The 182,545-nt window shown below is 39.8% G+C and carries 149 protein-coding genes, 5 pseudogenes and 3 riboswitches; of the genes and pseudogenes, 111 read left to right on the top strand and 43 right to left on the bottom strand.

Features of this window, described 5'->3' with window-relative positions:
• Nucleotides 1-289: 289 nt before the first annotated feature.
• Nucleotides 290-631, bottom strand: a pseudogene (locus ACFX4I_RS10130) (cytosine permease); the annotation flags it as partial.
• Nucleotides 632-804: 173 nt separating this feature from the next.
• Entirely contained in the window at nt 805-1,161 is a 357-nt protein-coding gene (locus tag ACFX4I_RS10125; RefSeq protein ID WP_230304292.1) for a hydrolase, read from the bottom strand.
• A 190-nt stretch (nt 1,162-1,351) separates the two neighbouring features.
• Here ACFX4I_RS10125 and ACFX4I_RS10120 point away from each other — a divergent pair, with 190 nt between their 5' ends.
• The 8 genes from ACFX4I_RS10120 (at nt 1,352) to ACFX4I_RS10085 (ending at nt 9,776) form a co-directional block, all read left to right on the top strand.
• Nucleotides 1,352-2,002, top strand: a complete 651-nt coding sequence (locus ACFX4I_RS10120) for a hypothetical protein (protein WP_377420352.1) — start codon at nt 1,352-1,354, stop codon at nt 2,000-2,002.
• A 184-nt stretch (nt 2,003-2,186) separates the two neighbouring features.
• Complete coding sequence (locus ACFX4I_RS10115) at nt 2,187-3,422, top strand: S1C family serine protease (protein ID WP_377420350.1); 1,236 nt, start codon at nt 2,187-2,189, stop codon at nt 3,420-3,422.
• A 262-nt stretch (nt 3,423-3,684) separates the two neighbouring features.
• Nucleotides 3,685-3,999, top strand: a complete 315-nt coding sequence (locus tag ACFX4I_RS10110) for a hypothetical protein (protein WP_179891008.1) — start codon at nt 3,685-3,687, stop codon at nt 3,997-3,999.
• Between the two features lie 1,177 nt (nt 4,000-5,176).
• Nucleotides 5,177-6,106: a cytochrome aa3 quinol oxidase subunit II gene (gene qoxA, locus ACFX4I_RS10105; protein WP_230302157.1), complete on the top strand. Its 930-nt coding sequence runs from the start codon at nt 5,177-5,179 to the stop codon at nt 6,104-6,106.
• A gap of 73 nt (nt 6,107-6,179) precedes the next feature.
• Nucleotides 6,180-8,126 (top strand): cytochrome aa3 quinol oxidase subunit I, encoded by a 1,947-nt coding sequence (gene qoxB / locus ACFX4I_RS10100; RefSeq protein ID WP_377420348.1) that lies wholly within the window; start codon nt 6,180-6,182, stop codon nt 8,124-8,126.
• Entirely contained in the window at nt 8,126-8,722 is a 597-nt protein-coding gene (qoxC, locus tag ACFX4I_RS10095) for a cytochrome aa3 quinol oxidase subunit III (RefSeq protein ID WP_057278578.1), read from the top strand. Before qoxB ends, qoxC begins: the two co-directional genes overlap by 1 nt.
• 1 nt (nt 8,723) lies before the next feature.
• A complete protein-coding gene (gene qoxD, locus ACFX4I_RS10090) occupies nt 8,724-9,008 on the top strand; it encodes a cytochrome aa3 quinol oxidase subunit IV (RefSeq protein WP_096338881.1) in 285 nt (94 codons plus the stop codon).
• A 318-nt stretch (nt 9,009-9,326) separates the two neighbouring features.
• A complete protein-coding gene (locus tag ACFX4I_RS10085; RefSeq protein ID WP_377420346.1) occupies nt 9,327-9,776 on the top strand; it encodes a YfmQ family protein in 450 nt (149 codons plus the stop codon).
• Between the two features lie 263 nt (nt 9,777-10,039).
• Here ACFX4I_RS10085 and ACFX4I_RS10080 read toward each other — a convergent pair whose 3' ends face one another.
• Together ACFX4I_RS10080 and ACFX4I_RS10075 are read right to left on the bottom strand one after the other, a co-directional pair.
• Nucleotides 10,040-10,174, bottom strand: coding sequence for a BA3454 family stress response protein (locus tag ACFX4I_RS10080; RefSeq protein WP_192207721.1), 135 nt, complete (start codon nt 10,172-10,174; stop codon nt 10,040-10,042).
• A 250-nt stretch (nt 10,175-10,424) separates the two neighbouring features.
• Nucleotides 10,425-11,282, bottom strand: a complete 858-nt coding sequence (locus ACFX4I_RS10075; protein ID WP_230302152.1) for an EamA family transporter — start codon at nt 11,280-11,282, stop codon at nt 10,425-10,427.
• 130 nt (nt 11,283-11,412) lie between these two features.
• Nucleotides 11,413-11,458, top strand: a riboswitch (PreQ1 riboswitch).
• A 104-nt stretch (nt 11,459-11,562) separates the two neighbouring features.
• Here ACFX4I_RS10075 and queF point away from each other — a divergent pair.
• Both queF and ACFX4I_RS10065 read left to right on the top strand, forming a co-directional pair.
• On the top strand, nt 11,563-12,063 hold the full coding sequence (queF, locus tag ACFX4I_RS10070; protein ID WP_061461394.1) for a preQ(1) synthase: 501 nt from the start codon (nt 11,563-11,565) through the stop codon (nt 12,061-12,063).
• A 203-nt stretch (nt 12,064-12,266) separates the two neighbouring features.
• Complete coding sequence (locus ACFX4I_RS10065) at nt 12,267-13,613, top strand: aspartate kinase (RefSeq protein ID WP_230302151.1); 1,347 nt, start codon at nt 12,267-12,269, stop codon at nt 13,611-13,613.
• 661 nt (nt 13,614-14,274) lie between these two features.
• Here ACFX4I_RS10065 and ACFX4I_RS10060 read toward each other — a convergent pair.
• Complete coding sequence (locus tag ACFX4I_RS10060; protein WP_230302150.1) at nt 14,275-14,835, bottom strand: nitroreductase family protein; 561 nt, start codon at nt 14,833-14,835, stop codon at nt 14,275-14,277.
• A 448-nt stretch (nt 14,836-15,283) separates the two neighbouring features.
• On the opposite strand from ACFX4I_RS10060, the gene ACFX4I_RS10055 reads away from it, so the two are divergent.
• From ACFX4I_RS10055 to ACFX4I_RS10015, 9 genes and pseudogenes are all read left to right on the top strand, one after another.
• Nucleotides 15,284-17,032: an ABC transporter ATP-binding protein gene (locus ACFX4I_RS10055; protein ID WP_377420343.1), complete on the top strand. Its 1,749-nt coding sequence runs from the start codon at nt 15,284-15,286 to the stop codon at nt 17,030-17,032.
• On the top strand, nt 17,007-18,797 hold the full coding sequence (locus ACFX4I_RS10050; protein WP_377420341.1) for an ABC transporter ATP-binding protein: 1,791 nt from the start codon (nt 17,007-17,009) through the stop codon (nt 18,795-18,797). Before ACFX4I_RS10055 ends, ACFX4I_RS10050 begins: the two co-directional genes overlap by 26 nt.
• 381 nt (nt 18,798-19,178) lie before the next feature.
• Nucleotides 19,179-21,233, top strand: coding sequence for a carbon starvation CstA family protein (locus ACFX4I_RS10045; protein ID WP_309519398.1), 2,055 nt, complete (start codon nt 19,179-19,181; stop codon nt 21,231-21,233).
• A gap of 13 nt (nt 21,234-21,246) precedes the next feature.
• Nucleotides 21,247-21,450, top strand: a complete 204-nt coding sequence (locus ACFX4I_RS10040) for a YbdD/YjiX family protein (protein WP_076370801.1) — start codon at nt 21,247-21,249, stop codon at nt 21,448-21,450.
• 304 nt (nt 21,451-21,754) lie between these two features.
• Nucleotides 21,755-22,969 (top strand): ammonium transporter, encoded by a 1,215-nt coding sequence (locus tag ACFX4I_RS10035; protein ID WP_377420339.1) that lies wholly within the window; start codon nt 21,755-21,757, stop codon nt 22,967-22,969.
• Nucleotides 22,970-22,982: 13 nt separating this feature from the next.
• A pseudogene (locus tag ACFX4I_RS10030) lies at nt 22,983-23,346 on the top strand (P-II family nitrogen regulator).
• 582 nt (nt 23,347-23,928) lie between these two features.
• Nucleotides 23,929-24,579 carry a LytTR family DNA-binding domain-containing protein gene (locus ACFX4I_RS10025; protein ID WP_230302145.1) on the top strand — a complete coding sequence of 217 codons (651 nt, stop codon included), beginning with the start codon at nt 23,929-23,931 and terminating at the stop codon, nt 24,577-24,579.
• A 131-nt stretch (nt 24,580-24,710) separates the two neighbouring features.
• Nucleotides 24,711-26,237, top strand: coding sequence for a succinyl-CoA:acetate CoA-transferase ScpC (scpC, locus tag ACFX4I_RS10020; protein ID WP_076370823.1), 1,527 nt, complete (start codon nt 24,711-24,713; stop codon nt 26,235-26,237).
• A 338-nt stretch (nt 26,238-26,575) separates the two neighbouring features.
• Nucleotides 26,576-27,682 (top strand): AI-2E family transporter, encoded by a 1,107-nt coding sequence (locus ACFX4I_RS10015; RefSeq protein ID WP_377420337.1) that lies wholly within the window; start codon nt 26,576-26,578, stop codon nt 27,680-27,682.
• Nucleotides 27,683-27,737: 55 nt separating this feature from the next.
• Here ACFX4I_RS10015 and ACFX4I_RS10010 read toward each other — a convergent pair whose 3' ends face one another.
• The 5 genes from ACFX4I_RS10010 to ACFX4I_RS09990 all read right to left on the bottom strand — a co-directional run bounded on the left by ACFX4I_RS10010 (nt 27,738) and on the right by ACFX4I_RS09990 (nt 33,952).
• On the bottom strand, nt 27,738-29,156 hold the full coding sequence (locus ACFX4I_RS10010) for an NAD-dependent succinate-semialdehyde dehydrogenase (RefSeq protein ID WP_377420335.1): 1,419 nt from the start codon (nt 29,154-29,156) through the stop codon (nt 27,738-27,740).
• Nucleotides 29,157-29,366: 210 nt separating this feature from the next.
• Nucleotides 29,367-30,635 (bottom strand): dicarboxylate/amino acid:cation symporter, encoded by a 1,269-nt coding sequence (locus tag ACFX4I_RS10005; RefSeq protein ID WP_144527881.1) that lies wholly within the window; start codon nt 30,633-30,635, stop codon nt 29,367-29,369.
• A gap of 227 nt (nt 30,636-30,862) precedes the next feature.
• Nucleotides 30,863-31,774, bottom strand: a complete 912-nt coding sequence (locus ACFX4I_RS10000) for a ketopantoate reductase family protein (protein ID WP_230302141.1) — start codon at nt 31,772-31,774, stop codon at nt 30,863-30,865.
• A gap of 149 nt (nt 31,775-31,923) precedes the next feature.
• Nucleotides 31,924-32,490: a 3D domain-containing protein gene (locus tag ACFX4I_RS09995; RefSeq protein ID WP_377420333.1), complete on the bottom strand. Its 567-nt coding sequence runs from the start codon at nt 32,488-32,490 to the stop codon at nt 31,924-31,926.
• Between the two features lie 397 nt (nt 32,491-32,887).
• Nucleotides 32,888-33,952: a M20 family metallopeptidase gene (locus tag ACFX4I_RS09990; RefSeq protein WP_309519403.1), complete on the bottom strand. Its 1,065-nt coding sequence runs from the start codon at nt 33,950-33,952 to the stop codon at nt 32,888-32,890.
• A gap of 163 nt (nt 33,953-34,115) precedes the next feature.
• Here ACFX4I_RS09990 and ACFX4I_RS09985 point away from each other — a divergent pair, with 163 nt between their 5' ends.
• Complete coding sequence (locus ACFX4I_RS09985) at nt 34,116-34,622, top strand: general stress protein (RefSeq protein ID WP_230302138.1); 507 nt, start codon at nt 34,116-34,118, stop codon at nt 34,620-34,622.
• Nucleotides 34,623-34,671: 49 nt separating this feature from the next.
• Here the strand turns inward: ACFX4I_RS09985 and ACFX4I_RS09980 are convergent, their stop codons facing one another.
• From ACFX4I_RS09980 to ACFX4I_RS09970, 3 genes are all read right to left on the bottom strand, one after another.
• Nucleotides 34,672-34,998, bottom strand: coding sequence for a hypothetical protein (locus ACFX4I_RS09980; RefSeq protein WP_377420331.1), 327 nt, complete (start codon nt 34,996-34,998; stop codon nt 34,672-34,674).
• A gap of 180 nt (nt 34,999-35,178) precedes the next feature.
• Complete coding sequence (locus ACFX4I_RS09975; protein WP_377420329.1) at nt 35,179-36,651, bottom strand: PH domain-containing protein; 1,473 nt, start codon at nt 36,649-36,651, stop codon at nt 35,179-35,181.
• Complete coding sequence (locus ACFX4I_RS09970) at nt 36,651-37,145, bottom strand: PH domain-containing protein (RefSeq protein ID WP_230302135.1); 495 nt, start codon at nt 37,143-37,145, stop codon at nt 36,651-36,653. Before ACFX4I_RS09970 ends, ACFX4I_RS09975 begins: the two co-directional genes overlap by 1 nt.
• Nucleotides 37,146-37,464: 319 nt before the next feature.
• On the opposite strand from ACFX4I_RS09970, the gene dacB reads away from it, so the two are divergent.
• The 3 genes from dacB (at nt 37,465) to bluB (ending at nt 40,447) form a co-directional block, all read left to right on the top strand.
• Nucleotides 37,465-38,886 (top strand): D-alanyl-D-alanine carboxypeptidase/D-alanyl-D-alanine endopeptidase, encoded by a 1,422-nt coding sequence (dacB, locus tag ACFX4I_RS09965; protein ID WP_377420327.1) that lies wholly within the window; start codon nt 37,465-37,467, stop codon nt 38,884-38,886.
• A gap of 219 nt (nt 38,887-39,105) precedes the next feature.
• Entirely contained in the window at nt 39,106-39,711 is a 606-nt protein-coding gene (locus ACFX4I_RS09960) for a uridine kinase family protein (protein ID WP_377420325.1), read from the top strand.
• A 94-nt stretch (nt 39,712-39,805) separates the two neighbouring features.
• Complete coding sequence (gene bluB / locus ACFX4I_RS09955; RefSeq protein WP_098370466.1) at nt 39,806-40,447, top strand: 5,6-dimethylbenzimidazole synthase; 642 nt, start codon at nt 39,806-39,808, stop codon at nt 40,445-40,447.
• A 181-nt stretch (nt 40,448-40,628) separates the two neighbouring features.
• Here bluB and rpoN read toward each other — a convergent pair whose 3' ends face one another.
• On the bottom strand, nt 40,629-41,990 hold the full coding sequence (gene rpoN / locus ACFX4I_RS09950; protein WP_230302132.1) for an RNA polymerase factor sigma-54: 1,362 nt from the start codon (nt 41,988-41,990) through the stop codon (nt 40,629-40,631).
• 378 nt (nt 41,991-42,368) lie between these two features.
• Between rpoN and ACFX4I_RS09945 the strand changes: the two genes are divergently transcribed.
• From ACFX4I_RS09945 to ACFX4I_RS09935, 3 genes are all read left to right on the top strand, one after another.
• A complete protein-coding gene (locus ACFX4I_RS09945; RefSeq protein WP_230302131.1) occupies nt 42,369-43,694 on the top strand; it encodes an aminotransferase family protein in 1,326 nt (441 codons plus the stop codon).
• Nucleotides 43,695-43,712: 18 nt separating this feature from the next.
• A complete protein-coding gene (locus ACFX4I_RS09940; RefSeq protein WP_377420354.1) occupies nt 43,713-45,146 on the top strand; it encodes an aldehyde dehydrogenase family protein in 1,434 nt (477 codons plus the stop codon).
• Nucleotides 45,147-45,395: 249 nt separating this feature from the next.
• A complete protein-coding gene (locus ACFX4I_RS09935; protein WP_377420323.1) occupies nt 45,396-46,916 on the top strand; it encodes an aldehyde dehydrogenase family protein in 1,521 nt (506 codons plus the stop codon).
• Nucleotides 46,917-47,061: 145 nt separating this feature from the next.
• On the opposite strand, the gene ACFX4I_RS09930 is transcribed toward ACFX4I_RS09935, so the two are convergent.
• Nucleotides 47,062-49,110: a molybdopterin oxidoreductase family protein gene (locus ACFX4I_RS09930; protein ID WP_377420321.1), complete on the bottom strand. Its 2,049-nt coding sequence runs from the start codon at nt 49,108-49,110 to the stop codon at nt 47,062-47,064.
• Between the two features lie 156 nt (nt 49,111-49,266).
• On the opposite strand from ACFX4I_RS09930, the gene putP reads away from it, so the two are divergent.
• The 4 genes from putP to megL all read left to right on the top strand — a co-directional run bounded on the left by putP (nt 49,267) and on the right by megL (nt 54,934).
• The gene (gene putP / locus ACFX4I_RS09925) at nt 49,267-50,736 is read left to right on the top strand and encodes a sodium/proline symporter PutP (protein WP_230300334.1); all 1,470 of its coding nucleotides are present in this window, start codon (nt 49,267-49,269) and stop codon (nt 50,734-50,736) included.
• Nucleotides 50,737-50,901: 165 nt separating this feature from the next.
• Nucleotides 50,902-52,179: an ATP-binding protein gene (locus ACFX4I_RS09920; protein WP_377420319.1), complete on the top strand. Its 1,278-nt coding sequence runs from the start codon at nt 50,902-50,904 to the stop codon at nt 52,177-52,179.
• Between the two features lie 47 nt (nt 52,180-52,226).
• Nucleotides 52,227-53,363 (top strand): DEAD/DEAH box helicase, encoded by a 1,137-nt coding sequence (locus tag ACFX4I_RS09915; protein WP_377420317.1) that lies wholly within the window; start codon nt 52,227-52,229, stop codon nt 53,361-53,363.
• 395 nt (nt 53,364-53,758) lie between these two features.
• Nucleotides 53,759-54,934, top strand: coding sequence for a methionine gamma-lyase (gene megL, locus ACFX4I_RS09910; RefSeq protein ID WP_283932535.1), 1,176 nt, complete (start codon nt 53,759-53,761; stop codon nt 54,932-54,934).
• Nucleotides 54,935-54,947: 13 nt separating this feature from the next.
• Here the strand turns inward: megL and ACFX4I_RS09905 are convergent, their stop codons facing one another.
• Nucleotides 54,948-55,679 (bottom strand): TspO/MBR family protein, encoded by a 732-nt coding sequence (locus ACFX4I_RS09905; RefSeq protein ID WP_377420315.1) that lies wholly within the window; start codon nt 55,677-55,679, stop codon nt 54,948-54,950.
• Between the two features lie 203 nt (nt 55,680-55,882).
• Nucleotides 55,883-56,013: riboswitch (FMN riboswitch) on the top strand.
• A gap of 146 nt (nt 56,014-56,159) precedes the next feature.
• Between ACFX4I_RS09905 and ribE the strand changes: the two genes are divergently transcribed.
• The 4 genes and pseudogenes from ribE to ACFX4I_RS09885 all read left to right on the top strand — a co-directional run bounded on the left by ribE (nt 56,160) and on the right by ACFX4I_RS09885 (nt 59,459).
• Nucleotides 56,160-56,798 (top strand): riboflavin synthase, encoded by a 639-nt coding sequence (gene ribE / locus ACFX4I_RS09900; protein WP_230300339.1) that lies wholly within the window; start codon nt 56,160-56,162, stop codon nt 56,796-56,798.
• 18 nt (nt 56,799-56,816) lie between these two features.
• Nucleotides 56,817-57,455: pseudogene (ribB, locus tag ACFX4I_RS09895) on the top strand (3,4-dihydroxy-2-butanone-4-phosphate synthase); the annotation flags it as partial.
• 80 nt (nt 57,456-57,535) lie between these two features.
• The gene (gene ribH / locus ACFX4I_RS09890; RefSeq protein ID WP_048685088.1) at nt 57,536-58,006 is read left to right on the top strand and encodes a 6,7-dimethyl-8-ribityllumazine synthase; all 471 of its coding nucleotides are present in this window, start codon (nt 57,536-57,538) and stop codon (nt 58,004-58,006) included.
• 286 nt (nt 58,007-58,292) lie between these two features.
• Nucleotides 58,293-59,459, top strand: a complete 1,167-nt coding sequence (locus tag ACFX4I_RS09885; protein ID WP_098370478.1) for a DHH family phosphoesterase — start codon at nt 58,293-58,295, stop codon at nt 59,457-59,459.
• A 57-nt stretch (nt 59,460-59,516) separates the two neighbouring features.
• On the opposite strand, the gene ACFX4I_RS09880 is transcribed toward ACFX4I_RS09885, so the two are convergent.
• The 5 genes from ACFX4I_RS09880 to mreBH all read right to left on the bottom strand — a co-directional run bounded on the left by ACFX4I_RS09880 (nt 59,517) and on the right by mreBH (nt 64,468).
• Nucleotides 59,517-60,383 (bottom strand): YihY/virulence factor BrkB family protein, encoded by an 867-nt coding sequence (locus tag ACFX4I_RS09880; protein ID WP_283932538.1) that lies wholly within the window; start codon nt 60,381-60,383, stop codon nt 59,517-59,519.
• Nucleotides 60,384-60,849: 466 nt separating this feature from the next.
• Nucleotides 60,850-62,076, bottom strand: coding sequence for a cation:proton antiporter (locus ACFX4I_RS09875; protein ID WP_377420313.1), 1,227 nt, complete (start codon nt 62,074-62,076; stop codon nt 60,850-60,852).
• 6 nt (nt 62,077-62,082) lie between these two features.
• Nucleotides 62,083-62,580 (bottom strand): cation:proton antiporter regulatory subunit, encoded by a 498-nt coding sequence (locus ACFX4I_RS09870; RefSeq protein WP_137017835.1) that lies wholly within the window; start codon nt 62,578-62,580, stop codon nt 62,083-62,085.
• A 52-nt stretch (nt 62,581-62,632) separates the two neighbouring features.
• Entirely contained in the window at nt 62,633-63,196 is a 564-nt protein-coding gene (locus ACFX4I_RS09865) for a tyrosine-type recombinase/integrase (RefSeq protein WP_230300342.1), read from the bottom strand.
• Between the two features lie 264 nt (nt 63,197-63,460).
• On the bottom strand, nt 63,461-64,468 hold the full coding sequence (gene mreBH / locus ACFX4I_RS09860; RefSeq protein WP_144527898.1) for a rod-share determining protein MreBH: 1,008 nt from the start codon (nt 64,466-64,468) through the stop codon (nt 63,461-63,463).
• Nucleotides 64,469-64,864: 396 nt separating this feature from the next.
• On the opposite strand from mreBH, the gene ACFX4I_RS09855 reads away from it, so the two are divergent.
• The gene (locus ACFX4I_RS09855; protein ID WP_377420311.1) at nt 64,865-65,962 is read left to right on the top strand and encodes an AbrB family transcriptional regulator; all 1,098 of its coding nucleotides are present in this window, start codon (nt 64,865-64,867) and stop codon (nt 65,960-65,962) included.
• A 61-nt stretch (nt 65,963-66,023) separates the two neighbouring features.
• Here ACFX4I_RS09855 and ACFX4I_RS09850 read toward each other — a convergent pair whose 3' ends face one another.
• Nucleotides 66,024-66,164, bottom strand: coding sequence for a hypothetical protein (locus ACFX4I_RS09850; protein WP_377420309.1), 141 nt, complete (start codon nt 66,162-66,164; stop codon nt 66,024-66,026).
• Between the two features lie 248 nt (nt 66,165-66,412).
• On the opposite strand from ACFX4I_RS09850, the gene motA reads away from it, so the two are divergent.
• The 5 genes from motA to map all read left to right on the top strand — a co-directional run bounded on the left by motA (nt 66,413) and on the right by map (nt 69,837).
• The gene (gene motA, locus ACFX4I_RS09845; RefSeq protein ID WP_377420307.1) at nt 66,413-67,204 is read left to right on the top strand and encodes a flagellar motor stator protein MotA; all 792 of its coding nucleotides are present in this window, start codon (nt 66,413-66,415) and stop codon (nt 67,202-67,204) included.
• Nucleotides 67,197-67,952, top strand: coding sequence for a flagellar motor protein MotB (gene motB / locus ACFX4I_RS09840; RefSeq protein WP_377420305.1), 756 nt, complete (start codon nt 67,197-67,199; stop codon nt 67,950-67,952). Before motA ends, motB begins: the two co-directional genes overlap by 8 nt.
• A 170-nt stretch (nt 67,953-68,122) precedes the next feature.
• Complete coding sequence (locus tag ACFX4I_RS09835; protein ID WP_230300346.1) at nt 68,123-68,269, top strand: late competence development ComFB family protein; 147 nt, start codon at nt 68,123-68,125, stop codon at nt 68,267-68,269.
• Between the two features lie 199 nt (nt 68,270-68,468).
• Nucleotides 68,469-68,984 carry a type 1 glutamine amidotransferase domain-containing protein gene (locus tag ACFX4I_RS09830; RefSeq protein WP_141992668.1) on the top strand — a complete coding sequence of 172 codons (516 nt, stop codon included), beginning with the start codon at nt 68,469-68,471 and terminating at the stop codon, nt 68,982-68,984.
• Nucleotides 68,985-69,090: 106 nt separating this feature from the next.
• Complete coding sequence (gene map / locus ACFX4I_RS09825) at nt 69,091-69,837, top strand: type I methionyl aminopeptidase (protein ID WP_283932540.1); 747 nt, start codon at nt 69,091-69,093, stop codon at nt 69,835-69,837.
• Between the two features lie 41 nt (nt 69,838-69,878).
• Here map and ACFX4I_RS09820 read toward each other — a convergent pair whose 3' ends face one another.
• The 4 genes from ACFX4I_RS09820 to ACFX4I_RS09805 all read right to left on the bottom strand — a co-directional run bounded on the left by ACFX4I_RS09820 (nt 69,879) and on the right by ACFX4I_RS09805 (nt 72,223).
• Nucleotides 69,879-70,121, bottom strand: a complete 243-nt coding sequence (locus ACFX4I_RS09820) for a DUF2164 domain-containing protein (protein ID WP_230300348.1) — start codon at nt 70,119-70,121, stop codon at nt 69,879-69,881.
• 11 nt (nt 70,122-70,132) lie between these two features.
• The gene (gene mobB / locus ACFX4I_RS09815) at nt 70,133-70,648 is read right to left on the bottom strand and encodes a molybdopterin-guanine dinucleotide biosynthesis protein B (protein WP_377420303.1); all 516 of its coding nucleotides are present in this window, start codon (nt 70,646-70,648) and stop codon (nt 70,133-70,135) included.
• Nucleotides 70,636-71,901, bottom strand: coding sequence for a molybdopterin molybdotransferase MoeA (locus ACFX4I_RS09810; protein WP_377420301.1), 1,266 nt, complete (start codon nt 71,899-71,901; stop codon nt 70,636-70,638). Before ACFX4I_RS09810 ends, mobB begins: the two co-directional genes overlap by 13 nt.
• A gap of 97 nt (nt 71,902-71,998) precedes the next feature.
• The gene (locus ACFX4I_RS09805; protein ID WP_230300351.1) at nt 71,999-72,223 is read right to left on the bottom strand and encodes a DUF1128 domain-containing protein; all 225 of its coding nucleotides are present in this window, start codon (nt 72,221-72,223) and stop codon (nt 71,999-72,001) included.
• Nucleotides 72,224-72,454: 231 nt separating this feature from the next.
• On the opposite strand from ACFX4I_RS09805, the gene ACFX4I_RS09800 reads away from it, so the two are divergent.
• Both ACFX4I_RS09800 and ACFX4I_RS09795 read left to right on the top strand, forming a co-directional pair.
• Nucleotides 72,455-72,847, top strand: coding sequence for a YtxH domain-containing protein (locus ACFX4I_RS09800; protein WP_230300352.1), 393 nt, complete (start codon nt 72,455-72,457; stop codon nt 72,845-72,847).
• A 16-nt stretch (nt 72,848-72,863) separates the two neighbouring features.
• A complete protein-coding gene (locus ACFX4I_RS09795) occupies nt 72,864-73,703 on the top strand; it encodes a YihY/virulence factor BrkB family protein (RefSeq protein ID WP_230300353.1) in 840 nt (279 codons plus the stop codon).
• Nucleotides 73,704-73,937: 234 nt separating this feature from the next.
• On the opposite strand, the gene ACFX4I_RS09790 is transcribed toward ACFX4I_RS09795, so the two are convergent.
• Together ACFX4I_RS09790 and ACFX4I_RS09785 are read right to left on the bottom strand one after the other, a co-directional pair.
• Nucleotides 73,938-75,857, bottom strand: coding sequence for a heavy metal translocating P-type ATPase (locus ACFX4I_RS09790; RefSeq protein ID WP_230300354.1), 1,920 nt, complete (start codon nt 75,855-75,857; stop codon nt 73,938-73,940).
• A 330-nt stretch (nt 75,858-76,187) separates the two neighbouring features.
• The gene (locus ACFX4I_RS09785; protein WP_144550463.1) at nt 76,188-77,354 is read right to left on the bottom strand and encodes an MFS transporter; all 1,167 of its coding nucleotides are present in this window, start codon (nt 77,352-77,354) and stop codon (nt 76,188-76,190) included.
• Nucleotides 77,355-77,542: 188 nt separating this feature from the next.
• Between ACFX4I_RS09785 and cax the strand changes: the two genes are divergently transcribed.
• Nucleotides 77,543-78,601: a calcium/proton exchanger gene (cax, locus tag ACFX4I_RS09780; protein ID WP_230300459.1), complete on the top strand. Its 1,059-nt coding sequence runs from the start codon at nt 77,543-77,545 to the stop codon at nt 78,599-78,601.
• Between the two features lie 468 nt (nt 78,602-79,069).
• Nucleotides 79,070-79,882 (top strand): YfkD famly protein, encoded by an 813-nt coding sequence (locus ACFX4I_RS09775; protein ID WP_283932542.1) that lies wholly within the window; start codon nt 79,070-79,072, stop codon nt 79,880-79,882.
• 33 nt (nt 79,883-79,915) lie between these two features.
• On the opposite strand, the gene yfkAB is transcribed toward ACFX4I_RS09775, so the two are convergent.
• The gene (gene yfkAB / locus ACFX4I_RS09770) at nt 79,916-81,043 is read right to left on the bottom strand and encodes a radical SAM/CxCxxxxC motif protein YfkAB (RefSeq protein ID WP_377420298.1); all 1,128 of its coding nucleotides are present in this window, start codon (nt 81,041-81,043) and stop codon (nt 79,916-79,918) included.
• 150 nt (nt 81,044-81,193) lie between these two features.
• On the opposite strand from yfkAB, the gene ACFX4I_RS09765 reads away from it, so the two are divergent.
• Together ACFX4I_RS09765 and ACFX4I_RS09760 are read left to right on the top strand one after the other, a co-directional pair.
• Nucleotides 81,194-81,379 (top strand): SE1561 family protein, encoded by a 186-nt coding sequence (locus ACFX4I_RS09765; RefSeq protein ID WP_034305661.1) that lies wholly within the window; start codon nt 81,194-81,196, stop codon nt 81,377-81,379.
• A 305-nt stretch (nt 81,380-81,684) separates the two neighbouring features.
• Nucleotides 81,685-83,253: a fumarate hydratase gene (locus tag ACFX4I_RS09760; RefSeq protein ID WP_283900615.1), complete on the top strand. Its 1,569-nt coding sequence runs from the start codon at nt 81,685-81,687 to the stop codon at nt 83,251-83,253.
• A 49-nt stretch (nt 83,254-83,302) separates the two neighbouring features.
• On the opposite strand, the gene ACFX4I_RS09755 is transcribed toward ACFX4I_RS09760, so the two are convergent.
• On the bottom strand, nt 83,303-83,440 hold the full coding sequence (locus ACFX4I_RS09755; protein WP_230300357.1) for a hypothetical protein: 138 nt from the start codon (nt 83,438-83,440) through the stop codon (nt 83,303-83,305).
• Between the two features lie 111 nt (nt 83,441-83,551).
• Here ACFX4I_RS09755 and ACFX4I_RS09750 point away from each other — a divergent pair, with 111 nt between their 5' ends.
• The 5 genes from ACFX4I_RS09750 to ACFX4I_RS09730 all read left to right on the top strand — a co-directional run bounded on the left by ACFX4I_RS09750 (nt 83,552) and on the right by ACFX4I_RS09730 (nt 87,754).
• Nucleotides 83,552-83,737, top strand: a complete 186-nt coding sequence (locus tag ACFX4I_RS09750) for a hypothetical protein (protein WP_230300358.1) — start codon at nt 83,552-83,554, stop codon at nt 83,735-83,737.
• 200 nt (nt 83,738-83,937) lie between these two features.
• The gene (gene pdaA, locus ACFX4I_RS09745; RefSeq protein ID WP_377420295.1) at nt 83,938-84,723 is read left to right on the top strand and encodes a delta-lactam-biosynthetic de-N-acetylase; all 786 of its coding nucleotides are present in this window, start codon (nt 83,938-83,940) and stop codon (nt 84,721-84,723) included.
• A 122-nt stretch (nt 84,724-84,845) separates the two neighbouring features.
• On the top strand, nt 84,846-85,730 hold the full coding sequence (locus ACFX4I_RS09740) for a DNA-3-methyladenine glycosylase family protein (protein ID WP_377420293.1): 885 nt from the start codon (nt 84,846-84,848) through the stop codon (nt 85,728-85,730).
• A complete protein-coding gene (gene rlmD, locus ACFX4I_RS09735) occupies nt 85,727-87,112 on the top strand; it encodes a 23S rRNA (uracil(1939)-C(5))-methyltransferase RlmD (RefSeq protein WP_230300361.1) in 1,386 nt (461 codons plus the stop codon). Before ACFX4I_RS09740 ends, rlmD begins: the two co-directional genes overlap by 4 nt.
• A gap of 117 nt (nt 87,113-87,229) precedes the next feature.
• Nucleotides 87,230-87,754 (top strand): YehS family protein, encoded by a 525-nt coding sequence (locus tag ACFX4I_RS09730; RefSeq protein ID WP_377420291.1) that lies wholly within the window; start codon nt 87,230-87,232, stop codon nt 87,752-87,754.
• Nucleotides 87,755-87,965: 211 nt separating this feature from the next.
• Here ACFX4I_RS09730 and ACFX4I_RS09725 read toward each other — a convergent pair.
• Together ACFX4I_RS09725 and ACFX4I_RS09720 are read right to left on the bottom strand one after the other, a co-directional pair.
• A pseudogene (locus ACFX4I_RS09725) lies at nt 87,966-88,118 on the bottom strand (3-hydroxyacyl-CoA dehydrogenase NAD-binding domain-containing protein); the annotation flags it as partial.
• 309 nt (nt 88,119-88,427) lie between these two features.
• Nucleotides 88,428-88,559 (bottom strand): hypothetical protein, encoded by a 132-nt coding sequence (locus tag ACFX4I_RS09720; protein WP_309519410.1) that lies wholly within the window; start codon nt 88,557-88,559, stop codon nt 88,428-88,430.
• A 365-nt stretch (nt 88,560-88,924) separates the two neighbouring features.
• Between ACFX4I_RS09720 and ACFX4I_RS09715 the strand changes: the two genes are divergently transcribed.
• The 6 genes from ACFX4I_RS09715 (at nt 88,925) to ACFX4I_RS09690 (ending at nt 96,749) form a co-directional block, all read left to right on the top strand.
• A complete protein-coding gene (locus ACFX4I_RS09715) occupies nt 88,925-90,115 on the top strand; it encodes a glycine C-acetyltransferase (RefSeq protein ID WP_230300364.1) in 1,191 nt (396 codons plus the stop codon).
• Nucleotides 90,116-90,159: 44 nt separating this feature from the next.
• The gene (locus ACFX4I_RS09710) at nt 90,160-91,119 is read left to right on the top strand and encodes an L-threonine 3-dehydrogenase (RefSeq protein WP_230300365.1); all 960 of its coding nucleotides are present in this window, start codon (nt 90,160-90,162) and stop codon (nt 91,117-91,119) included.
• Nucleotides 91,120-91,451: 332 nt separating this feature from the next.
• Entirely contained in the window at nt 91,452-92,849 is a 1,398-nt protein-coding gene (locus ACFX4I_RS09705) for an amino acid permease (RefSeq protein WP_141992658.1), read from the top strand.
• 380 nt (nt 92,850-93,229) lie between these two features.
• Nucleotides 93,230-93,523, top strand: a complete 294-nt coding sequence (locus ACFX4I_RS09700; RefSeq protein ID WP_230300366.1) for an RNA polymerase alpha subunit C-terminal domain-containing protein — start codon at nt 93,230-93,232, stop codon at nt 93,521-93,523.
• A 178-nt stretch (nt 93,524-93,701) separates the two neighbouring features.
• Entirely contained in the window at nt 93,702-94,622 is a 921-nt protein-coding gene (gene coaA, locus ACFX4I_RS09695) for a type I pantothenate kinase (RefSeq protein WP_377420289.1), read from the top strand.
• 621 nt (nt 94,623-95,243) lie between these two features.
• A complete protein-coding gene (locus ACFX4I_RS09690; protein ID WP_230300368.1) occupies nt 95,244-96,749 on the top strand; it encodes a malate:quinone oxidoreductase in 1,506 nt (501 codons plus the stop codon).
• 257 nt (nt 96,750-97,006) lie between these two features.
• Here ACFX4I_RS09690 and ACFX4I_RS09685 read toward each other — a convergent pair whose 3' ends face one another.
• The gene (locus ACFX4I_RS09685) at nt 97,007-97,210 is read right to left on the bottom strand and encodes a hypothetical protein (protein ID WP_283932547.1); all 204 of its coding nucleotides are present in this window, start codon (nt 97,208-97,210) and stop codon (nt 97,007-97,009) included.
• A 92-nt stretch (nt 97,211-97,302) separates the two neighbouring features.
• Between ACFX4I_RS09685 and ACFX4I_RS09680 the strand changes: the two are divergent.
• The 10 genes and pseudogenes from ACFX4I_RS09680 to ACFX4I_RS09635 form a co-directional block, all read left to right on the top strand.
• A pseudogene (locus tag ACFX4I_RS09680) lies at nt 97,303-97,830 on the top strand (YjiH family protein); the annotation flags it as partial.
• 892 nt (nt 97,831-98,722) lie between these two features.
• Nucleotides 98,723-100,348: a nickel ABC transporter substrate-binding protein gene (gene nikA, locus ACFX4I_RS09675; RefSeq protein WP_377420287.1), complete on the top strand. Its 1,626-nt coding sequence runs from the start codon at nt 98,723-98,725 to the stop codon at nt 100,346-100,348.
• Nucleotides 100,349-100,365: 17 nt separating this feature from the next.
• A complete protein-coding gene (gene nikB / locus ACFX4I_RS09670; RefSeq protein ID WP_230300371.1) occupies nt 100,366-101,310 on the top strand; it encodes a nickel ABC transporter permease subunit NikB in 945 nt (314 codons plus the stop codon).
• Nucleotides 101,307-102,137 (top strand): nickel ABC transporter permease subunit NikC, encoded by an 831-nt coding sequence (gene nikC / locus ACFX4I_RS09665; protein WP_230300372.1) that lies wholly within the window; start codon nt 101,307-101,309, stop codon nt 102,135-102,137. Before nikB ends, nikC begins: the two co-directional genes overlap by 4 nt.
• An 18-nt stretch (nt 102,138-102,155) precedes the next feature.
• The gene (gene nikD, locus ACFX4I_RS09660) at nt 102,156-102,983 is read left to right on the top strand and encodes a nickel import ATP-binding protein NikD (protein WP_377420285.1); all 828 of its coding nucleotides are present in this window, start codon (nt 102,156-102,158) and stop codon (nt 102,981-102,983) included.
• 31 nt (nt 102,984-103,014) lie between these two features.
• Entirely contained in the window at nt 103,015-103,836 is an 822-nt protein-coding gene (gene nikE / locus ACFX4I_RS09655) for a nickel import ATP-binding protein NikE (RefSeq protein ID WP_230300374.1), read from the top strand.
• A 99-nt stretch (nt 103,837-103,935) separates the two neighbouring features.
• On the top strand, nt 103,936-105,252 hold the full coding sequence (locus tag ACFX4I_RS09650) for an MATE family efflux transporter (protein WP_377420282.1): 1,317 nt from the start codon (nt 103,936-103,938) through the stop codon (nt 105,250-105,252).
• A gap of 981 nt (nt 105,253-106,233) precedes the next feature.
• On the top strand, nt 106,234-107,010 hold the full coding sequence (locus tag ACFX4I_RS09645; RefSeq protein WP_377420280.1) for a transporter substrate-binding domain-containing protein: 777 nt from the start codon (nt 106,234-106,236) through the stop codon (nt 107,008-107,010).
• Between the two features lie 64 nt (nt 107,011-107,074).
• Complete coding sequence (locus ACFX4I_RS09640; protein ID WP_076370951.1) at nt 107,075-107,719, top strand: amino acid ABC transporter permease; 645 nt, start codon at nt 107,075-107,077, stop codon at nt 107,717-107,719.
• The gene (locus ACFX4I_RS09635) at nt 107,716-108,450 is read left to right on the top strand and encodes an amino acid ABC transporter ATP-binding protein (protein WP_377420278.1); all 735 of its coding nucleotides are present in this window, start codon (nt 107,716-107,718) and stop codon (nt 108,448-108,450) included. The genes ACFX4I_RS09640 and ACFX4I_RS09635 overlap by 4 nt, the downstream gene beginning before the upstream one ends.
• Before the next feature lie 229 nt (nt 108,451-108,679).
• On the opposite strand, the gene ACFX4I_RS09630 is transcribed toward ACFX4I_RS09635, so the two are convergent.
• Nucleotides 108,680-111,187 carry an NEW3 domain-containing protein gene (locus ACFX4I_RS09630; protein WP_377420276.1) on the bottom strand — a complete coding sequence of 836 codons (2,508 nt, stop codon included), beginning with the start codon at nt 111,185-111,187 and terminating at the stop codon, nt 108,680-108,682.
• A 256-nt stretch (nt 111,188-111,443) separates the two neighbouring features.
• Here ACFX4I_RS09630 and ACFX4I_RS09625 point away from each other — a divergent pair, with 256 nt between their 5' ends.
• The 5 genes from ACFX4I_RS09625 to argH are packed head-to-tail and all read left to right on the top strand — an operon-like array spanning nt 111,444 to nt 118,075.
• Nucleotides 111,444-112,670, top strand: a complete 1,227-nt coding sequence (locus ACFX4I_RS09625) for an ROK family transcriptional regulator (RefSeq protein WP_377420274.1) — start codon at nt 111,444-111,446, stop codon at nt 112,668-112,670.
• On the top strand, nt 112,670-113,761 hold the full coding sequence (locus ACFX4I_RS09620) for an extracellular solute-binding protein (RefSeq protein ID WP_283932550.1): 1,092 nt from the start codon (nt 112,670-112,672) through the stop codon (nt 113,759-113,761). Before ACFX4I_RS09625 ends, ACFX4I_RS09620 begins: the two co-directional genes overlap by 1 nt.
• Nucleotides 113,762-113,776: 15 nt before the next feature.
• Nucleotides 113,777-114,889, top strand: coding sequence for an ABC transporter ATP-binding protein (locus ACFX4I_RS09615; RefSeq protein ID WP_377420272.1), 1,113 nt, complete (start codon nt 113,777-113,779; stop codon nt 114,887-114,889).
• Nucleotides 114,886-116,574 (top strand): ABC transporter permease, encoded by a 1,689-nt coding sequence (locus tag ACFX4I_RS09610; RefSeq protein WP_377420270.1) that lies wholly within the window; start codon nt 114,886-114,888, stop codon nt 116,572-116,574. Before ACFX4I_RS09615 ends, ACFX4I_RS09610 begins: the two co-directional genes overlap by 4 nt.
• Nucleotides 116,575-116,590: 16 nt before the next feature.
• Nucleotides 116,591-118,075, top strand: a complete 1,485-nt coding sequence (gene argH, locus ACFX4I_RS09605; RefSeq protein ID WP_230300382.1) for an argininosuccinate lyase — start codon at nt 116,591-116,593, stop codon at nt 118,073-118,075.
• A 371-nt stretch (nt 118,076-118,446) separates the two neighbouring features.
• Here argH and ACFX4I_RS09600 read toward each other — a convergent pair whose 3' ends face one another.
• The 3 genes from ACFX4I_RS09600 to ACFX4I_RS09590 form a co-directional block, all read right to left on the bottom strand.
• Entirely contained in the window at nt 118,447-119,925 is a 1,479-nt protein-coding gene (locus ACFX4I_RS09600) for a sodium:solute symporter family protein (RefSeq protein WP_377420268.1), read from the bottom strand.
• Nucleotides 119,922-120,122 (bottom strand): DUF3311 domain-containing protein, encoded by a 201-nt coding sequence (locus ACFX4I_RS09595; protein WP_098370527.1) that lies wholly within the window; start codon nt 120,120-120,122, stop codon nt 119,922-119,924. Before ACFX4I_RS09595 ends, ACFX4I_RS09600 begins: the two co-directional genes overlap by 4 nt.
• Nucleotides 120,123-120,410: 288 nt before the next feature.
• Nucleotides 120,411-121,754 carry an amino acid permease gene (locus ACFX4I_RS09590; protein WP_377420266.1) on the bottom strand — a complete coding sequence of 448 codons (1,344 nt, stop codon included), beginning with the start codon at nt 121,752-121,754 and terminating at the stop codon, nt 120,411-120,413.
• Nucleotides 121,755-121,962: 208 nt separating this feature from the next.
• Nucleotides 121,963-122,041: riboswitch (glycine riboswitch) on the bottom strand.
• A 502-nt stretch (nt 122,042-122,543) separates the two neighbouring features.
• Between ACFX4I_RS09590 and ACFX4I_RS09585 the strand changes: the two genes are divergently transcribed.
• Nucleotides 122,544-123,929: an amino acid permease gene (locus ACFX4I_RS09585; RefSeq protein ID WP_377420264.1), complete on the top strand. Its 1,386-nt coding sequence runs from the start codon at nt 122,544-122,546 to the stop codon at nt 123,927-123,929.
• Between the two features lie 25 nt (nt 123,930-123,954).
• Here the strand turns inward: ACFX4I_RS09585 and ACFX4I_RS09580 are convergent, their stop codons facing one another.
• Nucleotides 123,955-124,230 (bottom strand): hypothetical protein, encoded by a 276-nt coding sequence (locus tag ACFX4I_RS09580; RefSeq protein ID WP_377420262.1) that lies wholly within the window; start codon nt 124,228-124,230, stop codon nt 123,955-123,957.
• Nucleotides 124,187-124,561, bottom strand: coding sequence for a hypothetical protein (locus tag ACFX4I_RS09575; protein WP_377420260.1), 375 nt, complete (start codon nt 124,559-124,561; stop codon nt 124,187-124,189). The genes ACFX4I_RS09580 and ACFX4I_RS09575 overlap by 44 nt, the downstream gene beginning before the upstream one ends.
• 69 nt (nt 124,562-124,630) lie before the next feature.
• Between ACFX4I_RS09575 and ACFX4I_RS09570 the strand changes: the two genes are divergently transcribed.
• The 18 genes from ACFX4I_RS09570 to ACFX4I_RS09485 all read left to right on the top strand — a co-directional run bounded on the left by ACFX4I_RS09570 (nt 124,631) and on the right by ACFX4I_RS09485 (nt 141,711).
• Nucleotides 124,631-125,980, top strand: a complete 1,350-nt coding sequence (locus tag ACFX4I_RS09570; RefSeq protein ID WP_377420258.1) for an FAD-binding oxidoreductase — start codon at nt 124,631-124,633, stop codon at nt 125,978-125,980.
• 470 nt (nt 125,981-126,450) lie between these two features.
• Nucleotides 126,451-127,362 (top strand): LysR family transcriptional regulator, encoded by a 912-nt coding sequence (locus tag ACFX4I_RS09565; RefSeq protein ID WP_377420256.1) that lies wholly within the window; start codon nt 126,451-126,453, stop codon nt 127,360-127,362.
• Nucleotides 127,363-127,495: 133 nt separating this feature from the next.
• Nucleotides 127,496-128,518 (top strand): LLM class flavin-dependent oxidoreductase, encoded by a 1,023-nt coding sequence (locus ACFX4I_RS09560; RefSeq protein WP_377420254.1) that lies wholly within the window; start codon nt 127,496-127,498, stop codon nt 128,516-128,518.
• Between the two features lie 77 nt (nt 128,519-128,595).
• Nucleotides 128,596-129,930 (top strand): LLM class flavin-dependent oxidoreductase, encoded by a 1,335-nt coding sequence (locus ACFX4I_RS09555; RefSeq protein ID WP_377420252.1) that lies wholly within the window; start codon nt 128,596-128,598, stop codon nt 129,928-129,930.
• Between the two features lie 38 nt (nt 129,931-129,968).
• Entirely contained in the window at nt 129,969-130,247 is a 279-nt protein-coding gene (locus ACFX4I_RS09550; RefSeq protein WP_230300391.1) for a glutaredoxin family protein, read from the top strand.
• Between the two features lie 102 nt (nt 130,248-130,349).
• Nucleotides 130,350-130,625 carry a hypothetical protein gene (locus ACFX4I_RS09545; RefSeq protein ID WP_377420250.1) on the top strand — a complete coding sequence of 92 codons (276 nt, stop codon included), beginning with the start codon at nt 130,350-130,352 and terminating at the stop codon, nt 130,623-130,625.
• 20 nt (nt 130,626-130,645) lie between these two features.
• Nucleotides 130,646-131,464, top strand: a complete 819-nt coding sequence (locus ACFX4I_RS09540; protein WP_377420248.1) for a transporter substrate-binding domain-containing protein — start codon at nt 130,646-130,648, stop codon at nt 131,462-131,464.
• Between the two features lie 32 nt (nt 131,465-131,496).
• Entirely contained in the window at nt 131,497-132,204 is a 708-nt protein-coding gene (locus ACFX4I_RS09535) for an amino acid ABC transporter permease (protein WP_230300394.1), read from the top strand.
• Nucleotides 132,205-132,224: 20 nt separating this feature from the next.
• Entirely contained in the window at nt 132,225-132,935 is a 711-nt protein-coding gene (locus tag ACFX4I_RS09530) for an amino acid ABC transporter permease (protein WP_377420246.1), read from the top strand.
• Nucleotides 132,932-133,702, top strand: a complete 771-nt coding sequence (locus ACFX4I_RS09525) for an amino acid ABC transporter ATP-binding protein (protein WP_377420244.1) — start codon at nt 132,932-132,934, stop codon at nt 133,700-133,702. The genes ACFX4I_RS09530 and ACFX4I_RS09525 overlap by 4 nt, the downstream gene beginning before the upstream one ends.
• A gap of 23 nt (nt 133,703-133,725) precedes the next feature.
• Nucleotides 133,726-134,235, top strand: a complete 510-nt coding sequence (locus ACFX4I_RS09520) for a GNAT family N-acetyltransferase (RefSeq protein ID WP_096338948.1) — start codon at nt 133,726-133,728, stop codon at nt 134,233-134,235.
• A gap of 14 nt (nt 134,236-134,249) precedes the next feature.
• Nucleotides 134,250-135,392 carry an amidohydrolase gene (locus ACFX4I_RS09515; protein ID WP_377420242.1) on the top strand — a complete coding sequence of 381 codons (1,143 nt, stop codon included), beginning with the start codon at nt 134,250-134,252 and terminating at the stop codon, nt 135,390-135,392.
• Between the two features lie 435 nt (nt 135,393-135,827).
• Entirely contained in the window at nt 135,828-136,832 is a 1,005-nt protein-coding gene (locus ACFX4I_RS09510; RefSeq protein ID WP_377420240.1) for an LLM class flavin-dependent oxidoreductase, read from the top strand.
• A gap of 86 nt (nt 136,833-136,918) precedes the next feature.
• Nucleotides 136,919-137,752, top strand: coding sequence for a MetQ/NlpA family ABC transporter substrate-binding protein (locus ACFX4I_RS09505; protein ID WP_377420238.1), 834 nt, complete (start codon nt 136,919-136,921; stop codon nt 137,750-137,752).
• A 45-nt stretch (nt 137,753-137,797) separates the two neighbouring features.
• A complete protein-coding gene (locus ACFX4I_RS09500; RefSeq protein ID WP_230300400.1) occupies nt 137,798-138,877 on the top strand; it encodes a methionine ABC transporter ATP-binding protein in 1,080 nt (359 codons plus the stop codon).
• Complete coding sequence (locus tag ACFX4I_RS09495; RefSeq protein WP_230300401.1) at nt 138,819-139,469, top strand: methionine ABC transporter permease; 651 nt, start codon at nt 138,819-138,821, stop codon at nt 139,467-139,469. The genes ACFX4I_RS09500 and ACFX4I_RS09495 overlap by 59 nt, the downstream gene beginning before the upstream one ends.
• A 34-nt stretch (nt 139,470-139,503) precedes the next feature.
• Nucleotides 139,504-140,355, top strand: a complete 852-nt coding sequence (locus ACFX4I_RS09490; RefSeq protein ID WP_230300402.1) for a MetQ/NlpA family ABC transporter substrate-binding protein — start codon at nt 139,504-139,506, stop codon at nt 140,353-140,355.
• A gap of 12 nt (nt 140,356-140,367) precedes the next feature.
• Nucleotides 140,368-141,711, top strand: a complete 1,344-nt coding sequence (locus ACFX4I_RS09485) for an LLM class flavin-dependent oxidoreductase (protein ID WP_230300403.1) — start codon at nt 140,368-140,370, stop codon at nt 141,709-141,711.
• Between the two features lie 152 nt (nt 141,712-141,863).
• On the opposite strand, the gene ACFX4I_RS09480 is transcribed toward ACFX4I_RS09485, so the two are convergent.
• Nucleotides 141,864-142,649, bottom strand: coding sequence for a glucose-1-dehydrogenase (locus tag ACFX4I_RS09480; RefSeq protein WP_377420234.1), 786 nt, complete (start codon nt 142,647-142,649; stop codon nt 141,864-141,866).
• Nucleotides 142,650-142,666: 17 nt separating this feature from the next.
• Complete coding sequence (locus ACFX4I_RS09475) at nt 142,667-143,527, bottom strand: GRP family sugar transporter (protein WP_377420232.1); 861 nt, start codon at nt 143,525-143,527, stop codon at nt 142,667-142,669.
• Nucleotides 143,528-143,729: 202 nt separating this feature from the next.
• On the opposite strand from ACFX4I_RS09475, the gene ACFX4I_RS09470 reads away from it, so the two are divergent.
• The gene (locus ACFX4I_RS09470) at nt 143,730-144,290 is read left to right on the top strand and encodes a thioredoxin family protein (protein WP_377420230.1); all 561 of its coding nucleotides are present in this window, start codon (nt 143,730-143,732) and stop codon (nt 144,288-144,290) included.
• A 196-nt stretch (nt 144,291-144,486) separates the two neighbouring features.
• On the opposite strand, the gene ACFX4I_RS09465 is transcribed toward ACFX4I_RS09470, so the two are convergent.
• Entirely contained in the window at nt 144,487-145,032 is a 546-nt protein-coding gene (locus ACFX4I_RS09465) for a helix-turn-helix domain-containing protein (RefSeq protein WP_230300407.1), read from the bottom strand.
• Between the two features lie 401 nt (nt 145,033-145,433).
• On the opposite strand from ACFX4I_RS09465, the gene ACFX4I_RS09460 reads away from it, so the two are divergent.
• The 14 genes from ACFX4I_RS09460 to ACFX4I_RS09395 all read left to right on the top strand — a co-directional run bounded on the left by ACFX4I_RS09460 (nt 145,434) and on the right by ACFX4I_RS09395 (nt 175,765).
• On the top strand, nt 145,434-145,673 hold the full coding sequence (locus tag ACFX4I_RS09460) for a PLD nuclease N-terminal domain-containing protein (RefSeq protein WP_034305547.1): 240 nt from the start codon (nt 145,434-145,436) through the stop codon (nt 145,671-145,673).
• Nucleotides 145,670-146,575, top strand: coding sequence for an ABC transporter ATP-binding protein (locus ACFX4I_RS09455; protein WP_230300408.1), 906 nt, complete (start codon nt 145,670-145,672; stop codon nt 146,573-146,575). The genes ACFX4I_RS09460 and ACFX4I_RS09455 overlap by 4 nt, the downstream gene beginning before the upstream one ends.
• Complete coding sequence (locus ACFX4I_RS09450; RefSeq protein ID WP_230300409.1) at nt 146,572-147,360, top strand: ABC transporter permease; 789 nt, start codon at nt 146,572-146,574, stop codon at nt 147,358-147,360. The genes ACFX4I_RS09455 and ACFX4I_RS09450 overlap by 4 nt, the downstream gene beginning before the upstream one ends.
• Before the next feature lie 49 nt (nt 147,361-147,409).
• Nucleotides 147,410-148,126, top strand: a complete 717-nt coding sequence (locus ACFX4I_RS09445) for an ABC transporter ATP-binding protein (protein WP_377420227.1) — start codon at nt 147,410-147,412, stop codon at nt 148,124-148,126.
• Nucleotides 148,101-149,693 (top strand): hypothetical protein, encoded by a 1,593-nt coding sequence (locus ACFX4I_RS09440; protein ID WP_377420225.1) that lies wholly within the window; start codon nt 148,101-148,103, stop codon nt 149,691-149,693. Before ACFX4I_RS09445 ends, ACFX4I_RS09440 begins: the two co-directional genes overlap by 26 nt.
• Before the next feature lie 79 nt (nt 149,694-149,772).
• On the top strand, nt 149,773-150,060 hold the full coding sequence (locus tag ACFX4I_RS09435; RefSeq protein ID WP_230300411.1) for a transposase: 288 nt from the start codon (nt 149,773-149,775) through the stop codon (nt 150,058-150,060).
• Nucleotides 150,061-150,414: 354 nt separating this feature from the next.
• Nucleotides 150,415-151,128 (top strand): 4'-phosphopantetheinyl transferase family protein, encoded by a 714-nt coding sequence (locus ACFX4I_RS09430; protein ID WP_377420223.1) that lies wholly within the window; start codon nt 150,415-150,417, stop codon nt 151,126-151,128.
• Entirely contained in the window at nt 151,119-151,778 is a 660-nt protein-coding gene (locus tag ACFX4I_RS09425) for a hypothetical protein (RefSeq protein ID WP_377420221.1), read from the top strand. The genes ACFX4I_RS09430 and ACFX4I_RS09425 overlap by 10 nt, the downstream gene beginning before the upstream one ends.
• Before the next feature lie 12 nt (nt 151,779-151,790).
• Nucleotides 151,791-159,329, top strand: coding sequence for an amino acid adenylation domain-containing protein (locus tag ACFX4I_RS09420; RefSeq protein ID WP_377420219.1), 7,539 nt, complete (start codon nt 151,791-151,793; stop codon nt 159,327-159,329).
• A gap of 10 nt (nt 159,330-159,339) precedes the next feature.
• The gene (locus ACFX4I_RS09415) at nt 159,340-159,606 is read left to right on the top strand and encodes a phosphopantetheine-binding protein (RefSeq protein WP_230300415.1); all 267 of its coding nucleotides are present in this window, start codon (nt 159,340-159,342) and stop codon (nt 159,604-159,606) included.
• 27 nt (nt 159,607-159,633) lie between these two features.
• Nucleotides 159,634-164,352: an amino acid adenylation domain-containing protein gene (locus tag ACFX4I_RS09410; RefSeq protein ID WP_377420217.1), complete on the top strand. Its 4,719-nt coding sequence runs from the start codon at nt 159,634-159,636 to the stop codon at nt 164,350-164,352.
• A gap of 79 nt (nt 164,353-164,431) precedes the next feature.
• Nucleotides 164,432-172,114 (top strand): amino acid adenylation domain-containing protein, encoded by a 7,683-nt coding sequence (locus ACFX4I_RS09405; RefSeq protein WP_377420215.1) that lies wholly within the window; start codon nt 164,432-164,434, stop codon nt 172,112-172,114.
• Nucleotides 172,111-175,014, top strand: coding sequence for a non-ribosomal peptide synthetase (locus ACFX4I_RS09400; protein WP_377420213.1), 2,904 nt, complete (start codon nt 172,111-172,113; stop codon nt 175,012-175,014). Before ACFX4I_RS09405 ends, ACFX4I_RS09400 begins: the two co-directional genes overlap by 4 nt.
• Nucleotides 175,015-175,033: 19 nt before the next feature.
• Entirely contained in the window at nt 175,034-175,765 is a 732-nt protein-coding gene (locus tag ACFX4I_RS09395) for a thioesterase II family protein (RefSeq protein WP_377420211.1), read from the top strand.
• Between the two features lie 338 nt (nt 175,766-176,103).
• On the opposite strand, the gene ACFX4I_RS09390 is transcribed toward ACFX4I_RS09395, so the two are convergent.
• Nucleotides 176,104-177,495 (bottom strand): hypothetical protein, encoded by a 1,392-nt coding sequence (locus ACFX4I_RS09390; protein ID WP_377420209.1) that lies wholly within the window; start codon nt 177,493-177,495, stop codon nt 176,104-176,106.
• A 158-nt stretch (nt 177,496-177,653) separates the two neighbouring features.
• On the opposite strand from ACFX4I_RS09390, the gene ACFX4I_RS09385 reads away from it, so the two are divergent.
• The 5 genes from ACFX4I_RS09385 to ACFX4I_RS09365 all read left to right on the top strand — a co-directional run bounded on the left by ACFX4I_RS09385 (nt 177,654) and on the right by ACFX4I_RS09365 (nt 182,434).
• A complete protein-coding gene (locus tag ACFX4I_RS09385; protein WP_230300425.1) occupies nt 177,654-178,718 on the top strand; it encodes a C45 family autoproteolytic acyltransferase/hydrolase in 1,065 nt (354 codons plus the stop codon).
• A 212-nt stretch (nt 178,719-178,930) separates the two neighbouring features.
• The gene (locus tag ACFX4I_RS09380) at nt 178,931-179,221 is read left to right on the top strand and encodes a DUF3817 domain-containing protein (RefSeq protein WP_034305497.1); all 291 of its coding nucleotides are present in this window, start codon (nt 178,931-178,933) and stop codon (nt 179,219-179,221) included.
• A gap of 180 nt (nt 179,222-179,401) precedes the next feature.
• Nucleotides 179,402-180,169 carry an ABC transporter ATP-binding protein gene (locus ACFX4I_RS09375; protein ID WP_283932579.1) on the top strand — a complete coding sequence of 256 codons (768 nt, stop codon included), beginning with the start codon at nt 179,402-179,404 and terminating at the stop codon, nt 180,167-180,169.
• Nucleotides 180,156-182,075 (top strand): ABC transporter permease, encoded by a 1,920-nt coding sequence (locus ACFX4I_RS09370; RefSeq protein WP_377420207.1) that lies wholly within the window; start codon nt 180,156-180,158, stop codon nt 182,073-182,075. The genes ACFX4I_RS09375 and ACFX4I_RS09370 overlap by 14 nt, the downstream gene beginning before the upstream one ends.
• 5 nt (nt 182,076-182,080) lie before the next feature.
• Nucleotides 182,081-182,434: a YxeA family protein gene (locus tag ACFX4I_RS09365; RefSeq protein ID WP_230300428.1), complete on the top strand. Its 354-nt coding sequence runs from the start codon at nt 182,081-182,083 to the stop codon at nt 182,432-182,434.
• The last annotated feature ends 111 nt before the right edge of the window (nt 182,435-182,545 follow it).

Below are 182,545 nucleotides of genomic sequence, written 5' to 3'. Positions count from 1 at the left end.
TCATTTCTACTATATAAAAAATAGTAGTGTGGACCAATGCCTTGGTCCGCACTACTAATCTTAGTATGTTTTAATTTTATCTTGATTCGTTGATGTTGAAATGCTCCATGCTTTCAAATTCAGAGGGGATAAACCTACATTTCTTTCTTATGGATTTTTTCCATACAGCATGTAATTTTTCATTAATCGTATAAATTCAAAAAACTGCACCTCAAATTGTTAGTAGGTGACTAACGATTGGGGTGCAGTTCATTTTAGGATTCTCTGTTATCCGACACTTGATATTAATTTACTTAACACTAGCGTCTGTTTTCTCTATCGAACCATTCTCTTGTTTTATTGCATTTTCAGCGATATTCAACTTTTTTCTCATTGGGAAGTAATACAAAACAGCTGGGACAACTAACCCAATAATCCAAGCGATATCTGCCCCTTCAAAGACCTTGGCTATCGGTCCTACATAGAATGATGTATTTATAAAAGGGATTTCCGCCAAGATTGATACAAGAAATGCCATACAGGTAATCCAATTTATTTTTCCATATTGACCGTTCACATCAAAAATATCTTTTACATTGTAACGGCCATGTCGCAGCAAATAATAATCAACAAGATTGATGGATGTCCAGGGTTCAGACTATTTGAAAGATAAATATGTAGATTGAAAGGACCCTGCGTATAAAACTGTATAATGAATTACAAAATGGAACCTTTTTCCTTTTATATTAAGGAAGGGAAAACTTTTTGATTGAACTTGATCATAAAAGAACAGAACCTTTGAATTTCAGGTTCTGTTCCTATTTGTTATTTGAACTTTTGCACTTCTTCTTCTCCCGCGAATTTGTTATCTTGCAATATGCCGATTTCTTCAATATGGTTTCGTGCCGTTTCATCCCCTAACTTATAAATGAGCGCATAAAGCCTTTTCATGGCTGCATCGTATTTATCATTTGCCCGGTCATGATGATAGAGAAGGTAGGGCACATGTGAACGGGCATATGCCTCCAGGTCATCTGTCCGGTGTTCCTCCAAGCATTGTTTCAATTCTGCAAGTTCCTCATCAGTTGCCTGTATAGTGAAGCTCGGATTCTCTTCAAGTTTTTGTCCGAGTACGTCGCCGCTGACCAAATCGACATGGTAGGTCTGTTTTTCCTGCATCATTCTGCACATCATCCTTTCAAGCATTTATCTATTCTGTACCACTATTTGTAAAAAGTTAATCATGAACGTAAACATTTCCTTAATGAAAAAGATAGGAAATAGAGGTATCGGGTTTCTTATCAAATGGTTTAAAATGGATTTACAGAATAGTATGGAAAAGTGAGGGAGTGACATAGTGAAGAGGTCAATCATGGTTATTTTTTTTGTGTTGATTGCTTCAGGCTGCGTAACAAGGAATTATGATTCCAATATGGATTTAGGGAAAAGTCAGTTGAATGAGGAAAATTATTTAGAAGCCCATGAGGCATTTGAATTAGCTTATAAAGAAGCAAAAACACCGGAAGCAAGAGAGTTAATGGATCTCTCAGGTTTTCTGGCAAGTGGGATGAAGAATTATGAAGAACAGGATTTTGGTTCGGCCAAAAGCGATTTTGAAAAAGCAACCGCATATAAAGCAAAATACCGGGAAGGTAAACAAATGGTTTCAAAGGCGGTGGAGATGCACCCGGTATCAAACTCCGCCACGATAGAAACTGTAGTGGGGAATGACGAACCGGTGGAGGAAGCAACTGAGGACGGATTCAAAGTAGAAGATAAGGCGGCAAGCAAGGATTCGGTCAGTACATTAAGTAAATCTCAGGCGGAAAAGCTTGTGAAGGATTATGTGGACATGGAAAATTTCCCGAATTTGCATATCGAACATGATCATGATTCCGAAAAGGGAGATTATATTTTTCATGTTTTCGAGGTGGATGAACCTAGTCAGAAAAGTGGCCATAAAACCACTTGGGGCTGGTATGGCGTGAATAAGAAGACTAAAGAAGTTTATGAAGTCATGTAAGGATAACTGAATGGTCGGATTAAAGGCCCCTGTAGAGGCCTTTTTATTTTGTGGCGCGGCAAAGTAACAGGGTTCGATAAATTTTTTTTAAAAAGGTCACCTTATTCTTTATTTTCTTAAGAATTTTTTAATATTTACTGTTTATGATTGAGCCAAGTAAAGGACAATTCTAGGAGGGGTAAAGATGGAGAATTATACTGGTGATGAGCAAGTCAGAGTCAAGGCAGAACGGAAAAAGGGTAAATCTCTTTGGATAACCAGTCTTGTTTCCGGAGCGGTTGCTTCTATGGTTACATCGTCTGTATTTCTATTTGGCGGGGATTTTATAGATCAAGGGAAAAGTTCAGTGAATGAGGCAACAGAAACGGCAGGTGTACAGCAAACGGAAAGTGTTGAAAAGGATAAAAGTGTCACGGCGGAAAAGTTATCGACAAGTACGGATTCAAATGATAGGGCAGAGATGGTGGAATCAGCATCCAAGTCAATTGTAGGGGTCGTGAATTTACAGGAGATGCAAAACCAAAACCCGTACCAGCAGCAAAGCACGGAGAGCAAAACGGTTGAGAGCGGAACTGGCTCAGGGGTCATATATAAAAAAGCTAATGGGAAAGCCTATATCATCACGAACAATCATGTTATTGAAGGAGCTAAGGAAGTCGAAATTTCATTGTATGATGGACAAAAGGCAACAGCAGCGGTTGTCGGCGCGGATGCTTTGACGGATTTAGCGGTTTTGACAATTGATGCCTCGAAAGCACCGGAGGGAATTAAATTCGGTAATTCTGATAGCATGCGTCCAGGTGAAGAAGTATTGGCAATTGGCAACCCACTTGGACTTGATTTTTCACGATCGGTTACACAAGGGATCGTCAGTGCGACCGGACGCTCCATTTCAGTCGATACCTCGGATGGGGAGTGGGAACTTGATGTCCTTCAAACAGATGCAGCGATCAACCCCGGCAATAGCGGCGGTGCATTAATCAACACCGCTGGGGAAGTGATCGGCATAAACAGCTTGAAGATTTCCGAAAACGGTGTTGAAGGCTTAGGGTTTGCCATACCAAGCAATGATGTGATTCCGATTGTTACGGAGCTGATTGAAAATGGAAAAATCACGCGTCCATATTTAGGAGTCAGCTTGGCCAGTATGGAAGAACTGCCGCAATATTACATTCAAAATGTTCCTGAAGCCGTAAAGTCCGGTGTAATGGTGACGAGTATTGAAGCGGGATCGGCTGCGGCGAATGGAGGGCTTAAGCAACAGGATATCATCGTTGAGATTGATGGAACGAAAATAAATACAGCCGCTGCATTAAGGAAGTACTTATATACAGATAAGAAAATCGGCGATAAAGTTAAGGTTAAGGTATATCGGGGTACTGAAGAGAAAACGGTAACGTTAACCTTGCAAAAACCATAGAAAATAGTTAGCCCCTGATTATTAATCAGGGGCTTTTAATTGGAAGTCGAGAAGTTTTTAGTAGTATACAAAAGGTTAATTTCGGAAAAACAGATAGTTAATTTGGACTGTTTTTTTCAGATTTTAATATAGTCTCGAATACCTAAAGGTGAATAGTGGCGCGTTCTATTTGTCAAGGTTTTCATTGTGGATATGTTAAAAAATAGAAAAGATTTGACAAATTTGTGAAATGTCATAAAATAGAAAGAAAGGGGATGAAATTATGGAAGCTAATCAGAAGATGTTAGATGCAGTGAAATGGGTATCGGGCACAGGTTGTGTAATCGGAATTATTATTTTTGCTTTAAGTTTCTTTGTAAGCGATTACAATAAAGATTATATATTTACCGCCGTTGGAATCGCCATCACACTAAGCGCAGCTGCAATTTTTCTAGTTGGTATATTTTTTGTCCTGACAGAAGAAATGGTAATGAAAACACATAAAGGTGAAAGAATTGTACCGGAAACGACTAAAATCATAAAAATGAAGTCAAAGGCTAACACTCAAACAAAAAGAAGTACAGAATTCAGTAACTAAAACGAGGAATATAGCATAATGAACTTGCATTCTATCATCAGATTTACTAACATGGATGAACGCCTGTCTAAAGAATTTGAGTCAAAGTGATCCGAATGATTGAATGCGCTTTCATTTTGTGAAGGACTTGGATTAATTATCAGTTGGCTACTTTTTAATCAATACAATATACTGCACTCGTCATGTACAAAAAAAATTCAAGTAACCCTTTGTATTTGAAATACATACGATGTGCTTGGACATTCAAACCAAACTGCCTGAACGCCAGGAAGTTTTCACTTTGCATTTTGAACTATATCCACGAGAAAAGGACACTTTTAAAAAGTCCTTTTTTTGTGGTTTTTTTATGCACTTTTCCTTGAAGATACAAAAGGGATGTCGTTGATTTTTGAGTAGTGAGTTTCCAAAAGCCGGAGTTTATTGAACCACCAAATGTACTTTTTTGTAAAATGGTTTTTGTCCTGTCCTACTGATATTGATTGATAAACAACTGGACTAGTTGCAACTAGTTTGACTGACCCTTGAATTACTTCACCCACGACTACTGCTAAAGGGCTGTTTAGGAATACTGAATACTGACAGGGCAATAAGTATTGCGAGGAGAAAAAACATTTACATTTCACACTCGTTATTTCCTTATATATATATAATATTGACCAGTATTGGATCATAAGGGTATTGAAGCATGGAAACAACATTGTGTACAATGCGGCTACCATTTACCAACTTCCATGGCCGAGTGAAAAAAATCCGCTATAAATCATGTTTTCCAACGATAGATACCTAATTAACAGGATAGGTAATATAATTCATAATCTTTATAAGTCTTGAGGCAATAAACGCGGTGAATATAATGTGAAAATTTTATTTCATTATATTAGAGTAATATTAAACGGGAAGTGACCGATACTGTCATCAATCCTGTCTAATAAGTGAATTTTCCATAGGGAATTTATTAAACAATTATTATATTTCATTTGCTGAAGTTTTTCGAACATTTCTGTTCATTTACCATCTTCTTACTGCTCTTTATTGAACTTTATGTGACAGATGTCACTTTATATTGTCTTTTTTTACACTTGGGATTAATATTGGTATGTCGGGTTTGTGAACATGGTAACACTTTGTCCGAATAATTACCAATTGGAATTTTATTATGTAAGAAAGGGGTAGTACTATGAAATTAAAATGGGCTCTATTAACTATACTTTTTACAATTGCCACTGTGCTAACCGGTTGCGATAACCCATTAATGGTCTTGGACCCTAAAGGGCCAGTAGCTGCAACACAAGCAGATGTTATTATGATTTCGATATGGACAATGTCCTTTGTCGTCCTTGTCGTTATGGTACTGTATATCTTCATGATAATGAAATATCGTGCTTCCAAACAGCGTGATGATTATGAACCACCTCATATTGAAGGAAGTAAGGTTCTTGAAATAATTTGGGTTGCGATCCCAATTTTGATCGTCGCTTTCCTATCCGTTGTTACTGTTAAAACAACAAATGAAGTTGAGGCAACACCTAAAGGGTACGGAGATCAAGAACCTTTAGTTATTTACGCTTCATCGTCCAACTGGAAATGGCATTTTAGTTATCCGGAAGAAGATATCGAAACGGTCAACTATCTGTTTATACCGACTAACCGACCAATTGAATTTAAACTTTACTCATTCGGTCCAATCTCAAGTTTCTGGATTCCACAACTTGGAGGACAAAAATACGCGATGTCGGACATGGTTAATACGTTGCACTTAGCAGCTGATGTACCAGGTGAGTATATGGGTCGAAATTCAAACTTCAGTGGTTCAGGTTTTGCTCAGCAAACGTTCAACGTTAATGCACTGTCAGCAAAAGATTACGATAAGTGGGTAGATGAAATTAAAGCTACTGCTAAACCGATTACTGAGGAAAAATTCAATGAATTATTAAAACCTGGTCATGTGGGACAATCAACTTACACTGGAACTCACTTAGAGTTTTCACCAGCTCCTGAAGGGGAAAATGCTGGTCATGACCACGGATCTTCTGATACTGAAGAAAATGATTCCAAGGATTCACACGAGGAACATTCAGAACACAGCAACATGAATCATGATCACTAAGAATTAATTTCGTTCGATAAAACAACTAGGTTTACAAGATAAGGAATATTTTCCTGAAAGGAGTCACAAAAGTATGGATTACTTTGATCGATTTGCCGTACCTCATCCAAGTCCTGCGATTTATGCATCCATGATTGCCATTGGTTTAACCATGATTGCGGTTGTTGCCGGAATTACCTATTTTAAAAAATGGGGTTACTTATGGCGTGAGTGGTTAACAACGGTTGACCATAAACGTATTGGTATCATGTACATCTTGGCAGCACTGCTTATGCTTTTCCGCGGTGGCGTCGATGCTCTTATGATGCGTGCTCAAACGGCTATTCCAGATAACGGTCTTTTGGATGGACAGCATTATAATGAGGTATTTACAACACACGGGGTCGTCATGATCCTGTTCATGGCTATGCCATTCATCATTGGGTTAATGAACATTGTTACACCATTACAAATTGGAGCGCGTGACGTAGCATTCCCACGTCTGAACGCAGTAAGCTTCTGGTTATTCTTCATGGGGGCAATGCTATTTAACATCTCTTTCGTAGTCGGTGGTTCTCCTGATGCAGGTTGGACATCTTACTTCCCGCTGGCAAGTAACGATTTCAGTGAATCAGTCGGTTCGAACTATTACGCGATTTCACTTCAAATCGCTGGTATTGGTACATTAATGACTGGTATCAACTTTATCGTAACCATCTTGAAAATGAGAGCACCTGGCCTGAACTTAATGAAAATGCCAATGTTCACATGGTCTATCTTGATTACAAACTTCATTATCGTTTTCGCTTTCCCTGTATTGACAGTGGCACTTGCGTTGATGACAATGGATCGTCTATTCGGAACTCAATTCTTTACGATGGCCAATGGCGGTAGCGATATGCTTTGGGCAAACTTGTTCTGGGTTTGGGGACATCCTGAAGTTTATATAGTTATTCTTCCAGCTTTCGGTATTTACAGTGAAATCATTTCGACATTTGCACGTCGTAACCTATACGGGTATAATTCGATGGTTATCTCCATGGTAGCTATTTCTACACTATCTTTCATTGTATGGGCTCACCATTTCTATACAATGGGCCACGGTGCAATGGTTAATGGTATCTTCTCGATTACCACGATGGCAATTGCCGTCCCGACTGGTGTTAAGATATTCAACTGGTTGTTCACACTTTGGAAAGGTAAAATCGTGTTTACCGTTCCAATGCTATACTCTTTAGCTTTCATTCCGATTTTCACGCTCGGTGGGGTAACAGGGGTAATGCTTGCCATGGCAAGTGCTGACTACCAATACCATAATACAATGTTCTTAGTAGCTCACTTCCATTACGTTTTAATCCCTGGTACTGTATTTGCCGTACTTGCCGGTTTTACGTACTGGTGGCCAAAAATGTTCGGTTTCATGTTGAGCGAAAAAATTGGAAAATGGTCGTTCTGGTTCATTATAGTCGGCTTTAATGTAACATTCTTCCCGATGTTCATCACTGGTTTAGATGGGCAGGCACGTCGTATGTATACGTACTCTGAATCAACAGGATATGGTCCATTGAATATGCTCTCTTTCGTTGGAGCGATTGGTTTAGCAATAGGTTTTGCACTTATTGTGTACAATATCTATTGGAGTACTCGTTATGCATCAAGAAATATCTCAAACGATCCATGGGATGCACGTTCTCTAGAGTGGGCTACACATACACCAATCCCTGAATATAACTTTGCAATTGTGCCAACAGTTGATTCTACAGAAGCATTCTGGGATTCAAAGAAAAAAGGCTTTAAATTATTTGGCGGTAAAGTAGAAAAGATTCATATGCCAAATAACAGTGGCGTGCCGTTTATCATGAGCTGTATCTTCTTCGTTTGGGGCTTTGCATTGGTATTCAGCATGTGGATCATTGCAATCATTGCAACGATCGGTATCTTTGCTTGTATGATTCACCGTTCATTCGAAAAAGATCACGGACGTTATATCTCTGTTGAAGAGATCGAAGAAACTGAAAATAAATTGCGAGGTGCTAAGTAATGAAAATAGATAACTCGCTGCCACTAGAATATAGCACGGAAGAAAATCGCTTAAAGATTTTTGGATTCTGGATTTTCCTGGGAGCAGAAATAGCTCTTTTCGCTACACTGTTCGCCACTTATTTTGTCTTAGTTGGTGGTACTGGAAATGGTCCAACAGGGGAACATCTTTTTAAAGTCCCAACACTAATGTTTCAAACAATCTTTCTTTTAACTAGTAGTTTTACCATAGGTCTTGGAATCAATGCAATGAGACTTGGCAGGCAGAAAGCAACGATTGGTTTCTTCATTATCACCCTTATTCTTGGTTTAGGATTCTTAGGAGTCGAAATTTATGAATTCGTGGAGTATGTACATGAAGGAGCAACGATTCAAACAAGTGCTTTCTTATCTAGTTTGTTCACATTACTAGGTACGCATGGAGCTCACGTTACACTTGGTTTATTCTGGGGAACCTTCATCACCATGCAGATTAAAAAGCGCGGTATGACTCCACAGACAACAAACAAGGCTTTCATCTTTTCACTTTACTGGCATTTCTTGGACGTTGTCTGGATTTTCATCTTCAGTTTCGTCTACCTGAAAGGAATGATGTAATATGAAAGAATTATTCCCACGGGGCCAAGTTATGGGATTTGCTTTTTCGCTAGTTCTGACTTTGGTCGCACTATCAGTTATTGTGTTTGATCTCTCACTTAAAATGGCTGTGATCATCCTACTTGTTACAGCTTTCATGCAAGCTGCACTGCAATTTGTTATGTTCATGCACGCAGGTGAGTCTGAAGATAAAGCATCGATTTACACAAACGTTTATTACGGATTGTTCGTTGCATTGGTTACAATTTTCGGTACAATGCTAACAATGATTTGGGGATATCAATAATCGATTCCGGAAAAACTGGGCGTCTTGATGATGCCCAGTTTTTTGTATTTAATTAATAAGTAGAAATTCATATACCGCTCTATCCACTTCATACTTTGAAGATGTGGATGAACCCATTTTGTTTAGTATTACCATTTCGGAACATTATATTTATAAAACGGAAAATTTTCCCCTTTCGAAGCGCGGCCGTGCGTTCAAGTGCAATGTTTTACAAAAGTGAAACGTTAATAGAACGTACACATTTTCTAGGAAAAACTGTCAGACCTTTTGGTATAATAAGCAATATAAGTATTTATAAACGTAGCGGAGATGATGAAATTGACATTGCCGGTCTTGATTTTGACAATTATCTTAAGTTTGTTAAAAATACTGGTTTCCTGTCTTCCAACCGATGCAGTTAATTGGATTATCGGCAAATTTAAAATACACTCAGAAATTAGTGACGAGAATGCGATCGTAACCTTTGACGGAAAACGTTTGGAAGGTGAAGAAAAAATTCAAATCATTAATTATTTCAATAACGCTAGATTTTTGAAAAAAAATCATATATTCCCTGGGAACGAGCAATTGTTTTTACATCCAGAGAACAGTGGGACTCCATTGGTCATAGATACTAAAAGAAGCAAAAAGGATGTTAGGTTATTTGTGTACATTTACAATGACCACGTGGATGTAGTTAAACAGTACAAGAAGAAAGTCATTTCTTATAGCCTGCTTTCCGATAGCCTCCAAGAACGTTCCGTGCCATTAATAAGAAATTTAGTTTAAAAGAACATTAAAAAGACGGTCCTTAAAAAGACCGTTTTTTTTATAAGTCTTTTATAATGTAATCCATTTCAATTTAGGTACAATTCTAAATAACTTGGTATTCAAATTAAGAGGTTAACGTACACACTGAAGTCTCAATTTTAGTTTATTATGGAAAAAGTAATTAAAAGTGAGGGAATTACTGTAAGAGGTTCTTTAATCGTGCATATGAAATTATTTAAATGGTAATAAAAAAGCAGGTATCTATTGCGATGCCTGCCTTTTTATGCTTTCCATTGTTTTTCAACTTGATGAAGCGCTTGTTGTAAAATTACTTCATGATCTGTATCCGGTTTAGTAAGGACGTTAGTTTGATAAGATTTTCCTTGAAAATCAACTGTTACTGTAACTTTTACCATTATGCATCTTTCCTTTCCTAATTCAGAATTAAATGAGGTGGTTGTACCTATTTCTTTAATACCCGTGGCAGAGGATTTTTCAAACATTTCAAAAGCAGTAAAACATAAGGAGTTAATATTCAAAATTATCTGATATTTTATAGGAAGTGTCAACACTTTTTTTTTTTGACCACTCTATTCCCCGGTAAAATAAAAAAACGACCTGGCTTGTACTCATGACAGCCAGGCCGTTTTTGTAAATGACCCAAATTCATATTTTAGTCAAGATAATGCCGATTAATGCTGCAAGTACGCCGGCAATTTGATAGTTTTTTAGTTTTTCCTTGAATAAATAACATCCAGCGAATACGACAACTAAACAGTTCAGGCTGACGACAGGGAAAATGATGCTTGCGATGCCGGTGTTCAACGCAAAGAAATAACATCCATAGCCTATAGTGCTTAAAAGGCCTACTAAGGAACCGATTTTGACTTCCTGTAGCTTGAGTTTTTCCTTTTTAAAGGCCAGAGCCGAAAGAAGATAAAGAGTTCCGCCTCCATACATTGATACCAGGATATCAAGGGAATTTAAATGAAGACGTGTTGATGTCGTCATAAGAATGCCGAGCACACCAAAAGATAAAATGGATAATAATGTGTGCATCATCCAAGGGACATATTGATGGTTACCTTTAGCATTAGGTGTATACTGAATGACTAATGTAGCGAGAAACATGCAGACGATTCCAGTCCACTGCAAAGTAGAAATATGTTCGTGAAAAATTAAAGCTGCACAGAGAATGGGGAATATTGCATTCGCTGCGATTAATGGGGATGTCAAGCTTGCCGGCCCTTTTTCAAAGGCGCTTGCCATCTGGATATTACCATTAGCGTTCAGTACCCCAATGGCTCCACCAAGCATGATGGACAGCCAGTTCAACTGTAAACCATCCACAAATACTCCATAAAATATGGCCAAAATAAAAGCTGAAAAATAAAAGAAAAATTGGATATGTACTTTTGAGTAACCTTTTCCGCTACTCCATTTAAAAATGCTGTTATTGATTCCGAAACATAAACTTGTGATGAGGGCTGCAAAAATCCACATTGACGTAATCTCTTCCTTCATGTAGGATAAACTTCTTCTACATTTTAAGCTGAATGCATGCAGGAATCAAACCAAGTTTAAAAAGTATGATTGACAGATTAGATATTTTTTTCTATATTTACTATGACAATTTTAAAATATTTCCCGATAAACGGGAGAGGTTCATAGCATCACCCTCTTAAAAAAACTATGGCTTTGATATTTTTCGCGAATCAACCATATCTTTGAGGAGATATGGTTTTTGTTATATAGAGGCCCATTTTATGAATCTCCCTGAAACGTGGGATTAGGAGGACTTTTAATGTCTGGAAGAAAAGAAGAAGAATTAAAAAAAGATATCACACTGCTTGGAAATCAAGGAACAAAATATACATTCGACTATGCGCCTGAAATCCTTGAGTCATTCGATAACAAGCATCCGAACCGGGATTATTTCGTCAAATTCAATTGCCCGGAATTCACTAGCTTATGTCCGATAACGGGCCAGCCTGACTTTGCGACCATTTACATCAGCTATATTCCAAGTGTGAAAATGGTGGAAAGCAAGTCTTTGAAACTTTATTTATTCAGCTTCCGCAATCACGGTGATTTCCATGAAGACTGCATGAACATCATCATGAATGATTTAATCGAATTGATGGACCCTAAATATATTGAAGTCTGGGGCAAGTTTACACCTAGGGGCGGAATTTCCATCGACCCTTACACGAATTATGGGAAACCAGGTACGAAGTATGAGGAAATGGCGGATTACCGCTTGATGAACCATGACTTATACCCGGAAACCGTGGATAATCGCTAAAGAATAGGAGAGACAATGGGCAAATGCCCGTTGTCTTTTTTAGTTTTTTAGCCATTCTCGATCAGTGGTCTTATTGTTTTGTACTCTTAAAAAATACAAATGTCCTTCAGTAACGGAATTCCCGCTTGATTGTTTCGAGAAAAAGCGTAATAATAGGGAGAGTTAATTTTGACAGAATATTTACGAAAATAGGGGATGTCGAGATGAAAGTTGCGAAGTTTGGTGGAAGTTCACTTGCATCAGGTGAACAGTTGAGAAAGGTATTCGAAATTGTTGTTTCTGATCCAGAGAGGAAGATTGTAGTCGTTTCGGCTCCAGGGAAACGCAATTCCGATGATATAAAGGTGACGGATTTATTGATTGAAGCTGCGGAACAGCAGCTGCGCGGGGATAACGGAGAGCATTTGATAGAAGATGTCGTATCCCGCTATGCGAGTATTGCTGAAGAACTGGATATATCCGAGAGTGTCGTCACTGGGATCCACGAAAATTTAATGGCACTGTTGCATGCAGACCAAACTAACCCGAAACGCTATTTGGATACCTTGAAGGCCAGTGGCGAGGATAATAATGCGAAGCTGGTCGCAGGTTATTTCCAAAGCCTTGGAGTAGAGGCGCAGTATATAAATCCGAAGAAGGCTGGCTTGATCGTAACGGATGAAGGTGGATTTACCAAGGTGCTGCCAGAGTCTTATGATCGGTTATATGCTCTGCGTGATGAGCCTGGAATCGTAGTATTCCCAGGGTTCTTCGGTTATACGTTAGATGGTGATGTTTTAACTTTCTCAAGAAGCGGTTCCGATATTACGGGTTCGATTCTTGCGAATGGGGTCAAAGCTGATTTGTATGAGAACTTTACGGACGTGGATGCCGTTTATGCGGTGAATCCAAATGTGGTTTCCAATCCCAAGGGAATCCGGGAATTAACTTATCGTGAAATGCGTGAGCTTTCTTATGCAGGTTTCTCGGTATTTCATGATGAGGCGCTGATTCCAGCATTCCGTGCGGGAATACCTGTCCATATCCAGAATACGAACAATCCGGCGGCACAAGGGACCCGCATTGTGAGTACACGGGATAATACGAACGGGCCGGTCATTGGTATTGCAAGTGATAAAGGGTTTTGCAGCATTTACATTAGCAAATATTTGATGAACAGGGAAGTTGGTTTTGGCCGGAAACTGCTGCACATCCTCGAAGATTATGGAGTTTCATATGAGCATATTCCATCAGGCATCGATGATGTGACGCTAATTCTAAGGCAGGACCAGATGAAGGGTGAAGCCGAGAAGAAAATCATTTCACGAATCAAGAAAGAGCTTCATGCTGATGAAGTGAATGTGGAGCATGATCTTGCCTTGATCATGGTTGTAGGGGAAGGAATGCGCCATAATGTCGGTACAACGGCAAGAGCGTCAAAAGCCTTGGCCGAAGCAAAGGTGAATATTGAGATGATCAACCAAGGCTCTTCGGAGGTAAGCATGATGTTCGGTGTGAAAGGACACAATGAAGAGACGGCAATTCAGGCATTATATCACGAGTTCTTTTGAGTATGAAAGTTTAGGGACCTCCTTTTAGAAAGGGGGTTTTTTGATTAATCTTTTAGTCACTATACATACGCTGGATTTTTCATCTGGTTCTTTATGATAGTGGCAATGACCGTGTGGGGATAATCATTCCAAGCTAACAGACGCGCTGTAGGGTTCAGCGCGTCTGTTTTAATTTAATACCCATTTGTCAAGTGGCTAAAGCAATTGGAGGAGAACGGAGTTGACGCTCTTGAAACGGATAAAAAGGGGCGTCCAACCTCTGGCAGCATCAAGTTTACGAGCCAAATGATTCACTGGCACCAATTGATTTAAAGTAATCACTTCGTTGATCTTGCTGAATAGCATCATGTTTAGAAAGCATCCTTATCACTTCAAGTTTAATACTTCTATATAATACAAAAAAAGAATGTAGGAATAAGTTCTATCTATATGTTAAAACAAAATTGATCGGAGTGTAAGGTGCGAGACTCCTGCGGGAAAAGAGACAACAGCAGGCGTAGGCCGAGGAGGCTCCAGGACCGCCCGTGGAAAGCGAGTGCCCTGCGTTACAATCAACGTTCAAATTGTAAAAGCCATAAAAAAACTGTAGACAAACTCGATTTTCATCGAGTTTGTCTACAGTCTGAGCCTCCAATTGAGGATTGGAGGTTTTTCTTTTATATTAGTCCATAATGGTCAGTATTTGATCGATCTCTTTCCTTGGACGTGGAGTGGGGATCATATCGGGATAGCCGACGTGAAGGCTGCCGACGATCTTCTCGCCGGGTTTCACGCCTAAAGCTTCACGAAACTCCATGCTGTGTATCATGCCGTATGTTTCCCATATCATCCCGATTCCTTGTTCCCAGGCAAGTAGGCTGAAATTCTGGATCAAGGCACATGTGGCTGCATAATCTTCTTCACGTGTCATGGGATTCGGATTCTCTTCCATGATCACCGCAACAAACATCGGTACACCTATAAGTTTATTATATCCTCGCTGTCCGGCCGCTTTTTTCTTTTCAGGGTCCTTCTCTTTGCCTGCCATGAATGCACTGGTTGCTTCCGCTAGTTTTAAACGGCTATCACCATGCACCACGACGAAGCGCCATGGTTGGGTCATTTTATGGTTAGGTGCCCATGTCGCAGTTTCCAATAATGGTTGGATGGTATCAATAGGAACAGGAATGTCCTTAAATCGTTTGATGCTGCGCCGTTCTTTAATGATATCTTCTAGTTTCATGATCATCCTGCTCCTTTAATCATATATGTAAGTTTAATAGTTGAAAAAAAATAATCCCCGGCTGCCTAATATGCTTTCAACGTGAATAAATTACTTGAATAAAGAGGGGGCAATATTCTAGTGACTTGCATTCGCTAATGAGCATATAATTTTACTAGGCACAGAGAAGCCGGGGCGACATTGTAGCTATGTACAATATCAAAAGGGTACGATAAGAGAATATCGTAATTGCTTATCAAATTTCAGAGATCGATAATGAAATTGAAAATCATTATCAATTAGAATTTTCTCTTATTTCTTGTAATTTGTCAAGGCTATTTATTAAAAAAATCAATATATTTACCAATCCTGTATAATAGTTAAAATCTTTTAAAAAATCTGTATAAAAATGTATAATGAGAGGATGAAAAGATGCTATCTACATATGAAGAATCGAAGGGTGTCATAGATGAAAAATTTGTCCTCATTTCTTAAGCCATACTGGCTTTTGATCATTCTTGCTTTATCCTTAATGATTGTCGAGCTCGGGGTAGAGCTGTTACAACCTCTATTTATAGCAAAAATAATTGATGATGGCATTTTGCAGAAAGATTTATCGGTGGTGATTAAATGGGGAAGTGTCATGGTTGGACTTTCCGTTTTTTCATTCCTTGGCGGGATCGTTAATTCCTTTACGGCATCACATGTAAGTCAAAGCTTTGGACATGATGTAAGGAAAAGCCTTTTTGGTAAAATACAGGCGTTTTCTTTTGCGAATTTGAATAATATCCCTACTTCCTCGTTGATAACAAGGATGACGAATGATGTGACCCAACTTCAAAATACGGTTTTTATGGGACTGCGTATCATGGCAAGGGCGCCACTGATCGTAATCGGCGGGGCGATAATGGCTATTACGGTCGATTTGAAACTATCCCTTGTTTTGATCATTTCAATACCGGTTCTTGTCTTTTTCCTTAGATGGGTGATGAAACGAGCGGCCAAGCTGTTTAAGCTCGTACAGAATAAACTCGATAATGTCAATGGCGTCATGAGGGAAAACCTGATAGGCATGCGCTTGATCAAAGCATTTCTTCGTAAGGAGCATGAAATCGGTCGATTTGACGACGCGAATGAAGAGTTGAAAAGAAAGACTGTGACTTCCCTTCGTTTAATTGAAACGACGATGCCTGTGTTGATGCTTGTCATGAATGTGGCGATTCTGATCATTCTCTGGCTTGGAAGTGAATTTATAACAACGGGAGATATACAGGTAGGGGAGGTTGTGGCGATTGTCAACTATGCCACGAGGATTGCGGCATCCCTTTCCGTTTTTTCATGGCTGATCATGGTCATTTCCCGTGCGAAGGCTTCAGCGGAACGTGTGACGGAAATATATGAAACCCCGATAGATATTGATGAAGGCAAGGCGGAAAGCAAGAGTGGGGCCGTCAATGGGGGAGGCATTAAGTTTCTGGATGTATCTTTCCGCTATCCTGGAACCGATACCCCGATATTGAAAAACTTGAGCTTCTCCATCAATCCGGGAGAATCGCTTGCCATCATAGGAGCGACAGGATCAGGGAAAACATCACTGTTTCAGCTGATTCCGAGATTATACGAAGTTGAAAGCGGCTCCATTCGAATTGATGACCAGGATGTAAAAGATATTCCCTTGAATTCGCTTCGGAAAAGGATCGGCTATGTACCGCAAGAGGCCCTGCTTTTTTCAGGAACCATAAAAAATAATGTCGCTTGGGGAAAAGAAGATGCCTCGATGGAGGAAATCGTGACAGCGGCCATGCATGCTCAGGTACATGAGACCGTAATGAAACTTCCGAAACAATATGAAACCCAGTTAGAACAAAAAGGTGTGAATCTGTCCGGAGGGCAAAAACAGCGCTTATCGATTGCAAGAGCATTGGTGCGCAGACCAAAGATTCTCCTTCTTGATGATAGTACTAGTGCGCTGGATTTGAAAACGGAAAGTAAATTGCTTGCCGCTTTAAAGGACTATACATGCACAACGCTCATCATTACACAAAAAATCAGTACAGCCATGGAGGCGGACAAAATATTGTTGCTGGAAAGTGGTCAAGTGCTTGCGCTGGGGAAACATCAGGATTTGATGCAAACAAGCGATCTTTATCGAAAAATCGTTCACTCACAGTTTGGGGAGGAGGGGATTTCTCTTGAGTCGAAGAATATCTCCCGATAAGGCAAGGGCTAAACCGGTCAACTCCTGGAATACGATAAAGAGGATCATTCCCTACTTAGCAACGAATAAAAGCCTGCTATTTTGTGTCCTTTTCATGGTACTGATAAGCTCGGTTTTGGGATTGCTTGGCCCTTTTCTTGTTGGGATGGCCATTGATGATTATATTGTCACAAGAGATAGCGGGGGGCTGATCAGCCTTCTTTACGGACTTCTCGGGGTTTATATATTCTATTCCCTATCCATGTGGCTTCAGAATTATTGGATGATCGGAATCGCGCAGGATACGGTTTATGCAATGCGCAATCAATTGTTCAAAAAACTTCACCAGTTGTCCATTCCCTTTTTTGACCGGCGTCAGCATGGGGAATTGATGAGTAGGGTCACGAATGATATAGAAAATGTCAGTTCCACTTTGAATAGTTCTGTCATCCAGATTTTTTCCAGTGTGCTGACACTGGTCGGGACAATCGGAGTTATGCTGTATTTGAGCCCTTTATTAACTGTTTTAACCTTATTAATCGTTCCTCTTATGTTCTTCGGTCTGAGGTGGATAACGAACAGGACGGGAAAGTTGTTTAAACAACAGCAGAAGAATCTTGGAGAACTGAATGGGTTTATAGAAGAAACGATTTCCGGACAACGGATCGTAAAGGCTTTTTCACAAGAAGATAAAGTGATCCGAGATTTTGTCATCCGGAGTGAAAACTTAAAGAAAGCTGGCTTCCTATCACAATCATACTCTGGCCTGATTCCGAAACTGATGAATTTACTGAACAACTTAAGCTTCACGGTAATAGTCGCTGTCGGCGGGTTTTTGGCGCTGAGTGGCATAGGGACGGTTTCCATTGGGGTCATTGTCATTTTCACCGAGTATTCTAGGCAATTCACCCGGCCACTCAATGACCTGGCTAACCAATTCAATACACTTCTCTCAGCTGTTGCCGGTGCGGAGCGGGTTTTCACCATACTTGATGAAAAAGAAGAGGAAGTGGATGAGAAACAGGCCTCTGAACTTCGTGATGTCCGTGGTGAGGTGGAATTTGAGGGTGTTTCCTTTTCGTATAATGATGAGGAGCAAACGATATATGATGTTGATTTCCGTGCGGAAAAAGGGGAGACCATCGCGCTTGTAGGTCCCACTGGGGCAGGTAAGACTACGATCATTAATCTTCTTGCCCGTTTTTATGAGCCAAACAGCGGCCGGATATTGATTGATGGCCAGGATATCCAACAGGTGACGAGGTCCAGTCTCTGTAAGCATATGGGCTTCGTTTTACAGGATTCTTTTTTGTTTCAAGGTACGATTCGTGAAAATATACGCTACGGTCGACTGGATGCCCAAGATGAAGAAGTGGTGAATGCAGCCAAGCTTGCCAATGCCCATTCCTTTATCATGAAACTGCCAGATCGGTATGATACCATCTTGAATCAGGATGGCAGCGGAATAAGTCAGGGACAGCGCCAGCTATTATCGATTGCAAGGGCTATTTTAGCCGATCCAGTTCTTTTGATTTTGGATGAAGCGACAAGTAGCATAGATACGATTACAGAGCTTAAAATCCAGGAGGCTTTACACCGTTTGATGGAGGGAAGGACAAGTTTTGTCATTGCCCACAGATTGAATACAATTCAGCAAAGTGACCAAATCCTTGTGCTTGATGAAGGAAGGATCATTGAAAAGGGATCCCATGAAGAATTGTTGCGGCAGAGGGGTTTTTATTACGAACTATTTCGCAGTTCATTAAGGGGAAACCAGATTGGATGAAGAAAGAATGTGTGCCGTCAGGGCGCACATTCTTTTTGTGCCGGTCCCATTATAGGGACCTTAAACTTGGGGATTGCAATCCATTCATATAATGATGCACCTTCTAAACATGTAGATTTTTCATCCAATACGGTTTTTTATAGAGCGTGAAATCACCAATTCCATCTTAGTGGGAAAAGAGGGAATTATCGACAAAATAATGGAAAATACTTTACAAATTGACCAATTTGCTATTGCTAAAAAACCGTATGGTAACATATAATTCAGAATATATATAAAATTCTTTAAATTTAATGGGTTAGGGGAGGAATATAGCCTGGCCCCTTATAAATGAGGTTTTTTATAGTTACACACAGTTCAAAAGAGAGGAGATGGAAAAAAATGAAAGCGCTTAAGTCAGTCATTCTTTGGGGGATCATATCTGCGTTGGGTGCGGTGAGTTTTGGTTTCGTCGCGCTAAACCGGGGGGAAAGCATCAATGCCATGTGGATTGTCACTGCAGCACTCTGTGTTTATTCAATTGCATACCGCTTTTATAGTAAATTCATTGCACGGAAAGTGTTTGAGCTAGATGACAATCGCCAGACTCCGTCGGAAGCGAATAATGATGGGAAGGACTACGTACCTACAAATAAATGGGTGTTGTTTGGCCACCATTTTGCAGCGATTGCCGGAGCTGGCCCTCTCGTTGGTCCCATCCTTGCAGCGCAGATGGGATATTTGCCAGGGACACTTTGGCTTGTAGTCGGAGTTGTATTGGCTGGTGCCGTACAGGATTTCATCATTCTCTTCGGTTCGATGCGCCGTAACGGCAAATCATTGGGTGAAATGATCAAGGAGGAAATTGGACCGATTACAGGCTTGATAGCGATGATCGGTATCCTGGGTATCATGATCATTCTATTAGCGGTACTTGCCCTGGTTGTCGTAAAGGCGCTAGTCGGAAGTCCGTGGGGGATGTTCACGATTGCCTCGACCATACCGATCGCTGTGCTTATGGGCATTTACATGCGCTATATAAGGCCGGGACGGGTTGGCGAAGGATCGATTATCGGAATCATACTATTGATGCTCGCGTTATACTTCGGTCGCTTTGTATCCGAGAGCGCAACATTGGCGCCAATGTTCACTTTCAGTGGGGAAACGATTGCCATCATGTTGATTGTCTACGGATTCGTTGCCTCCGTTTTGCCTGTTTGGATGTTATTGGCACCGCGTGATTACTTAAGCACATTCTTGAAAATCGGTACGATCATCGGACTTGCACTTGGTATCTTTATTGTCATGCCGAGCCTTGAAATGCCTGCCGTCACTCAATTCATCGATGGAACAGGACCCGTATTTTCCGGAAACTTATTCCCGTTCCTGTTCATTACGATCGCTTGTGGGGCGGTATCAGGTTTCCATGCACTCGTTTCTTCAGGTACAACTCCTAAAATGATCGAACGCGAATCCCATTCACGTCCAATCGGATACGGGGCGATGTTGACTGAGTCCTTTGTAGCCATCATGGCGATGATAGCGGCATGTGTACTGACTCCTGGTATCTATTTTGCCATTAATAGCCCGGGTGCCGTTGTGGGAACAGAGCCAGCTCAAGTGGCCGCTACGATATCCGATTGGGGTTTCATTTTGACACCTGAGATGATTACCGGCCTTGCGGACGATGTTGGGGAAGAGACCATTATATCCCGTACTGGAGGAGCTCCAACCTTTGCTATCGGCATGGCCCATATCTTCTCGCAAGTGATTGGCGGAGCGTCCCTGATGGCGTTCTGGTATCATTTCGCGATCCTGTTCGAGGCATTGTTCATATTGACCACCATTGATGCTGGAACCAGGGTAGGGCGTTTTATGATACAGGATATCATCGGGAGCTTTTACAAACCTTTTGCCGAAACGAATAAATGGCTGCCCAATATTATTGCGACTGCCATTTGTGTAATCGGTTGGGGGTACTTCCTTTATCAAGGGGTCATTGATCCCCTTGGCGGAATCAACACCCTTTGGCCATTGTTTGGAATTGCGAATCAAATGCTTTCCGCCATTGCGTTGCTGCTTGGGACGACGGTCCTTTTCAAAATGGGCAAAAAAGCGTACACATGGGTCACTCTTGTACCTACTACATTCTTATTGATAGTGACCATGACGGCTGGGTGGCAAAAGCTGTTCCACGAAAACCCGGCTATTGGCTTTTTAGCGCATAAGGATAAGTTTAAAGCTGCCTATGATAATGGGGAAATTCTTGCTCCGGCAGCTAACCTAGCCGAGATGAAACGGGTTATCGTCAATGATTATGTGGATGCTGCCCTATGTGCCATCTTCATGATCGTTGTGATCACGGTCCTGATTTCTGCAATTAGGTTATGGATAAAAGTCTTGAAGAACCAGAAAATAGATTTACATGAAACGCCTTATGTATCAAGGTCGTCATAAGGGAGGGAAGGCAATGTTGAAAAGATTGATTAAAATTCTCAGCTACAGAAAGCAATTCGTCAGTTTGCTAGTCGGCGTGCCAAGTTATGATACTTATGTGGCACATATGAAAATGCATCATCCTGAAGATCCTGTAAAAACCAGGAAAGAATTTTTCTGCGAAGCCCAGGATGAGCGGTATAACGCAAAGGGTGGGAAAGTGTCTCGTTGCTGTTAATGATATTTTTTAAAAGGGTCCTCAATAGGAGGGCCTTTTTTTAATGGGGATTTTTTAGGATGGGACATAAGTAGAGGGGAGAATGTAATGGGAATGGAGTCGTGAAAGTGGTGAAAAGTATCTGTAAAACGAAAAAATCCATATTCTCTGATTCTTTATTCATGTTATGTTATAAAACCTTACATTATTTTATAAGAAAACAAAAATTAAGTTGAATTATTAGAAAATTAAGTATATGATAAAAAATATAACATAAGAGTGTTAATAAACATAACATATACAAAAACAAGGGGGAAAAAACAGTATGCAAATGGCGGATTCGGTATTCATGTTTTTGGCGACGATGATGGTTTGGCTAATGACACCAGGGATTGCCCTATTTTATGGAGGGATGGTAAAAAGTAAAAATGTCCTGAATACGGCAATGCATAGTTATATGCCACTGGCTGTCATTTCGATTCTTTGGGTGCTGATTGGATATTCATTATCATTTTCACCTGGTAATACATTTCTGGGCGGTCTGGACTGGGTTGGTTTAAAGGATGTAGGCTTTGCACCTGGACCATACAGCGAAACAATTCCTCATAGTTTGTTCATGTTATTTCAAATGACTTTTGCCGTGTTAACAGTCTCGATCATTGCTGGCGGCATTGCCGAGCGGATGAAGTTTTCAGCATTCCTGATTTTTACGATCCTTTGGTCTTTATTCGTATACGCTCCCGTTGCACACTGGGTATGGGGAGGCGGCTGGTTAGCTGAATTGGGTGCACTTGACTTTGCTGGTGGCAATGTCGTTCATATTTCTTCAGGGGTTGCAGGTCTGGTTTTAGCTATCATGTTAGGTAAAAGGAAAGAGTCGGGTGACAGTGCACCACATAATCTTCCTTTAACATTCCTCGGAGGTTCATTAATTTGGTTCGGGTGGTACGGCTTCAACGTCGGAAGCGCACTGACAATCGATGAAGTGGCGATGAATGTATTCGTTAATACAGCTGTGGCAGCAGCCGCTGGTATTATAGGCTGGCTGATCGTTGAGTATATGGCTAATAAAAAGGCAACATTGCTGGGTGCGGTATCCGGAGCTATTTCTGGCTTGGTAGCCATTACACCTGCTTGTGGATTCGTCACCCCTGCCTCTTCCATCATCATCGGTGTCGTCGGCGGTGCCGTATGTTTCTGGGGTGTATTCTTCCTGAAGAATAAACTGGGTTACGACGATGCACTTGATGCTTTCGGATTACATGGGATCGGCGGGACATGGGGTGGCATCGCAACAGGTTTGTTCGCGACCACTTCCGTAAACGAAAGCGGTGCAAATGGTTTATTCTATGGTGATTTCAACTTATTGTGGAAACAGCTTGTAGCGATCGTCGCGACATATATTTTCGTTGCCGTGGTCACTTATATCGTTGCGAAAGTCATTAACCTTTTCGTGCCGTTACGTGTCAGTGAAGAAAATGAGTCAATGGGGCTTGATCTTACACTTCATGGAGAAAAAGCGTATAACGAATCAATTTAAAGGGGGGGCTCATATGTCCGAGGTTTTAACGAAAATAGAAATCATTACACGTCCAATCAAGTTTGAACAATTCAAAGCGGAACTTGCAAAAAATAGGGGTAAGCGGAATGACAGTTTCGGAAGTAAAAGGAACGGGTCTTCAGAAAAGTTATGTGGAAACATATAGAGGCAGAAATCGTGAAATGTCATTGCATGACCGAATGAAAATTGAAATCGTCGTGTGTGAGGTGCCAGTTCAAGATGTTGTGGATGTAGCAAGGAAATTCTTGAGTACCGGTAAGCCAGGTGACGGTAAAATCTTCATTTATGAATTGGCGAATGTTGTGAATATCCGGACCGGAAAAGAAGGTCATGATGCGTTAAAGAATGATATCTGATGCTGTGATAATTCGGCAGAATGTGCCGGATACAGTAGATTAAGGAAAGGGAGCTGGAAATGGGGAGACTGGTCCGAATTGTTAATGCGAAAAAACAGAAGATCGTTAATACGCTCATTTCAGAGGATGTATATCAACCTGATGACCGACCCTTTTTATTGGAATTGCCACTAAAAAACTTAGAAGAGATATTATCCCTTCGAATAAAATCCTCGTTTCAAAATCCCCGTTTAAAAAAATAACTTTTCAGCCGTTATCCAATATAGGGAGAGCGGCTTCTTTATGCGTTGGATGCCCAACCTCGGCTGTGGAGTTTAAATGTTAGTTATAAAGAAACTTTTTTCTAGAATCCCCCATGGAAATCGGGGAGTTTTCCAACTATAATGAAGTAAGGATATAAATTTAAATACGATTTTTTTGCTTTTTTTGACGATTTTCTCTTAGTTACTTCCATTTTTCTTTATTTTACGAAAACTAAATTCAAAAAAAGTGTAAGTTTTCCAGAAAACGATAATTATTTCATGAATGCCCTGTTTAATAATAGGGAAATTATTAATATGTTCTTTTAAGAGGTGAAAGGAAATGGATCAATTTACGGTCGAATCCGTTTTGAATATCCTCAGGGAGTTTGTACCGATGGATGCTTCAATTTCTGTGGCTGATTCTGAAAAATACATTTATTATCAACCGAGCAAACAAGTTGACTTAAGAATAAAACCGGGTGATTTATTCAGTGAAAAAACGGCGACATATAAAGCGCTGAGTGTTCGTAAAAAAATAGGGGTGCAGGTTGAAAGTAATGTATTTGGCGTACCTTACTATGGGCTGAGTGTTCCTATCATGGACGAGGGCAATCCTTTAGGGGCGGTAACGGCCATCTTGCCGTCAAAGCCATTAATTTTACCGACATCATTCTTGACCATTAAAACAGATGACCGCTGGATACCGCTTCCATATGATGAAATTATGTATTTGGAAGCTCAAAATAGGAAAACTAAGATTCAGTCCGAACGTGTGAGTGGATTTCATAAAATGAACTTAAGTGAATTGGAATTCATTTTACCTAGTGATTTATTCATTCGGGTACATCGTTCTTACATCGTCAATATCAATTATATACAAGAAATCCTTCCCGATTTTCATTCTACATTTTTACTGATAATGAAAGACAATTCCAAAATCCAGGTCAGTCAAACATATGCAAGTCAATTTAGAAGGGCTTTGGGGTTTTAGTGATTCTCCTTTGTGTGAAAAAAATGCTGGTTTATGCTCCATTTAAGGCTTTTCATTCGAAATCGAATGTGATGATTACACAGGATTGGTAAAATTAAGTGTAAGAAAAGCGAAAAATGGGGGTCTTTTGTATGAACGAAAGCGTTTTCAAAAAAATTCGCAACGAACAATTTAAGGGGAAAGTAGTTACAGCGGAAGAAGCAGCTTCATGGATTAAAGATGGGATGAAACTCGGTATGAGTGGATTTACCCGTGCTGGAGATGCTAAAGTTATTCCGATGGCTCTAGTTGAAAGAGCTAAAACTGAAAAATTCAAAGTTGACGTATATACAGGTGCCTCATTAGGACCGGAAGTCGACCAACATATGGCGGAAGCAGGTATCATAAACAAACGTTTGCCGTTCCAAGCGGATAAAGGCATTCGCAATAAAATCAATGCTGATGAAGTCACTTATGTGGATCAGCATTTATCTCATACAGCTGAACAAGTTCGTCAAGGCATTGTCGGACCTATTGATTTTGCAATTATCGAAGCATTGGCGATTACGGAAGATGGATTAATCATCCCGACAACTTCTGTAGGAAACTCAGCCATATTCGTTCAAGAAGCTAAACATGTAATCATTGAATTGAACGTGTCCCATCCAGAAGGATTGGAAGGGATGCATGATATATATACACCAGCTAAACAAGGGGAGCGCGAACCGATTCCTATGACTAAAGCAAGTGATCGCCTTGGATCGATCGGTATTGCTGTTGATCCTGAAAAAGTAATGGGGATCGTCGTTTCCACAGATCTTGATGCACCTTCTACAATCGTGCCGCCGGATGAAGAAACTGCAACAATCGCCAACCACCTCATTAACTTCCTTCGTGAAGAAATCAAGGCTGGCCGTTTAACTGAAAGCCTTGCTCCGCTTCAGTCGGGTGTAGGTTCAGTTGCAAATGCAGTATTCGCTGGCTTCCTTGATTCTGAATTTAAAGATTTGGAAGTTTATTCAGAAGTGCTGCAAGATGCGGTATTTGATTTAATCGATGCTGGAAAAGTTAAATTCGCTTCAGGTTGTTCAATTACATTAGCTGAAGAAAAAGGTAAACAAGTTTACGGAGAGCTTGAAAAATACCGTGATAAACTAGTTCTTCGTCCACAAGAAATATCTAACCATCCTGAAATCATCCGTCGCCTTGGCTTGATTTCAATCAATACAGCGTTAGAGTGTGATATCTATGGTAACGTGAACTCGACACATGTTTCTGGGACAAGAATGATGAATGGAATCGGTGGATCAGGAGATTTTGCCCGTAACTCACGCCTAGGCATTTTCGTAACGAAATCATATGCAAAAGGCGGCAAAATTTCTAGTATCGTTCCTTTCGTTTCACATGTGGATCATACTGAACATGATGTGGATGTATTAGTGACAGAGCAAGGGATCGCTGATTTACGTGGTTTGGCACCAAAAGAGCGCGTAGAGTTAATCATAGAAAACTGCGCGCATCCTGACTACCGTCCACAGCTTCGTGCATACTTCTCTGAAGCTGTTGCGCAAACTGGCGGGCATCAAACTCCACACATTCTTGAAAAAGCATTTTCATGGCATACAAACCTGGCTAAAAACGGTACGATGCTTGAGGCAGTACTTCAAGATCAAAAATAAGACTAAAAACCCCGCCAATACGGCGGGATTTTTTTTATTTGGGTCCGTGTCCCTTTATTGGTGAAAACAAACCCATGAATCTTCCAACACCACTTGAAATAGAGTATTTTTCTTTATAAACCAACATATAACAGAGTTTAAGTATAAAATGAAGCTTAACCATCAAAAAGATAGGGAACTGTATCATTAGGGTTTTTTCTTGAATTTTTGTATATAATTATACATTCAAGTTATGGAAGTATGGTAAACTGCTAACAATGAAGGATTATCATACATAGATTTTTTCGTTTCCTTAGAAATAAGGAGTCATATAGAATGCTTATAGTGGAGGAGATTATTTGTTCAAGCAAAAACTGCATTTTTGGACGTTAGAGTTATTACTATTGTCTTTACTTTTTTATGTTGGTACAAAAATTTCTTTTCTTTTTGAACCAATCGTGATTTTTACCTCGACATTGTTCTTTCCCATCTTGATTTCAGGTTTTCTCTACTTTTTGTTCAACCCTACCGTTGATTTCCTCGTTAAAAGGAGAATGCCAAGGGGATTGGCGATTTTATTGCTTTATGTATTTTTCCTAGGATTGGTTAGTTTGCTGGTCGGTCTGGTTGGCCCGTCACTTTCCAAACAGGTTACGGATTTACTCAATAACCTTCCGGATTATTTCAATCAAACAAGGAAGTTCATTGAAGATTCAGCGGAGTCAAAATGGTTTTTATGGACGGTGGAACAAGATTATGTCCCTCTGCAAGAAGTAGGGGATTCACTGCAAAAATATTTGACGAACTTACCTAGTAATATAACGAACAGTTTAACTTCCGTTTTCAGCGTGGTGACGAATATCACTTTAGTTGTCGTAACGGTACCTTTCATCCTGTTTTATATGTTGAAGGATGGGGATAAGCTTCCGGCCGCCATTATGAAATTCGTACCGGTTCGCTATAGAAAACCAGCTTTAACAGTACTTCAGGAAACTGGCGGGACGCTTACTACATACATACAAGGGCAGATGCTTGTTTGCATGTTTGTCGGGATCGGAACGTTCATCGGATATCTAATCATTGGGTTGCCTTATGCGTTCTTATTCGCGCTGATTGGCGCTGTAACCAATATCATTCCATATGTAGGTCCGTTTATCGGAGCCGCTCCTGCCGTCATTGTGGCGTTGATCCATTCACCGACAGAGGCATTATTGGTCATTCTGGTTGTAACGGTCATTCAGCAATTGGATGGTAATTTCATTTCACCGTTAGTCATCGGGAAGAAATTGAACACACATCCGCTTACCATCATCATCCTATTGCTTGTCGCCGGAAACATTGCCGGTATCATCGGCATGATTTTGGCGGTTCCGACTTACTCTGTTGTTAAAACGATCGTATTGAATATCGTAAAATTCATCAGGATCCGAAAAGAGGAAAAGCTTGAAGAAGATATATTGGAATGAAAAATCGGGTCAGACTCAATTGAGTCGGGCCCGTTTTCTTATTGGGGTAAATAGGTCACAAACCTAAGGAAATATATTTTACTTCCAGGAATTCTTCGATGCCCTGGTGTCCGCCTTCACGGCCGAGTCCGCTTTGCTTGAATCCGCCAAATGGAGCTTGCGGAACGGAAGGAAGTCCATCGTTCAAGCCAACAATACCGAATTCAAGTGCCTCGGTGAATTTGATGCCCTTTGTGATGTTTTCAGTGAAGACGTAAGCTGCCAAACCGAAGATGGAGTCATTTGCCCTCTTGATTGCCTCTTCATCAGTCTTAAAGGAGGCAATGGGAGCTAGTGGACCAAATGTTTCTTCCTTCATGCAGAGCATGCTGTCATCAATGTTGGACAATACAGTCGGTTCAAGAAAAAGGCCGCTTATTGATTTACCGCCAGCTTCGAGCTTAGCGCCGCTGCTGATTGCTTCATCAATTTGTTTTTGAACCTTATCCACTGCATTTTGATCGATAAGCGGACCGATATCGACGCCATCTTCCAGTCCATTTCCTACCTTTAGTTCTTTGACCTTGGCAACGAGCTTTTTGATGAAGGCTTCTTGAATGGCTTCGTGGACATAAATGCGATTTGAACAGACGCATGTTTGTCCTGCGTTACGGAATTTTGAACTGATGATGCCATCTACCGCTTTATTAAGGTTGGCATCCTCAAGAACGATTGCTGGTGCGTGACCCCCGAGCTCAAGCGAGATTTTCTTTACCGTGTCAGCTGAGCCCCTCATAAGGGTTTTACCGACTTCTGTAGAACCGGTGAACGTCAATTTACGAACCCTTGTATCTTGAAGCCAAGTTTCGCCGATTTCTGATGATTTTCCTGTCACGACATTGATGACTCCTTTTGGAATGCCAGCTTCTTCAGCTAATTCAGCCATTTTTAGAGCTGTTATGGGAGTCAGGTTTGCCGGTTTAATGACGACTGTGCAGCCGACGGCAAGCGCTGGTGCCACTTTTCTTGTAATCATGGCTGCAGGAAAGTTCCAAGGCGTAATGACAGCTACAACTCCGACAGGCTGTTTAGTCACGAAAAGCCGCTTATTGGACACGGAAGCAGGAATCGTTTCGCCGTACACCCGTTTTCCTTCTTCGGCAAACCAAGATAAAAAGCCGTTTGCATAAGTCATTTCACCAAGAGCCTCTTTAAGGGGCTTGCCTTGCTCTTCAGTCATGATTTTGGCTAGTTCTTCTTTATTCTCATCAATCAATCGATGCCATTTCCAAATTAGTTCAGCACGTTCGTAGACTGAGAGTGCGGCCCAGCCTGTAAAGGCTTCATATGCGGCGTCTGCTGCCTTCGCCGCTTCAGTTGCACCGCCTTTAGGAACGGTGGCAACTATTTCATTCGTTGCCGGGTTTCTCACTTCAATCTTATCCAATCCAAAATCCGACCACTCACCGTTAATAAATAATCCGTAATCCTTCATGATAAAACCTCCTAATTTGGTTAAATCCATCAAACTACTAAAACTTTTAACTATATACTTTTACCTGTTACATAAAAGTATAAACACTTTTCAATGATTCTGAAATTTATTTGATTGGCTATTTATAGAAGATCTGCTTTTCATTGCTAGAAAGGGAGTAAGACATAAAAAAAGAGGTGCAAGTTGCACACCTCTTTTTTTATGTCTTGCTTATTTTTCCGATGAGACGGCCACTTCACCCATATCGCCTGAGATGGCTTGATTTGGATTGAATTCACCTTCTGATTTAGAAATGACCACTGTAGCAACACTGTTACCGATTAGATTAGTGATGGCACGTGCTTCAGACATGAAGCGGTCGACCCCCAGCAGTAATGCCATTCCTTCAACTGGAATCATCGGGAAGGCAGCTAATGTTGCAGCAAGTGTAATGAAACCGGATCCCGTTACACCGGCAGCACCTTTGGATGTTAACATCAAGATTCCTAGAAGGGTCAATTCCTGCCAAATGCTTAAATCGACACCATAGGCTTGGGCGATGAAAATCGCAGCCATGGATAAGTAGATGGATGTGCCATCAAGGTTGAAAGAATAACCAGTTGGGACAACCAACCCGACTACAGATTTTGAACAACCGTATTTTTCGAGTTTTTTCATCACGCTTGGCAGGGCGGATTCCGACGAAGATGTTCCTAAAACTAAGAGGATCTCTTCTTTTAAATAGGCTATGAACTTGAAAATATTAAAGCCGTAGATTTTTGCGATCGAGCCAAGGATAAGAATGATGAATAGTGCCATTGTGATATAAACGCTACCCATTAATTGTCCTAACGAGCTTAAAGAACCAAGGCCAAACTTACCGATTGTATAAGCCATTGCTCCAAATGCCGCCAATGGAGATACTTTCATGATCATACCGACGATGCCGAAGAAAATATCGGCAATATGCTGAAAGAAAGAAACGACTGGCTGCACTCTCGGTCCCATTGCCGCCATTGATAATCCGAATAATACGGCAAAGAATAGAATAGGGAGTAAGTCTCCGCCAGCCAGTGCGGCAACGGCATTATCAGGAATGATATTAGAAATGAAGGCAACGGCGCCATGTTCCGTTTCGGAAGCGGCTGTTGTATATTGTGATACATCTCCGCCCTCGACTGAATCGATGTTAAAACCTTTACCTGGTCCCAGCAGATTGACCACGATGATTCCGATGGCAAGTGCGAAAGTGGTAACGATTTCAAAATAGAGCAAGGCCTTTCCGCCGATGCGGCCAACCTTTTTCATATCACCCATACCGCCAATTCCGATTACTACGGTTAAGAAGATGATTGGTGCAATGACCATTTTAATCATTTTAATAAATAAATCTGCCAATATCTTCAGCTGTTCACCAAAAGCAGGAAAGAAGAAACCGACTGTTATACCCAAAATGATACCGATGATGACCTGAACTGTTAGATTTTTTAATATTTTCAAGGGGCATTCTCCTTTGTTATATGATAGCGCTTTCTCAACTTGATAATAGTGTAACAGAAGAAAGAGTCAGAATATTCTTTTGGTGATATTGTTTTCTTTTTGTTCTTTTTGGTCTTGGGAATTTCTAATAACTGAAGGGTGGAAGAGGAATTAAAGTGTCTATTGGGGTCCATAGATTAATAAACTGCAATAAAAAAATACCGGCGCTCCGCCGGTATTGGGGAAAATTAATTTTCAAATGGTTTTATGAGTGCATATAGGGTTCCAATCACAGGAAGTCTCAAACCAACCTTGTCGGCAAGGCGCAGTGCACCGCCCTGTAAATGCTCCACTTCGAGGGTTAGTCCCTTCCTGCGGTCCTGGTGCATGGAAGAGGTGGATTCATCAGGTAAACCTGCCATGTTTTCCAATGCCTGAGCAATATTCTCCACAGTAATTCCGACGTCATAAGCATTTGCAAGCTCCTTCATTTCAACAAGGACCTTTTCTAGCAATCCATTGGTTTCCGGGAATCTCCGTATCGTGCCGATAGGGAGGTTGGAGGCAGTTGTCACACCGGAGAAAGCGGTGATGAACATGTATTTGATCCACATCCTGATCAATATGTTTTCCGTTCTGCCAGCCTTCATGATAGCTGATCCGGCCGCCTGTTCGAATTCATCACAGATCTTTTTTTGTGAGGGATGAAGCGGGCCATAGATTAAATCGTGATTATCATTGGAGTGAATGACATGACCTTTTTCATCAAGGGTGGCAATGATGAAGGCACTTCCTCCCAAGACGGCTTCATCGCCCAGTTCGTCCTGTAAAATGGATACATGTTCCAATCCATTCAAAAGCGGAAGGACCTTTGCGCCCTTTTCAACAAGGACCTTTAAATCTGTAAGGGTGCCTTGCAGATGCTGCCCCTTTACCGCGAGAATCACGAGGTCGACCTTTTCTATATCACTTACATTCTCTGTGATATGAAGATCGTTAAATTGGTAGTTTCCATGTGGGCTGGTTATGCTGATGCCGTTTTCTTTCAATTGTTTAGCACGGTTTTTTCGGACAAGGTATTGAACATGCTGCCCGGCCTGCTGCAACCTGCCTCCAAAGTAAGAGCCGAGTGCCCCGGCCCCTATAATGACAATATTCAAAGTGCACACCTCTCTTTTGATTAAGATGTACTAATCATAACATTGACTGAATTTTCGGTAAATATTTAAGGTAAACTGGTTGTTTAGATGTTTGTAAGAATGGGAAAAACAAAAGACCAGCCTGAAAGGTTTCAGGCTGGTGCTTATCATTATTTATAGATTTTTACTTTAACGGTCTTTCTGCCCCAATTGATAGCTTTTGAGTGAGAAGAGTAGAAGACGTCAATTTTATTCCCTTTGATTGCGCCGCCTTTATCTGCCGCAATGGCATCCCCGTATCCTTCTACATGAACTTTTGTTCCTAGTGGAATGACCTTAGGGTCGACTGAGATGGCTTTTACGCTAGGGTTTTTCTTTAAGTTAAGACCCGATGCTGTAATACCGCTGCAACCTTTGCAGTTCGCTGTGTAAGCTGTTGCCTTCACCGTGATCGTTTTATATTTTTTTGATGATGATGATGATGTTGTTGTTTTAGCTTTAGGTTTAGCGGAGGTCGATGTTTTCTTGACCTTTAAAACTTGTTTTGGATGGATGTTATCTTTTTTCAGGTTGTTCCAACTTTTGAGTTGATTGACTGTTATATTATGTTTATTGGCGATACCCCATAGTGTGTCGCCGCTTTTAACTTTGTATGTAGTAGTAGCAGCCGATGAAACTCCGGAAAAACTAAATACCAAAAAGAAAGCAGTGAATAGTGGAAGTAGTATTTTTTTCAAAATGAATAGTCTCCTTTGTTTTAAATCGTAGACTTAGAATAACAGGTCTTTATGACAATGATGTTTCGGTGGAATAGTAATTGTGTTACAAAAACGTTTCCTTTGATAAATAAATGTAATATAAACTAGGACAAAAGGACTTATCTATTAAATGTAAATATATTATTTATTATGTCAGTATAAGCGTATTTTTGGTAAATAGTGTTGGTGTTATGGCGTATCCTGTTTAATTAGGTAAAATGTGGATATGCGTTCCCTGGTTTTAAAGTCCTGTATATTTTGTAAAAAAACAATGCAATATTGAACAATTGAGTGCTTTTTATTTTAGTAGGAAAGGATATTCGGAGCATGAAAAAAGCCGGCATCTATGTGATGCCGGCTTTTTTCATGATTTGGGTTAATTTAAAACGAATTCAGAAGCGAAATCGACTAGCATTTTTTGATAGACTGCTACTGATTCAAGATTGACGCATTCCCTATCTCCATGCCAGTTCTCACCTTTTGGACCGAATTCAATGGCTGGGATATCATATGCCGCAAAAAACACGGTATCTGCGGAGCCGTGCTGTCCAAAAATGACAGCTTCCTGCTTGGTGTTCCTTTCGATAATCGGGCGGAGCAGAGTGATGAATGGGTCTGACTCTTCGGTTTTTACAGGTTTACTGTACATATTAAGATGGATATTATTTCCTGTCACGCTTTCGATCTGAGCAATGATATCTTCCATTGTTTGCGTAGGAAGGTAGCGTATATCAAGGCTTAGCAAACAGGCATCCGGTACCTTATTATAAACATCCCCGCCTTTAATTTTTGCTAGGTTAAGTGATGGGGAAGAATAAAGGGGAGTATGATCCCGGGTGAAAGGAAGTTCCTTTATTTTTTGATAGAGATCATAGGCTTTTTCAATTGCATTCACGCCTTCCCATGGACGGCTTCCGTGTGCCGATTTGCCGGATACTTCAATATCGAGGCGAAGGGCACCCTTTGCCTGGAGCCCGATTCCCAATTGCGTCGGTTCAGCACAGATTACAAAGTCCCCTCTATAACCATGTTTCGCTAAATATCCGGAACAGTTCAACCCGCCAATCTCTTCATCCGATACGATCTGAAGCTGGATTTTTAAACCTAAATCCTTATCTTTCAGTTCGGTGAATGCACACATCATCCCTGCAACTCCAGCCTTCATATCGGCTGTCCCGCGTCCATATAAGTTTCCTTCATGAACCTCAGGGAAAAATTGATCCGGCGTTCCGCTGACAACATCGACATGCCCATTCCAAATTACGGTTTTATCTCCGCTGCCTATCTCGCTAACAAGCATTTTATAACCGTTATTTACGATCACATTCACGGTAAGTCCTTGTTCTTTAAGCCAGTCCGAACAGTAATCAACTGCTTGGTTAGCTCCTTCTTTCGATGAACTGTCGATAGATACTAAATCTTTAAGTAACTCGATAAGCAAAAAGAAAACCTCCTAAAAATATGCATACTATTATTATATATACCCTTTCTAAGTAAGGGTTAACTCAAAATTATTTTCCTGTTAAATAACGTTTAGCCTTTTCATCCCCTGGGGTATGTAAAGGGGGAGCGACAATTTACATTCTTTAAGGAGGATGATAGATATGGATAAACGTATAATTGGTGTATATGAAACTGGTGAAGAAGCCATAAAGGCTGTTGAGTCATTACAGGCCCAAGGGTATGATCGTGAAGATATTTCAGTGGTAGCTAAAGATAAAGAAGAATTAAAGTCAGTGAATGAAGAAACCGGTACAAAAGTTGAAGAGGGGCTCGCAGCTGGTGCGGCGACCGGAGGGATTTTGGGCGGTGCGGCCGGATTATTGGCAGGTGTGGGTGCGTTGGCGATTCCGGGAATCGGACCGGTGCTGGCGGCTGGACCGCTTGCTGCAACATTAGCCGGAGCGGCTGTAGGTGCTGGTACAGGAGGATTGGCCGGTACATTAATCGGTATGGGCATACCTGAAGACGAGGCGAATCGTTATGAAGCGGATGTAAAGAGTGGCAAGCTGCTTGTGTTAGTCGATTCGGATGCGAGAAAATCCAGTTCTTCTTACTCAGGAATAACCGAAACCGATGAAACGCTAACGAACAGTAGAAGAACTCTATAAATCTTAAGGTAAAAAAGGACGGATCCCTTAGGGCCCGTCCTTTTTTTGATTAGAATGTGAATTTCTTTATTTCCTTGTTCATTTCCTGGGATAGGGCATCCAATTCACTAGCAAGGGCATTCAATTGTTCCATCGAAGCATTCGTTTGTTCTACGGAAGCAGACACTTCTTCAGTTCCTGCTGCGGTTTCCTGACTGATCGAATTTAATTTTTCCGCATTGCTCGCCATCCGTGTGACCTCGGTTACCATATCGTTCATCATCTTTTTTATTTCGTCAAAATTGCTGAATGTGTTCGCTATAATGGATGAAATCGTGATCAAAGCTAAAAAAGGAATCAAAATTTGTTTTTTTAGCGAATTAAAATACCAGTTCATTTGGACAATTCTCCTTATATTCCTCAAAATAATTTAGGTTCTCTAAGATATTTCAGTCTGCTTTGTCTTTTTTAAAGTTTCAAGTTAGAAAATTCCCAATATTAATTTTGACATGAGTGGGGGATATAGAGGATAAAAAAAGAGCTGACTCCCATGGTCAACTCTTTCATTCATTGATTGCTATTCGACTTGGATATTTTTTGTCCTGCCCATATACCATGTGTAAAACTCGTCCGCATATTCAACGGTTACATCTTGGAGCTTTGTATGGTGTACAGGCTTGGAGCGGTTGATCGTTTCAATTGTGGCAAGACCGAAAAGCTTTTGCAACTTCGAACGTTCCACCTCAATTTGAATGACCTTGCTTCTTTTGGTAATGAATAGTGATGTTTCCAAACTTCCGGATTTGAACTGAATGTACTCATCATTTAACAAGTAACGGCTATTTTTGTAATCCATAATTCTCAATGAATAAATGAGGACGAGTAGAATCAGCGAGATATACCAAAGGGAGGGTTTGAAATAATAGATCGCCAATGTTGCGAGAATCCAGAAAAAGCTGGGCCGCAGCATCCGGATTATGAAGGCCTGTTTCGATAGTGGCTTCATTGACCGTTCCACTTTGTAAGCGGGTAAAATCTCTTCTACCATCCCATATGCCCGTTCAATTGATAAAAAAGGATAGAGGGTGTTCGTTTCCAGCTCTTCATCACCCGTGCTTCCTGCACTGATCAGTTTCACTTCTGCCAACCCTAGCAATCTTTTAATGATTGATTGGGTGATTTCGATTGCTTGTACTTTTTCTTTCTGAATGGAAAAAGCGGATTCGTCCAGTACGCCTTTCTTGATATATATACGCTCATGATCGGATGAAATTTCATATTTTCCATATTTGACGAATGTGGAAACGATTCCGAAGGCAACGGCGACACATATAAGGCCAGTAATAACGATTGTAATGATCCACCATGTATCCAATAACCTGGCAAGGAACCCTTCGGCGTTCTCCAAATCGATAAAATCATCGAGTGTATTATATAACGTAGCCAATATCGGGATAAGAGCCAGGAAGCTGAGTGATGTAAAGGAAGCTTTCAGCACATCTTGTTTGCTTGGCGTGAAATGGATCGTTTTTTCATAAGTTGGTTCCATATCCTCAGCTATTCGTTCTTCGGGATTATCCACTTCGATAAGCGGAAGTTCCTGTTTTGAAGCAAATTCCCCCTCAAGCCGTTCGGCCTCTTTTCGGGAAATCATCTCGAAAGGTACGGTACCATGATCACCAGTCATCCCCGTTTCGAATGTTAAAGAGGTTAACCTGAAAATTTTATGAAATAACGTCGTGCGTTGCTGAACATTCTGTACCTTATGAAGCGGGACCGTTCGATACGATTTCGAGATAAGCCCTGAAGTAATATATATGGTCCCTTCTTTGATTTGGTATTTATACGTATACCATTTTAGGATGATGGAAATGACTTTCCAAATCAGATAAACTAGAAAACCGATTTGAAGTACCTTCATATACGTCTTTTCAGAACCGAAATTCACGACATAAAGCATGATGATGAAAAACGCATTTCCTTTCAGCAATTTCCCAAACTCGAAGGGGATTTTGAAAGGGTGTAATCGTTTTGCGTGTTCTTCCATCATTAATCCACTTCCTTAATTTTTGCGAAATGGGCAATTTTATCTCGTAATTCATATGCTTCTTTCTCGGGGATGGCAGGTATGTCATGAGAGTCCCCCATTGTTCCGATGCTAAGGGAATAAAGGTTATATTTTCGCAAAAACGGTCCTTGGTTCAATTTGACGGATTGGACCTTCGTCATCGGAATGAGTTCATGCGTTTCATTCCAGGCTCCACGTTTTGTTTGAATGAATTCTTCGTTCACGTCGTAACGCCAATACTTCTGCAACAAGATCGGTTCAATGAAGATGGACCAGATTGCATGAAAAAAAGATAATACGATAAGTCCGTTTAAAATCCACCCAATCCATTCTTTCCAAGTGAAATAATTATCAACAAATAATAGGATGCCAAGGACGGCGAGGATAATGAGATTGGTAATAGCTTCAGTCATCCGCCAAACCTTCACTGATTCTTTGGAAATTTTCTTGGTTGGTGGCTGTATCTTTGAATACATATATTCACTCCTTACTATTTCTTTATACTTATACGGACTAACCGACAAGAAAGTTTCCTATTATTCTTTTGTGCCAAGAAATCATGAAGTCGGGGTCCCTATCGATTCCGTGGAGTGGCGGCCGAATAATCCTCCAGTCTCCTGAGTATGTATAAATAAGGACTTCTAGTGATCTGTGATCTTTTCTTTTTATATGACTGTAAATTGGACAAGATAGAAGTGGTGAGCTTTTAGAGTGGGAGTGATAAGTTTGACATACAAAAGGAAGTTAAGTTTTATATTCTTCCTGTTTTTGATTTGTTTTTTTAATGGAGAATCGATGCAAGCTGCGAATGATGAAGGAAACTTAGGGCAGGAAATTCAACAAATATTGGATGAATCGCCGGGATTGGCTGGCGCGTTAACGGGAATTTCCATCCGTTCAGCTGAAACGGGGGAAATGATTTATGAACGGGGGGCGCAAACGAGATTGCGTCCTGCTTCGAACCTTAAGCTATTGACTGCAGCAGCTGCGCTGGAAACTTTAGGGGAAGATCATGCTTTTCAAACGGAACTATACATAAAAGGAGTGCAAGTTGGCCATGTTCTGCAGGGCAATGTGTACCTGAAAGGAAAAGGAGATCCCACATTATTGGAAAAGGATTTCGATGAGCTGGCAGCTTCACTGAAGCGCAAACAAGTTAAGGTGGTTCATGGGGATCTTATAGGCGATGATTCTTGGTATGACGATGTTCGCTATTCCCAAGATTTAGTTTGGAGCGATGAACAGGAATATTACGGGGCGGCAGTTTCAGCCTTAACTGCTTCCCCGAGTGAAGAATACGATACCGGTACCATCATTGTGGAGATTTCCCCTGGGAAAAAGGCTGGTAAAAGGGCAACGGTGAAGCTGAAGCCGGAAACGGATTATGTGAAGGTCATCAACAAAACGAAAACTGAATCGGAAGACGGCAATAAGAAAATTGAAGTCGAACGGTCTCATGGCACACAATTCATTACGGTGACCGGAACCATTCCGGAGCATGCCGGGGTGACCAAAGAGTGGATCTCGGTGAAAGATCCCACAGAATATGCCCTGAGCCTATTTGAAAACTCAATGAATAAACATGGAATTAAAGTGTTGGGAAAAAGGAAAAAAGGGAAAACGCCAGTAGGAGCGGACATGATTGCCACTCATCAGTCCATGCCGCTTTCACAACTGCTTATTCCTTTCATGAAATTGAGCAATAACAGCCATGCCGAGGTTTTGGTGAAAGAAATGGGCAAAGAGGCAGAAGGGGAGGGAAGCTGGAAGGATGGTTTGAAGGTTGCTCGAAATCAGCTGAAGAGTATGGGTCTCGATATGCAAACGATCATGATGCGTGATGGATCTGGAATTTCCCAAGTCAATATGATTCCAGCTAATGAAATAACGAAGCTGCTGTATGTCGTACAGGAAAAAACGTGGTTTCCTGCTTACTTGAATGCTTTGCCGATTGCAGGCAACGAAAATCGGATGGTGGGCGGTACGCTAAGAAAGAGGATGAAAGGGACATATGCAGCCGGGAATGTTCGCGCTAAAACAGGGACGATTTCAGGAACGAGCTCTTTATCAGGTTATGTTACGACCAAAAGAGGGGAAAAAGTCATATTTTCGATCATCTTGAATAATTTTGTAGAAGAAAAAGGCATTACGGCAATCCAGGATAAGATAGCGGTGATGCTCGCAGAAAAGGAAAACCGGTTGGGGAGTGGCCTTTAGTATCCATTTGGAAAACAAAGTTTGAAGTTCAGGGAAATCTGCTAGAAACAGATTGGCATCTGCCAATTCATTTTCTTCGGCAAATCCGAATGGCGTATCCAATTCGATGCACATTCAATAACATTGCCAGCACCTTCTTCTAGTTTTTTTCATTTTATCCTCTCAATGAAGGAATTTGAGGGAGGATGAATAGAAATAAGTAGTATAGGAGGAATGCTCATGAATTTTCCAACACTTGATGGACAGTATACGATTAGCAGTCTTGTAGCTGAAATTCACGAAATTTCCAAAAAACGATCTCCATATATATTGGCGATAGATGGCCGGGGCGGATCCGGAAAAAGTACACTCGCTTCCCGTATCCAAGTTGAGTGTCCAGGTAGCGCGGTCGTTCATATGGATGATTTTTATTTGCCATCAACGGATAGGGTCCAACTGCCTCCATCCCAAAAGCAGATTGGTGCGGATTACGATTGGGAACGGGTATTTAACCAAATTCTGAAACCACTCACAAACGGGCAGGATGCAAGGTATCAAAGGTATGATTGGAAAACGGACACTATGGCCGAATGGCATGATGTTCCTGCTGAAGGCGTTATTATTATAGAAGGAACATATTCCATCCGTAAAGAATTGGCAGGGTACCATGATTTCACGATTTGGGTGGAATGTCCCCGTGATCAGCGGTTGAAACGGGGGCTTGAGCGGGATGGTGAAGAAGCGCGGCAAATGTGGGAGGATCATTGGATGGTGCATGAAGATCTCTATGTGAGTGCGCAAAATCCTCAAGAAAGAGCGAATCTTGTTGTGGACGGAACGAGCTGAATCCATGGATTTCTGGAACTCGCTTTTAATTGTAAGGGTTTACCTATAAAATTGTATGTATGTTTAGAAAAAGCCGGAAACTTGGGGGAAAACTATGTTTACTAATGAAGAACAAGCTGCCGTATATAAAGCCATTTATAACCGAAGGGATATCAGGAGTTTTTTGCCTAAGCCCATTTCAAAGGATATACTCCGCAGAATTTTGGATGCTGCACATCATGCGCCGTCTGTAGGGTTCATGCAACCTTGGAGTTTCATCGTGATTTCATCTCAGGAAACCAAGAACAGTTTGGCATGGGCAGCGGATAAAGAAAGAAGGGCACTCGCTATTCATTATGAAGGAGATAAAGAAAATAAGTTTCTTAGCTTGAAAGTGGAAGGGTTAAAAGAAGCACCTTACACCATTTGTGTTACATGCGACCCGACACGGGGCGGCTCCCATGTTTTAGGGAGGAACTCCATTCCGGAAACGGATATCCTATCCACAGCCTGCGCGATTCAAAATATGTGGCTGGCTGCCTGTGCGGAAGGATTGGCAATGGGATGGGTAAGCTTTTATAAGAAAAATGATATTCGTGATATTTTGGAGATCCCGCCGCATATAGAACCCGTCGCACTCCTGTCGATTGGCTATACGGATCAATATCCCGATAAACCTATTCTTGAACTTGCTAATTGGGAAAAAAGAAGGCCGATGGATGAACTTATTTTCAAAGATAAATGGGGTAATAAATAAAACTATATATTATGATTCTAGCCCCTGTTTCAGGGGTTTTTTGTTGAGAAGAAATGATTTTTTTACAAAAAAATGAAATGAAGCAGTGGAAAAACAGAAGACCCTTACGATAGATACATCCTTTGTAAGAGTCTTTTAAAATACGTCACTCCGTAATGTGGACACAAAATTTGGTTTGATTTTAAAATCTGCGCCGTTTTGAAGATCCCGGTATACCGAGATCTTCACGGTATTTTGCAATAGTGCGGCGGGAAATCTTCATCCCTTCATTTTCGAATATTTGACAAAGTTTCTGATCTGAAAAAGGCTTTATCTTATCTTCATCGGCAATCAAGACCTTTATTTTTTCTTTGATGGTGGTCGTTGATTCGGTTGCTTGGCTGTTCACGCGGTTTAACCCTCTAGTAAAGAAGTTCCTAAGTTTAAAGAGGCCATGCGGCGTCTGGATATATTTATTGCTCGTCGCCCTGCTGATTGTTGATTCATGAACCTGGAGTTTTTCCGAAATGTCTTTCAGTGTCATAGGTTTTAACCCCGTAATTCCCTTCATGAAAAACTCTTGCTGCTCGTCCACTATTGTCGCTGCCACCTTGTAAAGTGTCATTTGCCTTTGTTCGAGCCCTCTTAAAAGTAATTGGGCATCATTTATGTGCCCTTTTATATAATCTTTAGCTGGATTAACAGGATTCAGAGCGATGTGGTCCTTGTAGAAAGGAATGATGGAAAGTTTAGGTGTGCAGCTATCATTGACCGTTATCAGAAAACCTTCTTTTTCTTTTTCCACGTAAACGTCCGGAATGATGTAATGAGTCAAATCATTGGAAAAGTGACTGACGGGACGCGGGTTTAACGTACGGATGAAATCCGACGCTTCTTGTACTTCCTGAATGGTCACTTTGTAAAGGGCAGCAATTTTCCTGTAGCGTTTTTCTGCTAAGTCCGTTAAGTGCTTTTTAACGATCTTATACGCCAATTCATTGCGATCCTCATGCTCACGCAGCTGAATGAGTAAGCAATCGGTTAGATCTTTAGCCCCGACTCCAATCGGGTCAAGGGATTGCAAAACTTGAATCATATTTTCTATTTCTTCGATGGATACGGAAAAATGCGAGGCAGTCCAATTGACATCCAATTCAAGAAATCCATATTCATTTAAGTTCCCGATTAAAAATTGGAGAATCCTCCTTTCAATTGCTTTCAACGAACTTAGTAAACTCAATTGTTCCAGTAAATGGCTTTCCAGTGTTTCTGTGTTGATTGAATAATTGTTGATTGGGTTGTAATCATTATCTCCGTTGAAACTTTTACTTTTAGAGGACCGTTTCAGAGAATTTATTTTAGGTGTACGAATGCTAGATTCAGAAAGTGATGCGAGGGGGTCTTTAAAGCTTATTTCGAGAACGGGATTTTCGTAAGCCTGTCGGTTTAGGAAACTTATTAGTTCATGGGTCGAATATTGAAGGATCTTGATCGATTGCTGTAATTCAGGGGTTAATGACAATTTCAAGGTTTGTTTTTGGTACAGTTCAAATCCTACCTGCATATATATCAACTTCTTTCGTTTAGATTAACATGGCGGCTCAAGAGAGATGAAAAAATATTAACATGATAATAATACAAAACTTCTGAAAATTCAACATTATGTGTCAGGTTTTGTAACATCAATTAGAAAATAAAGTGGGGGGACTTGTAATTTAGTATTTATTCTAATGAATGGGCGTTAGGTGATTCGAATGCGAATCAAATGATTCATATATGAATCGACACAAACTCCTAATGATTTATATGTGAATCATTTTAACTTGAATACCTTTAATATAAGGCTCATATAATTTGGCATGCATCTTGCTATATCTAAATATATAAATAAAAAAATAAACTAGCTTGAAAAAATCCACTACAAGAGAAGGGTGTTTTTTACATGATCAAAGAAACGACGGGTATTCAGGAATTAATCGATTTGGATAAAAAGCATTTTATTCATCCGACTACGGCAATCGAGCAACAGCAGGCAGATGGTCCAAGTTTCATCTTTAAGGAAGGGAAGGGAATATATCTTACGGATGTCACGGGCAGGACTGTCATTGATGGCATGGCTTCACTTTGGAATGTAAATATTGGACATGGACAAGAAGAGATGGCTGAAGTCGCGAAGGAACAAATGACGAAGCTAGCTTTCACCTCAAGTTTCGCCACTTTCAGCAATGAGCCGGCAATCCGGTTGGCGGCCAAAATCGCTTCCATTGCTCCTGGGGATTTGAATGCAGTATTCTTCACATCAGGTGGATCGGAGTCGAATGATACGGCCATCAAACTTGCTCGTCATTACTGGCTTTTGAAAGGGCAGCCTAATCGTCAAAAAATCATTTCTCGCTCGAAATCCTATCATGGAGTGGCAATGGGAGCTACAAGTGCGACTGGCCTGAAGCCGTTCCGAGATTTCACGAATTCAATCGCACCGGATTTTTACCATGTGGACGGTTCCTCCATTGAAGAGTTGCGTAAGGTCATAGAACAGGAAGGGCCGGAAACGATTGCGGCATTTATCGCTGAACCGATTCAAGGGGCTGGTGGCGTGAACCTTCCTCCTGAAGGCTATTTTAAGGAAGTAAGGGAGATTTGTAATGAATACGGCATTTTAATGGTGACGGATGAAGTCATTACAGGTTTTGGAAGAACAGGGACTTATTTTGGGATTGAACACTTTGGTGTTGTGCCTGATATGATGTGCTTCGCAAAAGGTGTGACGAGCGGATATGCACAGTTAGGCGGGGTCGTCCTGAATGATAAGATGCATCAGGATTTCATTGCCCTTTCAAAAGGCACGCTTTTACACGGTTACACATACAGTGGGCATCCTATGGCATGTGCGGTTGCTTTGAAAAATATTGAAATAATTGAACGTGAAAACTTGATAGAAAACTCGAAACAGCGTGGTGAAGAGTTGCTTGCCGGCTTTAAGAAGCTTCAAAGCAAACACCCGATTATTGGTGATGTCAGGGCACTTGGATTAATTGGAGGCATCTCCATCGTAAAGGACAAACAAACAGGCGAAGGCTTTGAGACACAGCTTGCTCCAAGACTGGTTGCTGAAGCGGCGAAGAATGGTTTGATTTGCCGGTCTGTTACGTTTGATCAAGATACACTCGTATTCGCACCGCCTTTAATCATTACGAAATCGGAAGTCGAAAGAATAATTGAAATCCTTGATGAGACATTTACAGCTGTCGAAAAAGAAATTTTATAAGAGGTGAAAGTGATGGTCATGACGGAAACGCTGAAAAAGAAATTATTCATTAATGGTAAATGGCAAGAAGCTGAAAAGTTCACGACACTAAAGTCTCCCTATAGTGGGGAAGTTCTAGCGGAGATTCCTTCGGCAAGCCTTGAAGATGTAGAGTTGGCAATAGAAGCGGCCTATCAAGCTAGAAAAACAATGGCAGCTTTACCTAGTCATAAACGCGCTGCAATACTTGAAAAGCTTGCGAGCCTTTTGGAGAGCCGTAAAGATGAGGCAGCTGAAATTATTGCTAAAGAGGCAGCAAAACCGATCAAAACGGCAATGGTTGAAGTATCCCGGACGGTTGCCACATATAAATTTGCAGCAGAGGAAGCAAAAAGGATTCATGGGGAAACATTGACGATGGATGCTACAGCTGACGGAGAAGGAAGGATAGGATACACAGTCCGTGAGCCTCTAGGCGTCGTAGGTGCGATTACCCCTTTTAATTTTCCGATGAACCTCGTTGCCCATAAAGTAGGCCCGGCCATTGCTGCCGGAAATACACTTGTCCTGAAACCTGCGAGCCAAACACCGCTATCTTCGCTATTTCTTGCTGAACTATTAGCTGAAACTGATTTGCCGGCAGGTGCGTTTAATTTAGTTACCGGAAGCGGTTCGGTTATTGGTGATAAATTAGTCACCGATTCACGGGTGAAGAGCATTTCATTTACTGGAAGTCCGGCTGTCGGAATCGGGATCCGTAGTAAGGCCGGATTAAAGAAAGTGAGTCTTGAACTAGGTTCGAATGCGGCTGTCATCGTTGATAAAGGGATCAATATCGATAAAATCATCCAACGCTGTGTATCGGCAGCATTCGCTTTTCAAGGGCAGGTCTGTATTTCCTTACAGCGCGCATATGTTCATGAAGAGGTATATGATGAGTTCGTCAAAAAATTCACAGAAGCAACGAATGGCTTGAAACTAGGAGATTCTTTGGACCCGTCTGTGGATATTTCGGCATTAATCAGTGCTGGTGATGTACAGCGAAGCCTGGATTGGATCGGTGAAGCTAAACAACACGGTGCGATCGTCGCAGCAGGAGGTAAATCTGAAGGGAATATCCTGCATCCGACTGTGTTGCTGGAAGTGGATGCAATGCTTAAGGTATCTTGTCAGGAAGTCTTCGCTCCCATTGTTTTGATCAATAAGGTTTCTTCTGTTGAGGAAGCGATTGACTTGGTCAACGATTCCGAATTCGGATTGCAGGCCGGGATTTACACAGAAAATATCAATCTGGCTCTTTCTGCCGCAGAAAAATTGGAAGTCGGCGGTGTTATCATTAATGATATCCCAACTTACCGTGTCGACAACATGCCGTATGGCGGAGTCAAAAAAAGCGGGACTGGCCGCGAAGGGTTAAAATATGCCATTGAAGAAATGACGGAAATGAAACTGGTCATTATTAACCGAAATTAGTCAGAAAAGAGATGAGCAGCTGCTCATCTCTTTTTTTGAGCTGCAGGTTTATTTTTCTATGAATCTTGAAAGAAGTTGAGATTAAGGATTGCTCATATGTTATGCAAAAATGAATAGGTAATTCACGATTGAATTTAAATGAGACGGGAAAGGGTAAAAAAACGTGTTTTACCTATTATTTCAAACTGGCATGAATCTTGCTCATATCTTCTATATAGGTAGATAAATTAAAACCGAGGAGGAATTTATATGCAGGAAACTTTGCAAAATAACACGAAAAAAGAAGGAACGGGAGCACTGGACTTAAAGATGTTCATCAATGGGGAATGGGTGAATTCGACTTCAGGGGAGAAGAGGGATGTATTGAATCCGGCCACGGGGGAAGTTATTGCCAAAGCTGCGGAAGGAACACAGGAAGATGTGGATGCAGCGGTCGAGGCAGCAAAATATGCTTTCTATGAAGGTGGTTGGTGGGGAACTCCTGCTGTGGAAAGAGCTCGCATTTTATTCAAAATAGCCGACAAAATAGAAGAAAAAGCTGAAGAATTAGCTGCGTTGGAAACATTGGATAATGGGAAACCATTGCGTGAGGCTCGTTATGATATAGCGGATTCAGCAGCCTGTTTTAGATATTATGCAGGATTGGCTACAAAACCGACAGGTCAAACTTTTGAAGTTCCTGACGGTCAGCAAGCAATGGTCGTAAGGGAACCGATCGGTGTATGCGGGCAGATCGTTCCATGGAATTTCCCGCTAATGATGTCAGCATGGAAACTCGCCCCGGCGCTCGCTGCAGGAAATTCCGTTGTTTTCAAACCATCTGAAATCACCCCTGTGACAGCGGTCAAACTATTCGAAATCATGGATGAAGTCGGATTGCCAAAAGGTGTCGCAAACCTTGTGTTAGGAGCGGGGCCAGTTGTCGGACAAGCCATTGCCGAACATGAGGAAATCGATAAAGTGGCCTTTACAGGAGGGACGGAAACAGGGCGTAAAATCATGGAGGCTTCACTGGGTAACCTAAAGAAGGTGACATTGGAGCTCGGCGGGAAATCGCCTAATATCGTATTTGCCGACTCTGATTTTGAGACTGCCGTTGATTATGCTCTATACGGGATTTTCTGTAATCAAGGACAAGTGTGTTCAGCAGGTTCTCGTTTACTGTTGGAAGAATCGATTTACGATCAGTTCATTGCAAGTCTTACTGCGAAGGCGAAAAAGATCAAAGTAGGTTCAGGTTCTGATGAAAGCAGCCAGATGGGTCCTATCGTTTCAGAAGCCCATATGAACAAAATATTATCGTATATCCAAATCGGAAAAGAAGAAGGTGCCAAAATAATCGTCGGTGGAAATCGAATGAAAGAAGAAGGCTTGGATCAAGGTTACTTTGTCGAACCTACTATTTTTGTTGATACGACACCGGACATGCGGATTGTGCAGGAAGAAATTTTTGGACCGGTGCTTGTCGTTCAAAAGTTCAAGGATGAAGCGGAAGCACTTCGACTGGCCAATGATACGAAATACGGTTTAGCGGGAGCGGTGTTCACGAATGATATCGCAAAAGCGTACCGTGTCATTAAAAAAGTGCGTGCCGGCATCACGTGGATAAACTCATATCATCCGACTTATAACGAAGCTCCTTGGGGAGGGTTCAAGCAAAGCGGAAATGGACGCGAACTGGGAACTTTCGGTTACGAAGCTTACACCGAAGTGAAGCAAATCAATAACAACTTGGATATCCAGCCAACAGGCTGGTTTGATGAAGAATAAAGGGCTTGACGAAAAGGCTGTTCCTTGTGGAACAGCCTTTTTTTGTGGAATCGGAGATAAAATGCCAGAATCGCAGATATATTTCAAAAATCGGAGATATAACTCCGGAAACCGCAGATATATTCAAAGATTGCTAAACATTGATTTACTTTTGGTGGACTTTTTCAAGATCAACCCGTCCTGAAAAGAAAACGGCACCATTACCCATATCTGCGAGCCGATCTGGGGTAAGGGAATTGATGTGTTGTTTTGTTTCAGGTGCATTCTGCCACAAGCCTTGGCTGACAAGAACGCCGGGTAACACATTTTCACCGGGAGCAGCGGTAAGCAAACACTCACCGCGATCGTTCCAGATTTTAACCATATCACCGGAGGATATCCCCATTGTTTTGGCATCAGAGGCATTCATGTGCAATTTCGGTTCCTTTTCCATGGAGATATGTTTGGCATTATTTGAAAAAGTTGAATTCAAGAAATTGTGATTAGGTGCTGGAATGAATAAAAATGGCAGGTCGCTGTCTTTTATGATTGGCGTATATGTTGGCAAAGGCTCGTATCCATCCTGCTTCATCCTTTCGGAATAAAGTTCGATTTTACCGCTTGGTGTCGGGAGTTTTCCTGGGAACATCGGCTGCATCTTGGCTTTGACAAATTGTTTCCGAGAAAGGGAGTCATAGGTGATGCCTTCTAAATGCGGGTTATCGGGAAAATCTAGCGCCTGACGTATCATATCTTCCTCTGAATCTCTAAATGCTTGTTCCACAAATCCCATTCCAGCAGCTAACAGTTTGAACAATTCAACATTCGATTTCGACTCGCCATATTTTTCGACTACAGGTTTTTGTATTTGCACGTAATTATGCCAGTATGAATTATAAAAATCCTCCGTTTCATAAGAAGATGTGGCAGGAAGGACGAGGTCGGCAAACATGGCCGTTTCGGTTAAGAATAGATCATGTACAACTGTGAATAGATCTTCCCGCATTAGACCTTCCTGCACTTTATTTGCATTAGGAGCGACAAGTGCTGGGTTGGAGCCGTATACAAACATGGAGCGAATCGGGTTTTCCTTTTCCATAAGAGCTTGACCGATTTGGTTCATATTAATGGTCCGCGTAGCTTTATTATGCAATAAATCAGGACGTCTTAAGGCATTTGTATTAAAAGCCAGATATCCAGAATTCCCTTTGATGGCTCCGCCGCCTTCGGTCATCCATTGGCCGGTAAGTGCAGGCAGGCATGCGATGGTACGTACTGCCATGCCGCCATTGTCATGGTGCTGCAGGCCATTGCCTATCCGAACGAATGATGGACTTGTGGTGCCGTACATCCTGGCTAATTCATATAAGTCATCAATTGGAACGCCAGTGATCGCGGAAACGGTCGAAGGGTCATATTGGCGGACGTGTTCGCGCAATTCGGCAGCACCAACTGTGTATTCATCCAAAAAGGGCTGGTCGACTAGATTCTCGGCATATAGTATATGCATTAATCCGAGGGCAAGCGCACTATCGGTGCCAGGCAAAATCGGAATGAACCAATCTGCCCACTTGCCGGTTTGGTTTTTATGTACGTCAATGACAACTACTTTGGCCCCGTTTTTTCGTGCTTGCTGGGCAAGCGTTACTTGGTGCATATTTGTGCTTACAGCGTTAATGCCCCACATGATGAAAAGCTTTGTATGAATCGTTTCTTCTGGATCGATGCCGAATGAACCACCCATTGTATAGCTGTATCCGACTGAGCCTGCCGCGTTACAAATGGAACGCTCGAGCATGCTTGCACCGAGTTTGTGGAAAAAACGGCGATCCATTCCCTCAGCGCTGAGGTTGCCCATGTTTCCGTAAAAGCTGTAGGGAAGTATGCTTTCCGGACCGTGCAATTCGATCAGGTCTTTCCATTTGGAAGTGATTGTGTCAATGGCCTCTTCCCAGCTGATTGGAGCAAAATTCCCTTCTCCTTTCGGACCGCTGCGCTTTAATGGCTGTTTTAAGCGATTGGGGTCATATAGGCGAGCGGTCATGTTTCGGACTTTGTTGCAAATATTCCCTTTTGTGACTGGATGATCAGGGTCTCCTTGAACTTTAATGATTTTCCCGTCTTTTTTGTGCAGCAGTAAACCGCATTGATCAGGACAGTCAAGAGAGCAAACAGAGGGAAAGACTCCATCTGGCTGATTGATATAGGATTGCATGGCGTATTCCTCCTAATAATTTAATCTAATAAAATGAATTTTCTTAATTATATTGAAAGTGAAATCGTTGAAAGGTGCAAGAACTTCTTAACATATGTTTTTTTTTCTGATAAGCTTACAAGATGAAAATTAACCTATAAATAGGAGGATTCATTTTTGGATTATGGAATTATAATATCAATTGGAATATACATGGCAGGTATGCTATTAATTGGTTATTTGGCCTATCGGAAAACGGCCAACCTAACCGATTACATGCTTGGCGGCCGGAACTTGGGCCCGGCTGTAACTGCATTGAGTGCAGGAGCTTCCGATATGAGCGGCTGGCTGTTGATGGGTCTTCCCGGTGCCATGTACATAAGCGGGTTAAGTGCGGGCTGGATTGTCGTCGGCCTTTGTGCAGGGTCTTATTTAAACTGGTTATTCGTGGCACCAAGACTTCGGACATACACGGAAGTGGCCGGCAATTCGATTACGATTCCCGATTTTTTGGGGAATCGGTTTAAAGATGGCTCCAGGGTCTTAAAAGTGGTATCAGCATCGGTCATTTTAATTTTCTTCACCTTTTACACATCTTCAGGCATGGTAGCAGGCGGTGAGCTTTTCCGCTCCGCTTTCAATTTGGATTATCGGTGGGGCATCTGGCTGACGGCGAGTGTTGTTATTCTTTATACATTATTTGGCGGATTCCTGGCTGTTAGCTGGACCGACTTCGTACAAGGTACAATTATGTTCATTGCCTTAATTCTAGTGCCAGTTGTCACGATTGTAAATATTGGTGGCTGGGATCCTACCTTCAATGAAATAAGATCGATCAACCCGGATTTATTGCATGTCTTTGAAGGAACATCAACCATTGGCATCATATCTCTTGTGGCATGGGGGCTTGGTTATTTCGGGCAGCCTCATATTATCGTTCGATTCATGGCGGTTTCATCTGTTAAAGAATTGAAAAGTGCACGCCGAATCGGTATGGGCTGGATGATTTTTGCTATCGTCGGGGCGATGTTCACCGGATTGGTGGGAATAGCTTATTTTAACCTGACAAACAGTCCTTTAGGGGAAAAAAATGCTGAGTCCGTCTTCATCATTTTATCTAAAGAACTGTTTCCTTCTTTAATTACAGGCTTCTTGTTGGCTGCTATTTTAGCAGCGGTCATGAGTACGATTGCATCACAGCTTTTAGTTTCGGCAAGTGCTTTGACCGATGATTTCTATAAGCAGTTCATTCGGCCGGATGCATCTGATAAGGAATTAGTGCTGGTAGGCCGATTTGGTGTATTGGCGATATCTGCCATTGCCCTATTATTGGCTTTTAATCCAAGCGGTACGATCCTTAAATTGGTGGGTTATGCATGGGCTGGCTTTGGAGCGGCCTTCGGTCCTGTCATTCTGTTAAGCCTGTACTGGAAACGGATGACGAAATGGGGAGCCCTGGCGGGAATGATTGTCGGTACGGCAACCGTGATCGTCTGGGATATGATCGATAAGTTCGCTGAAGTATACGAAATCATTCCTGGTTTCATCGCTGGTTCAATAGCGGTAGTCGTTTTCAGCTTATTATCGGCCAAGCCTACAAAAGATATAGAAGAAGAATTCAATCAAGCCATTAAAGACCTCTCTTGATCAGTGAGGGTCGAGTTAAAATGGTGCTTGATTTTTTAGCGATATAAAACAATGAATGCAATATATATGGTACAATACCGATAGAGTCCTTATGTTGAAAACATGAGGGCTTTTTTTTGAGTGATTTGGGAATAATAAACCAAAAAACGATATAAAGGAAAAAATATGAACCAATCTCATAAAATTGCATGTAAAGTGGCTTTTATATATATAATCATTGGGGTCTTATGGATTTTCGTTACGGATTACATCTCTATGACACAGGCAAGGGCAGATGTTCAGGTATATGCAATGTTTCAACATTCCAAAGGGTGGATGTTCATTTTCATAACCGGTCTTTTCCTATACTTCATAATCAGGTATTGGACGGGGAAAATGTTGAGGTCCCAACAGGAATTCATTCTGAAGGATGAACAGTATCGGTCGCTGTTCAAGCATAACCCGGATTGTGTTCTTGAGCTGGATCTCGAAGGAAATGTCGTTTCGATAAACCCTGAAGCTGAAAAACTATTAGGTCATAACAGTGACAATTTGAAAGGCAAGAATGCGAATCATCTCCTTAACTGGAATGAAAGTGATAAAGTATCTGTATTCTTTAAACAGTCCCTTCAAGGGGAGGCTGTGAAATTCGAAACGACCATTCAGAATGGCAGTGATGAAGAACGGATAATCCGTGTAACCTTTTTACCGATCATCGTTCACGCGGAAATGCTGGGAGTATATGCAATCGTTCGGGATATTACTGAATTGCGGCGCGAAGAGGAATTGATGATCATGTCTGAAAAGCTATCTGTAATCGGACATCTGGCTGCAGCGGTCGCACATGAGATAAGGAATCCGCTGACATCGTTAAAAGGATTCGTACAGTTAATGGATATGACGCAGGAGGTAAACCCGCTGCATACTGATATCATGTTGAAGGAGATTGACCGAATTAATATTATCTCAAGTGAACTTTTGATTCTTGGGAAGAAACAGGATGTAGCATTCCGCAGGATCGATCTTGCCGACAGTTTACAACAGGTATTCACATTGATGAAAGCAGAAACGAATTTGAATAATATCGAAATGGGGTTCAGGGCTAAAACCGCTGAACCGATTTATATTATGGCTGATCCAATTGAAATTAAACAGTTGGTAATCAATATCGTCAAGAACAGCATTGAAGCGATTGAGGATAATGGGAAAATTGATATATCGCTGCAAACCATCGATGGACAAGCTGTAGTCAGCGTGAGTGATAATGGCATGGGAATGGTTCCCGAGCGCCTTGAACGGATTGGTGAGCCTTTTTATTCGACGAAGGAAAAGGGTACAGGGATCGGGCTGGCAATTTGCCGGAAAATCGTTCATCGACTTCACGGGGAAATGCATTTTGAAAGTGAGATAAACAAAGGGACGACGGTTACAATTCGTATTCCGTTGGCTACTGGACAAGAATAAATGGTACTATGAAAGATAGGAAAAGTTATATTTTAAAGGAGAACGATATGAGCGAATTACCTGAATTAGTGAACGATAGAAAACCATATATACAAGAGGTCTGGAAAAAGTCCGGATTCGGACAACTTACCCCGATTCAAACGAAAGCGATTCCGGTGATTGTCGAGGGAAAAGACATCATGGCCGAATCACCGACCGGTACGGGAAAAACATTAGCATATTTACTGCCATTGCTAGAAAAGATAGATCCTGAAAAGAAATCGCCCCAAGCTTTGATTTTGGCATCATCACGAGAACTGGTCATGCAAATCAATGAAGAAATTCGCATTTGGTCAGAGGGAAGCGGCATTACGGGTGCAGCATTCATCGGCGGTGCTAATGTGAAAAGGCAGTTGGACAAATTGAAGAAGCGTCCCCAGGTGATTGCTGGAACACCGGGGCGTATTTACGAATTGATTGCCCAAAAGAAATTGAAGATGCATGAAGTTAAGACGATAGTTCTTGATGAAGGTGACCAATTGATCATTCCAGAGCATATGGGAACGATTAATAATATTATCAAGACAACGCTAAAAGACCGGCAAATCATGGTATTTTCTGCGACCTTGCCGGAGGAAACGGAAAAAGCCGCCAGGGGATTCATGAATGAACCCGAAATGATCAAGGTCGATAAGCATGAAAAAATGGAATCAAAGGTGGACCATCTGTACTTTGTTGTTGAGAGACGGGAAAAGTCCAAGATTCTCGAGAAAATCACAAGAATTAAAGATGTGAAGGCCCTTGCCTTCCTGAATGATATCGCAGAGCTGAGCGTCTTACATGAAAAGCTGAGTTATAAAGGTATTGAAATGGGCGTGCTTCACGGGGAATCCAATAAAGTCGACAGGGAGAAAGCGTTGCGCAAGCTTCGTTCGGGAAAATCCCCAATGCTGATAGCAACGGATGTAGCGGCAAGGGGGCTTGATATTAAAGGTCTTACTGCGGTCGTTCATATTGATATGGCTGACAACATCGAACAATATATCCATAGATCTGGGAGAACTGGGCGAGCAGGTGCAGATGGCACTGTCATTTCAATCGTAACGGAAAGAGAAGAGCGAGAGTTGAAAAAAATGGCTCGTGAACTGGAGATTCCATTAACGAGAGTAACCTTCTATGGTGGAAACATCGTAGTCGATGAATGATACGAAAAAAGGGACGGCCATGGCGGCTGTCTTTTTTTTTTTTTTTGCGAATGCCCGTTAAGATTTTAAAATTAAAAAGGTGCTCATTGTGCAGAATTCCCACTACATGACTTTTCTACTTTATGAATATGGTAGGATTCAAGGTAGAAATAGGAAAACGTTTGTTTTTGCCGAATCAAATTGAACGACGGGTGGTAAAGGGATGTTCAAAAAGAAATGATCCCATAAGATCAGGATAAAATCCCCACACAGCATTTGATACTATGAATATATTCGATTGTGAAATTAGACTAAATTCAGGAGTTCATTAATGGGGATAATCATGAATGAAAACGCTTCCTTTATATAGTTTTTTGACATATGATAGCAATAGACATAGGTTAGGAGGAGACGGAATGACAGGAAAGTATAAACAGTTTGAGACAGCAGTCATCCATGAAGGATATGACTCGAAGAAGCATTTAGGAAGCTTGGCAACACCCTTATTCCAAACCTCAACATTCACTTTCGAAAATGCCGAGCAAGGGGAAAGGCGTTTTGCCGGTATGGAAGATGGATATATTTATTCCCGCCTTGGAAATCCAACGGTACAAGTGCTTGAAGAAAAGATTGCCGCTTTGGAAGGCGGGGAAACTGGCCTTGCTTTCGGTTCAGGCATGGCTGCCGTTTCAGCAGTACTTTTTGCGTTAACAAAAACAGATGACCACATCCTGTGCTCACAGGGGCTATATGGTTGTACATTTGGCCTCCTGCAGCTAATGAAAAATAAATACCGCATCACACATGATTTTTGTGAAATGGATTCAGAAGAACAGGTAAGGAAAATGATCCGGCCGGAAACGACCTGCATATATGTAGAAACCCCTATCAATCCGACGATGAAAATGATTGACTTACAGATGGTGGTGAGAGTTGCGAAGGAATATAATGTGACAGTCGTAGTCGATAATACGTTTTCGACTCCCTACCTACAGAGACCGCTTGAATATGGCTGTGATATCGTCCTTCATAGCGCTACGAAATATCTTTGCGGGCATGGTGATGTCGTTGCAGGCCTTGTCGTCGGTAAGAAGGAATTCATGAATCAGGTAGCCGGGACTACACAGAAGGATATCGGTGGAATCATTTCACCATTCGATGCCTGGTTACTATTACGGGGGTTAAAGACCTTGCCTGTCAGGATGGACCGTCATTCGGCCAATGCAATGGCAATCTTTCAAGAACTTAAGAAACATCCAAAGGTGAAAAAGGTATATTATCCAGGTGATGAAGGTTCACCGGATCATTATATAATGCAAAAACAAATGAAACATGGCGGCGGCCTTATCTCTTTCGAATTGCATGGCACAAAACAGGATGCACAGGAATTCCTAAATAAATTGAAACTTATCAAAATTGCCGTAAGTCTAGGGGATGCCGAAACATTGATCCAGCATCCCGCTACCATGACGCACTCTGCCGTTCCTGAAGATTCACGGGAACAAATGGGCATCAGTGACCAGCTGGTCCGTCTCTCAGTTGGCCTTGAGGCTTGGGAGGATGTCTGGCAAGATCTTCAGCAAGCATTTTAGGGTACCATATCCCTCATTTGTTCCTCCTATTTTTAATGAAGATGGTGATGGATACGATAAAAGTGATGGCAGCCAGGATATAAGAAATGTCTGTAATTACAGGATAGGCGTCGCTATTTCGTATCCCGATGCCTATGAACGCCCAAACGAATACGAGAGGATAGCACCAATCCCGGTTTTTACCTGCAAAGACAAAGGCCAAGGCTGTTGCTGCAATCAGCAGGACGATCGTCCAGGTTATATTGGAAACCCCAAAACCGTCCCATTTGATATAGGTGAGGTAATAAGAAATGTCAGCTATGGCTGCAACACTTACCCAGCCTGTATAAATGGAAAACGGAAATAGGTCCAAAGCAGCATGCTCCACTTTTTTCGTTCTTGTATAAATGACCATTAAAGTAGCTAACAGAGCAATGATAATGAATACGGATAACAAAAAGCGTTCATAGTGCCAAGCCAAAAGCCAAGCGCCATTCAGGACACAGCTTAAAGCGAACCAAGGGAAGGATGCCTTATAAGCAGGTCTGTTTTGATGTTTACTTAAAAACTGCCTGAATACCCAGATGGCGAGCAGGAAATAGATCAAGCCCCATATGGAAAATACATAACCGGCAGGAGTGAAATGGACATCCAGTTTATCGGAAATCTCTCCTGATGTTTGGCCGTTCAATGGCAGGAAATTTGCTAAAAAATTCATCGTGACGACGAACAGGTAGAAAATCAAGTTAATGATGGAAATAATCATCGGCTTCCTCCTTGTATGAATTGTGATCCTTCTAACCTTATTCCACATATTTAGCCTGGTTAATCTTTTCGGAGCACATCGGGGGTACTTGGGGGTCATTTTTCCATAAAAAGAGGAAGTTCCTGTAACAATTGAACCATTTAAGGTTAGAAATTTTACATCTTCACTTTATGGTGATAAAATATTCAAAGATTCATATTATTTTAGTCCTTCGGGGTCGGGTGAAAATCCCAACCGGCGGTGATGAAGAAATTCTAAGCCCGCGAGCCTGATAAAGGCAGGATTTGGTGAGATTCCAAAGCCGACAGTACAGTCTGGATGGGAGAAGGACGTGTGGAACCCAAGTGTATACGTACGCCTAATTTTTCGAAAATGAAAATATTAGGCTTTTTAGGTATACAATTTTTTTCACTCATTTCTCCTGCTAACTCCTTAGGTCATCCTAAGGGGTTTTTTATATTTTATAAAAGGGGGAAAAACATGTTTACGGGAATCATTGAGGATATCGGTACCGTACATTCCTTGAAAAAAGGAAAAAGCAGTATGGAGTTATCGATTCGTTCTGAAAAAATCCTTGAAGATGTGCATCTGGGGGATAGTATTTCAGTCAACGGGGTCTGCTTAACGGTAACATCCTTCACGAAAAGTTTGTTTACGGTAGACGTGATGCCGGAAACGGTCAAAGCTTCCACGATCCGGACGTTAAAATTGGGATCACCTGTTAATCTTGAACGAGCAATGAGTGCACAGGGAAGATTTGGCGGTCATTTTGTTTCAGGGCATATCGATGGTACCGGAACGATCATAAAAAAAGAACGGAAAGAAAATGCCGTATATTATGTAATCCAATTGGATGAAGGGCTTAGTACCTTCTGCATTCCAAAAGGTTCCGTGGCCATTGATGGAACGAGCTTGACGATATTTGGAATCGAAAGGAACCTTTTGACTGTATCATTGATTCCATTGACTCATCAGGACACCATATTGGGACAAAAAGCGGCTGGCGATATCGTTAACATCGAAAACGACATGATAGGGAAATATATAATACATCAAATGAAAAATGGCAATCCAAAACCAGGACTGAATTTAGAGTTTTTGGCAGAGCATGGATTCTAATAAAAGGGCGGTGTAATGATGTTCCATACAATAGAAGAAGCAATAGAAGATTTGAAGGCTGGCAAGGTAGTAATCGTATCCGATGATGAAGACCGTGAAAATGAAGGGGATTTTGTAGTGTTGGCCGAAAAGGCGACACCGGAAGCGATTAATTTCATGGCGACTCATGGACGTGGTTTGATTTGTACAACCATCACTGAAGAACTGGCAGCGAAATTGAAACTGCATCCTATGGTAGGTGAAAATACCGATCATCATGGTACTGCTTTTACGGTAAGTGTCGATCATAAAAGCACCTCTACAGGAATCAGTGCTTTTGAACGGTCCTTGACCATCCTTGAGCTTCTTAATGAAGATTCTGTCGCTGAAGATTTCCAAAGGCCTGGTCACACTTTTCCGATAGTCGCTAAAGAAGGCGGCGTATTAAGGAGGGCTGGACATACGGAGGCATCGGTGGACTTGGCGAAGTTATGCGGTGTCGCTCCAGCTGGTGTCATTTGTGAGATCATGAATGAAGATGGATCGATGGCCCGCGTATCCGATTTAGAAGTCATCGCTGATAAATTTAACCTGAAATTCATTACGATAGCCGATTTGATTCGGTATCTTGAACAAAATGATTCAATTGGGAAACAGGAACTTGAACTGAACATCCCGAAAGCTTGAAGGATTATAAGGGAATTAAATATTAACATGAAAAAAATGAAATTGTTTTTTAAAATTAGGAGGAATTGGACATGGGGAAAACTATTGAAGCACAATTAATCGGATCAGGATTGAAAGTCGGAATCGTGGTAGGAAGATTTAATGAGTTTATCACAAGCAAGCTTTTAGGAGGGGCATTGGATGGCCTTAAGCGTCATGGCGTTGATGAGAATGATGTTGACATCGCGTGGGTCCCGGGTGCTTTTGAACTTCCGTTAATTGCTAAGAAACTTGTGAATACAGGTAAATATGATGCTGTAATCGGTCTTGGAACGGTAATCAGGGGTGCCACTTCACATTATGATTATGTCTGCAATGAAGCAGCTAAAGGCATGGCTTCCGTTTCATTGGAAACAGGTGTACCGGTTATTTTCGGTTTGCTGACAACTGAGAATATTGAACAAGCCATTGAACGTGCAGGTACAAAATCAGGTAACAAAGGCTATGAAGCTGCGGTTAGTGCCATTGAAATGGCCAACCTTGGAAAATTAATAGAACAGTGATTTCACATAAGGAAGCCGCAGGGAATAACATTCCTGCGGCTTTTTTAATTGTCAGATTGGAAATACCTCGATTTCAAAGTAATGTGTTTTTTCATTAAATATCGGTATAAATTATGGAAAATAAAGAATCATTAGGTAATTCCCCGAAAAAAAAACGAACAAAAGCATCATGTAATGGAAGCATGATAAAATATGCGGATATGATTATGCTACAATTGTAAAGATTGCAATTGAAATTCATGACTTTAGGGAAAAGTAATTTTATTAGTTATTAGGAGGGGTTTGTGTGTACCATCTCTTTACACATAATGATTTAGATGGAGTCGGCTGTGGCATTGTGGCTAAGCTGGCATTCGGAGAAGAAGTAGTGGTTAGTTATAATTCAATTGGCCGACTTAATCAGAATGTAGGAGCATTTCTTGAGCAGGCTAAGATTGAAGATACATTGATCGTTACTGATTTATCGGTTGATGAAGATAACGAAAAAATGATTACTCAGTTTGTGGAAGATGGAGGCAAGGCACTGCTGATTGATCATCATAAGTCAGCACTGCATTTGAACGAACATGATTGGGCATCTGTAACTGTCGAACAGGAAGATGGTAAACAGACGGCAGCGACATCATTATTCTATCAGTATGCAGTTGAAAATAAATTGCTGGAACCCTCAAGCATTGTCGCTGAATTCGTTGAATTGGTTCGTCAATACGATACTTGGGAATGGGAAGTCAATAAAAATACAACGGCAAAACGATTGAATGACCTTTTTTTCATGATTCCGATAGAGGAATTCGAAATGAAAATCGCAAATAAGCTGTCCACGGCTGAAAGTTTTACTTTTGACGAAGTGGAGCAAACCCTTCTGAATGTTGAAGAGAGTCGAGTAGATCGGTACATAAACAGGAAAAAAAGAGAAGTCTATCAGGCTACGGTCGGTCCCCATACAGCTGGTGTGGTCCATGCAGAGTCATACCACTCTGAATTGGGTAATGAACTGTCGAAAGAGTTCTCCCATCTGGATTATATTGCCATCCTGATGGTGGGAAGTAAAAGAATCAGCTTCCGGACAATCCACGATGATATAGATGTTTCTGAGGTTGCCGGCAAGTACGATGGGGGCGGTCACCAAAAAGCCGCCGGTTGCACCATGTCCGAAAAGGCATATAGCCAATATGTCGAAAAGACCTTCCATGCCGAGCCCCTTAAACGAGACGCACATAAGAATCAATTGAATGTAAAGGATTCTCCAGAGGGTTGCCTATATTCAACGAGAGACAAACAGGACATATTCATCTATGAAGATGAAGAAGAGGAATGGATTGTTGAAATCAACGGAAAACAACAGAAAAAAACATTCGATACATTTGCGGAAGCGGAAAAATACATGAAGCGGAAATACGCTGCATGGCTGGCCCATGATGAAAGATATGAAGAGTTTATCAATAAGGGATGAATAGGAAAGCGGCTGTCCAAATGGGACAGCCGCTTTTTTAATCTTGTCATTCATGATTTACCTTTTAAGCGGGACAGGATGAACGATCGTGCGGGATTGTTTTTTCGGAATGGAATTTTGGCGATGTAGAATTGCATTGATTTCTCCGCCGATCACAAAAATCAAACCACTCAAATACAGCCATAGCATCAAGATGATCACGCCTCCTAAACTGCCGTAAGTGGAAGAGTAGTTGGCAAAGTTACTGATATAGAATGAAAATCCAAGTGATATTCCCAGCCAAAGTACAGTTGCGGTCACTGCCCCAGGAATGACATGTTTAATGGGAAAACTTTTATTCGGTGCAAAGCGATATAAAAAGGCCAGGACAAGTGAGATGACCACAACCGCGATAACCCACCGTAATAAGCTGAATAATATTTGCATTTCTTCAGGGATCGGAATGACTTGCTGTAATAAATCGATGATGACCTTTCCGAAGACGGGGAGACCCAACATGACGATGAATGCTACAACCAGGCCTAATGTCAATACAATGGAAATGATGCGGGCTTTGATGAAATTCCTTGTTTCTTCAACATCATAGGCGATATTCATGGAATGGATGAACGCATTCATTCCGTTGGAAGCGGACCAAATGGTTCCAAGGAAACCAAAAGTAAGTAAGCCGCCGTTCCGTTCAGATAATATGTTGATGATATTTTTCTCGACGACTTCCATCGTTTCCGCAGGCATGAAGGTTTTTATCGTGTCAAGGGCTGTCTGAATATCGATGTTCAGATAAGGTAATATGGACAGAAGTAAAATGAGCAAAGGGAATAGTGCCAGTAAATAGTAATAAGCTTGTTCTGCTGCCAGCCCGGTTACACGATCTTCCTTTATTTCTTTAATCAGTTTCTTTGAAAACTTTATCGACTTATTCATCTGGGCATCACTCCTGAATAGTTACTTAGGTTATCTGCTTCTTTTCCCTCTGTTCATGTAAGTTAATCCTCAAAAGAAAAGAAATTGAAAGTTCTAATCCGCGCGCTTGTAAAAGCTTGTGATAATGACAACCTCATAATACCCAAAACAAATTTGTCGAGAGGCAAATCAATTTTAAATGCTCCAGTAAGGTGCAAAATCGGAATGATGGAGAGGTAAAGAAATGGCAAGCCAAGGAGGATCAACCTTAGCCTAATTTCACGATACCCTTTTTTTAGAATTTCTTGCGATTAACTGAAAATAAGTGCTGTTGATGATACTTCAAGCCTATGAATAATACGGCCAAACACTACTACTAGGTATGAATTTATGCCTTCTTTATAACAAGTATAATAATTTTTAGTAAATTATGGAAGTGGGTTGTGGAAGGCAAAAAGGCCAGACAGCAAAGTCTGGCCTTTTTTCTCTATTGCACTTCTTTTCCCTGTTCCTTTTGAACCTTCGGAGGGGTCCATCTGAATACTTTATTTAGGATATTATAGATGTGTTTGGATTCTTTTGTAAGGATCGGCCCAAGAATCGCTAAGGTTAAAACATAAAGTGCCGCAAACGGGGTTAGTATAGGCATTAAACCGCCTGCAATGCCTAAGTTGGCTAAAATGATGGAGAATTCGCCGCGTGAAACGATCGTTAAACCGATGTTTGCGGAAGCTCTGTGAGATAAACCGGATTTGCGTCCGGCAATCATACCAGCTGCAAAGTTACCGATTATGGTGATGATTACGGCTCCGAGAACCATCCAGACAGCTCCCCCAAGGGTCGTCGGATCGATACTCAAGCCAAAGCTGAAGAAGAATATGGCCCCGAAGAAGTCTCTAAAGGGAATGACAAGTTTCTCAATCCTGTCGCTATGTTCCGTTTCAGAAAAGACTAGGCCGAGCAGTAATGCACCGATGGCTTCCGCAACATGAATCGTTTCCGAGAAACCGGCAATGAAGAATAGTAATGCGAACACGACGATGATAAAAATCTCATCGGAGGTTATATTGAATAATTTGTTAAGGACCCCAGATGCTTTCCGGGCGATAACGAAAAATATCAGCATATACCCAATCGCGATAAATGTAGAAAGTAATGTTCCCCAAACGGAACCAGAAGAGCTTAATACCAATCCGGATACGACTGATAAATAAACAGCGAGGAAGATATCTTCAAACATGATGATGCCGAGGATTAGCTCCGTTTCATTGTTACCGGTCCTTTTAAGGTCCACAAGTACCTTTGCCACAATGGCACTAGAAGAAAAACTGATGATCCCGGTTAATATCAGAACCTCTTTTAATGGAAGACCGAGCAGGAAACCGTACAGCAAGGCCATTCCCACGTTGATTAAAATGTAATAGGTTCCGCCTGTCACGATATTTTTCCCGGACTTCATAAGCTTTTTCACGGAAAATTCAAGCCCTAGGTAAAACAGAAGGAATAAAATACCGACACGACCGAGGAATGCTAGGATTTCATCACTTTCAATGAAACGCAGGTCAATTAATCCGAAGTGCGGGGCATGGGGGCCAACGAGCATCCCGATGATAATTAATAGTGGAACATTTGATATTTTGAATTTACCTGCTACGAGAGCGGCTAATGCCACTAGAAGTAGGGCAGTACCCACTTCAAAGACTAAATGGTCCATATGAGCTTAGTCACTCCTTTCGTCGGTCAATAATTCTCTTGTCAGGTTACGGATATCTTTTCTTTCACCGGATATCACAAGAGTGTCGCCTGTTTCGATGATGGAGTCAGGACCAGGATTATTCAATTGTTTTTTTCCTTTTTTAGAATGGGCGATGACGGTCACGTTATAATTGCTCCTGATATCAATCGAACCGATCGTTTGATTGATGGCCTTTGAACCTGGTTCGACTTTGAACCATTCAATCACCAAGTCACCCAATGACATTTCTATTGTTTCAAGTGCTTGTGGTTTATAAACCATGCCGCCTATGATGGAAGCCATTTGCCGGGATTCCTGATCGTTAAGGGTGATGCTCGATATGACGTCTTCATGTTCATTATCAAAATGGTATAATTCCCGACGGCCGTCATCGTGAATGACGATTACTAACTTTTCATCATTTCTCGTTATGATTTCGAATTTTTGGCCAATACCAGGAAGTTCACTTTCTCTAATTCTCACTGGAATTCCTCCTTAAAATGTTGGTTAGAGTTAATAGAAGATAGCTGGATGTTTATAAGTTAACGTCAATATTCGTCTTGAATTTCTTCTCCTTGGATATGCCGATGTATTTTAATGTCTCCGATGGACTGGAATGATGGTAATGCTTCTGTATCAAGGCCAGTGAAACTCCTTGTTTATAGGCATGGTAGCCAAAAGTTTTACGCATCGAACTTGCTCCGAATTTGCCTGTCAGCCCTGCACCTTCCACAGCATCATGGATGATTCGGTGCGCCTGTTGACGTGTTATCGGCTTTTTTGTCTTAGGGGAAAGAAATAAAAATTGACCTTCGATAACCTTAGAGCCTTTAAGGTATTCTTGTAACGCGGTACGGACTTTCAGGTTCAAATAAATTTGATTGACTTCGTCATTTTCCGTCCTTTGTTCATAGAACTCCTTGATTTTGCCCGTTTCATCCAGAACGTTGGCCACGGTGATTTCAAGCATTTCATTTATCTTCATACCTGTATTGATGCCGAGTACAAACAATAAATAATCCCGACTGGAGTGAGCGCGTAAGTATGTTTTTATTTTGCTGATTTGATTGATATCCTTAAAGGCTTCTACATATTCCATAGATCTTCTCCTCTTGCTAATGTAACATAATTACATTATAACACAAGTTATGTAACATTTCATGCATTTAGTCCTGCAGGTGATTCCTATCCAAACAGTAATGCATGCTGTCGAACGTAAAAAAACCTTTTCCTTATTCTCTGCTCAAACGAGGTGAAATATTTCAGGGAAGTTATTTAATGTGGAGATTGCTGTTTGCATCATCGGGGACATCAGCCTGAAACGAAAAAAAAAGAAACCCCAAGTTGGGGTTTACTCATCTTTTTAGTATACGGCTTTTTGTAGTTTGTGAATGACTTCAAGTGAAAGCCCGGTTCCGATGGCAACTGATTCAAGCGGGTTATCTGCAAGTTGGACTGGGACGACAATTTCATTCGTCAGCCATTCCTGTATCCCGTTGAGAAGTGCACCCCCGCCGGATAAGATGACACCTTGATCGACGATATCCCCGCTCAATTCAGGAGGGCAATCTTCCAAAGTGGCCCTGATTGCTTCCAGTATATGAAGAAGTGATTCCTGAATGGCTTCCTGGACGTCAGTGGATGATATTGTAATCGGCTTTGGAAGACCCGTTACAAGATCGCGGCCCCTGACTTCCATGCTTATCACGGAATGTTTAACGAGTGCGTAGCCGATTTCTTTTTTTATTTCCTCGGCTGTTCTTTCCCCAATCAGCACATTATGTTTTTTTCTAACATATTGGCTGATATCTTCATCCAATTGATCTCCGCCAATTCTGATTGAATTGCAAGAAACGACGCCGCCATAAGAGATGATTGCGACCTCAGTCGTTCCGCCGCCGATATCAACGATGACATTGGCAACGGGCTCTTCGACAGGCAAGCCCGCACCTATTGCTGCTGCTACTGGTTCCTCGATAAGGTGGACCTGTTTCGCTCCGCAGCTTTTGACTGCATCCTGAATGGCCCTTCTCTCAACTGATGTGGAACCTGATGGTGTACAGACCACTACACTAGGTTTGCGAATCGAAAAACCTAGGGCCTTACTTGCTTTTTTCATGATTTCCCGAAGCATTTGCGCGGTTACATTAAAATCCGCAATGACACCATCCTTAAGCGGACGGATTGCCACGATATTTCCGGGCGTTTTCCCGATCATGTTTTTTGCATCCACACCGACTGCCAATACTTTATTAGTCTCTATATCAATGGCCACCACAGATGGCTCATTAAATACGATTCCTTTATTTTTACTGTAAACTAATGTATTTGCAGTTCCTAAGTCAATGCCTATTTCTGTATTTGATAACATTTAGTCACCCCTCCATAAGAGTTTGACCCCCAATATACTCATTCTACCTTTTATTGCGAGTTTGTGGGGGTGGGAAATCTAGTAAATGGTGGAAGTGGCATGCCGTTTCTTTTCATAGAGCGAAAACATGATGAAATATAAAAGTGCACTGGCGATGGAAAGCGCGCCAATAACGGAAAATATCCAATTGTAACCAATCCACTGACATCGGAATGACTAATGGCGTCAACATTCTTCCTATTGTAAAATATTGACCCCTCATATGTACCGTTTTTAGTATATTTCACACAGCGCTCCTCGCTTCAGTCGAAAACAAGAGTGGGTGCCTGGCAATGAATCAGCTTATTTTATGTTAAGATATAGATGAAAATCCGCTTAGATAAAGAAGGTAATCTTGTGAGTGCAAATTTAATCGAGAGTAAGAGTTTTAGAGTCATCTTTACAGCTTTCCTAGCTTTCCTGGGTGGTTATGCATTTGATAGCCTTGGAATTTACCTCCCATGGATGCTTGGACCATTATTCGTCGTGATGATCGCGAAAGTGAAGTTAAGGAAGTACTTGTTTTGGTCTAAACCCTTTAGAAGTACTGGATTGGTCATTCTAGGTTTACAACTGGGCAGTTCATTCACGAAACAATCGTTAAATGAGATGATTGAATATTTGCCTGTTATGCTTTTTACGACAATCGCAATCATTTTATTTACAGTTTTGACTGGCTGGTTTGTCGGGAAACGAATGAACTTAACCTTGGGCACATCCATGCTTGGCAGTTTTCCGGGAGGTCTTTCCCAGATGGTGGTCTTAAGTGAGGAAATGAAGGATAGTGATGAAACGGTTGTAGGTTTCATGCAAACACTGCGGGTCATCCTGGTGATATCCATTGTTCCTTGGATCGTGACCCATGTAATGTCAGTTGGAACAGGTACTGTAATTGCCATATCGGAGCGCCCGTTTTTCTTATTTGATTATGATGGGAAATTAGCCATCATGATGTTGTTAACCTTGCTATTATTCATCTTCATCACAAAGAAAGTGAATTTCCCGCTGCCTTTTTTGCTAGGACCTCTCATGGCTGCAGCACTATTCAATTTAGCAGGCCCAGGTGCCCCGCAGGTTCCTGATTTTTGGTTGAACTTGTCACAATTGTTGATCGGCGCACATTTAGGCTATACACTGAAGGTTGATAATCCTCGACTTTTCAGAAAGATGTTTGGGGCTGTATTCGTCAGTAATGTCCTATTGATTGGATTTTGCTATTATCTTTCCATTCAGTTTGCCCCGATCCTATCTTTGCAGCCGAACGAATTATTTTTGAGCATGGCTCCAGGCGGCGTCGCCGAAATGGCCGTCACAGCCATGTCTGTGCATGTGGATTTATCCGTTGTAACAAGCTTTCATTTATTCAGGATTTTATTCATTTTATTTTTTCTGTCACCCATCATAAAATGGCTGGTTGGAAGAAGCCAAGGAAAACAAGAACAGGGACAAAGCTGACAGGCTTTGTCCTTTTTTCTTTTCGAAAAAACTGAAGAGTGAAAAGAACAAATGCCAGGCGTTATGCGGAATTCACGAGTAAAAGCAGGAAACTCACGAGTAAACCGCTGAAACTCACGAGTAAAAGCAGAAAACTCACGAGTAAACCGCTGAAACTCACGAGTAAAAGCAGAAAACTTACGAGTAAACCGCCAAAACTCACGAGTAAAAGCGCATATTCCAGACTTTATGAGAAAAGTACGAACGGAACATGCTTGAAATTCCATTCTCGAAAGAATATTGTACCCGAACCATTGAAATGTGCTGTTGAATAAGCTGTAGGCGCCAAAGTTGGTAGATTTTGTGATGAATTAGTGGAAATTGAAATCTAATAGTAAAATAATCCTCACTTTTTTTGAACTTCATCCGATATAAGGAGGAGACGAGACTTTAAATGAATGGGTGAGTATTATGGATATAACATCAGTTTTGGGCGTAGTTCTCGGTATTGTGGCCATATTAGTCGGAATGGTGTTGAAAGGCGTAAGTGTAACGGCGTTGATTAACCCGGGGGCTATTTTGATCATTATTGTAGGGACGATAGCTGCTGTCGTAACGGCTTTCCCTTTGTCGGAATTAAAAAGACTACCAAAAATATTCAAGATTTTATTCTTTGAACAAAAATTGACAAAGCCTGAAGATTTAATAAAAACCTTTTCGGAATGGGCAGTCATTGCCAGGAAAGAAGGCTTATTGGCATTGGAAAGCATTTCGGATCAAGTGGATAATACCTTTTTGAAAAATGGCTTGAATCTTGCATTCGAAGGCCAGAATGCCGATTATATTCGTGATATTTTAGCGGAGGAAATAGACGCGATGGAAGAACGTCATTTAAGCGCGGCAGCGATTTTCAGTCAAGCCGGTACATACGCACCGACGCTCGGCGTATTGGGTGCGGTAATCGGGCTGATTGCTGCATTGGGGAATATGGCTGACACGGAGGCATTGGGACATGCCATATCTGCCGCGTTCGTCGCAACCTTGATGGGGATTTATACGGGGTATGTGTTATGGCATCCATTTGCCAATAAGCTCAAACGGAAATCGAAGCGGGAAGTCAGAATCAAGGAAATGATGATCGAAGGTATTTTATCGATCATCGAAGGGGAAGCGCCAAGAACGATTGAACAGAAATTAACATCCTATTTGCCTGCTGGAGATCGTAAGAAGTGGTTAGAAGGCGATGTGAGAGAAGATGGCTAGGCGCAAAAAGAAACAAAGGCATGAAGAGCATATCGATGAATCATGGCTGGTTCCCTACGCCGATATCTTAACATTGCTTCTTGCGCTTTTTATCGTCTTGTTCGCTTCAAGTTCGGTTGATGCAGTAAGGTTCCAGCAGTTGTCCAATGTATTTAACCAGGTTTTTACAAGCGGAACGGGTTTTATGGATTACCCAAGTGATTCCCCCAGCAATGAGCCGACGTCACCAGAACAAAGAACAGGTGCAGAAAAACTTGAGAAGTTAGGGAAAAACGAACAAGAAGAACTTATGGAAGTTCAGGAGCGTGTAAATGACTTCATCCAAAAGAATGATTTAACGGATAAATTGGGAACGAACCTTACGGATGAAGGGATGTTGATTTCAATTAGGGAAAACGTGCTGTTCGAATCGGGGGTGGCTGAGGTGAGAAGTGAAAACCGAAAAATCGCTAAGGAAATCTCGGATTTACTGGTCATGGACATACCCAGAAACATTATCGTTAGCGGACATACCGATAATGTTCCCATTAAAAATTACCAATATGAATCCAACTGGGATCTGAGCGTGATGCGATCCGTGAATTTTATGAAACTTCTCCTAGAAAATAAAGATTTGGATCCCGAACTGTTCAGTGCTAAAGGACATGGGGAATTCAAGCCGGTTGCTTCTAATGAAACGAAAAAAGGAAGGGCGAAAAACCGGAGAGTTGAAATCCTAATTGTTCCACGGTCAGCGATAAATGAGTGAAAACCTGTCAGGAATGGACGGGTTTTTCTTTTTGAAGGAGAATATATGGAAAGAGAATAATACGAATGTGATGGAAGAAATCGTTGTGACATGGGTGCAGGTATTAATGTCAGGAATGGAATACCAAACATTTTGTTCGTGCAGGAAATGATGACATCATCACATTATCATTGAATAACCTGCCTAATTTCTATGTAACCACAGAAGAAGGGCGGAAAAGGATATTTGGAAATTTGAATACAGAAGAAAACAGGAAATGGATCAATAAAAGAATCATCAATGTGATACACGTTGTTGGCCAGTATCCTAAACATTGATCAAAAGGCTGCCATTATCTTTTTTTCGATATTAATAAAGGTGGACAGCGACCGCCGAAGGGATGTCGGAAATGTAGCGGTATATTACTCATAATCAAAGGAACAACCATTAATTATGTGTTTTATTTATGGTGGCAGAGGGAACATAAATAAAGTACAAGTTGGTTCATTCGATCAAAAATTGAGGAGATGAATGATTATGGGTAAAAATATCGCATGTGTTGTAACGAATATGTTTGAGGACTCGGAGTATAGTGAACCGGCAAAAGCATTTGAAGAAGCCGGCCATACGGTAACGACGATTGAAATGGTAAAAGGGAAAACTGTTAAAGGGAAACAAGGGGAGGTAGAAGTCGAGATTGATGAAAGCATCGATTCGGTGAAACCAGAAAATTTCGATGCTTTATTCATCCCCGGTGGTTTTTCCCCTGATCAACTGCGTGCTGACGAACGCTTCGTATCTTTCGCCAAATCGTTCATGGATGATAAAAAACCAGTATTTGCGATCTGTCATGGACCGCAGTTGCTGATTACGGCCAAAACACTTGAAGGACGCCACGCAACAGGATATACATCCATTAAAGTCGATATGGAGTATGCAGGTGCCACATATTTGGACAAAGAGGTTGTGGTTTGCGGCAACCAGCTTGTAACCAGTCGGACACCTGAAGACCTTCCGGCATTTAACCGGGAATCGCTCAATCTATTGAAATAATGAAAAATCCCGGCAGCTGCCGGGATTTTTCATTTTAAAGGATTCATATACTTCAATCTTTGCAGTAAAATAAAAGGAGAGACGAATTAAAAAGGAAGTGTCACGATTGATCGTATTAAAATCTGCACGTGAAATTCAAGCGATGCATGAATCGGGTAAAATTTTGGCAGCTTGTCATAGGGAGATTGCAAAGTTGATTGTTCCTGGGGTGACAACTTGGGAAATAGAAGAATTTGTTGAAGGATTCTTAAAAAAACATGGTGCGAAGCCGGAACAAAAGGGTTACAAAGGGTATGAGTATGCGACATGTGCCAGCATAAATGAAGAAATTTGTCATGGTTTCCCTCGTAAGACCCCTTTGAAAAACGGAGATATCGTAACGATTGATATGGTCGTCAATTATAACGGGGCCCTTGCTGACTCTGCCTGGACGTATACGGTCGGTAAGGTTTCAAAGGAAACCGAACATTTAGTGAATGTGACGAAGGAATCTTTATATAAGGCGATTGAAGTATGTATGGAAGGCAATCGTATTGGAGATATTGGTCATGCCATACAAACATATGTCGAAGCGGAAGGCTTCTCTGTCGTTCGTGATTTCATCGGACACGGGATAGGGAATGTCATTCATGAAGAGCCCCAGGTTCCGCATTATGGACTGCCGAATAAAGGTCCGCGTCTTAAGGAAGGCATGGTATTCACCATCGAGCCAATGGTAAACGTAGGTACATATAAAGCAAGCAGGGATCCGAATGGATGGACGGCATCCACTGCAGATGGGAAATACTCGGCTCAATATGAGCATACGATTGCCATTACGAAAAACGGTCCGCTTATTCTGACCGAACAATGAACATAAAAAAACAGCATCGATTATGATGCTGTTTTTTTATGTTAATCAATTGGACGTTCCAATGAATACAAATCTTCTTCAATATTTCCTAATCTGTCCTCAATGATTTTTTTAGCATCTTTGATACCTTCATTATAAATAAAGGGAGCAATATTTTCGAAAATGAACTGCAAATGATTTTCAGCAGCGATTTCACCGATTTCCTTTCCATGTTCCTGATACACATATTCTTGGATACTTTCGATCATCTTGCGGCGTTTTTCTATGGGAAATTGTATGAACATTGTGCCCTCCTTCATATTTGTTCTAAAAACCATGTAATGAATTGATCCGAATCCAAAGGGAAGACGGGTACTGAAGCATGATTCCTTGTTTGTTCCAAACATTCGGGCCAAGCCACAGCTGCTTTGACATTAGTAAGCCGTTCCAATAACAGGAGGTCACTTTCTTCTTTGATTAAAATGACTTTAGGGAAGTCCTCTTGCTTATAACCTTCAATTAAAATCACATCAGGGAGAAATAGATACAGTAATTGAACCAGTTCATTGATAGGGGCTTTCCCCTTGAAATTGCCGAGCAGCTCGATTGTACCATCTCCTTCAACAAGTGAGGCGGCCGCCCCTGCATGAAAGTGTTTATTGGAATCCTTCGTGCCTGTGACATTTGGTTTTCCGCCATGTCCATGATGTTTTAAAACGGCTGTCTCTAATTTTGCTTCGTGAAGCTGTTTGATTATATTCGTTATGAAGGTCGTTTTTCCTCTATTTTGGTAGCCAACCACCTGGAAAATAAAGGGCTTCACCAAGGCCACTTGCATCCTTCTTGGTCATCGAGAAGCAGGATGTCCACAAAATCTCCAGTTTGGAAACCACGGGTCCCCCCAGGTAAGACGGTCAGTGAATTGGCACCTGACAAGCTTGTTGTAATATTGGATTTATCCACACCGCTAGGAATTACCTTCAACTGGCCGGATTCGTAAAATAATCGGGTCCGAAGCAGACGTGAGAATGGATTGGGTTTTAAGAAGTCTTCTGCCAATTGTGCCGTCTCTTTTCGTAAATGCGGATGCTCCGAAAACAACATGGTGCGGATGATCGGTCTTGCAAATAGTTCAAAGCCGACATAACTGGCGGATGGATTGCCGGATAAACCGAATAAAAATTTGTTATTATATACGGCTACGGTCGTCACGCTGCCGGGGCGCATGGCCACTTTGTTGAATAAGACATCGGCGCCAATCTTTTGATAAATATCCGGGAGAAGATCAAAATCACCGACAGAAACTCCTCCTGTCGTAATGAGGAGATCCACTTCCTCCAAGGCAGTTGAAATGGCCTCGTAGCTCAATTCGAATTCGTCCTTAAGCTTTCCATAGAAACGGACTTCTCCTCCGGCCCTCCGAATTTGGGCGGAGAGGGCATGTGAATTGCTGTTGCGAATTTTGCCGGGCTGCAACGGTTCATTAACATCAAGAAGTTCAGACCCCGTAGCGAATAATCCGACGACAGGCTTAGTGGCAACTGGCACTTCGGCATAACCGAATGTTGCGAGCAAGCCGATGATCCCTGGATTGATTGCTGTTCCTTTTTTCACAAGAACATCGCCCTTCTTTGCATCCTCACCTTGAAAAGAAACGTTTTCGCCTTCCTTAAGCGAGCGTTTAAATGATATGTACTTCTTTCCGTCCTTTTCGAATTCCTTCGTAAGCTCGAGCATGATTACGGCATCACACTCAGCTGGCATCTGAGCTCCAGTCATGATTCTTGCCACTTGATTTTTTTGAACAGGAATATTCGGTACCATACCCGCAGCCAACTCTTCAACCACTTCGAACTCGAGAGGGTTATTTATGGAACCTTCGGCCGTATCCTTGGACCTAAGGGCGAATCCATCATATGGCGAGCGGTTAAAATGCGGAACATCATTTGTAGCTACAATATCTTGAGCCAAAAAACGGTCATGGCTTTCCTCTAGGGGAATCAGTTCCATATGTCCTGTTAATTTATGCTTCATCACTTTTTCCACTGCTTCTGCAATACTGATGGGCGTTCTTCTCTCTACCATAATTACAACTCCTGTCGGTTTTCAATTTCTATATCAAATGTAGCAGAATTTTTTAAAAAATGAAAAAAATCCTCACCGGTATGGGAGGATTTGAATGTTACTTATTACGTAGTCTTCCAAGTTCTTCAGCGATAGCTTCCATTTCACGGACACTGAAATTTGTTTTTTTCATCACCATTGTATAAATATCGTGCAGTTCTTCGTACATCTCGATATCAAAATGGGTCGATTTGATTGCACCGAAGTTCATAACTTTTAATTTATCCTTGATTGCTTCAACCATATACTCGACACTTTCGGCTGTGTTTTGCGTTAAATCCATTTCCCTCATCCTTTCATACGTTCCTAAATTATTTTTATCTTTGCATGATTACCTTGAGAAGTCAATGAATATTCGGGTGGAAAACGAAGCTTGATTCCCGATATACTTGGTCATCTCCACGTTTTAAAGTGAGAGAGTTTGGGAAAAGATAGGAAAAAAAATATTTAAACATTGTATAATGGAGATAGCTACCATTATACATCAACTAATATATGACGAGGAGGAGAATATATGAGCAACATTCGAGAAGAATATAAGTGTGCCAAGAAAAGCAAATTTATGCAAGCGGTCTTTATTGGGGCGTTAGCTGGGGCTGCGATAAGCCTTTTTGATAAGGATACGCGTAATTCTGTATTGGAAAACAGTAAAAGCTGCATGGGTAATATGAAAGAATTCATAAAGAATCCTAATGGGGTGCTTAAACAAGTAAGTGAAACATCATCTAAGGTCCGTTCCACTGTTGAAAAAATTTCCGATGATGTATCCTTCATTTCCCAAAAGGTGGAGGAAATGAAAGACATCCCATCGCAAGTTGCCCAAGTGGTGATGGAGACGAAGGAAGTTTTTGCTGCAGAGGAAGAAGAGTCGACTTCAAGTCAACAGGAACGGATTTCCTTAAATTAGAAAATGGGGTGGAGGTATGGCCAATAAAAAAGAATGGCTTAAAGGTTCATTCTTCAAGACATTCATAAAACGGTTACTGGTGGATGATGTGTCGGGGCTTGCCGCACAGCTGTCTTATTTCTTTTTACTTTCCCTGTTTCCGTTACTTATTTTTTTATTCACTTTATTGGCCTATCTGCCATTTTCCCAAGAAGATATATTAAACACCGTCCGTACATATGCGCCTGACGATTCGATGAAAATCATTGAGGCTAACCTATCTGAAGTGATGGAAGCGAACGGGACATTATTGTCGTTTGGTGTCATTGGAACGATATGGTCTGCCTCGAATGGGATGAATGCAATCATTAAAGCATTTAACCATGCATACGGTGTAAAAGAAAGTCGAACTTTCTTTATTTCCCGGGGAATGTCGATTCTTCTTACTTTAGCGATGATTTTTGTTTTTATTGTCGTTTTATTGCTGCCGGTATTCGGAAAACAAATCGGAGTATTCCTATTTGCCGAAATTGGACAATCAGATGAGTTTCTTACGATTTGGAACCAACTTCGCTGGGTGATCAGTACGCTTGTATTTTTAATTGTGTTCACCATCCTTTATTGGATTGCGCCCAACATAAAGCTGAAATGCATAACCGTAATGCCTGGTGCCATCTTTGCAACGGCAGGCTGGAGTCTTGCTTCCTTTTTGTTTTCTTTTTATGTGGAGAACTTCGCAAATTATTCCGCAACATATGGAAGTCTTGGAGGGATTATCGTATTAATGGTCTGGTTTTATTTATCAGGACTCATCATCATACTGGGCGGGGAAATAAATGCTCTCATAAGTGAAAAAGAAAAACCAGAATGTGTATGAGGTTCCTTGAGTTTCCTTAATAGCGGACTATCATGCTGTGGATACTATTCAAGAAATGATAACTTTTGAAGAGGAGGAGATCTTTCATGAGTAAAAAAGATGGCAGCACAAAGCAAAAAGGAAAAAATAAAGGTTCGAACCATAAAACATCAGGTTCTGCAAACGGTAAGAACGGATATCACTAAATGAAAATATCATAAAAAAAGGGAGCCTTGGAAGGCTCCTTTTTCATGTTTAGTTTCTCAAAAGTCTTAAGCTGTTAAGTATAACAAGTATTGTGCTTCCTTCATGGCCAATCACGCCATATGGGAGGTCTAGAAATTGAAGGAAATTGGATGCTATCAGGATCATGATGACCGAAATTGAAAAGATGACGTTTTGTTTGATGATCCGATTCATCTTCTTGGATAATTTGACTGCTTCCGCAATGCGCGGCAGGTCATTCTTCATCAGAACGACATCCGCTGTCTCCAAGGCAACATCCGTGCCTTCACCCATTGCAATTCCAACAGATGCTGTTGCTAGTGCAGGTGCATCATTGATGCCATCCCCAACCATTGCTACAGTGCCATATTGTTCTTTCAGCTTTTTCACTTCAGTCACTTTGGTTTCAGGTAGGCATTCGGCAATATATGCATCAATATGGCTCTCCGAAGCAATCGCTTTAGCCGTTTTTTCCCCATCTCCTGTAAGCATGACGGTATGGATGCCCTCATTTTTCAAGGCTTCGATGGCTGTAACGGTTTCTTCACGCACGACATCTTTCAAAGTGAGTATGCCTGCAATTCCTTGATCATCTTTTGCATAAACGATTGTCTTGCCTTGTTCAGCCAATGTCAGTGCAATGCCATTTTGGAATCGTTCTGCTTCACTGCGACCGACGAAATCAGCTTTTCCGACTTGCCAAAGCACGCCATTGATATAGGCTTGAACTCCATTACCTGAGATATCTTCCATGTTATTTGGTTTAATGATATCCTTTTGCAATTTTGATTTGGCATAACGTACGATCGATGTTGCCAAAGGGTGATTCGAATAATTTTCAACAGATGCAATATGAAATAAGAAATCATCTTCGTTTAAATCTTCGCGGATAATGACATCCGTTACCTCTGGTTTTCCTTTTGTCAATGTACCGGTTTTATCTAAAGCAATTGCCTGCAGATTGCCAAGATTCTCAAGATGGATGCCTCCTTTAAATAAAATGCCATGACGGGCTCCATTTGAAATGGCAGAAAGTGTAGCTGGCATAATAGAGGCCACAAGGGCACAAGGAGAAGCGACAACGAGCAGGATCATCGCTCTGTAGAATGTCTCGGTCCAGCTCCACCCCAATAGGAAATGGGGTATGAACATCATCAAGCCGACAACCGTCAATACTACTTTTACATAAGTCCCTTCAAACCGTTCAATGAACAGCTGGGAAGGGGACTTTTCACTTTGTGCGGATTGAACGAGAGTGATTATTTTTTGAAATAATGTTTCACTTGCCGGTTTGGTGATTTCCACGGTAATCGTTCCACGAAGATTAACCGTTCCCGCAAATACTTCATCATCCAATGATTTACTGACTGGTATGGATTCACCAGTGATGGCGGCTTCATCGATATTGGTTCGGCCGTCCGTGATTTTTCCATCTGAAGGAACTCTCTCACCTGGTTTCACTAAAATCAAATCCCCGACATGCAGCTGTGAAACGGATACGGTTTCTTCATATCCGTTAGTGATGCGCAGTGCTTCTTCTGGCTGTAAGTCCATTAGTGCCGAAATTTCTTTATGGCTTTTATTCATCGTGTATGTCTCAAGGGCTCCGCTTAAAGCGAAGATGAAAATCAATATGGCGCCTTCCGTCCAGTATCCGATGACCGCAGAACCGATTGCCGCAAAAATCATCAGCATCTCAACATTCAATTCCCGGTCGGCAATCGTATCTTCTATGCCTTCTTTCGCCTTGGCATATCCGCCAATCAAGAAAGAGGCTAAGTATATGACTATGGAAGCAGTTTCCATTCCGTTCTTTGAAAGGGCCCAGCCCAATACTATAAGTAAACCGCTGAATAATGCAGCAATAAGTTCTAGATGAGGTTTTGCTTTTTCCAACCAGGTCGTTTTGCATGCAGCCGGTTGGGTTAAATGTTTAGTATCTGTAGTCATAAGACTCCCTCCCACATTCTTCTCTATTTTGTGTAAATGATATAGATTATCATTTGTATTATATATAATTGAGAAAGATAATCAACGTCATTTCTCTGGATAAAATATGAAAGCTGCCACCGTAATTGCGATGACAGCAATGTTTTCAAAGGTTTATAAACGTGATGTCCCTTTTGTTATTATTATAGTACCACATATCCTATTCGGAAATAAAGAAGAATGATTCTAATCTAGTAAAAAATATAAAGTATCTTCAAACTAATATAAAGTCTATTGATAAATACCGTTCAAATTGAATAATAAAAGAAGTGGTACAGATAAAAAACTATACTACATAACTGAAGCAGGCATTTTTTCCTTAAACAAGGCCAATGATATGAAGACAAGGAACAGCATGATACTGATCATATAGAAAAAATTTCCTCCATCAATGTGTTCTATAACCAGGCCGCCAAAGAATGGACCTCCGATGCTGCCGAGACTAAAGAATATACTGCATAATAAATTCCCGGCAGGTAATAAGTTTCTAGGCAAAAGATCTGCCATATAACTGATTCCGAGCGAGAACGTCGAACCAACCATCATTCCGCCAAACATAAAGCAGATGAATAGGCCAAGCACTGAATAGGAATAAATCCCTGCAAGCGTGAATATGGCAAACCCTGAAATAAGAATCGTCAGCAAGGTCTTTCGCCGTCCAAAACGGTCACTGACCATCCCCAAGGGAATCTGGGTAAGCAGAGTCCCTGCAGAAAATGCCGGAATGATGATGGATACTGCGGTTAAATCAATTCCGGAGCGCAGGGCGAATACAGGGAAATTGCTATTCAATGAGGCTTCAAGCACACCAAATGTAAACGGAAGTAAAAAAGCGACCCAGGCTATGCGGCTTACTTTCGTAAACCTTTTGAGTGTGCCAAGGAATGATGTGCTTTCAGAATCATCCTGTTCAGGAAGCTCATTTCTAATAAGGAAAACAGTGGACCAAGCCAGAAGGCTAAGTATGGATGTGATGATGAAAGGCAAAGACTGATTGATCTCCAGAAGCTTCGTCATCAGCGGGCCAACCATGAAGCCAAGACTGAAGAAAAGTCCATAAATGGCAAGATTCCTTCCGCGCTTTGCAATTGGTGAAATGGCAGTGATCCATGTCTGTGTAGCAAAGTGAAGTGTATGATCGCCGATACCAATGAAGAAACGCAGTACGAACCAAAACCAGAATGATTTCCAGACAGGAAATAAGGCAAGTGATACAATGACCGTTATCCCGCCAAATAATATCAATGGCTTATAGCCGTATTTACGGAGTGGGGCTTCCATAAAAGGAGAAATCAATAGAATTCCAATATAAAGGGAGGCTGCATGAAACCCGTTTAGGGATGAGCTAATTCCTTCATTTTCAAAAATGATGGCAATGATCGGCAAAAGCATCCCTTGAGAAAACCCCGATATGCCGACAATTAAGATTAAAACGCTTAAAAGCAATTTATTATTCATAAAATCATGTCTCCTAAGAAATGTATACCTTCTTGATGTTACATCTTAGGAAGAGGATTAAGCAATAGAAATTTGGGTAAATATTGTCAAGAAGAGAGGTGTTGATAAATTTTCCTTTGTCATCACCCGAAGATTATGTATGATAGTTTTTGTTACATAAAAAGAACTATAGGATTGTGAGGAGAAGTATCGTGAATAAAATATTTTTGGGGCTTGTCCTGTTAGGCGTCCCTTTATCTGTCATTGGGTCATTATTGCATTGGCCGAGTGTAATCATGTTCATAGTATATTGCTTAACAATCGTGGCGCTGGCAGGCTTCATGGGCCGGGCCACTGAAAGCTTAGCGATCGTTATGGGACCAAGGATTGGCGGTCTCTTGAATGCAACCTTTGGTAATGCAGTAGAATTGATCATATCCATCTTTTCATTAAAGGCGGGGCTAGTAGGTGTCGTGTTGGCGTCTTTGACTGGTTCCGTTTTAGGAAATTTATTGTTGGTGGCAGGACTTTCATTCTTTATCGGAGGGACTAAATACAAACGGCAGAAGTTTAATGTATTCGATGCGAGGCATAATGCCGGTCTATTGATTTTTGCAGTAATTGTAGCCTTCGTCATACCGGAAGTATTCACACAAAATATGGGTGAATCAAGCACGATGTCGTTAAGTGTCGGAATTTCCATTATATTGATCTTATTATATCTTGCTGCATTATTCTTTAAATTGGTTACTCACCGCGGGGTATATCAGCATACAGAGAAACTCGAGGAACATGAAGAGGAAGTACCGGAGTGGAGCAGGAAAAAGGCAATTATAATACTTGCTGCCGCTACACTGGCTGTTGCTTACGTATCGGAAAAACTTGTCCATACGTTTAGCGAGGTGGGGGAAGCCTTCGGATGGTCGGAGTTATTCATCGGTGTCATTATCGTTGCGATCGTCGGTAACGCGGCAGAGCATGCTTCCGCCGTCATAATGGCCTATAAAAACAAAATGGATGTCGCTGTGGAGATAGCCGTTGGTTCCACGCTTCAAGTAGCGATGTTCGTTGCTCCTGTACTCGTATTGATTTCGTTAATGTATCCAACGCGTATGCCGCTTGTTTTCACAATGCCAGAACTGATATCAATGGTTACAGCAGTCTTTCTGATGATCATGATTTCTAATGACGGGGAAACGAACTGGTTTGAAGGCCTTACCTTATTGGCCGCTTACTTCATTATGGGAATAGGATTTTACTTATTATAAGAATGCAGGCCTTCCGATGTGGAAGGTCTTATTTTTTATAAAATTAAAATATAAAAATGACTCTGCTCAGGTTAGATTTAGCAGAGTCATTTCTATATTAGTAAATTACCATTCATAAGTTATTCCAGGATTTTTCATCATGCTTTTGAAAAAGTTGAGAAAATATTCTAGAGTGTCACACCATCCTTTTACATCAGATTTAAGTATAGGCGAATTCGTTTTCTGTCATCCTTTAAAGGGTTCCATGGATTGTTCGATAAGCATACCTCCTGAAGGTTTAATAGGTATGAACGATTTCGCCTCCTTTTTATAATGTAAAATAAGTATAACTGATTTAAATAGAAAAGTAAATATTCTGAACTTTACAAATTTATTACAAAGTTGAAATCGGAATGAAATGTATAGAATGTTGGCTAAAAACAAAATCTATAATCAATATGATTGAACCTTCAAAAGGAGTGCGACAGCATGAAAAGAACTATTATTATTACGATGATTGCCCTAATTGCCTTTATTCAGGCGAATGTAAGTTTTGCAGCTAATATACCAGAAGTCAAAGCAAATCCGAATAAGGTGAATATCCCACCTTCAGTATTGAATATTGCAAAGGAGAATACGTATCCGAACCCGACTCAGGATCTTCCAATGCTGCAGCCGAGTAATCTTGCCGAACAATTGATCGATTCGTCTGATATCAAGATTGAAAACCCAGAACTCATCCAAATGTTGAATGAATCCGCAATTGCAAAAGCCCCGCTTGCTTTTGGATACAGGGCGACCATTTACCTTGGCCATTGGGCCTTGAATTATGAGTCCTCGGAAACGGCACCAAACTGGGAATACCAAAAGATCAATACGAATTACTATGATAATCGCGGCGGTGAAGTCCCATATAAGATCCGTTATGTCCAGGAAAGTCAGAAGGCAGTGAGTGGCGGTCTGACAGCGAAAATTCCTAAGGCTGAGGATGTTCAAAAGATGATGTTGCTAAAAGCCACTGAAAAAACGAATTTACCATTGGCTTTTGAAACGATCATCGGAGCTGGTACGAAAAAAGATCAAGTATACAATGTTGCTTCAAATAGGATTGGTTACTTATCCAGTTTTGCTTCCGCCGTCAATGAAAAAGGCAAGGTCACATATGGGGAAGTATATTTGAACCTAAAAGGAAATAAAAGAACCATTACGATAAAGAACATCACTTCACAAGGCATCGGTGCATGGATACCGGTTCAGGACCATGTTTCCTTCAGCTTTACAGTCTCGCAGCAACCCAGGTAAATTGAAAAACTCGCCGGATTGGCGAGTTTTTCTTCATATGATTGACTTCCTTATCCTGAAGTCCTCCTTCGGGTAGTAGGCATTTTTGACGAGAACATTCGGGCCCAGACATTTGACTGCCGGGCAGTGGCAATTCAATTCATTGGCCAGTTTCGAATTCATCCATGTGTCATAGGAATCGGTCAAGGGCTGATCTTTGATATTCCCTAATGTAGGCGCGTCCCCGAAATCGGTCACGATCACTTCCCCGGTGAAAATATTGATGTTCAACCTGGAACGTCCATCAGGGTCATTTCTTACGGTTACTTTATGTGAACCATAAAGGCGTTGAAGCAGCTTTATATCCTCTTTACTATTATTGCAAGGATAAAATGGCAGGGTACCGAAAAGCATCCAAACATTTTCATCACGGATATCAAGCAAATGATGAATCGCTTCACGCATATTATCCAATGATAAAGTTTCAAGTGCCGAAGCGAAATCGCTTGGATACATCGGATGAATTTCATGCCTTTGACATCCCATTTCATCGACGATCTGTCTGTGAATATGTTCAAGATGAGGCAATGTCCGTTTATTAAGCATCGTTTCTGCAGATACCAGAACACCAGCTTTTGTCAGGGCACGGGAATTTTCGATCATTTTATCAAATAATTTCTTTCGCTGTTCCCGAGATGGTTTTCGGTCCATCATGGCAAAGCCGATATCAATGAATTCATCGATCGTTCCCCAGTTATGGGAAATGTGCAGAACATCCAAATAAGGAATGATTTCCTCATACCGTTCCAAGTCAAGGGTCAAATTGGAATTGATTTGTGTCCGTACCCCGCGGCTACGGGCATATTTCAATAGAGGCAAAACATAATTCTTCACTTGTTTTCTTGAAAGCATCGGTTCCCCGCCAGTGATGCTGAACGAGCGAAGCAAAGGGATCTCATCAAGGCGCTGAATCAGTAATTCCAGAGGCAGGGCATCCGGGTCCTTGGGCTGCAGTGTGTAACCAACGGCACAATGCTCACAACGCATATTGCAAAGGGTGGTGGTGGTGAACTCCACGTTGGTGAGGCTGAGTTTTCCATATTGTTCAACGTCCATATATGCTTCCCAAGGATCATACTTGGGTGTAATTGGTGTTAAAAGATCTTGCTTGATTATTGACATATTTAAAACTCCTTACGTAAAAATGCACTAACCCATTATGAACAATGGGAACAAAAATTGTCAAATGGCGGAGAGCTGTATTTATAGCTTGCCATTGCACTTTCAAGCAGATTTCGTTACGATGAAAGAAGAACGGAAGGAGAGTGCCTCATGGGAAAATCCATCACAGGTAAAAACGAACAATTAACATACTTAAAAGAACGCCTCACGATGTTCATGGAAGTTCTTGATCATATTGAACCGGAAAATACGGAGTTGGAAGATATAGACCGTTTAATCGGCATGATAGATGATTTGGAAGGCAAAGTGGAACAATTCAAAACCCGGGAAGACTAATATCTGTTTCGATAGTATGACTTTTTCAATGTTAATATTCATGAAGGGATGACGAGGAACCTCGTCATCCCTTTTTAATATCAAATCTTCTTGGAAATGATTGGTGATGATATTTGACTTATGGGCTATTTAAGGCGCTTTGATCATTTCTCTCCAAATTGCTGTTCATTAAGAAAAATAATTACTTGTTTTCGAAAGATTATGTTAGATGTATAATAAAACGGGTGTTGAATCATTCGCTATTTATAGAGAAGCAGGGAAATGATTAAATCTAATCTAGGGGAAATAAGAGGGGGAAGAGAAATTTGGATATTCAAAAATTCCAAGAAAGTATGTACAGTCTTATCGTTGAAACTTCAACGAATCTTCCAAAGGATGTTCGTCGTGCGGTCAAAAGTGCAAAACAACGTGAAAATGCAGGTACTCGTTCTGCATTAAGCTTGGACACCATCACGAATAATATTACAATGGCTGACGACAACGTATCACCGATTTGTCAGGATACTGGTCTGCCGACTTTTAAAATAAAAACTCCAGTTGGCGTGAACCAACTTGAAATAAAAAAAGCAATCCGAAATGCGATCATTTTAGCGACTAAAGGCGGAAAACTTCGTCCAAACGCAGTTGACTCTTTATCGGGTGAAAATAGCGGGGATAACCTTGGGGAAGGTCTTCCTGTCATTAAATTCGATCAATGGGAAAAAGACTATATTGATGTTCGACTTATCTTAAAAGGCGGCGGCTGTGAAAATAAAAACATCCAATACAGTCTGCCTATGGAACTTGAAGGATTGGGGAAAGCGGGCCGTGATTTGGACGGAATCCGTAAATGTGTCCTTCACTCTGTCTACCAAGCACAAGGACAAGGCTGCAGTGCCGGCTTCATTGGAGTTGGTATCGGAGGGGACCGTTCATCCGGATATGATCTGGCTAAGGCTCAACTTTTCCGCAGTAATGAAGATGTGAATCCGAATGAAGACCTTCGTAAACTTGAAGATTACATCATGAAGACAGCTAATGAATTGGGAATCGGCACGATGGGCTTTGGGGGCGAAACTACACTGCTTGGATGTAAAATCGGTGTCATGCACCGTATTCCGGCAAGCTTTTTCGTATCCGTTGCTTACAACTGCTGGGCATTCCGCCGTTTAGGAGTGAAAGTCAATCCTGAAACAGGTGAAATCAATGAGTGGTTGTATCAAGAAGGCGAGAAAATCGACTTTGCTTTAGAAGCAGAAAAAGCAGCGAAGGATGAAGTGGCAGCCGCTGCTGAACCGGACGTTAAAGCTTCCCGTGAAATCACCCTGCAAGCACCAATCACGGAAGAACAAATCCGTGAATTAAAAGTTGGTGACGTAGTTCATATTAACGGCAGAATGTATACAGGCCGTGACGCCATCCACAAGCATTTATCTGAAAATCCTGCACCAATCGACCTAGATGGACAAATCATCTATCATTGTGGCCCAGTTATGCTGAAGGACGAAGAAGGTAAATGGCATGTTAAGGCTGCGGGACCAACAACAAGTATTCGTGAAGAACCATACCAAGGCGATATCATGAAACGATTCGGCATCCGTGCAGTTATCGGTAAAGGCGGAATGGGTCCAAAAACACTAGAGGCACTAAGTGAACACGGCGGCGTTTATCTAAATGCAATCGGCGGGGCTGCTCAATATTATGCAGACTGCATCAAATCCGTCGAAGGTGTGAACTTCACCGAATTTGGTATTCCAGAAGCGATGTGGCACCTGAATGTTGAAGGATTTACTGCCGTAGTTACCATGGATTCACATGGAAACAGCCTGCATAAAGACGTTCAGCAATCTTCATTGGAAAAATTGGCACAATTCAAAGAACCAGTATTTAAATAATTGTATGGAAAAAGACGCTCACCAAACGGTTGAGCGTCTTTTGCATATCTTACTCTTCGGTTTCCGGCAGTGGATCGATCCTTGAAGCATCCTCTAAATTCAATCCACTTTTCACAAAATGAATAAACACTCCGCCGCCTAAACCAAGACAACCAACAAAGCCTATAGTGATAACCCATTCCAGCATTATATTCCCCCCTTGCTAAATGTATATGAAAAAAAAGGCGATAATTAACTAAAAAAAGTACAATCTTTTGGAACGCTCGCACATACATTAGAAGAGAAAGGGGGGATTTTCATGCAGAATAGCTATATCTTATTCTTTATCGCCATGTTATCCGGTTTTGCTTTCATCCAACTTCCTGTGGCAAATACGATTTTCTCCGGTCTTGAAACATTCCTTGACGTAGTCGGAATTGTAATCGTTCTCATTTTCGCTATCGCTATTATTTGGAAGGCGGCACAAGCGTTATTTAAAGGATAAACAAAGCATAGGGGGCCAATCCTTTTTTTGGAGGATGGGCCTTTTTTTGTGTGGGATTAAGGTTATAATTCAGCCTAGAGCAGCAGAAATCGTCCAACCGGATAATTCGCCCCACGGAGCGAGATTCGACCTTCGCAATATCATGCATATAAATCTCTATGTTCCAAACACTAAGAAAAAAGGACATGGGGGATATTCAAATGAAAAAAATCGTGATTTTATCCGCTTTTATATGCTTGATATGCTCTTTGGCAAGTCCAGCTTTTGCAGAATCCTATAACTGGGGCTTCAATAAAGGGAAAAATGGGACACCTGCCGATGCTGGTAAAAACTTCAATGAGATGCTGCCTAAATATGAGGCGATTTATAAAGGGGATACAAAGAAAAAAGATATATACTTAACGTTTGATAACGGTTATGAAAATGGGTACACGGCGCAGATTCTGGATGTTCTGAAGAAACATAAGGCTCCTGGGGCTTTTTTCGTCACAGGTCATTATTTAAAAACGGCACCCGAGCTTGTTGTACGTATGGCTAATGAGGGGCATATCGTAGGAAACCATTCATGGAACCATCCGGATATGACCAGCGTGACGGACGATGTGATACGCATGGAGCTTGAGCGGGTAAAAAAAGCAACGGAAAAATTAACGGGGCAAAAAGGAATGAATTACTTAAGGCCGCCTCGTGGGGTATTTAATGAGAGAACAATGAGAATCGCAAAAAAAGAAGGGTATTACCACATCTTCTGGTCACTGGCATATAAAGACTGGATTGTTGATCAACAAAAGGGTGCCGCGTTCGCACACGATGAAGTGCTTAAGCAGATTCATCCCGGCGCGATTTTATTACTGCATACCGTCTCGAAGGATAATGCGGAAGCATTGGACTCGATTTTGACGGATCTTGAAAAGCAGGGGTACACATTCAGTAGCCTTGATGATTTAATGATTGAGAAACAGTTGCCGAACCGAATGCTTTATTAAAATGAGAAGCGGGTCCTGTAGTGATAATTCAGGTCCCGCTTTTATCCATTCTCTTCAATTTCAAGTAATATTTCTGGAAACATGCTATAATACGTGGAAAACTGCTAAAGGATGGATCGCTTGTGTGGACAGAAAAATTACAGGTTCAAGGACCCTATAATTTCGATCTAGTTCTCGAACGATTATCGTTAGACCCACTTCAGGTAGTTGATTTTACTAACAGGACGGTAAAAGTTCCGCTATATATAGAAACAGAACCAATCGTTTTGCAGGTTCAGGCAATAGGAAATATCGATGAACCATCTTTCATCATCAAAGGTCATTCAGAGGTTTACAAGTCAAAAGCAATCGAACGGTTAAAAAAGGTTTTTCATTGGCATCAGCCATTAGAAGGCGTTTCCCGGCATTTCGGGGAATCAGATTTACGGGAAATCTTCGAAGAGCATCGCGGTACTGCCATAGTCTTGGACTTCGATTACTACAGTTGCCTCGTCAAATGCATCATACATCAGCAATTAAACTTATCCTTTGCCCATACGCTCACGGAACGATTCGTTAAAACCTTCGGCTACCAGATGGAAGGTGCCTGGTTTTATCCGACACCGGAAACAACAGCCCAACTTCAAATCGAACAATTAAGAGCCATTCAATTCAGTGGCCGGAAAGCCGAATATGTCATCGGACTTTCCGAGAAGATCATTCAAGGCCATCTCAACCTTGATATAATGGAAAAGCTATCCGATCAAGAGGTTATGGATACACTAATAAAAATACGCGGTATCGGTAGATGGACGGCTGAAAACTTCCTGCTTTTTGGACTTGGCCGGCCGAACCTATTTCCTAAAGCCGATATTGGCATTCAAAATGCCTTGAAAATATTATATGGCTTACCGCAAAAGCCAACCCAAGAAGAAATGGAGTCCTATAGTGTGAAATGGGCTCCATATCTAAGCTACGCTTCCCTCTATTTGTGGAGAAGCATTGAAAAACGGAGTGAAAAGAAATGACAAACATTCAAGATACAAAACTGGAAATGAATCAAACCCTTCCCCTTACGATTAAACGGCTTGGCATTAACGGGGAGGGAGTCGGTTATTTCAAAAAGAAAGTCGTCTTCGTCCCAGGTGCATTGCCTGGTGAAGAAATTGTAGCTTTGGTCACAAAGGTTCAGCCAAACTTCACCGAGGCGAAAATAAAAACCATCCGTAAAGAATCACCGCATCGCATTGCAGCGCCATGTCCGATTTACGCTGAATGCGGCGGATGTCAGTTACAGCATTTAAGCTATACCCAACAGCTTATTGAAAAACGCGATATCGTCATTCAAGCGATGGAACGTCATTCAAAATTCCCAGTTTCTTCATTAAATGTAAAAGAAACGATCGGCATGGAAGATCCTTGGAATTACCGCAACAAAAGTCAGTACCAAGTCGGCCAAAAAGATGGCAAATTGATTGCTGGCCTTTACGGCTTGAATTCCCACACACTGATCGATATCCCGAATTGCCTTGTACAGCATAAGGCAACAAATAAGGTAACGCGTACAGTGAAAAAGATACTAAAGAACTTGAACATCTCGATTTATAACGAAAGAAAAAGAAAAGGTGTTATCCGTACGGTCATTACACGGGTAGGCTTTGAAACAGGTGAAGTACAGGTTGTCCTCGTTACTGGTGCGGAGGAAATTCCACAAAAAGATCAGTTACTTAAACAAATTCGTGACCAACTGCCAGAAGTGAAATCGGTCGTTCAAAACATCAACAACCAGAACACATCACTTATCTTTGGCGAAAAAACGATTCACCTGGCAGGCGAAAAAGTCATCAACGAAACATTGGGTGACCTATCATATGAACTATCAGCCCGTACATTCTTCCAGCTTAACCCGGTCCAAACTGTTCGCTTATATGATGAAGTGAAAAAAGCAGCAGCCTTAACCGGCACGGAAAAAGTGGTTGACGCTTATTGCGGTGTCGGTACCATTGGCCTATGGCTGTCTGAAAATGCCAAAGAAGTCAGAGGAATGGACGTCATTAAAGAATCCATTGAGGACGCCAAGAAAAATGCAAAAAAACATAAACGCAACAATGTATTCTATGAAACAGGCAAAGCCGAGAATATCCTTCCACGCTGGACCAAAGAAGGCTGGAAACCGGACGTACTGGTCGTCGACCCGCCAAGATCCGGCTGTGATCAATCATTACTGCAGACAATCTTGAAAGTTAAACCAAAAACCATTGTGTACGTATCATGCAACCCGTCCACATTGGCGAAGGACTTACAAGAACTGGGCTCTTCTTATCGCGTGGAGGTCATGCAGCCAGTGGACATGTTCCCGCAGACGAGCCATGTTGAAGTAGTAACCTCATTGAAGCTGATTAAAGAATAAGCAGAGTGATCCGGGAATCTGTAAAAGGTTCTCGGATTTTAATCTGCGTTTATTTCCATCCATTTGTGAAATAATGAAAGTACTGTGAAAATCGAGAAATACATAGGAGGGTTTTGGATGCATAATCATGATATATTAATACGATTAAGATATGCGCTGGATATTAAAAATAAAGATATGGTAGAGATATTTAAGCTCGGGGATATTGAAGTGACAAAAGAAGAAGTCATGCAGATGCTCACAAAACCAAAAGATGATTTTTATGATGAATATGATGAATATGATGATGATATGGATGAAGATGGGGTAAACTGCAATAACATGATGTTAGAGTCCTTTTTAAATGGTTTGATCATTTTTAAAAGAGGGAGACAAGAGCCAAAACCTGGTCAGCCTCAAAGTCAGGCACCGGCTGTAAAGAATAAGGAAAGTGTGAATAATATCCTTCTGAAGAAACTGAAAATAGCATTGACATTAACCAGCGAGGATATGATTGATATCTTGGACGAAGCAGGTGTCATGATAACCAAAGGGGAATTAAGCGCTATATTAAGAAAAGTGGGTCATAGGAATTATAAAGAGTGCGGGGATCGATACGCCAGGAATTTCTTAAAAGGATTAACTTTGAGATATAGGGGATAAGGGTTCAGTAACTGTTTTTATCATGCACATCATTACAATTAGGCTTTGATTTCGTGAAAAGTACTTTTCCGATTTCAGGGTCTTTTTCTTTTCGTATGAACGTTATTGAAGTCATTGGAAAGTGCGAAACAGTTAAAATAGCAGAAGTCACCCTTAAGGCACCTTCGCACGTCCATTAACCTTAAAAAAGTCTGGTTTTGCGAAATTAGTATGGCTTCAAATTAGTGATCCTATCTTTTGCACGTTCCAATGCTTCGTCATTGATGTCATATACAGATACGTTGAATCCTTTGAAGGCGGTTTGAAATGCGATCTGACTTCCTAAAACACCGCTTCCGGCAATCGTGATATTTTTATATTTCACAGCCATTCTCCTTTATTTCTTTGAATATCTCTTCTTGTTAATTATTTCACATATCTTGAAAATAGATGCAGGAATTATCTTGATATACGTTATTTTCCCTTAATGAAACCTGATAATCGTATGTTAAGAACGTAACAACCATTATCAGATGTAGAACATTCTTCATAACTTTTTTGATCTCTTTGTACTTGAACGTCACTTCAATATCCTGAGTTGATCAGTAGCTCTCTTTTTAATGTTGTAATGGACTTAAGCGTCCATTAGTACAATGTAAAACAGACAAAAAAGAGGATGATTAATCCCCTTAGTTTACTTGTCTTCATTTGTTTGTTCATCAGGTTTTTGGACGATTTCTTTTAATTCCCCAATGTCACCTTTTGCATTAATAATCTCAAAAATCTCATTTAGGCCTTCCGAGGTTTTTTCATCTTCTTTTTTCAAAATAACCCTCCTTAGTTGTGTTTATTTGTTAAGGTCTCCAAAAAACAGAAGATAAAACATCATTTACCTAGAAAAATATTCTCCTCGTATTTCCGTTGATATAAGCGCATTTTAGGCGGATCTTTATTGTAAAACTACAAAAATTCCGATTTTTTTGTCCGCACAATATGGACAACATTAAAATTATCTATTATTATGATTGTTATAACTCTTAGTATAAAGGGGTTTATGTTAATACCGTGTGTATTTATGGAGAAGACACGTGTATTTTTGAAAAAAAGAAAAAAATACAATATTTTTTAAATAGGGGTAAAACATATAAAGATCCTGCATTTATTCCAACCATCAATGAGGGGGTATTTTAAATGTCAAGTGAAATATTAAATAAATTTTTGAAAGAAAATTTGGAAGATTTAAAAGAAAAGGGACTATACAACGTTATTGATCCGGTGGAAGGTCCAAATGGTCCGGTAATCACCATTGCAGGCAGGGAGCTAATTAATTTATCATCCAATAATTATTTAGGCTTAGCAACAGATCGACGATTAATAGAGGCTTGCATAGAAGCGACGAAAACATATGGTGTCGGTGCCGGTGCCGTTCGAACGATCAACGGAACATTGGATATTCACGTCAAATTAGAAGAAAAGCTTGCCGAGTTTAAACATACAGAAGCAGCCATTGCTTATCAATCTGGATTTAACTGTAATATGGCAGCGATTTCAGGAGTGATGGATAAACACGATGCCATTCTATCAGATGAACTGAATCATGCTTCAATCATTGATGGATGTCGATTATCCAAGGCGAAAATTATTCCCTTTATCCATTCCGACATGGACGATTTACGGACAAAAGCACGTCAAGCTAAGGAGTCCGGATTGTATAACAAAGTCATGATTATTACCGATGGAGTTTTCTCGATGGACGGGGATATTGCCAAGCTTCCTGAAATTGTGGAGATTGCAGAAGAGTTTGACTTAATTACTTATGTTGATGATGCACATGGATCGGGCGTATTAGGTAATGGTGCAGGAACGGTAAAACATTTTGGTTTATCGGATAAAGTGGATTTCCAAATTGGAACATTATCCAAAGCCATTGGTGTTGTTGGAGGCTATGTAGCAGGAAAGAAAGATTTGATTGATTGGTTAAAGGTGAGAAGCCGTCCATTTTTATTTTCAACGGCTGCCACACCGGGAGCAGTTGCAGCTAGTATAGAAGCCATCGATATTTTGATGAATAGCTCAGAACTTCAAAATAAGCTGTGGGAAAACAGCGATTACTTGAAAAAAGGCCTGAAAGAATTAGGGTTTGATATCGGGGGGAGCGAAACCCCGATTACGCCTTGCATCATAGGAGATGAAGCAAAAACGCAGCAATTCAGCAAGAGGCTGAATGAAGAAGGTGTGTATGCTAAATCCATCGTATTCCCTACCGTTCCAAAGGGTACAGGAAGAGTGAGGAATATGCCTACTGCTGCTCATACAAAAGAAATGCTGGACCGTGCAATTGCCATTTATGAAAAAGTAGGAAAAGAGATGTCGATCATATAAGAGATTGCTTGTTTCAGAGTTTAAAACATAGGGAGGGATTTTTGATGAAAAAGGTCTTAGTAACGGGGGCTTTAGGTCAAATTGGTTCAGAACTGACGTTGAAAATGAGAGAGATTTATGGAGCTGACAATATCATTGCAACAGATATTCGAAAAACGGACAGCGATGTTGCCCAATCAGGTCCATTTGAGATTTTAGATGTTACAGATGAAAAAGCGATGTTTAACATGGCAAAAAAACATGAAGTGGATACAATTATACATTTAGCCGCTTTATTGTCAGCAACAGCTGAAAAGAAACCTCTTTTAGCTTGGCATTTAAACATGGGCGGATTGGTCAATGCTTTGGAATCTGCACGGGAACTCGATTGCCAATTATTCACACCTAGTTCCATTGGTGCGTTTGGTCCAACCACTCCTAAAGATTGGACACCGCAAGACATCATTCAACGACCGAATACGATGTACGGAGTGAATAAAGTATCCGGAGAGTTATTATGTGATTATTATCATCATAAATTTGGGGTTGATACGAGGGGGCTTCGATTCCCGGGACTGATTTCGTATGTAACACCTCCTGGCGGTGGAACTACCGACTATGCAGTGGAAATTTACTATGAAGCGATTAAAAACAAGCGATATACTTCTTACATTGATAAGGGAACGTATATGGATATGATGTATATGCCTGATGCTTTAGCTGCCATCATTAATCTAATGGAGGCAGATGCCTCAAAATTAAAACATCGCAATTCTTTCAATGTGTCAGCCATGAGCTTTGATCCGGAGCAAATTGCAGCCGAGATTAAAAGGCATATTCCGGAATTTGTCATGAATTATGATGTCGATCCTGTAAGACAATCCATTGCCGATAGTTGGCCAAATACAATAGATTCAACTTGTGCAAAGGAAGAATGGGGATTCAAGGCGGAATATGATTTAGAGAAAATGACGAATGATATGTTGTTGAAGCTGAGATTAAAGTCCCTTTTAGTAACAGCATGAATTAAACTGCCAGCCGAATAAAAGAGTTGCAATACTCTTTTATTCGAGTTATTTTATACAGAGGAATTTTAACGATTAAGGGGTAGGCTGTTATAAACGATAAAAAGTAAGCGCTTTCTATGACACCTTGAACAGAATTAAGATATAACATGAAATTTGATAGTAATCTTTCTAACTGTCAGGAATGCTTAAGAGTGAAGAATGATTTTATGAGGCAGCTTTAAGAAAGATTAAAAAAAGTGGAGCCTGCTATATCATTTCTATACTAAATAGGGAGTGTATTAAGCATCTTGCATTAAATTTCGACTATTAGTGGTGTAGGGGGAAATGGAATGGCAAACAAAGATTTGAATAGGGACTTGAAAGGTCGTCATATTCAGATGATCGCTTTGGGCGGAACTATTGGTGTCGGTTTATTTATGGGTTCAGCCAGCACGATTCAATGGACAGGTCCGTCAGTAATGTTAGCTTATGCGATCTCTGGGATTTTTATATTCTTAATCATGCGTGCAATGGGGGAAATGTTGTATTTAGAGCCAAGTACAGGTTCATTTGCAACATTTGGTTATAAGTACATTCATCCATTGGCAGGGTATATGACTGCATGGAGTAACTGGTTCCAGTGGGTTATTGTCGGGATGGCAGAAATTATTGCAGTGGGGACGTACATGCAGTATTGGTTCCCTGATCTCCCGGCTTGGATTCCAGGTTTAATCGCAATGGTGATTCTTGGAGCAGCGAACTTAATTTCCGTTAAATCCTTTGGGGAAATTGAATTTTGGTTTGCACTGATTAAAATCGTAACGATTATATTAATGATCGTTGCAGGATTTGGACTTATTTTCTTTGGAATCGGTAATGGAGGGGAAGCCTTAGGATTATCGAATCTTTGGGAACATGGCGGTTTATTTACAGGTGGTTGGAAGGGCTTCTTCTTTGCTCTCTCACTGGTGGTTGCCGCTTATCAAGGTGTAGAATTAATCGGGATTACGGCTGGTGAAGCAAAAGATCCGCAAAAAACGATAACCAAAGCGATTCAAAGTACCATTTGGCGTATTTTAATTTTCTATATCGGTGCGATTTTCATTATTGTAACCGTTTACCCTTGGGATCAATTAAGTGCGATTGGCAGTCCATTTGTTGCTACTTTTGCGAAAGTTGGTATCACGGCAGCAGCTGGAATCATTAATTTTGTCGTAATCACGGCTGCTATGTCTGGCTGCAATAGTGGTATTTACAGTGCAGGACGTATGCTTTACACATTAGGGATGAATGGCCAAGCGCCAAAATTCTTTGCGAAAGTATCTAATAGCGGTGTACCTTTATTCGGTACGTTCGGAGTGATAGTCGGGTTAGCAATTGGGGTTGTTTTAAGTTATATTGCACCAGAAAATTTATTTGTGCATGTATATAGTGCGAGTGTACTTCCTGGTATGATTCCGTGGTTTGTCATTCTGATCAGTCAAATTCAATTCAGGAAAATTAAAAAAGCTGAAATGCACAATCATCCATTCAAAATGCCTTTTGCACCTGTGACAAACTACCTGACCATCGCTTTCTTGATTATGGTATTAATCGGTATGTGGTTTAATGATGACACACGTATATCACTAATGGTTGGAATAGGTTTTCTGGCTATCGTTGTAATTAGTTATTTCGCTTTTGGAATAGGCAAGCGTGTACAAGCCGATGCTCAGACAATGGCTCAGAAGGAGGATAAAGTGGGTTAATCAATAATTCACTTCGGGTTTTGAAAAGGGTTGCTTCGGCAGCCCTTTTCCCATGAAACTAAAAGGGCAGTTTAGTTTTAACAAGAGATGATAAAATGGTAGTTGAAGATGAAAGTTGTGCTGTAGATATTGCTTGTTGGATATATGAGGTGTATAGTGACCTTGGATATACCGAGAAGCAACTAAAAAACAGTAAGTAATGGTTCTTGTTGAGCTCCCTTCGTTAAAAGCTTTCTGGGCTATGATGACTGGAAAAAGTCAGGGCAATCTAGTTAATGATATCAGGATACGTTTCCGCCAAAGTTTAGCGTAAGATAACTGCGATGTTATTACTTCTTAAGATAGAATGTTAAAAATCATAAGAAAAGGAGACATTGACAATGACAACTTCAAAGAAGAATTTGAGGACTTGCGAAAAGGGTCACAATTACTATAAATCCAGCGACTGTCCGACCTGCCCTGTATGTGAGCAAGAACGCAAACCTGACACCGGATTTCTTTCATTGCTTTCGGCACCAGCCAGACGAGCAATGGAAAACAATGGGGTAACCTCCTTACATCAGCTATCAACATATAGTGAAAAAGAGATTTTGAAGTTTCACGGTATGGGACCAGCTTCTTTACCTAAACTTAGGGATGCTCTGGAGACAGGTGGGTTATCATTCAAAGATTAACCACCTAGAATGTTTAATCATGCAGGAACGCCTTTTATGCCTGCTGGTGCCATACATTCAATTTCTTTCATCAAGTCATAGGGTCTTTATGTAAATAAGGGATCAGGAACATCTTTTTTTATGGACATCATCCTTGTTAAACTGATAGTAACTCTAAAAAGTGAGGTAACGAAAAATCATGAGTTCCTATACTCCCTATTATGAATTCAATCGAAAAAAGTGGGCATCTTTGCGGAACCATACCCCTCTTCCTTTAACTGAAGAAGAATTTGATAACTTAAAAGGAATAAATGAAGAAATATCCATTCAGGAAGTGGAAGAGGTTTACTTGCCCTTGACTCGTTTAATCAATTTATATGTTGAAGCATCTCAGCAGCTTAATACAGCCACTTCTTCATTTCTAAAAACTAATGATAAAAAAGCACCTTATATCATTGGAATTGCAGGGAGTGTTGCTGTAGGAAAGAGTACGACAGCAAGGTTACTTCAGACCTTATTATCTAGATGGGATAATCATAGAAACGTAGGTCTTGTCACTACTGACGGCTTTTTGTACCCAAATGATCTTTTAGAAGAAAAAGGACTGATGAAAAGAAAAGGGTTTCCTGAAAGTTATGATACTCAAAAATTAATTAATCTTATCGGGGATGTAAAAGCAGGAAAAAATAAAGTGGAAGTTCCAATCTACTCACATTTGAAGTATGACATTTTGCAAAATGAAGTACAGACTATCTGTAATCCGGATATTTTAATAGTGGAAGGTATTAATGTTCTTCAAGTTGATAAGGAAAATCAAGTATTCGTCAGTGACTTTTTTGATTTCTCACTTTATGTAGATGCAGACGCAAATGACATAGAGCGGTGGTATGTTGAAAGGTTCCTTTTACTTCAAAAGACCGCATTTCAAAGTCCCGAATCCTATTTCCATCGTTATATTGACTTGTCTAAAGAACAAGCCATTAAACAAGCGACCCAAATTTGGGAAGAAATTAATTTGAAAAATTTACATGAAAATATACTGCCGACAAAAGGCCGGGCAAAACTCGTTTTAAAAAAAGGATCAGATCACAAAGCTGAAAAGATCTATTTGCGAAAATGATAACTGAAATGCAGATGATTATGTATTAGAAATAATGTTTTTTTGTAATAACAATAAAGGATAAAATTTCCTTTATGGGGGACTATGCAATAAGTCTTAAAATTAGGAATATTATCTATGGTCGTACCTTATATTGGTTTAATTATCAGTAATTATTGGTATTGTTATAATATCTAATTATTGGGTGAAATTTATGATCCAAGTTAAAAAGGTAGTAGTTTAGCAGTTTCAGGAAGGTCCTTGTTTTTTCGGGAAATGGTTACAGAAACTTCTAATTTCACTTCCGATTTTGTCAATAATTGTGTATTTTCGTTACTTTTTCTGATGTGTCAATATTATTTCACTAACAGTTTCTTCCTTCAATAAGGGGAAGCAGCTGAAGAAATATTTTTCTTCGACTATCATGGCGGATAAGTTTAAGCTAATTTCTTCACAAAAACAATTTTTTAACAAAAAAAGTAATAGTAGAATATTTTAATCTATGAAATAATAATAATAGATTATGATATAGTTATAAGGAGACAGAAAAGGTGTGTTCCTAGTTCGTGCCTGGCTTTTGGTGACACCTAAACAGGAGCGCCTACATCTTTTTTGCAAATATAGGGGATAAGGAAGGTTATAATGAGCAACATACAGAAACAAACAGACGTTATCTTAATTGGCGGCGGAGTCATGAGCGCGACTTTGGGATCATTACTGAAAGAGTTAGCACCGGAATGGGAAATCAAAGTATTTGAGAAGCTTGCAAACTCAGGAGAAGAAAGCTCTAACGAATGGAATAATGCGGGTACGGGACATTCTGCACTGTGCGAGCTTAACTATACATCCGAAAAATCTGACGGATCTATAGATATTAGCAAAGCAATTAAAATTAATGAACAGTTCCAAGTTTCATTGCAGTTTTGGTCGTATCTTGTAAACTGTAAGCTGATTGATAATCCGCAAGACTTTATCATGCCATTGCCTCATATGAGTATGGTTCAAGGGGATAAAAATGTAGCGTTCTTAAAGAAACGTTTTGAAGCGCTGTCAAAAAATCCTCTGTTCCAAGGTATGGAGTATTCCGATGACCCAGCAAAACTGATGGAATGGATTCCACTTATTATGCAAGACCGTCCATCGAATGATTCTATAGCGGCAACAAAAATTGATTACGGTACAGACGTTAACTTTGGTGCTTTAACACGCATGTTGTTTGACCATCTTAAGACTAAAAACGTCGATATCAAATATAAACATAGTGTTGATAATGTTAAACGTGCCAGCGATGGCTCATGGGAATTAAAAGTGCGTAATGTCGATACTGGTAGCGTAGAACGCCATAATGCTAAATTCGTCTTTATCGGAGGCGGGGGCGGAAGCTTGCATTTGCTGCAAAAATCCGGTATTCCTGAAGGGAAACATATCGGCGGATTCCCAGTAAGCGGATACTTCATGGTATGTAATAATCCTGAAGTTGTTGAGCAGCATCATGGAAAAGTATACGGAAAAGCTAAAGTTGGTGCACCGCCAATGTCTGTTCCGCATCTTGATACACGTTTTATCGACAATAAAAAATCGTTGCTATTTGGACCATTTGCGGGCTTCTCACCGAAGTTCCTAAAAACAGGTTCAATGTTCGATTTAATAACTTCCGTAAAACCGAATAATGTTTTAACTATGTTGGCGGCAGGCGCAAAAGAGATGTCATTGACAAAATACCTGATCCAACAGGTTATGTTATCGAAAGAACAGCGCATGGAAGAGTTACGAGAGTTCATCCCGAACGCTAAGAGCGAGGATTGGGATTTAGTAGTAGCTGGCCAACGTGTACAAGTTATCAAAGATACTGCAGAAGGCGGCAAAGGTACACTTCAATTTGGAACGGAAGTTGTCAGTGCCTCCGATGGCTCGATTGCAGCATTGCTAGGTGCATCTCCAGGTGCTTCTACTGCTGTTCACGTTATGCTTGAGGTAATTAATAAATGCTTCCCGCAACGTATGAAAGAGTGGGAACCGAAAATTAAAGAAATGATTCCTTCTTATGGAGAGTCACTAATGGAAAATCCAGAGCTTCTGCATGAAATTCAAACTTCAACTTCAGGGACGCTTGGTCTGAGCAAAAAAAAAGAGCTAGTTTATAGTTAATTTTTGGATATGGAAGCAACATTGAAATAAAAAACAACAGAACCTTTAATCTATCTTTGATTGAAGGTTCTTTTTTTTTGTCTTGATGCCTTATTCAATTAAGGGTGCTTACTTCGAAAAGGAAGGTTGCTGAGGCAGCCTTTTTCTTATGACTAAAGGGCACAGTATAGTTTAATAAGAAAAATCAATAAGGGATGCTATTATAGCATCCCCAAAGATTCTAATATGTATTTGAATTTATTTGGGAAATGGTCTCTTTATCGCAAATGACGAAGCTGTGCATCGTCAGGAATTCGTTCATCTAACTTTTGGTTTATGTTAAGATCACCACGATCTGCTACCAGTGTGGCTCCATTATTTAGAAGATCTATGAACGCATCACGATAGGTTCGCCATTCATCTTGTTTAGAAATCTCATACATGGTTTCTTCATACTTCGTGCTCATAAGTTCAGAATACATATGGATGACTCCATGAGAAAATAATGATCGTACTGCAGCGTGGGAGATCATTTCTTGTGTAGGAATAAACTCAATCACCTTTACACGCTCGAATGGCGGTCTTAATATATTTCAAGATTGGACCTGAATGGTTAATGGCCCCAAGCATGGGTCCTTTCCTTTTCGAAAAACTTGTCATACCTGTAGGGCTTGTCGTTCCTTTTGGTGCTCTATTTTTGGCGCTTCTCATTGGATACGGGCTTCTTGAATTCTTGGGTGTACTGATGCAGCCAATCATGAGGCCGATATTTAAAACGCCGGGGCGTTCAGCAGTTGATATGGTCGCTGATTTAGCAGGAAGCTACTCTATTGGTATGCTTATTACGAATCGACTATATAAAGAAGGAAAATGCAAGCTTAAAGAAGCCGCTATTATTGCAACGGGTTTTTAAACCGTTTCAGCAACGTTCATGATCGTTGTAGCAAAAACTCCCGGGCCTATGGACATATGGTCCCTTTTCTTTTGGGTTTCTTTAGGGATAACGTATCTTGTCACTGCCATTACCGTACGTATTTGGCCATTAAATAAAATGAGCGACGATTATTATTCGGATAATGCGGATCCAGAAGAAGTTATCAAAGAAGGATTTTTTTAAAATGTCTGGAACAGTGCGATGGTGGAGTACAAATAAACGAATCTTAATTCGATTCAAATCGAACAGGTGCGTTCGTATTATAAGGTCGGCCAGTAAAAATTACTGGTTGACCTTTTTAAATAGAATCCTTTATATCAGCAGCCAGGGGGAGGACGTACGGGTGCGCGGATTTGAAGCTAGGGGTACTAGTTAGTAAGTAGCGGGGGGGAAAACAATGAATGGTCTGGAAGTGGCAAAAGGGGGAGAGTCAAGTTCAGGCATTAGATCAATGTAAACCGTATGGGAAGAGTTTTTCAATGAAGCATATCATACTATAACGAATGATCTAGTTCTTCGGGCCTTAATAAGAAAATACAATTGGTGGGAACAAAAAGGCTGTAAAGTACTTCTTCAAGAAAGCTTAGCGGTCAAAATATGTTTCTAATCTCGCGCCAGTACAGTGGATAAGAATCTGGTTAACCTAAAGCCATTAAAGAGTTGAAAAAAGAGAAAGCATAACTGATGGTATGCTACATAGACAACAGAAGTATCTGATTAACATAGTGGAGTAATATCTTCGGTTTATAAAGAAGAGAGTCCATTCTATGCTAGGATTAAAAAAAGTTCGAACAGCAAAGAGATCATCTGCGGAGTGGGGGTGAATACATATGCAAAAAAAGGACAACTTCAACAAAAATCTCTCAAAAGCGAGATTGAATTCATATATAAATTATTTGGAGCAGCACCATCATTCTTATATGAAAACGATATTGAGGTTATATGTGTCTAACAAAACATATTTATATTTTTCTAGAGTTTCGACATTATATTGACAATAATATAGTTACTCATTAGAATTGAAAATGATTCTCAATATGGTACTGGAGGCACCAATATTATGTCAAAAAGAAGAAACAGTAAACAAGTGTTATTTATATCCGCAATCGTTTTAATTTTATCAACGCTTTTACTTGGATGCACAAATGAATCAAAAGAAAATTCAACTTCAAATAAAGACAGTAAAGACATGCTTACTTTGGCTTGGCCTAGGGATATAGGTGAAATGAATCCGCATGTCTATAATCCTTCTCAATTATTCGCTACATCAATGATATATGAACCTTTGGTTAGCTACCAAGATGGAGGCGAGCTGAAACCGCATTTAGCTGAATCTTGGGAAATTTCCAAGGATGGGAAGGAATATACGTTCAACCTCCGTCAAGATGTGAAATTTTCTGACGGTACAAGCTTTAATGCTGAAATTGTGAAAAAGAACTTTGATACTATATTGAAAAATGTTGATTTACATAGTTGGTTGGGCTTTATTCCGAAAGTGGATCAAACGGAAGTAATTGACCAAAACACGTTTAAACTAACATTAAAGGAGCCATATTATCCTACTATTCAAGAGTTAGCCGTCGTTCGTCCAGTCCGTTTCTTAGGTGATGCTGGATTCCCTAAAGATGGTGACACTTCTAAAGGTGTTGCAAAACCAGTCGGTACAGGCCCATGGGTTTTGGAAGAATATAAAGCAGATGAATATGCTATTTTCAAACGCAATGAAAATTATTGGGGTGAACTTCCTAAAGTAAAGAAAATCAAAGTCAAGATCATTCCTGATGCTGAAACCCGTGTTCTTGCTTTTGAAAAAGGTGACCTTGACCTTATTTATGGTGAAGGTGTTATCAGTCTAGATGCTTTCAAACAATTAGAAACATCAGGTACCTATGAGACTAGTATTTCTGATCCGGTTGCGACAAGACAACTAGTTATGAATACGAAGAAAGAACAACTTTCAGATTTACGTGTTCGTCAAGCGTTACAATATGGATTTAATAAAAAAGCAATGGTTGAAGGAGTTACTTCTGGGTTGGAAGAGAAGGCAGATTTTATTTTACCGACAAACTTCCCTTATACTTCAGACATTGATGTAACAGCGATTGATTATAATGTCGAAAAAGCAAAAGCTTTATTAGATGAAGCAGGATGGAAGCTTCCAAAAGGAAAAAACGTTCGTGAGAAAGACGGAAAACCACTTGAAATCGAGTTAATGTACGACTCTGCAGAATCGATTCAAAAAGCAATGGCCGAAACATTACAATCTGAGTGGGCGGCACTAGGTGTTAAATTAAACATCGTTGGAGTTGAGCTTACGGTACAAATTGAAAGATTTAAAGCTAATGATTTTGAATTGAATTTCTTTAGTAACTATGGCGCACCATATGATCCACATACTTTCGTAAACATCGTTGGTTCAGAAGGATTTGGTTTTAACGAAGCCATTTCATCTTATCCGAACAGAGATAAGTTGTTAAAACAAATTGCAGATGTTCCTAGAACAACAGATGAAAAAGAACGTCAAGAACTTTACTCAACTATCTTGGAATCACTACAAGACCAAGGAGCGATTGTGCCTATTTCTTATATTAAGAAAATAGCTATTTACCAAAAAGATGTATCTAATTTTACATTCCCTGCAAACCGGGATGAACATCCATTCACAGGAATTAGCATCGAGAAGTAAGTTACAGGAGGGTTTTCATGGGCACTTATATCTTGAAACGAATTATGGCCATTATTCCCATCTTTCTTTTGGCCACTCTTCTAACGTTTGGAATGATTCACCTTTCACCCGTGGACCCAGCTGAGGCATATTTATCTGCAGCACATATCCAATCTACAGATGAGATATTGGCTCAGAAAAGACATGAGTTTGGTTTAGATCAACCCCTCCATGTTCAATATGTAAACTCTATTATTAAGATATGCCAATTTGATTTTGGCATATCTTATCTTTCGAATAAACCTGTTTGGGACGAGGTTACATATCGAATGCCAGCGACCATTCAGTTAGCTTTAGGTAGCATCATATTAGCTATCCTGGTCAGTGTCCCTCTTGGATTTTTGGCAGGCATAAAGAAAAACAGTGTTATTGACCATTTTAGTCGCCTTCTCTCTTTTTTCGGGGCATCCATCCCCTCTTTTTGGCTTGGTTATTTATTGATTTTTTTCTTTTCTGTTAAACTCGACCTGTTCCCTGTTGAAGGAATCGGGACTTGGCAACATCTGGTTCTCCCTTCCGTTACTTTAGCTTTGCCATTAATAGCCTTGTATACTCGATTGTTACGTGCTAGCGTTCTTGAAAATTTACAGGAACCTTATATCCTTTTTGCTCGCACAAGAGGGATTCATGAAAAAGTCATTATGGGAAAACATGTATTGAGAATAGCCATATCTCCCATGATTACTGGTCTAGGGATGAATTTAGGAAAGCTACTGACTGGAACCATTATCGTCGAAGCGGTCTTTTCCTGGCCAGGATTTGGTCGTTATTTTATTGAAGCTATTTTTAATCGGGATGTTCCTGTCATTCAATGCTATGTGCTTTTAGCAGCGGGACTATTCATTTTTAGCAACTTGATTGTTGACCTTATTCAAATGTGTATCGACCCACGCATCTCCAGAAAAGGAGGGCAACGTCAATGATAACAAGTCTTCGTATTATGATGAAAAGTCAGAAAGTGATTGTCCTTTGTTCGATAATATTGAGCTTCCTATTTATCATCACCATCTTGGCTCCTTGGATCGCACCTAATGATCCTATTGCTGTCAATTTAGCTAATAAACTACAGCCATCTTCCTTTGAGTATCCATTGGGGACCGATCATTTAGGAAGATGTACGTTATCACGCATCTTATATGGAGCTCGCATTTCGTTAGGATTTGCCACATTAATCTTTATTTCATCTTTAGGCATCGGTTTGATTGTTGGAACCATTGCTGGTTATAAAGGTGGATGGGTGGACCAGGTGCTAATGAGACTTTGTGATGGTGTTATGGCATTTCCGAATCTTTTGCTCATTCTTGGACTTGTTGGTATATTGGGACCTGGCCTTAAACAGGTCATCTTAGCATTGATGCTTGTGCAATGGGTGTATTATGCGAGAATTTTCCGGGGAATGGTACTTAGTCTGAAAGAACAAAACTATATAGCGGCAGCTAAAATAAGCGGTTCTTCTCAATGGAAGATAATAAAGAAACATATTATTCCGAATGTTCTTCCTCCGCTCGCTGTTATGGGTACATTAGAAATGGGTTGGGCCATCATGGATATATCGGCCATGTCGTTTCTAGGTTTAGGTGTGCAACCCCCTACACCAGAATGGGGAGCAATGATTCATGAAGGGAAATCGTATATTCGGACGAATCCAGAATTAATGCTATATCCAGGTTTGATGATTATGCTCGTTGTCGTCACCTTCAATTTATTAGGCGAAGCGCTATCGGAACGTTTTGGAGTCAAACGTCGTTAATATAAAGGAATGAGAAGATTGGGAACAGAACAGTCGAATGTATTAAAAGTGAGCAATCTACATGTACAAGTACAAACAAAAGATGGTGCTTCCACCCTCGTTCAGGATATTAATTTTGAACTGGAAAAAGGGAAGGTACTGGGGCTTGTTGGGGAAAGTGGGAGTGGTAAAACCGTTACGAGTATGTCCATTCTACAGCTTCTTGATCGGAGAACAACGACCATTGAAGGCAGCATTACCCTCCAAGGACGAGAATTGAATGGTTTAGACGATAAAGAAATACGTGAAATTCGCGGCAAGGATATTGCCTTTATTATGCAAAATCCCATGAATGCATTTACGCCTGTTTTTACAATTGGCAATCAATTTATCGAAACGATTAGGTCTCATACCTCATTGAATAAAAAACAAGCAAAAGAGCTTGCCATCGAGGCGATGCAAAATGTAAACCTGCCGGATCCCGCGAAACTATTAAAAAGCTATCCTTTTCAATTGAGTGGAGGTATGCTTCAACGCGTGATGATTGCGATGGCCGCATGTTTAAATCCTACCGTTATTATTGCTGATGAGCCGACAACTGCACTCGACGTTCATAACCAATTACAAGTACTTCGCCACTTGAATAAAATTCGTTCTGAATATGGAACATCCATTTTACTCATTTCTCATGATCTAGGAGTCATTTCTGAAATGGCGGATGATGTAGTCGTTATGCAACATGGCAGAATTGTAGAAACTGCAAATGTATTTGAATTATTTGATAATCCGCAGCATGAGTATACAAAGAAACTGCTAAATGCCCGCCTTACCTTAAATCATGAAGAACCTATCACCCATATGTTGTGATATAGATTGCATTCTTTTGAGGGGTGAACAAATGAGTTTATTACAAGTAAAAGCAGTAACTCATAGCTATAATTCTCATACGTTTTTTAAATGGAAAGAACATTCTAAAAAAGTACTCACTGACATTTCCCTCTCTATAGACGAAGGAACATGTTTAGGACTACTTGGCACGAGTGGAGCTGGAAAAAGTACATTAGGAAAAGTGATTCTTGGCTTAGAACGTCCACAGCAAGGACAGGTTCTGTTTCAAGGGCATGATATCTATACGGCTGATAAGCTTACTCGACAAAAGATACGCCGAGATCTACAAGTCGTCTTTCAGGATTCGTATTCATCTGTCAATCCACGAATGACTGCCGAGAGTATTATAGGCGAGCCATTAGAAAACTATGAAAAACTAACCATAGCCGAACAAAAAAGAACCGTTATTGAGTTATTGGAAAGAGTGGGCCTAAGTGAAAAAGATTTGAAAAAATACCCACACCAATTTAGCGGTGGACAATTGCAAAGAATTAATATTGCTAGAGCAATCTCTCTTAAGCCACTGCTAATCGTCTTAGACGAATCCGTAAGCAGTCTAGATATGGTTAATCAAACACTAATTTTAGAATTATTAAGTGAGTTGAAAAAAGACTTCGGCTTATCTTATCTTTTTATTACACATGATATTAAAGCGGCCTATTCAATCTCTGATTATTTGGGTGTACTTGAAAAAGGAGAATTAATCGAACTTTACGATTCTAAAAATCAGTTTTTTTCGTCAGAACATCCTGTCATTAAACAGATGAGAGGCTCTATCCTTGCTGAGCATCCGCGTTTTCGTTCTCTTCCGACTAGGACTAACAAGACCTAGTCTAAATCTATATTTATTGATTAGAAGGCCTCGATTTCAGTTTGATAATCGAGGCTCTTGTTTATATTTCTTCTGAAGACCATATTGGAGGGAAATTGGATGAATCATCGAACATACCTTACTTTAGCCATCCCCTTAACGATTTCAACGATGACAACCCCGTTATTAGGGGCTGTAGATACGGCAGTTGTTGGTCAGCTTCCAGATCCGGCGTATATTGGGGGAGTTGCAGTAGGTAGCGTTATTTTTAATACTTTATATTGGTTATTCGGTTTTTTACGAGTTAGCACGTCTGCGTTTACCGCTCAAGCTAATGGGGCAAAAGATCAAGCTCAAGGAGCACTCGCTTTGTTTCGACCTTTTTTATTAGCCGTCATTGTAGGTATTTGTTTTATCCTCCTACAATGGCCAATTGAATATGCGGCTTTAAAACTAATTGCCCCTGAGTTCAATGTTAGCAAATTTGCAGCGGAATATTTTCGAATTCGAATTTGGGGAGCCCCCTTCACTTTGATGAATTATGTCATTCTTGGTTGGTTGATGGGCATGTCGAAGATTAAAGTATCTTTATTTTTACAGGTGTTCATGAATGTTTTAAATATGGTTCTTGCCATTTTGTTTGTTCATGTATTTTCTTTGGACGTAAAAGGGGTGGCTATGGCAACTTTAATCGCAGAAATCACAGCCTTCTTAATTGGCTTAATCCTTTTATTGAAGGCATCACCGATTCGATGGAAAATGCCAGCTGTGGGAATGCTTATAGATTCACATTCCATGAAAAAGATGTTTATCGTTAACCGGGATTTATTTATTCGAACGATTTGTTTATTAGCTGTTTTTAACTTGTTTACAGCAAAAGGTGCTACTTTTGGTACAGAACTATTGGCTGCCAATGCTGTATTGATTCAAATTCATTATATTATGGCTTATTTCTTTGATGGGTTTGCGAATGCATCTAGCATTTTAGTAGGTAAAGCGATTGGATCAAATAATGAAAAATTATATAAAAAAACGCTCACCTTGTCCTTGCAATGGTCAATTCTATCCGCTTTCTTCATTGCTTGTGCCTATGCAATATTTCAAGAACAGATTATTGGACTCTTCACGAATTTACCGAGAGTAATCGAGCTTTCGAATACATATGGAGCTTGGCTAATTATTTTCCCATTTACCGCCTGTTTCGGGCTCGTCATTTACGGTGTCTTCACGGGAGCGACTGAAATTGAACCGGTTCGAAACTCTATGATTTACGCATTGATGGCGTATATTATTGTGCAAGTCACTGCAACCCCGATCTGGGACAATCATGGCTTATGGCTCGCCTTCATCGTCTTTAGTGTGGGTAGATCTGGTTTTCTAGTTATGTATATCCCTAGATTGAATAAGAAAATCTTTCATGTTAAACAAGAATTGTGAACGCCCCTCCTTAATCCTTATAGCGTTTGTATGGTGTCCGTATTACTGGAAAATCTACAAATATATGAACAAGGAACAGGTCGGCAGCTGCGTCGATATGGAGAGCATAAAGGTATTCCGAAGTATCATAGTGACAAGTTGCTAAAGACCAACAGGTGCATTAGATTAAGATCGAAGCTGTCTTTAAGGCAGCTTTTTTTATGGATTTATAGCGCACTTTAGTTAAAGAAGGCGTATTTCAGACCTATTCGCTTGTATAAGTGGTGTCGTTAAAATACAGGAGAAAATTAAATTGAACATAGATATAGGGCTTCTCTTCCTTGTTCTTTTATCTCTAAAAGGATTAATATTGTCCATTAGATATGTTAAAGAGCAAGATAAGAAAAGGATTAGTAATAAGTGAGTGGGGATTTTCGGAAATACTATTTATCTTTTGATAACAATTTAAGGTAAAACAGCAATATATAAATGTGCTTCAGGTTCTTCTGTTTTGGAAGGATCAAAGGTTTAGTTATTCAATTAACAGGGGGAAGAGTTCAATAAGAATGGCTAACAATCTAGGTTATAAGGCGGTGTTTTGTAATGTTTTTTTGAAAAAAGTGAAAGTACAAAAATCATTAATGTTTATCATAAAAAGGGCTGCCCGGAAAGTCGAATTCCTCCGACATTGGGACAGCCCTTTAAATGTTTTCTGCGCCTCTTCTACCTTGTTGCAATTCTGCATGCTTACAATGCCCTTATTGGATATAAAGGGGTATTTCCTATTACTGATGGCATGATCGACTATTATAATAGTGAAGGATTCCATATCCTTTTTTGATTTTTCATCACTGAAACAATATTAGGAAAAACATCCATAAAAATTATTTAAAGAAAATAATATTTATTCTAAAAATTCATACTATAATACTTTATACTTATGCTATATTATAGGGAGAATTATTTATTATCACGTATAATCTACGAATTGGAGTGATTTGAATGAAGAAACTTGGTTTACTGAGTATGTTTTTGATTCTAACTATCTTTATCTCGGCATGTGGAACCAATGAAGAAAAAAATGCAGGTGAGGAAAAGGAACCTGAAAAGGTATATAAAGTTGGTGTGGATACTACTTATCCTCCTTTTGAATTTAAAGAGGGGAACGAATATAAAGGCATTGATATTGAATTGATCAATGCAATCGCAAAAGACCAGGATTTTAAAATCAAATTGTCTTCAATGGATTTCGGCGGAATCATTCCGGCTATGCAAGCCAATCAGCTTGATGTCGCCATTGCGGGAATGAGCATTACAGAGGAAAGAAAAAAGGTAGTAGATTTCTCAACACCGTATTTTGATGCAGGATTAACAATAGTTGTTAAAAAAGATAATGCAAGCACTAAAACTGTTAAAGATCTTAAAGGAAAAACCATTGCAGTCAAAAAAGGGACAACAGGTGCTAAATATGCACAGGATAATGCTACGAAACTAGGAATTAAAGTAGTTCAATTCAATGATAGTCCAGCGATGTTCCAGGAAGTGGCCAACGGTAATGCGGATGCTCTTATAGAAGATTACCCGGTTATCTCCTATGCGATCGCCCAAAAAGATCTTGGGTTGAAAATCGTAGGTGACCGTTTGAATGGTGACCAATATGGAATTGCTGTATTGAAAGGGCAAAACAAGGATTTATTGAAGAAAATAAATGATGGTCTTGCCAATCTGAAAAAAGACGGCACGTATGATGAAATTATTAAAACGTATCTTGGTGAATAGACAATAGATTAAAGCTCGATAGGCGCGCTTATGGCGCGCTTTCTTTTTCAAAGGGGTGAAAGAAATGGATATAATTGTTGCGGCATTGCCTATTTTATTAAAAGGACTACAGGTGACACTTTATATCTTTGTGATTGCCATTATCCTAGGTTTTTTGATTGGTTTACTGGTCGCTTTGCTGCGACTTGCCCCCATCAAGATCTTGAACTGGATTGCAAAGGTTTATGTGGATGCGATACGAGGGACACCGTTCATCGTGCAGTTGTTCTTTATCTATTTTGGTGTGAATTCACTGAATTTGATTTCTTTGGACAGTACAACAGCTGGAATAATTACCGTTGCAATCAATGCAGGGGCTTATTTTGCTGAAATAATAAGGGCGGGGATACAATCCATCGATAAAGGACAAACGGAAGCGGCGAGATCCATCGGTTTCACTGGTACTCAAACAATGAGGTATGTCGTGCTGCCGCAAGCCTTTAGAAGGATGCTACCTACCATTACGAACCAATCGATCATCAGCTTGAAAGACACTTCGCTATTATCCGTCATTGGTATAGCCGATTTAACCCAGCAAGGTCAGATTCAAGCTTCGGCAACCTTTGAAGCATTCAAGATTTGGCTGGCCGTTGGTGTGATTTACTTTATCATCATCTATTTGTTAACCCTAATTGCTAATTTCATAGAAAGGAGGGTACAAGTTCGATGAGCATCATAACTGTAAAAAACCTGAGAAAATCATTTGGAACTGTCGAGGTTTTAAAAGATATTAACGCGGAAGTGCAGGAAAAGGAAGTAATTTGCGTAATAGGCCCTTCTGGATCTGGAAAGAGTACATTCCTGCGTTGCCTGAATCTCCTTGAGGAAGTTACGGGCGGTGATGTGGTCATTAACGGACATGATATAACCGATCCTAAAAGGAAAATCAATATAAACAAAGTCCGGCAAGAAGTTGGAATGGTTTTTCAACATTTCAATCTATTTCCTCATAAAACCGTCCTTGAGAACATAACCCTGGGCCCTATTAAAATTCGTGCCACCGATAAAGCGGAAGCAAGAAGATTGGCGCTTGAGCTATTGGATAAGGTTGGCCTTAAAGAAAAAGCAAATAGCTATCCAGGGGAACTTTCCGGCGGACAAAAACAGCGGGTCGCCATCGCAAGGGCATTAGCGATGAATCCGAAAATCATGCTATTTGATGAACCGACTTCGGCCCTTGACCCTGAAATGGTCGGCGATGTTTTGGAGGTAATGAAACAACTTGCCAAGGAAGGCATGACAATGGTCGTCGTTACGCATGAAATGGGCTTTGCCCGGGAAGTCGGGGACCGGGTCATATTCATGGATGGAGGGTATATCGTGGAAGAAAATGAGCCGAATGAATTATTCGGTAACCCTCAGCACGAAAGAACGAAAGCATTCTTGAGCAAAGTGCTTTAACGGGATGTCTGTAAGAAATCATGGTACATCATGAATGAAGTTGTGCATAAAGTGTGGACAAAGGAATGCGGGAAATGAGGGGAAACCCAAACGCATCAGCCTTTTCCTTATCTTTGTGCATAACTTTTTTGGTTTTTAGAGCAGGAATCAGTCAGGCATGTTTATCAAATCATCGGGCAAGCATCAAAAAAAGCCTATGCATTCGCCGCATGCACAGGCTTTTTCTTATTTACTTGGCACCGTAACTAATCAAGTTCGTCATGATTCGATATCCGCCTGGAACCTGGCCTTGAATTTGCCTGTATAGGACAAGGTTTGTGTAGAGGTAGGTGCCATTACCGTATTTAGCCATGAGGATTCCGCCATCAAATGGTTCTTCATTAGGATCAGCCATGGAAATGAATGTTTCAAAGCGTTCATCCCATTCCATTGGGAAGTACAATCCTCTTTCTTGGACCCAATTGCTCCAGTCATCACTTGTTATTTTATTTGGATAGTTAAAAAGAGCCGATTCTGGTTTCGAGACGTTTACTGTGGCTTTTTCATCGGTTACCCGCCAGCGAATGGAAGGATTCCCGAGGGTAAGGGGATATGGAGCTGTCTTCAGGGCATCCCATCCATCACCCGGTTTATGGTATTGAACGACGAGATGACCGCCGTTTTCCACATATTCAAGTAAGCGCGCGTTATTTGCCTTTAAATCTTCCCTTGATAGATAAGCACGGATGCCTGTAACGATTGTGTCATATTGACTTAAATCACCTTCAGCTAAATCAGCTGCAGTTAACTTCGTAATGTTCAGGCCTGCATTGGTTAAGTAATCTGCCACTTTATCGAATCCACTTTCAATGTACCCCACTTTTAATGAAGCTGGCTTCAAAAGCTCAAATGCAACGGTGTTGATAGCTGCTGGGTATTGGTAATAGAATGTTCCGATATGGTCATAGGAAATTTCCTGAATGGTCGAATCAAAGGTTTTCCCATTGACAGTAGCAGCTGCCTTAATCTGATATTCACCATTTTGAATCGCCCTCGGCGGTCTGAGGGTGAACTTCACTTGTTTTTCTTCTGACTTTTCATTAAATGATACAGTGGCATTTTTGGGATGAACTCCCCAATTTTCAGGGACTTTTAAAGCGACCTTTGCTGATGTTTTTCCCTCTGTGTAGTTTTTTAAGGTTACGGTCACTGGGACTTCTTCTTTTACATCTGCTGTATTTACGACGATATCTTCAGGAGATAGGGTAAGGCCAACGTCGGGAAGGACAGCGATCGTTCCATCCAATTCTTCCTTGATGGCCGTTTTTGTGCTGCCGTATTTATAAGAAATGCTGGTTGTAATGGTTGATTGATCATAGGCATGGTAATAGGCTGCATCTTCAGGGACTTCAACCAGGTAGGTCATTGTCGCTGATTTATTTGGTGCCAGATTGACATCTTTGGATTTTGTTTTGGTCTTCCATCCTTTAGGCACGTTCAATGCAGCAGTGACTTTTTTCAATGTTTGTTTCCCGTTATTCTTCACGGTAACGATAACATTCGTTCTTTGGCCTTTCGTAAGGATCTTTGAAGCCGCGTTAGCTTGAACTTCGAGTCCTGAAGAGACATAACTGACGTTTTGCAATTGCTCTTCTTTTAATGAGAGCTTATGGAGCAAGTCGTTCTTAATGGCAGGGCTTAGCTTTGCCTTTTTGACTTGCGCAGTAATTGAACGAACATTGGAGAGAGCATTTTGGGATGTTGAAAAAACACGTTTTTTATTGGGGTAGGCCGCAATAACGGCGTCCAAATTCCGTTGCAGGTATTCAAATTCACCTTTCAATTTTGAAGCTGAGCGAGGGAGTTTTTCAGCCCATTCAGTAAAATTGTAAGGCACACCTGCAAAAAGGTCCGACTGGTTTTTTGTATCAACGGCGCTTTGCTTCAAATCCAGATGGATCTGGCGAGGTGCTGCAGGGATATCAGAACCCATGCCTTGGCTTTTATGCTGATAGCGTGATTGTTCTCCAAGCTGCGGGTAAGTCATTTTGTATATTGGGTCATATTTACCGATTTCAATCGAAGTGGTTGCTTGATCTGCCGAGGAAACGGGCAAATATAACTTTTTCACTTGCCATACCGATAGACCTTGTTTCAATTGTTGTGGAAACACGGTTGGGTCGGCGGCATCCTTAAAGGCACGTTCACTTAAGATTGTCATTGTTCGATGATGTCCATGCTGGGTATCATCATTTTGAAAGGATGGCATCAATAAATCCGGCTGATATGTTCGAATAAAGCGGATTAGCCGTTCATAGGTGAGTTCCTCGCCCCATTTTTCCAATGTTTCCTCTGGTGTTTTAGAGAAGCCGAAATCATAAATGGGATCTGAGGTAGTTTCACTTAAATGATAGGCCTTAACCCCGGTGATTTTTGCAGCTTCTATCATTTCCCTCGAACGGATGATTCCAAGAGCATTGTCCAGTTCATCCCCAATTTCATTTTGTCCTCCTTCACCACGGTTTGCAATCAGGCTGGATGTCTTCACCCCTAACCCTCTCGATAGATAAGCGAGAAAGTCACTGCGTTCATCATCCGGATGGGCACCACTGTTCAAGAATGTCACGGTCGTCTCGAGCGGCTTGACCGCATTCCATAACTCAACGTTGGCTTCCTCAGGAATTGCAGCGCTACCTCCCAGCGGCAATAATGCAAGGACCAACAAAAGGGAAAGCAACGATAGCAAAGCTTTTTTCATTATTCTTTTAACCCCCCTTTAATTTTATAAAACAAATAAAAAAAATGTAGGTTAGTAATATTTTCTAACTAACCAGACGAAAAAACTTATCTAATAAATATCATTGTTGGGTATAAATGTAAATAATGCGAAGTAACTATTAAAAATTGAACATTTTAAAGGTTCAGAAAAATAACTTGTGTGCTGAATTTATTTAAGTTATATTTTTACTTAATTAGGAAGATTTACTAACTAAATGATGTAAGGCCGTGATGTGATGAGTTTTAAAAGACCACCCAGTCAACAAAAATATGTCAATAAAAAAAGAATCATTCAATGCATCCAGGAATGTTCGCCCATTTCAAGAGCCGAAATCTCCGTTAAGCTTCAGTTAAGTAAACCAACTGTTTCTTTGGCTGTGGATGAACTTATACAGGAGAAATGGGTATTTGAGAAAGGAATAGGAGAATCCTCCTCTCAAGGCGGGAGAAGGCCTATCCAGCTCGTTTTTAATGAAAAGGCTGCCTATATCATTGGGGTCGATATAGGCGGGACGAAAGTGAAAATCATTTTAAGTGATTTAAGCGGCAACATCCTTGCCGACACTAGTTTTTCAACTAACACCTATTTACAATCAGGGCTTCTTAAACAAATGGCGATTGAAACGGAACGGTTAATTGCAAAGAATCAGATTGCGAAAGGCAGGATATTGGGAATGGGAGTCGGGATTCCTGGTATAACGCAAACGGCAAGCGGATTGGTAATAGAGGCACCGAGTTTAGGCTGGGTACAATATCCGTTCATAGCCGAAGCTAAACGGTTTTTTGATTTCCCCATTTTTCTAGACAATGATGTAAACGCGGCTGCGCTAGGTGAACAGTGGCTGGGTAATGCACAAAATAAGCGGAATTTGCTGTTCATTGCGGTTGGCACGGGGATAGGAAGCGGCATTATCTTGAATAACCAGTTATACAGAGGGGCTTCAAGTGCAGCTGGGGAAATGGGATATATGGTAACGGACAAAGAGGATATGAAGCGTGAATTCAAGCCGATTTTCCATAGATACGGCTATTTGGAAAGTGTCGCAGGAGGAAAGTCGATTGGCAGTCATTTTACCAGGGAGATTCTCAAGGATCCTCATCATTCTTTATTCGAACGGGCCAAATCTTCCGAACTATCGGGGGAGGCTGCTTTTTTGTCAGCAAAAAAAGGAGACACGACAGCTATGGCCGTCATAAATGAAGCCATCGAACATTTGGCCTGCGGAATTGTCAATGCGGCCAGTTTGCTAAATCCAGAGGTGATTATTTTAGGAGGTGGTGTTTTAAATTCATCTGAGTACATTTTACCTAGAATTCGGGAGATCGTTGATCGATATCTTCCTAGTTTAGTAGAAATGAAAACTTCACAACTGGGAGAAAACGCAGGAGTACTTGGAGCGGTTTCCCTTTTCTTAAGGGAACATGATGGCATTTTGAATTTTCGTGATGAGGGGGATTGTTAATGAAAAATAGGAAAAAGTCGCTTGTTTCAGTAATGGCCTTATCGGCATCACTATTGATTTCGGGATGTAACGGTGGCGAGACGAAAACGAATTCGGCTACTGGCGGTGCCAAGGGGGAAAAGGGTGAGCTGGAAGATAAGATCGTTGTTTATTCACCGCATGGCAAAGATATTTTATCAAAATTCGAAAAGCAGTTCGAAGACGAGTATGGTGTTGATGTTGAGTGGCTTGATATGGGGTCTCAGGAAATCCTTGACCGCGTTCGATCAGAGAAAAGTAATCCGCAGGCAGACGTCTGGTGGGGGGCACCTTCCACGAATTTCAATCAAGCAAAGGATGATGGGCTGCTGGCTGCTTATAAGCCTACCTATTCCGATAGTCTCGATGAAGGATTCCACGATCCGGAATGGTATTGGACGGGAACGAGCCAGACACCGGAAGTCATCATGTATAACAGCAAAGAACTATCAAAAGACGAGGTACCAAAAGATTGGGATGAGCTGCTTGATCCGAAGTGGAAAGACGAAATCATCATCCGCTATCCGTTAGCCTCCGGAACGATGAGGACAATTTTCTCTGCGATGATCTATCGTACGTATAAGGATACAAATGATCCAAAAGAAGGGTATGACTGGTTAAAGAAGCTCGATCAAAACACAAAGGAATATTCAGCAAACCCGGAAATGATGTATAACAAGGTGGCCAAAGGAGAGGGCTCACTTTCCGTTTGGGCAATGCCGGATGTTGTCATGCTTAAGGAAAATAAAAATTATCCATTTGAGTTCGTCATTCCAGAAAGCGGAACACCAGTATTGACAGAAGGTATCGCCATCGTTGAAGGTGCCAAGCATCCAAAAGCGGCAGAAGCCTTTTATGAGTTCGTGAATTCACCGGAAGCCGCAAATACTTTGGCAGAAGAATTTTACAGGATTCCGACCAGAAATGATGTGAAGGATTTACCTGAATGGATCACGGAAACAGAAATTAAAGCGATGGATATTGATTGGAATGCATTCGAGGAAAAAGGTGACGAGTGGATGAAATATTGGGACGAAAATATTAAAAGTGGAGATAAAGAAATTAAAGAATAAGGAAGTGTCGTTGGGATGGCGTCAATAAAAATAGAGAATGTCCAAAAAGCCTTCGGGAAAACGATAGCTGTCGACCATTTAAATCTGGAAATCAAAGAAGGTGAGTTTTTTACCTTTCTTGGTCCAAGTGGCTGCGGTAAAACGACAACGCTTCGGATGATTGCCGGTTTTTATTATCCGACAAAAGGTGTCGTCCGATTTGGCGATAAAGATATGACGCGTGTACCTCCGGAGAAAAGAAATACAGGCATGGTTTTTCAAAACTATGCCCTCTTTCCCCACATGACTGTTTTTGAAAATGTAGCGTTTGGCTTGCGTGTGAGAAAAGTTTCTTCTGCTGACTTAAAGAGGAGAGTGCTGGATGCCCTCCAAAAGGTCAGGCTGGAGAGCTACTCGAATCGTCAAGTGAGCCAGTTAAGCGGAGGACAGCAGCAGCGGGTGGCCCTTGCGAGAGCACTGGTCATTGAACCGGAAATATTACTGCTGGATGAGCCATTAAGTAATCTGGATGCCAAGCTTCGTGATGAAATGAGGGTGGAAATCCTAAGGCTGCAGCGTGATTACAAGATTACCACCATTTATGTCACACATGATCAGGCCGAGGCATTATCGATGAGTGATCGGATCGCTGTGTTCAATTATGGTGTATGTCACCAGGTCGGGACGCCGGCAGAAATTTATAATCAGCCGGCCAATGATTTTGTGGCGAGTTTTATAGGCGAGATTAATCTATTGCCCGTTCAAGTCGAAAACGTTCAACAAGAGAATATAGTGGTTGCCCTTAAAAATAGTGAACAACCGATTAAATTGAATGTGGAAAATCAAGCTAGAGAAGGAATTTCAATCGTACAGACTGATGATGACCTTGCTGTTTCGATTCGTCCTGAAGCAATCAGAATTCTGGATGTAGCCGAAGAAGGAATGAATATCTTTAAAGGTAAAATAAAATCCGTCCAATTCTTTGGATCTGTTGTGAATGTCATGGTGGATGTTCAAGACGTGTTACTAAGGGTCGACGTATTCAACACTCAGGATTTTGGATACTTTCATCAAGGAAAGGAAGTGTATGTCCAGCTTCCAGAGAAACAGCTGCGTCTTATCCCTATCATAAGCGGTGATGCTCCATGATTAAAAATCGTGATACGAGATTGACGATTTGGCTCCTTTTACCAGTTGTAATGGTGCTCGTAGCGTATGTTCTCTACCCATCGTTGAGGACCTTTATCGAAAGTCTGCAAAAAGACGGAACGATATCCCTTGTAAATTATCAGGACTTCTTCGTGCAGGAATCGAAAACGAACCTAGAGGCGCTATGGAATTCCGTTTATATATCCTTATTGAGTGTATTGGTCAGTGCCTTGATTGGGATTCCGCTCGCATTTATTTTTAACCGTTATGATTTTCCCGGCAGAAGCTTCTTTTCATCGGCAGCGATTTTGCCGATTGTCCTTCCATCATTAGTAGGGGTCATGGCTTTTATGTTTTTATATGGAGAATCGGGATTGATTCCAAATGCCATCAAGGATCTGTTCGGTCTCGATAAGGTTCCATTTAAAATTGGCGGGGTATCGGGAATCCTTATCGTGCATGCCTATACGATGTATGTCTATTTTTATATGACCGTATCTGCTGCAATCAATAAAATAGATCCGTCCCTTGAAGAAGCTGCTTATAACTTAGGGGCAAATAAATTCAAGGTTTTTTGGAAGGTGACATTTCCATTATTGACACCTGCCATCGTTGCCGCTTCTTTGCTTGTTTTCATGATATCAGTGGCTTCATTCAGTGCCCCGTTTTTATTGGCTGGCGGATACAGGGTGTTGAGCCTGCAAATTTATTTTTCGAAAATAAATGGTGATATGGAAATTGCCGCTACTCAATCCGTCATTCTATCCATCGTTTCGATTTCATTTCTATTATTTATGCGTTGGTATCAGAATAGGAAAGATTATCGCATGGCTTCGAAAGGGATTGGGGCACACAGGAGTGAAGTGAAGAATCCAATTATGAAATGGGTGATGGTCGTAACGGGCATCATTGGCGTAATTATTTTGCTATTACCGCACTTTACGATTCTTTTGCTTTCACTTGTGCCGGATGGAACCTGGACATTTCAAACGTATCCAACAGTATTTAATTGGGAAAATTACAGGCTTTTGTTTGAAGATCCTAATATCTTCAAACCGTTACGAAATAGTTTACTGATGGCGGTTATTGCAACGCTGGCAAATCTGGGGTTTGGGGTCATAGCGTCCTATGTGCTTGTCAAACGGAAATTCGTCGGGAAAAGCTTTGTCGATATTCTAGTCATGATTCCTTGGGCGTTGCCTGCAACGGTCATAGGGATGAACTTGATATTCGCATTCAATGAACCTAGCGTTTTTTCCTTTGGTCAAATATTGGTGGGAACATTTTGGATTTTGCCTCTAGCCTATTTCATCAGACATATTCCACTCGTTGTCCGCTCGACTAACGCCGTTCTGGAGCAGCTCGATGATTCGATTGAAGAAGCAGCCAGAAACTTGGGGGCAAAGTGGTTTTATACCTTCAGAAAGGTCATATTTCCAATTATTATGCCTGGCGTTTTATCAGGGACATTATTGGCATTTATCGAATCTGTAGGGGAATTCCCGACCTCGGTCCTGTTGTACACGATTTCAAACAGACCCATATCCATTGAAATCATGAATCAGCTTAGAATGTTCAATATGGGGCAGGCAGCTGCCTATGGGATGATTCAAATCACGCTGATTGTAATCGTTCTCTTTATTTCGAACAAGTTTTTTGGAATCAAAGCGGAAAAAGCTTTATAAATTTGGAGGTTTAAAGATGAGCAGGCTTGAAGAATTTATCAAAAATGAAGGTAGTGTCTTTCCCGGAAAAACATATGCTAGAGAGCTTCTGATGCCTGTTTTTAATGATCAAAGAGATTACTTATTTCATGCAATGTTCGATATTCATCGGGCGCATGTCATCATGCTTTCGGAACAAAAGATCATTAAAGAAGAAGAGGCGAAAACCATGCTTGATGGGATTCGGAAAGTGGCCCAAACAGATCTCAAGCAGTTGACCTATCAGCCCCAATTCGAAGACTTATTTTTCATGATGGAGGCAAAGATCGGTGAGGAAATCGGTCATGAACTTGCGGGGAAGATTCATATCGGCCGCAGTCGTAATGATATGGGAGTCGCGATGTACCGGCTTGTTTTGAGAGGTCATCTGCTCCAATTGATTGGCTATGCAAGCCATTTGAGTGAGGTATTCTTGGTGCAGGCTGAAAAACATACAGAAACCTATATAACTGGTTACACGCATACCCAACCGGCTCAGCCGACTACGATAGGACATTACTTTTTAGCCATTTATGATGTGCTTCAAAGGGATATTGGCCGGTTATGGGCAGCCTATGAAACGGTTAACCAATCGCCTTTGGGCGCTGCCGCGTTAACGACCACCGGTTTTCCGATCAGCCGGAACCGTACTGCTGAACTGCTTGGGTTTGATTCGGTGATTGAGAATTCCTATGACTCGATAGGCGGGGCGGATTATTTATTGGAAACCGCAACTGCCATCATGACGTGCATGGTCAATACAGGGAGATGGATTCAAGACTTCCTGCAGCATGTGACAAGGGAGTTTGGTACATTTCATGTGGCCGACCCTTATGTTCAAGTGAGCAGCATCATGCCGCAAAAAAGAAATCCAGTTTCCATTGAACATTCCCGTTCAATTGCAAGCAGTGCGTATGGTGATGCTCTCGCTGCAATGAATATGATCCACAATACGCCATTTGGTGATATCGTCGATACGGAAGATGATTTACAGCCGCATTTATATCGAGCTTTTTCGAATGCAGGACGTGTCATGAAACTAATGTATGCCGTCATATCGACTTTGAAAGTAAATGAAGAACATACAAAGAAAATGGCTGCAAAATCCAGTATAACGGTTACTGAATTAGCGGATACCCTATCAAGAGATTACGAGATATCATTCAGAAAAGCTCATTCCATAGCCAGTACTATTGCAAAACGGTCGATTGGTGAAGGGAAGGAGCTTTATGATTGGGACACACAAGACATCAACAAGATCATCAATGAATTCGTTGCAGTAAATTTAACTGAAGACGAATGGAAAAAGATCATCTCTCCCGAATACTTTGTGGAAATTAGAAGCATTCAAGGCGGGCCCAGCCCGAAAGAGGTTACGAGGATGATCGTAAATAGAAAACAAAAACTGCAGCAACAGTTGCACGAACATAAGGGAATCGTTAAAGCAATGAATGATGGCAGGAAGGCTTTAGTGGATTACTGAAGATGCGGGAAAAAAGATAATGAGTTTAACGGAATGAAATTCACGAGTATTTGCTCCAAACTTACGAGAAAAAGTTTGGAATTCACGAGTATTTACTCCAAATCCCAAGTAAAAGCCCGAACCTCCTGATAAGAGTATTTTTTCGTTGTATTTATTAGTTGAAATAGGGATTTGATTATAAACAAAAAAGATTAGTAGTTTAATATGAGACATTGTTTTTTGTCTGCTATTAACTTTCTATAATCACTCTTAAGAAAAAAGGACATTATGACTTTGGATGTCGATTATAAGAAAAGCTCAGTCTTATGACTGAGCCTTTCGATGTTCTTCTAATGTTTCTTTATCCAAAATAACCAGCATCAGAGAGTGTTTCATATATCGTTAACGGATTTAGGTTCCAACTGAACCGCGGGGTTTCTGAAAGCAAGACTTACCGTGATCATCACAATGAAATTGACCGCCAAGGCGATGATTCCCACATTCAAATCCTTCGCTGCTTGCGGCAAGGATGGAAACAAGGTTCCTATAGTTGAAGAACTGAGTGTAATGCAGATTACGATGAATAATCCGGTGATGATGCCGGCGATTGCGCCATATTTATTGATGGGATTATTCTTCTTCAGACTAAAGAGCAGGGACGGGAATAGCTGTGTAATGAGACTGTATCCCATAAGAATTAATGCTGACATCGTTTCGCCGCCGTTTAAGGTGAAGTAGACGGCTATAAGGGCAATGACTGGAACAAGGAGCTTTGCCAATCGCACAACGTGGCGATCGGATACTGCAGGTGCAAATTCCTTATAGACGTTTTTCGCGAGCAGTGTAGCGACGCTCATCAAAAGCATGGATCCCGGCACCAATGCGGTCAACAATCCAGCTCCGCCGATTATGCCTATAAACCATGGATCAAAGGTCTCGATCGAAAGGCGCAGCAATGAGAGGTCTGCATCTGCCCCAACGAGTCCGGGCACTTTCAATATAGCTGTAAACCCAACGAAAAAGACGAATAACAGCATGAGTGTATATAAAGGGCTGATGATGGCATTTTTTCGAAATACCTTGCCGCTGCGTGCTGAATAGACAGCGCTGAAAACTTGTGGCCACATATAGAATCCGAATACGAGCAATATTACCGTGGAGATAAACCATGATACGCTAAGTCCCTGGTCAGGGAACTTTAGAAAACCAGGTTTGGCCGCATCAATCGCTTCAAACATCGGCTGAAATCCGCCAAAGTAATGCATCGGCAGATAAATCCCCAAAAATCCTATTATGGAGACCATCATTATATCTTTAATGACCGCTATCCAAACAGAACCGTGTATACCGGAGATCATCACATAAATGGTAAGGCTGATCGCCCCCATCCAAACTGCCTCGGACATTGAGATGGCACCATAAGATGCCTCTGAGACAATGATTCCCAATCCTTTCAGCTGCACGACGATCACTGGAATCATCGACACCACACCGACAAGTGCAGCCAAAATTCCTAAACTGGGACTCTTATATTTGCTCACAAAGAAATCGGATTGAGACATCAGTTTATTTTCTTTGGCATATTTCCATATTTCCGGAAGGAGCCAATAGGATAATACGTAAGACAAAGTAATGTAAATTAGAACATATAGAGCGGGTGCGCCCTTGCCATATGCCCAGCCGCTGCCGCCAAGGAAGGAGAAGGTCGTATAGATTTCCCCGGCCATCAGCAGAAAGACGAAAATCGCACCAAAACCACGTCCGCCCACCGTCCATTGTTCCAAGTCCATATCTTTTCCTTTTGAAGAGCGTATCCCTAAAAATATCGATAGAAGTAAAAATGCTAAAATGATTAAGAGAGCAATATTCATTTCTGGTCACCTTCCCGATTCCTGGGATCCAGCTTATACATGATGCCCAATATGGCAGAGGTAAGGACAACCCACATAGCCATCCAGAACATATTGAAAGGCATCCCTAATACGTATGGTTCTATTTTATTAACAAAAGGTAGAAATCCTAGTATGCCTATAAAAGGAACTAGAGTAAGGATATATATAATCTTCATTAAACAAACCCCTCCGTTTTAAATAAGTGAAACGTCCATCAATGGGGTTTATTCTTCAATGCCACTGATGGCTGGGTGAACCAAACCGGGAAGGAAAATTCGTGCATGTCCGATTTACCTTCTTTTAAAAAAGGTCCAATGATATATAATAGCTTACACTATTTTGATATAAAATTTAATGCAGTTGCCTGATATATTTGAGCAACTGTGCGCAGACAGCCGGACCCTGATATGTTCATAAAACAGATAAAGCCTTGAATTCATAGTGAGTTCAAGGCTTTATTTCCTTTAGCTATATTTTTTTCGAGTATTATATAGTATTACCAAAAGTATGAACCAGATTGGGGTCAAGAGCAGTGATAGTCGTGTTGCTTCAGCGAATAGCATAACAATAAGGATGAACAGGAATAATCCTAATATGGCGTAATTGACAAAGGGTGTAAAAGGAGCCTTGAAAGTCGATTCGGCTCTTAGATCAGGCCTTGTTTTTGAATATTTGATATGGGAGATCAAGATAATGCTCCATACCCAAATGAAACAGATGGCACTGATGGTCGTCACGACGGTAAATGCCTGTTCAGGTATCAGCTTGCTTAATAATGCCCCTATTGATACAACGATTGTGGATGTTAATAAGGCATTGCTCGGAACAGCCTGTTTATTTAATTTTTCCAGTTTAGCAGGGGCTTCGCCATTCCTGCTTAACGTATAAAGTATTCGGCTCGTTGAAAATAAACCGCTGTTGCATGCAGAAGCAGCGGATGTCAAAACGACGAAGTTGATGATCCCTGCAGCGACAGGAATGCCGATTAACGCAAAGACCTCTACAAATGGGCTGCTCGTGGCATCCAGTTGTGTCCATGGGTTGACGCAGAGAATGACGAATAGTGCACCAATATAGAAAAGTAAAATCCGGACAGGGATTTTATTGATGGCAGATGGAATGTTCTTTCTCGGGTTTGCCGTTTCTGCTGCGGAAACCCCGACCAATTCGACACCGACAAATGAGAAGACGACCAGCTGTAAAGATAATAGGAATCCAGAAATGCCATTAGGGAACATGCCCCCATGATTCCATAGGTTCGTTACGGAAACCGTTCCGCTATTGGTATTGAAGCCGATGATCAAAAGAATGATTCCTACGATGATTAAGGCAATGATCGTGATTACTTTAATGATGGCAAACCAGAATTCCAATTCACCAAATAACTTAACGGTCAAAAGGTTCAATCCTAACAGAATGACTAGGCATATTAGAGCCGGAATCCATTGAGGGATATCGAACCAATATTGCATATAGACGCCGACAGCTATGATATCGGCCATTGCGGTCATGATCCAACAGAACCAATATGTCCACCCTGTTACGAAGCCGGCCCATGGACCGACATATTCGGTTGCAAATTCAGTAAATGATGTATACCCTGCATTGGATAATAGCAATTCGCCCAGCGCCCTCATCACAAAAAACAAGGCAATCCCTATTATCAGATAGGAGAATATAATGGAAGGTCCAGCTAATTGTATGGCTTTTCCGGATCCTAAAAATAAACCGGTGCCAATGGTTCCTCCTATTGCAATAAGTTGTACATGTCGATTTTTTAAATCTCTTTTTAATTCCTGTTTAGCCAATTCTTACGCCCCCGTTTTTTATAGTCTTGTTAGTGAATGATTTCAACCTGCATGGTCTTGGAGAGAGGGACGTGATTTCTTGCCCTGCTTGCCTATTCCATTGGTTTTCAAGAGTGTAGTTTTAAGTCCAATCACAAAATGGACAATAAAAAAAAGAGATTGGATAATACCAATCTCTTAAAGGGTTCAGAATAACAATTCTATCATTCGTTACTCTTCTGTCCTTTTGCCTGAGATTGTGAATCCTTCGGCGCTGCATCTTGTACAGTCTCTCCAGAAGCTGCTCCTGCTATAGTGTCATCCATAGCATTCATCGCTTGCTTGTATGCGGTTGTGAAGAAATGTCTGTCAGTGTCAATCTTCCACTGTTACATCATTCATTATGCTTATAAAATAATATTGGAATTCTATCATCTATTTTTCGGAAGGTCAACAAGTTTTTTTGAAGTGAAAACGGCAATAGCTGCAGTTTTATAGTGGTCTTAATATTTTTTAAGGTACTTGAAAAAATTGTTTTTTGGATGATCACTATTATGAAATATTGAACATCATTTTTTTGAAATGATATTTTTAGATAAGGGAAATTGCCAAGATATATTTGGTAACTGTTTATTTCAAAAATACAATTGTATTTTTACAGAATATTTACTATTATAAGATAAGAAAACATAATTGAAGTGTTATTGATATTTTTTTCGATAAAGCATTTCTAACCGCAATAATTAATAGAGAGTCGTTCGTGTTAAGGATGGAAAAGCATTACCGATATTGCATCAGGGGGAGTTAATCATGTCGAACAAGGAATTAAAGAGAGGGCTGGAATCAAGACATATTCAAATGATAGCTTTGGGCGGAACCATCGGGGTCGGGTTATTCATGGGTTCTGCGAGCACGATCAAATGGACCGGGCCCTCTGTTATGCTTGCTTATGCAATCGCAGGTATTTTTATATTTTTCATCATGCGTTCCATGGGTGAGATGCTATATTTAGAACCGACTACAGGTTCTTTTGCAACCTTTGCAAGCAGCTATATACATCCCTTGGCAGGTTATATGACTGCTTGGAGCAATTGGTTTCAATGGGTAATCGTCGGAATGTCCGAAATCATCGCGGTTGGGTTGTATATGCAATATTGGTTCCCCGAGTTACCTGCTTGGATACCAGGTGTGGTCGCCATGATCATCTTGGGGGCGGCAAACCTCATTTCCGTTAAATCCTTCGGGGAATTTGAATTTTGGTTTGCGCTTATAAAAGTCATAACGATTATATTGATGATCATTGCCGGCCTTGGCCTTATCTTCTTTGGAATAGGAAATGGCGGGGATGCAATTGGATTATCGAATCTATGGGAAAATGGCGGCTTCTTTACGGGAGGCTGGACAGGATTCTTCTTTGCGCTTTCCCTGGTCGTGGCATCCTATCAAGGCGTTGAGCTTATCGGCATCACAGCCGGAGAAGCGAAAGATCCAACGAAGACCGTAACAAAAGCGATCCAATCAATCATATGGCGTATATTAATTTTCTATATTGGTGCCATATTTGTCATCGTGACAGTCTTCCCTTGGGATCAACTGGATGACTTAGGAAGCCCATTCGTTTCAACCTTTGCTAAAATAGGTATCACAGCAGCAGCAGGAATCATCAATTTTGTTGTAATCACTGCGGCAATGTCTGGATGCAACAGTGGGATTTTCAGTGCAGGGCGTATGCTGTACACACTTGCATTGAATGGCCAAGCTCCAAAAGTCTTTGCTAAAGTATCTAAAAATGGAGTGCCGGCATACTGCACGATCGCTGTACTATTAGGATTGGGCATCGGGGTTATCCTGAATTACCTTGCACCGCCGCAATTATTCCTTTATGTGTACAGTGCGAGTGTATTACCCGGGATGATTCCATGGTTTGTCTTACTTATCAGTGAGCTTAAATTCAGAAAAGTAAATGCCGCTGAAATGGAGAAACATCCGTTCAAGATGCCGTTGGCCCCTTACAGTAACTATGCGACAATTGCCTTCTTACTGATGGTGCTGGTCGGTATGTGGATCAATCCTAGTACCCGGATTTCCTTAGTTGTCGGGATCGTTTTCCTAGCCTTGGTCGTAGCAAGTTATTACATGCTGAAAATGGATAAACGAACACCATTGGATGTTAGATCCGATGATGAGATTTCCTGATAAGGTAACAAAAAAAGCCCTTCTCTTAATTCGAGAAGGGCTTTTTGTTTTTTTGATCAATTGTGGAACTCACGAGTAAAGCTGGGAATTCACGAGTAAATGCGTGGAATTCACGAGTAAAACCATTGAATTCACGAGTAAAGTAGTTGAATTCACGAGTAAATGCGTGGAATTCACGAGTAAATGCGTGGAATTCACGAGTAAAGTAGTGGAATTCACGAGTAAAGCCGTTGAATTCACGAGTAAATGCGTGGACTTCACGAGTAAAGCTGGAATTCACGAGTGAAGTAGTCGAATTCACGAGTAAAACCGTTGAATTCACGAGTAAAGTAGTTGAATTCACGAGTAAATGCGTGGAATTCACGAGTAAAGCCGTTGAATTCAAGAGTAAATGCGTGGACTTCACGAGTAAAGCTGGAATTCACGAGTAAAGCCGTTGAATTCACGAGTAAATGCGTGGAATTCACGAGTAAAGCTGGGAATTCACGAGTAAATGCGTGGAATTCACGAGTAAAACCATTGAATTCACGAGTAAAGTAGTTGAATTCACGAGTAAAGCTGGAATTCACGAGTAAAACCGTTGAATTCACGAGTAAAGCTAAATTGACCCCACTACAAGGGAGGGCCAGCAAGAGGAATGTATCTTTCTGTCAGGTTTTTTCATAGGATGTAACATATTTACCCGAGGAAGGGGTTATCTTTTGGAAAGAACAAAGCTTACCGGGCGTATCGTTACACCTAATGATGCTGAGTATGAGCGTGCCAGGATAAATAATAACTTAAGTTTTTCTAAATTCCCAAAGGTCATTGTGTTTTGTCAAAATTCCAATGATGTGTTGAATTCATTGAAGTGGGCCCGGGAAAATCATGCACCTTTCCGGGTTAGGAGCGGCAGGCATAGTTATGAAAATTTTTCATTAGTGAATGGCGGTCTAGTCATTGATATAAGTGAAATGTACAATATCAAGGTCAATCGTGAAAAAATGATCGCAAAAATTGAAGCCGGAGCTGATTTAGGGCGAGTATATAATAAGTTATGGAACTATGGAACGACGATTCCGGCTGGGACCGAAAGCAGTGTTGGTGTTGTAGGTCTTACGCTCGGCGGTGGAATAGGTATGTTAACGAGGCGCTTTGGACTTACTTGTGACAATCTGCTTGAAATAGAAATGGTAAGGGCGTGTGGAAAGAGGGGCGCCAAACTCATTAAAGCAAATAGGAAAATCAATAGTGATCTATTTTGGGCATGCTGCGGGGGAGGAGGGGGAAACTTTGGCATAGTCACTTCTCTTACTTTCAGGGTAACCCCCGTATCAAGGGTATCCGTTTTCTCCGTCACATGGGGGTGGGAAGATTTCGAAGCGGTGTTTGAAGCCTGGCAGGATTGGGCCCCTCAAGCTGATGAATGCTTAACTTCAGAAATAGAGTTCAAGGCAAAGGAAGCAAACGAAATTTTTGCTAAAGGTGAATTTGTTGGAACGTCACATAGATTGAAGCAGCTATTAAAGCCTTTGACAAAAACTGGTTCACCAATAAATGTCATGATAAAGGAAGTCCCATACATTGAAGCCGTAAGATTCTTTGATTATCCAGCTGGAAATCAACCGGCGTATCGAAAGAGGTCAGGATCTTTCATTGAAAAAGCTTTTCCGCAGCAAGCAATCATGACCATGAAACATTTTTTAGGAAATGCTCCAAATGAAAATGCAGCCATTTGGCACCAATCCCTAGGAGGAGTGGCGGGCCTTAAAGATCCAAAGGAGACAGCTTTTTATTATCGCGATGCCATCATCGCCCAGGAGTATCAGGCTACATGGACCAATCCAGAAGAAGAGCGGCTAAACATTCGTTGGATCAAGGACCTGAAGCATGCCTTGTCGCCATTTACTACCGGTGACTATGTGAATTGGCCGGATACTCTAATCAAAGATTGGCCAACTGCATATTATGGAGAAAATTTCAAACGGCTTAGGGAAGTGAAAACGAGGTATGATCCATACAATGCGTTTAAGTTCCCACAAAGCATACCGCCATTAAATAAGTGGGGTTGAAAAAAAGCTTGGGTTCACCAAAAACACAGTTATATAAGGCCTATTCCTAAATTTGGATATAGGCCTTTTTCTTCTTGTTTTGAATCAATTAATCGAGATCACGCTCAAAATCATTCCGCTTGCTGAGCTTGTACTGTATTGTAACCTGATTTACGGAAGATTGGGCTTGGGCGATTTCTTGAGCGGTGAGAATGGAATTATTAGTTTTATTTACTTAGAATCCTGAAATTTTCATCTGCATAAATAGTAATGTGTTCCTTGAATATCAAATTGTAAGATAATGCAAAAAAAAATCGTGACTTATTAGTTGTTCAGTTTATTAAATTGCACTTTACTTATTGGTTTTATAAGATTAAAATCGGAGAAAGAATTATTATAAGAGGATGAGCTGATTGGACAACCAAAAGCTCCTGAACGCGATAAGCGAACAGGAGCTTTTTGCGTTCATTTTGGAAAAAGGAGTTGGCTAGATGAATATTGATCATATTGAAGCTTTTATGTATGTTGTTCACCTTAATAGTTTTCATAAAGCCGCAGAGGCAATGTTTTTATCACAGCCAACGGTTTCGGCAAGAATTAAGACGCTTGAGAGTGAACTCGATTCAGTACTATTTGAGAGGCAAGGGAGAGGGATTATTTTAACCGAAAAAGGGAAAGCCTTCATTCCATTTGCGGATCAAATTATTCGTACCTTTCACCAGGGGAAAAAGCAGTTGAAAACAGGAAGTGAACTGGAGGAAATAACGATAGGGGCTAATATCATTACATCGCAATACTTTATTCCATTTGCTCTTCCTCTATGGAAAAAGGAAAACCCCAATTTACGCTTTAAATTTATTTCAGCAACAAATGATGCATTAATGAAAAAATTGCTTCAGAAACAGGTTGATATAGCCTTTATGAAGGATGTTACACATAGTGGTCTGCAAAATTACAAAACCCTTGATAATTCGATTCGTTTAGTCGTGTATCCAGGACATCCATTTCAACTTCAAACTGAGCTAACAGTACAGGAATTAGCAATGGAGCCGTTGGTATTTTTTGAGTGTGGTGCGCTTGACTGGAATCACGTTCATAAAATTTTTGAAGTATCCAAAGTAGAGCCGCGCATTGAATTTCAGGTTGATCACCTGGAAGTGGCGAAGTCGCTAATTCTTAGCAGAAGCTGTATCGGATTTTTACCGTACTTATGTATTAAAAAAGAGTTAGAACAGGGAACTTTGATTGAAGTGGATGTGTCACATTTAATCAAGATAAAGCAGCACATCTATCTGACGCATTTAAATCACGGGATGGAATCCCCTCTATTATGGAAAGACATTCTTTTATCAATTCGGAAATTTGAGAAAAACGATCAGCAATTACAGATACAATCGAATTGATAGATATTTTCTATCAATACAATATTTTTTTCTATTAGTAAAACCATTGCCATTAGCATGTTTTAGGTGATAGGATATGTCAAAATATAATTATTCGCATAAGTAAACTTTGAATTAAAGCGGAGGAGAGAATATGAGTTATAAGCTTGGCATTTTAGACCAGAGCCCGATATTTCCAGGAGCTTCAGCATTTGATGCACTACAGCAAACCATTAATCTGGCTAGACATGCAGAAGAGTGGGGGTATACCCGTTTCTGGGTATCGGAACATCATCATGCCGAACAGCTGGCGGGGTCCTCCCCGGAAGTATTGATTTCTTATTTATTAGCCCAGACAAAATCGATTCGGGTAGGGTCCGGAGGTGTTATGCTTCAGCATTATAGTCCATATAAAGTGGCGGAAAACTTTCACGTGTTATCGAATCTTTCGCCAGGCAGGGTAGACCTTGGCATCGGAAAGGCACCAGGTGGTCTCCCCTTATCAACGAAGGCGCTACAGTTTGGAACTGTGAATGATGGTAAAGATTTCGAAGAGCGATTATCTTTCCTGCAGAAGATAATCGAAAATTCAGTCAATGAAACTCACCCGCTTGCAGGCATTCAAGCGACACCACTCCCTTCCAAAAAGCCTAAGATGTTTCTGCTTGGTGCAAGTGCTGACAGCGCGAGGCTAGCAGCCGATCTTGGTATAGCTTATGTATTTGCTCGATTTATCAATAGTAATGAGACTGTACTCGAAGATGCTTCCCGCATTTACCAAAGTATCTATCCAACTGGGAGCTTTAAGGTATCGGTTTCAGTGATTGCCGCTCCTTCACAACAAGAAGCAAAACAGTTAACAGGTGACCAGAAGATTGTGAAAGTTCATCTCAAAAGCGGTCGTTCTGTCACGGTCCAAACACTAGCGCAAGCAGAGTTATTCGGGAAGCAGTCTGGGGAACCTTACGAAATAGAAGAACAAGATTCCAATATTATTGCTGGAACTCCTTCTTATGTAAAAGAAGTCTTAGCAAATTTACATGAAAAGTACGGGGTAGATGAGTTTATCCTACATTCGCCGATTTTAAAGGAAGCAGAAAGGTTCAGATCTTTTCGATTGTTGAGTCCACTTCAATTAGTCTTATCTGAAGAGAAACACGTTACGAGCCTAAATTAAAAAGGCTTCAGCAATTAGGGAAGATGGTGGATGTCAGTAAAGCTGAAAACCGATTAATTATTAAAGGAGGAGTATTAATGTCTGAGCAGAGAAAGTTGAAATTTGGAGCGCTTATTCATGGAGTTGGAGGGAGTATATCTGGTTGGAGACATCCAGACATTCAATCAGATGCCAGTGTTAGTCTTGAATTTTATAAGGAGCAGGCCCAGAAGGCTGAAGAGGGAAAGTTCGATTTACTTTTCATTGCTGACGGATTGTTTATCAATGAGAAGTCAATACCGCATTTTTTAAATCGATTTGAACCACTTACCATATTATCCGCACTGGCTGCTTTCACATCAAGAATAGGGCTTGTCGGAACAGTTTCCACCTCATACAGTGAGCCATTTACTGTAGCTCGGCAATTTGCTTCACTTGATCACATTAGTCAAGGTCGTGGCGGATGGAACCTTGTTACTACCCCTCTTGAGAGTACGGCCTTGAACTATAACAAAACGATTGAAGAACACCCTGATCATGCCAAACGCTATCGGATAGCATCAGAATATATACAAGTCACCAAAGGACTTTGGGATTCATGGGAGGATGACGCGTTTACCCGGGATAAAGAGTCCGGTGAGTTTTTTGATCCTTCTAAAATGCATCAATTAAAACATAAAGGAGAATTTTTCTCCGTGCAAGGACCACTCAACATTGCCAGATCTAAACAGGGGAGACCTGTCGTTTTTCAAGCTGGTTCATCAGAAGCTGGCAAAAATTTTGCCGCTAAAGAAGCGGATGCAATCTTTACAGGTCAACCAACATTGGAAGATGCAAAGATTTTTTATCAAGATGTAAAAAACAGGGCTATTGCATTCGGGAGAAACCCTGATGAAATTGTTATTATGCCAGGTATCGCGCCAATCATTGGTGCAACTGAGGAAGAGGCGGAGCACAAATATCAAGAACTCGCTAACCTAGTTTCTATAGATAAGGCGCTTGACTATTTGGGACGTTACTTCGATCATCATGATTTTTCCCAATATGAACTGGATGCACCTTTCCCAAATCTCGGAGACATCGGAAAAAACAGTTTCCGAAGTACGACTGACCGAATTAAACAGGAAGCGAAGGAGAAACAGTTAACGCTCCGTCAAGTAGCACTTAAGGAGACAACACCCCGGACTTCTTTCATTGGAACTCCAGAGAGAGTAGCACATTTGATTCAGCAATGGTTTGAAGAGAAGGGGGCGGATGGATTTATCTTTTCTTCAAGTGTTCCAAATGCTTTAAGTGACTTTGTAGACTATGTGGTTCCTATCCTTCAAAAAAGGGGAATATATCGGACTGAATATGAAGCAGAAACCTTAAGAGGCAACTTGGGGCTTCCATTCCCGGAAAATCGTTATGCGAAAGAAAGCATTAATCAATGATTGAAGAATCATTTAAAAAATTGAAGGAGGAATAAGAAATGGGAGAAGCGTTATCTGTCGTCGTTTGGTCAAAACAAGGATGTCACTATTGTGAAGAAGTTAAACAATACTTAAAAGAAAAGGAGATCGCTTATCAAACGGTGGATGTTACCAATCATGATGATCGGCGAGATATTTTAGAAATCAAATATGGTGTTCGGTATGTGCCCATTATTGAAATTGGGCGAGGTAGCGTATATGAGAGCGTTACAGAGGTTGGAATTCCTCACCTAGAAAAAGTACTTAAAGTGTACAATAACAAAAAATCACGCGTTTAAATCTGAGTCTATAAGTATGACTGATTGAATTAAGGAAAGATTGCAGAAATAAATCCGACTATCCTTGTGTAAATAATATGTTATAGAAATAGGGAGTTAACCATGACACAGTTAATCCGTCTTGCCACTGTAAAGGATGCTCCAGAAGTGCTAAACGTCACACTTCGGGCTTATGAACCAATCAGAGAATTAAATATTAACTTTCTTGCTGCGACAGCTGATCATCATCCTTGGCTTGTTTCCATTTATGAAAGAAGAGGTTATGAGATTTTTGCTGAACGAGACCACGATAGAGAAAAAAATGTGAATCTTTGTAAAATTCTAGATGAAACGCTGTATCGCATTATTGAAAATAAAGAACCAATTGTTAGTAATTAAAAATGTTCGGGGGAATTGAGATGAAAAAAACATTACTAATTGTTATGGCACTGCTACTAACTTTTTTAGGAGCTTGCTCTTCAAAAGAAACAACGAGTACAGCAAAATCTGGGGATTCAAAAGATAAAAATGTTCAGAAAATCATTGTTGGAACAGGGACGCAATTTCCTAATATTTGCTTTTTGGATAAGAATGGTAAGCTAACAGGGTATGATGTCGAGTTGGTTCGTCAAATTGATGAAAAGCTGCCTGAATATGAATTTGAATTTAAAACGATGGAATTTTCTAATCTATTATTAAGTTTAGAAACGAACAAAATAGATTTTGTTGCTCACCAGATGGAGGTGAACGATGAACGAAAAGAAAAGTTTCTATTTAATAAAGAACCATATAATGTCTTTCCGCTCCAAGTTACTGTTCATCAGGACAACAATGATATTCATTCCATTAAAGATCTAAAAGGAAAAAAAGCGATAGTAAGTGCTACGAGCAATTCTGCTGTTTTTCTTGAAAAGTATAATAAAGAAAAAAATGCCGGTATTGAAATTGTCTATTCTGGCCAAGGGGCAGATGATACGAAGAATCAAATCAAAACTGGTCGGGCGGATGCTACCATCACTACACCATTTGCAGTCGACTTCTTAAATAAACAAGCAGATGCACAGCAAAAGGTTGTGGGTGAGCCGCTTCTTAATTCAAAAGTATACTTTTTGCTAAGAAAAGACGAAACGCCTTTACAGAAGAGAATTGATGAAGCACTTGTGGAGCTGAAAAAAGATGGGGTAGTTAGCGAACTAAGTAAAAAGTGGCTGGGCGCAGACTATTCAGTAGGATTTTAATTAGATAGTAGTAAGCGCGGAGGTGCTAAAGCATGGGGAAAGCATTTGATCCTTCATTAATCGTCGATTTCATTCCGACGTTAATATATTATCTTGGAGTAACATTGCAAATTCTGGCAGCATCCGTTTTATTAGGAATGGTCATCGGGATAGCAGCAGCCATCCTGAGATTATTTCGTATCCCTGTTTTAAATCAATTAGTCATTTTGTATACTTCATTCATTCGGGGAACGCCTATTTTAATACAATTATTTCTAGTTTTTTATGGACTGCCTGCAATCCTTTTAATCATTAATATTGATATTTCAAGAATGGATGCCCTGAATTTTGTCATTATTACGTATGCATTAAGTAATGGGGCGCATTTCGCAGAAATATTCCGAGGAGCGATTAAGGCTGTCGATTATGGGCAAATGGAAGCGGCCTATTCTGTTGGCATGAATAATAGTCAAAGCTTTTTTCGAATTGTGCTTCCTCAGGCAATAAGGATTGCTTTTCCTAATATCGCAAACTCTATTATCGGATCCTTGAAGGATACCTCACTTGCCTTTACCATCGGCGTAATGGATATGATGGGGAGGGGAGAGACATTGATTGCCGCAACTGCACATGCTCTCGAAGTCTATCTCTCATTAGCCGTTATCTATTATGCAGTCGTGCTATTGTTCGAGAAGATATTCAGACTTTATGAAAACCGCATTAATCGGCATCAGTCTGTTGATGTGTCTGTTACTGGATAACAAAGGGAGGAGGGAAGGACTTGACGATTGATATATTATTCATTTGGACTGCTTTTAAGGAGATTATTAGAGCACTTCCGGTCACACTTATTTTAACGATTCTTCCTCTTCTTGCAGGTTTTATTATCGGTCTCGCTGTTGCCTTGATTAGGATATATAAAGTGAAATTTCTAAGTAGAATTGCAAATGGCTATGTTTCCTTCTTTAGAGGAACACCGATTATCATGCATATAATGCTCATTTATTTCGGTTTTCCATTATTAATTGATCAAATTTCTAAAAAGTTTGATTTGGGTATTCAATCTAATTCGATTCCGATCATTTTATTTGTCTTAACCGCCTTATCGTTGAGTGCGGGTGCCTATTTATCAGAAATATTCAGATCGGGAATTATCAGTGTCTCCAATGGCCAAATGGAGGCAGCCTATTCCGTGGGTATGAATTCGTTTCAAGCCATGACGCGAATTGTTTTGCCACAGGCCATTGCTCAGTCCATCCCGAATTTCACGAATATTTTCATTGGATTCTTGCATACGTCATCCATTGCTTTTATTGTATCGCAAAAAGAAATGACAGGAGCAGCCAATATAGTTGCATCCACCAATTTGAAATTTTTGGAGTCTTTTATCGCTGCTGGTTTCATTTATTGGGGTCTCACAATCATTGCAGAAGGGCTTTCGTTTTTAATTGAGAAAAAGGCCACTGCCTATAATCGAGGAGGAGTACAATGATTTATTTAAAAAATATACAAAAATCATTTAACCAGCAGCCTGTTTTAAAAGGGATTAATTTGAAAATAGGAAAGGGAGAAGTAGTTACCATACTTGGACCGAGTGGATCAGGGAAAACGACCCTGCTTAGGTGCTTGAATTTTCTTGAGAAGCCAGATGAGGGAATTGTTCAAGTCGGAGATATCCAGGTGAAGTCTAAGAAGGCGACCAAAAGGGAAATCTTATCCCTTAGAAGACAATCGGCAATGGTTTTTCAGCATTATAATTTATTTGCTCATAAAACTGTTTTGGAGAATGTAATGGAAGGGTTAATTGTTACAAAAAAATATAAGAAATCTAAAGCGAAACGGGAAAGCGAGCTGTTATTGGAAAAAGTAGGTTTGGGAGATAAGCATAACCATTTTCCTTCGCAATTGTCAGGAGGGCAACAGCAACGTGTGGGAATTGCCAGGGCACTTGCTTTAAATCCGGAGGTCATTCTATTTGACGAGCCAACGTCGGCACTCGACCCTGAGTTGGTTGGGGAGGTGCTTTCTGTCATAAAAGCAATTGCCCTGGAAGGCATCACGATGGTGATTGTGACCCATGAAATGAGTTTTGCTAAAGAGATATCGGATCGCGTTCTTTTCATGGATGGCGGGGTCATTGTTGAAGAAGGGTCACCATTGGAGATTTTCAATGCTCCAAAGGAAGAGCGAACACGACAATTTTTAAACCGGATATCAAGAGAATTTTCCGTACCGTTTTTAGAAGAAAGGGCCAATTAAAGAAAGGGACCAAAGGAGGACGTATGAATAGTACAATCGTAGTCGATGAATTGAATGAAGAAGATAAAGAGACGGTTCGCCGCTTATTGGTAGAAAGTTATCAACAATATGAACATGAATATTCGAACCCGGAAGCTTGGGAAGGATATTTAAAAAATATTGAATCCTCGGTGGATAATCCACATGTTGATAAGGTGTTGGTTGCAAAGTGCAATCAGGATATCCTTGGTACATTACAGCTTTTTCAATCATCTGAAAAGGCATATGAAAAGCCGGAACTTGGAATTTTTTCACCAATCATTCGGTTGTTGGCCGTTCATCCCGAATCAAGGGGACGCGGTATCGCACAGGAATTATTAAAAGCGAGTGTAAATTATGCAAAATCACAAGGTGCGTCCAGTTTGTATTTACATTCTACTGATAAGATGCATAAAGCCATTAAACTATATGAATGGTTTGGCTTTAAACGGGATCGAACGAAGGAATTTCAAAATCATGATATTTTAGTAAAATGCTATCGCTTAGATTTATAGAAGGAGGCGACTGTATGAGTCGAGAGCTGGAAAAGCGCTTAATATCGATACGGCGCCATTTACATCAATATCCGGAATTATCAAATGAAGAATTTGAAACGACAAAATCTATACAAACATGGCTCGAGGAAGAGGGCATTGAGATCCGTCATACAGGATTGAAAACAGGTGTTTTTGCAGATATAAAGGGTGGCAAACCCGGACCGACAGTAGCCATAAGGGCGGATATCGATGCACTTCCGATTGAGGAACGAACCGGGCTGCCATTTGCTTCGAAAGTAAAAGGAGTGATGCATGCTTGTGGCCATGATTTTCATACGGCAGCTGCAATAGGTGCTGCCTACCTTTTAAAAGAGTGTCAATCGGAGTTGTGCGGGACAGTGCGAATGCTTTTTCAACCTGCAGAAGAATTTGGGGGCGGAGCGGTGCATGTGATAAAAGATGGTCAAATTGACGATGTGGCGGCTGTGATCGGGCTGCACAATAAACCCAATTTGCCTGTCGGCACCATTGGGATAAAAGATGGTCCGTTAATGGCGGCAGTGGACCGTTTTCATATTGTTCTTCAAGGGAAGGGGAGTCACGCGGCCATCCCTCAACACGGAAAAGATCCAATAGCGGCAGCGGCTCAGCTTATTTCCGCTCTTCAAACTATCGTCAGCCGGAATGTATCCCCATTAGATAGTGCTGTGGTGAGTGTTACGAGAATAACAGGTGGAAACACCTGGAATGTGATTCCAGGTGACGTCATATTGGAAGGAACGATTCGAACCTTTAATTCTGAGATACGCGAAGAAATAAAAGAAAAGTTTTATTCGATTGTGAATCATATCGCCGCTGCTTTTTCACAGGAAGCTAAGATTGGTTGGTTTCCTGGACCACCCGCGCTTCATAATCATCCAGCTGTCACAGAGATGGCACGCAGGTCTGCTTTGGAGCAATCATTACATGTAATCAATCCAGAACCTTCAATGGGTGGTGAAGATTTCGCTTATTACCTTCAACATATCCCTGGTACCTTTGCCTTTTTTGGTACAAACGGAAATGAAGATTGGCATCATCCAGCTTTTACTGTTGATGAAAAATCCATTATTAAAGCCGCTTATTTTTTATTTGAAAGTGCCAAGGATTTATTATCTAACCATGGTAAGTGGTGAACATATTTGACTTAGGTGCCAGCGGTTTCGTGCCTAGCACCTTTGTTGTCGTAATTCCAAAGATATCGGTGCAACTTAATTTCAAGCATAGTCATGATGCGAACATTCCCCCCTTTTTTCCTTCACTACATAGCCAATCTTCGTTCATTCATTCCAGATTTTCATAGACTCCTCTCTCTCTCATTGATGAATCTTAATCTGAAAGTTTTTAGAAGATTAAATCTCAAACAATTATAGGAGAGAGTTTGGTTAATTATTAGGCAAAGGCATTCCATACTCATAAGCGAATGATCGATTTTTTTTATCAATTAAATAAATTTTTCTATCAATTAAGGTGTTGTCAAGTGCTTGTTTACAATGTTAGGATGAATTTCAATCGAATTAAAACAACTAATTTGATTAGTTAACTTGGTATTAATGATTGGAGAGAGATATATGAATTTTAAGCTTGGAATATTAGATCAAAGTCCCATTTTTCCAGGGAATTCGGCAGTTGATGCACTTAAGCAAACCGTAAACCTAGCTCAAAAAGCTGAGGAATGGGGATATACCCGTTTTTGGGTATCGGAACATCATCATATGGAACAAGTTGCGGGCTCTTCACCGGAAGTATTAATTTCTTATTTATTATCGAAAACCACATCCATTCGTGTAGGTTCGGGAGGTGTCATGCTTCAGCACTACAGTCCTTATAAAGTCGCTGAAAATTTTCATGTTTTATCCACTCTTGCCCCGGGCAGGGTAGATCTTGGCATTGGTAAAGCACCAGGTGGATTTCCTTTATCAACAAAGGCATTACAATTTGGAACTGTAAATGATGGAAAAGATTTTGGGGAACGTGCATCCTTATTACGAAAGATTATTGAAAATTCAATCAATGACGATCATTTGCTCTCTGGTATTCAAGCAACACCGATACCGCCTGAAAAGCCCGAAACTTTTCTGCTGGGTGCAAGTTCAGACAGCGCTCAACTAGCCGCTAATCTAGGAATGGATTTTGTATTCGCCAGATTTATTAATAGTGATGATACCATGCTGTATGAAGCTTCCTCTGCTTACCGAAGCAAGTACCCAGAAGGTCGTTTTATCGTATCAGTAGCGGTTGTGGCAGCTCCTACCCAACAAAAAGCAGAGGAGCTGGCAAGCGAACACAAACTATTTAAAGTTCATCTACAAAGTGGCCGGACGCTGACAGTTCAATCACGTGAGCAGGCTGAGTCATTTGAGAAGCAGGCTGGTGAAGCTTACGAAATAGAAGAGCAGACCGCAAGTATTATTGCAGGGACTCAAGGATATGTTATCGGGATTTTAAAGGAACTTCAGAAAGTTTTTCAAGTGGATGAATTTATTTTGCATACACCGCTTCGAACAGAAGCGGAACGGATCCAATCCTTTCAGTTATTGAGTCCGCTTCTCTTAAAGGAAGAGACTATCATATAGAAGGAAAAGATCCCGCGGATATGTTGAAGCAGTAGATAAATATTTGTTATTCCAATATAAAAGGATAAAAAAAGGAGCGAGAAACATTGAGGAAAATTAAATGGCTGTCCGTAACAGTTTTAACAGTAGTATTGCTGATATTAGGAGCTTGTGGGAGTAATGAGCAAACATCATCGGAGAGTAAAGGAGACAAGGGAGAGGAAGTGACTTTGAAAATTAGTGCAGCCTCAATACCACATGCAGAAATTTTAGAGTTTATCGCACCGGATTTAGAAAAACAAGGCGTGAAACTGGATGTAGAGATTTCTACGGATGGTATTCAAACGAATCAACAAACAGCAAACAAAGAATTGGATGCAAACTTCTTTCAACATATCCCTTACTTAGAGCAAGTAAATAAAGATAGTGGTTTGAATTTGGTTAATGTGAAGGGTGTACATATTGAACCATTTGGTGTCTATTCCAAAAAAATTAAATCTATAGGTGAATTGTCAGACGGAGCGAAAGTAGCCTTACCGAAAGATCCAGTAAACTTGTCGCGATCGTTACAGCTTTTTGCGGCAAATAATATCATTGAATTGGATGCTTCTAAGTCAGGGGATTATACGATTGAGGACATTACAAAAAATGATAAAAAAATTAAATTCATTCCAGTCGATTCCCCTCTTTTAGTTCACTCGTTAGATGATGTGGAAGCATCGGCCATTAACACAAACTATGCGCTGGAAGGAGGGTTAAAACCTCTCGATGATGCACTGATAATTGAAGGAAAGGATTCACCATATGTAAACATTTTAGTTGCTCGTCCAGACAATAAGGACGATAAAGCAATCCAAAAGCTTGCGAATGCATTAACGACGGAAAAGGTTAAAAAATTTATTTTAGATCAATATGAAGGAGCCGTCGTGCCCGCGTTTTAAGGGGTTTTTCTTTACCAAGCTTGTTAAAAGAAGGAGGTGGCCACTTTGATTGAATTTCGTCGGGTTTCAAAATTATTTGATGACGGGGAGAAGAAAATTGAAGCGTTAAAGGAGATTAATATAACCGTTGAAAAAGGGGATATATTCGGGGTAATCGGTTTTAGTGGGGCCGGAAAAAGTACACTCATCCGAACTGTGAATCTATTGGAATATCCTACTTCAGGTGAAGTGATTGTAGAAGGAAAAGATCTATCCAAGATGGCTGAAAAAGATTTGCGTGAAGCTAAGAAAAATATTGGCATGATTTTTCAGCATTTTAATTTACTTAATTCCAAAACAGTCTTTGATAATGTGGCGATGCCATTATTGTTAAGTAAAAAAAAGAAAAAAGAGATTGAACAACGAGTTTATGAGATTCTCCGCTTTGTTGGTCTAGAAGACAAAGCAATGAATTACCCAAATCAGCTATCAGGTGGACAAAAGCAGCGTGTTGGGATTGCCCGTGCTTTGGCTACAAACCCTTCGATATTATTATGTGATGAAGCAACATCAGCACTGGATCCACAAACAACAAAATCAATCTTGAATCTGTTGAAGCGGATAAATGAAGAATATAAAATTACCATTCTAATTATTACGCACGAAATGGAAGTGATTAAAGAAATTTGTAATCGGGTTGCAGTCATGGAGGATGGTAGCGTCATTGAATCAGGAAATGTGATCGATATTTTTGCCCGTCCACGAACAGAAACAACACGTAACTTCATTCGATCGGTTGTTCGTGATGAAGTGCCATCAAGTGTTTATGGATTGCTCAATGATGATGCCTATTTCAGCCGTATTTTTAAAATTGATTTTTTGGGAGTGAGCTCTGGGCAGCCTATCGTTTCAAAAACAGCGAAGAGGTTTAATGTGGAAATAAACGTTCTGTTCGGCAATATTACTGAGTTACAAGGAATCCCATTTGGTAATTTAATTGTTGAAATAATAGGAAATGATGATGAAATTGTTAGGGCATTTCAGTTTATAAAGAATCAAAAGGTTGAAGTGAAGGAGGTTACGAAGGATGGAAGTAAGCAAAGAGCTCATGTTAAACGCTTTGTGGGAAACGCTGTACATGGTTAGTATTTCACTTTTTTTTGGAAGCATCATTGGAATATTCTTAGGTATTTTATTGGTTGTAACAAGAAAAGGTCATATTTATGAAAATAAATTTATTTTTTCTATAGTGAACCCAATTGTAAACATTTTCCGATCGATTCCGTTTATTATCTTGCTTGTGGCGATTATTCCATTTACAAGACTAATTGTTGGTACGTCGATTGGTACGACAGCAGCAATTGTACCACTCGTTCTTCATATTGGCCCATATATCTCAAGACTTGTAGAGAATTCGCTATTAGAAGTAGATGAAGGCATTATTGAAGCCGCGAAAGCTATGGGAGCAACACCGATACAAATTATATTCAGGTTTTTAATGCCGGAAGCTTTTGCGTCATTAATTCTGAGTATAACAACTGCAACAATTGGTCTAGTGGGTGCTACAGCTATGGCAGGAGCTATAGGTGGCGGTGGACTTGGTGATGTTGCGATAACATATGGCTATCAACGCTTTAGCACTATTACGATATTCGTCACCGTTGTTATTCTAGTATTTGTAGTTCAGGGTGTACAAAGTTTAGGAAATATACTCGAACGAAAAATTAGAAGAGTGTAGTAGTGTATTGAAAAGTGGGAAAGGGGAATGAAGGATGAAAAAATGTATTTTACCTATATTGCTTATCTTGGGGGTGTTATTGACAGGGTGCTCAAGTGATTCAACGAATGCAGGAGGGAAACAAACGAAAGTGAAGGTAGGAATTAGAAATTCTGAACTTCGAACATGGGAGTTTTTAAAGGAACAGGCTGAAAAAGAAGGGGTGGAAATTGAAATTGTTAATTTCTCATCTGCATATGATCCGAACGAAGCGCTGGCAGAAGGGGATATTGATATCAACGCCTTTCAACATGTTGCCTATTTAGATTCATTTAATACGAAAAACGATACAGACATCGTTCCAATTGCGACTACAATCATTGCTCCTCTCGGTTTGTATTCAAGTAAATATAAATCGGTGGAAGAGATTCCAAATGGTGCACAAATTGCTGTGCCGAATGACCAAGCTAACTGGGGAAGGGCTTTATTGCTATTACAAGAAGCTAAACTCCTAAAGGTTGTGGATGACTTTGACGGGAATGGTGGACAGGATAAAATAAAGGAAAATCCGAAAAAAATCAAAATTGTTCCTGTCGATGGTGCAAGTGCCCCACGTGTGATGGAAGATACAGCTGGTTCGGTGATTAATAATGGAGTTGCGGTAGAAGCGGGACTCACTTTAAAAGATGCTCTTATTTATGAAAGTAGTACGGCAAAGCCATATATTAATATCATAGCGGCGAGGAATGAAGATCAAGACAATGAAGTTTTTCGAAAATTAGTTGATCTTTATCAATCAGAGAAAACGGCTAAATTTATTGAAGAAACCTATAATGGAAATTATATACCAACATTCATTACCTTGAAAGAATTGAGCAGTTATAAGGAGATATATTCTAATAAATAAGGAGAGATTAGAATGGATCAAGACAGACAGATGAAGTTAGCTGCTTATCTGATTGGAACAGGTATGCATGTTGCGTCGTGGCGGCATCCGGCATCAAATCCGAATGCAAGTATTGATGTGAAAGCTTTGCAAAGACTCTCAATAATTGCGGAGAAAGGGAAATTTGATCTTGCTTTTGTAGCGGATAGCTTGGCCATTAATCATGAATCGCATCCTCAAATACTTAATCGATTTGATCCGCTCGTACTAATTACTGCATTAGCTGCAGCGACAGAAAAAATTGGCATTGGGGCGACAGCTTCTACAACGTACAGTGAACCTTATGTACTCGCTCGCCAATTTGCTTCCGTTGATCATATAAGCGGTGGACGGGTGGGGTGGAATGTTGTTACGACAGCTGATGCGACCGGAGAGACGGCCTTGAATTTCAGTCGCGATAAACATTGGGCGCACGATCATCGTTATGAACGAGCGGAGGAGTTCATCGACGTTGTTCAAGGATTATGGGATTCGTGGGAAGATGATGCGTTTGTGCATAACAAAGAAACGGGAAAATTCTTTGATCCTGATAAAGTGCATGAGCTTCATTATAAAGGCAACTATTTTTCTGTTAAAGGTCCGTTGAATATTGCACGCTCTCTGCAGGGACAGCCGGTTATTATTCAAGCGGGTGCTTCTATACCAGGGCAGCAATTAGCCGCTCGAACAGCCGAGGTCGTTTTCACACATTGGGATAACATTGAAGAATCCAAACGATATTATCAAAAATTAAAATCATCTTTAATGGATTTTGGAAGAAGCGGGGAGGAGCTCCACATCCTTCACGGCATTTCCCCTATTATCGGAGAAACCGAAGAAATAGCCATTCAAAAATACAATAAACTCCAAAGTCTCGTCGACCCTTATGAGAGTTTGAAATTCGTTTCTGGTTATATGGGCAACGTAGATTTCTCAAAATATTCTTTAGATACACCAGCGAAGGATGTTGAGTTTCCATCAGTAAATAGCATACAAAGTAACTTTAATGAAATGAAGAAAATTATTGATGAAGAAGACATAAAAGTCGGTGAATTATATGCGAGATTTTTCAGTCCTGCCAGACGAGATAGATTTGTCGGTACACCAACTCAAGTAGCCGATGAAATGGAGTTATGGTTTACTGAAAAAGCAGCAGATGGCTTTATGCTTCAATTTCCACTGTTACCAGGCGACTTAGAGGATTTCGTCGAGATGGTTGTTCCAATTTTACAGGAGAGGGGTTTGTTCCGTTTGGACTATGAAGGAGACACTCTCCGTGATCACCTTGGATTAAGGAATCCAAAAAATCGTTTTGTTAATGAAGAAATAATAAATTAATGGGAATAAGGGATTACTCGCATTTTCATTAGAATCCATTCAAATAAAGTCATATATATGGTGAGGACAAAGAAAAAAGAGACCAAGGAGAAATCCCCAGTCCCTCAAATTCTTTTCTCCTATTCCATATACATGACTTTTTCTTGGAAATTTCAGCCCTTTCCTGCTTGGAATCCTGGATATTTGGTCATTCCGCCATCAGCATATAAGGTCATTCCCGTTACGTAGCTAGATTCTGCGGAAGCTAGCCAAGCGGCACAAGCGGCAATTTGTTCCGGTTTTCCGATGTATCCCATCGGTATCAGGTCGATGACTTCTTGTTTAGCTTTTGGGTCATTGAATTTTTCGGCATTGATGGGTGTGTCGATTGCACCAGGTGAAATATTATTAATGCGAATCCCTTTGGGAGCATATTCAAGTGCAAGGGTTTCAGTCATCATCTTCACTCCGCCCTTACTTGCTGCATAGTGGACAAAATGAGGCCAAGGTATCCGGTCATGAACGGATGACATGTTAATGATATTGCCCTTGATTCCATGATCGAGCATATAACTGATTGCTTCCCTGCTTGCGAGGAACATCCCCGTTAGATTTACATCGATGACTTTCTGCCAATCTTCCAGAGTCAATTTTTCGCTGGGCACTTCATTTTCAATACCAGCATTGTTGATCATGATGTCGATCGTACCAAAGGTGTCCGCAGCGAATGAAAGCAATTTCTTCACATCAGCTTCCTTTGAAACGTCGCCTTGAATCGCTGCGGCTTTCCCGCCTGCTGCTTCAATCGTCTTGATGATTTCCACATGGTCGCCATTTTCAGTGTGATAATTTAATACGACATATGCTTTTTCTTTACCGAACCTTTCGGCCATGGCTCTTCCTAACCCTTTTGCCGCCCCAGTAATGACTACCACTTTTTTTTCTAAATCTTCATACATGATTATCGCTCCTCTAATTATTCTTTTGTAAAGCCGATCATGACTCCTCCAGCAATTACGAGTACACACCCGATGATGACGAAGGCCATTTGCTTTTTGGATTTTTTCTCTCCTAAAAGAAAGATGCCTCCTAAAGTGGAAATGACGATTCCCATTTGGGAAAATGAGAATGCGATGGCAACGCCCACTTTTGGATTAGCGAGCAGGAGACCGATATTACCGACTGCCCACATCAATCCGGTTAGAATATTACGCCTAGCAAACTTATTAAACGGTTTATGTTTGATGGAAAGGAGCAGGGCAGCCAGGAACATGCCGATTGCTTGCGGCAGGATTGCCGACCATCCGTCAACTTCATTCCATCTGACAACAATGACATATGTAACATAACCCAACGTTGAAATGGCAAGGTAAAAAACCCCTTTTTTCATGCTTCCTGCTTTTTTGTTATCACCATCGCCGTAGCTCGTCAGCAAGACACCTGTAATCAAACAGATTATTGCAACAATGCCGATGATGACTGTAATCCTGTCATTCCATTCCCTGAAAATGATAACCGCAAAAAAAGTATTTCCTAGAATTTGCAGTCCTGTTGAGATTGGAACGGTTTTCGATACCCCGATTTCCTTGACGCTATTGAATTGAAATAATTGCCCGAATGCCCAGCCTATCCCGGAAATGATGCCGACGATCCACACAAAACTGCTCCATTCCGGCGGATTGATGAAAGACATCACGATGGCAAACAGTAATGAACCGATTGTAATGCCAAGCGTTTGATTATAAGAGTTGCCTCCGAGTTTTTCGGAAACAAGCACTAAGCTGCCCCATGTCAATGCAGGGAGTAGTGCAAAGAAAAAACCTTCCACAAATTTCATCTCCTAAACTAGAAAACAATGTTTTAATGAATATAAAATAGTTAGTTACCAAGCTATTGAATGTATTTAGAGTTTTCCCTTTACACGGGAAAGAAAACATGGTTTTAATTTACCAATTTGTCATTTTATTTTTAGTGTGGAAACAATGAAATAATAAGTGGTTTATGGTACTTTTAATTTAAAAATAGTTAGGAGAAATAGTATGACGACACTGAATGAATGGTTTGAAAAGGGGATTCCTGCTAAAGAATTTGTATCTTCGATGAAAGTTCATAAAGAAAACTTACAATCGATTCACGAGGGTTTTTCCATTTCTGCAGAGGACCAAGGTTTTTTTGATGAATTAAAGACGAAGGAACTTCGAGCCATTGTTATTACTGAAGACTGGTGCGGAGACGCGATGATGAATATTCCTATATTGCTGAATATATCTGAAGCGGCAAATATTGAAACTCGCATGGTTTTACGAGATCAAAATCTTGAACTGATGGATCAATACTTAACGAATGGAACAGCGCGTTCGATCCCCATTTTTATATTCATTGATAAGAATGGGGAAGAAAAAGCTGTTTGGGGACCTCGTGCACCAAAGGTACAAGAGTACGTAATGGAGTTAAGGTCTGACCTGCCGGCCAAGGATGATGAACGTTTCGAGGCAGAGCAAAAAGCAGTTATTAAAAAGATAACTGTGGCTTTTGCTGAAGAAAAACACCTGTGGGACGAAGTATACAGCAGCATCAAGGAAGCATTGGGGAGCTGCTGACAGCGGGTATGGCACTTTTTGACCTGTCCAAAAAAAGGGTGGTAAGCCCATTTTAGAGTTTCTTCAATAATGAATGGCTGTTTCAAAACGGAGACTGCAACCTGATTGGTTGAATATATAGATACGATTCCTAACAGCTTTTTCTATAGTATTCACCGTTCTTGAGTCCATGTTTTTGGAACAGCCTTTTCATTTTTTATGATTCTGGAATAATTGTAACGCCGATTGTTCGAATAGGAGAGTCTGGTTTAGCACTTTGATTGGTAGCTTTGTAGTATTTTAACATTAAATCGTTCAATTCATTTTGGAAGTTAATAAAGCTTTCATCATCAAGCTTTAGTTCTAAAAGGGAAAAGGTTGAACCATCCTCCGCGCAGTCTCTTTCTTCTAATTTATTAAGATAGTTTTGATATTGAGTCATAAGGGATAATTGATAATAAGAAAAATAATTCACCTTTTTCTCATTAGAAGATTTTTTCCATTCTTCCCCGCTAAGTCGCGCTTCTTCTTCATTTAAAACATAGTATTTTTCGGAAACGGATCTCACTTTTTTCTCTTTTACAATGCGAATGACCCCTGAATCCAACAGAACCTGTATATGTCTATATAATGTTGCTTGGGGTACATCTTTAATGATTTTTAACATTTCCAATGGTGTTAAGCCATTTTCCCTGTTTCTCATTAAAGTTTGGGTAATCTTTATTCTTACAGGATGCATTAAAATTTCAGCTTTATTAATCATCTTATTCTCCTCACATTGGAAATTATAACTGGATAATTTTCAATCAATTTTTAATGATAGCCATGAATAATAAGTTTAATTCATCATATATTGTAATGTTTGAATCATTTTCATTTAAATAAAAATGACACGGTTCGAAAAAAATATTACAGAAATATTTTTTCGAAGTAAATAATAAGCCTTTTCAAATAAGTGTAAAAAAATAATGTCTTCATGAATTAAAATTTAATAAATAACACTATATTTTTATTATTATTCATTGTGATAATATTATCATTATAAATAACAATAAAAACTAAAACAATATTTTATTAAAGAAAAAAATAGGTGCAAAATTCCATTTTTCATGTTATCATTATCGATAATGATAATAATATTTCGTTTTCAAAGGAGTGGTTTATATGGAATTGCATTATGGATGGAACGAATTGAAAGATATTGATTTCATGTCTATTCTGCCGATTATTTTACCGGTAATTGCTATTGGAATGATTTTAGTGCTTATTGCATTAATTGATTTATACAGAAATCGAAAGACGAGGAAAAATGTTTTATTGTGGACACTCATCATTATTTTTGCAAATACTATCGGTCCAATTCTGTACTTCGTTATTGGTAGAAAGGACAGTGAGAGAATATGAAATTAGAGATTAAAAATGTTACAAAAAAATTCAAAGAAAAAACAGCGGTCAATAATTTTTCAATGGAACTGCAATCAGGGGAATGTGTTGGATTGATAGGGCCAAATGGGGCTGGTAAATCGACACTAATAAAAGTGATTTCAGATATTATAGATCCAAGTATGGGAGAAGTATTGCTTGATGGTAAGAAAATTTCAAAAATGAAAAAGGAAATAGGCTATTTACCACAATACCCAAACTTCTTTCAATGGATGACTGCCAAAGAAACCCTCACTTTCATGGGCCAGCTCTCAGGTATCAAGAGGGAAGAATTATTAAGCGGCATTCCAGAGATATTGTCGAAAGTGGGGTTGAGCGGGGAAGAGAATTCCAAGGTGCGGACTTTTTCAGGCGGAATGAAACAAAGGCTTGGAATTGCACAGGCGCTGTTACATAAACCAGCATTGATTGTCATGGATGAACCGGTTTCTGCATTGGATCCAATCGGCCGGAGAGAAGTGTTAAACATCATAAAAGAGATAAAGAAAGATACGACAATTTTATTATCAACGCATATATTAAGCGATGCAGAAGAAATATGTGAGAGGTTTGTCATTATAAAAAGTGGTAAAAAAATTGAAGACACAACAATGTCGGAATTATTAAACAGGAATAGCGGAAATAAAATCAATGTCGACATAACCTCTAAAAGTCAAAAATGGATTGAAAACGTTAAAGACTTGAACTTTGTCAAAGGTGTAGAGGTAATGGGAAATAGATTGAAGATAGAAGTGGAAAATATTGAGTCAAACAAGAATATGTTACTGGCGAATGCTTTGGAGCATAATGTTGATCTTGTAAGGTTCGAAATAGATAAGGATACATTGGAAGAGATATTCTTAAAATTGGTGGTGGAAAAATGAATAATTTTGCCGTTTTAGCTAAAAAGGAATTTGTTCAGATGTTACGTGAATATAAAGTGATTTGGCTGCCGCTTGTATTTATATTTTTAGGAATAACTCAACCAGTCGTAAGCTATTATTTACCTTCAATATTAGAGGCACTGGGCGGGGGCCAAGGGATCACCATTGATCCAAGCATGGCTGCCCAAAAAGGCGGCGAAGTTCTTGCTAGTACCTTAGGGTCTCAATTCGATCAGCTAGGGGTCATGATCATCATCGTTTCCATGATGGGAGTCGTACAATCCGATAAAGCAAATGGAATGCTGGCTTTCATTCTTACAAGGCCAGTGACGGTTGGATCTTATATTAGCGGAAAAATCATTTCCAATTATCTGTTTGTTGCCTGCAGTGTAGCATTGGGATATTTGGTTTCATATCTGTATGTAGTTTTTTTGTTTACGAGTGTTGATTTTGCGGATTTAGTAGTGGCTTTGCTGTTCTATCTGCTGTGGATCCTATTTATCGTTTCATTCACGACGATGATCAGTACCATTTTTAATAGTCAGGGCATTATTGCATTAATTTCGATAGTATTTCTCCTCGGTTGTAGAATCATAGTTGGGTTAAGTCCGGTTTTAGACAATGTGAATCCGGCAAGCATGAGTAAACATGCCATGGAAGTACTGATTTTAGGCACAGTCAATTCACAGGCGATTTGGGGTGCAATAGCGGCACTTGCGTTAACGGCAGTAACGATATTGGTAACGAACATATGGATTTCAAAAAAGAAATTCAATAACGAGTAAGTTGGGGATGGAAATGTGTTAATCATGAAGTGATGGGAGGATGATAACTTTGTTAAGCATCACAGATTTAGAGAAAAGCTACTCGGCCAAGAAGATTTTGAATGGTGTAAATCTAGAAATCAAAAAAGGGGAAATCTTAGGTTTTATTGGGGCAAATGGTGCAGGGAAAACCACGACGCTGAACATTATTACGGGCATTATAGATTCTGAAAATGGAAAGGTTGAAATAAATGGCCTGACCAAAGAAGACGGCATAGAATATAAAAAACAATTTTTCTTCATCCCTGATACTATCAATGTTTTTAACAATGTTTCGGGATTTGATTGGATTCGTTTCTTGATGAACCTATATGGAAATGATGACAAAGAACGTTTGGGGAAATATATCAATCGGTTTGGGATGCAGGAGTCCATTAAAAAGCCAATGGGAAGTTATTCTTATGGAATGATGCACAAGGTATCCCTGATAGCGGCTTTTACCATTAATCCCCCGATCATCATTATGGATGAACCGTTAAATGGATTAGATCCAAACGCCGTTTTAGTTTTTAAGGGGTTAATCAAACAATATGTTGAAACGGGCGGTACAGTGTTTTTCTCGACGCATCTGCTGGATGTGGCAGAGAAAATTTGTAATACAGTGGCCATTTTAAAAGAGGGGAAAATCATCCTGCATGATGAAATAAAAAATATAATAGGTGAAAGTTCATTGGAATCTACCTTTATGGAGGCTCAGGTATATGAAGGAAAAACTTCAGTTAACTAGATTTTTCATTTCTTCCTTCTATAAGATGCCCAAGCAGACAATGTTGCAGGCTGTACTGATAATAGCCGTTTTTTATATGTTTTTGCAGCTGACTGTCGTAAACGCCTTTGTTTATTTTCTTGGAGATACCGAGGTCTTCCTGTTTTATAATGTAACGATTTCCAGCATTCTCGTCTTTGCATTGGTTTGCTATTTGTCCACATCACAAATATTTGCGTATTATGAATTTAAAGTATTGGCGCCTCTGCCACTCACCTATAAGGAAATATCAAGGGCTAAGGTGTTAAGTAGCTTATGGGTTCCTATCATCTTATCAATGGTAATCCAGGTGCCAACAATAGGCTTCTTGATAGTCGATCTAAAGTTTATGGAAGCGTTTAAATTATTCATATTTTTACCGATTGTCAATGGTTTAACGGCTTTGCTCCTGCTTTTTATCTTATCGTGCATTAATAGGTATTATTATAGATTCAAAAATAAAGTAGCATACTTGATGGTGAACATTGCTGTCATCCTCATGCTTGCGATTATTTCCATTGTATATTTTGCTGGAAAATCATCGATCGCCATATCAAAGGTCATCTCGGAAATAGATTTGAATTCTTTTGAAGGTCTAAAAAACTCGTTGGAATTCATAATGAGACATATGTTTGAAACCGCAAATATGATTCCAGTGATTAAGTGGATACTGGATGCTTTTGTATCAAATGAAATAACAGTTCAATTTATTATTATTTATATTTCGATACTAGTAATTGGTTTCCTATTGTATTCATTTATTATAGAAAACATTTCCGTTAATTATTTCAAAAACGGGTTATTGGGAAATAACAAAGCGAATATGAAAAACTCAAAGGTTAATATATCAAAAAACCAATGGAGTAACTATTTACAAAGAGAGATATGGATCATTAAGTCTGAAGCATATTTTAAGATGCAAATCGCTTTAGGTCTTTTATTGCCGCCGGTCTTTTCACTTGTCATGTTATTGCTGATTCAGAATGAAGTGTTCCCGAATTATTTGAATATAACGAAAGAGGGAGTCTTTGATAAATACTTTTCATATTCGATCCTTTTCTTGTGTTGTATAAATAATATAAGCGGAACCCCATATTCAAGAGAAGGGAAATATCATTATTTACTGAAAAGTGCCCCTTTTGATGAAAAATATGTTTATTTTTCTAAAGTGATATTTTCATCAATAATAGGAATTATAGCCGTATTGATCAGCTTTATGATATTTGCACTTTTTGGCTATTGGGAAATGGAAAATGCAGTCATGTTATTAATTACTTCTTGTTTAGTGGTTTGCTATAATCTTCTAACACCATTATATGATATGAAAAATCCAAGTATAGAATGGGAGAACCCATCTGCTGCCATTAAATCAAACCCCAATGTATTAATAAGCCTGCTTTATGGATTGCCATTATTAATCATGGTTACAGCCATTCATTTTGGCTTGGTTTGGTTCAGTGTCCAACCCCTGATGGGAGCTCTCATAATATTAATGATCGTAATAGCGATCAATTCCGTTTTGATTAATAGGTTGAAATATAATTTATGAAAGTCGTTATATTAGAAAAGTATATAAAGGAAGTACAGAAAATCGGCACTAAATAAATTTAAAAAAGGAGTGTCTTATTATGGGGAAGCACCATGATAGAGATTTTAAAATTTATGCTGCTCGATTAGTATTGGAAGAAGGCAGAAAACCTAGGGAATTGGCCGAAGAACTTAATATCTCGACACCTACATTAAGAAATTGGGTCAATATCTATAAAGAAACAAATGAAGAGGGCCAGGCGGACTCCAGTATTGGTTTTTCTGGTCTGAGTCTGAAAGAGGAAAAGGATAAAATAATTAAAGATTTACAGGAAGAGAATGAGATATTAAAAAAGGCAATGCACATTTTTACGAAACAACCAAAATGATCGAACAGTATGAAAGCCATATTTTATTTTTCACAAATTATAGTGAAAAATAAAATATGGTTTTTTTTATTAGAAATTTTCATGCACATTTTTAAAGTGTTTCATACTAAATTCCCTATGAAAATACTACTAAGAAGAAAAAAATAAAAATTGGTAAAGTTATTATGTAATGTAGATAATTTACAAATTTTTAATGGACTCGGCAAAATTGTTGTGATAAAGTGTTATCGATAATGATAATAGGTAATAATTAACCCAGAAAATGAAATAATTGTTTAAAAAAAGAAATTTATGAGGAAGAAAATGGAGAAAAACTTCAGTTATTCCAGAAAAAAGAAAGGAGGGAAATTATATTTGATTGAATATTTTATGAATAAGAAAACAATTTATAAATCTTACATCAAGTTTTATAAAGCGGATTCAGTCAATTTGGACTATATTGATGATATTTTCAACGAAAAGGAATGGAATTATCTTAATTTGCAAAATGGCAAAAGAACCATCGAAGCAAAGAAAAGTTTGTACTTTGGAAAAAAAGCAATTATGGAGTTTTTAGATATAGGTTTGGATGAAATAAAGAATGTATCACTGTTGAAAGGAGTCTTTGGACAGCCGATTATTGTTAATAATTTGTTCTTATTAATGAACATGAACATTGGTATATCCATCACTCATACGGATAAAACTTTCGGAATATTGATTTTTGATCAACTGCATCCAATGGGAATCGATATTGAAACTAAAACGAAAAATGATTCTGAATTTTTAGAGACCTATTTAACGGAATCCGAGAAAAAAATGATTAAGGATAGTGAAGGTCTTTTAAGTAAGGAAATTTTCTTTAGTGCAAAGGAAAGTCTATCAAAAATACTAAAAACAGGATTGACCTCTCCACTTGAAATCTATGAGATTTCCAAGGTTGAAATGGATCAGGATAACATCTCACTTTTCTATAGAAATTTTCCCCAGTACAAATCAACGGTTGTACTCGTGAATGATGAAATAAGAAGCGTTACCTTTCCAATAAATTCTACGAAAATAATTGAGGGGGAATACCAATGGAATTAAAAATGGAAGCAAATGCTGAATTTAAAAACAATAATAAATTAGTACAATATCTTTTTAAAAAAGAGGATAGAGTTCATAAGTTAATAATTTCGTTATTGATACTCAGTTTAATCGCCGGTATCGAAACGACGCTTTTGTTATATTCTGCGGATCAAAAAGGGATGAATGTATTAAATGGCATGTCCATTGCGGAGATCGGGGCCATGAGTTTTGCCATTAACACAATTGTAATAGGGGCTCTAGGATTATTGGTTACTTTCATCATTCAAATATTAATTGTGAGCCTATTATTTTTAATTTTAAAAGAAAGACCCGTAAATATTAAAGGAATTTGCCAAGCTGTCATAAATGCTGGGATTTGCATCGTAATTGGATCTGGTGTTAATGCAATAATCGCATTATTGGTTAAGAGCAAGGAAACGACATTTACTAGTTTATCCTTACTGGTGCATGATAAAAATTCCATCCTTCACACCTTCATGGCCGAGTTTGAATTGTTTTACATTGTCAGTTTAATACTATTCAGTTTTAGCTTGGAAAAGTTGGCGCTCGTCAAGAGAAGAAATGCAATAATCATAACGATTGTAATAGCTTTAATTTCTTTAGTTTTTCATATGTTGACAGTTGCATCAGGCACATATTTAAAATAATGGGGGAAAATGATGAAGATGAATTCTTTAGCGAATCTATTTGAAGAAAGTGTTAGGGAATATGGGGACAATATTGCAGTAAGAAATAAGGATATGCAATTTACATATAAAGAAACGAATATCTTGGCCAATAAAATGGCGGTGTACATAAAGGACAAAGGGATAAATAAAGGAGATAATGTCGGAATCTATATTGAAAAGTCGGAACATGTTTTATTTTTAATCATAGCACTCCTTAAATTGGGGGTTACCTATGTACCTATCGACCCTAAAAGTCCTGATGAAAGAGTAAAGCATATAATAAAGAATTCGGAATTGAAGTTATTGATTGGGGATAAAGGTCGGATTAGCGGCATTGATTGCAATTATGTAACCCTCGATGAAGTGATAGAGAATTCAAATGATATGACAGGTGAGAATTTCCATATTTTAATTGATCCAGAGGATCCAGCCTATATCATTTTCACATCGGGCTCTACAGGAAAGCCTAAAGGAGTTTGCGTTTCACATGAAAATGTCATGAACTTGTTTTTAGGCTGCGACGGTTTGTTCGAGTTTAATAATAAAGATATATGGACATTTTTCCATTCCTACGCATTTGATTTCTCCGTCTGGGAGATGTGGGGGGCTTGGATATATGGCGGAGAAGTTGTAGTGGTTTCATTTGAGGAAAGCAGAAATCCAATATCCTTTGTTGATTTATTGATAAATGCACAAACAACCGTTTTCAATTGTACACCAAGCGCTTTCTTCGAGGTGATTGGTGAACTCATAAATCGTCAAAATGAATTAAGTTTAAAATACATCATTTTTGGAGGGGAAGCATTAAACTTCAAGAAATTGACGCAGTGGTTTTCTCCCGAAAATGGCAGGCTGCCAAAGCTAATAAATATGTACGGAATAACTGAAACCACCGTTCATGTAACATACAAAGAAATCGCTAAGAGTGATGTGGAAAAAGGAATTACCAATATCGGAAAAGTCTTGCCTCATCTTGGGTTCAAGGTGATGAATCAAAATGGAGAAGAAGTAACTGGAGATGAAGAGGGCGAGTTATACGTTTCAGGAAAAGGTGTTTCGCTAGGCTACTATAAAAATACCTTGATGAATAAGATGAAATTTACGGATATTGATAATGTTCGCTACTATAAGTCAGGGGATGTAGTGAAAGTTTTGGATGATGGTGATCTGCAATATATCGCCAGGAATGATGAGCAAGTGCAGTTAAGAGGTTTCAGGATTGAATTAGGGGAAATAGAGAGCTCGTATAATGATTTGAAAAACATCAAGAATGCAGTCGTTACGATGGATAAAGCGTTTAATGATGACATGCATTTATTTTTATACTATGTTGCTGATGAAGAATTAGCTGCTGATTATTTGAGGGAAAGTGTAAAAAGCTCATTGCCAGCCTATATGATACCAAGCTTTTTTATCAAGGTGGACAACATCCCCCTAACGGTAAATGGCAAACTGGATAAATCATTATTACCCAAATTCGTCATAAAAGACAGTGAAGCTCCATCGAATATCAAGAGTCCAGTGGATGAAGCAATTAGTGAAAAAGTAAGAGGATTGGTTGTTAGAATCATAGGCAATGGGGTTATAAAAAATAATCAGTCCCTACTTGAATGTGGAATGAACTCATTATCGATAATGAGATTAATTGTCAATATTAAAAAGCAATTTCAAATTGAAATTGCTCCTTCAGTTTTATTGGAGAACGATACGATTATGAAATTATCCCGAGTCATAGAAACTCGTCAAAAAGAAGAGGTAAAGCAAGATTATACACCGATCAATATTAATGCCAGAAATACATACCCTTTAACATATGAACAAGAAAATTTGTGGTTCATTCACCAAACCAATGTAGACAAATCATTATATAACATAGTATTTTCGTATGAAATATCAGGTGAAGTGAATGAAGGAAATCTGGAACTATCTTTAGATAAGCTAAGCAATAAACATCAAATATTAAAAAGTGTCATTAGAGAAGAAGCTGGAATGGGCATCTTGGCTTTCGATGAGTCGATTCATCATTATATTAACTATTTCGATGTTTCGGATATTCCCTTAGATATGCAGGAAGAAAAAATAAATCACTTCGTGAAGGAAGAAACGGAACGGAAATTTGATTTAGGAAATGGTCCCCTCTTATCGATTGCGCTAGTGAAGACAAAAGAATGTGAATATCTATTATTATGTAACATCCACCATATTATTTTTGATGGTTGGTCGATTCCATTAATGATCAATGATTGGTTTGCCATTTATGAGGAAATCGAGAATGGCGAACAAAATGATAGAGATAACCAATCAATCCAATATGGAGATTATGCTTTATGGCAAAAAAACTCGCCAAATTATGTAAGTAGTAAGGATAATGAGTTCTGGAGTAATGAAATAACTGCATTACGGCAAAAGTCCTTTTTACAATATGATCATCAAAAAAACGGAGAAGGTAAAAGCACTTCCGATATTATCAGCTTTTTGTTACCTAAAGAAATTAAAAACAACCTGGAAAGTCTTCATAAAAAAACGAAATCGACTTTGTTCATGAGTTTACTTACCGCCTATCAAACCTTTTTATCGGTTTATTTTGATGAAGAGGAAGTTGTCGTCGGAAGTCCTTTGGCGAAGAGAAACCATGTGGATACTGAACAATTGATAGGATATTTCGTCAATACCTTGCCCTTTAAATTAAATGTATCCAAGGAAGATTCATTTGAAGGGATTTTGCGAAAAAATATAAAAAATATTGCAGGTGTTTTTGACCATCAAAATTTACCTACTAAGGAAATCTTGAAATATTTATCGGCAGAAAGAACTATGGAAAATACGCCATTGTTCGATACAGTATTTGTCCTGCAAAATAACCAAAAAGAAAAGCTGGCATATAGAAATTTCACGTTAAAACCGAAAAAAATCAATACCCTTAAAGCGAAATTTGATTTAGTTGTTCAGGCAGAAGAAATGGATGAGGGTGAACTATTCATTTCGTTTGAATTCAACAAATCATTATTTAATAAAGCGACGATTCAAAGAATGGCTAGTAATTTTCAGTATTGGCTGCAAGAGATTACAACCGAGGAAAGCAAGAAGATTAAGGACATTACCTACTTAGAGCCTGCACAGTTACGATCAATAATCGAAATGGGTACAGGCAAAGTAAATCAAGAAGTGGAAGATCAGTGTTTTGCAGATGTAATAACTAGGTTTGAGAATAAAGTAAGTACAAATTTCAATGATGTTGCCATTGTTCATGGTGATGATCAGGTGACGTATAGCGAGTTAAATGCCCGGGCAAATCAGGTGGCACACCGATTATTCCGGAATCATGTAAATGTAGAAGATAGAATTGGGATTTTTATGGATCGTTCGATCAATATGGTTACGGCCATTTTAGCCATTATGAAAGTTGGGGCGGCATATGTGCCTTTGGACCCGTCACAACCAGAGTCACGGCTGAAACATATGATCGAGGATTCTCAAATCACATATTGTTTAAGTAATGAAGTAGGACTTTCAAAGTATCCTGGTGATGAAGGAAAACTAATATGTATCGAAGGCATACTAAAAGAACGAGAAATTGAATGCGAAGAATTCGTTTCAAGAAAGATATCGGAAAGTGATCTGGCCTATATCATCTACACTTCAGGAACAACGGGAAAACCTAAAGGGGTCATGATTGAACATGGAGGGTTGGCTAACCTCTGTAATTGGCATATCAATTATTATTCGGTCGATGGAAAAGATGCAGCAGTCCTAGTTTCGAATACATCTTTTGACGCTTCCGTTTGGGAGATATTCCCTTATCTGACAAATGGAAATAAACTCCTTATATTGGATTACTATGATTTATTGGATGTAGAGATCCTTTCGGAGAAGTTAGAAAAGGAGAAAGTCACACTCGCGTTTTTTTCAACGGGACTGCTCGAGCAATTATTTATCAACGATATGAAATTTCCGGAATCAATCAGAGCCATTTTGACAGGGGGAGATCGTTTAAAAACGATACCCGATCATTTGAATTTTGATTTATATAATAATTACGGGCCAACGGAGGGCACTGTCGTTTCGACAGCATATAAGGTACTTCCAAGTGATGATACAGTGATCCCGATCGGAAAGCCAATCTTGAATGCAGAAGTATATGTGTTCAATTCCAGGATGAAGCCCACTCCTAAGGGTCAAATAGGCGAGCTGTATATCGGCGGGAGAGGCATTGCCAGAGGATATATAAATAATCCGGAGAAAAACGATGAAAGCTTCATTCCAAATCCGTTCAATCCTTCAAGGAAGCTATATAAAACTGGAGATTTAGTTAAGTATACCGAAGATGGAAATTTACTATTTGCAGGCAGAGCGGATGATCAAGTGAAAATCAGGGGATATCGGATCGAACTTGGCGAGATCAGTGCCGTTCTAAATAAATGCACGGGTATAAAGGATTGCTTTATAGCGATAAAAGATGAATCTAAGGCAAAGAAATTCATCATTGCTTATTATATCTCCGACAATGTCCTGGATGAAAATTATATCCGGAATTATATGAAGAATCATCTTCCCCAATATATGATTCCTTCTTATTTCATTAAAATGGAGGCATTTCCGCTAACCGTTAACGGCAAAGTCGACATGAAGAGCCTGCCGGATACAAAAACGAACACGGAAGGAACCAACAATAAAAGTGTCATTAATGGAACGGAACAAAAATTGTTGAAGATATGGAAAGAGGTGCTGAATAATCAGGAAATAACCATCTTTGATAACTTTTTCGAATGTGGAGGAGACTCCATCCTAAGCATTCAAATTTGTTCACTTGCCAAGAAAGAAAATCTTTTCATTACTTCAAAAAACATCTTTGAAAAACAAAGTATCGAAGAGCTGGCAAAGGTTGTGGAATTGACGGGCGATTTAACGATAAATCAGTCTGATGTTTTTGGAAAGGCACCATTTACACCTATTCAAAGTTGGTTTTTCACTCAACAAATAAATAATTATAATCATTGGAATCAATCTGTAACGTTAAAGGGCTACCCGCAATTGAATGAGAAGCGGCTGCAAAGGATCATGGCTCATATCGTTAGACATCATGATGGGCTGAGATCAAGGTTCAATAAAGATGAAGCATTTTCGAAAGTGGAAAAGCATATCGATCCGACTGAAAATTGGACTATGAATTACGTAAATCTATCGAACATGAATAAGGACAAACAGGAACGGGAAATAGCTAGACTCGGGAACGGTGCACAGCAGGGCATAAACATTTCAAACGGACCACTGATGAAAATTGAATGCATCAATACTGGCCAAAATGAGCATGTAATCATTTGGATCATTCATCATTTACTTGTTGATGGGGTTTCCTGGAGAATCTTGATCGAAGATTTTGACCGGCTATATATTCAGGATATAAACGATCAAGAACTAAAAGTGGATACTAAAACGACATCGTATAAGGAATGGGCGAATAATCTAAACCAATACAAAAATAGCATTCCATTAGGCATTAAAGAGTACTGGCTGAATGAACATGAGGCAGTAAAAGAAGACGCCCCAGTCAAAACAGGGAATGTTTACGATGGAAAATCATTTGAATTGAAGCTGAATAAAGAGATTACAAACAAAATCTATAATGAAATGACAAAAGCGTATAAAGCATCTATCGATGAAATATATTTATCAATTTTCGCAACGCTAATCGGGAAGTATTTTAATAAAAAGGATATTCATTTCACTTTGGAGGGACATGGTCGCGAAGAATTATTTGCAGGTATCGATTTGTCCAGGACAGTAGGATGGTTTACGACCATGTGCCCGGTTTATATAGAAAATAAAGAAACCATTTCGAACACGATTCAAGGTACAAAGAAAAAGTTAAGGACACTGCCTAATAAAGGGATTGAGTATGGAATCCTGACAGAATTATGTGGCGAGACATATATGAAACAAAATAGGCCGATTATCAGTTTTAATAATTTAGGTAGATTTCACCAAAGCAATGAATTGGCTGCAAAAGAGGTCATCTTTTTTAGTGAACAAGATATTCAGCATAATTCCTATACCGAGCATGAAGTCGATATTGAATTGCTTGTAGTGAACGAAGAGCAAACTATAAAAATAAACTATAACAGACATTTCGTAAGAGAAGATTTTGAGAGATATATTCAACGCAATTTGCCGGAATTGTTACGGACATTGGAAGAAGAAACAAAATTGGTAAAACAGATGTACCGTCCGGAAGACTTTCCATTGTTGGATATGCCTGAAGAGGAACTTAACCAACTACTGCGCAAAGAAACAGGAATTGTTGATATTTATGAATTGACTGCTTTGCAAAAAGGGATGTTATACCATAGCTTGTTTGATAGTGAGAGCAGCCAGTATAAAGTGCAACTCATATTTGATATTAAAGGTTTTCTGGACGTCGAAAAATTAAAGAAAGCCATTGTGACAACGGCAGGGAAACATGACATTTTAAAAACGAAATTATACTCAAGTAAAAAAGGGTTATTTTACCAGTTATTAATGAATTCCATGGATACCGAGATTGAATATGAAGAAATAATCGATCAGCAAGTAAAGCTGGAAAAGTTGTTAGCAGATCAATATAAGATCATAGATATCGAGAACAATAGGTTGAATCGCTTCATGATCGTTAAGCTTACGGAAAATGAATACCAATTAATATGGACATTCCATCATATTATTATGGATGGCTGGAGTTACTCGATGGTGATTAATGATATTTTTGCTGCTTATCATTCAATAACACCATCATCATCCGTGAGTCCTTCTTTTAAAAAGTATGTTGAATATATGAAAGATTATACGAGTAATAAGGAGCTGCGGGACTATTGGGCAGGGAAATTGGCAGGTGCTCGAAATTCCGGATCTAGTTTAATGGGAGCGTTGGAAAGCGAGGGGTACATTGAGAATAGCTACTTGAAAGTATTGGATGAGGAATTAAGTGATTCCATTCAACGATTCTGTCAGGAATACAAGATTACCATGAATACCTTCTTCCTAACCATTTGGTTAGCCACTTTGAAAGAAGTAAAAGGCACGGAAAATGTATGCTGCGGCGTAGTGACATCCGGCAGGAATATTCCTGTCCAAAATATTGAGGCAATGGTTGGTCCATTTATCAATACTGTGCCGTTTATCAAGCATATCAGCCACGAAAAGACCTACATGGAAATACTGGATGAAGTTCAAAATGAATTTTTGGAATTAAGTGCCTATGAGAATACACCATTATCAGAGATTTATGAGTGGGCTAATTTGGAAAGCCAATTATTTGAATCATTATATGCTTTTGAAAACTATCCCATGAGACTAGCTAATAATGATGAAATCTATGTGAGTTTGAAAGAAGGACGGGAAACGACCCATTATCCAATCGTCATCATCATCACCCCTGGTTCAAGTGTTCAAATTAAATTTAATGAGGCTGCGGTCAATCCAAAGTTAAGATCATCCGTACTTTCTATATTTAATCAAATCTTAAGTGAAATGCTGGAAAAATTGAAAGTTAAGTGAGGGGATATATATGGAGACAACAATTGCGGTGAAGGAAAGGTTAATTGAGGAAAAGCTTATTGGATTTTGGAAAGAAATTCTAGAACATGAAACAATAGGTGCAGATTCCAACTTCTTTGACTTAGGAGGGAATTCCCTTTTAGCCATGCAATTTATTCAAATGGTGAAGAATAACCTGGGAGTGAGATTACCAATCAAAGTGATGTTCGAACAATCCACCATCAAGGAACTATCTGTACTCATCAAACAATTGGACGATATGAATAAGTTAAGTTGAATGGAAAAGAATTGAGGTGTTTTTTCTATGAACAGGATGATCAGTGAAACGGAAGATAGGCTATTAAACTTGATTTCAATTGTTATCGAACCTTTTAAAATATCACTAATGGAGGACATGAATGAATCACTAAGCACAAATGAAAAAAAAGATGAGTTTTTGTCTTCGATAAAACAGGAGTTTGGTATTCAATTAACACCGGAAATCATTTCAAGTCAATGGAATATAGAAAAACTGGCAAGTTTTCTGGACATGCTCCTCGACATGAGGGAAGTCGAGGTAAATAAGCCTTATAAACGTGGGAAAAGTGAAGGAATGCTTTCTCATAATCAAGATCGAATGTATCTGTTCGACAGCTTGGATGAAAGGAAAATGCTCTATAATATGCCATTTAAATTCATTTTAAATGGCGTAGTGGACATTGATGACCTGCAGCAGGCATTAGATTTCATGATTGAACGCCATGAAACTTTGCGAACTAATTTCAAAGGTGAAGAACATCAAATCCTTCAATTCTTATCAAAAAAAAGCCGAAACATAATTGCCTATGAAGACTGTCGGGGATTAGATCCCGAAGTCAGCGATAGTATGGTCACCTCCCATCTTACTGAAGAAATGGAAAGATGTTTCGACCTGGAAAATGATCATTTATTTAATATGAAACTATTTCGAGTTGATGAAGAAAAGCATTATTTAGTATGCAATTTTCACCATATCATTTTTGATGGAGTATCGTTTGTCACCTTTTTCGAAGAGTTATTGGAGATTTATGAGAGAATTCAAACAGGCAGGGTTGGGGATATTCCCCCTCTGGACATGCAATATTTAGATTATGCTGTCTGGCATAAGGAGTGGGTCAAGGATAGTACGCCAAGCCAAAGGAGGTTTTGGGAAAGTTATTTAGATCAAGAGGAAGAAGCATTGGAACTTCCATTTGACTTTCAACGTCCAAAATCACCTTCATACTCAGGTGGAAGACTGGAAATGGCGATAACGGATGAACTTCGTGTATTGATAGACAGGATTTTAAAGGAGAATGGCACGACTTTATATGCTTTTATGATGACCGCCTATCAAGTGTTTTTAAGTCAGTATACCGGGAAGAATCAAATCATTGTCGGGAGTACCGTGGCAAACCGCGGCCAGGTAGAATTTGCCCGGACAGTTGGATGCTTTGTCAATACGCTGCCAATGAAGCTGACCGTTGATGCCACAGAATCATTTCATGAAATATTGAACCGAAATCGTAAAGTGATTTTGGATGTATTGGAACATCAGGATTTTCCATTTGAAAAAATCGTTGAAATCATTAATCCGGACAGGGATCTCAGCCATTCCCCATTGTTCCAAACAGCATTGGCAATGGAAGAAAGCTTTGATGGGAACTTTAGCAATTCCTTCTTCACTCTTGAACAAGACAAAGTCGAAATTCCTTATTCAAATTATGACCTGACTATAAAAGTAAAAGGTTCTCATAACCTAATCCTAGAGTTTGAGTATTCCGATGAACTTTTCAGACGGGAAACAATTGAAAGACTCATGTTGAGTTTTGAAAAATGGTTATTCCAAATTTGCAGAAATGCAAATAAACCTATACGTCATTTGGAGCATTTAGATGACAATCAAATGAATCAATTATTATTTGAGTGGCAAGGTGAGGTTTCGGATGCACACCAAAATGAGACGATCACCTCCATATTCGAAAGAATCGTTAAGAAGCATTCAAACAAATTAGCCGTTGCTGATAATGGTAAGTCCATTACCTATTCGGAATTAGATCAACGATCAAATGTGATTGCTAAATTGCTTAGAAATAATATCGAAAATGGCTCCAATAAGGTGGGCCTGCATATAAACAGATCAATTGATATGGTGATAAGCATGTTGGGAATCATTAAAGCCGGATGTGCATATGTTCCGCTTGATCCTATGCTGCCAGCTGAAAGATTGGAATATATCATTAATGATTCGAAAATGGATATATGCATTACGAATCAAGTTGAGGTTCCTGCCATAAAAAAAATAGCTAAAGTGATTAATCTTGAATCCATCCATTACGTGGATACCGAGTGCTGTAACGAATCGATGGCACCTTCCGATCTGGCTTACATAATTTATACTTCGGGAACGACAGGAAAACCTAAAGGTGTCATGTTATCCCATAGAGGAGTAGTGAATTTAATAATAAGTCAAAACAAGTACTTACAACTTGATGAGACCTCTAGGGTATTACAATTTGCCACTTTTAATTTTGACGCTTCTATCTATGAGATTTTTGGAAGCTTATTAAATGGTGCAGAGCTGCATATCGGGAATAATAAGGAGGAAATGTTTGATTTATTCGCTTTGGAAAATCAAATCAAAAGTGAAAAGCTAACCCACCTAGTATTGCCGCCTGCAGTTTTGCAAGAGCTCAATATTGAGGGATCTAATGTGAAAATCGTTGGTTCAGCCGGATCTGAATGTCCAATAGCTTTGCTGGATCGCTATCAAAATATAAACTTTTATAATGCCTACGGTCCAACGGAATATTCAGTATGGACCACGATTGAAATGTTTAAAGCGTTCAAAAACAATGAGACTGCTAATAATAAAGTATCGATAGGCAAACCTATCCTGAATACTGACGTCTATTTACTAAGTCCGGAGCAAAGACTTGTCCCGATAGGTGCTGCAGGGGAAATATATATTGGTGGTGAAGGGTTAGCTGTTGGCTATGTGAATAATGATGACCTAACAAAAGAAAAGTTCATTGAACATCCTTTTAAAGCTGGAAAGCGTTTATATCGCAGCGGAGACCTTGCAAAATTCACGAGCGATGGTGAGTTGATTTTTCTGGGGCGTAAAGATAATCAAGTGAAAATAAGAGGTTTCCGAGTGGAAGTTGATGAGATTTCGGTCAATCTCAATGCGTATCCGCAAGTAAGTGACTCATTCATTAAGGTTCAGGATCAGCCAAACTTAAATAAACAAATAATCGCTTATTTCACATCCAAACAACAAGTTGATTACGACCACTTAAAAGCATTTTTAAAAGAGAGATTACCAAGTTACATGATTCCTTCATTCTTTATGCAAGTGGACAAATTTCCGTTAAATGCAAATGGGAAAATTGATTCAGCGCTTCTTCCGATACCCGTAACTAGAAGCAATACATTGGAAGAACCTGAGACGTTCAATGAGAAAATGCTTCTTCAGATTTTTAAGACTGTCTTAGGGTTGGATGACATAAGTATCCGAGATAACTTTTTTGAACTTGGCGGCGATTCCATTCAGAGCATTCAAATCTGTTCTCTAGCAAGGCAGGAAAATATAATCATCAGTCCAAAATCTATTTTTGAAAATCAAACGGTAGCAGAGCTGGCAGCTATCGCGAAAACCGAAAATAAGGTCATGATTCAACCTATAGCCACTAGGGGGAATGTGGAACTGACCCCCATCCAAGAATGGTTCTTTGCAGAACACACTACTTCCATCAATCATTGGAACCAGTCCATTGTTTTTAGTAAAGATTACTGTGCTCAAATGGAGGACATTGAAAAAATTCTATCTCATATCGTGGAACATCATGATGGATTGTTAACCCTATTTAAAAAACATGAAAATAAATATATCGGGAATATAGACTCAGAACATAAAACATGGGAGTTAGTCTATAAGGATATACATCATTTAGATGAGGAAACGAGAATAAGAATGAGAGATGAATGGGAAAGTAAGGCTCAACGTTCATTGGACATAAGTAATGGACCGATCATGAAAATGCTTGTTTTAAAAGAACAATCAAACAAGTATCGCTTCTTTTGGGTAATCCATCATTTATTGATTGATGCAGTTTCCTGGAGAATTTTACTTGAGGATTTCAATACTCTCCATGATCAAGCATTAAACAATCAAACAGGGAAGCTTGCTTATAAAACATCATCATTCAAAGACTGGTCAAACTTCTTGAAAAAATACAATGAATCTTTGATGGACCCTGAAACACTCCGTTATTGGGAACAAAAAACAAAAAGTGAAATAACGGATTTTAAGATAGTGGAAGACTTTATGGCTAAAGAAGAAAAAACGATGGAGAAATCATTCAGTGAAGAAGAAACTGAATTATTGATCCAGGAATTATCAAGGCAATCAAAAGCGACTGTAGAAGAAGTATTGTTGTCATTAATTGCAAAGAGTTTGAAAAAATCTTTTGAAGTGAAGAACTTCTGGATGGAAGTAGAAGGGCATGGCAGGGAAATGGCGGATGAAACAATTGATGTTACTCGGACCGTTGGCTGGTTTACTGCGATGTATCCGATATTGCTGCATTCAGGAGAGACGTTTGATGACACTTTAAAAAACACGAAGAATGCTATAAGGGAAATCCCAAATAAAGGTTTTGATTATGGCGTTATCAAATATTTACGCCCTGGGGTCATTAAAGAGCCGGATATCCACGTTACTTTTAATTTTTTAGGAAGATTGGACTCCCAATTTGAATCATCCAATAGCAGGGACTTTGGTAAGTTTGAAAATAAACCAAAACTCCATTTCCTGGCATTGATCCAGGACGGAAAACTATTCATAAAAATAATTTCAAAATTAGCTGAAGAAAAGATGAACTTAATAATAGAAGCTATTGGTAATGTCGTCATGGAAATCAGGGGAACTGAATTTGACCAAGCTTCTTTAATAGAAAGTGATTTTCCAGATGCGATGCTTACTGAGGAAGATTTGTTTCATATATTGAATTCCAATAAATAAGGTGATTAAAGGTTTAATAGACTGATTGCAGTCGGCATGTATGGATCACAAGAAGATAATGGAATCGGGAGGCGCAAAATTGGAGAAATCTATTCAGAATATCTACTCATTAACTCCGCTTCAAGAAGGAATCCTTTATGAACTGGAAATGAACAATACAGCAGAGAACCTTTACATTTCTCAAATGCGAATCAGGATCTCGGGCGCACTTGAAGTAAATGCATTATTCCAGGCGTGGAGTCAGGTTGTAGAACGTCATGAAGCATTAAGAATGAAGGTCATCTCTAAAAATATCGAAAACAATGTTCAGGTTGTGTTCAATGCAATGGACTATCAACCAGAAATAATCGATATGACAGAGTTGAGTGAACATGATCAATTAAATGAAATTCAGAGAGTGACATCCAAATCCCAGGAGATGGATGTGAATAACTCCAATTTGATGAAACTCCAGTTAGTGAAAATTGAAGAAAATCAGTATATCTTGATTTGGACTCATCACCATATAATTTTGGATGGCTGGAGTACCAGCATAGTCATCGATGAACTCTTTGTTATTTACAGCCGAATTGTAGGAAAAGACTCCAAACGGCTTATTGATAAGCCAAAGCAATATGGAGATTTTATCCGGTATATGAATAAAATGGATGATGAAGATCTAAACCGTTTTTGGAAAGAGCTAGCAAAGGATATTGAGCAGCCGACAATCACATTCCCCGTTCTGAAGCATGTGAAGGAAAACCAGCAGGAAAATGATCTATTTTGGGAGCTGGATAAAAAACAGAGTGAGCTTTTAAGAGAATTTGCCGCTAAAAACCATGTAACGATTAATGTATTATTGCAGGTAATTTGGTCGATCGTCCTGAAGGAAATGTCCAATCAAAATCGAATAATTTTTGGAATTGTAAGCTCTGGCAGGTCGAATAACTTATTCAAATCCGAAGAAATTGTTGGGCTGCTCATTAATACGATTCCGATGATAGCTGAAATGAACGATACAGATAGCATTACTGGTTTACTGAAACGGTTCCAGGAAACATTAAACAATATGCTGGATTACTCTCAAATTTCTTTAGTGGATATCAAAAGGCATACGAAATTAAAGAAGGAAGATCCGATTTTCGAAACTTTATTTGTTTATGAAAATTATCCGGAAGCGAAGAATGAAGGGTTTGACATTAACTGGGAAATTGAAGGCGGAAAAGAGACACATAGCTTTCCATTATCATTACAAGCCCAGGATAATAAAGAAACGATTAAATGCAAATTGTATTTTAATCGCTGCTTCATAGAGCATTCACTAGTAAATGATATCCAATCAGCCTTCATGCAGATTGCCCATCAAATTACAAAAGTACAGCAAATTGACGAAATATATGTCGATGTTGATTTTTCAAAACTAAAAAATAATGTGAGTAAGAACCATCAAGCAATAAGTGACCATGCGATCACATCCACATCCGTTAATCAAGAACTTAAAGAAATATGGCAAGAGTTTTTCTTGAACAGTGAGATTAATGAGGATTCTGATTTCTTTCAATTGGGCGGGCATTCGATAACAGCCATGAAATTGGTGTCTAAAATAAATAAAAGACTTGATGCGAATATGAAGTTAGCCGATTTGTTTGAAAATCCAACTTTGAAATTGCTAAGTCATAAGATCTTTCCGGAAGTGAATACGCCTCCGAAAGATGAAACGGAAGTAGTTTCATCTTTTGTGGAAAAGACATTTTTGGAAGTCTTATCAACAAGTCAAATCGATAAAGATGCCGATTTTTTTGAAGTGGGCGGACACTCGATATTAGCCATGAAGTTATTGACGAAATTAAACAAAGAATACAATCAAATTCTAACTTTGAAAAATATTTTTCAAAATTCAACAGTCGAATCGTTGACGGCCTTCATCATGAATGAAATTTCAGATCATGACATAGAGCACAATGAAGCGCAACAAAAAGATCATGTTTTATCCAGTAACCAAGAGGCTTTGTGGTTCAACGAAAAACTCAATGGTAAGACAACCAATTATAATATCCCTCAGAAATATAAAATTACTGGTGCAGTGGATACTTCAATACTGGAAAAAGCCGTCAATCATGTCGTTGATAGACATGAGATTTTAAGGACCACCGTCCGTGAAAAAGCCGGGAAAGGCTACCAGGAAATCAAGGAAGATTTGTACATTAAAATAGGTGAAATCGACCTCTCTGCGTTAAATCCAGAACAGCAAACGACTCGTATGCTGCAAATCGAAGAAGATGTCCAGTCGGAAATCTTTGAAATTGAAAAAGGCCCCCTCATGACAGTGAAACTGGTTAAATTGAGTGAAAAAGAGTCTGTTTTATTTGTGAATCTCCACCATTTCATTTTTGACGGATGGTCAGTGAGTATATTTTTAGACGAATGGTTATCTTTTTATGACAGTGAAGTGAACGAAAAGGAACTTATCCTTGAAAACGACTTTAAACAATATAAGGATTTTGCCATTGAGCAGAAAAGCTGGCTAGAACATAACATTAAAGAGGAATCGCTATTTTGGAAAACAAACTTATCTGGGGAATTACCTAGATTGGAGCTTCCTTTAGATACGATACGTACAAAAGAAAACCGCACCGATGGCAGTAGTTTCATAGTGGAACTAACAAGTGAAGAGCTCCAAGGTTTAAAGCGGATGTCCCTTGAACAAAACTCGACATTATTCATGACACTGCTAACGATGTACCAGTCTTTTCTAGCAAAATATACAGGTCAAAACGATATCATCGTCGGAAGTCCTTTGGCGAATAGAATGATTGAAGGAACAGAAAAATCGATAGGTTATTTTGTCAATACACTGCCCTTTAGATTAAAGTTGGGACTTGAGGAAACATTCGAAGAGATTCTTCAAAGAAATACAAACCATATCATCGACATCTATGATCATCAGCAAATGACATTGGAGAAAATTGTTGAAGTCATTAACCCTGAAAGAAATCTAGCAAGCACTTCATTATTTCAAACCGTCTTCATTTTACAAAATAATGCCAAAGTTTCATTTGAAAGTGAATACATAAAGATAACGCCTGAAGTAATAAAATCAAAGGCAGCAAAATTCGATTTGAGTTTAGCTGCAGAAGAATATGAGGATAAGCTTTTATTCGCTTTTGAGTATAATTCAGGGATCTTCAATGAACAAACGATTGAAATATTAGCTGAGAATTTCTTAGAGTGGATTAGGAAAATTACCTATCAGCCTGAACGATCGATTGACAAGGTATCCGTCGTTAGTAAGAGGCAGGAGAAAGTATTATTGGAAGAATGGCAGGGAGAAACGACTCGTTTTGAGGGGATCAATGACACAATACCGGAAGCCTTCCATAAAGTTGTTGAGCGGTTTCCTGATAAGATAGCCATTGTTGATGGTCCGAGAACCATTACATATCGCGAATTGAATGATAAGAGCAATCGACTTGCACACTATTTACTAAGCAAAGGGATTTCTAAAGAAGAAAGAATCGGAATTTATGTGAATCGATCAATTGATATGGTGACAGGGATGTTGGCAGTAATTAAAGCTGGTGCTGCGTATGTTCCATTGGATCCTCATTATCCTGATGAACGATTAAGCTACATGGTTGAAGATTCGTCCATTTCCTATTGCTTGAGTCACAAAGAACTCGGAAAGAATGGTTTGATTGACTCATCCAAAATAATATATTTTGAAGATATTGAAAAAGAATCGGATTTGTTAATGACGAATCTTCACATTGCGGATCAGAGTGACTTAGCATATGTCATTTATACCTCGGGAACGACAGGCAGGCCTAAAGGGGTCATGTTAGAGCATAGAGGAATCATTAACTTAGTTTATAACCAAAATGAAATGATGTGTTTGGATACATCAGCTAAAGTGCTGCAATTCGCTACGTTTAATTTTGATTCATCCGTCATAGAGATTTTCAGCACACTATTATTCGGTGCCGAGCTGCATATAAGTGCAGATAAAGAAAATCAATTTGACATGAGTAAACTTGTTGAACAAATTAAGCGTGAAGGAATTTCTCATATCATTTTACCGCCTGCTGTGTTGAAAGAACTGCCAATCATTGAATTGAGCACGATTAAAGTGTTGGGATCTGCAGGTTCTGAATGTCCAGTTGAGTTCGTTTCAAAGTTTAAACATATATCATTTTTCAATGGCTACGGGCCTACCGAATATTCGGTATGTACAAGTTTTAAAATGTTTCCCCCGAATGAGGATGTTACAGATGAATTCGTCGTTTCGATCGGGAAGCCTTTGACTAACACGGTTGTACTTGTGTTGGATGAAAATCGGAAACTAGTGCCGGCAGGGTCAGTTGGTGAACTTTACGTTGGCGGAATTGGGTTAGCAAGGGGATATTTGAATAATGAGAGCCTGACAAATGAAAGATTCATATCCAATCCATTCAACCCTGCCGAAAAAGTATACAGAACTGGGGATTTAGTTAAGAATAACAAAGCTGGGGAATTAGTTTATATAGGCAGGGCGGACGATCAAGTGAAAATAAGGGGATACCGTGTTGAACTATCGGAGGTTAATGTTTCATTACGAAAAATAGCGGAAATCGAGGATAGTTATGTAACGGTAATGGAAGATGGATTTGAGAATAATAGGCTAATTGCTTATTTTACGGTGAATGATGAGGTTTCGATAGATTCAATCAGAAGACGATTGAAAGAAACACTGCCTGCTTTCATGATTCCTGCTCATTTTATGCAACTGGATAAATTCCCTTTGACGCCGAATGGGAAAGTTGATCGGAAATCCCTGCCGAAATGGACGGAACAGGTTGATGAGAGGAAGGAAAAAGTGCTGGATGTGCAAGAATTGTCCAAAACTGAAACAGAGCTTCTGTCAATTTGGAGAAATGTTTTAAACGATCACACTATAGGACCGGAAGATAACTTTTTTGAATGCGGCGGTGATTCAATCATCAGTATTCAAATATGCTCTGCCGCAAAAGAAAAGGATTTATTTATAACTCCTAAAGATTTATTTGAATACCAAACGGTCCGTGAGCTAGGGAATATTGTAAATGAGCTGGAGCAAAAACAAGTGGTTCAAGAAACAGTATCAGGTTATGTTCCGTTGACACCTATTCAATCTTGGTTTTTTAATGAAAATCATGAGAATATCCATCATTGGAATCAGTCAGTCGTTTTGATGAAGGATAATACGTTGACGACTGAACAATATAAAAAAATCATCATGAAATTAATTGATCAGCACGACGTTTTAAGGACAATATTTGAAAAACATGGTGATTCATATATTGGCAATATTTCAAATGCTGATACGGCATGCAGTTTTCATGAGTATCATGTTTCAAGTTTTAAAGATGAAAAAAGCTTGAAGGAAATTAATGAGCTAGAAGAAAACGCCCAACAAAGTTTAAATATACACAATGGCCCCTTGATGAAGTTCCTTCTATTCAGGGATCAAAGGGAGGTAAGGGTTTTTTGGGTGATTCATCACCTTGTGGTTGATGGTGTTTCGTGGAGGATACTTCTTGAACATTTCGAAAGATGCTATCAACAGATAAAGAATGAACAAGAACCATCACTGCCTTTAAAAACGACTTCTTATAAACAATGGTCCGAGAAACTAAACGAATACCAGAACACTGACCTACCGGAAGAGGCCGTTCAATATTGGGAAAAGGAAATGAATGTTCCAGTTTCTCCGCTGACGGAAGAATTAGGAGAAAAGTGTGATTTTGAAAACATGTATAAAATACAAGTGGATGAGGCCCAAACACAAAACCTCATTAAAAACACTTTAAGAAAACATAAAACGACGATTGATGAAGTTTTATTATCCGTTATCGCACATGCACTTTCCAATCGAATGGGAATCAATGAATTTTGGCTCGATTTAGAAGGACATGGCAGAGAGGATATTGAGGATGATATTGATTTATCAAGGACGGTAGGATGGTTCACCTCGATTTATCCAGTAAGGATTAAAGGGATGGCGACTTTGGGCTCAACCTTGAGAAATACAAAAAACATATTAAGAAATGTGCCAAACAAAGGGTTTGACTTTGGAATCCTAAAGTATATTTCCAATCGGAATCATAACTATCCAGATAGCCTTGTGAGTTACAACTATCTAGGCCAGTTTAATAACACTGGTGATATGGCACAAACCAAAAGCAGCAATATCGATTTGAACTATAAATTTCCATATAAACTCAATTTTGTCGCCAGCATCGTAAACAATAGACTCATGCTGAATATTATTGGCGATAGCAGCAATGAAAACTTCCGAATGATATGTAAAGAAGTTGGAGTACACTTAAACAAAGTTTTAAGTGGAAGTGCTGATTTGAATGACTCCATTGTCGAAACGGATTTTGAAGCTGAGAAAATAGTCGATGGAAGCACGATCACCCATTTCATTAATAAGTTTAATAACATTGAAGAGATTTACCCAGTGACATCACTTCAAGAAGGAATGTTATTCCATAGTGAAGTAACTCAAAGTCCTGAATATATTTCACAGCTATCCATTGATTTAATAGGTGATCTGGACTTGGTTAAATTAGAAGAAGCCTGGAATGAAACCTGTAGAAAATACGACGTTCTAAGATCCGTTTTCAGGCGCAATCAATTGGGGGACCGTTATCAAATCATACTTAATGACATTTATTATGTGTTTAATCATGTGGATTTAACGATGTTTAGTGAAGACGATTCAAAATCCAAGATAGAAAATCTTTTAGAACATAGCAAAAACAGACAAACGGATTTAGAGAATGGCCCGCTCATGAACATCACTTTGATCCAGCTATCGGATCATCGCTATAAATTCATATGGACACATCATCATGCTTTAATAGATGGCTGGAGCCTGCAAATTGTCATTAATCATTTTTTGGATAATTACCGAAACCCATCCAATATGACAAAAGACAGTGATGAACATAAGAATGCTTATAAACAAGTCATGAATCATGTCAGGAATATTAATAAACAGGAAGAAGCAGCTTTTTGGAATAAAGAATTGAGGGATTTCGAACAAGTAAAAGCACTAGTGAGTAATAAAACGGATAAGGTAGCTTTTACATCGGATAAAGTTATTGAATATAGCTTGCCTGAAGAGCTTACCGAAAGATTAATAGAATTATCCAAGCGGCATAGAAAGACAGTTAATACCGTTGTTCAAGGAGTTTGGAGCATCGTTCTATCCTGCCTCAGTGAAAGCGACTCAGTATGCTATGGGGTGACAAGCTCAGGAAGGAACCTCAGCATTCCGCATATTGAATCAGCTGTAGGCTTATTGATCAATACTCTGCCATTCTCTTTAAAAATCGATTGGGATGATGATTTACAATCCTATCTAACTGCTATTCAAAACAAGCAATTACAAATGAGAGAGTATGAGTTCAGTTCACTTACGGATATAAAGCGATACGCTGAAATTCCATGGGATAAGGAATTATTCCAACATATATTTGTATTCGAAAATTATCCGAGCACAGAACTGGCAGAGGATTCGCGAATCATGATCGAAAATTCAGTTGGAAGTGAATCGACCAATTTTGATCTTACGTTCTCTGCGGCTGTAGTGCAATCCAAGCTGCATTATAAAATCATTTATAAAGAAAGTAAATTCGATGAAAATGAAATTTTGCGTTTTATGGATTCCATGCAGGAAATATTCTTAAAACTAACAGAAGATGAAACACTACTATCTATTGGTAAAATAATAAATCACTTGAAAGTTGGGGCCCGATGATAAGTAAATCGATGACGACTAATAAATCGATGTCTATAACTGAAGCTTTTATAAAAATCGTGGAAGATAATCAGTCAAAAGCGGCACTTTGTGAAAATGACAGGCAAATTACTTATAAAGAATTAGATATTCTTTCAGATAATCTTGCCAAAAGGATCATTGATTTGGGGATTCAAGAAGAAACAATGATCGGGATTCCAAGCAAAAGATCCATTGAACTGATCATCGGGATGCTTGCGATCATAAAGTCAGGCTGTTGCTATGTTCCAATAGACGAAAAGTACCCATTAAAAAGATTGGAATATATGCTTGCAGATACGGATATGAAGTTCTTCTTATCGTTTAATGGCCAAGAAGGGAAGCTCCGTGAATTGGATATTGAACCAATTCCATTTGAGATTAATGAATTAAGCAGGGAAGGGCACATTCCCGTTAACCGTTCTTCGGAGAATGGTCTCGCATATGTTATCTATACATCAGGAACGACTGGAAAGCCAAAAGGTGTGATGATAGAGCATAAGAGTGTAGTCAATTTAGTATTGAACTCTGAAATACTTAAAATAAACGAAAATAATAGAGTGGCTCAATTTTCCAACCCATGCTTTGACGCCGCAACTTTTGAGATATGGGGAGCTTTATTGAATGGCGCAACTTTATTTTTGATGTCGAATGAGTTCACTTCTTTTGATGATTGGAAAGAAGCGATATCCATTGGAAAGGTGGATGTAGCCTTTTTTACGACAGGTCTTTTCAATGCAATGGTTGATGAGGATCCATTCATTTTTGAAGGATTAAAGAAAATCGTTGTTGGCGGAGATAAAATCTCGGTTTCCCATGTGAGAAGATTGAAGCAAACAATCGGCCATTTTTCCTTGATTAATGGGTATGGACCAACTGAATGCACGACTTTTGCCGTTTGCCATGAGGTCGAAGACAAAGATGCAGATGTTATTCCCATTGGAAAGCCATTGAGCAATGTAGAAATCAAGATTCTATCTGAGAAACAAGTAGAGGTAGAGGATGGGGAAATAGGCGAGATCTACATTGGCGGTCAAGGGGTCATGAGAGGTTATTTAAATCAGCCGCAATTAACGGAACAAGCTTTGATCATGGATGATTTGAATCAGGCGAAGTGGTACAAAACAGGTGATCATGGCGTCCGGTTACACAATGGTGAAATCCTGTACAAAGGCCGAAAAGACAGTCAAGTGAAAATTCGCGGCTTTAGAATTGAACTGAATGAAATTCAGGAAAAACTTGATAAATACATGAAGATTGAAAGTTCAGTAGTTGCTGTTAAAAACATCAATGATGAGAATTATGTTATCGCTTATTACAAAAATAAAGATGAAAAAGCGGAAAACGCGGAAAAGGATATTAAAGATTATCTGAGCAATGAATTGCCGAATTATATGATTCCCCATTTTTTTGTCAGAGTGGATGATTTCCCGCTTAATGCCAACGGTAAAGTGGATAAAGACAAATTATTGGAAATCGATATCATGCAAAATAAAACTTCCGTAGCCAATCAAGAAACTGGAAAGAAAAAAGAAGTATTGGAGATTTGGAGAAATGTATTAGGAAATCCAAGCCTAGGATTGGACGACAACTTCTTTGAGAATGGAGGCCATTCCATTTTAGCTACAAAACTGGTCTATGTAATGAAGGAAACCGTACTTCCTGAGGCCACTTTACAAATATTATTGGAAAATAACACAGTCAATAAATTTGTTGAGGCACTTGAAGTCGAGTCAGCTGGCAGCATGGAAGCAGTGATGGAGAAGGATTCCATGCTCGCTCCAGCGTTGATCGAGAAAATAAGGGAAATATCCACTAAACCAGTTCAAATTGAAAAAAATATGATGATTACAGGTGGAACAGGGTTTTTAGGAGCACATCTATTAAATAAATTGTTACTGGAATTGGAAGATGTCAAAATCTATTGTTTGGTTAGATTTCCTTCAAGAAATAGATTGAAAGATACCTTAATGAAATATGGTCTTTGGCAGGATGATTTCGTAAGTAGAATCGTTGTAATTGAAGGGGATCTTAGTGAACATCAATTTGGTTTGGATGATATGACATATGAGAAATTAAGCAATGATGTTTCTCATGTGTATCATGTCGGTGCCGAAACGAATTTCTTCGAGCCATATAGCAAATCAAAGATTTCGAATGTGGATGGTGTAGTGGAAATCATTAAGTTTGCTTCATCTTACAATCGGAAAAACATTTATTATGCTTCAACGCTTTCTGTCTTGACCGGCGAAAGGAAATGGGACGAGGAGGACGAATTGGTTTACTCCCCTGATTTAATGATCGGGTACAGCCAGTCCAAATGGGTTGCCGAGAAATTGCTTCTTCAAGCAAGGGAACATGGACTAACTATCGATATTTTCCGATTAGGGAGGATTTCATCTAATTCAAACGGGGGTTGGAACGAGAAAGATATGTTGTACAAGGTTTTTAAATCATTCATTGAACAAAGGATACTGCCATTTAAAGAGAAAATTCATTTTGAATTGATGCCAGTCGACTTTGTAAGTGAGTTCATTTACAAAATATCAAGATTGAATGAAAATCAGAAGCTCGGGATCTATCATATGTTCAATGATCAGAAGGTTTCAAGTGAATTCGTGACCTCCTTCTTCGAAAAAAATGAAATACCTTACTCCAACATGGATCTGGAGGAATGGTTACAATCATTAAAAGAAAAGACACAATCTAACGAGATTCATTCATTAAGTGCTTTGTCCCAGTTAATTGATGAATCAACAAAATTAAAAGAGTCGGAAATCCTGCAATCCAAAACCAAGAAGGAAATGGAATTACTATCAATGAAAATGCCGGAAATCGATTCAGGGTATGTTGAAAGCTTTATGAAGTTCATGCTGAAATAATCGATCATGGAGAAGGGGGATGGAAGGGCTGAAGAAGATACTTTTTTGTTTCCCTTATGCCGGGGGAAGTGCATCTTTTTATAGGGAATGGAAATTTGATGATGATGTGATAGAGATAGTCCCGCTGGAATACCCAGGACATGGCAGTAAATATAGTGAACCATTATGTGACCATATGGCGGATTTGACGGATATATTAATGAAAGAAATGGAAACGAAACATCAAATGAATTCACTGGAAAACATCTCTTTGTTTGGACATAGCATGGGCGCGATCGTAGCCTATGAAATTGCGGCGAAATTAGAGGATAGATATGGCAATAAAGTAGAGCATTTATTCATTTCAAGTAAATCGTCTCCAGATTATAAAGTAGATCAAATCGATTGCTCTAATGCAAAACATTTAAAACAATCGCTTGAAAAAATCGGGGGAACGAACAAGGAACTCCTAGAAACCGATGATTTCATGAATATATTCCTTCCGATAATCCAGTCGGACTTGAATGTTTTAGCCAACTATCACCATGAAAAAAAACGCGAGAAAAAGGTGGGAAACAAAGCCGTTTTGCTATTGGGATCGAATGATACCGTGACGAAGGAAAGTATCGAAAGCTGGAATGAATACATTGAACATATTGAAGGATTGCATATATTAAAGGGTGATCATTTCTATATAAAGCAAAACCAGGATATCGTTTTAAAAATCATTCAAGAGTATGTACTCAATAGTCGTTGTGAAGTTTTGATTTAAGAGAGCGGACTGATTGCCTTGCACCAAAACTTGCTCTAATGTAAGCATCCGCTTGGATACAATGAAACCCAATCTTCATCTAAAAAAGGACTGATTCATTTCAGTCCTTTTTACTGTAGACAAATTTAAAAAGCTCCAGTTATTTTCAGAAACCCACTCCCTTTCCGCCGACTGTCATGCAAAGCCTTCTCGACGGAAGCGTTGTGGGGTCCCCCCGGCTAGCCAGTAGTTCGGCAGGAATGTAGCTAATTTCTTCAATCAATGAGGTCCATCCTTATAAAAAAGTAAAAACCAATCGAACCTCCTTTTAGGAGTCCACACAAATCGGCGCAATTCGATTAAATGAGAAACATCGCGACTATTGTAGTCACTGCTAAACCAATGGTTACCGGAAGCAGATTCCGGCGGGCAAGTTCAAAGGGACTGACGTTACATATGGCAGCTGCCGGGATCAGTGCCCATGGAATCAGGGTACCTCCGCCAACCCAAATCGCGGTTATTTGCCCAAGTGCAGTCAAGGTGGCGGTTCCGCTTCCGATTGCCGTTCCAAATAGTTTGGCGACAGATCCGGCTAAAGAAATGCCTGAGAAGCCCGATCCGTCCAAGCCGGTGATGGCACCGATGCCAGTTAATGTGACGGCGGCTATTTCTTTCGTTAAAGGAACGGAGGCCGCCAATGCGGCACCGAGGTCATTGACGATGCCGAGGGATGTTTTCGGTAAATAGTCACCGATGATCTGATTGAATCCAGAATCACCTAAATAGAAGAATGCGGCGATTGGAATCACAGGTCCGAATACTTTGAAGCCAAATTGAAAACCCTGAATCAAATAGGCCGTTGATTTTTCAAGTCCTTGCTGTTTATGTGCGACAAGGGATAAAATCAGCAAAATGAAAACGGCTGTACCGCCAACCAACGCCGTGGCATCTCCGCCTTGCAACTTCAAAACCGACAATGCCACAACATCCAACAGAAAGGCAATCGGAATGAAAACGGCAAAAAACTTCTTTTGTCCCTGTGTGAGAAGATCTTCACTGATTGTCTGATCTGGGATGATTCCCTCATTATCCGCAGCCTTGATTCTTCCAAGCTTCATATCCCGCTTTAAAAGGATAAAGGCGGAGATGGTGGTGACGATCCCCATTGTAATGACAAGGGGAATGCTCGCAGCGATGACATCACCGACTGGTATGGAAGCGGCATCCCCCGTTAGTTTAGGAGCAGCTTGAATGATGAAATCCCCTGATAATGCTATTCCGTGACCAAAAAGGTTCATCGCCATCGCCACACCAAGGGCAGGTAAACCAGCCCTTAATGCAACGGGGAGCAGGACTGCACCAAGTAAGGCAACGGCAGGTGATGGCCAGAAAAACCAGGATATCACCATCATGACGATTCCAATTACCCAAAAGGCGAGTGTAGGATTCTTAATGAATTTCGCAAATGGTGCAATCATGACATCATTAATGCCCGACTTCGTCAAAACCGTACTCATGGCAACGATGATGGAAATGATTAATATCGTGGACATTAATTCCGTGATTGCGAAAATGAAGCTGTTGAATATCCCGCTTATGGAAGAGGCTAAACTGCCTGTAGCCACTAAAGCCAAAAGGAAAATGCCAATTATGCAGATGAGGGTAGTATCACGACGTTTTACCATAAACCCGATTATCAATGCAATAAATACAACATAAATCCAATGGAGTGCCGTTAATTCCATCTCCATGATCCGTCCCCCTCATAAATTTGCCTAGTTACAGATTATGAGGGAGGTATGGGGTGGTGAGTTGTTTCATAAATTTTGAAGGTTTATCTTCTTTATTTTCAACAATACTTCAAGTATCCTTAATTTGAATAGCAACTACTGTAAATGAGGGATAAGCCGTGAAGCAAATATATAGTGATGTCATACAATTTCGGGGTACACATTATGAGTTTGGATACATGCAAGGGGAGGAATTAAAAGATTCACTAACGGTAAAAAATCGTGAAGATCAGTGGAAGATTAGGCAGCCGCGGTTTACGGTTGAGGAAGAAGAGGTCAAGAAAGCAATTACACAATTCGCCCCTGGAGTTTGGGAAGAATTACTGGGGTTGCAAGAAGCGTTGAAATGGCCAATTGACCGCGTGCTGCAAGAGTTCGGTGGATACCGATTGGATTATGTTCGGTCGGGCTGCTCTATCATGACAGGCGATGATTTTCTCATTCGCAATTATGATTACCACCCAAAGACCTATGAAGGACGCTATGTCTTATTCCAGCCAACCGATCAAGGGTATTCAAGCATCGGCCCGAGTCAGCGAGGGACTGGTCGAATGGATGGAATGAATGAAAAAGGTTTGGTGATAGGCTATAATTTCATGAATCGCAAGAACCCTGGTGATGGTTTCATTTGCTGCATGATTGGCAGACTGATTGTTGAATCTTGTGCGAACGTACAGGAAGCGGTCGCGATGTTGAAGGAAATCCCGCATCGTCATTCCTTCACTTACGTCGTCTATGATAAAAGCGGAAGTACCTATATCGTTGAAACGTCCCCAAGAAATGTAGAGGTGCGCACGTCAAATGCCTGTACCAATCACTTTGAAATCATGAAAAATGAGAACCGTAACCATCTTATCGATTCGAAACGCCGATTGGATATCATCCAAGATCATGAAGGGAAACTTTCATCTGCCTACGATGCTTATAGATTGTTTAATGATACCAAACAAGGTGTCTTCTCGGATTTATATAGCAGTTGGGCGGGAACGATTCATACATCCGCTTATTTACCTAAGGAGATGAAAGCTTGGATTGCCCTGGGAGGGAACCAGGAGCCGACTTCAATAGATTTTGCGAAATGGCTTGAAGGGGAAAATGTTGAGTTAGAACGAATCAAAGGTGTAATTGATACGGATATTCCCTTCGTGCATATGGATGAGGGAGCGAATTGGTTTCGGAATTGAAGGTCTTGAAGTAAATTTGAACCTTACGTTGTTAAAAGGCCCGATCCTTGGATTGGGTTTCTTTTGTTGTTCTATTTTTAGGAAAATCTGGTACTATTTATTAGGGGATCTGCCAGTAATATAATATGATAGAGGAACATATTTTGGATGGGGGACAAGAAGCTGGAAGTCTGTTTGTGCCATACTTGTACAATGAATAAGGGGATGTGCGAATGTTTTCTACAGCTATTGGATGGTTTCGGTTCATTACAATAATTGAGGGAATCTCATATGTTCTATTGCTTGCCATTGGTATGCCCATTAAGTACATATTGGATATTGGGGAAGCAACACTCATTTTAGGCAGCATCCATGGTTTCTTATTTGTCGTGTTTGGGCTTTTATTACTTTATGTGAGCATCATATCAAAATGGTCCTTTTTAAAAATGGCGATGATTTTCATCGTTTCATTCATCCCATTTGGGAATTTTGTAATCGACCGCAGGCTATTGAAGCAAAGTTAAATGATAAAGATCCATGCCCGAATACTTTTCCTTTTGAAAAATCCATAAAAAAAACGTCTTTCGATTTAAATGGAAGGCGTTTTTTTTATGGGTTTAAGCTTGCTGTAAGGTTGGTACAAAGATGCTGTAAGAATGAGCATGTAAAGTATAAGTATCAACAATAATGAAGAGGTGAAACAAATGGAACCATTATTAAAAGTGGAAAATATAAAAAAAACATATGGTAAATCAAGCGCTGCCTACACAGCGTTGGAAAATATATCTTTTGAGATTCATGAAGGGGAGTTTGTAGGGATCATGGGACCTTCTGGAGCGGGGAAATCGACGTTGCTCAATATGTTGGCAACCATTGATTCGCCGACTGAAGGGAAAATTTTCATGAATGATACGAGCATTCACGATATGAAAGGGGCTGACTTAACGGATTTCAGACGAGATAACCTTGGTTTCATCTTCCAGGATTACAATTTGCTCGACTCATTGACTGTGAAGGAAAATATATTATTACCACTGGCGATTGCTAAAGTTCCAGCGAAAGAAATTACTAAATTGGTGAATCGTATTGCGAAAGTATTTGGGATTGAAAATTTATTAGCTAAATACCCATACCAAATCTCCGGTGGGCAAAAGCAAAGAACAGCTGCAGCCAGAGCGCTTGTGACAGAGCCTTCATTGATCCTGGCTGATGAGCCAACAGGTGCACTTGATTCAAAATCAGCAACAGGTCTGCTGGAAAGCTTAAGTGAACTAAATGAAAAAAATAATTCCACCATCATGTTGGTGACACATGATGCATATGCCGCAAGCTTCTGCCGGCGGATCATTTTCATCAAGGATGGTACGCTTTCAACAGAAATTTATCGTCGTGGCCAATCACGTAAAGCTTTCTTCCAAGAAATTATGGATGTCCTTGCAACAATTGGAGGTGAGGTAGATGACGTTATTTAGTCTAGCGAGAAAAAATATTGCTCGAAACCTCTCCCAATATTTTTTATATATCGCATCCATGGTATTTAGCATTATCATCTACTTCACATTTGTAACATTAAAATATAGCGATACAATTGCAGAACAAACGGCTTCATCACAGAAATTAGATTCATTGATGAGTGGTGCGGCAGTCATCCTGATTTTCTTCGTTGCCATTTTTATTGCCTATTCCAATTCATTCTTTATGAAAAAACGTAAAAAAGAAGTGGCATTATATGCATTGCTTGGCGTACGTAATCGTCAGATTGGTTTTATGCTCTTCTTTGAAAACCTATTGCTAGGTTTGGTTTCATTGGTTGTGGGGATTTTACTTGGATTTCTTTGTTCAAAAGGGTTCATGACGATTTTGATCTATTTAATGGGCTATGATGTCATGGCACCATTTACATTTTCGGGATCTGCAGCTTTGAACACCTCTATCGTATTTCTTATGATTTTCTTGGTGACATCATTCCAGGGCTATCGTTTGATATATCAATTTAAACTAATTGATCTCTTCCATGCATCGAAAAAAGGGGAAGCGGCTCCGAAGCCATCGATGATTGTAGCCATTCTGGGAATTTGCTTGATTGTCATGGGTTATTGGTTGGCGATGCAAGATATTTTTACTTCTAAAGTATGGGAAAAGGTCGGCTTTTTAATGACGGCACTCATCATTTTGACAACGGTTATTGCCGGTACGTTTTTATTGTTTCATAGCGTGACAGGCTTTGTGTTGGCCGTGATTAAGAAAAATGAAAAATGGCTTTGGAAAGGCCTGCATCTGATGACGATCTCGCAACTGCTATATCGCATTAGGGGGAATGCACGTACATTGACCGTAATTGCGGTGTTAAGTGCTACTACGGTAACCGCTGGCGGTGCGGTTTATGGTCTTTATTACAACGCGAATGACCAAGTTATGACCGTTGATCCGAATACCTTCATGTATCAGCAAACGGATGCGAAAAGCGATCATCAAGTCAGCGCTGTATTGCCGGATACAAAGTATGATGAAAATGTCGAAGCACTATCTGTCACATTTAATACGAAAGAATTGAATAAGGGATCGGCATTCGATAGCTCGGATAAAAGGATTTACACGATAATCGATGAAAGAACCTATAACAAATTAGCAGAAGTGCAAGGCAAGGAAGCACTGCATGTGAATAATGAAAAAGCAGTCATTTTAGATATTGGATATGATAAAAGATTCTCATCTGAATACAAGGACAAGACCATCAGGACAGAAAACAACACGGCAATCACATTCCAAAGCTTTAAAACACAAACAGTACTAAATGCCGGAACAGCAGGCATTGCAGTGGTCGTATCGAACGAGCAATTTAAATTACTGCAAAAAGAAGGGGAAGCGCTAAAATATCGTGTCATCGGTGTTGATCAAGCTTCCATGGATTTATCTGAAAAAATTGCAAAACAAGTGCCTGAAGAAGCGCTATTTTCCAGTGCCCCTCAAGATTTCCAAACAAGCATCGAAGGTGTAGGCTCATTGCTCTTTATCGGAAGTTTTCTTGGCCTGGTTTTTTTAGCGGCAACAGGCAGTATCATTTACTTTAAAGTTCTAACGGAAGCAGAGGAAGATAAATCACAATACAATATGCTTCATAAAATGGGCGTTAACGCAAAAGAAATGCGGAAATCCATTGCATCACAAGTGCTTGTAATCTTTTTCGTTCCACTGGCAGTGGGGTTATTACACAGTGCGGTTGCTTTAAAAGCCTTCTCGGGCTTATTGATGATGAATCTTGCGAAACCTGTGTTGATCTGGATGATCGCTTATACGGTTATTTACGGTCTGTATTATATCTTAACGGCAGCTTCCTACAATCGTATTATCATACAAAATAATAAAACGGAAGGATGATTGAAATGAAGAAATTTCTTATGGTAGTTGGCATTTTGTTTATACTGGGAGCGGCAGGAGTATTCGCTCTTACTAAAATAGACTTTAACCGCATGAATGCCGACAATTATTATTTGCAAATTACAGAGGATGGGGTACAACATGAAACCAAACTGGATGATGGTTCAGTGATGACTTATTATTCTTATAAACTTGACGCCAAAAATGCAGATGGTGAAACGATACCGCTTGAATTCACGGCACAAAAAAATCTTCGAAAAGATGCTTACTTAAAGATGTACGTGAAAAATGGTGATGAAGTTTCGTCATATGATGAAGTGAAATTCGAAGACATTCCAAAAAAGGCACATGCAAAATAAATAGGAAAGAAGGGCTGTCTGTATGGACAGCCCTTTCAGTTTGTAGACAAAAGGGGTTCGGAATTAAAAAATTCTGAAACCCTTTTGAAATTCCCTTTGAATTTTCGCCTA

This window comes from Peribacillus sp. YIM B13472, from assembly GCF_042788005.1.
Taxonomy (GTDB): domain Bacteria; phylum Bacillota; class Bacilli; order Bacillales; family DSM-1321; genus Peribacillus; species Peribacillus simplex_E.
This window is presented reverse-complemented; position numbering and strand designations above follow the sequence as displayed.

What these genes read in the sequence shown, in the direction of transcription:
- ACFX4I_RS09585 (WP_377420264.1), top strand. Translation starts at nt 122,544, where the DNA reads ATGTCGAACAAGGAATTAAAGAGAGGGCTGGAATCAAGACATATTCAA.
- ACFX4I_RS09380 (WP_034305497.1), top strand. Translation starts at nt 178,931, where the DNA reads ATGTTTTCTACAGCTATTGGATGGTTTCGGTTCATTACAATAATTGAG.
- ACFX4I_RS09645 (WP_377420280.1), top strand. Translation starts at nt 106,234, where the DNA reads ATGAAGAAACTTGGTTTACTGAGTATGTTTTTGATTCTAACTATCTTT.
- pdaA (WP_377420295.1), top strand. Translation starts at nt 83,938, where the DNA reads ATGAAAAAAATCGTGATTTTATCCGCTTTTATATGCTTGATATGCTCT.
- yfkAB (WP_377420298.1), bottom strand. Translation starts at nt 81,043, where the DNA reads ATGTCAATAATCAAGCAAGATCTTTTAACACCAATTACACCCAAGTAT.
- ACFX4I_RS09980 (WP_377420331.1), bottom strand. Translation starts at nt 34,998, where the DNA reads ATGAACTGGTATTTTAATTCGCTAAAAAAACAAATTTTGATTCCTTTT.
- ACFX4I_RS09550 (WP_230300391.1), top strand. Translation starts at nt 129,969, where the DNA reads ATGGGAGAAGCGTTATCTGTCGTCGTTTGGTCAAAACAAGGATGTCAC.
- ACFX4I_RS09935 (WP_377420323.1), top strand. Translation starts at nt 45,396, where the DNA reads ATGCAGGAAACTTTGCAAAATAACACGAAAAAAGAAGGAACGGGAGCA.
- ACFX4I_RS09565 (WP_377420256.1), top strand. Translation starts at nt 126,451, where the DNA reads ATGAATATTGATCATATTGAAGCTTTTATGTATGTTGTTCACCTTAAT.
- ACFX4I_RS09730 (WP_377420291.1), top strand. Translation starts at nt 87,230, where the DNA reads ATGCATAATCATGATATATTAATACGATTAAGATATGCGCTGGATATT.
- ACFX4I_RS09620 (WP_283932550.1), top strand. Translation starts at nt 112,670, where the DNA reads ATGAAAAATAGGAAAAAGTCGCTTGTTTCAGTAATGGCCTTATCGGCA.
- ACFX4I_RS09820 (WP_230300348.1), bottom strand. Translation starts at nt 70,121, where the DNA reads ATGTTCATACAATTTCCCATAGAAAAACGCCGCAAGATGATCGAAAGT.
- ACFX4I_RS09830 (WP_141992668.1), top strand. Translation starts at nt 68,469, where the DNA reads ATGGGTAAAAATATCGCATGTGTTGTAACGAATATGTTTGAGGACTCG.
- ACFX4I_RS09615 (WP_377420272.1), top strand. Translation starts at nt 113,777, where the DNA reads ATGGCGTCAATAAAAATAGAGAATGTCCAAAAAGCCTTCGGGAAAACG.
- ACFX4I_RS09555 (WP_377420252.1), top strand. Translation starts at nt 128,596, where the DNA reads ATGTCTGAGCAGAGAAAGTTGAAATTTGGAGCGCTTATTCATGGAGTT.
- ACFX4I_RS10040 (WP_076370801.1), top strand. Translation starts at nt 21,247, where the DNA reads ATGTTGAAAAGATTGATTAAAATTCTCAGCTACAGAAAGCAATTCGTC.
- ribH (WP_048685088.1), top strand. Translation starts at nt 57,536, where the DNA reads ATGGGGAAAACTATTGAAGCACAATTAATCGGATCAGGATTGAAAGTC.
- ACFX4I_RS10010 (WP_377420335.1), bottom strand. Translation starts at nt 29,156, where the DNA reads ATGAAGGATTACGGATTATTTATTAACGGTGAGTGGTCGGATTTTGGA.
- ACFX4I_RS10125 (WP_230304292.1), bottom strand. Translation starts at nt 1,161, where the DNA reads ATGATGCAGGAAAAACAGACCTACCATGTCGATTTGGTCAGCGGCGAC.
- ACFX4I_RS09750 (WP_230300358.1), top strand. Translation starts at nt 83,552, where the DNA reads ATGCAGAATAGCTATATCTTATTCTTTATCGCCATGTTATCCGGTTTT.
- coaA (WP_377420289.1), top strand. Translation starts at nt 93,702, where the DNA reads ATGAGTTCCTATACTCCCTATTATGAATTCAATCGAAAAAAGTGGGCA.
- ACFX4I_RS09595 (WP_098370527.1), bottom strand. Translation starts at nt 120,122, where the DNA reads ATGAAGATTATATATATCCTTACTCTAGTTCCTTTTATAGGCATACTA.
- qoxA (WP_230302157.1), top strand. Translation starts at nt 5,177, where the DNA reads ATGAAATTAAAATGGGCTCTATTAACTATACTTTTTACAATTGCCACT.
- ACFX4I_RS09515 (WP_377420242.1), top strand. Translation starts at nt 134,250, where the DNA reads ATGAGTCGAGAGCTGGAAAAGCGCTTAATATCGATACGGCGCCATTTA.
- ACFX4I_RS09390 (WP_377420209.1), bottom strand. Translation starts at nt 177,495, where the DNA reads ATGGAGATGGAATTAACGGCACTCCATTGGATTTATGTTGTATTTATT.
- ACFX4I_RS09545 (WP_377420250.1), top strand. Translation starts at nt 130,350, where the DNA reads ATGACACAGTTAATCCGTCTTGCCACTGTAAAGGATGCTCCAGAAGTG.
- ACFX4I_RS09985 (WP_230302138.1), top strand. Translation starts at nt 34,116, where the DNA reads ATGGATAAACGTATAATTGGTGTATATGAAACTGGTGAAGAAGCCATA.
- ACFX4I_RS10120 (WP_377420352.1), top strand. Translation starts at nt 1,352, where the DNA reads ATGGTTATTTTTTTTGTGTTGATTGCTTCAGGCTGCGTAACAAGGAAT.
- ACFX4I_RS09395 (WP_377420211.1), top strand. Translation starts at nt 175,034, where the DNA reads ATGGAAGGGCTGAAGAAGATACTTTTTTGTTTCCCTTATGCCGGGGGA.
- ACFX4I_RS09945 (WP_230302131.1), top strand. Translation starts at nt 42,369, where the DNA reads ATGATCAAAGAAACGACGGGTATTCAGGAATTAATCGATTTGGATAAA.
- ACFX4I_RS09790 (WP_230300354.1), bottom strand. Translation starts at nt 75,857, where the DNA reads ATGACTACAGATACTAAACATTTAACCCAACCGGCTGCATGCAAAACG.
- ACFX4I_RS09455 (WP_230300408.1), top strand. Translation starts at nt 145,670, where the DNA reads ATGAAATTAGAGATTAAAAATGTTACAAAAAAATTCAAAGAAAAAACA.
- ACFX4I_RS09425 (WP_377420221.1), top strand. Translation starts at nt 151,119, where the DNA reads ATGGAATTAAAAATGGAAGCAAATGCTGAATTTAAAAACAATAATAAA.
- ACFX4I_RS09370 (WP_377420207.1), top strand. Translation starts at nt 180,156, where the DNA reads ATGACGTTATTTAGTCTAGCGAGAAAAAATATTGCTCGAAACCTCTCC.
- ACFX4I_RS10055 (WP_377420343.1), top strand. Translation starts at nt 15,284, where the DNA reads ATGAAAAATTTGTCCTCATTTCTTAAGCCATACTGGCTTTTGATCATT.
- ACFX4I_RS09610 (WP_377420270.1), top strand. Translation starts at nt 114,886, where the DNA reads ATGATTAAAAATCGTGATACGAGATTGACGATTTGGCTCCTTTTACCA.
- motA (WP_377420307.1), top strand. Translation starts at nt 66,413, where the DNA reads ATGGATATAACATCAGTTTTGGGCGTAGTTCTCGGTATTGTGGCCATA.
- rpoN (WP_230302132.1), bottom strand. Translation starts at nt 41,990, where the DNA reads ATGCAGGTAGGATTTGAACTGTACCAAAAACAAACCTTGAAATTGTCA.
- ACFX4I_RS09685 (WP_283932547.1), bottom strand. Translation starts at nt 97,210, where the DNA reads ATGTATTCTGAACTTATGAGCACGAAGTATGAAGAAACCATGTATGAG.
- ACFX4I_RS09970 (WP_230302135.1), bottom strand. Translation starts at nt 37,145, where the DNA reads ATGTATTCAAAGATACAGCCACCAACCAAGAAAATTTCCAAAGAATCA.
- nikA (WP_377420287.1), top strand. Translation starts at nt 98,723, where the DNA reads ATGTCAAAAAGAAGAAACAGTAAACAAGTGTTATTTATATCCGCAATC.
- megL (WP_283932535.1), top strand. Translation starts at nt 53,759, where the DNA reads ATGACAGGAAAGTATAAACAGTTTGAGACAGCAGTCATCCATGAAGGA.
- ACFX4I_RS10080 (WP_192207721.1), bottom strand. Translation starts at nt 10,174, where the DNA reads ATGGTAAAAGTTACAGTAACAGTTGATTTTCAAGGAAAATCTTATCAA.
- ACFX4I_RS09495 (WP_230300401.1), top strand. Translation starts at nt 138,819, where the DNA reads ATGGAAGTAAGCAAAGAGCTCATGTTAAACGCTTTGTGGGAAACGCTG.
- motB (WP_377420305.1), top strand. Translation starts at nt 67,197, where the DNA reads ATGGCTAGGCGCAAAAAGAAACAAAGGCATGAAGAGCATATCGATGAA.
- ACFX4I_RS09865 (WP_230300342.1), bottom strand. Translation starts at nt 63,196, where the DNA reads ATGGAATATGTAGAAGCCTTTAAGGATATCAATCAAATCAGCAAAATA.
- ACFX4I_RS09930 (WP_377420321.1), bottom strand. Translation starts at nt 49,110, where the DNA reads ATGCAATCCTATATCAATCAGCCAGATGGAGTCTTTCCCTCTGTTTGC.
- ACFX4I_RS10045 (WP_309519398.1), top strand. Translation starts at nt 19,179, where the DNA reads ATGAAAGCGCTTAAGTCAGTCATTCTTTGGGGGATCATATCTGCGTTG.
- queF (WP_061461394.1), top strand. Translation starts at nt 11,563, where the DNA reads ATGTCTGGAAGAAAAGAAGAAGAATTAAAAAAAGATATCACACTGCTT.
- ACFX4I_RS09535 (WP_230300394.1), top strand. Translation starts at nt 131,497, where the DNA reads ATGGGGAAAGCATTTGATCCTTCATTAATCGTCGATTTCATTCCGACG.
- ACFX4I_RS09875 (WP_377420313.1), bottom strand. Translation starts at nt 62,076, where the DNA reads ATGGACCATTTAGTCTTTGAAGTGGGTACTGCCCTACTTCTAGTGGCA.
- ACFX4I_RS09625 (WP_377420274.1), top strand. Translation starts at nt 111,444, where the DNA reads ATGAGTTTTAAAAGACCACCCAGTCAACAAAAATATGTCAATAAAAAA.
- ACFX4I_RS10035 (WP_377420339.1), top strand. Translation starts at nt 21,755, where the DNA reads ATGCAAATGGCGGATTCGGTATTCATGTTTTTGGCGACGATGATGGTT.
- ACFX4I_RS09400 (WP_377420213.1), top strand. Translation starts at nt 172,111, where the DNA reads ATGATAAGTAAATCGATGACGACTAATAAATCGATGTCTATAACTGAA.
- ACFX4I_RS09475 (WP_377420232.1), bottom strand. Translation starts at nt 143,527, where the DNA reads ATGAAATTTGTGGAAGGTTTTTTCTTTGCACTACTCCCTGCATTGACA.
- ACFX4I_RS10115 (WP_377420350.1), top strand. Translation starts at nt 2,187, where the DNA reads ATGGAGAATTATACTGGTGATGAGCAAGTCAGAGTCAAGGCAGAACGG.
- ACFX4I_RS09480 (WP_377420234.1), bottom strand. Translation starts at nt 142,649, where the DNA reads ATGTATGAAGATTTAGAAAAAAAAGTGGTAGTCATTACTGGGGCGGCA.
- ACFX4I_RS09775 (WP_283932542.1), top strand. Translation starts at nt 79,070, where the DNA reads ATGAAAAGAACTATTATTATTACGATGATTGCCCTAATTGCCTTTATT.
- ACFX4I_RS09415 (WP_230300415.1), top strand. Translation starts at nt 159,340, where the DNA reads ATGGAGACAACAATTGCGGTGAAGGAAAGGTTAATTGAGGAAAAGCTT.
- nikC (WP_230300372.1), top strand. Translation starts at nt 101,307, where the DNA reads ATGATAACAAGTCTTCGTATTATGATGAAAAGTCAGAAAGTGATTGTC.
- ACFX4I_RS09635 (WP_377420278.1), top strand. Translation starts at nt 107,716, where the DNA reads ATGAGCATCATAACTGTAAAAAACCTGAGAAAATCATTTGGAACTGTC.
- ACFX4I_RS10110 (WP_179891008.1), top strand. Translation starts at nt 3,685, where the DNA reads ATGGAAGCTAATCAGAAGATGTTAGATGCAGTGAAATGGGTATCGGGC.
- nikB (WP_230300371.1), top strand. Translation starts at nt 100,366, where the DNA reads ATGGGCACTTATATCTTGAAACGAATTATGGCCATTATTCCCATCTTT.
- ACFX4I_RS09600 (WP_377420268.1), bottom strand. Translation starts at nt 119,925, where the DNA reads ATGAATATTGCTCTCTTAATCATTTTAGCATTTTTACTTCTATCGATA.
- ACFX4I_RS09960 (WP_377420325.1), top strand. Translation starts at nt 39,106, where the DNA reads ATGAATTTTCCAACACTTGATGGACAGTATACGATTAGCAGTCTTGTA.
- ACFX4I_RS09435 (WP_230300411.1), top strand. Translation starts at nt 149,773, where the DNA reads ATGGGGAAGCACCATGATAGAGATTTTAAAATTTATGCTGCTCGATTA.
- ACFX4I_RS10075 (WP_230302152.1), bottom strand. Translation starts at nt 11,282, where the DNA reads ATGAAGGAAGAGATTACGTCAATGTGGATTTTTGCAGCCCTCATCACA.
- ACFX4I_RS09700 (WP_230300366.1), top strand. Translation starts at nt 93,230, where the DNA reads ATGACAACTTCAAAGAAGAATTTGAGGACTTGCGAAAAGGGTCACAAT.
- ACFX4I_RS09465 (WP_230300407.1), bottom strand. Translation starts at nt 145,032, where the DNA reads ATGATTAATAAAGCTGAAATTTTAATGCATCCTGTAAGAATAAAGATT.
- ACFX4I_RS09810 (WP_377420301.1), bottom strand. Translation starts at nt 71,901, where the DNA reads ATGGTAGAGAGAAGAACGCCCATCAGTATTGCAGAAGCAGTGGAAAAA.
- ACFX4I_RS09420 (WP_377420219.1), top strand. Translation starts at nt 151,791, where the DNA reads ATGAAGATGAATTCTTTAGCGAATCTATTTGAAGAAAGTGTTAGGGAA.
- ACFX4I_RS09710 (WP_230300365.1), top strand. Translation starts at nt 90,160, where the DNA reads ATGAAAAAGGTCTTAGTAACGGGGGCTTTAGGTCAAATTGGTTCAGAA.
- ACFX4I_RS09800 (WP_230300352.1), top strand. Translation starts at nt 72,455, where the DNA reads ATGAGCAACATTCGAGAAGAATATAAGTGTGCCAAGAAAAGCAAATTT.
- ACFX4I_RS09450 (WP_230300409.1), top strand. Translation starts at nt 146,572, where the DNA reads ATGAATAATTTTGCCGTTTTAGCTAAAAAGGAATTTGTTCAGATGTTA.
- ACFX4I_RS09470 (WP_377420230.1), top strand. Translation starts at nt 143,730, where the DNA reads ATGACGACACTGAATGAATGGTTTGAAAAGGGGATTCCTGCTAAAGAA.
- ACFX4I_RS09915 (WP_377420317.1), top strand. Translation starts at nt 52,227, where the DNA reads ATGAGCGAATTACCTGAATTAGTGAACGATAGAAAACCATATATACAA.
- ACFX4I_RS09755 (WP_230300357.1), bottom strand. Translation starts at nt 83,440, where the DNA reads ATGCTGGAATGGGTTATCACTATAGGCTTTGTTGGTTGTCTTGGTTTA.
- ACFX4I_RS09375 (WP_283932579.1), top strand. Translation starts at nt 179,402, where the DNA reads ATGGAACCATTATTAAAAGTGGAAAATATAAAAAAAACATATGGTAAA.
- ACFX4I_RS09520 (WP_096338948.1), top strand. Translation starts at nt 133,726, where the DNA reads ATGAATAGTACAATCGTAGTCGATGAATTGAATGAAGAAGATAAAGAG.
- ACFX4I_RS09715 (WP_230300364.1), top strand. Translation starts at nt 88,925, where the DNA reads ATGTCAAGTGAAATATTAAATAAATTTTTGAAAGAAAATTTGGAAGAT.
- ACFX4I_RS09510 (WP_377420240.1), top strand. Translation starts at nt 135,828, where the DNA reads ATGAATTTTAAGCTTGGAATATTAGATCAAAGTCCCATTTTTCCAGGG.
- ribE (WP_230300339.1), top strand. Translation starts at nt 56,160, where the DNA reads ATGTTTACGGGAATCATTGAGGATATCGGTACCGTACATTCCTTGAAA.
- ACFX4I_RS09630 (WP_377420276.1), bottom strand. Translation starts at nt 111,187, where the DNA reads ATGAAAAAAGCTTTGCTATCGTTGCTTTCCCTTTTGTTGGTCCTTGCA.
- ACFX4I_RS10065 (WP_230302151.1), top strand. Translation starts at nt 12,267, where the DNA reads ATGAAAGTTGCGAAGTTTGGTGGAAGTTCACTTGCATCAGGTGAACAG.
- ACFX4I_RS09490 (WP_230300402.1), top strand. Translation starts at nt 139,504, where the DNA reads ATGAAAAAATGTATTTTACCTATATTGCTTATCTTGGGGGTGTTATTG.
- ACFX4I_RS09540 (WP_377420248.1), top strand. Translation starts at nt 130,646, where the DNA reads ATGAAAAAAACATTACTAATTGTTATGGCACTGCTACTAACTTTTTTA.
- rlmD (WP_230300361.1), top strand. Translation starts at nt 85,727, where the DNA reads ATGACAAACATTCAAGATACAAAACTGGAAATGAATCAAACCCTTCCC.
- ACFX4I_RS09920 (WP_377420319.1), top strand. Translation starts at nt 50,902, where the DNA reads ATGAACCAATCTCATAAAATTGCATGTAAAGTGGCTTTTATATATATA.
- ACFX4I_RS09905 (WP_377420315.1), bottom strand. Translation starts at nt 55,679, where the DNA reads ATGATTATTTCCATCATTAACTTGATTTTCTACCTGTTCGTCGTCACG.
- nikE (WP_230300374.1), top strand. Translation starts at nt 103,015, where the DNA reads ATGAGTTTATTACAAGTAAAAGCAGTAACTCATAGCTATAATTCTCAT.
- ACFX4I_RS09440 (WP_377420225.1), top strand. Translation starts at nt 148,101, where the DNA reads ATGAAGGAAAAACTTCAGTTAACTAGATTTTTCATTTCTTCCTTCTAT.
- ACFX4I_RS09785 (WP_144550463.1), bottom strand. Translation starts at nt 77,354, where the DNA reads ATGAATAATAAATTGCTTTTAAGCGTTTTAATCTTAATTGTCGGCATA.
- ACFX4I_RS09940 (WP_377420354.1), top strand. Translation starts at nt 43,713, where the DNA reads ATGACGGAAACGCTGAAAAAGAAATTATTCATTAATGGTAAATGGCAA.
- argH (WP_230300382.1), top strand. Translation starts at nt 116,591, where the DNA reads ATGAGCAGGCTTGAAGAATTTATCAAAAATGAAGGTAGTGTCTTTCCC.
- qoxB (WP_377420348.1), top strand. Translation starts at nt 6,180, where the DNA reads ATGGATTACTTTGATCGATTTGCCGTACCTCATCCAAGTCCTGCGATT.
- ACFX4I_RS09880 (WP_283932538.1), bottom strand. Translation starts at nt 60,383, where the DNA reads ATGAATAAGTCGATAAAGTTTTCAAAGAAACTGATTAAAGAAATAAAG.
- mreBH (WP_144527898.1), bottom strand. Translation starts at nt 64,468, where the DNA reads ATGTTATCAAATACAGAAATAGGCATTGACTTAGGAACTGCAAATACA.
- ACFX4I_RS09485 (WP_230300403.1), top strand. Translation starts at nt 140,368, where the DNA reads ATGGATCAAGACAGACAGATGAAGTTAGCTGCTTATCTGATTGGAACA.
- qoxD (WP_096338881.1), top strand. Translation starts at nt 8,724, where the DNA reads ATGAAAGAATTATTCCCACGGGGCCAAGTTATGGGATTTGCTTTTTCG.
- ACFX4I_RS09805 (WP_230300351.1), bottom strand. Translation starts at nt 72,223, where the DNA reads ATGGATTTAACGCAAAACACAGCCGAAAGTGTCGAGTATATGGTTGAA.
- ACFX4I_RS09975 (WP_377420329.1), bottom strand. Translation starts at nt 36,651, where the DNA reads ATGATGGAAGAACACGCAAAACGATTACACCCTTTCAAAATCCCCTTC.
- ACFX4I_RS09705 (WP_141992658.1), top strand. Translation starts at nt 91,452, where the DNA reads ATGGCAAACAAAGATTTGAATAGGGACTTGAAAGGTCGTCATATTCAG.
- dacB (WP_377420327.1), top strand. Translation starts at nt 37,465, where the DNA reads ATGCAAGCTGCGAATGATGAAGGAAACTTAGGGCAGGAAATTCAACAA.
- ACFX4I_RS09365 (WP_230300428.1), top strand. Translation starts at nt 182,081, where the DNA reads ATGAAGAAATTTCTTATGGTAGTTGGCATTTTGTTTATACTGGGAGCG.
- ACFX4I_RS09560 (WP_377420254.1), top strand. Translation starts at nt 127,496, where the DNA reads ATGAGTTATAAGCTTGGCATTTTAGACCAGAGCCCGATATTTCCAGGA.
- ACFX4I_RS09765 (WP_034305661.1), top strand. Translation starts at nt 81,194, where the DNA reads ATGGGAAAATCCATCACAGGTAAAAACGAACAATTAACATACTTAAAA.
- ACFX4I_RS10025 (WP_230302145.1), top strand. Translation starts at nt 23,929, where the DNA reads ATGGATCAATTTACGGTCGAATCCGTTTTGAATATCCTCAGGGAGTTT.
- ACFX4I_RS09460 (WP_034305547.1), top strand. Translation starts at nt 145,434, where the DNA reads ATGGAATTGCATTATGGATGGAACGAATTGAAAGATATTGATTTCATG.
- scpC (WP_076370823.1), top strand. Translation starts at nt 24,711, where the DNA reads ATGAACGAAAGCGTTTTCAAAAAAATTCGCAACGAACAATTTAAGGGG.
- ACFX4I_RS09690 (WP_230300368.1), top strand. Translation starts at nt 95,244, where the DNA reads ATGAGCAACATACAGAAACAAACAGACGTTATCTTAATTGGCGGCGGA.
- ACFX4I_RS09795 (WP_230300353.1), top strand. Translation starts at nt 72,864, where the DNA reads ATGGCCAATAAAAAAGAATGGCTTAAAGGTTCATTCTTCAAGACATTC.
- ACFX4I_RS09525 (WP_377420244.1), top strand. Translation starts at nt 132,932, where the DNA reads ATGATTTATTTAAAAAATATACAAAAATCATTTAACCAGCAGCCTGTT.
- ACFX4I_RS09640 (WP_076370951.1), top strand. Translation starts at nt 107,075, where the DNA reads ATGGATATAATTGTTGCGGCATTGCCTATTTTATTAAAAGGACTACAG.
- ACFX4I_RS09650 (WP_377420282.1), top strand. Translation starts at nt 103,936, where the DNA reads ATGAATCATCGAACATACCTTACTTTAGCCATCCCCTTAACGATTTCA.
- qoxC (WP_057278578.1), top strand. Translation starts at nt 8,126, where the DNA reads ATGAAAATAGATAACTCGCTGCCACTAGAATATAGCACGGAAGAAAAT.
- ACFX4I_RS10060 (WP_230302150.1), bottom strand. Translation starts at nt 14,835, where the DNA reads ATGAAACTAGAAGATATCATTAAAGAACGGCGCAGCATCAAACGATTT.
- ACFX4I_RS09410 (WP_377420217.1), top strand. Translation starts at nt 159,634, where the DNA reads ATGAACAGGATGATCAGTGAAACGGAAGATAGGCTATTAAACTTGATT.
- bluB (WP_098370466.1), top strand. Translation starts at nt 39,806, where the DNA reads ATGTTTACTAATGAAGAACAAGCTGCCGTATATAAAGCCATTTATAAC.